The sequence below is a fragment of the Corynebacterium argentoratense genome (assembly GCF_021491455.1).
GTDB classification, from domain to species: domain Bacteria; phylum Actinomycetota; class Actinomycetes; order Mycobacteriales; family Mycobacteriaceae; genus Corynebacterium; species Corynebacterium argentoratense_A.
The window spans coordinates 57168-287853 of sequence record NZ_JAKETN010000004.1 but is presented as its reverse complement, the minus strand read 5'-3'; the positions used below and the strand labels follow the sequence as shown (position 1 = coordinate 287853).

The 230686-nt window shown below is 59.9% G+C and carries 210 protein-coding genes, 3 tRNA genes and 5 pseudogenes (1 of these 218 running past the window's edge); 136 read left to right on the top strand and 82 right to left on the bottom strand.

From position 1 onward, the window contains the following. Nucleotides 1–48 precede the first annotated feature (48 nt). Both nrdE and L1C91_RS07280 read left to right on the top strand, forming a co-directional pair. Nucleotides 49–2154 carry a class 1b ribonucleoside-diphosphate reductase subunit alpha gene (nrdE, locus tag L1C91_RS07285; protein ID WP_234858697.1) on the top strand — a complete coding sequence of 702 codons (2106 nt, stop codon included), beginning with the start codon at nucleotides 49–51 and terminating at the stop codon, nucleotides 2152–2154. Between the two features lie 281 nt (nucleotides 2155–2435). Continuing rightward, nucleotides 2436–3002 (top strand): gluconokinase, encoded by a 567-nt coding sequence (locus L1C91_RS07280; protein WP_328219653.1) that lies wholly within the window; start codon nucleotides 2436–2438, stop codon nucleotides 3000–3002. A gap of 74 nt (nucleotides 3003–3076) precedes the next feature. On the opposite strand, the gene L1C91_RS07275 is transcribed toward L1C91_RS07280, so the two are convergent. Continuing rightward, nucleotides 3077–3580, bottom strand: a complete 504-nt coding sequence (locus tag L1C91_RS07275) for a ferritin (protein ID WP_234858672.1) — start codon at nucleotides 3578–3580, stop codon at nucleotides 3077–3079. 205 nt (nucleotides 3581–3785) lie between these two features. On the opposite strand from L1C91_RS07275, the gene nrdF reads away from it, so the two are divergent. The 6 genes from nrdF to L1C91_RS07245 all read left to right on the top strand — a co-directional run bounded on the left by nrdF (nucleotide 3786) and on the right by L1C91_RS07245 (nucleotide 11094). Beyond that, nucleotides 3786–4778: a class 1b ribonucleoside-diphosphate reductase subunit beta gene (nrdF, locus tag L1C91_RS07270; protein ID WP_234858695.1), complete on the top strand. Its 993-nt coding sequence runs from the start codon at nucleotides 3786–3788 to the stop codon at nucleotides 4776–4778. A 407-nt stretch (nucleotides 4779–5185) separates the two neighbouring features. Further along, nucleotides 5186–6946 carry an aa3-type cytochrome oxidase subunit I gene (gene ctaD / locus L1C91_RS07265; protein WP_234858671.1) on the top strand — a complete coding sequence of 587 codons (1761 nt, stop codon included), beginning with the start codon at nucleotides 5186–5188 and terminating at the stop codon, nucleotides 6944–6946. A 151-nt stretch (nucleotides 6947–7097) separates the two neighbouring features. Beyond that, nucleotides 7098–8387, top strand: a complete 1290-nt coding sequence (serB, locus tag L1C91_RS07260; protein WP_234858670.1) for a phosphoserine phosphatase SerB — start codon at nucleotides 7098–7100, stop codon at nucleotides 8385–8387. A gap of 48 nt (nucleotides 8388–8435) precedes the next feature. Beyond that, nucleotides 8436–9461 carry a YciC family protein gene (locus tag L1C91_RS07255; protein ID WP_234858669.1) on the top strand — a complete coding sequence of 342 codons (1026 nt, stop codon included), beginning with the start codon at nucleotides 8436–8438 and terminating at the stop codon, nucleotides 9459–9461. A gap of 13 nt (nucleotides 9462–9474) precedes the next feature. After that, entirely contained in the window at nucleotides 9475–10272 is a 798-nt protein-coding gene (locus L1C91_RS07250; protein WP_234858668.1) for a YwiC-like family protein, read from the top strand. A 24-nt stretch (nucleotides 10273–10296) separates the two neighbouring features. Beyond that, the gene (locus L1C91_RS07245; protein ID WP_234858667.1) at nucleotides 10297–11094 is read left to right on the top strand and encodes a hypothetical protein; all 798 of its coding nucleotides are present in this window, start codon (nucleotides 10297–10299) and stop codon (nucleotides 11092–11094) included. Here L1C91_RS07245 and L1C91_RS07240 read toward each other — a convergent pair. Beyond that, nucleotides 11091–12380: a S8 family serine peptidase gene (locus tag L1C91_RS07240; RefSeq protein WP_234858666.1), complete on the bottom strand. Its 1290-nt coding sequence runs from the start codon at nucleotides 12378–12380 to the stop codon at nucleotides 11091–11093. The genes L1C91_RS07245 and L1C91_RS07240 overlap by 4 nt on opposite strands. After that, a complete protein-coding gene (gene eccD / locus L1C91_RS07235) occupies nucleotides 12380–13915 on the bottom strand; it encodes a type VII secretion integral membrane protein EccD (protein WP_234858665.1) in 1536 nt (511 codons plus the stop codon). Before eccD ends, L1C91_RS07240 begins: the two co-directional genes overlap by 1 nt. Before the next feature lie 407 nt (nucleotides 13916–14322). Here eccD and eccCa point away from each other — a divergent pair. The 12 genes and pseudogenes from eccCa to L1C91_RS07175 all read left to right on the top strand — a co-directional run bounded on the left by eccCa (nucleotide 14323) and on the right by L1C91_RS07175 (nucleotide 27928). Beyond that, nucleotides 14323–18011 (top strand): annotated as a pseudogene (gene eccCa, locus L1C91_RS09560) (type VII secretion protein EccCa). 2 nt (nucleotides 18012–18013) lie between these two features. Then, nucleotides 18014–19195: a type VII secretion-associated protein gene (locus L1C91_RS07225; RefSeq protein ID WP_234858664.1), complete on the top strand. Its 1182-nt coding sequence runs from the start codon at nucleotides 18014–18016 to the stop codon at nucleotides 19193–19195. 219 nt (nucleotides 19196–19414) lie between these two features. After that, nucleotides 19415–19732 carry a WXG100 family type VII secretion target gene (locus tag L1C91_RS07220; RefSeq protein WP_021012134.1) on the top strand — a complete coding sequence of 106 codons (318 nt, stop codon included), beginning with the start codon at nucleotides 19415–19417 and terminating at the stop codon, nucleotides 19730–19732. Between the two features lie 49 nt (nucleotides 19733–19781). Then, nucleotides 19782–20072 (top strand): WXG100 family type VII secretion target, encoded by a 291-nt coding sequence (locus L1C91_RS07215; protein ID WP_021012133.1) that lies wholly within the window; start codon nucleotides 19782–19784, stop codon nucleotides 20070–20072. Nucleotides 20073–20458: 386 nt separating this feature from the next. Further along, nucleotides 20459–20902: a 50S ribosomal protein L13 gene (gene rplM, locus L1C91_RS07210; protein ID WP_021012132.1), complete on the top strand. Its 444-nt coding sequence runs from the start codon at nucleotides 20459–20461 to the stop codon at nucleotides 20900–20902. Beyond that, a complete protein-coding gene (gene rpsI, locus L1C91_RS07205; RefSeq protein ID WP_021012131.1) occupies nucleotides 20899–21417 on the top strand; it encodes a 30S ribosomal protein S9 in 519 nt (172 codons plus the stop codon). The genes rplM and rpsI overlap by 4 nt, the downstream gene beginning before the upstream one ends. A gap of 165 nt (nucleotides 21418–21582) precedes the next feature. Further along, on the top strand, nucleotides 21583–22092 hold the full coding sequence (locus L1C91_RS07200; protein ID WP_234858663.1) for a hypothetical protein: 510 nt from the start codon (nucleotides 21583–21585) through the stop codon (nucleotides 22090–22092). A gap of 195 nt (nucleotides 22093–22287) precedes the next feature. Then, nucleotides 22288–24216, top strand: coding sequence for an acyltransferase family protein (locus tag L1C91_RS07195; RefSeq protein WP_234858662.1), 1929 nt, complete (start codon nucleotides 22288–22290; stop codon nucleotides 24214–24216). A gap of 69 nt (nucleotides 24217–24285) precedes the next feature. After that, the gene (glmM, locus tag L1C91_RS07190) at nucleotides 24286–25629 is read left to right on the top strand and encodes a phosphoglucosamine mutase (RefSeq protein WP_234858661.1); all 1344 of its coding nucleotides are present in this window, start codon (nucleotides 24286–24288) and stop codon (nucleotides 25627–25629) included. A 148-nt stretch (nucleotides 25630–25777) separates the two neighbouring features. Further along, nucleotides 25778–26089 carry a hypothetical protein gene (locus L1C91_RS07185; RefSeq protein WP_234858660.1) on the top strand — a complete coding sequence of 104 codons (312 nt, stop codon included), beginning with the start codon at nucleotides 25778–25780 and terminating at the stop codon, nucleotides 26087–26089. Next, complete coding sequence (locus L1C91_RS07180; protein ID WP_234858659.1) at nucleotides 26082–27644, top strand: hypothetical protein; 1563 nt, start codon at nucleotides 26082–26084, stop codon at nucleotides 27642–27644. Before L1C91_RS07185 ends, L1C91_RS07180 begins: the two co-directional genes overlap by 8 nt. Further along, nucleotides 27641–27928: a hypothetical protein gene (locus tag L1C91_RS07175; protein ID WP_234858658.1), complete on the top strand. Its 288-nt coding sequence runs from the start codon at nucleotides 27641–27643 to the stop codon at nucleotides 27926–27928. Before L1C91_RS07180 ends, L1C91_RS07175 begins: the two co-directional genes overlap by 4 nt. Before the next feature lie 5 nt (nucleotides 27929–27933). Here L1C91_RS07175 and L1C91_RS07170 read toward each other — a convergent pair whose 3' ends face one another. Further along, the gene (locus L1C91_RS07170) at nucleotides 27934–28758 is read right to left on the bottom strand and encodes a dienelactone hydrolase family protein (RefSeq protein WP_234858657.1); all 825 of its coding nucleotides are present in this window, start codon (nucleotides 28756–28758) and stop codon (nucleotides 27934–27936) included. Nucleotides 28759–28796: 38 nt separating this feature from the next. Between L1C91_RS07170 and glmS the strand changes: the two genes are divergently transcribed. From glmS to L1C91_RS07115, 12 genes and pseudogenes are all read left to right on the top strand, one after another. Continuing rightward, nucleotides 28797–30662, top strand: a complete 1866-nt coding sequence (gene glmS / locus L1C91_RS07165; protein ID WP_234858656.1) for a glutamine--fructose-6-phosphate transaminase (isomerizing) — start codon at nucleotides 28797–28799, stop codon at nucleotides 30660–30662. A 21-nt stretch (nucleotides 30663–30683) separates the two neighbouring features. Further along, a complete protein-coding gene (locus tag L1C91_RS07160; RefSeq protein ID WP_234858655.1) occupies nucleotides 30684–30965 on the top strand; it encodes a hypothetical protein in 282 nt (93 codons plus the stop codon). Between the two features lie 9 nt (nucleotides 30966–30974). Next, on the top strand, nucleotides 30975–32507 hold the full coding sequence (locus L1C91_RS07155) for an NAD(P)H-hydrate epimerase (RefSeq protein WP_234858654.1): 1533 nt from the start codon (nucleotides 30975–30977) through the stop codon (nucleotides 32505–32507). Nucleotides 32508–32518: 11 nt separating this feature from the next. Next, nucleotides 32519–33634 (top strand): annotated as a pseudogene (gene alr, locus L1C91_RS07150) (alanine racemase); the annotation flags it as partial. Nucleotides 33635–33664: 30 nt separating this feature from the next. After that, nucleotides 33665–34132, top strand: a complete 468-nt coding sequence (gene tsaE, locus L1C91_RS09470) for a tRNA (adenosine(37)-N6)-threonylcarbamoyltransferase complex ATPase subunit type 1 TsaE (RefSeq protein ID WP_328219665.1) — start codon at nucleotides 33665–33667, stop codon at nucleotides 34130–34132. A 10-nt stretch (nucleotides 34133–34142) separates the two neighbouring features. After that, entirely contained in the window at nucleotides 34143–34820 is a 678-nt protein-coding gene (gene tsaB / locus L1C91_RS07145; RefSeq protein ID WP_234858652.1) for a tRNA (adenosine(37)-N6)-threonylcarbamoyltransferase complex dimerization subunit type 1 TsaB, read from the top strand. A 2-nt stretch (nucleotides 34821–34822) separates the two neighbouring features. Next, nucleotides 34823–35320, top strand: a complete 498-nt coding sequence (gene rimI / locus L1C91_RS07140; protein ID WP_234858651.1) for a ribosomal protein S18-alanine N-acetyltransferase — start codon at nucleotides 34823–34825, stop codon at nucleotides 35318–35320. A gap of 137 nt (nucleotides 35321–35457) precedes the next feature. Continuing rightward, on the top strand, nucleotides 35458–36504 hold the full coding sequence (gene tsaD, locus L1C91_RS07135) for a tRNA (adenosine(37)-N6)-threonylcarbamoyltransferase complex transferase subunit TsaD (protein ID WP_234858694.1): 1047 nt from the start codon (nucleotides 35458–35460) through the stop codon (nucleotides 36502–36504). A gap of 148 nt (nucleotides 36505–36652) precedes the next feature. Further along, on the top strand, nucleotides 36653–36952 hold the full coding sequence (gene groES, locus L1C91_RS07130; RefSeq protein ID WP_046203784.1) for a co-chaperone GroES: 300 nt from the start codon (nucleotides 36653–36655) through the stop codon (nucleotides 36950–36952). 13 nt (nucleotides 36953–36965) lie between these two features. Continuing rightward, on the top strand, nucleotides 36966–38582 hold the full coding sequence (gene groL, locus L1C91_RS07125) for a chaperonin GroEL (protein WP_234858650.1): 1617 nt from the start codon (nucleotides 36966–36968) through the stop codon (nucleotides 38580–38582). 207 nt (nucleotides 38583–38789) lie between these two features. Then, a complete protein-coding gene (locus tag L1C91_RS07120; RefSeq protein ID WP_234858649.1) occupies nucleotides 38790–39362 on the top strand; it encodes a sigma-70 family RNA polymerase sigma factor in 573 nt (190 codons plus the stop codon). Next, nucleotides 39359–40213 (top strand): hypothetical protein, encoded by an 855-nt coding sequence (locus tag L1C91_RS07115; protein ID WP_234858648.1) that lies wholly within the window; start codon nucleotides 39359–39361, stop codon nucleotides 40211–40213. The genes L1C91_RS07120 and L1C91_RS07115 overlap by 4 nt, the downstream gene beginning before the upstream one ends. Nucleotides 40214–40486: 273 nt before the next feature. Here the strand turns inward: L1C91_RS07115 and L1C91_RS07110 are convergent. Then, a pseudogene (locus L1C91_RS07110) lies at nucleotides 40487–40831 on the bottom strand (DUF5319 family protein); the annotation flags it as partial. 82 nt (nucleotides 40832–40913) lie between these two features. Here L1C91_RS07110 and guaB point away from each other — a divergent pair. The 3 genes from guaB (at nucleotide 40914) to guaA (ending at nucleotide 45300) form a co-directional block, all read left to right on the top strand. Then, a complete protein-coding gene (gene guaB, locus L1C91_RS07105) occupies nucleotides 40914–42440 on the top strand; it encodes an IMP dehydrogenase (protein ID WP_234858647.1) in 1527 nt (508 codons plus the stop codon). A 47-nt stretch (nucleotides 42441–42487) separates the two neighbouring features. Next, entirely contained in the window at nucleotides 42488–43639 is a 1152-nt protein-coding gene (locus L1C91_RS07100; RefSeq protein ID WP_234858646.1) for a GuaB3 family IMP dehydrogenase-related protein, read from the top strand. An 83-nt stretch (nucleotides 43640–43722) separates the two neighbouring features. Beyond that, the gene (gene guaA, locus L1C91_RS07095; RefSeq protein WP_234858645.1) at nucleotides 43723–45300 is read left to right on the top strand and encodes a glutamine-hydrolyzing GMP synthase; all 1578 of its coding nucleotides are present in this window, start codon (nucleotides 43723–43725) and stop codon (nucleotides 45298–45300) included. Nucleotides 45301–45581: 281 nt separating this feature from the next. On the opposite strand, the gene L1C91_RS07090 is transcribed toward guaA, so the two are convergent. Continuing rightward, nucleotides 45582–47201 carry a PspC domain-containing protein gene (locus L1C91_RS07090; RefSeq protein ID WP_234858644.1) on the bottom strand — a complete coding sequence of 540 codons (1620 nt, stop codon included), beginning with the start codon at nucleotides 47199–47201 and terminating at the stop codon, nucleotides 45582–45584. Between the two features lie 85 nt (nucleotides 47202–47286). Here L1C91_RS07090 and L1C91_RS07085 point away from each other — a divergent pair, with 85 nt between their 5' ends. The 4 genes from L1C91_RS07085 to L1C91_RS07070 all read left to right on the top strand — a co-directional run bounded on the left by L1C91_RS07085 (nucleotide 47287) and on the right by L1C91_RS07070 (nucleotide 51411). After that, entirely contained in the window at nucleotides 47287–48423 is a 1137-nt protein-coding gene (locus L1C91_RS07085) for an ATP-binding protein (protein WP_234858643.1), read from the top strand. A gap of 5 nt (nucleotides 48424–48428) precedes the next feature. Next, the gene (locus tag L1C91_RS07080) at nucleotides 48429–49109 is read left to right on the top strand and encodes a response regulator (RefSeq protein WP_234858642.1); all 681 of its coding nucleotides are present in this window, start codon (nucleotides 48429–48431) and stop codon (nucleotides 49107–49109) included. Nucleotides 49110–49175: 66 nt separating this feature from the next. Next, nucleotides 49176–49934: a hypothetical protein gene (locus tag L1C91_RS07075; protein WP_234858641.1), complete on the top strand. Its 759-nt coding sequence runs from the start codon at nucleotides 49176–49178 to the stop codon at nucleotides 49932–49934. Next, entirely contained in the window at nucleotides 49906–51411 is a 1506-nt protein-coding gene (locus L1C91_RS07070; RefSeq protein WP_234858640.1) for a DNA polymerase Y family protein, read from the top strand. Before L1C91_RS07075 ends, L1C91_RS07070 begins: the two co-directional genes overlap by 29 nt. A 10-nt stretch (nucleotides 51412–51421) precedes the next feature. Here L1C91_RS07070 and L1C91_RS07065 read toward each other — a convergent pair whose 3' ends face one another. Beyond that, entirely contained in the window at nucleotides 51422–52030 is a 609-nt protein-coding gene (locus L1C91_RS07065; protein WP_052726940.1) for an AMIN-like domain-containing (lipo)protein, read from the bottom strand. Between the two features lie 136 nt (nucleotides 52031–52166). Between L1C91_RS07065 and L1C91_RS07060 the strand changes: the two genes are divergently transcribed. Beyond that, nucleotides 52167–53072 carry a sucrase ferredoxin gene (locus L1C91_RS07060; protein ID WP_046203792.1) on the top strand — a complete coding sequence of 302 codons (906 nt, stop codon included), beginning with the start codon at nucleotides 52167–52169 and terminating at the stop codon, nucleotides 53070–53072. On the opposite strand, the gene L1C91_RS07055 is transcribed toward L1C91_RS07060, so the two are convergent. The 4 genes from L1C91_RS07055 to L1C91_RS07040 are packed head-to-tail and all read right to left on the bottom strand — an operon-like array spanning nucleotide 53059 to nucleotide 56516. Further along, nucleotides 53059–53736, bottom strand: a complete 678-nt coding sequence (locus L1C91_RS07055) for a methionine ABC transporter permease (RefSeq protein WP_046203793.1) — start codon at nucleotides 53734–53736, stop codon at nucleotides 53059–53061. The two genes, L1C91_RS07060 and L1C91_RS07055, sit on opposite strands and share 14 nt — an antisense overlap. Further along, nucleotides 53733–54755 carry a methionine ABC transporter ATP-binding protein gene (locus L1C91_RS07050; RefSeq protein WP_046203794.1) on the bottom strand — a complete coding sequence of 341 codons (1023 nt, stop codon included), beginning with the start codon at nucleotides 54753–54755 and terminating at the stop codon, nucleotides 53733–53735. Before L1C91_RS07050 ends, L1C91_RS07055 begins: the two co-directional genes overlap by 4 nt. 23 nt (nucleotides 54756–54778) lie before the next feature. Further along, complete coding sequence (locus L1C91_RS07045) at nucleotides 54779–55645, bottom strand: MetQ/NlpA family ABC transporter substrate-binding protein (RefSeq protein ID WP_234858639.1); 867 nt, start codon at nucleotides 55643–55645, stop codon at nucleotides 54779–54781. A gap of 1 nt (nucleotide 55646) precedes the next feature. Then, nucleotides 55647–56516, bottom strand: coding sequence for a MetQ/NlpA family ABC transporter substrate-binding protein (locus L1C91_RS07040; RefSeq protein WP_234858638.1), 870 nt, complete (start codon nucleotides 56514–56516; stop codon nucleotides 55647–55649). 147 nt (nucleotides 56517–56663) lie between these two features. Between L1C91_RS07040 and L1C91_RS07035 the strand changes: the two genes are divergently transcribed. The 8 genes from L1C91_RS07035 to L1C91_RS07000 all read left to right on the top strand — a co-directional run bounded on the left by L1C91_RS07035 (nucleotide 56664) and on the right by L1C91_RS07000 (nucleotide 66285). Next, a complete protein-coding gene (locus L1C91_RS07035) occupies nucleotides 56664–59900 on the top strand; it encodes an error-prone DNA polymerase (protein ID WP_234858637.1) in 3237 nt (1078 codons plus the stop codon). Between the two features lie 21 nt (nucleotides 59901–59921). Continuing rightward, on the top strand, nucleotides 59922–60437 hold the full coding sequence (locus L1C91_RS07030) for a PH domain-containing protein (protein ID WP_234858636.1): 516 nt from the start codon (nucleotides 59922–59924) through the stop codon (nucleotides 60435–60437). After that, nucleotides 60437–61870 (top strand): PH domain-containing protein, encoded by a 1434-nt coding sequence (locus L1C91_RS07025; RefSeq protein WP_234858635.1) that lies wholly within the window; start codon nucleotides 60437–60439, stop codon nucleotides 61868–61870. Before L1C91_RS07030 ends, L1C91_RS07025 begins: the two co-directional genes overlap by 1 nt. A gap of 90 nt (nucleotides 61871–61960) precedes the next feature. After that, on the top strand, nucleotides 61961–63061 hold the full coding sequence (locus L1C91_RS07020) for a metal ABC transporter substrate-binding protein (protein ID WP_234858634.1): 1101 nt from the start codon (nucleotides 61961–61963) through the stop codon (nucleotides 63059–63061). A 62-nt stretch (nucleotides 63062–63123) separates the two neighbouring features. Further along, entirely contained in the window at nucleotides 63124–63873 is a 750-nt protein-coding gene (locus L1C91_RS07015) for a metal ABC transporter ATP-binding protein (RefSeq protein WP_234858633.1), read from the top strand. Nucleotide 63874: 1 nt separating this feature from the next. Continuing rightward, nucleotides 63875–64732 carry a metal ABC transporter permease gene (locus L1C91_RS07010; RefSeq protein WP_046203812.1) on the top strand — a complete coding sequence of 286 codons (858 nt, stop codon included), beginning with the start codon at nucleotides 63875–63877 and terminating at the stop codon, nucleotides 64730–64732. After that, nucleotides 64729–65571 carry a metal ABC transporter permease gene (locus L1C91_RS07005; protein ID WP_234858632.1) on the top strand — a complete coding sequence of 281 codons (843 nt, stop codon included), beginning with the start codon at nucleotides 64729–64731 and terminating at the stop codon, nucleotides 65569–65571. The genes L1C91_RS07010 and L1C91_RS07005 overlap by 4 nt, the downstream gene beginning before the upstream one ends. 6 nt (nucleotides 65572–65577) lie before the next feature. Beyond that, a complete protein-coding gene (locus L1C91_RS07000) occupies nucleotides 65578–66285 on the top strand; it encodes a metal-dependent transcriptional regulator (RefSeq protein ID WP_234858631.1) in 708 nt (235 codons plus the stop codon). Here L1C91_RS07000 and L1C91_RS06995 read toward each other — a convergent pair. Further along, the gene (locus L1C91_RS06995) at nucleotides 66236–66703 is read right to left on the bottom strand and encodes a tRNA (cytidine(34)-2'-O)-methyltransferase (RefSeq protein WP_234858630.1); all 468 of its coding nucleotides are present in this window, start codon (nucleotides 66701–66703) and stop codon (nucleotides 66236–66238) included. The two genes, L1C91_RS07000 and L1C91_RS06995, sit on opposite strands and share 50 nt — an antisense overlap. An 18-nt stretch (nucleotides 66704–66721) precedes the next feature. Here L1C91_RS06995 and L1C91_RS06990 point away from each other — a divergent pair, with 18 nt between their 5' ends. Both L1C91_RS06990 and L1C91_RS06985 read left to right on the top strand, forming a co-directional pair. Then, complete coding sequence (locus L1C91_RS06990) at nucleotides 66722–67576, top strand: bifunctional methylenetetrahydrofolate dehydrogenase/methenyltetrahydrofolate cyclohydrolase (RefSeq protein ID WP_234858629.1); 855 nt, start codon at nucleotides 66722–66724, stop codon at nucleotides 67574–67576. Nucleotides 67577–67606: 30 nt separating this feature from the next. Then, nucleotides 67607–67954, top strand: coding sequence for a DUF3017 domain-containing protein (locus L1C91_RS06985; RefSeq protein WP_234858628.1), 348 nt, complete (start codon nucleotides 67607–67609; stop codon nucleotides 67952–67954). A gap of 18 nt (nucleotides 67955–67972) precedes the next feature. On the opposite strand, the gene metX is transcribed toward L1C91_RS06985, so the two are convergent. Continuing rightward, nucleotides 67973–69031, bottom strand: a complete 1059-nt coding sequence (gene metX / locus L1C91_RS06980) for a homoserine O-acetyltransferase MetX (RefSeq protein WP_234858627.1) — start codon at nucleotides 69029–69031, stop codon at nucleotides 67973–67975. Between the two features lie 93 nt (nucleotides 69032–69124). After that, nucleotides 69125–69715, bottom strand: a complete 591-nt coding sequence (locus L1C91_RS06975) for a hypothetical protein (RefSeq protein WP_234858626.1) — start codon at nucleotides 69713–69715, stop codon at nucleotides 69125–69127. 161 nt (nucleotides 69716–69876) lie between these two features. Here L1C91_RS06975 and L1C91_RS06970 point away from each other — a divergent pair, with 161 nt between their 5' ends. From L1C91_RS06970 to L1C91_RS06940, 7 genes are all read left to right on the top strand, one after another. After that, nucleotides 69877–71814, top strand: coding sequence for an HtaA domain-containing protein (locus tag L1C91_RS06970; RefSeq protein WP_234858625.1), 1938 nt, complete (start codon nucleotides 69877–69879; stop codon nucleotides 71812–71814). A 20-nt stretch (nucleotides 71815–71834) separates the two neighbouring features. Beyond that, the gene (locus L1C91_RS06965) at nucleotides 71835–72926 is read left to right on the top strand and encodes a heme/hemin ABC transporter substrate-binding protein (protein WP_268836555.1); all 1092 of its coding nucleotides are present in this window, start codon (nucleotides 71835–71837) and stop codon (nucleotides 72924–72926) included. Next, entirely contained in the window at nucleotides 72923–73987 is a 1065-nt protein-coding gene (locus tag L1C91_RS06960; RefSeq protein WP_234858623.1) for a FecCD family ABC transporter permease, read from the top strand. The genes L1C91_RS06965 and L1C91_RS06960 overlap by 4 nt, the downstream gene beginning before the upstream one ends. A 1-nt stretch (nucleotide 73988) precedes the next feature. Next, on the top strand, nucleotides 73989–74831 hold the full coding sequence (locus L1C91_RS06955; RefSeq protein WP_234858622.1) for a heme ABC transporter ATP-binding protein: 843 nt from the start codon (nucleotides 73989–73991) through the stop codon (nucleotides 74829–74831). 10 nt (nucleotides 74832–74841) lie between these two features. Next, entirely contained in the window at nucleotides 74842–75684 is an 843-nt protein-coding gene (locus tag L1C91_RS06950) for an HtaA domain-containing protein (RefSeq protein WP_234858621.1), read from the top strand. Between the two features lie 223 nt (nucleotides 75685–75907). Then, nucleotides 75908–77236 (top strand): O-acetylhomoserine/O-acetylserine sulfhydrylase, encoded by a 1329-nt coding sequence (locus tag L1C91_RS06945; RefSeq protein WP_234858620.1) that lies wholly within the window; start codon nucleotides 75908–75910, stop codon nucleotides 77234–77236. A 399-nt stretch (nucleotides 77237–77635) separates the two neighbouring features. After that, nucleotides 77636–78454: an HtaA domain-containing protein gene (locus tag L1C91_RS06940; RefSeq protein WP_234858619.1), complete on the top strand. Its 819-nt coding sequence runs from the start codon at nucleotides 77636–77638 to the stop codon at nucleotides 78452–78454. 129 nt (nucleotides 78455–78583) lie between these two features. Here L1C91_RS06940 and L1C91_RS06935 read toward each other — a convergent pair whose 3' ends face one another. Next, on the bottom strand, nucleotides 78584–79375 hold the full coding sequence (locus L1C91_RS06935; protein ID WP_234858618.1) for a hypothetical protein: 792 nt from the start codon (nucleotides 79373–79375) through the stop codon (nucleotides 78584–78586). A gap of 170 nt (nucleotides 79376–79545) precedes the next feature. Here L1C91_RS06935 and L1C91_RS06930 point away from each other — a divergent pair, with 170 nt between their 5' ends. Beyond that, on the top strand, nucleotides 79546–80430 hold the full coding sequence (locus tag L1C91_RS06930; RefSeq protein ID WP_234858617.1) for an HtaA domain-containing protein: 885 nt from the start codon (nucleotides 79546–79548) through the stop codon (nucleotides 80428–80430). 109 nt (nucleotides 80431–80539) lie between these two features. On the opposite strand, the gene L1C91_RS06925 is transcribed toward L1C91_RS06930, so the two are convergent. Then, nucleotides 80540–82756, bottom strand: a complete 2217-nt coding sequence (locus L1C91_RS06925) for an NADP-dependent isocitrate dehydrogenase (RefSeq protein ID WP_234858616.1) — start codon at nucleotides 82754–82756, stop codon at nucleotides 80540–80542. A gap of 179 nt (nucleotides 82757–82935) precedes the next feature. On the opposite strand from L1C91_RS06925, the gene L1C91_RS06920 reads away from it, so the two are divergent. From L1C91_RS06920 to yhjD, 4 genes are all read left to right on the top strand, one after another. Beyond that, complete coding sequence (locus L1C91_RS06920; protein WP_234858615.1) at nucleotides 82936–84135, top strand: MFS transporter; 1200 nt, start codon at nucleotides 82936–82938, stop codon at nucleotides 84133–84135. A 113-nt stretch (nucleotides 84136–84248) separates the two neighbouring features. Then, the gene (locus L1C91_RS06915) at nucleotides 84249–85172 is read left to right on the top strand and encodes an exodeoxyribonuclease III (protein WP_234858693.1); all 924 of its coding nucleotides are present in this window, start codon (nucleotides 84249–84251) and stop codon (nucleotides 85170–85172) included. Between the two features lie 83 nt (nucleotides 85173–85255). Further along, nucleotides 85256–86290, top strand: a complete 1035-nt coding sequence (gene trpS / locus L1C91_RS06910; protein ID WP_234858614.1) for a tryptophan--tRNA ligase — start codon at nucleotides 85256–85258, stop codon at nucleotides 86288–86290. Between the two features lie 89 nt (nucleotides 86291–86379). Continuing rightward, entirely contained in the window at nucleotides 86380–87462 is a 1083-nt protein-coding gene (gene yhjD, locus L1C91_RS06905; protein WP_234858613.1) for an inner membrane protein YhjD, read from the top strand. A gap of 17 nt (nucleotides 87463–87479) precedes the next feature. Here yhjD and L1C91_RS06900 read toward each other — a convergent pair whose 3' ends face one another. Further along, a complete protein-coding gene (locus L1C91_RS06900; protein WP_234858612.1) occupies nucleotides 87480–88724 on the bottom strand; it encodes a D-alanyl-D-alanine carboxypeptidase family protein in 1245 nt (414 codons plus the stop codon). 38 nt (nucleotides 88725–88762) lie between these two features. On the opposite strand from L1C91_RS06900, the gene L1C91_RS06895 reads away from it, so the two are divergent. Next, complete coding sequence (locus tag L1C91_RS06895) at nucleotides 88763–89995, top strand: adenosine deaminase (RefSeq protein ID WP_234858611.1); 1233 nt, start codon at nucleotides 88763–88765, stop codon at nucleotides 89993–89995. 49 nt (nucleotides 89996–90044) lie between these two features. Here the strand turns inward: L1C91_RS06895 and L1C91_RS06890 are convergent, their stop codons facing one another. The 3 genes from L1C91_RS06890 to L1C91_RS06880 are packed head-to-tail and all read right to left on the bottom strand — an operon-like array spanning nucleotide 90045 to nucleotide 92558. Continuing rightward, nucleotides 90045–91274 (bottom strand): hypothetical protein, encoded by a 1230-nt coding sequence (locus L1C91_RS06890; protein WP_234858610.1) that lies wholly within the window; start codon nucleotides 91272–91274, stop codon nucleotides 90045–90047. 11 nt (nucleotides 91275–91285) lie between these two features. Further along, nucleotides 91286–92185: a C40 family peptidase gene (locus tag L1C91_RS06885; RefSeq protein WP_234858609.1), complete on the bottom strand. Its 900-nt coding sequence runs from the start codon at nucleotides 92183–92185 to the stop codon at nucleotides 91286–91288. A gap of 31 nt (nucleotides 92186–92216) precedes the next feature. Next, nucleotides 92217–92558 carry a hypothetical protein gene (locus L1C91_RS06880; protein WP_234858608.1) on the bottom strand — a complete coding sequence of 114 codons (342 nt, stop codon included), beginning with the start codon at nucleotides 92556–92558 and terminating at the stop codon, nucleotides 92217–92219. A 75-nt stretch (nucleotides 92559–92633) separates the two neighbouring features. Here L1C91_RS06880 and upp point away from each other — a divergent pair, with 75 nt between their 5' ends. Then, the gene (gene upp, locus L1C91_RS06875) at nucleotides 92634–93269 is read left to right on the top strand and encodes a uracil phosphoribosyltransferase (protein ID WP_234858607.1); all 636 of its coding nucleotides are present in this window, start codon (nucleotides 92634–92636) and stop codon (nucleotides 93267–93269) included. 8 nt (nucleotides 93270–93277) lie between these two features. Here the strand turns inward: upp and L1C91_RS06870 are convergent, their stop codons facing one another. Then, nucleotides 93278–94984 carry a phospho-sugar mutase gene (locus tag L1C91_RS06870; protein ID WP_234858606.1) on the bottom strand — a complete coding sequence of 569 codons (1707 nt, stop codon included), beginning with the start codon at nucleotides 94982–94984 and terminating at the stop codon, nucleotides 93278–93280. Beyond that, a complete protein-coding gene (locus tag L1C91_RS06865) occupies nucleotides 94981–95886 on the bottom strand; it encodes a purine-nucleoside phosphorylase (RefSeq protein WP_234858692.1) in 906 nt (301 codons plus the stop codon). The genes L1C91_RS06870 and L1C91_RS06865 overlap by 4 nt, the downstream gene beginning before the upstream one ends. A gap of 133 nt (nucleotides 95887–96019) precedes the next feature. Here L1C91_RS06865 and L1C91_RS06860 point away from each other — a divergent pair, with 133 nt between their 5' ends. From L1C91_RS06860 to L1C91_RS06845, 4 genes are all read left to right on the top strand, one after another. Then, complete coding sequence (locus tag L1C91_RS06860; RefSeq protein ID WP_234858605.1) at nucleotides 96020–97300, top strand: amidohydrolase; 1281 nt, start codon at nucleotides 96020–96022, stop codon at nucleotides 97298–97300. Nucleotides 97301–97377: 77 nt separating this feature from the next. Next, on the top strand, nucleotides 97378–98787 hold the full coding sequence (locus L1C91_RS06855; protein WP_046204591.1) for an NAD(P)H-quinone dehydrogenase: 1410 nt from the start codon (nucleotides 97378–97380) through the stop codon (nucleotides 98785–98787). A 289-nt stretch (nucleotides 98788–99076) separates the two neighbouring features. Continuing rightward, nucleotides 99077–102481 carry a pyruvate carboxylase gene (locus tag L1C91_RS06850; protein WP_234858604.1) on the top strand — a complete coding sequence of 1135 codons (3405 nt, stop codon included), beginning with the start codon at nucleotides 99077–99079 and terminating at the stop codon, nucleotides 102479–102481. A gap of 69 nt (nucleotides 102482–102550) precedes the next feature. After that, complete coding sequence (locus L1C91_RS06845) at nucleotides 102551–102985, top strand: hypothetical protein (protein WP_234858603.1); 435 nt, start codon at nucleotides 102551–102553, stop codon at nucleotides 102983–102985. 30 nt (nucleotides 102986–103015) lie between these two features. Here the strand turns inward: L1C91_RS06845 and L1C91_RS06840 are convergent, their stop codons facing one another. The 4 genes from L1C91_RS06840 to L1C91_RS06825 form a co-directional block, all read right to left on the bottom strand. Beyond that, entirely contained in the window at nucleotides 103016–103408 is a 393-nt protein-coding gene (locus L1C91_RS06840; RefSeq protein WP_234858602.1) for a hypothetical protein, read from the bottom strand. A gap of 39 nt (nucleotides 103409–103447) precedes the next feature. Next, nucleotides 103448–104128 (bottom strand): DUF1707 SHOCT-like domain-containing protein, encoded by a 681-nt coding sequence (locus L1C91_RS06835; RefSeq protein ID WP_234858601.1) that lies wholly within the window; start codon nucleotides 104126–104128, stop codon nucleotides 103448–103450. Between the two features lie 76 nt (nucleotides 104129–104204). Continuing rightward, complete coding sequence (locus tag L1C91_RS06830; protein ID WP_234858600.1) at nucleotides 104205–105986, bottom strand: acetyl/propionyl/methylcrotonyl-CoA carboxylase subunit alpha; 1782 nt, start codon at nucleotides 105984–105986, stop codon at nucleotides 104205–104207. Between the two features lie 235 nt (nucleotides 105987–106221). Then, nucleotides 106222–107112, bottom strand: a complete 891-nt coding sequence (locus L1C91_RS06825) for a sulfurtransferase (RefSeq protein ID WP_234858599.1) — start codon at nucleotides 107110–107112, stop codon at nucleotides 106222–106224. Between the two features lie 269 nt (nucleotides 107113–107381). On the opposite strand from L1C91_RS06825, the gene L1C91_RS06820 reads away from it, so the two are divergent. Beyond that, nucleotides 107382–108443, top strand: coding sequence for a Cj0069 family protein (locus tag L1C91_RS06820; RefSeq protein ID WP_234858598.1), 1062 nt, complete (start codon nucleotides 107382–107384; stop codon nucleotides 108441–108443). Nucleotides 108444–108560: 117 nt separating this feature from the next. Here the strand turns inward: L1C91_RS06820 and L1C91_RS09465 are convergent, their stop codons facing one another. The 9 genes and pseudogenes from L1C91_RS09465 to L1C91_RS06770 form a co-directional block, all read right to left on the bottom strand. Further along, nucleotides 108561–109151 (bottom strand): TIGR00366 family protein, encoded by a 591-nt coding sequence (locus L1C91_RS09465; protein WP_328219623.1) that lies wholly within the window; start codon nucleotides 109149–109151, stop codon nucleotides 108561–108563. Between the two features lie 20 nt (nucleotides 109152–109171). Next, entirely contained in the window at nucleotides 109172–109519 is a 348-nt protein-coding gene (locus tag L1C91_RS06805) for a CoA transferase subunit A (RefSeq protein WP_328219663.1), read from the bottom strand. 14 nt (nucleotides 109520–109533) lie between these two features. Next, complete coding sequence (locus tag L1C91_RS06800) at nucleotides 109534–110466, bottom strand: endonuclease/exonuclease/phosphatase family protein (protein WP_234858597.1); 933 nt, start codon at nucleotides 110464–110466, stop codon at nucleotides 109534–109536. 72 nt (nucleotides 110467–110538) lie between these two features. Next, nucleotides 110539–112209, bottom strand: coding sequence for an energy-dependent translational throttle protein EttA (gene ettA / locus L1C91_RS06795; RefSeq protein ID WP_234858596.1), 1671 nt, complete (start codon nucleotides 112207–112209; stop codon nucleotides 110539–110541). A gap of 306 nt (nucleotides 112210–112515) precedes the next feature. Further along, entirely contained in the window at nucleotides 112516–112947 is a 432-nt protein-coding gene (locus L1C91_RS06790; RefSeq protein ID WP_234858595.1) for a single-stranded DNA-binding protein, read from the bottom strand. 500 nt (nucleotides 112948–113447) lie between these two features. Beyond that, a pseudogene (locus L1C91_RS06785) lies at nucleotides 113448–113828 on the bottom strand (alcohol dehydrogenase catalytic domain-containing protein); the annotation flags it as partial. A gap of 328 nt (nucleotides 113829–114156) precedes the next feature. Further along, nucleotides 114157–114753, bottom strand: coding sequence for a cadmium resistance transporter (locus L1C91_RS06780; RefSeq protein ID WP_234858594.1), 597 nt, complete (start codon nucleotides 114751–114753; stop codon nucleotides 114157–114159). Next, a complete protein-coding gene (gene cmtR, locus L1C91_RS06775) occupies nucleotides 114754–115113 on the bottom strand; it encodes a Cd(II)/Pb(II)-sensing metalloregulatory transcriptional regulator CmtR (RefSeq protein WP_234858593.1) in 360 nt (119 codons plus the stop codon). Nucleotides 115114–115300: 187 nt separating this feature from the next. Next, nucleotides 115301–117298, bottom strand: a complete 1998-nt coding sequence (locus L1C91_RS06770; RefSeq protein ID WP_234858592.1) for a cytochrome c oxidase assembly protein — start codon at nucleotides 117296–117298, stop codon at nucleotides 115301–115303. Between the two features lie 77 nt (nucleotides 117299–117375). On the opposite strand from L1C91_RS06770, the gene L1C91_RS06765 reads away from it, so the two are divergent. Next, a tRNA-Arg gene (locus tag L1C91_RS06765) sits at nucleotides 117376–117449 on the top strand. Between the two features lie 5 nt (nucleotides 117450–117454). On the opposite strand, the gene L1C91_RS06760 is transcribed toward L1C91_RS06765, so the two are convergent. From L1C91_RS06760 to L1C91_RS06745, 4 genes are all read right to left on the bottom strand, one after another. After that, nucleotides 117455–118135, bottom strand: a complete 681-nt coding sequence (locus L1C91_RS06760; protein ID WP_234858591.1) for a hypothetical protein — start codon at nucleotides 118133–118135, stop codon at nucleotides 117455–117457. A 10-nt stretch (nucleotides 118136–118145) separates the two neighbouring features. Then, the gene (locus L1C91_RS06755; RefSeq protein ID WP_234858590.1) at nucleotides 118146–118637 is read right to left on the bottom strand and encodes an acyl-CoA thioesterase; all 492 of its coding nucleotides are present in this window, start codon (nucleotides 118635–118637) and stop codon (nucleotides 118146–118148) included. Between the two features lie 68 nt (nucleotides 118638–118705). Next, entirely contained in the window at nucleotides 118706–119113 is a 408-nt protein-coding gene (locus L1C91_RS06750; protein ID WP_234858589.1) for a globin, read from the bottom strand. A gap of 5 nt (nucleotides 119114–119118) precedes the next feature. Next, a complete protein-coding gene (locus L1C91_RS06745) occupies nucleotides 119119–119964 on the bottom strand; it encodes a mechanosensitive ion channel family protein (RefSeq protein ID WP_234858588.1) in 846 nt (281 codons plus the stop codon). Between the two features lie 110 nt (nucleotides 119965–120074). On the opposite strand from L1C91_RS06745, the gene L1C91_RS06740 reads away from it, so the two are divergent. Beyond that, the gene (locus L1C91_RS06740) at nucleotides 120075–121223 is read left to right on the top strand and encodes a cystathionine gamma-synthase (protein ID WP_234858587.1); all 1149 of its coding nucleotides are present in this window, start codon (nucleotides 120075–120077) and stop codon (nucleotides 121221–121223) included. Between the two features lie 34 nt (nucleotides 121224–121257). On the opposite strand, the gene L1C91_RS06735 is transcribed toward L1C91_RS06740, so the two are convergent. Beyond that, entirely contained in the window at nucleotides 121258–123066 is a 1809-nt protein-coding gene (locus tag L1C91_RS06735) for an FAD/NAD(P)-binding protein (RefSeq protein ID WP_234858586.1), read from the bottom strand. A gap of 148 nt (nucleotides 123067–123214) precedes the next feature. Between L1C91_RS06735 and L1C91_RS06730 the strand changes: the two genes are divergently transcribed. From L1C91_RS06730 to L1C91_RS06710, 5 genes are read left to right on the top strand one after another with little or no spacing between them, the layout of a single operon-like run. Further along, nucleotides 123215–124846 (top strand): TIGR04028 family ABC transporter substrate-binding protein, encoded by a 1632-nt coding sequence (locus L1C91_RS06730; protein WP_234858585.1) that lies wholly within the window; start codon nucleotides 123215–123217, stop codon nucleotides 124844–124846. Between the two features lie 8 nt (nucleotides 124847–124854). Beyond that, the gene (locus tag L1C91_RS06725) at nucleotides 124855–125784 is read left to right on the top strand and encodes an ABC transporter permease (protein WP_234858584.1); all 930 of its coding nucleotides are present in this window, start codon (nucleotides 124855–124857) and stop codon (nucleotides 125782–125784) included. Then, nucleotides 125781–126581 carry an ABC transporter permease gene (locus tag L1C91_RS06720; protein ID WP_234858583.1) on the top strand — a complete coding sequence of 267 codons (801 nt, stop codon included), beginning with the start codon at nucleotides 125781–125783 and terminating at the stop codon, nucleotides 126579–126581. The genes L1C91_RS06725 and L1C91_RS06720 overlap by 4 nt, the downstream gene beginning before the upstream one ends. Next, complete coding sequence (locus L1C91_RS06715) at nucleotides 126581–128173, top strand: dipeptide ABC transporter ATP-binding protein (RefSeq protein WP_234858582.1); 1593 nt, start codon at nucleotides 126581–126583, stop codon at nucleotides 128171–128173. The genes L1C91_RS06720 and L1C91_RS06715 overlap by 1 nt, the downstream gene beginning before the upstream one ends. 40 nt (nucleotides 128174–128213) lie before the next feature. After that, complete coding sequence (locus L1C91_RS06710) at nucleotides 128214–128882, top strand: SDR family oxidoreductase (RefSeq protein WP_234858581.1); 669 nt, start codon at nucleotides 128214–128216, stop codon at nucleotides 128880–128882. Here L1C91_RS06710 and pepN read toward each other — a convergent pair. Continuing rightward, entirely contained in the window at nucleotides 128879–131467 is a 2589-nt protein-coding gene (gene pepN, locus L1C91_RS06705; protein ID WP_234858580.1) for an aminopeptidase N, read from the bottom strand. The genes L1C91_RS06710 and pepN overlap by 4 nt on opposite strands. Nucleotides 131468–131477: 10 nt before the next feature. Then, nucleotides 131478–132173, bottom strand: a complete 696-nt coding sequence (locus tag L1C91_RS06700; protein ID WP_234858579.1) for an HNH endonuclease family protein — start codon at nucleotides 132171–132173, stop codon at nucleotides 131478–131480. Nucleotides 132174–132204: 31 nt separating this feature from the next. On the opposite strand from L1C91_RS06700, the gene L1C91_RS06695 reads away from it, so the two are divergent. Continuing rightward, nucleotides 132205–132669 carry a ribose-5-phosphate isomerase gene (locus L1C91_RS06695; protein WP_021012031.1) on the top strand — a complete coding sequence of 155 codons (465 nt, stop codon included), beginning with the start codon at nucleotides 132205–132207 and terminating at the stop codon, nucleotides 132667–132669. 98 nt (nucleotides 132670–132767) lie between these two features. On the opposite strand, the gene L1C91_RS06690 is transcribed toward L1C91_RS06695, so the two are convergent. Then, nucleotides 132768–132989 carry a hypothetical protein gene (locus L1C91_RS06690; protein WP_234858578.1) on the bottom strand — a complete coding sequence of 74 codons (222 nt, stop codon included), beginning with the start codon at nucleotides 132987–132989 and terminating at the stop codon, nucleotides 132768–132770. Nucleotides 132990–133129: 140 nt separating this feature from the next. Here L1C91_RS06690 and L1C91_RS06685 point away from each other — a divergent pair. The 6 genes from L1C91_RS06685 (at nucleotide 133130) to clpX (ending at nucleotide 137547) form a co-directional block, all read left to right on the top strand. Further along, a tRNA-Gly gene (locus tag L1C91_RS06685) sits at nucleotides 133130–133204 on the top strand. A gap of 158 nt (nucleotides 133205–133362) precedes the next feature. Continuing rightward, nucleotides 133363–133436, top strand: a tRNA-Pro gene (locus L1C91_RS06680). Nucleotides 133437–133512: 76 nt separating this feature from the next. Next, nucleotides 133513–134859, top strand: coding sequence for a trigger factor (tig, locus tag L1C91_RS06675; protein ID WP_234858577.1), 1347 nt, complete (start codon nucleotides 133513–133515; stop codon nucleotides 134857–134859). A gap of 138 nt (nucleotides 134860–134997) precedes the next feature. Then, nucleotides 134998–135558, top strand: coding sequence for an ATP-dependent Clp protease proteolytic subunit (locus L1C91_RS06670; protein WP_234858576.1), 561 nt, complete (start codon nucleotides 134998–135000; stop codon nucleotides 135556–135558). Between the two features lie 30 nt (nucleotides 135559–135588). Beyond that, on the top strand, nucleotides 135589–136218 hold the full coding sequence (locus tag L1C91_RS06665) for an ATP-dependent Clp protease proteolytic subunit (protein ID WP_234858575.1): 630 nt from the start codon (nucleotides 135589–135591) through the stop codon (nucleotides 136216–136218). Nucleotides 136219–136311: 93 nt separating this feature from the next. Beyond that, the gene (clpX, locus tag L1C91_RS06660; RefSeq protein WP_234858574.1) at nucleotides 136312–137547 is read left to right on the top strand and encodes an ATP-dependent Clp protease ATP-binding subunit ClpX; all 1236 of its coding nucleotides are present in this window, start codon (nucleotides 136312–136314) and stop codon (nucleotides 137545–137547) included. Here clpX and L1C91_RS06655 read toward each other — a convergent pair. Next, complete coding sequence (locus tag L1C91_RS06655) at nucleotides 137544–138302, bottom strand: TetR/AcrR family transcriptional regulator (protein WP_234858573.1); 759 nt, start codon at nucleotides 138300–138302, stop codon at nucleotides 137544–137546. The genes clpX and L1C91_RS06655 overlap by 4 nt on opposite strands. 140 nt (nucleotides 138303–138442) lie before the next feature. On the opposite strand from L1C91_RS06655, the gene L1C91_RS06650 reads away from it, so the two are divergent. After that, nucleotides 138443–139420 (top strand): malate dehydrogenase, encoded by a 978-nt coding sequence (locus tag L1C91_RS06650; protein ID WP_234858572.1) that lies wholly within the window; start codon nucleotides 138443–138445, stop codon nucleotides 139418–139420. Here the strand turns inward: L1C91_RS06650 and L1C91_RS06645 are convergent. Further along, complete coding sequence (locus L1C91_RS06645) at nucleotides 139413–139877, bottom strand: hypothetical protein (RefSeq protein ID WP_234858571.1); 465 nt, start codon at nucleotides 139875–139877, stop codon at nucleotides 139413–139415. The genes L1C91_RS06650 and L1C91_RS06645 overlap by 8 nt on opposite strands. Between L1C91_RS06645 and L1C91_RS06640 the strand changes: the two genes are divergently transcribed. From L1C91_RS06640 to ndk, 5 genes are read left to right on the top strand one after another with little or no spacing between them, the layout of a single operon-like run. Next, nucleotides 139857–140039, top strand: a complete 183-nt coding sequence (locus tag L1C91_RS06640; protein WP_234858570.1) for a hypothetical protein — start codon at nucleotides 139857–139859, stop codon at nucleotides 140037–140039. The two genes, L1C91_RS06645 and L1C91_RS06640, sit on opposite strands and share 21 nt — an antisense overlap. A gap of 15 nt (nucleotides 140040–140054) precedes the next feature. Further along, entirely contained in the window at nucleotides 140055–142670 is a 2616-nt protein-coding gene (locus tag L1C91_RS06635) for a valine--tRNA ligase (protein ID WP_234858569.1), read from the top strand. Next, complete coding sequence (folC, locus tag L1C91_RS06630; protein ID WP_419178719.1) at nucleotides 142671–144125, top strand: bifunctional tetrahydrofolate synthase/dihydrofolate synthase; 1455 nt, start codon at nucleotides 142671–142673, stop codon at nucleotides 144123–144125. Then, on the top strand, nucleotides 144122–144529 hold the full coding sequence (locus tag L1C91_RS06625) for a DUF4233 domain-containing protein (protein ID WP_041747096.1): 408 nt from the start codon (nucleotides 144122–144124) through the stop codon (nucleotides 144527–144529). The genes folC and L1C91_RS06625 overlap by 4 nt, the downstream gene beginning before the upstream one ends. An 18-nt stretch (nucleotides 144530–144547) precedes the next feature. After that, nucleotides 144548–144958, top strand: a complete 411-nt coding sequence (gene ndk / locus L1C91_RS06620) for a nucleoside-diphosphate kinase (RefSeq protein ID WP_021012019.1) — start codon at nucleotides 144548–144550, stop codon at nucleotides 144956–144958. Nucleotides 144959–144967: 9 nt separating this feature from the next. On the opposite strand, the gene L1C91_RS06615 is transcribed toward ndk, so the two are convergent. The 10 genes from L1C91_RS06615 to L1C91_RS06565 all read right to left on the bottom strand — a co-directional run bounded on the left by L1C91_RS06615 (nucleotide 144968) and on the right by L1C91_RS06565 (nucleotide 155052). Continuing rightward, on the bottom strand, nucleotides 144968–145792 hold the full coding sequence (locus L1C91_RS06615; protein ID WP_234858568.1) for an HNH endonuclease signature motif containing protein: 825 nt from the start codon (nucleotides 145790–145792) through the stop codon (nucleotides 144968–144970). Further along, complete coding sequence (locus L1C91_RS06610; RefSeq protein WP_234858567.1) at nucleotides 145786–147453, bottom strand: ABC transporter permease subunit; 1668 nt, start codon at nucleotides 147451–147453, stop codon at nucleotides 145786–145788. The genes L1C91_RS06615 and L1C91_RS06610 overlap by 7 nt, the downstream gene beginning before the upstream one ends. Further along, nucleotides 147453–148898 (bottom strand): ABC transporter substrate-binding protein, encoded by a 1446-nt coding sequence (locus L1C91_RS06605; RefSeq protein ID WP_268836550.1) that lies wholly within the window; start codon nucleotides 148896–148898, stop codon nucleotides 147453–147455. The genes L1C91_RS06610 and L1C91_RS06605 overlap by 1 nt, the downstream gene beginning before the upstream one ends. Before the next feature lie 11 nt (nucleotides 148899–148909). Beyond that, nucleotides 148910–150079 carry an MFS transporter gene (locus L1C91_RS06595; RefSeq protein ID WP_234858565.1) on the bottom strand — a complete coding sequence of 390 codons (1170 nt, stop codon included), beginning with the start codon at nucleotides 150077–150079 and terminating at the stop codon, nucleotides 148910–148912. Then, nucleotides 150079–150741 (bottom strand): ABC transporter ATP-binding protein, encoded by a 663-nt coding sequence (locus tag L1C91_RS06590; protein WP_234858564.1) that lies wholly within the window; start codon nucleotides 150739–150741, stop codon nucleotides 150079–150081. The genes L1C91_RS06595 and L1C91_RS06590 overlap by 1 nt, the downstream gene beginning before the upstream one ends. Further along, on the bottom strand, nucleotides 150738–151295 hold the full coding sequence (locus L1C91_RS06585; protein WP_278762896.1) for an ATP-binding cassette domain-containing protein: 558 nt from the start codon (nucleotides 151293–151295) through the stop codon (nucleotides 150738–150740). The genes L1C91_RS06590 and L1C91_RS06585 overlap by 4 nt, the downstream gene beginning before the upstream one ends. Nucleotides 151296–151298: 3 nt before the next feature. Beyond that, nucleotides 151299–152054 (bottom strand): iron ABC transporter ATP-binding protein, encoded by a 756-nt coding sequence (locus tag L1C91_RS06580; protein WP_234858563.1) that lies wholly within the window; start codon nucleotides 152052–152054, stop codon nucleotides 151299–151301. After that, complete coding sequence (locus tag L1C91_RS06575; RefSeq protein ID WP_234858562.1) at nucleotides 152051–153034, bottom strand: iron chelate uptake ABC transporter family permease subunit; 984 nt, start codon at nucleotides 153032–153034, stop codon at nucleotides 152051–152053. Before L1C91_RS06575 ends, L1C91_RS06580 begins: the two co-directional genes overlap by 4 nt. Beyond that, nucleotides 153027–153962, bottom strand: coding sequence for an ABC transporter permease (locus L1C91_RS06570; RefSeq protein ID WP_234653868.1), 936 nt, complete (start codon nucleotides 153960–153962; stop codon nucleotides 153027–153029). The genes L1C91_RS06575 and L1C91_RS06570 overlap by 8 nt, the downstream gene beginning before the upstream one ends. A 67-nt stretch (nucleotides 153963–154029) precedes the next feature. After that, the gene (locus tag L1C91_RS06565; protein WP_234858561.1) at nucleotides 154030–155052 is read right to left on the bottom strand and encodes a siderophore ABC transporter substrate-binding protein; all 1023 of its coding nucleotides are present in this window, start codon (nucleotides 155050–155052) and stop codon (nucleotides 154030–154032) included. A 158-nt stretch (nucleotides 155053–155210) separates the two neighbouring features. On the opposite strand from L1C91_RS06565, the gene L1C91_RS06560 reads away from it, so the two are divergent. Continuing rightward, on the top strand, nucleotides 155211–156383 hold the full coding sequence (locus tag L1C91_RS06560) for an MFS transporter (protein ID WP_234858560.1): 1173 nt from the start codon (nucleotides 155211–155213) through the stop codon (nucleotides 156381–156383). After that, entirely contained in the window at nucleotides 156376–157302 is a 927-nt protein-coding gene (locus L1C91_RS06555; RefSeq protein WP_234858559.1) for a 2-dehydropantoate 2-reductase, read from the top strand. Before L1C91_RS06560 ends, L1C91_RS06555 begins: the two co-directional genes overlap by 8 nt. On the opposite strand, the gene L1C91_RS06550 is transcribed toward L1C91_RS06555, so the two are convergent. Then, nucleotides 157266–157568 (bottom strand): hypothetical protein, encoded by a 303-nt coding sequence (locus tag L1C91_RS06550; RefSeq protein WP_234858558.1) that lies wholly within the window; start codon nucleotides 157566–157568, stop codon nucleotides 157266–157268. The two genes, L1C91_RS06555 and L1C91_RS06550, sit on opposite strands and share 37 nt — an antisense overlap. A gap of 58 nt (nucleotides 157569–157626) precedes the next feature. Between L1C91_RS06550 and L1C91_RS06545 the strand changes: the two genes are divergently transcribed. The 17 genes from L1C91_RS06545 (at nucleotide 157627) to holA (ending at nucleotide 173689) form a co-directional block, all read left to right on the top strand. Next, the gene (locus L1C91_RS06545) at nucleotides 157627–160845 is read left to right on the top strand and encodes a translation initiation factor IF-2 N-terminal domain-containing protein (protein ID WP_234858557.1); all 3219 of its coding nucleotides are present in this window, start codon (nucleotides 157627–157629) and stop codon (nucleotides 160843–160845) included. A gap of 161 nt (nucleotides 160846–161006) precedes the next feature. Continuing rightward, nucleotides 161007–161312, top strand: a complete 306-nt coding sequence (gene rplU / locus L1C91_RS06540) for a 50S ribosomal protein L21 (protein WP_021012009.1) — start codon at nucleotides 161007–161009, stop codon at nucleotides 161310–161312. A 40-nt stretch (nucleotides 161313–161352) separates the two neighbouring features. Next, complete coding sequence (gene rpmA / locus L1C91_RS06535) at nucleotides 161353–161613, top strand: 50S ribosomal protein L27 (protein WP_021012008.1); 261 nt, start codon at nucleotides 161353–161355, stop codon at nucleotides 161611–161613. Nucleotides 161614–161705: 92 nt separating this feature from the next. Then, the gene (locus L1C91_RS06530; protein ID WP_234858556.1) at nucleotides 161706–162071 is read left to right on the top strand and encodes a hypothetical protein; all 366 of its coding nucleotides are present in this window, start codon (nucleotides 161706–161708) and stop codon (nucleotides 162069–162071) included. A gap of 10 nt (nucleotides 162072–162081) precedes the next feature. Beyond that, a complete protein-coding gene (gene obgE, locus L1C91_RS06525) occupies nucleotides 162082–163593 on the top strand; it encodes a GTPase ObgE (RefSeq protein ID WP_234858555.1) in 1512 nt (503 codons plus the stop codon). Nucleotides 163594–163596: 3 nt separating this feature from the next. Next, entirely contained in the window at nucleotides 163597–164718 is a 1122-nt protein-coding gene (gene proB / locus L1C91_RS06520) for a glutamate 5-kinase (RefSeq protein ID WP_234858554.1), read from the top strand. Between the two features lie 23 nt (nucleotides 164719–164741). After that, nucleotides 164742–165998 (top strand): glutamate-5-semialdehyde dehydrogenase, encoded by a 1257-nt coding sequence (locus L1C91_RS06515; RefSeq protein WP_234858553.1) that lies wholly within the window; start codon nucleotides 164742–164744, stop codon nucleotides 165996–165998. A gap of 52 nt (nucleotides 165999–166050) precedes the next feature. Then, the gene (locus L1C91_RS06510) at nucleotides 166051–166602 is read left to right on the top strand and encodes a biotin transporter BioY (RefSeq protein WP_234858552.1); all 552 of its coding nucleotides are present in this window, start codon (nucleotides 166051–166053) and stop codon (nucleotides 166600–166602) included. Beyond that, a complete protein-coding gene (locus L1C91_RS06505) occupies nucleotides 166592–167293 on the top strand; it encodes an energy-coupling factor ABC transporter ATP-binding protein (RefSeq protein WP_419178718.1) in 702 nt (233 codons plus the stop codon). Before L1C91_RS06510 ends, L1C91_RS06505 begins: the two co-directional genes overlap by 11 nt. After that, nucleotides 167293–167928, top strand: coding sequence for an energy-coupling factor transporter transmembrane component T family protein (locus tag L1C91_RS06500; RefSeq protein WP_234858551.1), 636 nt, complete (start codon nucleotides 167293–167295; stop codon nucleotides 167926–167928). The genes L1C91_RS06505 and L1C91_RS06500 overlap by 1 nt, the downstream gene beginning before the upstream one ends. 15 nt (nucleotides 167929–167943) lie before the next feature. Then, entirely contained in the window at nucleotides 167944–168546 is a 603-nt protein-coding gene (gene nadD, locus L1C91_RS06495) for a nicotinate-nucleotide adenylyltransferase (protein ID WP_234858550.1), read from the top strand. Nucleotides 168547–168612: 66 nt separating this feature from the next. Beyond that, a complete protein-coding gene (gene rsfS, locus L1C91_RS06490) occupies nucleotides 168613–169080 on the top strand; it encodes a ribosome silencing factor (RefSeq protein WP_234858549.1) in 468 nt (155 codons plus the stop codon). Nucleotides 169081–169082: 2 nt separating this feature from the next. Continuing rightward, entirely contained in the window at nucleotides 169083–169760 is a 678-nt protein-coding gene (locus L1C91_RS06485; protein WP_234858548.1) for a histidine phosphatase family protein, read from the top strand. Further along, nucleotides 169760–170560 carry a DegV family protein gene (locus L1C91_RS06480; protein ID WP_234858547.1) on the top strand — a complete coding sequence of 267 codons (801 nt, stop codon included), beginning with the start codon at nucleotides 169760–169762 and terminating at the stop codon, nucleotides 170558–170560. Before L1C91_RS06485 ends, L1C91_RS06480 begins: the two co-directional genes overlap by 1 nt. A gap of 75 nt (nucleotides 170561–170635) precedes the next feature. Continuing rightward, the gene (locus L1C91_RS06475) at nucleotides 170636–171325 is read left to right on the top strand and encodes a ComEA family DNA-binding protein (RefSeq protein ID WP_234858546.1); all 690 of its coding nucleotides are present in this window, start codon (nucleotides 170636–170638) and stop codon (nucleotides 171323–171325) included. After that, entirely contained in the window at nucleotides 171322–172899 is a 1578-nt protein-coding gene (locus L1C91_RS09460) for a ComEC/Rec2 family competence protein (protein ID WP_234858545.1), read from the top strand. The genes L1C91_RS06475 and L1C91_RS09460 overlap by 4 nt, the downstream gene beginning before the upstream one ends. Continuing rightward, complete coding sequence (gene holA / locus L1C91_RS06465; RefSeq protein ID WP_234858688.1) at nucleotides 172790–173689, top strand: DNA polymerase III subunit delta; 900 nt, start codon at nucleotides 172790–172792, stop codon at nucleotides 173687–173689. The genes L1C91_RS09460 and holA overlap by 110 nt, the downstream gene beginning before the upstream one ends. A 164-nt stretch (nucleotides 173690–173853) precedes the next feature. Here the strand turns inward: holA and rpsT are convergent, their stop codons facing one another. After that, nucleotides 173854–174117, bottom strand: a complete 264-nt coding sequence (gene rpsT, locus L1C91_RS06460) for a 30S ribosomal protein S20 (protein WP_234858544.1) — start codon at nucleotides 174115–174117, stop codon at nucleotides 173854–173856. Nucleotides 174118–174268: 151 nt separating this feature from the next. Continuing rightward, nucleotides 174269–174847 carry a type II toxin-antitoxin system PemK/MazF family toxin gene (locus L1C91_RS06455; RefSeq protein ID WP_234858543.1) on the bottom strand — a complete coding sequence of 193 codons (579 nt, stop codon included), beginning with the start codon at nucleotides 174845–174847 and terminating at the stop codon, nucleotides 174269–174271. 75 nt (nucleotides 174848–174922) lie between these two features. Between L1C91_RS06455 and lepA the strand changes: the two genes are divergently transcribed. Continuing rightward, nucleotides 174923–176773, top strand: a complete 1851-nt coding sequence (lepA, locus tag L1C91_RS06450) for a translation elongation factor 4 (RefSeq protein WP_234858542.1) — start codon at nucleotides 174923–174925, stop codon at nucleotides 176771–176773. Between the two features lie 138 nt (nucleotides 176774–176911). Here lepA and L1C91_RS06445 read toward each other — a convergent pair whose 3' ends face one another. Then, nucleotides 176912–177475: a thiamine biosynthesis protein gene (locus tag L1C91_RS06445; RefSeq protein WP_234858541.1), complete on the bottom strand. Its 564-nt coding sequence runs from the start codon at nucleotides 177473–177475 to the stop codon at nucleotides 176912–176914. A 140-nt stretch (nucleotides 177476–177615) separates the two neighbouring features. Between L1C91_RS06445 and L1C91_RS06440 the strand changes: the two genes are divergently transcribed. Next, nucleotides 177616–177798, top strand: coding sequence for a hypothetical protein (locus L1C91_RS06440; protein WP_234858540.1), 183 nt, complete (start codon nucleotides 177616–177618; stop codon nucleotides 177796–177798). Between the two features lie 169 nt (nucleotides 177799–177967). Here the strand turns inward: L1C91_RS06440 and L1C91_RS06435 are convergent, their stop codons facing one another. Beyond that, a complete protein-coding gene (locus L1C91_RS06435) occupies nucleotides 177968–179500 on the bottom strand; it encodes an acyltransferase (RefSeq protein ID WP_234858539.1) in 1533 nt (510 codons plus the stop codon). Here L1C91_RS06435 and L1C91_RS06430 point away from each other — a divergent pair. Beyond that, nucleotides 179499–180767 carry an alpha/beta fold hydrolase gene (locus L1C91_RS06430; RefSeq protein WP_234858538.1) on the top strand — a complete coding sequence of 423 codons (1269 nt, stop codon included), beginning with the start codon at nucleotides 179499–179501 and terminating at the stop codon, nucleotides 180765–180767. The genes L1C91_RS06435 and L1C91_RS06430 overlap by 2 nt on opposite strands. Nucleotides 180768–181072: 305 nt before the next feature. Here the strand turns inward: L1C91_RS06430 and L1C91_RS06425 are convergent, their stop codons facing one another. The 5 genes from L1C91_RS06425 to L1C91_RS06405 form a co-directional block, all read right to left on the bottom strand. Beyond that, nucleotides 181073–182497, bottom strand: coding sequence for an ABC transporter ATP-binding protein (locus L1C91_RS06425; protein WP_234858537.1), 1425 nt, complete (start codon nucleotides 182495–182497; stop codon nucleotides 181073–181075). After that, nucleotides 182494–183312, bottom strand: coding sequence for an ABC transporter permease subunit (locus L1C91_RS06420; protein WP_234858536.1), 819 nt, complete (start codon nucleotides 183310–183312; stop codon nucleotides 182494–182496). The genes L1C91_RS06425 and L1C91_RS06420 overlap by 4 nt, the downstream gene beginning before the upstream one ends. After that, entirely contained in the window at nucleotides 183309–184280 is a 972-nt protein-coding gene (locus L1C91_RS06415) for an ABC transporter permease (RefSeq protein WP_234858535.1), read from the bottom strand. The genes L1C91_RS06420 and L1C91_RS06415 overlap by 4 nt, the downstream gene beginning before the upstream one ends. Before the next feature lie 25 nt (nucleotides 184281–184305). Next, nucleotides 184306–185835, bottom strand: coding sequence for an ABC transporter substrate-binding protein (locus L1C91_RS06410; RefSeq protein ID WP_234858534.1), 1530 nt, complete (start codon nucleotides 185833–185835; stop codon nucleotides 184306–184308). Nucleotides 185836–185906: 71 nt separating this feature from the next. Then, nucleotides 185907–186896: an NAD(P)/FAD-dependent oxidoreductase gene (locus L1C91_RS06405; protein WP_234858533.1), complete on the bottom strand. Its 990-nt coding sequence runs from the start codon at nucleotides 186894–186896 to the stop codon at nucleotides 185907–185909. 262 nt (nucleotides 186897–187158) lie between these two features. Between L1C91_RS06405 and L1C91_RS06400 the strand changes: the two genes are divergently transcribed. The 3 genes from L1C91_RS06400 to L1C91_RS06390 are packed head-to-tail and all read left to right on the top strand — an operon-like array spanning nucleotide 187159 to nucleotide 191386. Beyond that, nucleotides 187159–187785, top strand: a complete 627-nt coding sequence (locus L1C91_RS06400; RefSeq protein WP_234858532.1) for a phosphopantetheine-binding protein — start codon at nucleotides 187159–187161, stop codon at nucleotides 187783–187785. After that, nucleotides 187782–189626 (top strand): ABC transporter ATP-binding protein, encoded by a 1845-nt coding sequence (locus L1C91_RS06395; protein ID WP_234858531.1) that lies wholly within the window; start codon nucleotides 187782–187784, stop codon nucleotides 189624–189626. Before L1C91_RS06400 ends, L1C91_RS06395 begins: the two co-directional genes overlap by 4 nt. After that, complete coding sequence (locus tag L1C91_RS06390) at nucleotides 189623–191386, top strand: ABC transporter ATP-binding protein (protein WP_234858530.1); 1764 nt, start codon at nucleotides 189623–189625, stop codon at nucleotides 191384–191386. Before L1C91_RS06395 ends, L1C91_RS06390 begins: the two co-directional genes overlap by 4 nt. Nucleotides 191387–191792: 406 nt before the next feature. On the opposite strand, the gene L1C91_RS06385 is transcribed toward L1C91_RS06390, so the two are convergent. Further along, a complete protein-coding gene (locus L1C91_RS06385; protein ID WP_234858529.1) occupies nucleotides 191793–192422 on the bottom strand; it encodes a mycothiol-dependent nitroreductase Rv2466c family protein in 630 nt (209 codons plus the stop codon). A 298-nt stretch (nucleotides 192423–192720) separates the two neighbouring features. Here L1C91_RS06385 and L1C91_RS06380 point away from each other — a divergent pair, with 298 nt between their 5' ends. Together L1C91_RS06380 and L1C91_RS06375 are read left to right on the top strand one after the other, a co-directional pair. Beyond that, a complete protein-coding gene (locus L1C91_RS06380; RefSeq protein WP_234858528.1) occupies nucleotides 192721–192945 on the top strand; it encodes a hypothetical protein in 225 nt (74 codons plus the stop codon). 39 nt (nucleotides 192946–192984) lie between these two features. Beyond that, nucleotides 192985–193398, top strand: a complete 414-nt coding sequence (locus L1C91_RS06375) for a hypothetical protein (protein ID WP_234858527.1) — start codon at nucleotides 192985–192987, stop codon at nucleotides 193396–193398. An 83-nt stretch (nucleotides 193399–193481) separates the two neighbouring features. Here the strand turns inward: L1C91_RS06375 and L1C91_RS06370 are convergent, their stop codons facing one another. The 6 genes from L1C91_RS06370 to L1C91_RS06345 form a co-directional block, all read right to left on the bottom strand. Beyond that, a complete protein-coding gene (locus L1C91_RS06370) occupies nucleotides 193482–193646 on the bottom strand; it encodes a hypothetical protein (RefSeq protein ID WP_234858526.1) in 165 nt (54 codons plus the stop codon). A gap of 60 nt (nucleotides 193647–193706) precedes the next feature. Continuing rightward, on the bottom strand, nucleotides 193707–194093 hold the full coding sequence (gene rbsD / locus L1C91_RS06365; RefSeq protein ID WP_234858525.1) for a D-ribose pyranase: 387 nt from the start codon (nucleotides 194091–194093) through the stop codon (nucleotides 193707–193709). Next, a complete protein-coding gene (locus tag L1C91_RS06360; protein ID WP_234858523.1) occupies nucleotides 194087–195043 on the bottom strand; it encodes a ribokinase in 957 nt (318 codons plus the stop codon). The genes rbsD and L1C91_RS06360 overlap by 7 nt, the downstream gene beginning before the upstream one ends. Before the next feature lie 43 nt (nucleotides 195044–195086). Further along, on the bottom strand, nucleotides 195087–195815 hold the full coding sequence (locus tag L1C91_RS06355; protein WP_234858522.1) for a substrate-binding domain-containing protein: 729 nt from the start codon (nucleotides 195813–195815) through the stop codon (nucleotides 195087–195089). 120 nt (nucleotides 195816–195935) lie between these two features. Continuing rightward, on the bottom strand, nucleotides 195936–196265 hold the full coding sequence (locus tag L1C91_RS06350) for a hypothetical protein (RefSeq protein WP_234858698.1): 330 nt from the start codon (nucleotides 196263–196265) through the stop codon (nucleotides 195936–195938). Beyond that, the gene (locus L1C91_RS06345) at nucleotides 196256–197251 is read right to left on the bottom strand and encodes a hypothetical protein (RefSeq protein ID WP_234858521.1); all 996 of its coding nucleotides are present in this window, start codon (nucleotides 197249–197251) and stop codon (nucleotides 196256–196258) included. Before L1C91_RS06345 ends, L1C91_RS06350 begins: the two co-directional genes overlap by 10 nt. 132 nt (nucleotides 197252–197383) lie before the next feature. Here L1C91_RS06345 and uriT point away from each other — a divergent pair, with 132 nt between their 5' ends. Continuing rightward, on the top strand, nucleotides 197384–198760 hold the full coding sequence (gene uriT / locus L1C91_RS06340) for a uridine transporter UriT (protein ID WP_328219601.1): 1377 nt from the start codon (nucleotides 197384–197386) through the stop codon (nucleotides 198758–198760). A 36-nt stretch (nucleotides 198761–198796) separates the two neighbouring features. Then, entirely contained in the window at nucleotides 198797–199735 is a 939-nt protein-coding gene (gene uriH / locus L1C91_RS06335; RefSeq protein ID WP_234858520.1) for a uridine-preferring nucleoside hydrolase UriH, read from the top strand. 2 nt (nucleotides 199736–199737) lie between these two features. Here uriH and L1C91_RS06330 read toward each other — a convergent pair whose 3' ends face one another. Genes L1C91_RS06330 through L1C91_RS06310 form a run of 5 tightly spaced genes read right to left on the bottom strand, consistent with a single transcriptional unit; the run spans nucleotide 199738 to nucleotide 205499 of the window. Then, on the bottom strand, nucleotides 199738–200622 hold the full coding sequence (locus L1C91_RS06330; protein WP_234858519.1) for a hypothetical protein: 885 nt from the start codon (nucleotides 200620–200622) through the stop codon (nucleotides 199738–199740). Nucleotides 200623–200647: 25 nt separating this feature from the next. After that, nucleotides 200648–202231 carry a dipeptide ABC transporter ATP-binding protein gene (locus L1C91_RS06325; protein ID WP_234858518.1) on the bottom strand — a complete coding sequence of 528 codons (1584 nt, stop codon included), beginning with the start codon at nucleotides 202229–202231 and terminating at the stop codon, nucleotides 200648–200650. Next, nucleotides 202228–203037: an ABC transporter permease gene (locus L1C91_RS06320; protein WP_234858517.1), complete on the bottom strand. Its 810-nt coding sequence runs from the start codon at nucleotides 203035–203037 to the stop codon at nucleotides 202228–202230. The genes L1C91_RS06325 and L1C91_RS06320 overlap by 4 nt, the downstream gene beginning before the upstream one ends. Before the next feature lie 3 nt (nucleotides 203038–203040). Next, on the bottom strand, nucleotides 203041–203979 hold the full coding sequence (locus L1C91_RS06315) for an ABC transporter permease (protein ID WP_234858516.1): 939 nt from the start codon (nucleotides 203977–203979) through the stop codon (nucleotides 203041–203043). Further along, nucleotides 203979–205499 (bottom strand): ABC transporter substrate-binding protein, encoded by a 1521-nt coding sequence (locus L1C91_RS06310; RefSeq protein WP_419178717.1) that lies wholly within the window; start codon nucleotides 205497–205499, stop codon nucleotides 203979–203981. The genes L1C91_RS06315 and L1C91_RS06310 overlap by 1 nt, the downstream gene beginning before the upstream one ends. Before the next feature lie 21 nt (nucleotides 205500–205520). Here L1C91_RS06310 and L1C91_RS06305 point away from each other — a divergent pair, with 21 nt between their 5' ends. Continuing rightward, nucleotides 205521–205943, top strand: coding sequence for a hypothetical protein (locus L1C91_RS06305; protein WP_234858514.1), 423 nt, complete (start codon nucleotides 205521–205523; stop codon nucleotides 205941–205943). 15 nt (nucleotides 205944–205958) lie between these two features. On the opposite strand, the gene L1C91_RS06300 is transcribed toward L1C91_RS06305, so the two are convergent. Then, a complete protein-coding gene (locus tag L1C91_RS06300; RefSeq protein ID WP_234858513.1) occupies nucleotides 205959–207107 on the bottom strand; it encodes a MalY/PatB family protein in 1149 nt (382 codons plus the stop codon). A 22-nt stretch (nucleotides 207108–207129) separates the two neighbouring features. Between L1C91_RS06300 and L1C91_RS06295 the strand changes: the two genes are divergently transcribed. Then, nucleotides 207130–207678 carry a hypothetical protein gene (locus tag L1C91_RS06295; RefSeq protein ID WP_234858512.1) on the top strand — a complete coding sequence of 183 codons (549 nt, stop codon included), beginning with the start codon at nucleotides 207130–207132 and terminating at the stop codon, nucleotides 207676–207678. A 135-nt stretch (nucleotides 207679–207813) separates the two neighbouring features. Next, a complete protein-coding gene (locus L1C91_RS06290) occupies nucleotides 207814–209097 on the top strand; it encodes a hypothetical protein (protein ID WP_234858511.1) in 1284 nt (427 codons plus the stop codon). Here the strand turns inward: L1C91_RS06290 and crtI are convergent. After that, nucleotides 209094–211589 carry a phytoene desaturase family protein gene (gene crtI, locus L1C91_RS06285; RefSeq protein ID WP_234858510.1) on the bottom strand — a complete coding sequence of 832 codons (2496 nt, stop codon included), beginning with the start codon at nucleotides 211587–211589 and terminating at the stop codon, nucleotides 209094–209096. The genes L1C91_RS06290 and crtI overlap by 4 nt on opposite strands. 35 nt (nucleotides 211590–211624) lie before the next feature. Between crtI and idi the strand changes: the two genes are divergently transcribed. Then, on the top strand, nucleotides 211625–212200 hold the full coding sequence (idi, locus tag L1C91_RS06280) for an isopentenyl-diphosphate Delta-isomerase (protein ID WP_234858509.1): 576 nt from the start codon (nucleotides 211625–211627) through the stop codon (nucleotides 212198–212200). A gap of 1322 nt (nucleotides 212201–213522) precedes the next feature. Here the strand turns inward: idi and L1C91_RS06270 are convergent. Next, nucleotides 213523–214878: pseudogene (locus L1C91_RS06270) on the bottom strand (alpha-amylase family glycosyl hydrolase); the annotation flags it as partial. Further along, the gene (locus tag L1C91_RS06265; protein WP_234858508.1) at nucleotides 214875–215540 is read right to left on the bottom strand and encodes a carboxylesterase family protein; all 666 of its coding nucleotides are present in this window, start codon (nucleotides 215538–215540) and stop codon (nucleotides 214875–214877) included. The pseudogene L1C91_RS06270 and the gene L1C91_RS06265, both read right to left, overlap by 4 nt. 71 nt (nucleotides 215541–215611) lie before the next feature. Here L1C91_RS06265 and L1C91_RS06260 point away from each other — a divergent pair, with 71 nt between their 5' ends. Further along, a complete protein-coding gene (locus tag L1C91_RS06260; RefSeq protein WP_234858507.1) occupies nucleotides 215612–215896 on the top strand; it encodes a hypothetical protein in 285 nt (94 codons plus the stop codon). 18 nt (nucleotides 215897–215914) lie between these two features. On the opposite strand, the gene L1C91_RS06255 is transcribed toward L1C91_RS06260, so the two are convergent. Then, nucleotides 215915–217975, bottom strand: a complete 2061-nt coding sequence (locus tag L1C91_RS06255) for a 4-alpha-glucanotransferase (protein ID WP_234858506.1) — start codon at nucleotides 217973–217975, stop codon at nucleotides 215915–215917. Between the two features lie 129 nt (nucleotides 217976–218104). Between L1C91_RS06255 and L1C91_RS06250 the strand changes: the two genes are divergently transcribed. From L1C91_RS06250 to L1C91_RS06190, 13 genes are all read left to right on the top strand, one after another. Then, a complete protein-coding gene (locus L1C91_RS06250) occupies nucleotides 218105–219874 on the top strand; it encodes an AMP-dependent synthetase/ligase (RefSeq protein WP_268836566.1) in 1770 nt (589 codons plus the stop codon). Between the two features lie 81 nt (nucleotides 219875–219955). Continuing rightward, nucleotides 219956–220630, top strand: a complete 675-nt coding sequence (locus tag L1C91_RS06245) for a hypothetical protein (RefSeq protein WP_234858505.1) — start codon at nucleotides 219956–219958, stop codon at nucleotides 220628–220630. After that, on the top strand, nucleotides 220627–221748 hold the full coding sequence (gene hemW / locus L1C91_RS06240) for a radical SAM family heme chaperone HemW (RefSeq protein ID WP_234858504.1): 1122 nt from the start codon (nucleotides 220627–220629) through the stop codon (nucleotides 221746–221748). The genes L1C91_RS06245 and hemW overlap by 4 nt, the downstream gene beginning before the upstream one ends. After that, entirely contained in the window at nucleotides 221748–222752 is a 1005-nt protein-coding gene (hrcA, locus tag L1C91_RS06235) for a heat-inducible transcriptional repressor HrcA (RefSeq protein ID WP_234858503.1), read from the top strand. Before hemW ends, hrcA begins: the two co-directional genes overlap by 1 nt. A gap of 23 nt (nucleotides 222753–222775) precedes the next feature. Next, nucleotides 222776–223894, top strand: a complete 1119-nt coding sequence (gene dnaJ, locus L1C91_RS06230; RefSeq protein ID WP_234858685.1) for a molecular chaperone DnaJ — start codon at nucleotides 222776–222778, stop codon at nucleotides 223892–223894. Beyond that, on the top strand, nucleotides 223891–224601 hold the full coding sequence (locus L1C91_RS06225; protein ID WP_234858502.1) for a 16S rRNA (uracil(1498)-N(3))-methyltransferase: 711 nt from the start codon (nucleotides 223891–223893) through the stop codon (nucleotides 224599–224601). Before dnaJ ends, L1C91_RS06225 begins: the two co-directional genes overlap by 4 nt. Before the next feature lie 55 nt (nucleotides 224602–224656). Beyond that, nucleotides 224657–225643, top strand: coding sequence for a PhoH family protein (locus L1C91_RS06220; RefSeq protein WP_234858501.1), 987 nt, complete (start codon nucleotides 224657–224659; stop codon nucleotides 225641–225643). Then, nucleotides 225643–226227, top strand: a complete 585-nt coding sequence (gene ybeY, locus L1C91_RS06215) for an rRNA maturation RNase YbeY (protein ID WP_234858500.1) — start codon at nucleotides 225643–225645, stop codon at nucleotides 226225–226227. The genes L1C91_RS06220 and ybeY overlap by 1 nt, the downstream gene beginning before the upstream one ends. After that, entirely contained in the window at nucleotides 226224–227489 is a 1266-nt protein-coding gene (locus tag L1C91_RS06210) for a hemolysin family protein (protein WP_234858499.1), read from the top strand. The genes ybeY and L1C91_RS06210 overlap by 4 nt, the downstream gene beginning before the upstream one ends. Before the next feature lie 5 nt (nucleotides 227490–227494). Beyond that, complete coding sequence (gene era / locus L1C91_RS06205) at nucleotides 227495–228394, top strand: GTPase Era (RefSeq protein WP_021011942.1); 900 nt, start codon at nucleotides 227495–227497, stop codon at nucleotides 228392–228394. A gap of 18 nt (nucleotides 228395–228412) precedes the next feature. Beyond that, complete coding sequence (recO, locus tag L1C91_RS06200; RefSeq protein WP_234858498.1) at nucleotides 228413–229129, top strand: DNA repair protein RecO; 717 nt, start codon at nucleotides 228413–228415, stop codon at nucleotides 229127–229129. Between the two features lie 5 nt (nucleotides 229130–229134). Then, nucleotides 229135–229866, top strand: a complete 732-nt coding sequence (locus L1C91_RS06195; protein WP_234858497.1) for an isoprenyl transferase — start codon at nucleotides 229135–229137, stop codon at nucleotides 229864–229866. Continuing rightward, a protein-coding gene (locus L1C91_RS06190) for a VIT1/CCC1 transporter family protein (protein WP_234858496.1) crosses the window boundary here: on the top strand, nucleotides 229863–230686 show its 5' portion. Its footprint extends 229 nt past the window's final position; 824 of the gene's 1053 nt are visible here — the first part of the coding sequence; the start codon lies at nucleotides 229863–229865; its stop codon lies off the right edge, out of view. Before L1C91_RS06195 ends, L1C91_RS06190 begins: the two co-directional genes overlap by 4 nt.

Here is a 230686-nt window from a genome sequence, read left to right as displayed (position 1 = left end):
GACGCACACCTCGGTGCCAGCGTAACTGGAAACGCCGCCTCAGAGAGCATGGACTACCACGCACTCAACGCCCTGCTTAACCTGTACAACGAAGACGGCCTTATCCAATTCGACAAAGACCGGGAAGCGGCCAACCAGTTCTTCCTCCAACACGTCAACCAAAACACCGTGTTCTTCCACGACCTGGAAGAAAAATTCGACTACCTCGTCAACAACCACTACTACGAACAAGAAGTAGTCGACAAATACGACTTCGCCTTCATTAAAGCCCTCTTCAAGCGGGCCTACGCAGTCAAATTCCGCTTCCCAACCTTCCTCGGTGCCTACAAGTACTACACGTCCTACACGCTCCAGACCTTCGACGGCCGACGCTACCTCGAACGCTACGAAGACCGCGTCTGCATGGTGGCACTGACCCTCGCTGACGGTGACACAGCACTCGCTGAACACCTGGTTGACGAGATCATGGCCGGCCGCTTCCAGCCCGCCACCCCAACCTTCCTCAACTCCGGCAAAAAACAACGCGGCGAACCAGTTTCCTGCTTCCTGCTTCGCATCGAAGACAATATGGAGTCCATCGGGCGAGCCATCAACTCCGCACTCCAGCTGTCCAAGCGAGGCGGCGGCGTTGCCCTGCTGCTGAGCAACCTGCGTGAGTCAGGCGCGCCCATTAAGAAGATCGAAAACCAGTCCTCCGGTGTCATCCCCGTGATGAAGTTGCTGGAAGATTCCTTCTCCTACGCCAACCAGCTGGGTGCACGCCAAGGCGCCGGAGCGGTATACCTTCACGCCCATCACCCGGACATCATGAAGTTCCTGGACACCAAGCGCGAAAACGCGGACGAGAAAATCCGCATCAAGACGCTGTCGCTGGGCGTGGTCATCCCGGATATCACCTTCGAACTGGCCAAGCGCAACGACGACATGTACCTGTTCTCCCCCTACGACGTGGAACGGGTCTACGGCAAGCCCTTTGCTGACGTGCCGATTTCTGAACACTATGAAGAAATGGTCGAGGATCCCCGCATCCGTAAGTCGAAGATCAACGCACGACAGTTCTTCCAAACCCTCGCGGAGATCCAGTTCGAGTCTGGTTACCCCTACATCATGTTCGAAGACACGGTGAACAAGGCCAACCCCATCGCTGGCCGAATCACCCACTCGAACCTGTGCTCCGAAATTCTGCAAGTTTCTACCGCGTCCGAATTCAACCCGGACCTCAGCTACAGCCACATCGGCGAGGACATTTCTTGCAACCTTGGCTCGCTGAACATCGCTAAGGCGATGGATTCCCCGGATTTCTCCAAGACGATTGAAACCGCTATTCGTGGATTGACCGCCGTGTCCGAGCAGACCAGTATCGATTCCGTTCCCTCGATTAAAAAGGGCAACGATGCGGCGCACGCCATCGGACTCGGTCAGATGAACTTGCACGGCTTCTTCGGTCGTGAAGGCATCTTCTATGGCAGCGAGGAGGGGCTGGACTTCACCAACGCTTATTTCGCGGCCGTGATGTTTGAATGCATCAAGGCTTCCTGCCAGATCGCCAAGGAACGCGGCGTCCGCTTCGAAGGTTTTGAGGATTCTGCGTATGCGTCAGGTGAGTTCTTCGACGGCTTCGATCCGGAAGATTTCGCCCCGAAGACCGACAAGGTCAAGCAGCTGTTCGCTAATTCCAGTATTCACACGCCCAGTGCCGAGGAATGGGCTGCGCTGAAGCAGGACGTCGCGGAGCACGGCATGTTCAACCGAAACTTGCAGGCAGTTCCGCCAACAGGTTCGATTTCTTACATCAACAACTCCACGTCGTCGATTCACCCGATTGCGTCGCGGATTGAGATCCGTAAGGAAGGCAAGATCGGCCGCGTGTACTACCCGGCGCCGTACATGACCAACGACAACCTGGAGTACTACCAGGATGCGTACGAAATCGGGTTTGAAAAGATCATCGACACCTACGCTGTGGCGACGAAGTACGTGGATCAGGGGCTGTCGTTGACGTTGTTCTTCAAGGACACAGCCACTACCCGCGACATTAACCGCGCGCAGATTTACGCGTGGCGTAAGGGCATCAAGACGATTTACTACATTCGTTTGCGCCAGACAGCCCTTGAAGGAACCGAGGTTCAGGGCTGCGTGAGCTGCATGCTCTAGCCCGTGTGGGTCGGGGGATTGTGGTGAGTCCGAGGGCTTCTCGGACTTCGTGAAGCAGCTGTCGTGCGTGGGCGGCAGCTGCGTGAGGGTCTTGATCGCGTATTGACGTCGCGAGCGCCATGTGGGCGCGCATTGCTTCGGCTTTGGGGTGGGCGGGCTGTAGCCCGAGTTCGGTTCTGCCTTGGCTGTCGCAGTGTTTGCTGCTGGCGCTGCCCTGTAAAAGCCAGCGCGGTAGCCTTAGACGGCGCTTAGACGGCGAACATATTTTTTGGAGGCGTGACGTGGGCACACATATTGGATCGCACTCGGTGCAGCAGGAGCTGTTCCACATCGTCATCATGGGGGTTTCAGGCTGCGGAAAGACCACCGTGGCGGAGGCTCTCGCCGCCCGCATGGGTGTCGGTGTGGCGGATGCGGACAGCTTTCACCCTAAGTCCAATAAGGACAAGATGGCTGCGGGAATCGCCCTGAATGATCATGACCGCTTGCCGTGGTTGAAGCAGCTGCGGGATTGGATGGGGCGTGAAGACGTCGCGGGTAACCATTCTGTGATGAGCTGCTCGGCGTTGAAGCGTAGCTACCGTGATATTTTGCGCCAGGCCCCCGGAGACGTCGTACACATTCAGCTCGACGTTGACCGCGATACGACACTCGAGCGGATGACCAACCGTAAGGGACATTTCATGCCGCCTTCGTTGTTGGATTCCCAGCTGGAGACACTGGAACCCTTGGACGATGATGAGCTAGGTTTCATCGTCGACAACACCCGTCCCCTCGAGGAGGTCTTGGATGTGATTCAGGAAAAGCTGGAAGATATGGGTGCGTTGGCGACGATCTGGCTGAATTAGCAACCTCAAAATGAAAAACTCCCGGCCCGATCTGGTGTGATCGTGCCGGGAGTTTGCTTGAATGTTAGCGGTGATTAGTTGTCGTTGCCTTCGCGGGAACCGAGTTCTGCATCGATGCGCAGCAAACCGGAGCCGTCTTCGCCGATGAGGCGCAGGCGGTCAAGGATTTCCTTGACGGTGGACTCTTCTTCGATCTGCTCGGCGAGGAAGCCATCGAGCAGCGGGCGGGAGTCGAAGTCGCCTTCGTCTTGAGCGAGCTTTGCGAGGTCGCGGATCATGCCGGAGATCTTGACTTCGTGAGCCAGCGACGCTTCGAAAGCCTCGACAGCGTTGGTTACGGACAGCTCGGGGACGGAGATGCTGCCGATCTGGGGGACGACGTCGCGTGCCAGCATGTGGTCAGCGAACATCTGAGCGTGTCCGAGTTCTTCTTCGGCCTGGAGTGCCATCCAGTCGCGCATACCGACGAGTCCGAGATCATCGAGGATGAAGGACAGTTGGCGGTACACCATGGAGGCCTCGTATTCGGCTGTGACCTGGGTGTTCATCGCTTTTGCGAGAGTGTCATTGAGTTGCATGAGCACCAGTGTAGCGAGTGTTTGCACAGCTCGCATCCTAGAGTGTGCTGCCCTTATTGCCTTTATCCTTACCCAAAGAGTGCAGCTTAGGGGCGCATAAGCCCCCGGGGGAGCATTGAGTGCTATGGGCGGGTACTGTTGAAGGGACTAAAACCGTATCCCCTAGCACCCTGAGGAGCACGTGGTGGCGCCCAACCACACCCCTATTTCTCCGGCGCAGCATGAAGCGCACCCCGAAGATCGCAAGGCACCGATCCTTGCCATCAACTGGAACACGATTCCCGATGACAAAGACCTTGAGGTTTGGGATCGTTTGACCGGTAACTTCTGGCTACCGGAAAAAGTCCCGCTGTCTAACGATATTAAGAGCTGGAACACCCTCAATGAGCTTGAGCAGCAGATCACCATGCGTGTGTTCACCGGCCTGACCATGCTGGATACTATCCAGGGCACGGTCGGCGCTGTGTCTTTGTTGCCGGATGCAGTGACACCCCATGAGGAAGCGGTGCTGACGAACATTGCGTTCATGGAATCGGTCCACGCGAAAAGTTATTCCTCTATCTTTATGACCTTGGCATCAACCCCAGAAATCAATGATGCATTCCGTTGGTCGGAAGAAAATGAAAACCTCCAACGCAAGGGGCACATTATCCTCGACTACTACGAGGGTGATGATCCGCTGAAGCGCAAGGTGGCGTCGACTCTGCTGGAGTCCTTCCTGTTCTATTCGGGCTTTTATCTGCCGATGTATTGGTCTTCGCATGCAAAACTCACGAACACAGCCGATGTTATTCGCTTGATCATCCGTGACGAGGCCGTGCACGGCTACTACATCGGCTACAAGTATCAGCGTGGCCTTGAGAAGCTGAGCCAAGCGGAGCGGGATGAGCAGAAGGAATGGACTTTCGATCTGCTCTACGATCTCTACGAAAACGAAATCCAGTACACCGAGGATCTTTACGACGAGCTCGGCTGGACCGAGGACGTGAAGCGCTTCCTGCGCTACAACGCCAATAAGGCGCTTAATAATCTGGGCTATGAAGGACTGTTCCCCGCTGACGAGACGAAGGTATCGCCGGCCATCTTGTCGGCCCTATCGCCGAACGCGGATGAGAACCATGACTTCTTCTCTGGTTCGGGTTCGTCCTACGTGATCGGCAAAGCAGAGAACACTACTGACGACGACTGGGATTTCTAGGACGCTATTGGAGCGTTGTTTTCCTCAGCCCCGGGGCAATCCCCTGGGGCTCCATCTTTAGTATGACTTCCATAGGGTGGGTATTCGAGGTGGGGGAGAAGGGGCAATCCGCCAAAACGGGAGTGTTTTAGCTCACAATGTGGCACGTCTGGGGGCAGTTTTTGAAGATTGCCCGCTAGGGCTTGCGCTTGTTATTTTCCCGGTGGCCCTGTCGAAACAGGCGCCATACATGGGTAAACAACCCGAAAGAGGCGCCGCCTAGAAGGGGTGCTTGGGTCAAGCAACAATCGTCACAATAGCCACGCAGGCACCCCTAAGCTGCTGATTTTTTAAAAATCGGACTTAACGCAATGGGGGTCTACGGGTTATGATTTGTGCGTTGTTTCATGCGTAGTCAGGAGGAACCTATGACCGCTGTAGCGCCAAAGGGAGACCACGAGGTCTTCCCCGCTCGGCCTGCGCCAACAGGCAATACCCGTAAGGGTGGCTTTGCCTGGAAGATGCTAACCACCACCGACCACAAGACTCTGGGCATCATGTACATCATCATGTCCTTCATATTCTTCTTCCTCGGTGGTTTCATGGCTCTGCTTATTCGTGCAGAGCTGTACCACCCCGGCCTGCAGTTCTTGACGAACGAGCAGTTCAACCAGCTGTTCACCATGCACGGCACGGTGATGCTGCTTCTGTACGGCACCCCGGTTGTGTGGGGTTTCGCGAACTACATCATGCCGCTCCAGATTGGTGCGCCTGACGTAGCCTTCCCCCGTCTGAACGCCCTCGGCTTCTGGTTCACCATGATCGGTGGTGTCATGATGCTGTCTGGCTTCCTGACCCCCGGCGGTGCAGCTGACTTCGGTTGGACGATGTACTCCCCGCTGTCTGACGCCATCCACTCCCCGGGTGTCGGCTCCGACATGTGGATCCTCGGTGTTGGTGTCGGTGGTATCGGCACCATTGCCTCTGCGGTCAACATGATCACCACGATCCTGTGCCTCCGCGCACCCGGCATGACCATGTTCCGTCTGCCGATCTTCACCTGGAACATCCTCATCACCTCTCTGCTGGTGCTGATGATCTTCCCGATGCTGACCGCAGCCGCTCTGGGCATCCTCTACGACCGCAAGCTCGGCGGCCACATTTACGACCCGGCTAACGGTGGCTCCATCCTGTGGCAGCACCTGTTCTGGTTCTTCGGTCACCCCGAGGTGTACGTCTTGGCTCTGCCGTTCTTCGGCATCGTCTCCGAGATTTTCCCGGTGTTCTCCCGCAAGCCCATGTTCGGCTACGCCGGCCTGGTCTTCGCTACCTCTTCGATCGCTGCACTGTCAATGGCTGTGTGGGCACACCACATGTTCGTTACCGGCGCGATCCTCCTGCCCTTCTTCTCCTTCATGACCTTCCTGATCTCCGTTCCTACGGGCGTGAAGTTCTTCAACTGGGTGGGCACCATGTGGCGCGGCCACATCACCTGGGAAACTCCGATGATCTTCGCCTTCGGCTTCATCGTAACCTTCCTGTTCGGCGGTATGACCGGTATTATGCTGGCCTCCCCGCCGCTGGACTTCCACGTGTCTGACACCTACTTCGTGGTTGCTCACTTCCACTACACCCTCTTCGGCACCATCGTGTTCGCTTCCCTCGCAGGCGTATACTTCTGGTTCCCGAAGATGACCGGTCGCATGCTGGACGAGCGCCTCGGCAAGATTCACTTCTGGCTGATGTTCGTCGGCTTCCATGGGACCTTCCTGATCCAGCACTGGCTCGGTAACGAGGGCATGCCGCGTCGTTACGCCGACTACCTCGACAGCGACGGCTTCACCACCCTGAACCAGATCTCCACCGTGTTCTCCTTCGTGCTGGGTATCTCCTTCATTCCCTTCATCTGGAATGCATTCAAGTCTTGGCGTTACGGCGAGGTTGTCACCGTGGACGATCCGTGGGGCTACGGTAACTCCCTCGAGTGGGCAACCTCCTGCCCGCCTCCGCGCCACAACTTCACCTCGCTGCCGCGTATCCGCTCCGAGCGCCCTGCGTTTGAGCTGCACTACCCGCACATGGTCGAGCGCATGCGCGCTGAAGCCCACGTCGGTCACGCCACGAAGGAAGTACTCAAGCGTGACGCTGATGATATGAAACGCGAAGAAAAGGCCTTGAAGAACTCCTAGAGCCTTAGAGCTTTCCTTTCCTACGCATTAAAGCCGTGAGTCTCCCCCGCAAGGGTTGGGGGCTCACGGCTTTTCTATGTCTCGGTGGGGTTCAGGTGCGCAAGCCACACCCGGTTTAAGTGTTTGGCTAAGCAAGTGCAACAATAAGGACGTGAATTCATCGACTAGTCTTGCCAGCGACATCACCGTCAATCTCTCACCCGGTTTGGTTCCGGCCGTGGTTATCGTCTCGGGTGCGGACCGCCCCGGCGTCACAGGAGCGTTCTTCCGGGTGTTGGCTTCGCATCAAGTCCAGTTGTTGGATGTTGAGCAGTCGCAGTTTCGGGGGCGCCTCAACCTGGCGTCGTTGATTGGTGTCGATCCAGCTAGGGTTGAAACCCTCAAAGAGGGGCTTAGTGAAACCCTCCGTGGTTTTGGCCAATCGGTGAGCGTCGAGGTGCAGGAGACATTGCATTCCACCCGTCCGCTGTCGACACACGCGGTGGTCGTGCTGGGTGATCCGGTGACTGCCTCCCATGTGTCGCGCATCGGTCAGACGCTTGCGGATTACGGGGCGAACATCGATACGATCCGTGGTATTGCTGACTACCCGTTGACCGGTTTGGAACTGAGTGTCAGTGTCGCAGACCCCACGCCTGGTGGTGGTGTGGCCATGCGTAAGGCACTGGCGGAGTTGACTCGCCAGATTGGGGTGGACATTGCTATTGAGCGCGCTGGGTTGCAGCGTCGCTCGAAGCGTCTGATTTGCTTCGATTGCGACTCTACGCTGATTACTGGCGAGGTCATTGAGATGCTCGCTGCCCGCGCGGGTCGTGAGGCTGAGGTTGCGGAGGTGACCGCACGCGCGATGCGCGGTGAGTTGGACTTTGAGGAGTCTTTGCGCGAACGTGTTCAGGCTCTAGCTGGTTTGGATGCTTCCGTTATTGATGACGTCGCGGCGGAGATTGAATTGACGCCGGGTGCGCGCACCACGATCAGGACGTTGAAGCGGATGGGCTACAAGGCCGCCGTGGTCTCCGGCGGCTTCATCCAGGTACTTGAGGATCTTGCACAGGAGTTAGATCTTGATTACGTTCGGGCCAACACGCTCGAGATTGTTGACGGCAAGTTGACCGGTCGGGTTGTGGGCAAGGTTGTCGATCGTGCTGCGAAGGCTGAGTTCCTGTCTGAGTTCGCGGCTGATTCGGGTCTGAAGATGCATCAAACTGTCGCTGTCGGCGACGGCGCTAACGATATTGACATGTTGTCGGCGGCCGGCCTGGGCATCGCCTTTAACGCGAAGCCCGCGTTGCGTGAAGTTGCCGATGCGTCGGTCAATCACCCGTTCCTCGACGAGGTTCTTTACATTTTGGGTATTTCCCGTACGGAGATCGACAAGGAAGATCTGTCTGACGGTTCCTTCCGCAGGGTTCCGTTGACTACGTCCGAGACCAACACCTAAACTTCCATCAAAAGCTACCGCCCATAAACAAGTATTTAGGAGCACCTTATGACTAACCCTTTTGATCCCCAGAATGACCATCCAGGAGCAGGGGAGCAGCCTCAAAGCATGCCACCACAGGGGCAGCAGCCCCAACAGCCGCAGCAGCCCGCTCAGCCGGCTTACCCCCAGCAGCCCGCTCAGCCGGCTTACCCCCAGCAGCCTGCTCAGCCGGGCTATAACCAGCAGCCCGCTCAGCCGGCTTACCCCCAGCAGCCCAATCCTGGTGCGCAGCAGCCCAGCTTTGGTCAGCAGCCGAACTACGGCCAAGCGCCCCAGTTTGGTGCGCAGCAGCCCGGCTACGGCGCGCCGGCGGCCCGCACCTTCGGCACGTTCGACGCGATGGAATCCTTGAGCTTCGGTGCGCGCATGCTCGGTCGCGACGTCGTCCAGTGGCTCATTGCCGGTGCCATTCCCGCCGTCGTGATGATTGTTGCGTTTATCTTCGGGATGGTCGGCATCACCGCAATGAGCGACAGTGCAACTAGCGGTTATTCCGGTGGCTACTACACCTATGAAGAGCCCAGCGCCGCTGGCGACATTTTCGGCGGCGTCGGTCTCGGTGTATTCATGCTGGGTATGGTCGTGGCCAGCGCGTTGATGATCATCTACAGCTTGGGTGTTTACCGGGTCTCTGCCCTCGTCTTCAACGGACAGTCCTTCACCTGGAAGGATGTCTACAACCTCAAAGGCACCGGCAAACTCTTTGGCGTGATTTTCTTGACGGCACTAGCCGTCAACGTCGGTATGATGCTGTGCATCCTGCCGGGTATGGTTCTGGCCTTCCTATTGGTCTTCGCACCTGCTTTTGCGGTCCTCGAACCCGGCCGCAGCCTAGGAGATGCCTTCAGCCGTTCACTGACCCTGGCTAAAGAAAACGTTGGGCCCACGCTGATTCTCGTGCTGCTGTCGGCAGTCATCATGTGGATCGCAAGCATGATCATCATCGGCTCCGTGCTGTTGGCCCCGGTGTTCGCATTCGCCTACGGCCACGCCATTCGTCGCGCACAAAACATTCCGGTTCCGGCTGTTTAAAACGAGGTCCATTATGTCTACCGCCACCCGACCAGCTCGCCCACGCAAGCGTAAAAACACCGGGTGGGTTCCAGATCAGCATGGCGCATGGGCCATGGTTATCACCCCCTACGTGCTAGGTGTTGCCCTAGCCCACCCCGTGTGGGCGCACCTACCGTTGGGGGTTGCGTGGTTCAGCGGCTACTTCGCCTTTTTCGCCGCCGGCCTGTGGCTGAAAGCACCGCTGCGGCGTAGAGGCACCTACGTTCGGCCGTTGACTGTCTACGGTGCGGTTGCCGTTCTCGGATGCTTTGGTGTGCTCGCCATGACGCACAGTAGCGTCGCCCAGCTACTAGTTGCCGGAGTGTGCTTTGTCCCACTGGTAGCGGTGGCCGTGTACGAGGCCTACCGCAAGCGGCCTCGATCGGTACTTTCCGGCGTAGCTACCACGATTGCTTCAGCCGGGGTGTTGCCGGTGTGCTTGCTGGTCGCCGGTAAGCCAGTGCTGTGGGGGCCGACGATCATCCTCGGCCTGTATTTTTCTTCAACGATCTTCTACGTGAAGACGTTGATTCGGAACCGTGGACAGCGCCAGTGGTTGAACTATTCCATCGCGGTGCACCTTGGCTGCGCGATAATTGCGCTGGTGCTAACACTGGCAGGCGTCGTTCATTGGTCGGCCATCGTATTCTTCCTCGCTGCAACAGTGCGCGCGTGGTGGATGCCCGTGAGCGGTGAACAACGCCCCAAGCCGTGGAGCCCAAAACAGGTAGGTATCCAAGAGATCTTCTGGATCATTGCGGCATCAGCGGTGGCAGTGTTTTCCGCATAAAAACCAAAGTTTTAGACTAAAGCCATGAGTCGTGTCGACACACATAGTCCTCAGCGCAGGGTTCGGAAGACTCTGGACTCCATTAGAGTCGTGAAGTTTTCCCTCCGAGCAGCTCTGGTAAATGGAGTGCTGGCCTTCATCTACAGTTGGCCGCGGTGGGTTGCTTTCACCTTCGCGCATGGCCTGATCATGTCTACGGCTATTGTGTCCGCAGTGGTGCGCTTTGGTCGCTACTGCGAAGAAGACATTGACGGAAGTCTTAGCTGCTCCAACCTCGGATGGAATGGCTTTCTAGCAGTCATCGGCCTGTTGGGCATCGCAATGTACATCACCGTTGGCTGCGTCTGGGCCCAACGCAGAAGCAACGCCAAACCACGTTTAACGAGCACCGTTGCCTCAGCATGTATTTTGTCGATCCCTATGATGGCGGGCGTTGTGGCTTTGCTGCTGGGGCTCCAGTCCTACAACAGCTTCGGCCTGACCTCTGACAATCACCTTTTCCTGATCATCTGTGCAGTAGTGATGGGCAGCGTGGTGATCGTGACAGGACCAGTGTCTTTCGACCCTGCTGCCTATGCAGACGGCCACGGCATCGCGGTGGCATGGTCCATCTTTAAAACCAATGTGCTGCGAACACTCGTGCTCATCGTCGCAACCATGCTGTTCTTTGTCACAGCTGTGATCTGCAGCCACCACGAATATACGCTGCCGTTCATCCCGATGTTTGTCCTAGGCACACCCGTGGTGGCGTTGGTGTGGTTGGAATGTTTCTGGCAATCTGTCGCACGTATCGACCGGCTACCTGTACCGAAGCTTCGCTAGGTCTTCCCCACGGCGTCATTATCCTTGTGTAGTTTCCGCCGGGGGCTAGCAGTGGCCATCGCAAGGAGCGACACCCCAAGACATCCGCCAGCTATAAGTGCAGCCAGTGCCGTGCTGCCGGGGGATAATGCGGACTCCCAACTGCGCGGTCTGTGCGTGGTTGACAGTTCAATAGCCTGGGTGGTTTTTTCTTCTTCGGCGGTGCTGCTTAGTGGCGAGGTCACCGCATGCACGGGGGATATGTAGCCGGTTGCGGGATCGCTGTTGTGGAACAAATGCTGCCTGAACTCCTCTGTTGAAGCGTTCGGATGGCGCTGCTTGAGGGCCGCGACAATGCCGGTGATGATGGGCGCTGCGAAACTCGTTCCGATGATCGGCTTGGCTGACTCTCGGGGACCGGCGGGGGCAAATGCTTCGATGAAGCCCTCGCCTCGGGGGTCGAGCCCGTAGGGTACATGCCCCTGCGCGGCGATCAGCTGCTCTACGTTGTGCGGAGGCAGAGCGTACTGCGCCGGCAATCGTGGGCTGTCCAAAGCGCTGACGCTGATAACCCGTGGATCGGCCCCGGGAAAAATGGTGTCGCCGGGTTGGCAATTGGGGCTGTTGTTACCGGATGCCGCAACGACCACAACACCTTGGGCCTCTGCGCGATCGATGACTGTGGCTAGCTGCTGTCGGACTACCGCTGCTGTATGTTCGTCAGGCGCGCACGCGACCACCGAAAGGTTAATCACGTCAACTCCCATATCGAGGGCGATCGAGATGGCGTCGATCATTGTCGCGAGGTTGCCGCCGGGATCCTGATGTTGGTTGTTGGTGATGGCAGTGGTCTGCTTGATGCTGATGATCTCTACGTCAGGCGCGATGCTTGCGATCCTGCCTGCCACGATGGTGCCATGCCTGTCGCAATCATCGAATGGTCCGAGGGTGATGTCTGCCGCTGATTCGCCAAGACGCTCAGCAATGACGTCGCGTCCGTCCACGACGTTGAGCGCGGGGTGCTGGGCCACACCTGTGTCAATGACAGCCACGGTCACTCCGCGTCCGGTCGCAAAATCTTGGAGTGCGGCCAGCCATGGTTCTGGTACGGCATCCGGGGTGGGATCGAAGGGTATGACGTCTGGGCAGATTCGTTCAACTGCAGGGACATCGGGTGGGGCAGTGGTGCCGTCGTTTTCCTCAGGCTCTTCGGCGTGCGTGGGTGCGATGAGATACAACGGCCACAACGCGGCCATGACAAGGGCAGCCAGCGCGTGGTTGCGTCTTCTGCGAGTAGGCGCGGCCATCACATGCTCCTGAGCATCTCAAACACACCAGCTAGGTGAAGCGCTAGGGGAATGCAGGCGACGAGAGCGAGCGTTTCGAGCCGCTCCAACCAGGCGATGGTGGTTGGCGAGAGTCTGTCCAACACCCCGGCCCACCGGGTGTGCGTGAGCGCGCCGAAACACATGAGTATCGGTGGTACCCACGCCCAGAGATTTAGAGACTGGGGGCTGTGCGCTGCGACTAGCGCCGAAGCAACAATTGTGGACGTGGCCCAACACCACAGCAGCCACTGGGACAACCTATCGCTGTGCCGGACGCTGTGCAGCCCGATCGCTGCGCCGACACACACCACAAATGCCAGAGGGAAACCGCCAGCGGAATCCAACCCGATGCGGACACAGCCCCATATAGCCACCGCGCATACCCCTGCGATAGCTCCAGAATGGATAGCGGCAGCGCGTTCCGCGTGCTCGTCGGCGTCTGGCTGAATGTCCTCACAGTGGTCAATATCGGTACCGGGACCAGGCAAAGTGGGTAACTTTAGCCCAGCGAATCGGATGCTCACATGAGCAAGAATCACCAAAACCACCAAGCTCACAGCCACGCACACAGCAGCGACGGAAGTTACCGATGCGTGGGGAAGAAACCACGCCCAAGAAGACAACAGTCCCACGCTTGCGGCGCTTGAGGCAGCGGCTACCCACATGACGATGCGGCGCGCGATGGATCTTTCGGCCTGGCGTTGGTGATCAGAGACAAAGGGGCTAAGCCGAACGGTACTCAGCGCCGGTGGATGGGCCACCACCAGGATGGACGCCCCACACGTGGCGGCGCACGCAGCAATCACCGAATAACCCACGGTAGATTCGGGAGCTCTACACGGGCCCAACCCGCCAGCGCCGAAGCTACAGCTGGCCGCCTCAGAAAAAGTCGTATAACCCCCAACCATCACCCAAGCAGCAGCCGCGGCATAAGCCATCGTGGCTCCTGCCAACACCATCGCCGGGGCATAATGCTGCCGATCCTTCTGTGTTGCGCGAACAGACAACAACCACGTCACCAGAGCAAAGAGCAAGCAACCGCCTGCCAGCAACGCACTGGATGTGGAGGTGACCGCCACGTCTGAATCAGCCACCGCCGACGCCACCCGACGCGCCCCACCCGACAACAAAGCAGCCGCCGCCAGACACGCAGCCACCAGAGTCGGCACCCCCAACGGACTTGGGGCCGGAACCGACGCGACGTCAACAAGTGATTCGGCAGCATCCTTGAGTATCGTTCCCTGCGCGCCATTATGAGGCATCAGCACGATGCAGTCCCCAGAGACCAGTCCGAGCTCGCCCAAAGGCATGCCCGCATCCAACGGCTGCCCTAAGGGAGTGCGCGCCTGCCAACTGATGCTCAATTCCGGTGCCCCAACCGCGTCGATAATGTCGTCCAAAACTTCCGCGAGACAACTACGCGCCGGGACTTCAATAGCAACCTGAGGCAGGCGCGTGCGTTTGGATGCGTGCAGTAAGTCAATACGGACTGCAAGCTGGATCAACCCATGCATTACCCCGTGTGTTCCCCCCTCTGTTCCCCGTTCCGCCAGCGTTTGCGTTTCGGCGCTGGCGTGACCATCGGAGCTTGAGGTGGCCACGGCCGAATCCGGTGTCACGGATGAAGAGTGCATTAGAAAACCCCCACATGAATAAAAAAATTTTCCCCGAAAAGCTGCGCGAGTAGCGCACTGTCGCCTAGTATAGGCCGAAACTGCACACAATGGGGCAGCTTTTACACGGGGAAGAACAATTTTTTAGTGATAGTGGGGGGACAATGTCCATGTACGCGACGTCGATTTACACACCAGAAAGTCACGTTGTTTATCCGCTGAGCGAGGCACGCAAACAGCCCGCTCCACCTATGCCCGAAGGCAGCATCAGTGTTGACGCCGTGCCTGCCGCACCGCGCCAACAACCCATGCCGCTCATGCGCCTGGCGGTGCCGATAATCATGGTGGTAGCCATCGGTGCTGTCATCGGGCTGATGCTGATGTCGGGACAGGGTATCCACCCCATGATGATGATTTTTCCCCTCATGATGCTGGTGAGCATGGCGGCGATGTTCAGCCCACCAACCGGTGACGATGTCGATGACGTGCGCCGAGGCTACGTCCGCCACCTGCGCACGGTGCGCACCGTAGCCATCGACCACGGGCGAATCCAACGCGTCGCGCTCGCCCACAAGCACCCAGACCCGCAGGTCCTGTGGTCTATGGTCGGATCCCGCCGAATGTGGGAGGCAAACACCGCCGACGTCGACGATCTGGCGGTGCGTCTGGGGGTCGGCTCCGTAGCACTGTGCACCCCGCTTGATGTCGCCGAACCCACCTACAGTGAAGACGCCGACCCCGTGTGCGCCATCAGCCTGCGGCACGTGCAACGAAGCGTCGGGATTGTCGAAGACGCCCCCATCACCATGGAGTTTGCGCACTTCACCCGCGTGGGGGTTGGTGGGCCCCAAGCCGCGCAACACATCCGGGCCCTGATCAGTAGCCTCACGTTCTCCTACGGGCCCGAAATGCTTTCCGTCGAAGTAATCGGCGAAGGATTCGAATGGGTGAAGTGGCTGCCGCACACCGTTGGGCAGCCTGACCGGGGCGTCGCAGCAGTCAGGGTGTTGATTCTGAGTGAATTAGACGCAGGCATGATCAGCAGCGAAGAGATCGACGATCTCATCCACGATGGGGGACCACAACACCAGGGCTACAACATCGTCTTCGACGTAGTCACAGCACCTGATGCGCCCACCATCGGACGCATGCGCCAATCGGATATTTACTTCGATGTGCGCGACGGGGATATCCGTGTGCCATCGGCCAACGGAATGGACACCCTCTGCCGCGCAGATCTGTTGAGCGAACAATTAGCGACCGTCACCGCCCGGAAAATGTCCGGCTATCGACGCCCCGTAGAAATAACCGGAAAACGTTCCACGCGCCTTCTGCCACTGCTTGGATACGACAACCTCCACCAGTGGAGAACCACCATGTGGTCCACACGACGCCAAGGGCGCGACAGGCTACGGGTGCCCATCGGACTCGACCGCCAAGGACGACCCCTGGTGATCGACCTGAAAGAATCCGCGCAAGGGGGAGACGGCCCCCACGGCCTGCTCATTGGTGCAACCGGCTCAGGAAAATCCGAACTTCTACGCACCCTCGTCGTCGCCTTGGCAGCAACACACAGCCCAAGCGAACTGAACATGGTGCTCGTCGACTTCAAAGGCGGCGCGACCTTCCTTGGGCTCGAACAGCTACCGCACACCGCTGCAGTGATCACCAACCTGGCAGAAGAATCCATCCTGGTGGAACGCATGCACGTCGCCATCAGCGGTGAAATGAACCGCCGGCAAGAACAACTACGCAAAGCCGGAAACTTCGCCAACGTCGACGCTTACAACGAAGCAGCCCACCGAGCGGGCACCGAACCCATGCCAGCACTGTTCATCGTCATCGACGAATTCTCCGAACTGCTGGCACAGCACCCCGACTTCGCCGAACTCTTCGTCGCAGTCGGCCGCCTGGGGCGCTCGCTCCACATCCACCTCCTTCTCGCCAGCCAACGACTCGAAGAGGGAAAACTCCGAGGACTGGAATCGCACCTGTCCTACCGCATCGGACTCAAAACTTTCTCAAGCGCAGAATCTCGCCAAGTCCTCGGAGTAACCGATGCCTACACGCTGCCTTCACGCCCAGGCGCCGGATACCTCAAACGAGACGCCGAGGGTGTCCTAGGATTTCACACAAGCTACGTATCCGGCCCACTCGAAGCCAAAGAACTCGCACAACCAACCACCACACAAGCCCCAGGCCACAACGAAAACTCCGCAGTTCAACCATTCACCCTGCGCACCTTACAAGCACAAGCGCAGGGACAATCGGCAGACGCGGCGTCATCAACCAATGACAGCCAACACAACGCCCAGCCTGCCACCCGCACCACCCTGCTCGCAGCCATCGCCGAAGGCGCCCAACAACAAGCCGGACGCCGCGGACTGCGCGCCCACTGCATGTGGCTGCCCCCACTACCACCACGAATTTCCCTCGGGCAGCTCATCGGAAGCACACAACCCAACCACGGTGAACACGCTGGCACCGCCGAGGACGCCAACACCCTAGCCTGCACAATAGGCATCATCGACCGCCCCTACCACCAACTCCAAGACCCCTTCGTGCTGGACATGGGTAGCTCCGGAGGACACATGGCGCTCTGCGGAGGCCCACAATCCGGAAAACGACAGCCCTACGCACCCTCGTGCTATCCATCGCCGCAACACACAACACCTCCCACGTCCGCTTCTACATCATCGACTTCGGCGGCGGGCTCCACGACCTCAACAGCCTGCCCCACGTCGCAGGAATCGCAGGCAAAAAAGACAAACAACGCGTCGAAAGGATCATCGACGAAGTAACCGGACTGATCGACAACGCACAGACAAACACCAGCGACCCACACCACACCATCCTCATCATCGACGGATGGCACGTCCTCGGCCACGACCACGAACACCTACTCGACCGATGCGCCCGCATCGCCGCAGACGGCCCCAGCAACGGAATCCACCTAGTGATGAGCACCCAACGCTGGACAACCGTACGCCCCGTCATCCGTGACCTCATCCACCAGCGAATCGAACTCAAACTCGCCGAACCCATGGACTCGCTCATCGACAGGAAAGCACAAATGGCACTCGTGGGCGCGCCGGGCAGAGGGCTCACCCCAGCAGGCGAACACATGCTGATCGCACACACATCACCCCAAGACACCGCCCACGTATGCACCATGACCCAGGGCATGCCACCAGTACCAGCACTCAGAGTGCTACCGACACACCTACCGCTGCAACAAGTCCAAGCAGAACTCGACGCAATGACAGCCAGGGGACAGGGGGCCACACCACAAGACGGCACCCACTGGATCCCCCTAGGAATAGGCGGAAGCGACCTCGCGCCCGTCGGCTGGACACCACACACCAGCCCACACCTACTAGTCATCGGTGCACGTGGCTGCGGAAAATCCACAACCCTACGCACCATCATGCAAGGCATCAGCGCCATAGGCAGAGAACAAGCACGAATGATCGTCATCGACCACCGACGACGCCACCTCGGCATGCTTGAGCAAGACATGCTGGCGGCCTACTGCCCCGCGACGTCAACAAGCACAGAAGCGATAAAAAATCTCTGCGTCACGCTGAAAAGCCGACTGCCTGGGCCCGACATCAGCCCAGAACAACTACGCGAACGCAACTGGTGGAGCGGACCAGAACTATATCTCTGCATCGACGACGCAGACCTACTGGAAGAACAACTACTGCTGCCGCTCAAAGAATTCCTGCCCCTATCAGCAGATATCGGCCTTCACGTAGTGCTAGCGCGCAAAGCCGGAGGCTTCAACCGCAGCCTCTTCGGCCCACTTATGAGCGAACTCAAAGACCAAGTGCCGGACGTCATCGTGATGGACGCCGACCGCGAAGACGGACCAATCTTCGGGGTGAAAACCACCGCACAACAACCCGGCAGAGCCGTTCTGGTGACGCACGGCCACAACGCCGGAACCATCCACATCGCTCAACCCGACACCCCACACACCCAAACGGAACAATAATCATGAACACCCCACACACCGACAAAGCCACGCGCTGGACAGTCAACGTAACCCTCGGACAAGCCGCCACAGTGTTCAGCATCATCGACGACAACACCGGCCAACGACACGGGACAAAAACCTACCGCTTCGACCTACCCTACGAAGGACTCCAAGACGGCTGGGCAGTAGCCGGGATCATCCAACAAATCAGCGACCTGATCGGCGCCGCCGAACGCGACGCCGTCGACGCACAAGCCGCAAGCCCACAACACATCACCATCAACATCACCGAAGAACCCAGCCGCAGCGACTCCGATGCCAGCCAAGAAACCGAACAAACCTCAGCGGGAGTACAACACCTTATAACCGCGCTGCAACAAAAAGGCTACGACGTCGACGCGCAGAACCCCCAGGAACCCACAGAAGAGACCCCCAGTGCACCACAGCCGACGCACACCACGCAGGCAGAACAAACCCAGCCACAAGCCACACCGCAACGCTCGCACATAGAGCGACCCACGCGACGTCAGCACCCAAAGAAACACCGCATGCGCCCACAAGGCCGCGGGAAAACCCGCATCCAAACGACCACCATCGCGGCAGCCGCAACTCTAGTGCTCGCTCTGTCCGGGTTCTTCATCCTGACCTCCAACGGAAGCGGCCAAGAACACGAACAGTCGCACGCACAGCCCACCACCAGCCGCGCCGCAGCCCCGGCCCAGAGCACGCCAAGCACAACAACAATCACCCCAGGCCCCGCGACGTCATCAAGTCAAGCGCAACAGCCCGCCACCACCCGAGAACTGCACGGACTGAGCTTTCAAGCACCACATGGCTACGAGGCGCAAGAGCTACCCGACGGGCGCCTCCAACTATCAGGCCAACATCCAGAGCTGAGGATCTACTTGGCACGCGACGACCTTCACGGGACTGACGCCGACCTGATCTTGGAACAAATGAGGCAGGAAATCACCCAATCGCCGGGCACCGAACTCGCAACGGACAGCGCTTTCGGTGCTGAAGCAAGAGACACCGGACTGTTTTATACGGAAGACCCAGGTGACGGCAGCGCGACCTATTGGGCGGCATGGATTGAACAGGGGCAACTGATCAGCGTCGGATGTCACGCGCAGCATTCACTAGAGATCAGCCACCGGGCACTGTGCCGCGCAGTAGAGCACACCGTAAAACTCAGCGGCTAACAATGACTATGTAACTGGGATTGAAAAACTGCAGCTCAGATGGGGTTGCGAAAAAAATTTAAAAATTTTTAGGTTCTGGGGAACCTGCCTCAAAGACACTACGTCTAATACGTATGAAGGGAATTTAAGGGAAAAATTCTCTAACGGGGGGACAACCACCGTGAAGCACCCTTCTGAAAAGAGCAAGCATCGTTTAACAACGGAAGGTGGGACGACACAATGTCGACACTATTTAGGACTGAAGCTGATGTGATGGTCGCGACCGCTGGTCGAGTCGATGACGTCAACAACCAAGTGCAAGGCGAACTCGGCCGGCTGCGGGGAGTCGTCGACGGGGTCCGCTCCAGCTGGGAGGGTGCTGCACAAGTGTCCTTCGACAGCTTGATGCAGCGCTGGAACACCAGCGCACGCGACCTTCAAGACGCGCTAGCAAGCATTTCGGACAACATCCGGTCCAACGCGAAGCACTTCGAAAACGTGGAAGCCGACAACGCTGCGGCATTCAACCAGGTTGGCGGCCAGGGGCTGGCCCTCTAACAACTGCCAGATCCACAGTCCAGACAATCTCACGAGGAGACAACACACTATGAACAGTGCAATCAAGTACCAATTCGGTGCGATCGAAGCAGCCGCCGCAGACATCAATGCTTCCAGCGGACAGATCAATGCCATGCTGGATGACCTAAAAAGAGGTATCCAGCCGATGGTCGCCACCTGGGAAGGTGACTCTGCAACCGCCTACCAAGAAGCCCAGATGAAGTGGGATAAAGCAGCCGCAGAGCTCAACCAGATTCTTGCGACCATTGCTCAAGCAGTGCGCCAGGGTAACGACCACATGTCGGAAATGAACCGCGCAGCAGCTTCGAGCTGGATGTAACAAGCCTGCTGCGTTCGCCGTGAGCACGGTGTGCGCAGCACATTAAAAAATAGATCGATTGACCAATGTAGAGAAAGGAGGCTGCTTGGAACGACACTAGGAAAAACTATGAGGACACCCTCCCGGTTGCGCAGGTACTGTTGAACTAGACCGATCCCCCGGAAAAACAAACGCGCAGCCGGGAGGACGCATGTTCGGGGAACTTTAACATTTGTTTCGGACCTGCTTTTCCGTTATTATTCTTGAGTTCGAGTTTGGAAGCTTCCAGCAGTTGTCAAGTCCTGCTGAAAGCAGCAGGCTAGTGCGGGTCTCCACCGGCCGCCGTACCTAACGCCTTTCTGATCTTGTGTGGCTGGCAGTCCTAGACAGACTTATAAGGAGTCATTTTGTCTACTTTCCACCCTAAGAGCGGTGACATTACCCGTAAGTGGTACGTCATCGACGCCACTGACGTGGTTTTGGGTCGCCTGGCTTCCCAGGTTGCAGACCTGCTGCGCGGCAAGGGCAAGCCCTACTTCGCACCCAACGTTGATTGCGGTGACTACGTCATCATCGTCAACGCTGACAAGGTTCACATTTCCTCCAACAAGCGCGACCGTGAGTTCCGTTACCGCCACTCCGGTTACCCGGGTGGTCTGACGACCATGACCCTGGGTCGTTCCATGGAGCTGCACCCCGAGCGCGTCGTCTTCGAGGCTATCGAGGGCATGATGCCGCACAACAAGCTGACCCGCCAGTCCGTTAAGAAGCTGCGCGTGTTCGCTGGCGCTGAGCACCCCTACGCTGCTCAGAAGCCTGAAACCTACGAGATCAAGCAGGTGGCACAGTGACCGATCAGAACATCAACGACAACTTGGTAGCTGAAGCTGCTGCTGCAGCTAGCGAAGAGTTCACCAACACCATTGGTGATGCAGTTGCAGTCGAGGCTGAGGCTGAGGTTGCTGCTCCCGTTATCATGGATGGCCCCATCCAGACTGTTGGTCGCCGTAAGCGCGCCATCGTCCGTGTTCGCATGGTCGAGGGCAGCGGTAAGTTCGTCTGCAACGGTCGTAGCCTGGAAGAGTACTTCCCGAACAAGCTGCACCAGCAGCTGATCAAGGCTCCACTGGTCCTTCTGGACCGCGATGGCCAGTTCGACATCCACGCTAACCTCACCGGTGGTGGCGCTAGCGGTCAGGCAGGCGCTTTCCGTCTGGCAATCGCTCGTGCACTGAATCTCTACAACCCGGCTGAGCGTGCCGCCCTCAAGAAGGCCGGCTTCCTCACCCGTGACTCCCGTGCCGTGGAGCGTAAGAAGGCTGGTCTGCACAAGGCCCGTCGCGCACCGCAGTACTCCAAGCGTTAAGTCTTACTTTTACGCTGCTCGACACCGCGCCGTTCACTGCTCGTCAGTGGGGGCGCGGTGTTTGTGTTTTTCAGACGCTTACTCAAGCGCTTTTACCCCCGGGGTACCGGGTGGGGGTGAACAGGGGATCAACGGCTGTGGCGTCTGTGATTGGTGGGGTTGAAGTTGATCCGTCCTCTCGAGGATTCTCAGCAGAACTCCAAGCCGGAAACCAACCAGCAGGTCATTCCCTACAAGTTCGGTAAGGAAGGCGGCTACAGCTTCGAGGTAACCCCGAAGTCCGAAGGCGAGCTGAAGCTCAACCTCACCGGCGCAACCGCCGAGTTGCTTGCCGCACTCAAGGAAGGCGGCAGGGAAAAGCATAAGGTCACCGACATCAACTGCACCGCTGAAGGCACCCTGGCCACCGTCAAGGTTGAAAAGGGCGACGACGTCACCCCGCCTCCAGCTGATCCCCGTTCCAGCGACCTCGGCGACAACACCTTCGTGAAGGTTCTGCTCGGCATTGGTGGCGCTAGTGCAGTTCCCGGCGGACTGTTCGCTCTGCTGAACAACGCTGGCCTGCTGCCCCCTCAGCTCGCTAACCTGATCCCCGGCCTGAAAGCTCCGGCTCCCGCACCTGCACCGGCTGCAGCTCCTGCTGAAGAGCTCGGTAAGGGTCTGCCCAAGAACTAAGGCATACGCGGTCACGCATTAGTTCACTCATCGCCCGTTCTTTTGACGCGAGCACTCTCTTCTAAAAAGGGTGTGAGCGCTCAAAAGGGCAGACTTTTGCTCTTTTAAAAGGCGCGAAGCTTTTTCACATCGGTCGCTGATACACTCTCCCATCGGGAGCTAATAGCGCTGCCGGATAAAGGGAGAACAGCTAACGTGGGACAGAAAGCACAAGAACAGCAAGCAAAGCCTCGTATCGGATCGAGGATCCGCCGAGTCAGTGGTATCGACGGACTGCGTGGTGTTGCTGTTGCTGCTGTCGTCATTTATCACTTTTTCGGAGACGTCTTCCCCGGTGGGTACCTCGGTGTTGACGTATTCTTCGTGCTGTCTGGGTTTTTGATTACCTCTCTGCTCGTCCGGGAAAAGGTCGCTACCGGTACGGTATCCCTGAAGCAGTTCTGGATTCGTCGCGCTCGACGCATCTTGCCCGCCGCGCTCACCGTGCTTGCTATAGTCACAGTTCTTTCCGCGATGATTGGTGGAGACGCAGGCGTCGGACTTACAGCACAATTTCTTGGAACCCTGGTTTTTGCTAATAACTGGGTTCAGATAGCGGGCTCGCACAGTTACTTCGCAGACACCGGTGTGCAAGTTTTTGCTCACTATTGGTCTCTGGCGGTCGAGGAGCAGTTTTATTTGCTGTGGCCACCACTGTTCGCAGCTATCACGGGGGGCCTTGTTGGTGGGCGTGCCCTGCGCGGTGCAGCCCTACGCACCCGTTTGACTGCGGCTGCGGTCTTAGCGACGATCCTCGGGGCGGTGTCTTTCGCCCTGATGGTTGCCTTGTATAACCCTGAGGCAGACCCTACCCGCGTGTATTACGGAACCGATACGCATTCTTTCGGTTTGCTGGTGGGCGTAGTTCTGGCGATCATGATGACTTCCGACAGCGCAGATGCATCGGATTCCTGGCCTCAGCGGCGAAACCCCTTGCGTATTCCGCTGGTTGCTGCATCACTAGGTGTCCTTGCGGCAGCAGGCCTAGTGGCGCTGTTTTTCACACTGCCCGATACCAGCCCGGTGACATACAGGGGAGGGCTACTCGCGGGCTCGATTCTGACGGCGATCGTGCTGGCAAATGTTGTAATGGAAGCTGGCCCGGTCAGCTACCTCATGCGGGTGCGTCCCCTTCGGTGGTTGGGAGAGCGTAGTTTTTCGCTCTACCTATGGCATTGGCCGGTGATTGTGCTGCTGCGTGAGTTGTTGTTCGGTTATAGCTGGGGGCGTAACCCGTGGCTGCTGGGTGTGCTTGCGTTGGTGATTTCTGTGCCGTTGAGCCATTGGTCGTATGCCCGGGTGGAAACCCCCATTCGCCGTAAAGGCTACCGTGGCGCGATTCGTGGGTGGATCCGCGAGGCAGTGTCGCCGGGGCCCCAGTCGCGGCGTATCGCGGTGGGGTATGCGCTGGTCACTATTTTTGCCACGGGCTCGATTGCTGCGTTCGCTTTGTCCCCGAATCAGACGACCTTGGAGCGTGACCTGGCGGAGATCAGTGCAGGTAGCGGTAGTGACGCGCCAGAAAAGGCGCAGTCCGTTGAAGAGGTGAAAGAAGTTCGGGCGATGCCTACGGGGGATCAGATCACGGCCATCGGCGATTCGGTGATGCTCGCTAGTGCACCAGCGCTCGAGGAACGCTACCCTGGTATCTACATTGATGCGGAAGTTTCCCGCGCGATGTTGTCTATTGGTCCGACGATCGACCAGCTGGAGGCAACTGATTCGCTGGATCCGTTCGTGGTGTTGGGTTTTGGCACAAATTCCGCGATTGAGCCGGAAGTGATCGACGAAGTCATGGACAAGCTAGGTCCGGATCGCATCGTGGTGGTGACGTTGCCTTATGGTGATCGCTACTGGATTCCGATTTCTCAACAGACAATTATTGACGCCGCGGAACGTCACCCTAACCTGTATGTTGCGGATTGGTGTCACGCCGCCCAGTCGGATCCGTTGGCGTTGCGCCAGGACTTGATCCACCCGACTGAGGAGGGTGCGGTGTTGTACGTGGATGCGGTGACGGCAGCGTTTGAGCAGTGGACCTTGCAGGATGAGGACGCCAAGGTGATCCCCGAGGTGTGCTCTTAAATCCTTGGCGGCTGTCTGTGCGGCCTGTGAAGACCACTCGGTGGCCTTTTGGGGGCATACTTGGTGGCTATGAGTCGACTTTTTGGTACTGATGGTGTGCGAGGCCTCGCTAATAAGGCTTTGACTGCGGAGCTTGCGTTGAAGCTGGGTGCGGCTGCAGCTCACGTTTTGACCAGTGAGAATCGCACGTCTAAGCGTCGACCTGTTGCTATTGTTGGTCGCGATCCGCGTGTGTCGGGGGAGATGTTGGCGGCGGCGTTGTCTGCGGGCATGGCCAGTCGCGGCGTCGATGTGTTGCGTGTGGGTGTTTTGCCGACTCCTGCTGTTGCTTTCTTGACTGATGATTATGGTGCGGACATGGGTGTGATGATTTCCGCCTCGCATAACCCCATGCCCGACAATGGCATTAAGTTTTTCGCAGCCGGCGGCCACAAGCTGGCTGATGAGGTTGAAGACGAAATTGAGCGCGCGTTGCACTCCCTTCCGGAGACGGGCCCTACCGGCCATGGCATCGGTCGTGTCCTGGAGGAAGCCCATGATGCTCAGGAGCGATACTTGCAGCACCTGTCGGAGTCTATGCCGGCGAACTTGGAAGGCATCAAGGTAGTTGTTGACGCCGCGAATGGTGCGGCTTCAGATATCGCACCGTTGGCGTATGGTGCTGCGGGTGCTGAAGTTGTGGCAATTCACCACGAGCCTAATGCCTACAACATCAACGATCGTTGTGGTTCGACCTACATTGAAGAAACTCAGCGTGCAGTCGTTGAACATGGGGCTGATATTGGCTTGGCTCATGATGGTGACGCCGACCGTTGTCTTGCTGTGGACGCAGAAGGCAACGTTGTTGATGGGGACCAAATTATGGCGATTTTGGCGCTGGCGATGAAAGACAATGGCCAGCTGACCAAGAACACCCTCGTCGCCACGGTGATGAGCAACCTAGGCCTCAAGCTCGCCATGGACGAAGCCGGCATTACCTTGCGCACCACGGCTGTCGGTGACCGCTATGTGCTCGCTGACCTTACTGATGGGGGTTATTCTTTGGGCGGTGAGCAATCAGGCCACATTGTGCTGCCTGACCACAGCACCACCGGTGATGGTGTGCTGACCGGGCTTGCGTTGATGTCCAGGATGGCCGAAACGGGACTGAGCCTCAAGGCTCTCGCAGGAGCCATGACGGTGTTGCCGCAGGTGCTGATTAACGTACCTGTTTCGGACAAGTCGATCATCGCTGAACATGAACGCGTCGTTGCCGCAATCGCCGCGGCAGAAAGTGAACTCGGCACTTCTGGTCGAGTACTACTGCGCCCGTCTGGCACTGAGGAACTATTCCGAGTCATGGTGGAGGCGGCCGATGCAGAGACTGCCCGCAAAGTGGCTGGACGCCTCGCCGCGGTCGTGGCAGATGTCTAAAGTCACCTGGACGCCGCAACCCCCGCGACGTCATCAATAAAAAACTTTTTTAGACCCTCGTGGAACCCACGGGGGTTTTTCTACGTCCAAGTATGTGAGGGGAAAAATCCACCGGAAAATTTTAAGCACAACAACGCAAGGGGGACACATGCGTAACGACATGGACGTTGACATTGATGCCGCCATAGAACTGCTCAATGAGCTTGTGCGCGAAGCACACACCCAGCTCGGAGCACATAACGCGGAGATACCCTTTCTACCTGCGCAGGCTTTGGGAAGGGACTTTCGGGAGCACGCCATCGCACTGCACGGGATGATGATGCGCGTTCATCGCAACAACTATCGACAAATGCGATGGATGGCAGGGGTCAGTGAGAAAGGAATCTCGCTGGTCAAACAGTTGAAAGAACAGGATTTGTCAGCGCAGCGCTGGTTCGACACAGGGGGAAACGATGACTAGTTACCCAGCAGTACGTGATTACGCCGCGTCCGTCGACGCACTCCATGCGGGTTCCCGCGGACTGTACGGAGGGCCTGCCGTGGGTGCTGCGGAAATATCCGAACGTTTCGCGTCGACCGTAGGGCTGGACACAAACGCCTTGCGCGCAAGTGGGCGAAGCACCCGCGGCTCTGCGGACATGAGCACGACGAACTATCTGTGGCCGCTGCTTCGGCCGATCGTGCAGATTGCTGGGCGAGAACTCATCACGCAGGGCGTAGGCGGCATTGTTGGGATGGTGCTCAAAGGCCTCAGCGATGCGGATGAAGTTGAAAAAGACAGCAATGATGCAGGCAACACGATTGACGTAATTGAGGCGGATATGGATGCTCAGACGGCGTTCATCGCACGCCAACTTAAAAACCTGATCGATGGGGTGGTCGCTAAGCTGAGCGTGATTGACTCGGTTGAACATCCAGCAGTGTTTGCCCAAGTCGTTGAGATAGGTGCCGGGCTTATCGACCAAGCGGCCAGTATCCTTCTGGGTGCCGCCTCCGATCGCGATACTGCTCTGCACGAATTACTCGAAGCTCTCACTGCGAAAGTAGAAGCGATAGCCTCCTGCGAGCAGCGATGCCCGGCAGTCCTGGAGACAGAGGATCCGGCTGCGCAGGAGGTAACCACGCAGCCAGCAGGCGCATGCAACACACCCCAGCCAGTCGGAGGCGGCTCTGCCTCCGGTGGTGGGGGAGCCGGTGGCGGTGGTGGAGGAACCGGTGGTGGCTGGAGCGCCCCAGTTGGTGGGGCGCCTGTCGCTCCGGCGGCTGCAGGTGTACAGCAGGCTCCACCCGCTCAGCCAGTGGGACAGGCACCAATGGACGCTGCTCCATCCGGACAGTGCGCATGCGCTGACACCCAGCACAGCTCCACGTGCGCGTGCGGCGACACTGCTGAAGATCAGAGGAAGCAATCGGAGCGGACTGGCTTGCGCACACCCGTGCAGACTTCTGCTGCGCATTGCGACACCGATGACACATGCGGCCCCAAGCCCGGCACGCCCACTGTTGATGCGCATGACGAGGATCAAGACAGTGCTAGGGACACCGACGAGGGTGCAGATAACGGAGCCAATGATGGGCAGTCGGACGACTCTGGCGACGGTGACAACACCGGTGAGCAAGGAGGACTGCTTGCGCGGATCTTCGGGGTGGACTTCAACCTCGGCGACCTGTTGCACAAGGTGGTCGGCACCGGTGGAATTGGAATGCTTATTGCCGGAATCGGTCAGCTCGTGCAGTACGCAATTGCTCATGGGGGCGAGCTAGTGAGCCACATTCAACAGGGGATCGGACATGTGGTCAACCAGGTGAATCACACCCTTGGGGCATGGGGCATTGGCCCCCATGCGGCACCCCCGGCGGCGGCGCCTGAACCCGCTCAACCTGCAGTGGCACAGAATGTGACTGCTCAAGCCAGCCAAGAGCCTGTGTATGACTATCCCAAAGAAAAAACTGCAGCAACTCAAGCTGCACCAGCAGTGAAAGGTATCGTCCGGACAGGAGGACAGTGGACATGAACCCAGAATTTTCCCGCATTCTAGATTCCTACCGGCAGCAAGCCGAAGAACGCCTACGTCAATTTGATGCGGCTGTGGAAAAAGCAATTCAGCAGGCTAATGCTGTGGGTAAGAAAGCTGATACTGCACCTAGCGGATCAACTGCAGGTGCAATCAACCCCCTGAATGAGAACGAGTCCACCGAATCCGTGGACCACACGCCCCAAGTATCCGGTCTACGCCCACGCAAGCAACGACGCCCGGCGGTGGAACACAGCGGGGCGTCGTTGTACGGGCTGGGTTGAGTCTGCTAGATCAGGCTTGCATGTGAAGCAATCTCGGAGTGGGGGATGGTGTCGAAACCCTTCCCCTTTGCTTCGTTGTCTGAAAAACCGGCGTATTTCTTTTCCCCAGCGAGCTGGTGAAGTAAGAAACCGGTGATAAGCCCGCGTGCGATTTCACGGGGACCAGCCTTGGGTAAGCCCATCCCGATGGCCATGCTGAACATTGCGTTTTCTGCAAAGCCAATGGATGTGGCCTTTTTGATTTCACGGTAGACCACGGGGCCGCCGTAGTTGAGTGCGACCTTTGCCGGGTTCCCGGCCTCAAGCAGTTGGTTTTCGGCGGAGCCAATGATCAACCCGGGGATGTTAAGCAGACGGGCGATGTCCTCCGCCGGTGGGGTGGTTACAGACGGGTACGCAGCGACAACTGCCTTCAGTGCGGGACGATCCGAAGCTGCGAGGATGGCAGCGCCACCGCCCATGCCGTGGCCAACGACGCCCAGTTTGTTCGGCGAGACGGTTGTTTTACCGGTGCCGAGTTTGACACCCGCGAGGATCTGCAGGCAGGTTTCCAAGTCGGAGGCGAACCCTTGGGTGTCGGGGGCGATACCTTTTTCGGTATTGGGAGCGGCGACGACGATGCCCCAACTAGCTAGGTGGCGTAGCGTCGCGTGGTAGCGCGAAATATCAGTCATCCAGTCGTGCCCGAAGGCCACTGCGGCTCGCCCCGAACCGGATGCGGGGGCGTAGACCTTACCGGGAATACCCACATAGTTAAGGTCGCCGACGAGGACCCGTTCCGGTCCGCGTTTGGATAGATACGCTAGGTGCTTCTTCAAATTCTCAGCCACCCCCATAACAATAGTGGAATGCAGGTACTATAGGCGGCATGTGTGGAATTGTCGGATATGTAGGTCACCGTAGCGGTTTGAATGTTGCCCTGGAAGCACTCCGTCGAATGGAGTACCGAGGCTACGATTCCTCAGGCATTGCGGTGGCTGATGGTCACGGCGGGTTGGGTGTCGTCAAACGCGCCGGCAAGCTCGCCAACCTGGAAGATCTAATTGAGGAAGTCGGGGCTGACACCCTTCAAGGATCGACTGCTATCGGCCACACTCGTTGGGCCACTCACGGTCGCCCCACCGATGTCAACGCACACCCACATGTCAGCTTCGACAACAAAGCTGCGATCGTCCACAACGGCATCATTGAGAACTTTGCACCGTTGCGCGCTGAGCTTGAAGCCGCTGGTGTGGAGTTGAAATCCGACACGGACTCAGAGGTTGCTGCTCACTTGCTCGCCCGTGCGTACAACGAGGGCGACACTGCCGGCGATTTCGAGGCCAGTGCGCGCTTGGTGTTGAGCCGCCTGGAGGGTGCTTTCACTCTGCTGATGATGCACGCAGATCATCCAGGAAAGATCATCGCCGGTCGCCGCTCCACCCCACTGATCGTTGGCGTGGGTTCAAACGAGATGTTCTTGGGCTCGGACGTCGCTGCCTTCATCGAATACACGAAAGACGCCGTCGAGCTTAACCAAGACAATATGGTGATTATCACCGCTGATGGTTACGAAATTTTCAACTTTGATGGCACCCCTGCCCAAGGCAAGCCCTTCCGCATCGATTGGGATCTGGCCGCTGCAGAAAAGGGCGGTTACGACTCCTTCATGATGAAGGAAATTCATGAGCAACCCGCAGCTGTGCGTGACACATTGGCAGGTCACTTCCAAGACGGCCGCGTGGTGCTGGACGAGCAGAACCTGAGCGAGTCCGACATGAAAAACCTCGACAAGGTTTATGTTGTCGCCTGCGGCTCTGCGTACCACTCTGGTCTTCTCGCAAAATACGCTATTGAACACTGGGTGCGTATCCCGGTGGAAATCGAGGTGGCTAGCGAGTTCCGCTACCGCGATCCGATTTTGGATTCCCGCACCCTCGTTGTTGCTATTTCCCAATCAGGTGAAACTGCGGACACGCTGGAAGCCGTGCGCCACGCGAAAGCCCAGGGGGCGAAGGTTTTGGCAGTGTGCAACACCAACGGTGCACAAATTCCTCGCGAAGCCGACGCAGTGCTCTACACCCACGCGGGACCTGAAATTGGTGTGGCTTCCACTAAGGCTTTCTTGGCCCAGGTCGCAGCCAACTACATCATTGGCTTGGCTTTGGCACAGGCTCGAGGAACCAAGTACCCCGATGAGATCGCCCGGATTTGGTCCGACCTGGAGTCCATTCCCGCGCAGGTCGAACAGGTGCTGACTTGTGAGGAAGAAATCCTGAGGATTGGAAAGAACCTCGGAGCCATCTCGACCATGCTCTTCCTAGGCCGCGGAGTAGGTTTCCCGGTTGCCTTGGAAGGTGCGCTCAAGCTCAAGGAGCTCGCCTATATTCATGCGGAAGGTTTCCCCGCAGGTGAGCTTAAGCACGGTCCGATTGCATTGATTGAGGACGATTTGCCGGTGGTTGTGATTGTTCCTTCCCCCCGCGGCGTCAAGACCCTGCATTCCAAGATCGTGTCCAATATTCAGGAGATTCGCGCCCGCGGTGCAAAGACGATTGTTATCGCGGAAGAGGGTGACACTGCCGTTGAACCCTTCGCAAATTGGTTGGTGCGCTTGCCTAAATCCTCGACCATTATGCAGCCGTTGCTTGCCACAGTTCCCCTGCAGTTCCTTGCTGCGGAAATCGCCCGCCAGTGCGGCAACGAGGACATCGATAAGCCGCGCAACCTTGCGAAATCCGTCACCGTCGAATAGTTAGACAGCGTCGTTAGCACCATGAAGAATCGAGCAGCAGTAGCTGCGGTGATCATCAGTTCCCTTATTTCCTCAACGTTGGTGGGGCAAGCGTCGCCAGTAGCTCGTGCTGCAGGCCTGCATTACCCTAATCCACCGAAGCAGGAGGTCCCGAAAAAGCCTGCCCCCGATGCTGGTAGTTCCTCGGCGTGGTGGATTCCGCCAGTAGTGTTGTTGGCCCCACTTGTCGCTGTCTTCGGTTGGCTGCTTGACCATGCCGGTCATCCCGCAGGATTGATCGCCCCGTGGTCTCGTAGAGGCTAAGTGGTTGCGATGCCAGCACAGCATGCACGCGCCGGGATGACCTCTGGTGGTTGCGCCGAGACCACAACTGGGGGATTGTGCGGGACCCCGGTGTATACCCCGCAGCAGGTGCGTCGTGCTGAGCAGCCTTTGCTCGCGGCACAGGGTCTGGCCCTCATGCAGTCTGCCGCGTTTGCCGTGGCTGTCGAAGCCGCGGACATGCTGCGCTCCGGCAGTACCACGCTGGGGGTTTATGGGTCGAGGGTGCTGGTTTTGGTGGGGGCCGGGAATAACGGTGGTGACGCCCTGTTCGCGGCGGCAGAGTTGGCGCGTAGGGGTGCACAGGTGAGGGTTGTTGCTTCCTCGGATTCTGTGCACATTCAGGGGGCGGAGGTTGCGCGTCGGGCCGGTGTGCGGTGGCTTGATTCTCCGAGCGCCGTGGGCGCTTTTTGTCCTGATCTGATCATTGATGGTTTGTTGGGTATTGGTGCGGAGGGGCCGCTGCGTGGTTCTGTGCGTGAAGTGATTGATGACGTCGCGGGGTGTGCGGCGGCAGGTACACCGGTGTTGGCGGTTGATCTTCCTTCTGGTGCTGATCCCATGGGTGGGGCGGTGGATTCGGCGACGTTGGTGGCGCAGCGTACGGTGACTTTTGGTGGTGTGAAGCCGGTGCATGTGTTGCGACGGTCGGTGTGTGGCCGGGTTGTGTGCAGGGGTTTGGGTATTGATGAGCAGTTGCGCCGCGAGCTTCCATGGGGGCTTAGTGTGGATGGGGGTTGTTGGCCGGTTCCGGGGGAGGAGTCGAATAAGTACACCGGTGGTGTGGTGTCGGTGTATGCGGGTAGTTCTGCGTATCCGGGGGCTGCGGTGTTGGCGGTTGCGGGTGCGGTGAGGGCGACGTCGTCGATGGTTCGTTATGTGGGGCAGTGTGCTCAGCAGGTGTTGTCGGCGTTTCCGAGTGTTGTTGTTGGGGCGGGGCGTAGTGATTGTGTTGTTGTGGGGCCGGGGAATGCGACTGCTGTGGGGGATCTGCTCGACGTGCTGCAGCGCGATGTTTCGGTGGTGGTTGATGCTGATGCGTTGACGGCTATTGCTTCGGGAGGGCATCGGGTGCGTGAGGTTCTTCGCGAGCGTTATCGTGCCGGTTTGTTGACTGTGTTGACGCCGCATGATGGGGAGTTTGAACGCCTTATGGGTAGCTCGCCGTCCCATTATGCTTCGCGGGTGGATGCTGCGCGTTGCTTAGCCAAGGAACTTGGGGCGTGTGTGCTGCTCAAGGGTCATACCACGGTGGTGGTTAGCCCGGATGATAACCAGCCGGTGTTGATTGTTCCTTCGCGATCTTCGTGGGCGGCGACCCCGGGCTCGGGGGATGTGTTGTCGGGGGTGTTGGCTGCTGTGGTTGCTGCGCAGCCGCGCGTGGAGTCGGTGGCTGTGGCTGCCTATGCCCATGCGCTCGCGGCGGCATCATTTGATGCTCCATGTGATGCGCGCCAGTTAGCGGATGCGATTAGTCCGGCTGTTGCGGAGATTGTTGCGAGGTGGCGTCGTGGTGGGTCCTAGAATGGTTAGCTATGGATATGGCCTATACCGAGATCAATCTGGATGCTATTGCGTCTAACACCCGTGTGTTGTGTGATGCTGCGCGGGAGCGGGGGGCGCAGTTGATGGCTGTGGTCAAGGCCGATGGTTACAACCATGGGGCGGTGGATGTTGCTCGGGTGATGGTTGATAACGGGGCGGATCAGTTGGGGGTTGCCACGTTGGCGGAGGCGCATGCGCTGCGTGATGCGGGTATTGATGTGCCGGTGTTGTGTTGGATTTGGTCGCCGGAGCAGGATGTTGAGGCGGCGGTGAGTCGGGGGATTACCTTGGGTGTGCCGAGTGTGAGGCACGCACGCAGGGCGGTTGAGGCCGCCGATGTTGTGGGTGGGGAAGTGCTGGTGACGGTCAAGGTTGATACTGGTTTGAACCGTTCGGGTGTGGACGAAGCAGAGTGGGTGGAGTGTTTTGGGCTGTTGGCTGCTGCCCCACGCGTTCGTGTGACGGGTGTGTTTAGCCATTTCAGTTGTGCGGATGGGGGTGATGACGCCGCGGTGGCTGCGACGGATGCGCAGATTGCGGTGTTTGAGCGTGCTATTGGGTGCGCGCGGGAGTGTGGTTTGGAGGTGCCGGTGAATCATATTGCGAATTCTCCGGCGGTGTTGTCGCGCCCGGATGCGTATTTTGACATGGTTCGTCCGGGTCTGGCGTTGTATGGGATCGATCCTTTGGAACGGCCGACTGAATTGTCGGCGCGGTTGCGTCCGGCGATGTCGTGGGCGGGCAGGGTGACCGTTGTGAAGCCGATTGCTCGGGGTGAGGGCACGAGTTATGGGCTGACCTGGGTGGCGCCGGAGGATGGTTTTACCGCGGTGGTCCCTATTGGGTATGCGGATGGTTTGGTTCGTGCTGCTCAGGGTGCATTAGAGGTCACTATCGCGGGGCGTCGTTACCCGCAGGTGGGCCGGGTGTGTATGGATCAGATTGTGGTGTGGCTGGGCGATAATGCGCATGAGGTCGCGCCGGGTGATGAGGCTGTGGTGTTTGGCTCGGGGGATCGGGGCGAGATGACGGCTGATCAGTTGGCGCGGGGCGTCGGCACGATTGCTTACGAGGTTGTGTGTAGCCCGAAGGGGCGGACGGTTCGCCATGTGGTGCGTTCGCGTAGGTGCGAGTCGATGGCGGATACGCAAGCGTTGGGCCGTGAGATTGGTGCACAGCTGGTGGCGGGCGACGTCATTATTTTGGATGGTCCTTTGGGGGCGGGTAAGACGACGTTTACGCAGGGGTTGGCGCAGGGGTTGCAGGTGAAGGGGCGTGTGACGTCGCCGACGTTTGTGATTGCGCGGGAGCATCGTTCGTTGGTTGGTGGGCCGAGTTTGGTGCATGTGGATGCTTATCGTTTGTTTGGGGAGGACCCTGAGGGTCATTCGGATGCTGGTGCGGATCCGTGGGGTGCATTGGATGCGTTGGATTTGGATAGTGAGTTGGATGAGGCCGTGGTTGTTGCCGAGTGGGGTGGGGGTTTGGTGGAGGCTTTGTCGGATAGTTATGTGTTGGTGTCGTTTGATCGGGAGAGCGCGGTTGTGGTGGATCCGGAGTCGGAGGCTCGGTTGATTACGTGGCGGCGTGTGGGGCGGGGCTAGACTGCTAGGCGTGCTTTTAACTATTGATACGTCGACGCCGGTGTTAGTTGTGGGCCTTGTGCGCGCGAGCGATATGCCTGGGGGGCAGGGGCCGGTTGTTGAGGTGTTGGCGACTCGCGAGATTGAGGATTGCCGGCAGCATAATGAGTTGCTTGTGCCGACGGTGTTGGCTGTGGTGGCTGAGGCTGGTATTCAGCTTGATGACGTCGCGGGGGTTGTTGTGGGCTGTGGGCCTGGGCCGTTTACGGGGTTGCGCGTGGGGATGGCGTCTGCGATGGCGTTGGCGGATGCGTTGGGGGTGGAGTGTGTTGGTGTGCGGTCGTTGGATGCGATTGCGGTGGATGCGTTGCGGGTTGTGGGGGATGTGGTGGATGCGTGCAGTGTGCTTGTGGTGACGGATGCGCGGCGTCGTGAGGGGTATTGGGCGCGTTATGAGTGCGGTCCGGGTTTGCCGAGGTTGGTTGAGGGGCCGGAGGTTTCACCGCCTGCGGAGATTGTGGGGGACGTGGATGTGTTGTGTGTGCCCGATGATGCGTGGGAGCGCAAGGTTGGCGCGCGGGGTCGGGTGGTTGTTGGGTGCCCGTCGGCGTGGGCGTTGGCGAAGCTTGCTGTTGGTGGGGTGACGGTGGATGTTGTGCCTTTGTATTTGAGGCGCCCGGATGCGCAGGTTCCGAAGGCGATGCGTTAGTGATGGGCGCGGATCCGGTGTTGGCGCAGTTGGATGGTGGCGCGGTGTTGCGCGTGTTGACGGTGGGGGATGCTGCGCGTTGTGCGGAGTTGGAGCGGGTGTTGTTCGCGGGGGATGATCCGTGGTCTGAGCAGGCGTTTGTTTATGAGTGTGGGAATCCGTCGACGGTGTATGTGGGGGTGGAGGATGCCGATGGTCTGTTGGTGGGGTATGCGGGTGTGGCGCGTTTGGGTCCCGTGGATGATCCGGAGTTTGAGGTGCATACGATTGGGGTGGATCCTGGATGCCAGCGGCGTGGTTTTGGTCGCGCGATGATGGATTGTCTGGTGGGGGTGGCTGACCAGGCTGGGGGGCCGGTGTTTTTGGAGGTCCGTACGGATAATGGGTCTGCGATTGCGATGTATGAGTCTTATGGTTTTGAGCGTATGGGGGTGCGTCGGAATTATTACCAGCCTTCTGGGGCGGATGCGTACACTATGGTTCGTCCGGCGGCTGTGTGAGTGGCTGTTGTGATGTTGGGGCGTGTTTGTGCGCGTCGTCGTTTGTGATTGAGAGAGCCCGAGTTATGCCTGTTTCTTCTGTTGTATCTGCTGCCAAGTCTTCTGTGGGGGAGTCGTTGTTGCAGCCGGGTGGCTCGTTGGTGGTTCTTGGGGTGGAGAGTTCTTGTGATGAGACGGGTGTGGGCATTGTTCGGGTGACGGCTTCTGCGCAGGGTGAGGATCCGCAGGTAGAGATTTTGGCGGACGTGGTTGCTTCGTCGATGGAGCAGCATGCGCGTTTTGGCGGCGTGGTTCCGGAGATTGCCTCGCGGGCGCATTTGGAGTCGATTGTGCCGGTGATGCGTGAGGCGTTGCAGGTGGCGGGTATTGAGCGTCCGGATGTGGTTGCTGCGACGGTGGGGCCTGGGTTGTCTGGGGCCTTGTTGGTGGGGGCGAGTGCTGCGAAGGCGTATGCCGCAGGATGGGGTGTTCCTTTTTATGGTGTGAATCATTTGGGTGGGCATGTGGCTGTTGCTAATCTTGATGATGAGCCGTTGCCGCATTCGGTGGCGTTGTTGGTTTCTGGTGGGCATACGCAGTTGTTGGAGGTGACGGGGGTGGGCTTGCCGATGCGTGAGCTCGGTTCGACGCTTGATGACGCCGCGGGGGAGGCGTACGACAAGGTGGCACGTTTGCTGGGGCTGGGGTATCCGGGTGGTCCGGTGATTGATAAGCATGCGGCGCGTGGTGACCGTAAGGCTATTGATTTTCCGAGGGGTTTGTCGAAGAAGTCGGATCCGGCCTATGACTTTTCTTTTTCTGGTTTGAAGACGGCTGTTGCTCGTTATGTCGAGGCTGCGCAGCGTGAGGGGCGGGAGATCAATGTTGATGATGTGTGCGCGTCGTTCCAGGAGGCTGTGTGCGATGTGTTGACGAAGAAGGCTGTGCGGGCGTGCGTGGATACGGGGGCGAAGGTGTTGTTGTTGGGTGGGGGCGTGGCGGCGAATTCTCGTTTGCGCCAGTTGGCGGAGGATCGTTGTGGTTCGGCTGGTATTGAGTTGCGGGTGCCGAGGTTGAAGTTGTGCACGGATAATGGGGTGATGATCGCGGCGTTGGCGAGCCAGTTGATTTCAGCTGGGGTGCAGCCTAGTGATCTGAATGTCGGGGTGGATCCGTCGTTGGAGGTGGAGATCCCGAGCGTGTAGCGGGTGTGTGCTGGCTGTCTGGTGCTTGTGGTGTGTGAGCGTTGAAAGTTGGCACTCTCGTGGGTAGAGTGCCAATAGACCCAGTTGTTCACCCGCGACGACGGCTGTGGTTGATTTTCCAAGTCAACTTTCACACGGAGGAATACTCGTGGCAAACGTTAACATTAAGCCGCTCGAAGACAAGATCCTTGTCCAAATCAACGAAGCCGAGACCACCACTGCATCTGGTCTGGTTATCCCGGATTCCGCTAAGGAAAAGCCGCAGGAAGCTACCGTCATCGCTGTTGGTGCTGGCCGTTTTGACGAGTCCGGCAACCGCATCCCCGTCGACGTTAACGAGGGCGATGTTGTGATCTTCTCCAAGTACGGCGGCACCGAGATCAAGTACCAGGGCCAGGAGTACTTGATCCTCGCCCAGCGCGACATCCTCGCCGTTATCGAAAAGTAAGAAGGCCCCTTTTATGGCTAAGCTCATTGCTTTTGACCAGGAAGCTCGCAAGGGTATTCAGGCTGGCGTTGATACCTTGGCGGATGCCGTCAAAGTCACCTTGGGCCCCCGTGGCCGCAACGTCGTGTTGGATAAGGCCTACGGTGGCCCCACTGTCACTAACGATGGCGTGACGATCGCCCGCGACATTGATGTCGAGGATCCTTTCGAAAACCTCGGTGCTCAGTTGGTGAAGTCTGTGGCTGTCAAGACCAACGACATCGCTGGCGATGGCACCACCACTGCTACTTTGCTGGCACAGGCTTTGATTCACGAAGGTCTTCGGGTGGTCGCTGCGGGTGCCAACCCCATCGAGCTCAACCGGGGTATCGCTGCGGGTGCTGAAAAGACTGTCGAGTTGCTGTTGGCTCGCGCCACGGAGGTCTCCGATAAGCAGGAGATCGCCAACGTGGCTACGGTGTCTTCGCGTGACCCCGAGGTCGGCGAGCTGGTCGCAGCTGCGATGGACAAGGTGGGCAAGGACGGCGTTGTGACTGTGGAGGAATCCCAGTCCATCGACACCACCGCTGACATCACCGAGGGCGTGTCCTTCGACAAGGGCTTCTTGTCGCCGTATTTCATCACCGATGTGGACGCCCAGCAGGCTGTGCTGGATGACGCCTTGGTGCTGCTAGTGCGCAATAAGATCTCCTCCCTGCCGGACTTCCTTCCGGCGTTGGAGAAGATCGTGGAGTCCGGCAAGCAGGTGCTGATCATCGCCGAGGACATCGAGGGTGAACCCCTGCAGATGCTGGTGGTGAACTCCATCCGCAAGATCTTGAAGGTCGTTGCAGTGAAGTCCCCGTACTTCGGTGACCGCCGTAAGGCATTCATGGATGATCTCGCCGTGGTTACCGCCGCAACGGTGGTTGACCCGGAGGTCGGAGTTAACTTGAACGAGATCGGCATGGATGCCTTTGGTGCTGCTCGTCGCATCACCGTCACCAAGGATCGGACTGTGATTGTTGACGGCGCGGGAACTCACGAGGCCTTGGAGGCTCGCCGTAGCCAGATTCGCCGCGAGATCGACAACACTGACTCCACCTGGGATCGCGAAAAGGCGCAGGAGCGTTTGGCTAAGCTCTCCGGCGGTATTGCTGTGATCAAGGTGGGTGCCGCTACGGAGACTGAGGTTGGCGAGCGCAAGCTGCGCGTCGAGGATGCCATCAATGCGGCTAAGGCTGCCGCTGACGAAGGCATCATCGCTGGTGGCGGTTCTGTGTTGGTTCAGATCGCTGCCGAGCTGGATGAGTACGCAGAGCAGTTTGAGGGCGATGCTCAGATCGGTGTGAAGGCACTGGCCCGTGCATTGCGTAAGCCCGCCTACTGGATTGCTGCCAACGCTGGTTTGGACGGTTCCGTGGTCGTGTCGAAGATTGCTCAGCTGCCCAATGGTGAAGGCCTTAACGCTGCCACTTTGGAATACGGCAATCTGATCGAGCAGGGGATCATTGACCCTGTGAAGGTGACGCACTCCGCTGTCGTTAATGCCACCTCGGTTGCTCGCCTGGTGCTGACTACTGAGGCTTCGGTAGTCGAAAAGCCTGCGGAGGAAGCCCCCGCCGCAGAAGCTCATCATCACCACCACTAGGACGTTGTAGTCCGCTGCTGGAGGTTGTGCTCCATCAGCGGGCTGGTGTGTGAGAACAAGGGGTGTTGTCGTGCACGCTGCAGTGTCGACGGCATCCCTTTTTGCGTGCTCGGGGATGGCTGTGAGCAGCCAAGTGTATGTGCTTTACGGCTGATCGCGATAGTGTTAAAGGCCGATGGTTGATCATGATGTGTGAAGGAGTTAGCAGTGGCCGCTGCAGAAGCAGACCGCGAGCTTGATGCGCTAGTGCCTCAAGCTGCAGCTGGCGACCAAGCAGCGCTGGCTCGCATCATGGCTATTATTCAGCCTCCACTGCTGCGTTATACCCGCGCTAGGATCACCGGCGGCAGGCACCCCAATGCCGAAGACGTGACGCAGGAAATCTGCCTGGCCGTCGCGACGTCGATTCCCAATTATGTGGACCGGGGCCGTCCTTTTATGGCCTTTGTCTACGGTATTGCAGCGAACAAGGTTGCGGATGCGCACCGTTTTCTGGCCAGGGATGTTGCTAACCCGACCGAGGATGTTCCAGAAACCGAGCATGACTCTTTCACACCAGAGCAGTTTGCGCTGGTCAGCGAGGGTAGTAACAGAGTGCGCCTTCTTCTCGATTCATTAAATGACAAAGCGAGAGAAATCATCACCCTGCGTGTGTTTGTCGGTCTTAGTGCGGAAGAAACTGCAGAGATCGTCGGTAGCACACCTGGGGCGGTTCGCGTGGCGCAGCATCGTGCGTTGGCGTCTCTCCGTAAAGCACTTGAAGAGCAGGAGCTGCAATGAGTCGCGAGTTTGAGCCTACTGAAGCCGACCTTGCCGCTGCCGACGCATACCTTGATGCGCTCTCTCGTGGTATTGATCCCAGCGATGGAAGTGACGCACTTGCGGCTATGCTGCTAGACCTGCGTCAAGAAGTCCATGGTGATGTTGCATCTGCTCCTGTTGCAGCCGTTGCTCCCGATCACGCCAATGGGGGAGCGCAGGTTGTTGACTTGCGGTCCCGTCGCGCCCGCAGGGCGGCGCATAGCGTGGATGATTCACGACGCCGCGGTCGTCGCGTCGGCCCGTTTGTGAGCGGCCTCATGGGCGCTGCGGCCGCCACCCTACTAATCGCTGGTGGTGGGGCAGCCGTGTACAACTCTGAACCAGGCGACGCCCTATTTGGCATGAACCAGGCACTGTTTGGCGATCATGCTGCTGTGATCGAATTGGCCACCACCCTGGAAGAAGCCAACACCCGCAACGCTAACGGTGATGTTGCCGGCGCTTTGGAGCTGCTGGAGCAGGCTAAGGCCATGGCTGCGGATATCAACACCAAGAATGTTGAGCAAAAGAAGCCTGCAGAAGAGCCCCGTCCTCGAGCAACTGTCACCGAAAGGGTCACCACCACGGTCGCTCCGGAGCCAGTCCCGGCAGAGCCCAAGTCCAGCGAAGCACCGACACCCGCTCCGGCGTCAGCGGCACCGACTGTGACCGTCACGGTTGTTCCTGCTCCTGGAGATCCCGCCTTCCCCGTAGACGGTAACGGCATTGAGGTAGACGAGGGTGGCAGGCCCCTGCCGACCACCAGCGTCCCCGTTCCTTTGAACCCCGACGCTGAACCCGGCGTCATTGTGAACCCCAAAACCCCCTAGCGCGGCGCGCTATGCTCCGCGCTCTGGCTCCTCGCCGTCAGTGGGGTCATCAGATTCAGTGACTGGGCCGTCATCCACACCGGTTTCCAAAAACCAGTAGGAGTATTCCTCTGCTGACATGTTCTCGAACATTTCAGCTTCGGCCTCCTCTGGGGACGGGCCAATGTATTCGTCGGTTTCTTCGTCGTACAGTTCCTGATCGGTGAACAACATGTCCTTCACCGCTTTCAATGCTTCCATGTGCTGTTTGCGCTCAGCGGTTTCGGCACACGCTAACCAGCCGTGGCAGAAGTCCCAGGTCACATAGCGCATCGGGTCTGGATTGGGGGAAGGCTCGTGCACTGGCGCAAGCTCGCCTCCAAGGCTGGCAAGCATGTTGGTGCGCATGATTTCCCAATCGTAGTAATGCATTGCGTCACAGTCGGGGCACGTCATGCAAATACCCAGGTAGCCTTCGGGCTCCAAGTGGGCTTTGAACGTGCAGAGCAGATCGTAATCCTCCCGAACCTGCTGTTCTTCCTCAGGCGTCAACGGCAGCATCTCGGCTGCATCGTCTTCATCACTGATGAAGGACGCAGGGTCGTTTGGGTCCCCCTCGAACGGGTCTGGTGGCATCATGTGGTCGTCCGTCACAAGCACCAGATTAGAGCAACCCACACACTGGGGGTAAAAGGGGCTAATTGGGGTAGGGTAATGGTTTATGACGAGCACACGCGTACCTACAGGTGGGGATGACCCAAACAAGGTGGCCTTGGTTGGCCTGACATTCGATGATGTTCTTCTGATTCCGGACGAATCCAACATCATTCCATCCGAGGTAAACACCTCTAGTCAGCTCACACGCAATATTCGCCTGAATATTCCGCTGATTTCCGCTGCGATGGATACCGTTACCGAGGGGCGCATGGCTATCGCCATGGCTCGTCAGGGTGGTATGGGTGTGCTGCACCGTAACCTTTCCATCGAGGACCAGGCCGAACAGGTCGAGATGGTTAAGCGCTCCGAGTCCGGCATGGTGACTAACCCTGCGACCTGCACCCCCGATATGGCCATCGGCGAGGTCGACGCATTGTGTGCACGCTACCGTATCTCGGGCCTGCCGGTAGTTGATGCTGACGGAACCTTGCTGGGTATTTGCACCAACCGTGACATGCGCTTCGAACATGACTTTGATCGCCGCGTCTCGGAGGTCATGACCCCGATGCCACTGGTTGTGGCGCGCGAAGGTGTCTCCAAGCAGGAAGCACTGGAGCTGCTGAGCAAGAACAAGGTAGAAAAGCTCCCGATCGTTGACGCCGATAATAAGCTCGTTGGCCTGATTACGGTCAAAGACTTCGTCAAGACCGAGCAATACCCCCATGCGTCCAAGGACGCCTCAGGTCGTCTGCTGGTAGGCGCTGGCATCGGAACGGGTACTGACTCGTGGGAGCGCGCAGGTTCGCTCGTGGACGCTGGCGTAGACGTGCTCGTCGTCGACACAGCCCACGCGCACAACTTGGGCGTGCTGGAAATGGTGTCGAAGGTGAAGCGTGAATTCGGTGACCGGGTCGACGTCATTGGTGGCAACCTTGCGACCCGCGCTGCCGCGCAAGCGATGATTGACGCCGGCGCGGACGCCATCAAGGTTGGTATTGGTCCCGGTTCTATCTGCACGACCCGCGTTGTTGCGGGTGTGGGCGCACCCCAGATCACCGCGATCATGGAGGCATCGGTTCCTGCGCACAAGGCTGGCGTTCCGATCATCGCCGATGGTGGCATGCAATTCTCCGGTGACATCGCCAAGGCTTTGGCAGCCGGCGCATCCACAGTGATGTTGGGTTCGCTTCTCGCAGGTACCGCTGAGGCTCCCGGAGAGACCGTCGTGGTCAATGGCAAGCAATACAAGATGTACCGCGGCATGGGCTCCTTGGGAGCTATGCAGGGGCGCGGCTTGTCGGGCGAAAAGCGTTCCTTCTCCAAGGACCGCTACTTCCAGGCCGACGTCAAGAGCGAAGAAAAGCTTGTTCCTGAAGGCATCGAGGGGCGCGTGCCCTTCCGTGGCCCGCTGGATCAGATCACCCACCAGTTGGTCGGTGGCCTGCGAGCAGCCATGGGCTACACAGGTTCGGCTACCATTGAGGATCTTCACAACGCGAAGTTCGTCCAGATCACCGCTGCGGGCCTGCGTGAGTCCCACCCTCACGACATCCAAATGACCGTCGAGGCACCCAACTACTACCAGCGCTAGTGTGACCGAGCGCTGGAACTGTAACAAGAAAAGAAGACAACACCGCTATGCGTGATTACGTAGAAATTGGCATGGGCCGTGAGGCTCGTCGCTACTACAGCTTGAACGACATTGCCATCGTCCCCTCCCGCCGTACCCGCAGCTCCAAGGACGTGGACACCACCTGGCATATCGATGCCTACACATTCAACATTCCCTTTGTTTCTCACCCCACCGATGCGCTCGCAACGCCGGAGTTCGTCATTGAGATGGACCGCCAGGGTGGCCTCGGTGTTATTAACGCCGAAGGTCTCTGGGGTCGCCATGCTGATCTGGAGGGTGCCATCCAGCAGGTCGTTGAAGCAGCGCGTGATGAGTTCGACTGCATTAATGAAGGCAACACGCAAGGTATCGCAAAACTGCAGGAGCTCCACGCGGCACCCCTGGATACCGAATTGCTGAGCGAACGCATCGCCCAGGTTCGTGCCTCTGGGGCCACCGTGGCTGTGCGAGTATCGCCGCAAAATGCCCGAGAACTCGCGCCTGTCGTGATCAAGGCAGGTGCCGAACTACTGTTCATCCAAGGCACTATCATCTCCGCTGAACATGTGGAGGCAGGCGGGGAGCCCCTCAACCTCAAAGAGTTTGTGGGTTCCCTGGACGTGCCGGTGATTGCAGGTGGCGTCGGTGATTACACCACTGCACTGCACTTGATGCGCTCCGGTGTTGCGGGTGTCATCGTTGGTTCTGGCCAGTCAACGAACGACCTTGCCTTGGGTGTGAGCTCGTATATGGCAACCGCCATTGCTGACGTCGCAGCAGCTCGCCGTGACTACCTGGACGAAACCGAAGGCCGATATGTCCACGTCATCGCTGACGGGGAAGTGTACCGTTCCGGGCAGGCTGTGAAGGCTTTCGCTTGCGGAGCTGACGCAGTGATGCTGGGGATGCCGCTGTGCATCGCACAGGAAGCCCCCGCCCCCAACACCTACTGGCCTTCCGTCGCCGCGCACCCGCGTTTTCCTCGAGGTGCAGTTGACGAGGTCTTCTTCGAAAACTTCGCTGGCGGCCAGCCCACCCTTGAGACCGTGCTGCATGGTCCTTCGGCTTCGGCTGGCGGCGAACTCAACTTCGTAGGCGCGCTGCGCCGTACCCTCGCTAAGTGCGGGTACACCAACCTCAAGAGTTTCCAAAAGGTCGACCTTGCAGTAGAGCGCTAGGCGCAAACAAGCAGCGAGCACGAACACACAATCCGCAGGTATCACGTAGGTAGCCTAACCACGGGTGCGGTAGGGTAGTGGACGTGACTGATAATGCGACCGTAAACCACCGTCCAGTGCTGGTTGTCGACTTCGGAGCCCAGTACGCGCAACTCATCGCACGCCGCGTACGCGAGGCCAACATGTACTCCGAAGTCGTCCCGCACACCGCAACAGCCGAAGACATTCGCGCTAAAGATCCAGCAGCGTTGATTCTCTCAGGTGGACCCTCCTCTGTGTACGAAGACGGCGCACCCAAACTCGATCCCGAAATCCTTGAACTTGGTGTTCCCGTATTCGGCATCTGCTACGGCTTCCAAGCGATGACCCACGCCCTCGGCGGCGTTGTCGCCAACACCGGCATCCGCGAATACGGCCGCACAGACATGATGGTCGACGGCGGCATCCTCCACGAAGGCCTCGACACCACCCACAAAGTCTGGATGAGCCACGGCGACGCCGTCCACCAAGCCCCAGAAGGCTTTACCACAACCGCGCACTCCGAAGGCGCCCCCGTCGCAGCCTTCGAATGCAAAGAGCGCCGCATGGCAGGCGTGCAATACCACCCAGAAGTACTGCACTCCCCGCATGGCCAACAGGTTCTCGTGCGCTTCCTCACCGACATCGCCGGCCTGGAACAAAACTGGACCGCCGCCAACATCGCCGAAGAACTTATTGACGCCGTCCGTTCACAGGTAGGCGACACCGGCCGCGCCATCTGCGGACTCTCCGGCGGCGTCGACTCCGCCGTCGCAGCAGCCCTCGTACAACGAGCCATCGGAGACCGACTCACCTGCGTCTTCGTCGACCACGGACTCCTCCGTGCAGGCGAACGCGAACAAGTCGAAAACGACTTCGTCGCAGCAACCGGCGCAAAACTCGTCACCGTCGACGAACGCGCCAACTTCCTCAAGAAACTCGCCGGCGTCACCGAACCAGAAGCCAAACGCAAAGCCATCGGCGCAGAATTCATCCGCTCCTTCGAACGCGCAGTCGCCGGAGTCCTAGAAGACGCCCCCGAAGGCTCAACCGTCGACTACCTCGTCCAAGGCACCCTCTACCCAGACGTCGTCGAATCCGGCGGCGGCACCGGCACCGCCAACATTAAAAGCCACCACAACGTCGGCGGCCTTCCCGACGACGTCGAATTCGAACTCGTCGAACCCCTACGCCTACTCTTCAAAGACGAAGTCCGCGCAGTCGGCCGTGAACTAGGCCTCCCCGAAGAAATCGTCAACCGCCAACCCTTCCCCGGGCCCGGCCTCGGCATCCGCATCATCGGCGAAGTCACCGAAGAACGCCTCGAAACCCTCCGCGCCGCCGACCTCATCGCCCGCACCGAACTCACAAACGCAGGCCTCGACGACCAAATCTGGCAATGCCCCGTCGTACTCCTCGCAGACGTTCGCTCCGTCGGCGTCCAAGGCGACGGCCGCACCTACGGACACCCCATCGTCCTACGCCCCGTCTCCTCCGAAGACGCCATGACCGCCGACTGGACCCGCATCCCCTACGACGTCCTCGAAAAAATCTCCACCCGCATCACCAACGAAGTCCCCGACGTCAACCGCGTCGTACTCGACTGCACCTCCAAGCCTCCAGGAACCATCGAATGGGAGTAAACAAGTAGATTCTTGGTTGTTGTAGCGGCGGCGTGTTGTCGGTGTTCGACTACATTCGCCTAAGGGCTCATAATCGCTCACATCGACACCACGCCGCCGCTTAGATGAAGGTCAAGACTACTTGGGGTGGTAAGCGGAGAGAATCGTTCGTGTCAGAACCCTGACCCGCCGCTTCGATAAAGCTCAAGACTTACTTAGCCTCCCCGAGAAGAAGATAAGGTGCGCTGCGGATTTTTCCACAGCGCACCTTTTGCATCCCACCCGCTAAAAAGAGCTAACCGTTAGTTGTTAGCACTCGCAGGCTCGGGAGCAACCGTCTTGGTAACAGTCACAGTCGGGATAGGCGTTGCACTACCACCGGTAGCTGCATCTGCATCGTCAGAATCCATGATGGGGTTGCCTTCCTCATCGAACTCTCCGGTCTCTCCGGGCTGCAGCGGCGGGCCATCGATGCTGTTGTTGGTGTTCACTTCGCCAATACGTGCATGCAAGTCGATGGTCAAGCGCTCACCAGAAAGCATGTCATTCAAGTATCGATTGTCCTGGCAGAAGGTGGAACCCACTCTCACGGAGCATTCAACAGTCACAGGCACGTGGTGGGGCAGTATCACGGTAAACGATCCCACACCACCGTCGACCGTGATACGACGGGGTTCATCGAGAGGCTCCAGATCACTTAGGTCCAACACAGCTTCACCATTGCCCAAGTCGTAGTAGTCCGCTAAGGATTCAGTATCGGGAACATAGATCTCTTGGCTCTGGGCGACAATCGTGGTGTCGCGATCGATGGAACCAATACCAATCACCATGCCAGCGATACCAGTGAGCGTTGCCAGAACAAACGCCCCCAAAGCAGCCCATCCTCGCGCGTATGCCGCGAAAGTGAAGATCGCGAAGAACGCAACGATGGAGATCGCGAAGATCACAGCCGTAAACGTTTCAGCCGCACCCCCTCCGAGCAGCATCGTGGTAGCCAAGACAAGCAGCGCAATACCCACGCCAAAGACGAAGAAGAACCATCCGAGGACCCGCAAAAACACACTGGTTGGAGCGGTAGTATTCGTCTCTGTCACAGGCGCGGTGATGGGAGCGTAAGGCGTTGCGGTAGGCATGCTCTCTGTGCCAGGCAACCCTTCAGACATCTCGCCGTATGGCTCAGACGATGTGTCGGAGGTTTCTCCGGTGACGGGATCCAGCGCAGCACTGTCGAACTCTGGTGCGTCGCTTTGCTCCGGCATCTGTGCCTGCTGGTCCGGATCATTTAAGTTTGGGTCTTGAGGACCAGGGTCGTTCGAGGGAGGAGTGCTCATGAGGGGGCTCGTTTCGTAGCTAGGTTGATAAAAAGACTGTTCAGTCGCCGTTTGTGGTCCGTAAGCCTGCGGATTCGGGTTTGCCCGTGGCCCCGTAGTGGGAGGAAAACCTGCAGGGGGCTGGGGCTGCTTCATGTACAAAAGCCATGCGACCAGGGCCACTCCGACGAGGGCAACCATCGCACCGATGGAAAACAGTGGCATGTCCCCGGCGAAGAAGCGGAAGGGGAAGAACCCGAACAGTGCCGACAGTACGATCAAGACGATCGCAAGGTCGCGGTCACGCGAGACACGCGGGTCTTTGTTCCAGTTGATCAGTGCGCCGGCGGGGCTGACAGTCAGTCCCTCCCGCGGCATTAGCAACCAGCACAGGACGTACAGCCCTACGCCGATGCCCACCAGCGTGGTGAGTATGAAGATGATGCGGATAAGGATGGGGTCGATCTGGTAGCGGATGCCGATACCTTCACAGACACCGCCGACGACCTTCTTGTTGGCGCGGAAGGGGCGTGTAGACCACGCTGCGCTGAGGGAACTTTGTGCCGGCTCCTGCGGGGGAGGGGGCGGCAGTTGGGGGTTGTTGGTGTTCATGCTTTAAGTATCGGCGTGGGTTGAAAGGAAAACATCAGGGTTTTCCCCGATTTTTTAAAGATCAGGGTGTGGTTGGATTGTGAGCATGAGTTCTTATCCCGCGTTCGTGCGCAGCGCCGATGATCGGATTATTGGGGGCGTGGCAGCAGGCATCGCCGCCCAGTTTGGCGTTAATGTGTTTTTGATGCGCCTGTGCGTGGCGGTGATTTCTGGCGTGATGCCTCTGTTCGTGCTGCTGTATGCCGCTTTGTGGGTATTGCGTCCGGTGGGGAAGGTGCAGGGTGTGGGGTCGAAGGTTCCCCAGCCTGTGCAATTGTTGTTTGGCGTCGCTGTGTGGGCGGTGCTGTTGTTTGTGGTGTTTCCGAGTACGTATTTCGCGGTGTCGTTGTTGCCTTTGGGGGCTATTGCGGTGGGGGCTGTGTTGGTGTGGCGCGCGTGGGATAAGAATTTGGATGCTGCTGGGGGACTTCAGGAGCGCGGTTTTGTTGTGCCTGTGGGCGCTGGGATGGCGTTGGTGTTTGCAGGGTTGTTGTTGATTTTGGCGAATTGGGAGAACCGCGCGGCGTTTGTGGGCAGTATGGTTGCTGCTGCGTTGACGTTTGCTGGGATGGTGGCGTTGAGTTTGCCGTTGGGGGTGCGGTTGTGGCAGGAGCGTACGGCGCGTGCGGCGCAGGATGAGCGTGCTGCGATTGCTTCTCAGTTGCATGATTCTGTGCTGCAGACGTTGGCGCTGATTCAGAAGCGCAGTGATGACGCCGCGGAGGTTGCGCGTTTGGCGCGTGGGCAGGAGCGTCAGTTGCGTGCCTGGTTGTTTGATTCTCCGGTGGAGCAGGAGTCTGTGTTTTTGGCGATTGATCAGGCTGTGGCTGAGGTTGAGGATTTGTTTGGGGTGCGTATCGATACGGTGAAGGTGGGGGAGGATGTTGTGGCTGATGCTGCTGGTAGTGCTGCTGTGGGGGCTGCGCGTGAGGCGATGATGAATGCTGCGAAGCATTCGGATGCGGAGTCGATCAATGTGTTTGTGGAGCATCGGGGTTCGCGGTTGGAGATTTTTGTTCGAGATAGGGGGAAAGGTTTTGACGTCGCGTCGGTGGCGGCTGATCGTCATGGGGTTGCGGAGTCGATTGTGGGTCGGGTTGAGGGTGTTGGGGGTAAGGCGTTGGTGAAAAGTGGTGCGGGGTATGGAACTGAGGTTTCTTTGAGTGTTCCTGTTGTAGGGTGACAGTCATGGTTAAGGTCTTTTTGGTGGATGATCACCCGGTGTTCCGTTCTGGTTTGCGTGCGGAGTTGGGTGCTTTTGCTTCGCTGGAGATCGTGGGGGAGGCCGGTTGTGTTGGTGAGGCTGTCGAGGGGATTGTGCGTACTGCTCCGGATGTGGTGTTGCTGGATGTGCACATGCCTGATGGTGGTGGTGTGGGGGTTATTCGTGGTGTGCGGGCGTCGGGGACGGTGGAGCGTCCACAGTTTTTGGCGTTGAGTGTTTCGGATGCTGCTGAGGATGTTATTTCGGTGATTCGTGCGGGGGCTCGGGGGTATGTGACGAAGAGTGTTGGGGGTGCGGAGCTCGCGGAGGCTGTCGCTCGGGTGGATTTGGGAGATGCTGTGTTTTCTCCTCGTTTGGCTGGTTTTGTGTTGGACGCGTTTGCTCAGCCGGATCCGTCGGTGGACCAGTCTCGTGGGGGTGCTGAGGCGCTGAAGCCTGATGTGGATTTGGTGGACCAATTGACGCCTCGGGAGTTGGAGGTGTTGAGGCTTTTGGCCCGGGGGTATACGTATAAGGAGATTGCGTCGGATTTGTTCATTTCTGTGAAGACTGTGGAGACGCATGCGTCAAATATTTTGCGCAAGACTCAGCAGTCGAATCGTTATGCCTTGTCGCGGTGGGCGAGGGAGCGCGACCTCGATTAGAGGGAGGTTAAAAGTGTAGAACACTCAGGCGTTGCTATTCGCACACATGTGTGTCATGATGTGCTTATGGTTGGAACGAGTGTTCGGAACCTCCCCAAGGGGGAGGTTCACGCAGATAAGCAGGCTGTCATTAGCCAACTGCGTTCTCGTTTGCCCGGTGTTCCACAGTGGAGCGCCCCTGTCCCTGCAGTAACCACGCTGTGTGAGGGGGTGGAGTTGAAGCGCCGCAGCATGAACATTATTAATGATTGCCCAGCGCTTGTAGTGGAGCTTGCTACCCGAATAAGTGCTGGTGGTGGGTGGGTTGTCCTCATTGCTTGTCCGGATATTAACCTTGCGAACGTTGCGGAACATGGCCGATTGGATCGCATCGTGTGGATCCCCAACCCGGGGTCTATAACTACTGCAGTGCAGCTTTTTGTTGAATCTGCAGATCTTATTGTTTGTGGTGGCTTCGACGCTCACCCCGCCGCTATCCGCGCATTACGGTCGAAAATAAACTCTAAAGATTCTTCCGCAGCGGTGATGTTCATCGATTCGCACGTATCGCACACAGCGCACGGTATGCGCAAGGCATCTGCTTTTGGGACGGGCAGCATGGACCTGGAGATCGATGCCTACGTCCAACACCTGCACGGCCTCGGGCAGGGGATGGGGCGTATCCGTGGCGTTGATATTGCGATCAGCGCGCAGACACGCAGCGGCCACAAGCATCGCGGCGTCATTACAGTCGGTGAACAAGACAGGCGGGCCATCATTAATATGCACAGCGCTAGGCACACGCAGGAGGAAGATTATGCGTACGGCAGTGCTGTGGTTTCCTGACTGGCCGGTCGTGGCAGTTCGGCGTGCACACGGTGAAGCACACTCAACGCCCGTGATCATTGCCCAACAACATGCGGTTTATGCCTGCTGCGGGGCAGCACGAGCCCACGGCATACGCAGGGCAATGCGGCTACGCTACGCCAGGGCACTAGCACCCGAGGCATTAGTGTTCGACCGCGACGACGACCTGGCGGCGCGCATGTTCGAACCCATCGTGCAATCGCTATCCCACATCGCAGCCACATGCGAAGTGCTACGTCCCGGGCTACTGGCGCTCAACATGGATGCGGTGCAGCGCTACTACAAGCAACCCGAAGACACCCTAGCCCAAATGCTCATCGACGCCAGCGCATCCGCAGGGGTGGACTGCTTCATCGGTATCGCCGACACTATGCACACCGCACTCATCGCCGCACGCCGACAACATATCGTGCCGCCGGGCGGCTGCGCAGACTTCCTAGCGCAGCAACCAGTAGGGGTACTGCACGCCTGCTACGAGGAAGGCACCGAACTACCAGGACTGCTGATCGAGATGGGAATACGAACACTAGGGCAGTTCGTCGAACTTGGGCGCACAAGCATCGGCGACATTGCCTCGCGTTTCGGCGCGGCAGGCATAGAGGCCTACGAGATCGCAACAGCCAGAGCACAACGCGACGTCATCACCCAAGAAAAACAAGAGGAACTCGCGGTGTTCGTGGAACCAGAATTGCCAATTACTCGCGTAGACGAGGCCGCATTTATCGCCAGAACACTAGCCGCACAGTTACACGAGAAACTTGCAGCAGCCGGTGTGGTCTGCGACCGCGTAAAAATCCGCGCCTACAGCAACCACGACGACATGCACGAACGCGTCTGGCGCACCCGTGACGCACTGACAGAAGCCGCAACCGCGGAACGCGTCCGCTGGCAGCTCGCTGGATGGGTCAGCGGCCCCCTTCGCGGCATCGAACTCATCCCACTAAGCATGCACACCCCCAGCACACGAAGCGTGCTAGACGATGACGCCGCGGACGACAGCGCTGTCGCCAGGGCCATCGCAACCGCGCAAGCCCAATGGGGTGCCGAACAAGTGATGATTGCCCACGCCGCAGACGGACGTTGCCCCACGCAACGCGTCGAGTTCCTCCCCTACGGAGACCGACCACTAGAAGACGAATCCACGACCACTCCCTGGGTGGGAGCGATCCCCGGACCCCACCCTTCACGCATCTTAAGCAAACACGTGGATGTCGTCGATTCCACAGGACAAGCAGTCATCGTCAACGCTGAGGCCGAACTGAACAAACCAGTCGCCGCACTGATCGTAGAAGGTACGACGCACGCAGTCACCGCATGGGCGGGGCCCTGGGCAGAAGACACCGGATGGTGGACTGCTACGCCGACACGCAGAGCATTCCTACACGTCGCCACCAGCGAACAAGCATTGCTTCTAACCTGGTCAGACGGCCGGTGGATACTCAGCGGAGCCTACTAACCCCCAACCACTAGCCGCGGATGTCGACAACCACGCGGGTGGGATTGTCAAGAAGCTCAATGGAATGAGGGTGCTTGCCCTTCATACCAATGATGAACTGGCTATGCCCCTCAAAAGTGCCACCGTTAACAACCTGCTGAACCACAGGCCCATGGCCAGGAACCGGCGCCAACACAGGATCCTCAATACCCAACTCGAAAGGATAAGTAGTCCCATCGATATTGATATTGAGGAAGGTATCGCCCTCCACCTCAATCGGATGCCCACTAGCCTGCTGAGTCGGAGCATCAACATAATCAGCAAACCAGCCCGGAGTCCCCTGCCCCTGAAGCTCGAAAACCACACGATCGAAACCCTCGTGGGTGCCGGTGCGCATGGTGGTCACAACCAACTGGGCAGGGGCGCCAGCGGACTGAGTCTTCTTAGCTTCGTTCGCCTCACCCAAAGGCAACAAACCAGCCTGCGGAGATGACGCGGCGGTGCTGCTATCCAACGTCGTGGAGTCTGTCGTTGACGGTGCCTGGCCGCACGCCGACAAGCCCACGAACAAGCCTGCAACACACAGGCCAGAAAAGGCGCGTACTCGGCGCGTGCTGAATGCACTGGAGACATGAAACATACCCGGAAGCCTAACCGAGCAGCCGCCAGGGGAGGGAGCCCATAGGGCCATTCTGCACAGGTTGTAACGCGATTGTTAGACAATTGTGAAGTTTCGACCCAGCCAGCATCACCCCCAAGGCGCCTATAGTAAGAGCATGACTACATGCTCCACCAACGTCACAGAACCGCTAGCCGGAACCGCAAAAACCGGCACCCTCTACGTCGCCCTGGAGCACCTCCACGGGTGGGGACGCGACGTTAGCGATGGCGAAGCGTTCGGCCACGAACTCAACGAAAAAATCACCGCCCACCTAAGGGCCGCGCGAGCATCACTACAACTCATCCGCAAACCCGGACGCAGCGGCCAACACCGCAAACAACGCTGGCTCTACCTGTGCTACACCGGCGACGGACACACCGAACCATGGATGGAAAAAATGGCCGTCGACGGGCCCGAAGACCTCCTACGGCTCGACCTCAGCGGACCCGGACGAAACACCCACCTAGGTGCACAACCCACCGAAGACCCCATCGTCTTAGTCTGCACCCACGGCAAACGAGACAAATGCTGCGCCCTCAAAGGCCGCCCACTAGCCGCCGCCATGCAAACCTGCTTCTACGGCGACGACGTCTGGGAATCCTCCCACACCAAAGGCCACCGCTTCGCCCCCTCCATGATCCTGCTGCCCTGGGGATACTCCTTCGGCCGCCTAGCATCCGGCCCCGCAATCGAGATGCTCAAAACCTTCCACCAAGGCCAACTATTCCTCCCCGGCAACCGCGGCCGCGGATGCTTCGACGCCCCCGGCCAAGTCGCAGAACTAGTAGTAGCCAACGCCCTCATCGGCGAAGGCGAAACCGTCGCGCCGGGCAGCCTCATCGTCGAAGCAGCCGACAATGAGCATGAAAAAAGCGCCGGAGAAGCACTCCGGCGCGTCATCCACCCTGACGGCCGAACCTGGGATGTCTACCTGGAGCAACGCGACGTCAACAATGTCATCACGTCCTGCGGCGACGAACCCAAAAAGGGCCGAGCATGGGTAGCTGTTAGCGGCGCATAATCTTCTTGGACAACCAGTTGCCGAACAACTGAGCAACCTGCACGATCACGATAATCACAGCGGTCGCCACCCAGGTGACATTCCAGTCAAACGCTTGGTAACCGTAGGTGATGGCGAAGTTACCCAAACCGCCGCCGCCGACATAGCCGGCCATCGCCGACATATCGACAACCGCGATAAAGGCAAAGGTGTAGCCCAGCACCAGCGGGCCAAGGGCCTCGGGGATAATCACCGTGCGAATGATCTGCCACGGGCTTGCACCCATCGCACGAGCCGCCTCGATGACACCAGGATCAATACTGACCAGGTTTTGTTCCACGATGCGGGCGATACCGAACGATGCGGCCACAATCATCACGAACATGGCAGCGTTTGTACCGATGGTGGTGCCAACAACACCGCGGGTGACCGGGCCAAGAGCCGCCAACAAAATAATGAACGGGATTGGGCGAATAAGGTTCACCACCACGTTCAACAAGCTGTACAGGCCCTTGTTCGACAAGATTCCGCGCGAACGCGTGGTGTACAGCAGCACACCCAGTCCCAAACCAATGATGCCGGCAATAATCAGAGTGCTGACAACCATGTACAGGGTGTCAACGATAGCTTCTTCGAGTTTGGGAGTCAGACGATCCCAATTGGTTGCAACATAGGTGACGTTCATCGGATTTCCTCGCAGTCAGTGGTGGAGCGCAGACGGTCGTAGAACCCCTGCACAGCATCCTCATCGCCAGTCAGACGAACGGTCACTTTGCCGAAACTGTGGCGCTGCAGGGTAGTCACACCGCCATGGACGATGGAGATGCGGGCGCCGGCCTCTCGGGCAGCGGCAGCGGCAGCGAAGAATCCGGAATCCTCGGTGAGGTTAACGGTAAACAGTCGCCCCTCGCCGGCAAGCAGATCATCGGCCTCAACCATGTCTGGGGTGTTACGCAATGACGTCGCGACAAAGCGCTGCGCCACGTCCGTTTTCGGCGCGGAAAAGACGTCGTAGACCGAACCGAACTCCACCACGCGGCCATCCTCCATCACGGCGACTTTGTCGGCGATGGAACGCACCACATCCATTTCGTGAGTGATGACTACGATGGTGATGCCAAGCTCCTTGTTGACCTTTCGCAGAAGCTTGAGCACCTCCTGGGTGGTGTCAGGGTCGAGGGCGCTGGTGGCCTCGTCCGCCAACAGAAGCTGCGGATTTGTCGCTAGCGCTCGGGCAATGCCGACGCGCTGCTTCTGGCCACCCGACAGCTGCTCCGGGTAGTTGTTACCGCGATCGCTCAGACCAACGAACTCCAGGAGCTCATTGACCCGAGCCTGGCGTTCACGCTTCGGCATTCCGGCAAGCTGCAAGGGGTATTCAATGTTTCCCGCAGCTGTACGCGACGTCAGCAAATTAAATTGCTGGAAAATCATGCCGATGCCTCGTCGAACATCGCGCAGCTTCTTTTCCGGCATACCAACAATGTTGGTTTCGCCGACCAGAACCTGCCCACTGGTGGGGGTTTCAAGGCCGTTGATCATACGGACAAGGGTGGATTTGCCGGCGCCAGAGTAGCCGATAATGCCAATGACTTCGCCCGGCTCGACAGACAGGTTGATGTTGTCGAGCGCAGTGACGCTGCCGCCCTTGGTGTCAAAAACTTTGGTCAGGTCGCGAAATTCTACGCGCGTTCCTGTCGCCATGGTGGTCCAATCTAGCTGGGTTTTTAAGAAAGCTTCTTGAGGATTTCTATGAGCTCAGCCTTGGGGCGGTTGACTCGGATGGAGGTTCCGTTGGTGTCTTCAGCCTGAGCCTCAGCGACCTCGGGGGTGTGGTAGATCTCGATGAACTTCTGGATGGCCGGATCATCTTGGTTTTCTTCGCGGGTGGCGATGACGTTGATGTACGGATCCGAGGTTTCACCAGTGGGGTTATCCTTGTACGCTGCGCTCGCTGGGTCAATTCCGGCGCGGCCCAGGAAGTTGTTGTTGATGACAGCAGGCTTGCCCTCACCATATGCAACGGTGGTTTGCTCAGGGGCGATTGGATTGATCTTCACCTTTGACGCTGCTTCGTCAATATCAGAAGGGTTGGGGGTGATCAAGCCTTCTTCTTTGAGCTTTAGCAGACCAGCGGTGGCGAGAACGTTGATCGCACGAGCCTGGTTGGTCGGATCGGAGGGAATAGCGATGGTTTCGCCCTCGATGCCGTCGATGGAATCGTGGCCCTTCCAGAACACCGACAGGGGGACAATGTAGGTGGAGGCCACCGGCACGAGGTTATCGTTTTCGCCCTTGTTGTACTGGGCGAGGAACTTCAAATGCTGGAAGGCGTTGGCGTCGATGGTTCCCTCGGACAATGCCTTGTTGGGTGTGGAGTAGTCGCTGAAATCGACTACTTCAAGATCCAGGCCAGCGGCGTCTGCTTGCTGCTCGATAACTTCCCACGCCTTGGAGGACGCTTCAGTGGTGCCGACGCGCAGCTTCAGATCTTGGTCGTCATGGGAGCACGCAGCCAAGGTAGAAACGCTGATGGCTGCTGCTGCTACGAGGCCGGTGATGCGGCCAAAACGGCGGATAGTGGTGTTAGTCATGTTAGTTACGCTCGCTATTCTCGATGCGCTCGAGGATCTTCTTCAGGTCTTCCTTGGAACGCTTGACGGGGACGGAGGTGCCGCGGGAGTCCTCAGCCACAGCTTCGGTGACCTCGGGGCTCTGCCAGATTTCGACCAGCTTGGCGATGTTTTCGTTGTCCTGGTCCTCTTCGCGGGTGACGAAGGCGTTGATGTAGGGCTCGGCTTCTTCGGAGGAAGGATCATCCTGGAACACGGAGGACTTGGGGTCGATGCCCGCGCGGTCGAGGAAGGAGTTGTTGATGATGGCCGGGCGGCCTTCGCCGTAGGCGACCGGGGTCTGGGCGGCATCGACGGGGGTGACGGTGACCTTGGACTTGGCCGGGTCAATGTCGGAAGGGTTGGGGGTGACCAGGCCGTTTTCCTTCAGGGTGACAAGCCCTGCTTGGACCAGCACGTTGATTGCGCGGCCCTGGTTGGTCGCGTCAGAGGGGATAACGACCGACTGACCTTCGATGCCGTCGAGGGAGTCGTGATCCTTCCAGAACAGTGCGAGGGGGACGATCTCGGTCGAACCGACGGGAACCAGGGTGTCGTTTTCGCCTACGTTGTACTGGGCTAGGAATTTCAGGTGCTGGAAGAGGTTTACGTCGATGTTGCCTTCCGACAAAGCCTTGTTGGGTGTGGTGTAGTCGGAGAAGTCGACGACCTCAAGGTTGATGCCTTCATCTTTGGCCTTGCTTTCGAAGACTTCCCAAGCCTTCTTGGAACCATCGGTGGTGCCGATCTTAATGGTGTCGCCGTCGTTGGCATTTGAGCATGCTGCGAGGCTCAAAGACAGTGCGCCGGCGAGGGCTAGTGCACCGATGCGGCGGATGTTGTGGTGGGACATGGTGTCTCCTCAAATTTAATAGACAGAGCTTTCTAGTTTCGTCGGGTAGCTTAGCAGCAGATCGCAAAAGTGTACAGCTCGGTCTAAAAATTGTTTTAGATGTGCGAAAAAATTGCCCGACTGTTCTATTTTCGCTATTATGTTCGCATGTCTACGTTCGACCCGGGGTATGGTTGGAACGGCGCAGGTTTTCTGGGGCCGGCCGACTCTAAAGGTTCACCTTTGCCCTGGTCAAGCCTGTCTAGCCTGCTCGATTCTGGCACGGTAGGAACCTTGAAACCTGCCCGGAATGTGCTGTCTTTAAAGGAAAAGGGCGCAAGTAGGATCGCTGAAGAGTGCGAAGGTGGTATTGAACAGCATGGTACAGCTGCGCAATCGGCGGTACCCTTCGCGGAACTCCACGCCAGCAGTAACTACAGCTTTCTCATCGGGGCGAGCTCCCCGGCAGACATGGTCCGGGCTGCACAAGCGAGCAGCCTGAACGCACTCGCCCTATTAGAACGCGATGGGCTCTACAGCGCTGTGCAATGTGCAGAAGCCGCGGCGCAGACAAGCGTCGGCACCATCTTCGGCGCCGAACTCACCCTGAGCCCAAGTATCATCCTTCCCGTAGTGGTCACTGGGTCGGAAGGCTACAGGCGACTATCGCGGACAATTAGTGACGCCGCGTTGGCTGCAGGCTCCAAAGGACAACGCTGCTATCCGAGTGTTGAGGAGCTAGCGGATATCGCCCAAGGCCATTGGATTGTCCTGGTAGACGCCTCGCACGATGAGGAACTCATCACAAGGATTCTCGCTGCCTTCGGCCACGACAACGTGTTTGCAGAACTTCCGGCAACTGGGCAAGCCGATGATTACGATCACCACGTGCGCTTGCGTGCAACCGGGGCGCGATGCATCATCAGTACTCGCCCGCGGGCAGCAACCAAAGGGGACGCCCGGGTTGCAGCAGCAAAACAAGCACTCCACAATAAGCAACACTTGGGCGCTGCTCAAGGGCAGTTGCACCCTCTGGGTGCCACGTGGATCAAAAGCGGCGCATCCATCCTCCGACGGTACCCAGATTGTGCGGATGCAGTGGCCGCCACAATAGAAGTCGCGGAGCGCTGCACCTTCGAGCTAGACCTAGCCACCGCGCATCTACCCCCCTTTCCCGTGCCAGAAGGTACTACGGAAATCTCCTGGTTGCGCCAACTATGCGAAAAAGGGTGGAGACGCCGCTATGGTGGCGCGCCTGCGGACGTTGCGCGCGCAGCATGGCTGCAGGCAGTGCATGAACTCGACGTCATTGAACAATTGGGATTCCCGGGATACTTCCTTATCGTTCACGACCTCACCGAATTCGCCAGACGCAACACCATCTTGTGCCAAGGCAGGGGCAGCGCCGCCAATTCAGTCGTGTGCTTTTGCCTGGGCATCACCAACGTGGAACCCATCGCAAACAAGCTGCTGTTTGAGCGCTTCCTGTCCGCAGAGCGCGATGGCCCACCCGACATCGACATCGATTTCGAATCCGGCCGCCGCGAAGAAGTCATCCAATACGTCTACCAACGCTACGGTCGCAACAACGCAGCGCAGGTCGCCAACGTCATCACCTACCGCACCAAAGGAGCTATACGTGACGCCGCCCGCGCACTCGGCTACCCCCAAGGAGTATGCGATGCGTGGGCCTCAGGGCAGGCAGCAAGTCAGCCGCCCGAACGCGTGCTCGAACTCGCCCAACAGTTGAAGTCGAGCCCACGACACCTGGGCATTCACTCGGGCGGAATGGTGATCTGCGACCGCCCCATTGCAGAGATCGTTCCAGTGGAATGGGCGCGCAAGAAAGGGCGAAGCGTCATCCAATGGGACAAAGACGACTGCGCCGCAGCCGGCTTAGTGAAATTCGACCTCCTGGGCCTAGGGATGCTCGAAGCCCTGCATCACGCTATCGACCTAGTCCAAGAGCAACACAATAGGACGATCGAGCTGTGGCAGATCGACTGCCAAGACCCAAAGGTCTACGAAATGCTGTCACGGGCAGACGCAGTGGGCGTGTTCCAAGTGGAGTCCCGGGCGCAACTCAACACACTGCCACGGTTAAAGCCGCGCACTTTTTTCGATCTGGTGGTCGAGGTTGCCTTGATCCGCCCAGGTCCCATCCAAGGCGGCTCGGTGCACCCCTATATTCGTCGGCGCAATGGTTTGGAGCCAGTTACCTACGACCATCCGTGCCTGAAACCTGCTTTGGAAAAAACCCTCGGCGTGCCGCTGTTTCAGGAACAACTCATGCAGATAGCCAAAGACGCCGCGGGTTTTAGCGGGGCAGAGGCCGACAGTCTGCGCCGAGCAATGGGTTCGAAGCGTTCGCCCGAGCGCATGAACGCCCTCAAGCAGCGCTTTTTCGAAGGGCTGAAAACTGCCCAAGGCATCGAGGGCGCCACAGCTGAGGTTCTGTGGAACAAAATGGTGGCCTTCGCCTCCTATGGTTTCCCCGAGTCTCACTCGCAATCCTTCGCTTCATTGGTGTTTTATTCTGCCTGGTTCAAGCTGTATTACCCTGCGGAGTTTTGCGTGGCACTGTTGCGCGCCCAACCGATGGGTTTCTATTCGCCGCAGTCGCTCATTAGCGATGCCAGGCGTCACGGCGTCAAGGTTTTGCCCGTGTGCGTGCAGGCCTCTGCTGATCAGGCGCGGGTGGAAAATGGCGCTATCCGCCTAGGTTTGGGCAGTATCAAGGGGGTGGGTTCTCGGGCTGCGCAAAGGATTGAGGGCGCCGCACAGGACGGCCCTTTTAGCTCGATTGCTGACGTCGCGTCGCGCGCCGGGTTGAGCGTGGCGCAGGCGGAATCCTTGGCGCGGGCGGGGGCGTTTGCGTGCTTTGGTCTGACGCGGCGTCAGGCGTTGTGGGAGGCAGGGGTGGCTGCGACGCACAATCCGGGGATGCTTCCGGGGATCGACATTATTCATGCCCCTGCGTTGCCCGGGATGAGCGAGTTGGAGCTGCTCAGTGCAGATATTGCGAGCACCGGGGTGACACCAGACAAGCAGCCGATGGAGTTGTTGCGTGAGGCGTTGGACGCACGCGGCGTCATCAGTGCAGATAACTTGATGGCTGTGGAGGATGGCACGCGCACATGGGTTGCGGGGGTTGTTACCCACCGGCAGCGCCCTAGAACTGCTGGTGGTGTGACGTTTCTGGGCATGGAAGACGAGACAGGTTTGATCAACGTTGTTCTCAGTCCGGGTGTGTGGCGGCGCTATGCCCATGTGGCGGGCAGCGTGAAGACCTTGATGGTCCGGGGGATTGTGCGTAATGCCTCTGGTGCGGTCAGTATCGACGCTGATGCGTTGGCTCCTTTGCATGCAGAATCACTTAGTCGAGGTAGTCGAGATTTCCGTTGATGCTTATGTATAAAGGTCTGCATGGATAACAATGACGTCGCGGGACCTGCCGTCGCTTTCGACGCTATGGGTGCGGTGGGGCAGCAGTTGCGTCCGGTGTCGGATAGTTTGATTAAGGCGCGTCTTTTAGCGCGGATGCCTGTGTATGTGGTTGCGTTTGTTGCTGCGCTGGCTGCGGCGGTGCTGCATAGCCCGTGGTGGTGGATTGCGGCAGCTCTAGCTGGGGTGAATGCTGGGTGGCAGTTGTGGTTGATTCCGCATCAGGTGCGTTGCATTGGGTGGGCTGAGGGGGAGAACGATCTGTTTATTTCCCGCGGTAAGTTGTGGCATACGACAACCATCGTTCCTTATGGGCGGATTCAATATATTGATATTGATTCGGGCCCGATCGATTCGCGTTATGGTTTGGCCAACGTGAGTTTGAATACCGCCAGCACGAAGAGCATCACGAAAATTCCCGGTTTGCCTGCGCAGGAGGCGGAGGAGTTGCGGCGGCGTGTGTCGCAGAAGGCGAAGACACGAATGAGTGGTATGTGATGCGTAAGGTTGCGCGCGTTACCCCGTTGATTGAGGCGTGGCAGTTATTTGTTGCGCTGGCATTTTTTGCGATTACACAGGGGCGTCGTGGGATTGTTGACGCCGCGGTGGCTGTGCAGAGCAGTTCACTTGTGGGATCCCATCAGGTGGCAATGGCTGCGGTTGCTTTGGTGGCTGCGATTGTGGTTGCTTGTGTGGCGTGGCTGTTGTCGGACATTTGGTGGCGGGCACGTGGCTACAGTCTCGATGGGGAAGAGATTGTGTTGAAGTTTGGTGTGCTGTCGAAGGAACAACGGGTTGCTCGCTACGACAGGATCCAGGCGATCGATATTGTGGAACCGCTGCTTGCTAGGTTGTTCGGTCTGGCTGCGGTGCATGTGGAAACCGCGGGCGGGGAGGATACCCGGCTGGAGATTAAGTATTTGACTCGCGCGGATGCTGATGCGTTGAAGCGGGAGATTTTGGGTGTCACCGCAGACACACATATTGACGCTGCGACGGCCGCTGCCACCACCGATGTTGCGATTGACGCTTCCACTGCTGACTCTGCTCCCACTGCTGACGCTGCCGTGATTCCGATGAAGCGTTCGTTGATCGCTGCCGCCTGCACCCTGTCCACTGTGGTGGGCGCTGTGTGGCTGATCGTTTCCTTCGCGGTGGGGCAGTGGGTGTCAGCTTTTGCTGCGGTGTCGATGGTGGCGGGCGCTGGGTGGAAGATCGTCAATGGTTCATGGCTGTATCGCTATCGCGTGGCGCGGGTGGATGGGCGGCCTGCTTTAGCTGTTGAGTACGGTTTGAGTACCCGGACCAGCAAGAATGTGCGCCTGGACAAGATTCGTGGTGTGCAGATTACTCAGCCTGTGCTGTGGCGGCTGCTCGGCTGGTGGCGCGTGGAGGTTTCTGTCGCCGGCTACGGGGTGCTTGATGACGCCCCGGTGGTTCTGCCTGTTGGGCAGTGGGACGACGTGGTCGACGTCTTGGGTTTGGTGGCGCCCGGTGTGCGGGTGGAGCCGACGCCTCCGCCCCGCGTTGCTGATGAGGACTACTTAGGCTCTGGTGACGGTGGAGCTGAACAGGCAGGTGGCTTTATGCGCCGTGGCGCAGTGGGGGTCTATCAGTGCCCGCCGGTTGCGCGGAGATTCGGGCCGGTGCATGCGCGGGTTTCAAGGCTGGTTTTCGGTGGTGAGGATGCGGCATCTGTGCTGTATAAGGGCTGGTTGCGGCGCAAGATTAGCATTGTGAAGCCCGCCGATGTTCAAGAGGTGAGTGTGACGCGAGGGCCGGTGAGCCGGGTACTCGGGATCGGGACTGTCCGCTTCGATTTGGTGAAGGGGCCAACCTCCTTCGAGGTGGATGACCTGCTGTGGGAGGATGCCGTTGGTATTGCCACAGTGATGCGTGGGCGTTGCTTAGATCAGCTTGCCTCCCCCTAATTGGGTAAAAATTTAAACAAAATATTCAATGAGCTGAACTTTGCTCTAGGGTATGATGTGAACATCCGCTTAAAGGGAAGGTTAACAACCATGTCCATTCGATCCAGGCGTCTTAACGGACCTGCAGCTCGTGGCACTGCTCTTGCAGTAGCCGCACTGATCGGTGCAGGCAGCCTCGCAGCATGCAGCAGCGATGATGCTTCCTTCAGCAGCTCATCAGAAAAGGCTGGTACCGGCGAACTCAATGTCGTAGCTACCACAACCCAGATCTGCGACTACGTCAAGCAGATCGACGCACCCGACACAAATCTCACCTGCCTCCTTGCCCCCAACGCATCTGCGCACGAACATGAGATGACCAAGGAGCAGATGAAGGCACTGTCCGAGGCGGACTTGATGCTCGTCAACGGTGTCGACTTGGAGCACTTCCTCGACCAGGCCGTTGATTCCAGCGGTTTCAAGGGCACGATGGTTGTGACCACCGGTATCCTCAGCGCAACTGATCTTGATGGCAAGCCGGTCAGTGACGCAGACCTTCCCTACACCATCGACCGTGGCATCAAGAAGATCGACGTGCAGCCCTGGCCCTTCCCACCGGAGGAAGGCGAAACCCAGGCGGAGTTCGCGTACGACCCGCACGTGTGGACTTCCCCAGAAAACGCGAAGATTCAGGTCGAAAACATCGGCCATGCATTCGAGGAAGCCCGCCCCGACCAAGCAGATGTGTACAAGAAGCATGTGGGGGCCTACACCCACAAGCTTGATGAACTCAACACCTGGGTGAAGGAGCAGATCAACACGATCCCCGAACCCAACCGTGTGCTGTTCACCAGCCATGATGCTTTCGGTTACTTCTCTAAGACCTACGGCATTAAGTTCATCGGTGCAGCTCTGAGTGACTTCAACGAGCAGCAGGATGCGACCGCTGAGCACATCGCCGATGAAGCACAAAAGGTTAAGGACTCCGGTGCCGTTGCCTTGTTCGCGGAGAACTCCAACAACCCCAAGTCCATCGAAGCAATCGCCAAGGCTGCTGGCGTGAAGGCCGTCATCGGTGACGACGCCCTTTACGGCGACTCCCTCGGCCCGGCTGGTAGCGAAGGTGAAACCTACATTGGTTCCATCGTCCACAACGTCACGAACCTCGTGGATGCTTGGGGCGGACACGCAACCCCGCCGAACTTCAACTAAGACCCTCTTTATCTGGAACACAGGCTAGCCGCCGCCACATCCTGACACCATCGGGACACCTTATGAACACTCTAAAATTCCACTCCTCCAACCTCACATACCCAGGGGCGGGCTCGAACGTCGCGGTCACAGGACTCGACCTCGAGCTCGCCCCCGGGCGTGCACTGGCCCTCATTGGGCCCAACGGTTCAGGAAAAACCACCTTCCTCAAAGCCATCCTCGGACAGGTCCACGCCAGTGGGACCGCAGAAGTCCTTGGACGCGAACCCGGCAATGCGCCATCCGGCAGCATCGGCTACGTCCCACAACTGGCAGACCTCGACGCAACCTTCCCCGTCCGTGCACGCGACGTCGTCACCATGGGGCTCATCCACAAACACGGGCTCTTCGGCAGACTCAAGTCCGCCGATGCACAACGCGTCGACTCCGCACTGGCACAAGTAGACCTCCTCGACAAAGCACAACAACGATTCGGCACTATGTCCGGCGGGCAAAAACAACGCGTCCTCCTCGCGCGTGCCATCGCCGCACAACCCAAACTCATCCTGCTTGACGAACCCTTCAACGGACTCGACCAACCCAACCGCGACGCCCTGCTCAGCATCATCGAAGAAGTAAAAGCCGAAGGGGTATCCGTCGTCGTGTCCACCCACGATATTTCGCTAGCGGAAGCCGTTGCAGAACAACTCCTACTGCTCGCCGGCCGACAGGTGGCCTGCGGCAGCCTCAAAGAGGTCATGACAGATGCCAACATGGCCGCCGCATACGGAGGTCGGGCTCGCGAAGTGGCAACGGAGATCGCCTGTGCTTGACATGCTGCTGGAACCCATCACCGGCGCACCCTACCTCACGCGAGCATTCATAATGCTCATGGCGCTGGGAATCGTCTCGGGCCTCGTCGGAGTGATCGTGAACCTCCGCGCACTCGAATTTAACGCCGAAGCCTGCGTGCACTCCATCTTCCCCGGAGTAGTCGCCGGTGCACTCTTCGGCGGAATCGACGCGATCATCCCCTGGGCTGCAGCGGTGGGGGCTATCGTTGCCATCGTGTTGACAGCGGTTCACCGCAAACACCCCTCCGAAGCAGGCACCGCAGTCGTGCTCACAAGCTTCTTTTCCCTCGGCATCGTCCTGTCACTCAAAAAAGGCGAAATGTCCGGACAACTCGAAGCCCTGATGTTCGGCAGGCTCCTCGAAATCAGCGAACCGCGCCTCATACAATCCCTCATCGTCTGCGCCTTCGCCTACGCCGTGATCGCGCTGTCATGGAACAAACAAGTCTTCGTCGCTTTTGATCGCCAAGGCGCGAGTGCCTCAGGGATCAACGTCACCCTCATCGATCTACTACTCAACGGTGCGATCGCTGCAGTAGTTGTCGCAGCATCCACCGCAGTGGGCGTACTGCTCGTCATCGGATACCTTGTTATCCCCGGTGCGGCAGGCAGACTCGTAGCGGGCAGCATTAAAACCATGGCCACCATCGCCGTGCTCCTCGGAGCGATCGGCGGCTACATCGGCATGCTGGCCCTCGACATCCCCACAAGCCATTCCATATCCCCCCAAGCCTCCGTCGCGCTATCGGTCGTCGGGCTGTACTTCATCATGCTCGCAGTATCTAAAGCAGCACCCAGCGCATTCGCAAGCTCCGCTACGGAAGGAGCCCGCTCATGATACTCAATGTCCTAGCCCTCCCCATCGTCGAGGTCATTATCATCGGCGCACTCGCGGGACTAGTCGGGGTGTACGCGGTACTCAACAACAAGGTCTTCTTCACCGAATCCATCACCCACGGAACATTCCCTGGTGCCGTCATCGGCGTCGTCCTGGGCGCGCACTTTGGACTCGACCACGCAGGGCTGTCCCTCATGCTTTTCGCTGGCGCCACAGCAGCTTGCGTCCCCTTAAGTTGGCTGATGTTCGTGCTGGCTCGCAAATCAACCATGTCGCCACAGTCAGCGGCAGGTGTTGTTCTCACACTCGGTTTTGCGCTCGGATACTTCCTCAACAAATGGTTTGCGCCACTACCACTGAAAATCGAAGGCTTCCTCGCCGGCAGCGTTCTTAACATCCACCGAACTGATGTGCTCGCCGCAGCAATCGTCTTCGCAATATCACTCGCTATCACCGCCCGGTGGGGCAACACCCTCATCTTCTACGCCTTCGACCGCAGCGGATTCCAAGCACTCAACAGTAAACACACAAGCATTGCAGGACGCAGCATAGCGCCCACCGCGCTCGCCGAAATCGCAATGCTCACCATGATTACCTCGACCATCGTGGTGCTCATTCCCGCAGTCGGAACCATCCTTGCCATCGCTCTAGTGGCAGCACCAGCAGCGGGGCTTGCGCCGCGCATGAACAGCCCGCAAGCCTTAATGATCGCAGCGCCCATAGCCGGCGTCATCATTGGACTTGCAGGACTCGCAGTCGCGATCGTATTTAATCTTTCTGCAGGTGGAACCATCGCACTGGCCGCGGGTGCGTTCTACCTAGGGTGCCGACTACTATAAGCATCTATGCACATTCAGTCGTTGCCACAAAAAACCCAAGACTATCTCAAAGTAATTTGGGACATCTGTGAACGCACTGAAACCCCAGCATCCAACAGCGCAATCGCCGACGCACTAGGAGAAAAAAACTCCACGGTATCCGAGGCAATCAAACGCCTCAAAGCCCAAAAACTCGTCGAGCACAAGCCCTACCAAGGGGTCACCCTCACAGAAGAAGGCGCCAGCCTAGCCGTCGCAATGGTCCGCCGCCACCGGCTCATCGAAATGCTCCTATGCGACACACTTGGCTACACCTGGGACGAAGTACACGACGAGGCCGAAATCCTCGAGCACGCAGTCAGCGACAAATTCCTAGACCGCGTCGACACCCTACTGGGCCACCCACATCGCGACCCCCACGGTGACCCCATCCCCCGCGCCGACGGCACCATAGACACCGTTGGAATCCGCGACCTATCCAGCGTCAACATCGGCGAAAGCGCCACCGTCGAACGCATCCGCGACCGCGACCCGGAACTCCTGCGCTACCTCGCGCAACGAGGCATCCTACCAGGCGTAACCGTCAGTGTCGTCGACACCCCACATTCCTCGCTCAAAATGCTCAGAGTAGCAGGCGCCGATGAACCCGTGGCCCTCGCCGACAGTCAATCCTGCGCGATCGTCGTCAGCTCCCAGAAAAACCAAGCTGCCGCCACGCCTCGTACACAGCAATAGCCGCACAATTAGCCAAATTCAAACTCCGGCGCCCCTCCAACATCGGAATCTTCAACTGCTCCGTCACACGAGGATGCGCCAACGCCTGCTTAGACAAACCCGTGGGCTCCGTCCCAAACAACAACACGTCACCAGGGACAAACTCAATATCGGTATAACGCGTCGACGCATGCGCAGTAAAAGCAAACACGCGCGCACCCGGCAGCGCATCCAACGCGGCGTCAAGATCATCATGAACACGAACATCCGCCAAATCGTGATAATCCAAACCCGCCCGCTTGAGATTCTTATCCTCAAAGTTGAACCCCAACGGGCCAGCGAGATGCAACCGCGCCCCAGTACACGCACATAAACGAATCGCATTACCCGTATTCGGAGGGATGACAGGCTGATCAAAAATCACGTTGAGCACCTGCAACAGTCTAGACTAGGGTGCGTGACTGCAGTGAAGCTAGACGGAACCCTCTACCGCAACGAAATCTTTGAAGAGCTACAACGTGACGTAGCCACACTCAAAGAACACGGCATCGTGCCGGGCCTAGCCACCGTGCTTGTAGGCGACGACCCCGCGAGCCACGCCTACGTCAACATGAAGCACCGCGACTGCGAATCCATCGGAGTGCGATCCATTCGCAAAGACCTCCCCGCGGACGTCACCCAAGAGCAACTGCTCGCAGTAATCGACGAGCTCAACGCCGACCCGGAATGCACCGGCTACATCGTGCAGCTCCCCCTACCTAAGCACCTCGACGAAAATGCAGTCCTTGAGCACATCGATCCAGCCAAAGACGCCGACGGGCTGCACCCCGTCAACCTAGGGAAACTCGTACTGGGTGAGCCTGCTCCGCTACCGTGCACCCCCAACGGTGCCATCCACTTGCTTCGCCGTTTCGGCGTAGAGATCGCGGGCAAGGAAGTAGTCGTCATCGGACGCGGCGTCACCGTAGGTCGACCCATCGGGCTGATGCTCACCCGGCGCAGCGAAAACGCCACCGTCACCTTGTGCCACACCGGCACCGTCGACCTGGCAAAGCACACCCGCGAAGCAGACATCATCATCGCGGCCGCAGGTGTGCCGCACATGCTCACCGCCGACATGATCAAACCCGGTGCCGCCATTCTCGACGTCGGGGTGTCGCGCAAAGACGGCAAACTGTTGGGCGACGTCGCACCAGAGGTCTGGGACGCCGCAGGTTTCGTTTCCCCCAACCCCGGCGGCGTCGGGCCCCTCACGCGCGCCTTCTTGGTTCGTAACGTCGTCAAAAGTGCACTCAAAGCACTCGAATCCTAAACCAAACCGCTACGGCCACTACCCGCACACATGGCTCAACTCAGCGACAGGGACAGCACAGTTAACCTGGAGGACAATCCCCACGACCGTGCCTTGGCGCCGTCAACACTAACTCCTTTACAGCAGCGGCTGGCGGTCGTTCTCTTCGTGATCGGATTCGTGATCTCCGGTGTGTTTTCGCTGACGGAGCACTGGCGCCGAGCCACCTTCATGCTCGGACTATCCCTCGCGTGGCTAGCAGTCGTGCGCGCCCGCTGTGACTCGCGCATACTTGGGGTGCTGTCGGTGCGCAGTAGGAAATTTGATGTGCTGTTCTGCTCGGCGCTGGGCACCGTGATGATGTTCCTCGCAGCCTCAGTCGACGCACTAGGAAGCTAGGCGTTCACCAGGCTGCGGCTAGTCAAGGCTGCCGAGGAAACGCCGCACAATATTGTCCATCTGGCGGGTTTCGGTGAGGAACGCGTCGTGGCCGCAGGGGGAGGAAATCTTGGCCATCCCCAACAGGTTGCCTAGGTTGCGGGACAGGTGTTCCTGCTGGTGGTAGGGGTAGAGGATGTCGGTGTCGACCCCAACGATCATGGTGGGCACCGTGATGGAGGCTAGAGCCTTATTGAGGCCACCCCGGTCGCGGCCAATATTGTGGCGGTTGAGCGCGTCGGTGAGGATCACATAAGACCCAGGGTCGAAGCGCTCAACAAGCTTGTCTGCCTGGTAATCCAGGTAGCTATCCACCGCGAAGCGCTGATGCTGATCCCAAAATGGTCCCATAGGGTTTTCGCCTCGTTGCGCATCAGCACCGAAGCGCTCATCAATTTCCAACTCACCTCTGTAGGTCAGGTGTGCGAGCCTGCGTGCGGATGCCAGGCCTTGATCTGGGCGGACTCCGCTTTCGTAGTAGTCCCCGCCTTGCCAATGGGGATCGTTGACAATTGACATGATTTGGGTGCTCTGGATGCCGATCTGCCAGGCGCTAGCCCGAGCAGACACCGCGATGACCATGGCGGCTCCAACGCGATCGGGGTAGAGCGCTGCCCATTCAAGAGCTCGTGCACCACCCATGGAACCACCAATGACGCCGTGAAGGTGATCGATGCCGATTGCCTGCAAGGCTGCGGCCTCCGCACGAACCATGTCTCGAATGGACAGGGCAGGGAAGCGGCTACCCCACACACCCCCATCTGGGTGGGGTGAGCTAGGGCCTGTGGAGCCGCTGCAACCACCAAGAACGTTGGTGGAGATGATGCAGTACTGCTCGGGATCCAAGGCTTTGTTCGGGCCTAGAAGCTCGCACCACCAATCCGAGACGTTGCTATCTCCCGTGAGGGCATGCTCCACGAGTAGGTATTTTGCCCCCGGATGGGGGTCTCCCCACATCTGCCAAGCAATGGAGGCATCGCGGACGGTGGCACCCGCTTCGGTGGTGAAATCTCCAATGGATTGGATGTGTAGGGTCATGCACACAGCTTAAATGGACAGCTTGGTCTATTGCAAAGATTGCTAGGTGCGCAACAAAAAGGCGCATAATGCGCCCCTAAACGGTAGCTTTAACTATTTGCCTTCGCCCCACGCTTCGAAAACGGTGGTGTCCGCGACGTCATCAATAGTGCTTCTGCTGGCAGTGGCCCCGGCTGTAGCAGACAGAGTGGTCGGCGTGTGGGGCTCGGAGTATTCATCGAGGCCTTCATCGCCGGACGTAGTCGCCCACATGGGGGAGACGCCAGGCAGAATCAGGATGACCAAGAAAGCTAAAACGCCGCAAATAGCTGAGGAAATAGTGGAATAGTCCGCAGGAACGTACCACAGGCACGCGGCGCTAATCGCCATAACGGTCAGCCAACCCAAAGGCAGGATCCACTGAACTTTCAGATTGCGAGTGGCCGAATATTCAGCCCAATCCTCGCGGGGGAAGCGGGCCCGAGCCTCATTGCGGATACGGCGCAAGCCATTGGCTGACAAGCCGATAACCGCGAGGATCATCAACCCCGCGCCGATCAAGCAAATATATAGCTGACCTGCGGCGAAGCCATAGGTTGTGACTGCTGCTGCCATGGCCAAAGAAACAGCCTCGCCCCACCGTGCAGGGGGAAGGGTGGTGGGGTCAATGTCGGGGTACAGCCGGGTGAATTCTTCAGATCGCATGGTGGTAAGGCATCTTGTCGTCAAAGTGTCGCAGGTCTGGATCAAACTAACTGTGTAGCTGAGGAGAGTTATCTAGTTGCTATCGACTAGCTCACGGTGCTGTGTTAGGTTATTCTAAATCAGTCCTAATAGGAAAGCCTAAAGCAACACCCCCTATTCCCGTGCAGGAGCATGAATTGAACAAGCTGACCGCGCGTCGCCTGGGCGCCTTTATCGCATCCGCAGCATGCGTCGTTATGGTTCCGGTCGTCGGCACAGGAACTGCCCACGCCGCTGGATGCGGTGAATTCGACTGGGGCTTCCGCCAGAGCTTCCGAAACTACCTCCGCGGCCCCATCGCCAACGGCAAATGGGAACTCGACGGTGTCGGGTTCAAAGGCAGCGAAAAGGGCGCCGACGGCGCATTCGTTTTCGAGCCAAGCTCCATCGAAAAAGACAGCGCCACCTCCGGCACTATCAACCTCGGCGGCAGCGTCCACTTCCTCGGCCACAAGCACGGTGAGTGGCTGTTGGACATGGACATGACCGACTTCAAGATCAAGGTCGACGGCAACACCGCAAAGATCCAACTGGACTACAAGTCCTATACCTCTGACATGGACTTTTCGAACCTTGTCAAAGGCACCCCGATCAGCGGCGATGATGTCACCATCGCAAACATTGCTCTGAACAACACCCCCAACTTCGATGGGGAGATCGACCTTTCCGGCAACGTCACGCTGACTTCTGAAGGCAACGACCTCTTCCTCGGCCAGTACGGCTCCGGCGGACAGATGGACCCGGCTAGCGGAAAAGTCAACGCTAAGGGCCAGTGCACCGGCTCCAGCTCCGGGGGCGGCTCGGGATCCGGCTCCGGTGGTGGAAGCAACAACGATGCCAAAGAGATGAAGATCAACGACAACGACCACCCGTTGATCAAGAGCATCAAAGAGATGAACAACTCTATGGTTGCCACCAATCAGACCATGCTGACCGGCGGCGCTCTGATCGACAACTCCGAGAAGTTTGCTTCGAAGGCTTTCCCCAACAGCGGCGGCAATTCTAACGGTGGATCCGGTAACTCCAACGGCGGTAACAGCGGTGGAACAACCTCCGGTGCCTCCGGCGGTGGTGCATCAGGCGCATTAGGTAATGGTGCAAGTGGTGCCGCAACCGGCGGTGCTAGAGGTGCTGCTGGCAGCGCTTCAGGCGCAGCCGCAGGTGCTGCCAGCGTTGGGGGAGCGGCGGGTACATCGCGCTCCGCAGGCGCAGCTCAGGCCGGCCAAGCCGCAACCTGTGATGCCGAAGGCTCCAAGGGCGTTGAACAAGCCACTGCAGCGTGGGGCGTGAAAAAGTCCTTCCAAACCTACATTTCTGGCTCTATTGCTAAGGGCAAGTGGGACCTGGACGGCGTGGGCTTCGGCGACGGCGCCTTCCAATGGAGTGGTAGCCAAGGCGCAGTCGATACCGAGGCTAAGTCCGGTACCGTCTACTTCCCGGGATCCATCCACTTCACCGGTCACCACGGCATCCTTGACATGACTATCGCGAACCTTGAGGTTCAGTTTGAGGGCAACTCCGGCAGCCTGATCGCTGACGTTAACTCCAACGACATGGAGGGCAAAAACACCGATTACGGCCGCGTAACCCTAGCTAACCTGCAGTTTAGCAACCTGACCGTGGGCGACACTAGCGTCAGCGGCAGCACTAGTTCTGTGGCTTTGAGCGCAGCTGGTGCGTCAGCATTCGCAGACTTCTACGAACCCGGTATCGATCTTGACCCGTTGAGCTTTAACGCAACCCTCGGCGGTAGTGCAGACTGTGCTACCGGCCAAGGCGGTTCCGGTGCAGGCGGCGGCAGCGGCGCCAAGTCCGGTGCAGCAGCCTCCTCTGCTAAGAATGCCGCAGCCAAGATGGGTAAAGACGGCGCCTCCTCGAACGAAGGCAGCAGCGAGTTCAGCAACAACGGCGGTGGCAACTTCAAGATCAAGTCCACCTCTGAAGAAGGCAGCAACCAACCCCTGGGCTTCACCGAAACCCTCCTGCTGATGATCGCAGCCTTTGTTGTTGCGGGCGGTGCACTCGGATCCTTCGTGTTCCGTAACCCGGCTGGCCGCTAAAACCACGTTTCTACATAAGGATGACCCTCGTCGTGAAGAAAACTTTCCGAAGCACACTCGCAGCACTAGTGTGCGGAGCCGTAGCACTCGTCGGCTGCTCTACCAATTCGGTGAGCACCAACACCACTGATCAAGAGCTTCGTGAAAAGATTAGCAACTCGGGCGAGCTGCCAAACCCCCGTGACCTCGAAGGCGTCGACGAGGTCAAGGACTTCGGCGAGCCCGTCCCCGTAGCCGAAAACCCGAACCCCACCCTTCCGGTCGAGCTCACAGATGCTGACGGCTACGACGTGACGGTCACCGACATTTCCCGCATCCTGGCGCTGGATCTGTACGGCAGCTACACCAAAACCCTCATCGGTCTTGGCCTGGGTGACAACATCGTTGGCCGCACCGTTTCATCCACGGAAGAGTCCCTGAAGGACCGCCCGTTGGTGACCCAAGGCGGCCACAACCTCAACGTCGAAGCTGTGCTGAGCCTTGAGCCTTCCCTGGTGATCGTCGATCACTCTGTGGGACCCCGCGACGCAATCGATCAGATTCGTGATGCCGGCGTCACCGTGGTCGTGATGGAACCAGAACGCACCATCGACAGCGTCGGTCGTGACATCGAAAACGTCGCAGGCGTCGTTGGTGTGCCCGAGGTTGGCGAGAAGCTCGCCAAGCGTTCAATGGACGACATCGCCAAGGACCAAGAGGCTATCGCAGACCTCATCCCCAAAGAACCCATGCGCATGGCATTTTTGTACGCACGTGGCAACGGTGGCGTCTTCTTCATCCTTGGTGACGGCACCGGTGCGCAGGACCTAATTGAAGGCATTGGGGGTATTGACGTCGCGGCGGAAAATGGCCTCAAAGACGCAGCGCCCGCCAACGCGGAAGCACTCGCCAAAATCAACCCGGACATGTTCATCATGATGACCGACGGTTTGAAGTCCACTGGTGGTGTTGAAGGCTTGCTCCAACGCCCGGGCGTCTTGCAGACCACAGCAGGCCAGAAGCAGCGCATCGTGACCTTGCCCGACGGACAGTCCTTGGCATTCGGTCCGAACACTGGTGAGGTACTGCTGCGTACCGCATTGGCCGCATACAACCCTGACGCCATCAAGTGAGCGGCACGGCAGTAGCGGGCGCGCACAGTCACGCGCCCGATGTGTTTGCGCGGCGTGCGCGCAGGCGGGTTGTGTTGTTCATTGTGCTGGTAGCGCTACTTTTCGCTTCCGCCGTCGCATCCATCATGATGGGGCAGTATTCGCTACCGATGTCGCGTGTGCCCGAGGTGTTGTTCAATGGGCCCTCGGCTCAAGGTATTGACGCATCAGTGGTGTGGAATATCCGCTTGCCCCGCATCGTGCTTGGTTTGCTGGTGGGCGCTGCCCTTGGTGTCGCCGGTGCATTGATGCAGGCAGTCTTCGCGAACCCCTTGGCGGAGCCCTCCGTCATTGGTGTCAACAGTGGTGCCGGTGTGGGAGCCGCCATCGCCATCGTCTTCGAATGGAAGTTCCTTGGGGCATCGACTGTTGCTTTCGCGGCGTTTATCACCGCAGTGCTCACCACCGCAGTTGTATACCAGCTGGCTCGCTACCAGGGGCGGGTACATGTGGTGAACCTCATCCTCACCGGTATCGCCATCAACGCTGTCTGCGGCGCGGCCATTTCTTTCATGCTCTACCTGGCACCCACTACCAACCGTGAGCAAATCATCTTCTGGCAGATGGGTTCCCTCAACGGATCACAATGGAAGCATGTGTGGGTTGTCCTTCCTATCGTGGCTGCAGGTTTGTTGTTCTCTTTCACGCTCGGGAGCAAGCTCGATACCCTCGCGCTAGGTGACAAAGCGGCCCGCCATCTTGGCATTAATGTGCCGGCACTTCGCTTGGCTGCAATCGGTGCATCGACCCTTTTGACGGCGGGTGCGGTGGCTTACGCGGGACTCATCGGATTTGTCGGTTTGATCATTCCCCATCTTCTGCGTGGAATCACGGGCCCATCCAACAAGGTTCTCCTACCGGCTTGTGCTCTGGCAGGTGCCGCGCTTATCGGCATCGCCGACTTGGTAGCACGCACGATCATCCCCTTCGCAGATTTGCCCATCGGAATTTTCACTGCGCTGGTCGGTGGCCCGACGTTCTTCATCTTGCTACGACGCATGATGGTTAAGGGGACTCACTAACATGGCAACTCGCCTTAACACCGGTGTGCAGGCTCGTTCCGTGGGCGTATCCATCGGCGACAAAGAGCTTCTACGCGACGTCACGATGGAGGCAAAGCCCGGCACCGTCACTGGGCTCATCGGCCCCAACGGAGCCGGCAAATCCACGCTGCTTGCTGCACTTAGCGGCGACCTTTCCTACACGGGCGAGGTCGACTTGTGCGGACTATCGCCCGACAGTGCCACGGCCCTGGACATGGCCCAGGTTCGCTCCGTGATGCTGCAGGATGTCGGAGTGTCCTTCGCCTTCTTGGTTCGCGATGTGGTCAGCATGGGCCGTCGCCCCTGGTCCCGCACCGAATCGGCAGACAATGACGACGCGATTATTGACGCCGCGATGGCCGCCACCGAAGTTGGACACCTGGCGCACCGCGACGTCATGACCCTGTCTGGAGGTGAACGCGCACGCGTAGCCTTCGCGCGAGTCATCGCCCAGCAAACACCCGTCGTCATGCTGGACGAACCAACAGCCGCGTTGGACATTGGGCACCAAGAACAAGCAATGGGGCTGGTCCGGGCGATGGCTGCACGCGGGGCCGCAGTCATCGTGGTCCTACATGATCTTAACGCTGCGGCAACATACTGCGATCACATCGTGTGCCTTGCCGACGGCACCGTCGCAGCGTCCGGGACTGTGGAAGAGGTGTACACCTCCGAAACACTGAGCCGTGTGTACGGATGGGATATTGACGTCGTGCACCTGCCTGACGCTTGCCCCGCTGATCAACCAAGAATTCACGTAGCCCCACGTCGTGGGCAGATAGCCGCCGATGATTTCCACGGCATCGGCACACACACCTTCTAAGGAGACCACCATGAACCGTTTCACCCGCGCAGCTATCGCGCCCGTCGTCGTGGCCAGTGTGCTCGCCGGCTCAGTCGTAGCACCCCAGTCACAGGCAGCCGAAGATGCAGGCGCATGTAAAGGGCTGATTGCCGATGGCACCTTTGACTGGGCCATCAAAGAGTCCTTCCAGAACTACCTTGTGGGCAAGATCGCCAAAGGCAAGATGGAACTCGATGAGGGGGTGAAGCGCAGCGACAGCACCAAGGTGTTTACCTTCCCGGTTAACGCAGCGAAGTCCAAGCTGGAGGGCAAGAGCTCCGCCACTATCGCGCTCGATGGAAAAGTGCACTTCACTGGGCACGATCACGGCACCGGCCCGATGCTGGACATGACGCTGTACGACCTTAAGGTGGAGGTCATCGGCGATACCTTGACCCTGTACACGGACTACGACTCGCGGGCCTTTGTTAATACGTCCACAAAGGGGGATATGGTTCATGGCGATGACGAACCCATGGTTCGTGTCAAGCTTGATAAGGCCCCGGACTTCAGCAAATCTGGTGCGTTTTCGGCAACGGCTAAAAAAGTATTCCTGATGAAGACTGGCGTCGATGTGTGGGGTGGCTTCTATGACACAGAAACTGAGCTGGCTCCGCTGACAATCAACTTGACGACCGATGGCACATGTGACGGCGGCGGCCAGGGCGGTAACGGCTCCGGCAGCAGTGCCGGAAGCAGTGCTGATAGTGGTTCCTCCGCCGTCGAAAACCTGTGGGACAAAATGTTTGAAGTACTCGGTGTACTCGGCTTGTTTGCTGGTTTCTTCGGTGGGTTCTATGCCTTCGCTAAGACGCGTGGTTTCATTCGCTAAGGCGCCTAGCTGAAGCTCCGAATGTGGAGCTCCACCCCGAAAAGGGGTGAGCTACTAAACCGAGCTGTCTACTTAAAACCACAGTTGAATGCTGGGGTTTTTTTATTTTCACGGCGTACCTGTTTGTAAATAGACCGAGCGGTACGTTAGTGTTGGGGTCAACGCACGAGCGATACCTCTAGCCTCCGGTGGGCGGGGACGCTCCAACAATGAAAGGTAAAAAATGACTGACAACACTCACCGCAGCTATGACAATTCCGGTGCCGATTCTTGGGCCCTTGAAACCCGCTCTATCCACGCCGGCCAGCCGGTCGATAGCGACACAGGTTCGCGCAACCTCCCCATTTACCTCACCTCTTCCTTTTTGTTCAATAGCGCAGAACATGCGCGTCAGCGTTTCGCGCTGGAAGACTTGGGCCCGGTATACAGCCGCTTGACCAACCCCACCGTTGAAGCAGTCGAGCAGCGTATCGCGTCCCTCGAAGGTGGCGTACACGCTGTGCTGTTCGCTTCGGGGCAGGCTGCAGAAACTGCAGCGATCCTCAACGTAGCGCGCGCCGGCAGCCACATTGTTTCCTCCCCTCGCTTGTATGGCGGTACCGAGACTTTGTTCGCAGTTACCCTTGCGCGCTTGGGTATCGAAACCACCTTCGTTGACAACCCCGACGATCCTGAATCCTGGGCCGCAGCCGTTAAGCCAAACACCGTTGCCTTCTATGGTGAGACCTTCGCCAACCCTCAGGCTGATGTGCTTGACATCCCGGCTATCGCTGAGGTTGCACACGCCCGTCAGGTGCCGCTGATCGTTGACAACACCTTGGCAACTGCGGCACTCGTTCGTCCGCTCGAGCTCGGTGCAGACATTGTGGTCGCGTCGGTGACGAAGTTCTACACCGGTAACGGCTCCGGGCTGGGCGGCGTGCTCGTCGACGGTGGTTCCTTCGATTGGACAGTCGAACGTGACGGCCAGCCTGTCTTCCCGGATTTCGTCACCCCGGATCCCGCCTACCATGGTCTGAAGTATGCAGACCTCGGTCCTGCAGCTTTCGGATTGAAGGCTCGTGTTGGCCTGCTGCGTGACACGGGTGCGGCACCTTCCCCCTTCAATGCGTGGGTGACTGCCCAGGGTCTGGATACGTTGAGCCTGCGAGTCGAACGCCACAACGAAAACGCGTTGGCCGTCGCAAAGTTCCTGGACGCCCACCCCAAGGTGGAGCGGGTTAACTACGCTGGGCTTGAGAGCTCCCCGTGGTTTGAGGTCAAGGAGAAGCTTGGTCTGCGCTACACGGGATCCGTATTGTCCTTCGATATTAAGGGTGGCAAGGATGAAGCGTGGGCCTTCATCGATGCGTTGAAGCTGCACTCCAACTTGGCAAACGTTGGTGACGTACGCTCCCTGGTGGTTCACCCGGCAACCACGACGCACTCTCAGTCCGACGAGGAGTCCCTGCGGCGTGCTGGTATTAATCAGGCAACGGTACGTCTGTCGGTCGGTATTGAGCATATTGACGATATCATTGCTGACCTTTCCCAGGCATTCGACGCAGTCTAGGGGGCTAGGCTTGCGAGGTTCTCGTCCTCGTGCGATCGTGTCTGTGTGTTAAACGACCTTTATCCCTGGTGGGCTGTGTGCCTGCCAGGGATTTTTCCGTTTCTTCTGTTTCGGTGCGGAGTGAATGGTTCCCCAAGGGGAGTGTGACCTCCATCTGGCGGTTGATGCTGCTGTGTCTCGATATCGGCTTGTTTAAGTCAAGGATGGGCTACCCCAGGTGAGGGTAATTTATTGTTTTTTGGCAATATTCATTGCCTTGCTGTCCTGTGGTCTTTAAGATAAGCCTTGCTTGTTGCTCATGCGCGGCGATGGTGTCCCTCGGATGTAGGGGCGGATTATTCGCCCGTTGAGCAGCGAAAACGCACCCTTTTATCCCCACACTTTGAGGAGACCTAATAGATGGCTATCCGCACCCGCGCTGTAAGCGCCCTGGCCGTGTTTGCCCTGACCGTTCCCACCCTGGCAGCCGTTCCCGCTGCACACGCTGAAGAAGCACCCCAGGTTACCTGCAACAAGGTTGACAGTGGTTCAGTCGACTGGAGCTTGCGCGCAAGCTTCCTCAGCTACCTGAAGATGAAGAACTTCAAGGCTTCCTACTCCTTCAATGGCCAGGAAAACCCTGAGAAGCTCATCTGGGAAGTCAAAGACGCCCCCATTGAAGTCGACAGCGCCTCCAAGGCTGTCATCCCGCTAAAGGGAGAATTCAAGGGGCAGTCCCACCCCGCAGGTGATCAGTTCGTCCTCGATATGGCCCTCAGCGACGGCAAGCTCCACGTTGACGGTAACAAGGGCTTCCTGACCTTCGATGTGAAGTACCGTCCCCTCGAAGGCGAGATGGTGGGAGGTGCACCGGTCCAGCCTTTCAAGACCAAGGATGACCTGAAACTGGTTGAGTTTGACTTGAAGGAGGCAGCTAACTTCAAGGAAGGCGAGGTGGCTCTTCACGCGGACAAGACTGTGCTCACCGCTGCCGGTAACGAAGTGTTCGGTGGTAACTATGGCGCCGACAACAACACTTTTGCTCCCCTCGACGGAACTTTCACTGTTTCCAAGAGTGCCGACTGCAAGCCCCCGGCAGGCAACGACCCCGGTTCCTCCGCTGGCAACGGCGCGCTGATCGGCATCCTCGCAGTCCTCGGCGTCATCGGCGCAATCATCGCGGCCCTGATGAACTTCGCAGGCGGCGCAGGTTTCGCACTGCCCTTCCTGCCCCGCTAAGCACTAGCGACACAGTCTAGTTGGCGCGACATCCGCATAGCCCGACTAGTGTGCAGCGCCCGGACCACGGCAGTGGCCGGGCGCTTTTGCATGCATACTAAGTCGCCGCCTACCTAGCAAGAAGTGGGGCTATGCGCTGTGCCGGGAAGGCTTTCGGGAATTGGACACAGCACGGACAATCATCGCAATGATTCCCACCCCGATAAGCCCCGGAATGACAAACTTCAGTGCCGTAACAACGGGTGAAGGGGGATCCAGCTCCTTAGCGCACCGTTGCAAACCTTCAGCAATATCGTGTTCCAAGCTATTGAAATCCCCGGCACGGTCGTGGAATAGCTGGGCACGCAGCTTATCTAGCTCGGTGCCACTGGCTGCCTGACTATCCAGTGCCTTGGCGATATCTTCCGCCGGGTTATCTCCGATTCCAGCGGCCGCCGAAAGGGCCTCCTCGCGTGAGTAGCGCTGGGTCTTATCCGTGCCCCCACCCAACTGATCTGACAGGGGAGAGGAGTCGACGCCGGCATCCTCCGCGGTCACATCAATGAGCTGCCCAATACCCTCCTTAGCCCCCACAGCGTCCATGCGGCGTTGCAACTCGGCAAAGTCTTCGCCAGCAGGACCGTTCATGGTGAAGTTACGAATTGCCGTGCCCAAACCCGGGTCGGCCTCGTCTAACTGATCGAGCCTCTTTTGCTTCGCATCAGACTCAAGAGTCGACCAAAACTTCGTCAGCGGTGAAGACTGGTCGGATGCTTGCACCACGCATTGGCCTGCTTGGTGATCAGTGACCACCACGGCGTCATCACCCTCGGCGACAGCGATGCCGCTACCGGTCGCAAGAGTCACGCATAGCATGGCGCCGGAGAGCGAAGCCCAGGCAGTGCCCTTTAATACGGGAGCCGTGGTGGGGGACAAGCGCATGAATAAACCTCCGGTAGATGACAGCCTTAACTGCAGAGAATTCTACTCCGCAACAGTAGAGCCCCGCCTCTCGTTAGTGATGATCACAGTCGACTGTGCCACGCGACAATACAGATACAAACTCAATAACGTTAGCTGCATAGCATTCATAAGGTAGTAGTATCGCCAAAATGTATAAACACTCACTAGCGGTCCTCTGTGCCGCAACCGTAGCCCTGTCCGGTGTCGTCGCCCCGGCCGCGACCGCAGCAGAAGACAACGGCTGCAAGCCCGGCGTGATCTCCGGTGACTTCAAATGGGGCGTATCTAAGGAATTCACCGACTACCTCGGCAGTCCTCGCGCCCACGGCACCTGGTCCTTCACCAGCGGGGCAGGCCATGTCGCCGACAAGCCCAAGGGCGAGATGATGTGGGAGGTCAACCACAAAAAGGCCACTTTCGATGGGCGCGACGCAACCCTACCGATCCTGGGCAGCTACCACGCAGACGCGCACGACGGAGTGCTCAAGCTCGACTTGTCGAACCTTGAGCTCGAGACTGGCGGGGAGCTAGGAAAACTCCGCGGAGATCTGGTGTACAACAGCTTCGACCGTAACCAGGCTGGTGCCAAGCCCGTGGAGCATCGTCTCGACAATGTGGTGCTGGGTAAGGTTCGTCTTGATCAACCGATCCGCGTGACCGGCATTGGTCACAAAGTAGTAAAGGGCACAATTGAACTGTCGCCCGAGGCTCGTCCTGCTTTCGCTAACATCTACGATGCGCTGGACGGCTTCACCCTGAATTACAGCGAAGACCTCAAATGCCCGCCGGTTCCGACCCCTCCGGCACCCCCGGCTGATCCAGGCAAGCCTGGTGATCCGGGTGACACCACTCCGCCGCCCGCTGACCAGAACCCGGACAATGGTTCTTCTGGAAGCTCCGAAGGCTTGGGTATTTTTGGTGCTCTCGCCGGCCTGGGCATCATTGGTGCGATCATCGCCTTCTTCCTGAACAACCAGCACGGCGCTAACCCCATTCAGCAATTGCTGGCTGGCCTGCCTTTCGGCCGCCGTTAGCATCGACTCCCTCTGCAACTCCCAGTAGCGGTACAAGGGGAGTGCAAGACAAAGGAGCCTTCACCACCATCAATGGTGGTGAAGGCTCCTTTGTCTATTGGCCTAGTGACTACTTCTTGAGGCCGTCAACGATGGCGTTGAATTTCTCAGAGGGGCGCATAGCGGCGGTAGCCTTAGCGTCGCTCGGGTTGTAGTAACCATCCAGTTCGACTGCCTTGCCCTGAACCTCGAGGAGTTCAGCTGCAATTGCCTCAGCGTTATCGGACAGCTCCTTGGCAACGGGGGCGAAGATCTCAGCGAGCTCTGCGTCCTCGGTCTGCTTGGCCAGTTCATCTGCCCAGTAGGCGGTCAGATAGAAGTGGGAGCCGCGGTTGTCGATCTCGCCGACCTTGCGGGAGGGGGACTTACCGTCGTTGAGCAGGCGCTCGGTGGCCTTGTCCAGGGCGTCCGCAAGGACGGCTGCCTTGGCGTTGCCATCGGTGTTGGCGAAGTGGCGCAGGGACTCGCCCAGTGCCAAGAACTCACCCAGGGAGTCCCAGCGCAGGTGGTTTTCTTCCACCAGCTGCTGGACGTGCTTCGGTGCGGAGCCGCCGGCACCGGTCTCGAACAGGCCGCCCCCAGCCATCAACGGGACGACGGACAGCATCTTGGCGGAGGTGCCCAGCTCGAGGATCGGGAAGAGGTCAGTCAGGTAGTCACGCAGCACGTTACCGGTCACCGAGATGGTGTCCTCGCCCTTGCGGATGCGGTCGATGGAGAACTGGGTTGCCTCGACCGGGGACATGATGCGAATGTCAAGGCCCTCGGTGTCGTGCTCGCCCAGGTACTTCTCAACAAGGGTGATGAGGTTGCGGTCGTGTGCACGCTCGGGGTCGAGCCAGAACACGGCGGGCATGCCGGACAGGCGGGAGCGGGTGACGGCCAGCTTGACCCAGTCGCGGATGGGGGCATCCTTAGCCTGGCATGCACGCCAGATGTCGCCCTCGGAAACCTCGTGCTCCATGAGGGTTTCGCCTGCAGCGTTGCGGACAACGACCTTGCCATCGCCGGCGATCTTGAAAGTCTTGTCGTGAGAGCCGTACTCTTCTGCCTTCTGTGCCATCAAACCGACGTTGGGAACGGTGCCCATGGTGGCCGGGTCGAATGCGCCGTTGGCGCGGCAGTCCTCGATGACGGTCTGGTAGACGCCAGCGTAGGAGGAGTCGGGCAGCACAGCCAGGGTGTCCTGCTCCTCGCCTGCGGCATTCCACATGTGGCCAGAGGTGCGGATCATGGCCGGCATGGAAGCATCGACGATGACGTCAGAAGGCACATGCAGGTTGGTGATGCCCTTGTCGGAGTTAACCATTGCAACGGCGGGGCCTTCAGCAAGAGCCTTGTCGAACGCTGCCTTGATCTCTGCGCCGTTGTCCAGGTTATCCAGGCCTGCGTAAACGGCAGCCAAGCCGTTTTCGCCATTCAGGCCAGCAGCCAGGAGCTGCTCGCCGTACTGTGCGTAGACGTCAGCGAAGAACGCGCGAACGACATGGCCGAAGATGATCGGGTCGGAGACCTTCATCATGGTGGCCTTCAGGTGGGTGGAGAACAGCACGCCCTCTTCCTTAGCGCGCTTGACCTGGGCTGCGAGGAATTCGTCGAGTGCTGCGGCACGCATGACGGTGGCGTCAACAACTTCGCCCTCCAGGACCTTGAGGCCGGACTTCAGTGCGGTTTCGGTGCCATCAGCTGCAATGTGGACGATGCTGAGCTCGTCGGCTGCCGGCATGATGACGGACTGTTCATTGTGGCGGAAGTCGTTGTCGGACATGGTCGCCACATTGGTCTTGGAGTCCTTGGTCCAGGCACCCATGCGGTGGGGGTGTGCCTTGGCGAAGTTCTTCACGGCGATGGGGGCGCGGCGGTCGGAGTTTCCTTCGCGCAGAACCGGGTTAACAGCGGAGCCCTTGACGGAGTCGTAGCGGGCACGGATGTCCTTTTCCTCATCGGTGGAGGGGTTATCCGGGTAGTCGGGCAGTGCGAAGCCCTGTGCCTGCAGTTCCTTAACTGCGGCCTTCAGCTGCGGCACGGATGCAGAAATGTTGGGCAGCTTGATGATGTTTGCTTCGGGAGTTTTAGCCAGTTCACCCAGTTCAGCGAGGGCGTCTGCAACCTTCTGGTCTTCGCCCAGGTAGTCGGGGAATTGGGCGAGGATGCGGCCTGCGAGTGAAATATCGCGGGTTTCCACATCGATGCCTGCGGTGGAAGCGAAGGCCTCCACGACGGGCTTAAGTGAGTAGGTTGCGAGAAGCGGGGCTTCATCAGTGCGGGTGTAGATAATCTTAGCCAAGATAACTCCCAAAAAAAGTTGACAAAATATGTATGTTGAATGATACCTGGTGTGCTGTGGGCACGTGGCACCGCTACACCAAATGTGGTGGAGCGGGCCTATATATAAGGGTGTGAGGTTAATGACGTCGCGGGGGTTCCGGCGCGGAGGTAGCCCGGGTTGGCGTGTACGGTTGGCGTGTGAATACGCCAGCCCGACGCCCTGTACCTCTGCAAACTCAGCTTTCTGATGCCCGCCGCACGTGGGTGATGCTCGCTTTAGCTTTGGGTGGGTTTGCTATTGGTGTCACCGAGTTTGTGTCTATGGGCCTGCTGGGTCTGATCGCTGATGATTTTTCGATTACCGAAAATCAGGCCGGCCGTATTATTGCGGCTTACGCTTTGGGTGTAGTGGTTGGTGCACCTTTGATCGCAACGCTGACGGGTAAGCTGCCGCGGCGTCGTCTTCTCTTGTTGCTGACGGCTGGGTTGGTGATTGGCAACGGTTTGTCTGCGATTGCGACGACGTATCCAATGCTGATCGTTGCCCGTTTTATTGCAGGCGTTCCCCACGGGGCGTACTTTTCGGTAGCGGGGTTGTCGGCGGCATCGATGGCCGCTCAGGGGGCTCGTGGCCGCGCGATCGCCTTCCTCGGTTTCGGCTTCGCCTTCGCCACTGTGGGCGGTGTCCCAGCGGTCCAGGCGTTGGGGGCGCACTTCCATTGGAGTCTCGCCTACGCGATTGTGACGGTGCTGGCTGTTGCAACCTTGGTGAGCTTGTGGTTCCTCATGCCGCACATGACGCAGATGCCTTCGACGAATGCGCGCACCGAATTGTCGGCATTCACGCGTCCTCAAGTTCTGTTAACGCTGCTGACGGGTGCTGTTGGTTTCGGAGGCATGTTCGCCGTATATACGTATATTTCGTGGACGATGACGCAGCGCGCTGGTCTGAACATCGAATGGATGTGGGTCGTGCTGATGGCCTACGGCTTGGGTATGTTGGCCGGAAACTGGTTGGGGGGCCGTCTGTCCGACCGCAGCGTGGAGTTTACGGTGACGCTGGCGTTGTCTGCTATCGCGATCTGTCTAGTCGCTTTCTATTTCACCAGCGCGAACGCGATTGCTGGCACCATCAACTTTGGGCTTATCGGCATGTTTGGTTCGGTTCTTGTTCCCGCGCTCCAAGTGCGTTTGATGGATACCGCAGGCGAGGCGCAGACACTAGCTGCCGCGTTGAATCACTCTGCGCTGAACTTCGCTAACGCCGGTGGTGCAGCACTTGGCGGTGCTGTGATCGCCCACGGCTTTGGCTATTCCGCGCCTGCCCTAGCCGGTGCAGCACTGTCTGTTGTCGCTCTGGGGATTTTTATTCCAACGGCGAAAGCCGCAGCCAAGTAGGCACAGGCGACCAAACTGCTCTTTGGTAGGCGACCAAAACGCCCTTTCCTGGGCGACCAAACTGCCCTCGCTGGGGTCGTGCAGCGGTGCGGCTATGCTTGTGCCCCATGAGCATCACGATTTCAAGCGTCAACGTCAACGGCATTCGTGCGGCTGTGAAACAGCGCAGCGAGACAAACCTGGGTTTCCATGCGTGGTTGGAGTCTGCTGGCTCGGATGTTGTGCTGCTGCAGGAGGTTCGCGCCAACGAGAAGCAAACCCTGGAAGCCTTGGCCCCGGCGTTGGATAACGGCTGGCATTATGTGGGCGCGGAGGCTGCGGCGAAGGGCCGGGCGGGCGTTGGCATTTTGTCACGCTTTGAGCTTGATGACGTCGCGGTGGGCATTGAAGGATTTGAAGATTCCGGCCGCTACATCCAGGCGACGCTGCGCGGTGTTGAGCTTCGTGGCGAGCCTGTGACGGTTGCTTCTCTGTATTTGCCCAGCGGTAGTGCCGGGACAGAGAAACAGGATGAAAAGTACCGCTTTGTGGACGTATTTGAAGGTTTTCTTACCCAGGCCGCTCGAAGCCACACCAATATGGTGGTGGGCGGCGACTGGAATATTTGCCACCGCAGCCAGGATTTGAAAAACGACAAGACCAACCAGAAGAAGTCGGGCTTCATCGCATCCGAGCGAGCCTTCATGGATGCGGTGTTCGGGACCTTCCCCGACGAGGCCTCCCAGATTGATCCTGATAAGGCTGCTGAGTTCTTCGGTGCCGTTGACTACACCCCTGGCGAGGTGGCGCGTGCACGCATAGTCGCAACCGAACCCGTGTGGTTTGATGTGGCGCGGCGTCTTCAACCAGAAGATGCGCCCTACACATGGTGGACCTATCGGGGCCAAGCTTTCGACACAGACGCAGGGTGGCGCATCGACTACCAAGCGGCAACCGAAGCGATGCTCGGTCACGCCACCAAGGCGTGGGTGGATAAGGCTGCAGCCTACGACCTCCGCTGGTCCGACCACGCACCGCTCAACGTGACATACAGCTAGGGGTGCAGCAACAGGGCAGTCTGCAGGCCTGTGGAAGTAGGGCAATGCACACTGCCAGCAACCGGCCGAATAGACTGGCATGCATGTCGAGCGAAACCATTACGAAGCCGGAACGTAAACAACGCGTTGTCTCGGGCCTGCAGCCCACCAGCGACTCCTACCACCTCGGAAACTACCTGGGTGCCGTCCGGCAATTCATCGCACTGCAGGATGAATACGATGCGTTCTACTTCATCCCGGACCTGCACGCCATCACCGTCGACCAAGACCCCAAAGAACTGCGTCACCGCACTCTTGCTGGCGTCGCACAGCTTCTAGCCCTTGGTATCGACCCGGCCAAGTCCACACTGTTCGTCCAAAGCCACGTGCCCGAGCACGCGGAGCTTGGATGGGTCCTGACATGCATGACCGGTTTCGGCGAAGCGTCCCGCATGACCCAATTTAAGGACAAGTCCGCCAAGCGCGGAGCCGACCGCACCGGGGCAGGCCTGTTCGCCTACCCCATGCTGATGGCCGCAGACATCTTGCTGTACCGCCCCCAGCTTGTTCCCGTGGGTGAAGACCAGCGCCAACACATCGAGCTCACTCGCAACCTCGCGGAACGCTTCAACTCCCGCTACAAGAAAACCTTTGTTGTGCCCGAAGGGTTCATCCCCGAGGGTGCCGCGAAGATTTACGACCTGCAGGACCCGACATCGAAGATGAGCAAGTCGGGTTCCAACCCCAAGGGCATCATCAACCTCTTGGACGATCCCAAGGTCTCTGCAAAGCGGATCCGTTCCGCAGTGACCGACAACGACGGCGTCATCACCTATGACAAAGAAAACAAGCCCGGCGTGTCCAACCTGCTTGTCATCCAGTCTGCGTTGACGGGAACCCCCATCGACAAGCTCGTTGAACACTACGACGGCCAGGGCTACGGCGTGCTCAAGGTTGAGACTGCGGAGGCACTCGAAGCCTTCACCACACCGCTCAAAGCCCAGTTTGACGAGTACATGGCGGACACCGCAGAGCTGGAAAAGATCCTGGCTGACGGCGCAGAAAAAGCACGCAGCATCGCTTCTAAGACCCTTGCGGACGTCTACGAACGCGTTGGGTTCCTCATGCCTAAGCATTAACGACAAAGAAGTTGAGGCGAGTGCAGCACAAGTGCGGCTCTGCTTAAAGCCGCACAAAGACACCCCCGAGTAGAGCAAACATAAGGAACATGGCGGCTATTACCCGTACAGCATCAGAAAACACCGACGAATACGGCATCGAACGCGTCCGTAAAAACGAGCCAGGGTTCGTCGACAAGTTGCGTGACAAGTGGCCGTGGTTTGACCACATCATGGCCATGCAGGAGCGCTACGCAAACATGGGCGGCAACCAGTATTCCGCCGGCATTACGTACTTTTCGGTGCTGTCGATGTTCCCCATCCTCATGCTGGTGTTCGCCGCTGCCGGTTTCGCTTTGGCAGCGCGGCCTGAGACACTCAGCGACATTCAGATGCACATCACCGACTCCATCAGCGGTGATGTCGGAAGCCAGATTAACGAAATCATCGACACCGCCATTAAGCAGCGCAACGCAATCGCCGGCATCGGTGCCCTGACCGCGCTGTGGTCGGGTCTAAACTGGATGAACAACCTGCGCTACGGCGTATCGAAAATCTGGAAGCTCGACCCCAGCGACGGCAACTTTGTTGTGAAGAAGCTGTGGGACCTCATGGGTCTGATTGCTCTGCTGGTTGCGCTGATCATCGCGTTCGGTATCACCGCCGCAGGATCCTCCGGGTTGACCTCCATGCTGCTGGAATACCTTAAGTTGGATCACATCATCGGTATCGACGCCATCACCCGGGTTATCGCCATTACCGTCGGACTGATCGCCAACTACCTGGTGTTCTTCTGGCTAATCGTCTTCCTGCCCCGCGGCAAAGTTCCGGTGAAATCCGCAGCTAAAGCAGCGGTCATCGGTGCTATCGGCTTCGAGCTGATCAAACAGCTCGGTAGCGTGTTCTTCTCCAGCGCTGTGAAAAACCCAGCCGGTGCGACCTTCGGGCCGATCATCGGTGTCATGGTGTTGCTCTACCTGATCTGGCGCATCCTGTTGTACTCGAGCGCTTGGGCTGCCACCACCAAGGAATCCCTCGAATTGCTCGAATTGCCGGCACCTGAACCCGCAATCATCCGCGTGCGCGCAGAGGTCTCGCCCGCACCGAGCCCCAAGGTCGCCGGTTCACTGTTCGGCGCCGGTGCAGTTGCCGGTATCGCTGCGATCATCGCAGCACGCCTGGGCAGAAAATAACCCCCTAACGCCGGAGGCTAGCGCCGGCGCACAGCAAAGGCAACGCCGGCGACAACCAACACAGCCAGCGCGGTGAGGGACAGCGCTAGTGTTCCCGTCACAACACCAGAGCCCAAGCCAGTAGAAGGCGCATCAGCATCTTCGGTGGGGGAGGTAACCTCCCGCACCGAATCCTGCCCATCTGCTGGCTTTAATGCATTGCGCACGGAGCCAACCGGTTCGGAGCCTTCAGGCGTGGCATACGCGGCGTCAATAAGTGCTTCGGCCTGTTCCCAAGCGCGCCCCTTATCTACCGTGGTGTCGAGGACAATTGCGGCGATACGACGCCCATCGCGCTCCACCGCACCAGCAAAAGTATGCCGAGCATCATCGGTGTAGCCGGTTTTGCCAGCGAACCCGCCCTCGGTGTTGTACAGCAAGCCATTGTCGTTCCATAGCTCGTAGCCGGGCCTGTCGCCCCACCCCGGAAAATCCACATGGTCCGTGGCGAAAATCGGCAACAGAACCTTGTTGCTGAACACTTGCTGGTAGATCAAGGCAAGGTCATAGGCAGAGGTCTGCATGCCAGGGGCATCCAAGCCCGAATAGGTTGCGGCATAGGTGTCCTGGGTGCCCAAAGAACGAGCGCGCGCGTTGATTGCCTTCAACGTGTCAGCGTCGCCACCCAGCAGTTGGGCGAGGGCATGCGCGGCGTCATTACCCGAAGCCAGCAGCAGGCCATTGAGCAAATCCCGCACCGTGTAGGTGCCTTCGGGGTGAATGCCCACCGCGGAACCTTCTGCTTCTGCAGAATCCAAGCTGACCGGCGCAGGATCGTCTAGCTTGAGGCGCTCGGCAGCCTCCAGGGCCAATAAGCCCTTGATGACGCTCGCTGGACGGTAGCGACCGTGAGGATCCTTGGCGGCGAACACCTCGCCCGAGTCGAGGTCATAGACAATCCACGCGGAGGCCAAAATGTCCGGAACTACAAAGCCGTTTTCAGCAACGATGCCGCATTCGGCCATCTTCGGGCCACCGGCGGGCTTAGAGGGGGCCGGAGGGGGAGTCGGAGTGCTGGACCCCGGGGCCACGACCTCTGAGGTGTCTGCGGCTGCTTCCGGCCTCTCGCGGTGAGGACATCCGGAGGTATCCGGGGCAGTGGAGCGCGGCGCGGGTGTTGCAGCCGAAGCCGGCGGAGCAGGCGGAACAAGTCCGACAGCACCGGCGCTCAGCAGCGCCACCAAACCAACACGTGAGGCGCGCACGCCTAGCCAGTCAACCATGGGGGCAAGTCTAGCGAAACACGGTTAACCTAAAGAACATGACTACGAACCCTAGTGATGTAACCGACCCGAAGAATCTTTTCCGCGAGGACATCGCCCAACTGCCCAAGGTTGTGTTGCACGACCACCTCGACGGCGGACTGCGCCCGGCCACCATCATCGAGCTCGCCGAAGCCGCAGGCTATGGCAACCTGCCCACCACTGATCCGGAAGAACTAGAGCGTTGGTTCGTAGAGGCAGCCAATTCCGGTTCACTGCCGAAGTACCTAGAGACCTTCGACCACACGACCGCGGTGATGCAAACAGCAGAAGCAGTCACGCGCGTCACCGCCGAGGCAGTGGTGGACCTGGCTGCCGACAATGTTGTTTATGCAGAGCTGCGGTTCGCACCTGAACAGCACCAGAGCCAAGGCCTAAGCCTTCAAGACATTGTTGACGCCGCGGTGGCCGGATGTCAGCAAGGTGAGGCGCAGGCTGCACAGCAAGGCAAGCAAATCACCGCCCGGCTGATTTTGTGCGCGATGCGGCACACTGACCGCAGTGTCGAGATAGCCCAGTTGACCATCGACAACCACACACCGGATGGCTATGTTGCTGGGTTTGACATTGCCGGCCCGGAGGACGGGTTCCCGCCGTCGCGCCACCACGAAGCGTTTGACCTGCTGCGCCGCAACCATGTGCCGTTTACTATTCACGCGGGCGAGGCCGCTGGTTGCGACTCTTTGGAATCTGCAGTCTATGAGGGCGCGCAGCGGATCGGCCACGGGGCTAGGGTGTATGAGGATTTTTCTGCCGACCTGGATGGAATCCAAGCGGGTCGGTTGAGCAGCTACATTCGTGACCGTCGTACACCGCTCGAGCTGTGCCCAACTTCCAATGTCCACACCGGCGTTGTTGATGACCTGGCCGATCACCCCTTTGCTCTGCTGGATACCATGCATTTCGCGGTCACCGTCAACACCGACAACCGACTGGTCAGCGGAACCACCATGACGCAGGAGATGGCTGTGCTGGTGGAGCAGTTTAACTACGATCTGGACGGGCTGTTCAACGTCACCCAGAATGCGATCGAGCAGGCATTCATCCCCCAGGATCTGCGCGAAGAGATCCTCAATAATCAGATCATCCCGGGATTTGAGAAGGTCGCAGGCATCGAATCCGAGGAGCCAGAACCAGAGGCAACCCAGGGGCGACTGACTCAGGAGGAACTGGACGCCATTGATCCAGCACTGTTGGAAGAACTAGGCATCGACCCTAAAGACTTCCTCTAAAAACACGCAGGGCCCGGCTGGTGTAGCCGGGCCCAGTTGTTTGTGCAGATTAGAACTTAGAGAATCGAGCAACCAGCCCGTTTTCCAGCTGGCGCCAGCCTTCTACCTCTGCGGTGTACGGGGCAGAAGGCACGTAGCCGGAAGTGGAGCCCAGCATGTATGCCAGGTACTCCTGGGTCTGCGGGTTGGCGACAAGCACAGAGCTGACGGCGTCATCGCGTGCCCAGTCCGCGGCGTCAGCAATCAATTCGTAGGCACGGCCAAGCTGCTGGGTATCGACATTGTTGGGGCCATTGTTGATGTCTTCCGCCAGCCCGGTGAAGGTGTAGACGTTCAGCGGATCAACGATGACGTCGACCGTGCCGCCGTTGATCGCATCCATGACGTCCTGCCAGGTGCTGACGGCCGCGAGGTCATGCTCGCCATGTTCGGCCAACCATCGGGTCATCGCCTTGCGGTTGTTGAAGGTGTAGATCTGGCCGTAGTGACCAAGGAACACGGGGCGGCCACCGACATAGGTGCGCAGCGTGTAGAGGGTGCGGCCTTCGATGGCGATCTTGATGGGGTCGATACCGCTGGCGCCCCACACGGACGCATCATAGGGGTCGATGTCCGCGATGGCTTTTTCTTTTTCTTCTTTTTCGCGCTCGACCTGGGCGTCTGCTTCGGCGATGGCTTGTTCGGCCTCCTTGACCGCGGCGTCATCAATGAGGTCGTCGGGGCGGTAGACGTGCTCGTCGAGGCTGTCGATGATGCTGTCCCAGTTGGTGGCGACCACCCGTCCGACAGCAGACCATTCGGACAGGCCATTTTCGCCCGCGTAGTGGTCGGAACCACGCTGCACATTGGCGAGCACCGAGTGGGAAGAGAAGGTGGACTGGATGGGCAGCAAGCTCAGGACGCTGGCCAGTGATTGGGTGATGCGGAAGCAACGAGCCACACTCTTGACCGCATTGTGCGAGGGGCGGTTGGCGAGCATCTGGGGCACACCGATGAGGTCGTAGGTATCACCCTCTGTGGGGGTGACCCAGTTGGCGGGGCGTTGAGCAAAGTCGTTCCACGACGGGTGGGAATCTAGGTCGTGGGGCTGGCCGCTGCGGATGAACGCCAAAACCTCGGCAGGGGAGTTGAAGAAGTAGATGTGTTCCCCGTGGCCGAGGAATGCCTGCCATTCTTCGTTGTGCTGCCTGTAGGTGGGGGCCCAGAGGGTGAAGTAGTCGCCCTCGGTGAGGGAGATCTTTACCGGGAGGATGCCTTGGTTCGCCTGAGGTTTAGCCATAGGCGAACATTCTACCCTGTGGGGCGGAAGTACCCTTTGAAAGCCATACCCAGATTTGTGGTACGCAGTGGGGAGGTGCTCACTGGGTTGCCGGCTTCGATGATGGTGCCATTGCCGGCGTACATCGCGACGTGGCCGTCCCACACCAGCAGGTCGCCTTCGATCAACTCGTGGCTGCCCACGGGCCTTCCGATGTTTTGCTCCTGCGCTAGGCGTGGAAGTTCGACGCCCGCTTGGCGCCATGCCCATTGTGTGAGCCCTGAGCAGTCGAAGCCGACGCCGGGTGTGCTTCCACCCCACACATAGGGAACGCCAAGCTGGGAGCGTGCTGCCGCGACCGCGCGTGCGCCGGCATGCCCGTCAGAAGAATGTGCGATTGTGGATGACAGGGGTGCGCCGGGGGCGTCCGGCGCGGTGGCGGTGGGGTGTGTTGGCGGTGGTGCTGCTTGGCCGTCGGTTGCGGCGATGGCGTGCAGCCGTTGGGTCAATGGGGAAAGGTCGTCGCCTAGCTGTGTCAGGCGACCAATGGCGTAGGAGATCAGTTCTCCCGCACGGCTTTGGGCAGACAGCACAGCTGCGGCGGCGGCGCCCGGGACGGGATTGAGCATGCCGATGATGTCCTGTTGGGCGAGGGGCAGCAGGCGCTGTGCTTCGCCCACTATGTCCGCTTGGGCGGCCATGATCAGCGGTTGTGCTTGTGCGGCGATGTCGCTAATGGTTGCCGCATCCGCAGCTAGCTCGTGGTGGGCGCGCATGTACCGGGTGGCGTGCCCGCCTAATTGTTGGGCTAGGTGTTCGGCGGCACTTAAGTCCGGCAGGGTCGGTGGGGCTAGGACCACGTTGGCTGCGGGAAGGGCACGTTCGATTAGGTCTACAACGTCGAGGATGTCTGTCAGTGGGGCTGGTGTCATGGAAGTGTCGTCCTTATGGTGGTGGCGCTCCTTAGCTGTTGAGGAGGCGCTCGAGTGTTTCGGCGGTGGCCCGGTCGAGTTCGTCGATTGCGCGGATGGTGCGCCCGCTGAACTCTCCAAGGTGTTGCATGGTGTCAGTCAGTGCCCGCGCCCTGTTGGTTGTGTGTTCGATGGCGCTGCCCGCGGCGGTGAGGAATTCTGCGTAACTATCGAGCATCCCTTCGCTGATCGCTGTGCTCTCTGGGCCGTGCCCGGGCCGGAAGCTCTCTAGCCCTTTGAGCAGATCTGTTACCAAACTGAGCGATAGTCCAACATCGAGCTCGAGGCGTTGTCCGCCGGCTGGGTGCGAGGTGGGGTTATTGTGTGCGTCCATATGTTCTTAGACGTGTGCTGCGGGGTGGAGGTTCCACAGTCGGCGAGATTTTTGTCCGGGGTTATGATGGCCCTTATGGACATCACGGTTTGCGATCACCCCCTTGTTGCTTCTCGACTGACGCTGATGCGCGATGCACGCAGTGATAACGCCGCGTTTCGTGCCGCGTTGAAGGATTTGGGCGCGATGCTGATTTTTGAGGCGTCGCGTGACCTACCTGTTGAGGTTTTTGACGTCGCGACTCCCGTGGCGACTGCGAAGGGCGTGCGGTTGGAAAAGCCGCCGATTATTGTTCCGGTGATTCGCGCCGGGTTGGGGATGGTTGATCCTGCGTTGTCGATGATTCCCGATGCGCAGGTTGGCTTTATTGGTATTGCTCGGAATGAAAAGACTCACGAGCCGGTTCCGTATTTGGAGGCCCTGCCTGATGATTTGAAGGGTCAGCCGGTGTTTGTGGTGGATCCGATGTTGGCGACGGGTGGTTCGTTGCTGCATGCGATCCGTTTGTTGGTGGAGCGTGGTGCGACGGATATTACTGCCGTGTGCATGGTGTCTGCGCAGCCGGGTGTGGATGCGTTGGCGGAGTCGGGGTTGCCGGTGCGTTTGGTGACGGCGACGATTGATCCGGAGCTCAACGAGGACGCCTACATTGTTCCTGGTTTGGGTGATGCGGGGGATCGTTTGTATGGCCCCCGCAACATCGACCTGTAGGTGTGTCGTTAGCTGACGTGCTGCTGGACGAATTGTTCAGCTAGTTGCAGCAGTTGTTGTGCCTGCGCGCGGGTGTGCGCGTGGGTTTCGATGTAGAATTTTGCTTTGGGTTCGGTGCCGGATGCCCGCCCGATGATCCTGATGGCGGGGATAGCGCCTCTGTGCTGCGGGCCCTCGTCTGGGTGTGTGTCTGGGGGCGCGGCGGTGAGCGTGAGTCCTTGGTTTTCTGGCAGCGAGCCGACCACTAGGGCCATGCCTGCAAGGGTGTCGGGGCATGTGTTTTCTAATTGGGCGATGACGTCGCGGGGGTTGGGGGTGCGCACGGAAATCTGTCTTCCTTGGAAGTAACCATGCTGCTGGTAGAGGGCTTCGAGTTGTTCTTCCAGGGTTGAGCCTTGTGCTTTGAGCTCTGCTGCCCAGGAGCAGGCGACGAGTGCGGTGGCGATGCCGTCTTTGTCGGCGACCATCCAGGGGGCGGGGCAGGTGCCGATGGCTTCTTCGTATGCGAAGACGAGTTCTCCGGGTCGGCCGGTTGCCGCGCGGGTGAGGTGTTTGAATCCGGTGAGTGTTTCTTGGTAGTCCCAGCCGCGTTGCGTGGCGATGTTGCCAAGTAGTTGGGAGGATACGACGGTGGTGGCGACGACGGGGGCTGCTACTGTTCCGAATGCTTTGCGCGTGGTCGCCATGCGTGTGTCGACGATGCGGGTGGCTAGTAGTGGGCCGAGTTCGTCCCCGCGGAGCATGCGGAATCGGCTCCCAGAGCTTTGACCTACTGGGGCCTCGGTGCGGATGCCGATGGCGCAGCGGTCAGCGTCGGGGTCGAGTGCGACGAGGATGTCAGCGTCGACTTGTTGTCCAAGCTCGATGAGTTGGTCGGTGGCGCCGGGTTCTTCCGGGTTGGGGAAGTCCACCGTGGGGAAGGTGGGGTCGGGGTGGTGCTGGCTGGCCACCGACCAGGTCATGGCGAATCCGGCCCATTGGAGGGCTTGTTTGAGCGCTCGGCCGCCGACGCCGTGGAGCGCGGTGTAGGCGACTTTGAGGTCGGCGCGTTCGTTGTTGACGCGTAGTCGTTCGGTGGCGGCTGGTTCCACGAGGCTGACGACGACGTCGAGGTAGCGGCGTAGTTGATCGGGCGCGGGACGCACAGTGACGCGAGGGATGTTCGCGACGTCATCGAGGCTGATGCGCGCGATGTGTTTTTCGATTTCCCGGTCGTCGGGGGAGATCAGTTGGCTGCCGCCGTCTACGTAGACTTTGTATCCGTTGTCGGAGGCGGGGTTGTGGCTGGCGGTGATTTGCACGCCCGCGTCCAGCCCTCGGTATTTGACCAGCCAGGCAAGCACAGGGGTGGGGGTCGGGGTGGGTAACAAGGTGACTTCGAAACCCGCCCCGGCGAATACCTCTGCGGCGGTGACGGCGAAGGTGTGGGAGCCGTAGCGGGCGTCGAATCCGACGGCTACTTTAAGGGCACCGTCGTCGATGTTGCCGTGGATTTCGCCGAGCAGGGCCTCGGTGTCCGGGTCGGGGTGGTGCTGCTGGGCGCCGGATGCAGCCCTGGCTGCTGCACGTTCGGCAAGCCAACTTGCGACGCCCGCGGTAGTGCGGGTGACTTGGGTGACGTTCATTTCTTGTGCCCCGGGCCCAACGGGCGCGCGCAGGCCAGCGGTACCGAAACGCAGGCCCTCGGTCACTGGTTGTTGGTCGTTAATGTTCATAGTTCGTGCACCACCTGTGCCAGGAGACTGCCCATCATCTCGGCTGCCTGGGCGCCTGCCTCCAGGACTTCCTCGTGGTTGAGGGGCTGCCCGCTGATACCGGCAGCCAGGTTGGTCACCAGTGAGATGCCTAAGACTTCCATCCCGGCCTCGCGCGCAGCGATGGTTTCGTACACCGTGGACATGCCGACCAGGCCAGCGCCGAGGGTGCGCAGCATGGCGATCTCGGCGGGGGTTTCGTATTGGGGGCCGGGCATCATGGCGTAGACCGCCTCACGTAGCGCAGTGGTGCCGGTTGATGTTGTGGAGCCAGCACGCGACGCGACGTCATTGGCCAGGGCACGCAGGCGTGGGGAGTAGGCATCGGTTAGGTCGACGAAACGCGCGCCAACCAGCGGGGTTCGGGCGGTGAAGTTGATGTGGTCGCTGATCAACACGGGCTCGCCGACGCGCATCCCTTCTTCGAGGCCACCGGCGGCATTTGTCAACACCACTGTGCGCGCACCGCAGGCTGCCATCGTGCGGACCATGTGGGTGGTTCGCCACAGTTCGTTGTCCCGATAGCCCTCGTAGGCGTGGATTCTTCCCAAACACACAGCGACTATTTGCGGTGGTTGCGCATCTGCATCCCTCGCAACTGAATAGAGGCGCACCTGGCCGCCGTGGCCTTGAGCGGTCGGGGCGACACACCCGGGGATCTCCGCCATGGGGATGGTTGTGAGGTGCTCGGCGCCGTTGCGGGCGAAGGAATCTGCGGCGTCGCGCCAACCGGAGCCCAGGACGATCGCGGCGTCAACACCATTGATCGCATGGGTGGGGCACTGCGTGCGTGCAGTGTGCAGCAGGAATTCTGCGGCGGTGTTGGCGAGCTCGTAGGGGTTTGGGTCAACCTTGGCAACCATAGTGTTCATGATGGCACAATGTGGGCTGCGGTGGGCCCTCTTGTGTGGGCAGGTCGTCGATGGGGGTAAGTTGGTGCTTAATAGTGCGCTTTGGGCGCGCGATTGTCAGGGTTTGAAGCAGGAAGGGTGTTGGGTGTCAACGACAGCGGTGGATTCGACGCAGCACGTACCGGGTGGGCTGCTTGAGGCGGTGACCGCGTGGCTGGCAGAACACGAACGCGAGGTAACTGCGTGGCGCGAGCACCTGCATTCTTACCCCGAGACCTCCCATAATGAGGTCGAGACGACGGCGTTCATCGCCAAAGTGTTGCGCCATCATGGGTTGGAACCTGTGCTGTTTCCCGCCACCGGCCTGTATGTCGACATTGATGATCTTCATTCGGTTAATGACGCCGCGTCTGACGGCACTGAACACGATGACGCCGCGGGTTTGCCGAAACCAGGGGCCCTGCGGGTGGCTTTCCGTGCGGATATTGATGCGCTGCCAATTGCGGAGAACACGGGTTTGCCTTTCGCGTCGAAGAATCCTGGTGTGATGCATGCGTGTGGCCATGACGTGCACGCCGCGGTGTTGTTGGGTTTTGCGTGCGCTGTGGCTGATGCGGTGAAGCAAGGTGTTGCTTTGCCGCAGGGTATTCGATGCATTTTCCAGCCGGCCGAGGAGGTCATGGATGGAGGTGCTCCCTCGGTGATCAGCTGGGGTGCGTTGTCGGGTGTGTCGACAATTTTTGCCTTGCACGTGGAGCCCAAGTTGGCGGTGGGGCGTATCGGTATCCGCGAGGGTGCGATTACGTCGGCGGCGGACGTTATCAATATTGAGGTGGTGGGCCCCGGTGGGCATACGTCTCGTCCTCACCGCAGTGCGGACGTGGTGTACGCGCTGTCGAGGGTTGTGACCGAACTTCCGGCAGTGTTGTCGCGGCGGATCGACCCCCGCAGCGGCACTGTCATGGTGTTTGGCGCCATTCAGGCTGGTGCCGCAGCCAACGCAATCCCTAAGAGGGGAGTGGCGAAAGGGACCATCCGCACGGCCGATATTGCGGTGTGGAATATGGTGGAGCCGCTGCTACGTGAACTCATTGGCGATATTGTGCGACCGACAGGATGCGACGTCATTGTTAATTATCAAAGGGGCGTGCCCCCTGTGGTTAACGATGCGGTCGTGACAGTGGTATGCGCCGATGCCGTCCGCGCCATCGACCCAGAGGCCGTCGTGCAGGCCCCGCAGTCCAGCGGAGGCGAAGACTTCTCCTGGTACCTGCAGCACATCCCGGGTGCCATGGTCCGACTAGGCGCCTGGAATGGGCAGGGCAAGCGCTCCGATCTGCACCAAGAAGACATGATGGTCGACCCGCGAGCCGTTGGGATAGGTATTAAATTCTTCGCCAGCGTACTGGACCGTTTGTTCGGTTGAGCACGCCCTGATGTGCCCCGGCACTGCCTGAACACCTAGACTGCTAATAAATTATTGTTTTTTTCAGTGGAGGATTCTTGACTAGGCGAATTGTCATCATCGGCGGCGGACCTGCCGGCTACGAAGCAGCATTGGCTGGTGCGAAGTACGGGGCCGACATCACTTTGATCGAAGACCAGGGGCTCGGCGGCTCCGCAGTCTTGCACGATTGCGTGCCCTCAAAGTCCTTCATCGCCGCCACCGGTATCAAAACCGACCTGCGTCGAGCTGACGACATGGGCTTCGACAAGTCCTTGGCCGACAGCTTCCTGCACATCGACGCCGTCAACGCACGTGTGAAAGACCTGGCGCGCAGCCAGTCCCAGGACATTGGCCGCCAAATGGAACGCGCCGGGATTCGCGTGATCAACGGCCGTGGTCGTTTTGATGATTACAACCCGAAGCAAACCACCCACTACATTGCGGTGGACAAGATCGACGGTTCTTCAGAAATCATCGAGTGCGACCTGGTGCTGCTTGCCACGGGTGCATCGCCTCGTATCCTGCCGGGTGCGCAGCCGGACGGCGAGCGCATCTTGACCTGGCGTCAGGTTTACGACATTGATGAACTGCCCGAGCACCTGATTGTTGTGGGTTCCGGTGTGACCGGTGCAGAATTCGTCTCCGCTTTTGCTGAGCTGGGTGTGAAGGTCACGATGGTCGCCTCCCGCGACCGCATCCTGCCCCACGACGATGCTGATGCCGCAGACGTGTTGGAAACCGTGCTCGCAGAGCGCGGCGTCCAGCTGGAAAAGGATGCCCGCGTTGACACCGTGACCCGCACCGAGGACGGCGGAGTATGCGTGCGCACCGCTGACGGCCGCGAGATCTTCGGTTCCCACGCGCTGATGACTGTCGGTTCTGTGCCCAATACCGCCGGCCTTGGTTTGGAAACCATTGGTGTTGAGACCCAAAAGTCGGGGCACATCAAGGTCGACCGCGTGTCCCGGACGACGGTTCCCGGTATTTACGCTGCTGGTGACTGCACAGACTTGTTCCCCTTGGCTTCCGTCGCTGCTATGCAGGGCCGCATCGCCATGTACCACGCGTTGGGTGAAGGCGTGTCCCCGATCCGTTTGAAGACTGTTGCGACGGCTGTGTTTACTCGCCCTGAGATCGCAGCTGTGGGCGTGACCCATGCTCAGGTGGAATCGGGCGAGGTCAACGCACGCGTGATCGTTCTTCCCCTGACGACTAACGCTCGTGCCAAAATGCGCTCGCTGCGCCACGGTTTTGTGAAGCTGTTCTGCCGTAAGAACTCCGGTTTGGTTATTGGGGGTGTGGTTGTTGCTCCGACGGCGTCGGAGTTGATCCTTCCGATTGCGTTGGCCGTGGATAAGGGCCTGACGGTGTCAGATTTGGCTAGCACGTTTGCGGTGTACCCGACGTTGTCTGGTTCGATCACTGAGGCTGCTCGTCAGCTGGTCCAGCACGACGACCTCGGCTAGCCCGAGAAATTTCTGGGTGTCTTGAGAGGGCAATTTCTCAACCTTAAGGAGTTGGGAGATTGCCCTTTATGCTGTCTGCACCTGCTGCGGTTGAGTAGCACTTTTACGGCAGTTGTATCGGGTTTGCGCTGTGGTAGTCTACCCCTTGTTGTTACGTCCGTGACGGGCGCCATAGTTGGGGCGTTCTGAGTCCTGCACCAAAGGTTCCCGTCGCAACCCCCCAGGGCACCGACGAATAATCTCTGTCACGTTTACCCACCCTTCTTTTGAGGAAAGGTCCATCCCTCCAGTGAAAAAACAGCCCACGTCGTTTAAGAAAATCCTGGTCGCCAACCGTGGCGAGATCGCAGTGCGCGCATTCCGTGCTGCATACGAAATCGGTGCAGAAACCGTTGCAGTCTACCCGCGTGAAGACCGCAATTCTTTCCACCGCAGCCATGCATCCGAGGCCTACCGTATTGGTACCGAGGGCTCGCCGGTCAAGGCTTACCTGGATATTGATGAGATCCTGCGGGCAGCCAAGGAATCTCACGCGGACGCTGTCTACCCGGGTTATGGCTTCCTGTCGGAAAATGCTCAGCTTGCTCGCGAGTGCGCGGAAAATGGACTTGTTTTTATCGGCCCCACCCCGGAAGTACTCGATCTGACGGGTGATAAGTCTCGTGCTGTGACGGCTGCTCGCGAAGCTGGCCTGCCCACTCTGGACGAGTCCACCCCGAGCGACGATATTGATGTGTTGGTGGAGCAGGCTAAGGGCCAGCAGTACCCGCTGTTCGTTAAAGCTGTGGCCGGTGGTGGCGGCCGCGGTATGCGCTTTATCCCCAACGAAAAAGAACTTCGCCACTTGGCGGCGGAAGCTTCCCGCGAGGCCTTGTCGGCCTTTGGTGATGCGCGGGTCTACATCGAGCGAGCGGTGGTCAATCCACAGCACATCGAGGTTCAGATCCTGGGCGATGCGTCCGGCGACGTCATTCACCTTTTCGAGCGTGACTGCTCTGTGCAGCGTCGTCACCAGAAGGTTGTAGAGATTGCGCCTGCCCAGCACATCACCCAGGAGCAGCGCGAAAAGATTTGTGCCGATGCGGTGAAGTTCTGCAAGCACATCGGTTACATCGGTGCCGGCACCGTGGAGTTCTTGGTCGATGAGCAAGGCAACCACGTCTTCATCGAGATGAACCCCCGCATCCAGGTCGAGCACACCGTCACCGAGGAAGTCACTCAGGTGGACTTGGTGAAGGCCCAGATGCAGATCGCCGCAGGTGCCACATTGAAGGAACTGGGGCTCACACAGGATGCTGTCCAGTTGCACGGTGCTGCCTTGCAGTGCCGCATCACCACCGAAGATCCGTCGAACGGGTTCCGCCCGGACACTGGCACAATTACTTCGTACCGATCCCCGGGTGGTGCGGGTGTGCGCCTTGACGGAGCGATCCAGTTGGGCGGCGAAATCACCGCTCACTTTGATTCGATGCTGGTGAAGATGACCTGCCGCGGTTCGGATTTTGCCACCGCTGTTGCCCGTGCTCAGCGTGCATTGGCGGAGTTCCATGTTTCCGGCGTGGCAACCAACATTGGCTTCCTCCGCGCCTTGCTGCGCGAGCCTGATTTCACTGAAAAGCGCGTTGCGACGAGCTTTATCGCCGAGCACCCCTGGTTGTTGTCCGCGCCGCCCGCTGATGACGAGCCTGGCCGTATCCTCGACTACCTCGCTGACGTGACGGTCAACCGCCCGCATGGTCAGCCGCCGGCGTCAATCACCCCTGCAGATAAGTTGCCGAAGCTGCCGCACAGCCCACGGCCTCGTGGATCGCGTGATCTTCTCCGCGACGTCGGGCCTGTGGAGTTCGCTAAGCAGCTGCGCGCCCAGGATCGTTTGGCCGTCACCGACACGACGTTCCGTGATGCGCACCAGTCCTTGCTCGCCACCCGTGTGCGTTCCAGCGCCCTGGTGGATGCTGCCCGCTACGTGTCCTATTTGACGCCTGAGTTGTTGTCGGTGGAAGCGTGGGGTGGTGCGACCTATGACGTCGCGTTGCGCTTCCTGCACGAAGATCCCTGGGCACGCCTGGATGAACTGCGCGAGGCTATGCCCAACGTCAACATCCAGATGCTGCTGCGCGGACGCAATGCGGTGGGCTACACCCCGTACCCGGACCACGTGTGCAACAAGTTCGTGGATGAGGCGGCGCATTCCGGTGTCGACATTTTCCGCATTTTTGACGCCTTGAATGATGTCTCGCAGATGCGTCCCGCGATCGAGGCTGTTCTGTCCACCGACACCTGTGTAGCAGAGGTGGCGATGGCTTACTCCGGTAACCTCGCCGACCCAAATGAGAAGCTCTACACGCTGGACTACTACCTCAAGCTCGCAGAGCAGATCGTGGAGTCCGGCGCGCACATCCTGGCGATTAAAGACATGGCCGGCCTTATGCGCCCGGCTGCCGCAACCAAGCTTGTGACAGCGTTGCGACGCGAGTTTGATCTGCCCGTTCACGTGCACACTCACGACACCGCTGGTGGCCAGTTGGCTACCTACCTGGCGGCAGCAAATGCTGGTGCCGATGCGGTCGACGGTGCTTCCGCACCTTTGTCAGGTACGACGTCGCAACCGTCACTGTCGGCGATTGTCGCAGCGTTTGCAGACACCTACCGCGACACCGGTTTGAGCCTAAAGAACGTCTCCGACATGGAGCCTTACTGGGAGGCTGTGCGCACGATGTACGCACCCTTCGAGTCCGGCACCCCGGGGCCGACCGGTCGCGTGTACCGCCACGAGATCCCTGGCGGGCAGTTGTCCAACCTGCGTGCCCAAGCAGTTGCGCTGGGTCTTGCCGACCGCTTTGAGCTGATCGAAGACAACTATGCTGCGGTCAACGAGATGCTGGGTCGCCCCACCAAGGTGACCCCCTCGTCCAAGGTCGTTGGTGATCTGGCGCTTCACCTGGTGGGTGCCAACGTGGATCCCGCAGACTTTGTTGCCGATCCCCACAAGTACGACATCCCGGATTCCGTGATCGCATTCTTGCGTGGCGAGCTGGGCACCCCTCCCGGCGGTTGGCCCGAGCCTTTGCGCAGCCGCATTCTCGAAGGCCGCGCGGAAACCTCCGCAGCGCTGATGGATGTGCCGGAAGAGGAAGCGGACAACCTCGAGTCGAAGGATCAAGCAACCCGTCGTGCGGCACTGGACCGTTTGATGTTCGCTAAGCCCGCCGCCGAGTTCGTCGAGCACCGCCGTCGCTTCGGAAACACCTCCATTTTGGAAGATCGTGAGTTCTTCTACGGTTTGGTCGAGGGTGAAGAAACCGTCATCGACCTGGGTGATTCCGTCCAGCTGGTCGTCCGCCTCGACGCAATTTCTGAGCCTGATGACAAGGGCATGCGCACGGTCGTGTTCAACGTTAACGGCCAGATCCGCCCGTTGCGTGTGCGTGACCACTCCGTCGAATCCACCACGCAGGCCGCTGAAAAGGCCGACCCGTCCAAGGCTGGAGACGTGGCTGCGCCGTTCGCTGGTGTCGTGACAGTCACCGCCGTTGAGGGCGACGAGGTCAAGGCTGGCGACCCGGTGGCAATCATCGAGGCTATGAAGATGGAAGCAACCATCACCGCGCCGACTGGTGGCACGATCAGCCGCGTGGTGCTTTCCCAGGCTGCGAAGGTCGAAGGCGGGGATCTGCTACTCGTTATCGAGTAAAATTGCCCCACGTTTGGTTACAACGCAGCGTCCACACCTGAACAGGCAGTAGACCTCCTGCCTGAGGTAGTGGACGGCAAGCAGGTTAACCGGACGAAATCGCGGGCGTACAAGATCGCTGTGATGTCCGGGGTGACCGACATTCACTACGGCATTTTGGGTATGCCCCGCAAGGCTTTAGCGCACGGTTTGTTCTGGACTGTCGCACCGGTGGTCTCCATCTTTGTGTTTGTGTTCGCCGGAATGCTGGATAACCCCCATGGGTGGCTGATGTGGTTGATCGTGTTGTGGCCACTAGCCGACTGGTTGTTGGAGGTTTTTCTAATGGCCAGAATCCCCGAGAACCATCCCTGGTTCGGCGGAGCCACCCCAGAAGGCTATTTCCCGATCGACTGGTGGAAAACCAATTGGCAGTGGTGGCAGCCGGAGATGTTCAGCAGAAAGCTCGATCCCGATACCCGCAAGCGCGCTGTCGAAGCGCTGAAAAATACCGACCCCGTGTAGATACCAGATCGGTGCCAGCTCGTCGAATTTCTAGGCCGGCTGTAGGCCTAGAAAGCCTTCCGCCCAGCGTCTAATAGTCCCCATAATTTCTGACGCCGCGTCGCCCACCGTCTTCGGCGCCAAGACCGGGTCGTTGGGCAACACCCGGGAGGGATCACCGCACGGGGTGACAGATACCATGCAGGTTTTTTCCTCCCAGTTAGGTACCAGGCGAGCCAAGGCGAGCATCTCCACGCTGGTCTGCTCGCACACCGCCCACGTCAACGCTGATTCCTGTGCCCACTGTTGCCGTGCGCGCGCAACATAGTCCACCGCGGCGTCATCATCCATGATTAGTGACAGTGCTGGGCGATCATCAATGCGATTGTCATCGTGGAGAGGGCGGGCATAAAAACGGCCGCCGTTGATCTCGATGGGGTCCATAGGACACCAGTGTAGTCAGCGCTGTGGGCAGGGGAGTGGCTAGCCGAAGAACTTGCGGGTGGTGTCGTTGGCCTTATCCGCGAAACGTTTGGTTGCTTCCGAAGCGATGCGTGCGGACTCTTCAAAATTGCCCATGATCTCCGCGCGACGCTGTGCGGACTCGATGGCCAATTGTTGGCGCATCTGTTGGGTCTGCATAGCAGCAATCTGTTTCTGGCGCCGCAATTCTTGTTTCTGCAACTGCTTTTTTGTCGGCGCAAACCAGCTCTTGGGGCCGATCTTCATCCCGTAGATCAAGATGGCTAGCACGGGGATGATCAGCATCAGAGCTTCGACGTCTGCTAGGCCAGCGGCGGCCGTAACAACGATCGCCGTGATAGCCATAAACCCGTCGCGAATATGGCGACCTTCCCGGGGGGACTCGATCGCGTCCGGGACTGGATAGGACATGCCTTGAGTCCACAGCTGGGGTGCTGGGGATGCGTCGTAGGGCACTGGGAGGCCTGGTGTGTAGACGTTGCCAGGGGAGCCCTCGAAGGCAGTGGCGGGCACGTCGGTGAATAGAGCGTTGAGTTCGTTGCGTGTCACTGCAGCAGCGACGCGGCGAGAGCGTTCATCGAACTCGGAGAGGGTGATGTAGCCGCGGCTTGCAAGCGTGGACAAAGAATCCAGGGCTGCTGTCCGATCTGCGTCGCCCACGCGAAAATCACCGTTGTTCATACCAAACGAGTGTAACGCAAAAAGCGCCTGCATGCGGGCCGATTTGGCCGAGCACACAGGCGCTGAGCGCGTGAAGCTACTTGATTTCCATCAGGACAGCACCCTTGGTGACGCCCTCACCCGCAGCAGCGGACAGGCCGGTGACAACACCAGACTTGTGAGCCTTGACTGGGTTTTCCATCTTCATAGCCTCGAGGACCACGACGGTGTCACCCTCGTTGACCTCTTGGCCTTCTTCGACGTTGACCTTGATGACAGTGCCCTGCATGGGGGCTGCCACAGCGTCACCAGAGACGGCCTTCTTGCCGCCGCCAGCGCGACGCTTCTTGGCCTTCTTCTTAGCGCCACTAGCGCCGCCACCAGCCAGGGCAAGATCACCGGGAAGAGCGATTTCGACGCGACGGCCGTCGATCTCAACGACAACCTTCTGCTTCGGGGTTGCCTCTTCCTCTTCCTCAACGTCAGCAGGATCGACGTAAGCGGGGATCGGGTTGTCCCACTCTTCTTCAATCCACTTGGTGTAGACGTCGAACTTCTCGCCGTCACCAACGAAGGCGGGGTTTTCCACGATGTGAGCGTGGAAAGGAAGAACGGTGGGCATGCCCTCGATAACGTACTCGCTCAGCGCACGACGTGCACGCTGCAGCGCCTCTTCACGGGTCTCACCGAAGACGATCAGCTTGGCGAGCATAGAGTCGAACTGGCCGCCAATGACAGAACCTTCGACGATGCCGGAATCCATACGGACACCGGGGCCTGCGGGTTCAATGTACTTGGTGATCTTGCCGGGAGCAGGCATGAAGTTAGAGCCAGCATCCTCGCCGTTGATACGGAACTCGAACGCGTGACCACGAGGGGTCGGATCTTCCTTGATGTGGAGCTCGCGGCCTTCAGCGATACGGAACTGCTCGCGAACCAGGTCGAGGCCAGTGGTGACCTCGGTGACGGGGTGTTCCACCTGCAGACGGGTGTTGACCTCAAGGAAGGAGATCAGGCCGTCGGAACCAACCAGGTACTCAACGGTGCCCGCACCGTAGTAGCCGGCTTCCTTACAGATAGCCTTAGCGGACTCGTGCAGACGGGTTCGCTGCTCATCCGTCAGGAAGGGAGCCGGAGCCTCCTCAACAAGCTTCTGGAAACGACGCTGCAGGGAGCAGTCACGAGTACCAGCAACCACAACGTTGCCGTGCATGTCAGCAACAACCTGGCACTCGACGTGGCGAGCCTTGTCCAAGTAGCGCTCGACGAAGCACTCTCCGCGACCGAAGGCTGCAACAGCCTCGCGGGTAGCGGACTCGTAGAGGTCCTCGACCTCATCCATCTCGTACGCGACCTTCATACCGCGGCCACCGCCACCAAACGCAGCCTTAATAGCGATCGGCAGGCCGTGCTCCTCAGCGAATGCACGAACCTCAGCGGCATCCTTCACGGGCTCCTTGGAACCCGGAGCCATCGGAGCGTTAGCACGCATAGCAATGTGGCGGGCAGTGACCTTGTCACCCAAGTCGCGGATGGACTGCGGGGAGGGACCGATCCAGATCAGACCAGCGTCGATCACGGCCTGAGCAAAGTCGCCATTTTCGGACAGGAAGCCGTAGCCGGGGTGAATAGCGTCAGCGCCGGACTTCTTCGCGGCGTCAAGAATCTTGTCGAAGACAAGGTAGGATTCGGCAGAATTCTGGCCGCCGAGGGCGAACGCCTCATCCGCCATGGAGACGAAAGGTGCCTCGGCATCGGGCTCTGCGTACACGGCGACACTGGCGATACCAGCGTCACGGGCTGCGCGGATCACGCGGATGGCGATCTCACCGCGGTTGGCCACAAGGACCTTAGTAATTTTCTTGGTCTCGACAGACACTAAACGCCTCCTGGATGAATGCACTAACACTGTTATGTGCTGCCGCACACACGTTAATCGTTTGGGCAGCGAACACCACTATTGTTACACATCACACGCCCGAGTGAGGGGCCGATGCCAAGGAAAATGTGGCAATGGGGGTAAACGAAGGGGTGTCCTGAGCGCTAAAAAGCCCCTACCCTGCACAGTTGAACTGCGTTCAGGAGTAGGGGATGGGGTGAACAAACACCACCTTTTAGGCCGTGGGCTCCCCAGGCTGCTCGCCCTGAACAATCGGCATACGCACCATGTTGCCCCACTCGACCCACGAACCGTCGTAGTTACGAACGTTGTTAAAACCAAGCAGGTAGGTCAACACAAACCAGGAATGCGCCGAGCGGTCACCAATGCGGCAATACACCACGGTCGGGTCATTCGGATCGAAATCCTTATAAATCTCATCCAGCTCCGCGCGGCTACGGAAACGGCTGTTCGGGTACACCGACAGATTCCACGGAACATTCACAGCAGTCGGCACGTGGCCCGGACGCTGCACGCCCTCCTGCGGGTAACCCTCCATATTGCGGAGCTCACCGGTGTATTCCTCATGTGAACGCGTATCAATGATCGGCCCCTTACCGATGTGGTCCAGCACGCCATCGACAAACACACGGATAGTCTTATCGTCACGCGTCGGAACAGGATAATCACTACGGGGGAACTCTGGAACCTCATAGGAAGTATCGCGCTCCTCCGCCATCCAAGCGTCACGCCCGCCATTGAGCAAACGAACATCCTTATGCCCAAACAATTCGAGCACCCACATGGTAAAAGCCGCCCACCAGTTGGACTTATCCCCATAGACAACAATCGTGTCATCCGGATGAATGCCCTTCGAGCGCATCAATTCTGCGAAGGCCTCACCGTCGATGTAGTCACGCACCGCGACGTCATTAAGATCCTTCAACCAATCGATACGCACAGCCCCCGCAATATGGCCGATGTCGTACAACAACGAATCCTCATCGGACTCCACCACACGCAACCCCGGCGTACCCAAGCGGGCGCTCAGCCACGAAGCCGACACCAATTTCTCCGGGTGGGCATATTCAGAAAAACACGGATGAGGATCAAAGGGGGCAGGCATGAGAAAACGACCTTTCAACTAACGCGGGGGCAATCAACAACGGGCACCAAAAACCCTATTATCGCCCTAGCTTAGCGCAGAGTCAGGCTCACCGCGCGCCCCAGTTGTGTCCTTGCGCACCAAAGGGGGTTTCTGGCGTGCAATACCACTGCCGAGGGAATAGCTTTAGAAGTAGGTACAAGGCCACAACGTTCCGTGCCCGACCAAGGCACAGCACGCAGCAAGCCGCGCGCCTGAACATACATCGAGCAATAACCAAGGAGAACCACGTGCACAAAGCTATCGTCGTATTTGAAGTCGAAGGCGGCAACGACAAGCAGTTCAACGGCCACCGCAAAGACACCCTCCCCATCGTCGACGCCATCAAGGCTCAGGGATGGAACGCAGAGGTCGTCTACTACCGCCCCGAATGGGCCGAGCAACTTTTCGAATACGTCTCCAACAACTTCGACGCCTACATCTCGCGCGTCAACCCGGGCAACATCCCCGGCGGCGAAAAGGGCTACTTCGACCTTCTGACCCGCCTGTCCAAGGACGCCGGCCTGGTAGGCATGTCCACTCCCGAAGAGATGATGGCTTACGGCGCGAAGGACGCACTGGTCAAGCTGGCCGACACCGATCTGGTGCCCAGCGACACCTACGCCTACTACGACGTCGAGTCCTTCCATAAGACCTTCCCCTCCTCCCTGTCCTACGGCGAGCGCGTCCTCAAGCAGAACCGTGGCTCCACCGGCTCCGGCATCTGGCGCGTCCAGCTCGAGGACAAGGAACTAGCAGCCAAGGTTGAACCCGGCACCGAGCTGCCCCTGGACACCAAGCTGCGCTGCACCGAAGCCGTCGACAACCACACCGAAATCCGCGAACTCGGCGAGTTCATGGACTTCTGCGACCAGTACATCGTTGGCGACAACGGCATGCTCGTCGACATGCGCTTCATGCCCCGCATCGTTGAGGGGGAAATCCGCATCCTCCTCGTCGGCCCCCACCCCGTCTTCGTGGTTCACAAGAAGCCCGCTGCGGGCGGCGACAACTTCTCCGCAACCCTGTTCTCCGGCGCTACCTACACCTACGACAAGCCTTCCGATTGGCAGGAACTCGTCGACATGTTCGCCGAAGCACGACCCGTTATCGCCGAGAAGCTCGGTGGCGACAACATCCCGCTGATCTGGACCGCTGACTTCATGCTCGATGACGCTAAGGACGGTGGTGACACCTACGTACTCGGCGAGATCAACTGCTCCTGCGTTGGCTTCACTTCTGAGCTCGACATGGGCATCCAGGAAATGGTTGCTGAAGAAGCAATCAAGCGCGTCGAAGCAAAGCACGCTTAAGCTGCCGACATAGTTTCTGCGATCAATAGCGCTTAAAAAGACTGTGCGCCTGACGATTTCCGTCAGGCGCACAGTCTTTTTTCAGTACATTATGCCTCGTGGTCTAGGTGGTGATAGCTAAGCGCGGATGAGGAAATACGCGCACGAAAGCACAAAGATGGAAATCCCCGCAGGCAACGTGTAACCAATGACCTCACTGAACTTCAGTCGGTAATTCGCCAGGTAGGGCAAGCAGAAGAAGGGGATAATCAGGTTCGTCACGCCGTCGCCCATCTGGTAGACCTGCAGCACGAGGCCCAAATCCGAACCCAGATCCAAGGTCGTGGGAACCACATACGGTGCCTCGATCACAAACTTGGAGCCCCCCGACGGCACCGCGATGTTCAGCAGGCCGGAATATGCGAAGACTTTCATCGGCCACGTTGACGCGGTTGAAAGCGAGGAGAAGAAATGGGTAATCACCATGCCCAAGCCGGTTCCGCCGATCAACCCAAAAATTCCGGCATTGATTAAGTCGGCATCTTCTTCCCCGGGGAGGGGATACGGGCCAAGGCCGAGGATGCCATTTTCACTGTGCAGCGTAACGTGCACACCTTCGGGCAGGTTGCTGGCGATCAGCGTTGGAACGCCTATGCCTAAGTTGACGTAGTCACCGTCTTTTAATTCTGCGGCAGCAATGGCCGCCATTTCATCACGAGTCCAAGCCATGACGATACCTACCTTTGCTTCTATCGATTGACGACTTTTTCGATCACATTCGGAGTATGCGCAGCCATGACGTAATCCACGAACACCCCAGGAGTGTGGACGTCGTCCGGCAGAAGTTCCCCGAGACCCACGAGGTTTTCGGCTTCTGCAAAAGTCGTCCGGGCACACATCGCTGCCACCGGGTTGAAGTTCCTTGCGGCCAACCTAAAGCGCAGGTTGCCCGAGGTGTCCGCCGTATGAGCGTGAACGAGCCCGATGTCGACGGTGATGGCTCGTTCTTGCAGGTAGGTGTTGCCGTCGAAAACCGCAGTGGGTTTGCCTTCTGCGATCGATGTGCCAACTCCAGTCTTTGTGTAAAACGCTGGAATCCCGGCATCACGTTTTAGATCGGTGTTGTATCCAGCTCGACCAGAATTCCGGAATGATCAGAGATCGCAGACGGGGAATCATCAGCAAACACCACCTCATGACTTCGCGGAGAAACCCCAGCCGAGGTGAACACATAATCAATCCGCAAAGCCTTCGTGTTATTCGACCAACCATGGATCCTCTTGTGCACCGTCGCCTCCCCCGACACAGAATCGGCAGCCAAGAAACTATCCGACCAACACCCATCGGCCATCACCAGCGAGTAGCCCTGACCAGCAACATCAGCGGCATTGTTAAAGTCGCCGGCGATAACCACCGGCAGCCCTGACTCTTCACGCAACCGTGCACACGCGGCAGATACCTGCCGCCACTCATGCGGGAACAACAAACCATCACTACCCTCCGGCAACACCCCAATCGGGAACCCCTGATCTTCGTCAGGATGAGCCGCCGGATCGGCCCACCAGGAAAAGTGGCTACTGACCACCCACACAGGCTCACCACCATCCAGCCGCACAGCAATAGAAGCCCGCCGGCGAACATTGTCATAGTCATCCACAAACAAAGGACAATGATCGATGCGACGGACCTCAGCTATCGGCGCCCTCGACACAATCGCAATGCCCTCATCAAAACAATCAAAGCCCAAGTGGGCGCTATCCCACGTCCAATAAAAACCCTCCCCGCCATAGTGCGCCAAAGCCCCCACCAGGATCCGCGCATAGTTATCTACCCGCACAGGGTGCTGCGGATCCCCGACGAATAACCCGCCACCCGCAACCCCCGCGACGTCATCAACGATCGGGGACTCAATGAACTGGTTGACTTCCTGTAAACACACAACATCAACATCGCGCTGAACAATCTCCCGCGCCAGAGCATAAATTTTGGGGATCTGCGCAACCTCGAGCCAGGCGTGAACATTGAGCGTCAGCAGCTTTATCATGGCTCCATCATAAAAAACGACGTGCCACACTCCCATCTGAAGGAGCATGGCACGTCGCCGCGCTAGAAAAACTTAGCGAGTGAGCTTGCGGTGCGTCACACGCGAGGGGCGTGCAGCCTCAGCGCCCAAGCGCTCGACCTTGTTCTTTTCGTATTCTTCGAAGTTACCCTCGAACCAGAACCACTGGCCTTCCTCCACATTGCCCTCCCACGCAAGGATGTGGGTACAGGTGCGGTCCAAGAACCAACGGTCGTGGGAAATAACCACGGCACAGCCCGGGAACTGCTGCAGAGCATTTTCCAGGGAAGACAGGGTTTCGACGTCCAAGTCGTTAGTCGGCTCGTCCAGCAGGATCAGGTTGCCGCCCTGCTTGAGAGTCAGCGCGAGGTTCAGACGGTTGCGCTCACCACCAGACAGAACCTTCGAAGGCTTTTGCTGATCCGGACCCTTGAAACCGAACGCGGACAAGTACGCGCGCGAAGGCATTTCGTTCTGACCAACGTGGATGTAATCAAGGCCGTCAGAGACAACCTCCCACACAGTCTTTTCCGGGTCGATGTTCTCACGGCCCTGGTCGACATAGCTCAACTGGACAGTCTGGCCGACCTTCACGTCGCCGCCATCCGGCTGCTCCAAACCAACGATGGTCTTAAACAGCGTCGACTTACCAACACCGTTGGGACCGATCACACCGACAATGCCGTTACGAGGCAAGGTGAAAGACAGGTCCTTGATCAGCACACGGCCGTCGAAGCCCTTGTCCAGGTTAGAAACCTCCACAACCTGGTTGCCCAAGCGAGGCGGCGTAGGGATCTGGATCTCTTCGAAGTCAAGCTTCTTGTACTTCTCAGCCTCCGCAACCATCTCGTCGTAACGAGCCAGACGGGCCTTGTTCTTGGCCTGGCGAGCCTTCGCACCAGAGCGAACCCAGGCGAGCTCTTCCTTCAGGCGCTTTTGCAGCTTCTGGTCCTTCTTGCCTGCAACCTCGAGGCGCTCAGCCTTCTTCTCCAAGTAGGTGGAGTAGTTGCCCTCGTAGGGGTAGAGCTTTCCGCGGTCGACCTCACAGATCCACTGGGCGACGTGGTCCAGGAAGTAACGGTCGTGGGTAACAGCCAAAACAGCACCGGGGTACTTAGCAAGGTGCTGTTCCAACCAGAGCACACTCTCCGCATCCAGGTGGTTAGTGGGCTCGTCAAGCAGCAAAAGATCCGGCTCGCTCAGCAGCAACTTCGCCAACGCGACGCGGCGGCGCTCACCACCAGACAAGTGGGTGACAGGCTCATCACCAGGCGGGCAGCGCAGAGCATCAAGAGCCTGCTCGATCTTGGAATCGATCTCCCACGCATCAGCATGGTCGAGCTCCTCCTGCAACTTGCCCATTTCTTCCATGAGCTCGTCGGTGTAATTGGTGGCCATCTCCTCAGCGATAGCCTCAAAACGCTGCTTCTTTTCGAAGATTTCCCCCAAACCTTCTTCAACGTTTTCGCGGACGGTCTTTTCCTCGTTAAGCGGCGGCTCCTGCAGCAGGATGCCGACCGTTGCACCGGGCTCCAGGTATGCCTCGCCATTGGACGGCTGATCAATACCAGCCATGATCTTCAAGATAGAGGACTTACCGGCGCCGTTCGGGCCGACGACACCGATCTTGGCACCCGGGTAAAACGCCATGGTGACGTTGTCCAGAATGACCTTCTCGCCGTGCGCCTTGCGCACGTTTTTCATTGTGTAAATAAATTCGCCCATTAAGTGGCCTTCCTTGAGCCTAGAAAAACGGAAGTTCTGTCAGCACAAAGGGTACCACCCGGCCATCTTGTTCAATGGCGGCCTGTGGAACCGGCCCCTCAACCCAATGGAAACGCGCCGGGCGACCCCTAAACATCGCATCCACCACATCCGAACGAGGATCGAGATGCGGAATGTAGAGCTCGCCGACAGCAACCTCAGGACAGCGAAGCAGACAGTCGTTGCGGCTAGAGCAGCAGCAATCAGGCTAGTTTTTCGTACGCAGGGAAGTGAAGCGGGTCATCATCCGACCGGAACCCTGTCACCTCAGGCACGGGGATCCGCCATGGCATGGGCGTCGGGCTCGTTGGGGGCTGGTGAGCGGCTGAGCTGCTGGGCTTGTGTGTCTGCTTCGGTGTCACGAACATTCCTCAGATCGTGCCCGACCGTCATCGCCTTGCACACCACCTTGACGGCCTTGTGTTTGTCCTTGGTTTCGTAGGTTTCGGTGATGATCTGCCCGACAACAATCGCTCGGTCTTTTTGCTTCAGGTTGGCGTGGACACGGGTTGCAAGGTCGCCCCAGCATTCAACTGTCACCCAGCATTCGTTCACTGTTTCCCATTCCCCTGAATGGTTTTGGCGCCGGTTGCTGGCGCAGAAGCGGAAGGTCGTTAGTTTGGTTTTATTCTGTCCGAGTTCTTTGTATTCGGGTTGGGTGCCGACGATACCTACCAGGACGGAAGAATGAAGAGTCATTGGATAATCTCCTACAGCTAGTGAAGTTTCATGATGGTGTGCGGGATGTGCTCAACCATTGGCTTCACAGTGCCCTCGTCCGCATAGCTGGCGCAGCCGCCAGGTCACTCGCCCTGTGGATAACCTTGCCCGCGGCACCCCCGTTTTATCCACAGACTTACGTGGCGGCAATGAGAAACGCGACGTCATTACCATTAGTGAAATGGGGTGATGACGCCGCGTCGGTTGCTGTCGGCACGCGCATGCATTGTGCCCGGCCGGGGGTGGTGGCTAGAGCTGGCGGAAGGTGTCTTTTCCGGCGCTCATGTCGCCCAGGCCATTGGCGCGGATAACCGTGAGCCAGAGATGCCGCCGCAGCGTGATCGTGTGACCATGGCGCGTCGCGTGCGCGGTTACGTGATGTCGAACAACCGCTCGTCTGGGGCGTCCGCCTTTAGCGGTGCTACAGACGGCGTGAACGCCCGTGAGCGCAAAGCGCGAGCCACGATGGGACGTAAGGGCGAGCCGTAAAGCCGCGAGTAACCGAGGAACTGCGCGCCGGTGCCGTATTCGCGGACCTGGGTGGTTTCACACTGCGACTGCAGGCCCTGGCGACACATGAAGCAATGCTCGCAGGAAACGTTGAAGGGGATGACCACCCGATCCCCCGGCTTGATGTGGGTGACGGCTGAGCCGACCCCCTCGACGATGCCCATGGGCCCATGGTCGATGATGTCGCCCTCGCCCATGAACGGAGCCAGCACCCCATAGAGGTGCAGGTCAGATCCGCAGATGGCGGTCGAGGTGACCCGGATGACCGCATCGGTGGGTTCCTGGATCTGTGGGTCCCGGACCTCCTCCACGCTCACCGTATTTGACGCCTGCCAGGTCAATGCTTTCATGTGTCCTCCTCGCAAGGGCGGCCGCCTCAGCTGAAACGGCGCCACTATTTGGTTGGTTGAGGCCGACTGTACTGAAAACACGGTGGGCGGGTTGCCCACGTCGCGGCCGGGGTCTCACATCCCGACGGGGCCCTAGGGAGTGTTTTCTACATGGCCGTGGCCTGAGCCTTACCTCCCCGCGTCCAACGCACCGCGGGCGAGCATACGCATAGGCGTACATGTACGCACAGGTCTCTCCCAGGTTTTGATCACGCCCCGCTTTAAGCGGGGCTTATGCCGCATATCGTCTCCATCATCCAGTCCAAAGGAGGCACGGGGGATGAGCATATTAAAGGCCGAAGGCGCCGCCGCTGACGAGGATGAAGATACCCAGGCCAATCAAAACGACCGGGAACAGCACATGCTCCCAGCGTTCGAGAACCTCCGCGATCGGTGGACGGGTGGCCACGAACTTGGCCAACAGGACCAGGCCCGCCACCAGGATCAGAAAGACGACGCAGTAGATGATAACGGTAGCGGTACCCACGTTGAGAAAAACCGGGACATAGACGCCGATATTGTCACCACCGTTGGCAAAGGTCACCCCGGCGATGATCAAGGCGCTTACGTTCTTTCCGCTGACTTTCGCGTCATCGTCGTCGTCATCGTCTCCCTGCCAGGCTTGCCAGGCCGCCCACAGCCCCAGGGCCAGGGGGATCAGCCCGAAGTAGGGGATCGCCTCGGTGGGCAGGAAGGCATCCGCCCCTAGGGTGACCAGGATCGTGGCTGCGAGGATGCCCGCGAAACCAAGGTACTGCCCGGCCAGGATCCGAAGTGTGGTCCCTGCTTGGCCGGCTCCACGGGCGAAGAACAGCGAGAGCACGATGATGTCGTCGATATTGGTGGCGATAAACAGACCAACCGCCCCCAGGAGATCAGTTACCACTTACCTGTTCCTCTCTCCGGTGGCGCACCCGGACACGTCACATGCCGAGTCAATACATGGGGCATTCTCGTCGGCAGCCAGAGTGGTATCCAGCAGTGAGTTCAGCGCCTGGACAAGATGGGCGTCGACGATCTCGTAGCGGGTCTTCCGCCCCTGCGGTTCGGCGACCACAATTCCGCAGTCCCGTAGGCAAGTGAGGTGGTTCGACACATTTGACCGCGTCAGTTCCAGCTCCCGGGCGAGAGCGGCCGGGTAGGCCGGGCCGCCCAGCAGGGTCAGGAGAATACGGGATCGGGTGGGATCGGCCATCGCCCGACCCAATCGGTTCATCACGTCCAAGCGCGAAGAAATAGTCAGCATGCACTGAACTATACAGCTGTTGCTGAACTGTTGCCACGAGGGGCGAACGTCGGCCCCAAGGTGTTGTGGATCTCCGAGGGGCGCGCTGCGCGCGACGAGACGTCATTACCTTAGTGAAATGGGGTGAATGACGCCGCGTCGGTTGCTGTCGGCACGACAACGCATTGGTCCCGGCCGGGGGTGGTGCCTAGAGCTGGCGAAAGGTGTCTTTACCGGCGCTCATGTCGGCCAGCATTTGGTTGTAGGCTTCGAGGTCTTCGTCGCCAGTGTCATCGGCGTGCTTGTCGTAGGCCTTTTGTTGGCGGCGATCGTCGCGGTAGAACTCGCGCAGCAACACGGCATACACGATGACGAGGGGGAATTGGCCGGAGGCCCAGGCGATACCGCCGCCGGCGTTCTGGTCCCGTAGCAGGTCGGGTGACCATGGCAGCCCAAGGATCGAGTAAAAGTCCAGGCCGAGTATGAGCTGCATCTGCATCAGGGCGACACCGAAGAACATGTGGAAGGGCAGCGAGCCGCTGAGCCACACGATGCGCCCCATGGGGCCTCCGCGGCCGGGCAGCGGGTCGATGCCGATGAGCTCCCAGAAGTAGATCGTTCCGGATAGAAGGAACAATACGTTCATGCCCAGGTGGCCGGCGTGCTCAGAGATGGCGGTGGTGTACAGCGGCTCTAGGTACAGCCCGTAGAAGAACACCAAAAATTGGATGGTGTTGACCCAGGGGATGGTGAACACGCGGATGAGCGGATTGTCGATCAGCGCTTCGACCCACTGGTGTGGTTCGCCGGTATCTATACTGCGCAGCGCGAGGGTGAGTGGGCCGCCAAGCACCCAGAACACCGGCACGCCCATGGATAGGATCATGTGCCCAACCATGTGCATTGAGAACAATGCGGGCATGTACATTCCGATACCGGAGCACATGGTGACCAGTAGCATCAGGCAGCCGCCCATGAACCACACCGTGCGTGACAGTGGCCAGGATTCGCCCCGTCGTTTAAGGATGATGACGCCGCGTAGGTACAGGGCTGCGAGGACGATCGCGAGGGTGCCGAAGACGATGTCGAAGCGCCACATGGTGAACACGTTGCTTAACGTTGGTGCAACGAAGAGTTTGTAGCCTAGTTCGACGTCCATGGTGTTGATGTCGGCACTGCGGGGTGGGGGCGGGGGAGTGCGGCCGAGGGAGACTGCGATGCCGGCGATGGCTGCCATGATGGCGACCTCGACGATGGCTACGCGGCGGAAAAGTTGTGGCTGTGTGTCTAGCTTGGGAATGGTGATTTTCCGGTGGTAGAAACCGAAGAGTGCCAGGATGATGACACCAACGAACTTGGCGGTGATCAGCAGGCCGTAGCCGGTGGTGAGCCAGTCAGACAAATGGATGCGGATAGCGGCATTAATTAGGCCGGAGGCGGCCATAGCGAGCGCGGAGACCAAGGCCAGGGCGCTGTAGCGGCGCACGGCGGTGGCCATGTCGGGGCCTTTGCGCATGCCGTGGGCGATCAACGCCATGAGCCCACCGACCCACAAAGCCATGAAGAATAGGTGCCACAGGTAGGAGTTGGTGCCATAGTCGTGGTCGCCACCTGTTGCAGAGTGTCCCTCCAATCCCAGGGGAACCAGCATGCCCAGCGCACTTAAAACGAGTAGCGGTTGGGAGCCCCAACGCCGTGCCAGTAGACCACCGATGCCTGTTAGTACTGCGATAATTGCAACCCACAGCCATGCCAGGGAGGTCGATACCTGGTTCAACGCAACCGACCAGTTCGCTGGTTGGAGCGCCTGCGACAGTGGCTCACCGGAGACATCTGACAGGTACATCGGTACTAATAGCAGAGCGATCAGCGAGGTGCATAGCGCAGCAATACCGCCGGTTCGTGAGGCCAAGGCCCCGTCAACCCTCAAGGGTGCGTGGACGATGCCAGCGCCTTCCGAGGGGGTGGGGGAGGTGAGGAATGCCGCAAAGTAGAAGCTGCCGACGGACAGACACATCAGTATCAATGCCCCGGAGCGGAAGAAAGGCAGGCCGGCGGTGGTGAGGGGGCCGGGGTCGGGAATCCCGAGCGCTTCGAGGGATTCCGCCAGGAAACCCCAGGATATGGTGGCTCCGACGATTCCCGCGACTAGGAAGAACAGGAGGTACAGCGGCCAGGTTGGCTTCACTGTGGTGCTTCGACTCATAGCTAACACAGTAGCGGGGTTGTGGGTTGGGGTCCGAGCTGCGGTGCGCTAATCTTTTAAAGGTTGTTGATCAACAGGCCCCCTTAGCTCAGCGGATTAGAGCATCCGGCTTCTACCCGGCAGGTCGCAGGTTCGAATCCTGCAGGGGGCGCTTTTTTATAGCACCAGTAGGTGTCCGCCTCGGTTGTAGTAGACGCTGGCGAACACAGTATCCAGCCGCACCCATCGGCCACGCGCGGATACTCGAACCACCGGGGGGAAATGCTTGGAGCTTTCGGTCCCGGCTGTCTTGGGCAGAAGCCCGAAAGCATCCAGGGTAAGGACCATGCGGTTGGCGACTATGGCTTGGGTGCCGGTGGCGTCATTGTTGACAGTGATGACGTCTTGGTTGAGCAGCGACGTGGGCATTTTGTCACTGGTGGTTTGCTGCTTGTTGTCACGGCTCAGTCGCAGGAAGGTGTCGACTGGGAGGTCTTCCACCAGGGTGAAACCCTCCTGTGGGGGCAAAGGCCCGGTCCAAGCCGCAGGGCAGGTGACAGCGGTGAACACTCCGTGCTCGTCAGGGTGTTGGGTTGCTGCTTGCGCCCGGATGACAGCGTCTTCGCAGTCCATAGTGGCGGCGAATCTGCGAGAGACGAGTGTGTCGAGTTTGGTGCTGGCAAACACCTCAACGGTGTTTTCGTTATGACGCCGCAAACGCAGCGCGCCGGCAAAATCGTGCGCGTAGGCGCGGGTAGCTAGTGCGCGCAAGCCCGAATCGTCTGGGCGTGCGTAGGTGATTGTGACGTGAGTTGGTTGTGTCGACGCGGCGTCATGCGTGTCCGAAGGGGGATGCATGGGTACGAGGCTAGTCGTCGGCTGAGGTTTCGGCGGAGTCGTCTGCAGACGTTGCTTCGTTGACTACCGCGCTATCAGCAACCTGGGTGAGCACACCAAGCTCATGTTTGGTGATGGCCCGCGGGCTAGAGGTTGCGAGGTCGACGGCGATCTGGACGCAGTCCACTGTGCAGCACACGGTGCCGTTGCGGTCCTTGATTTTTTGGTGGGTGGTGAAGCTGGTTGTGCCGATCTGCACCACGGTGGTGTCGATTTCTACGGCCGTGGTGTCGGGGAGGATTGGCCGGAAGTAGTCGACTTCGGTGCGGCGCACGAACACCGCGGGGATCGGCAGGCCACGCGCGGCGAATTCGTCCTGCGCGAAAACCGTGCGGGCTTCCTGCGCTACCTCGATGTAGGACACGTTGTTGAGGTGGTTAAAGCGGTCGAAGTCAGACCAACGCACGGGGATGCGGGTGGTGTGTACTTGTACGCCGTTGGTGGTGTTGTCCTCAGTAGACACGTGTGTGAGTCCTTCCCTGCACCTCAAGGTCTGAGGTGAGTGTCAAGCATCGGTTGTTGCCGACGATACTACTGGTTTTGTGACGGGGAGGGTAGGTCCATGCGGTTGATCAGCATGTTGGCGACCTTGACCATGTGTTCCCACATGGCGGCGCGGTGGGTGTCATCAAGCTGCTCAGCGGGGATGGTGTCCATTGCTTCGTGCATCATGTCCAGCCACCGGTCGCGTTCTGCCTCGCCGATGGAGAACGGGTGGTGGCGCATGCGCAGGCGTGGGTGGCCGCGGTGCTCGCTGAAGGTTTGCGGCCCGCCCCAGTACTGTGCGAGGAACCAGCGCAGTCGATCTTCGGCGCCTTCCCAATCGTCGTGGGGATACATGGGGCCGATGAGGTCATCTTCCTTCACCCGCTTGTAGAATTCGTGCACTACCTGAGTGAATGTGTCTTCTCCGCCGACGGCCTCATAGAAAGTGGTCATGGTGTTTAATCTACCCCAGTGATGCCGATGCCATGGGGATAGGGGGTTTTGAGTTCTGCGGCTTCAAGCGCGGGCATGATGGCACCCATGAGTCCTCGTTGGACCTCCCATTGCGCGCCGGGATTGGTGGTGGCTTTGACACGGATGGTGAGGTGGTCGGTGGAGACGGCGGAGACGCCGTCGAGGGTGGGGGAGCCGATGATCTTGTCCTTGAGTTGGTCGCCTGCTGCTGCGGTGGCGGCGTCCAGGATGGTTTGGGACGCGGCGGAAATGTCGGTCGACAGACTCAGGGGGATTTCGACCCGGGCGATGGCGTATTCGCGGCTGAAGTTGCCGACGCGGGTAATTTCGCCGTTGCGGACGAACCAGAGGGTTCCGTCGGAGTCGCGGATTGTGGTGGTGCGCAGCGAGACGTGCTCGACGGTGCCGGAGGCGTCGCCGACGTCGATCCAGTCGCCGACACCATATTGGTCTTCGACGAGCATGAACATGCCGGTCAGGAAGTCTTTGACCAGTGATTGGGCGCCGAAGCCGAGAGCGACACCGGCGACGCCTGCAGAGGCTATGAGGGGGCGGACGTCGATGCCGATGGTTCCGAGGACCGCCAGGATGGCCCATGCCCATACGACGATGGAGACGGCGGATTTGCCAACGCTGGCGAGTGTTTTGAGGCGGGCGTCGCGGCGGGTTTCGGTGGGGTTCTTCTTAATCGCCCGGTTGGTTGCGCGTCCGATGAGCCTCCGCACGATGGTGGAGACGACGATGGCGATGACTATGGTCAGGACGATTTGGGGTAAGTGTTCGACGGTGTGGTCGATCAGGCTGTTGTGGATGATGTCGTGCACAGTCATAGTGTGGGATTGTACGTCGGTGGGCCTGGGGGCACGCACAACGCTATTGGTCATACGGGTCAGTATGTAAATGTTAGACAGCTTGGTCTAGGTTTGTTAGTGTTGTCGCCATGGGATTCAATACAGACGCCATCCACGCCGGCTATCACCCGGACTCCACATTCGGAGCTATTAACCCCCCGATCTACGCTTCGACGACCTTCGCCCAAAACGGGCTTAATGAACTGCGCGGCGGTTTTGAATACACCCGCTGCGGTAACCCCACCATCCGCGTCCTAGAAGACACGGTCGCAGCACTGGAATCCGCTGCGCACTGTCGCGCATTTTCCTCCGGCATGGCCGCAACGGATTGCTTCTTCCGCTCGGTGTTAACCTCAGGATCTCACCTGGTGATGGGCAACGACGTCTACGGCGGCACCTTCCGCCTCATCGATTCGGTCTACCAGCAGTGGGGCGTGAGCTACACCGTCGTCGACACCAGCGATACCCACGCCGTCGCCGAGGCCATCCAGGACAACACCGCACTCGTCTGGTTAGAAACCCCCACCAATCCTTTGCTGGGAATTAGTGACGTCGCGGGGATCGCTGAACACACGCAGGCCCGCGGCGTCATGTTGGGTGTGGACAATACCTTTGCAAGCCCCTACCTGCAGAAACCGCTGGAATTGGGTGCGGACGTTGTGCTGCATTCCACCACCAAGTACCTGGGTGGGCACTCGGATGTTGTCGGTGGTGTGGTGGCCACCAATAATCCCGAAATCGATGAACAGTTGCTGTTCTACCAGGGTGGGGTGGGGCCGATCCCGTCAGTGTTCGACTGTTACCTAACGATCCGCGGCATCAAGACCTTGGGTGTGCGCATGGAGCGCCACTGCGATAATGCCGAGGCTATCGCCCACCAGCTCGAGCAATCCCCGCTGGTCAAACAGGTGCTTTACCCCGGGCTCGACAGCCACCCGGGCCACGAGGTTGCCGCACGCCAGATGCGACGCTTCGGAGGGATGATCTCTGTGCGTTTCCATTCCGAAGAAGCCGCCCGCGCCTTCTGCTTGGGCACCCGCACCATTTGTTTGGCGGAGTCCTTAGGCGGGGTGGAGTCCTTGGTGGAGCACCCCGCGTCGATGACTCACCAGTCCGCCAACGGCAGCCAACTGGAGGTCCCGCGCGACCTGGTCCGCATTTCTATTGGTATTGAGGATATTGAGGATTTGCGTGATGACGTCGTGGGGGCTCTGGAGCAGGTCGCGGCAGTGCCCTAGCTGACGGGCCCGTGGCGCCGGGGTGGTGGGGGGGTTAGAGTACTCCGGCGACGCTTAGGGCGCTGCGTGCGGCCGCGTCTGTTTCCCGCAGCATCGTGGGGTCGGTGCCGGGCATGGGGGAAATGGTGGTGTCGGCGTACTGCCCGTGGGTGGGGATGCCGATCAGGTGCACTCGTGGATCGCCGGCGAGCAGGCGCGTGCGGGGATCCACATTGGGGGAGGCAGTGCTGACGCCGTCGTAGGCAAAAGGTTGCAGCCTGCCGTCGGCGCGCAAACCGGCGATCAGGGGGTCGGCGCTGCGGTGAATATTGGGCGAGGGTAGGAATGCATCCAGCACCACGTCGGCTTGTTCAATCGCGGCAGCAATATCCTGGGGGAGTACGAAGCTGACCACGCCCGCCTCTGCGAGGGCGAGCAATTCCCGTGTGCGGAACGCCGGTGGTCCAGAGCCCACCATCTGGCCAAAGCCCATGAGGGTGGCGAACTCCCCACGCCTCGATTCAAGCGTGTAGCGGCCTTGTTCGCCGAAAACTGCTGCTGGTTTGCGGCAGGCGCTGATGGTCCACAGCGCAGTCTTGCGGGCGCTCATGGTTCCTCGGGCGGCGTCCAGTGCGTCGGCGGCAAGCCGTTCGAGCATGAAAGCCTGCAGCTGTTCAGTGTCACCGTCGAACTGTGCCAGCGGATCGATTTCCGCCAGGTGATTCCACTGCTCAGCAGGATCGACCGTCACCCCATCCAACGCCCACGGCAGCACCTTAGTATCCGGCGTGCTTGCATCCGTAACGCCTGCGATGCTGCGAACCCCCGCGGCGTCAATACGCGCGATGATTTGTTCAACCGGGAGGGCCAGCGCGCCGGGAGTGATCTTTTCGAGCGCCCGGTAGTAGGCCTCGTAGGCGTCTTTGATGATGGCGGGAAACAGGGTGGTGGAAAAATCGACGCGTTCGGCATCGGTGTTGTCAGCGATTGCGGCTTTCATGCGCCGCAACGGGACTTGTGGCGGCAGGGCCTCGTATTCGGATTTCGGCAGGAAGGGATACCCGCGCCGCGAGGTGACACGGATGTGTGGTTCTTTGCCGCTGGGGATGTATCGGCCGTGGTCGAAGCGGCCGCCTCGGCCTTGGGTGAGCAGCGTGACTGCGTCGAAAAAGCCCATGCCGAGTCCGCGGATCAGCAGGTTGTCACCGGGGTTGATCGCGTCGAGGTCTTGATCGATGGGGTTGCCAGGGCCGATCCAACGCCGGGCGCCTGCGGGGGCCTGGTGAGTGTTGGGGATCCATCCGGGTGCGTAGACGGTGGTGTCGGCGCTAATTGTGCTGCCATCGTCAAGGGTGATGACGTCGCGTGTGTCGCCGTCGGCGGTGATGGATGTGGCGCGCGCGTGGTGTTCGGTGATGGTGACGCCGTCGGGCAGGGGAATGTGCTGGTACACCCAGCGGATGTAGGCACCGTAGAGTGCGCGGGAGGGGTGGGATTCGGGCCTTGTGCGGGAGAGTTCTTCGTGGAGGTGTGGTGGGATTTCGGCCTGGTAGAGGCCTGTGCGTACGCCGACGATCCATTGATACATGGTGGGGCCGGGGCGGACGGGGCCGTCGATGGTGGCGCCGGGTTCGGTGTAGAGGGTGACGGCGTCGGCCAGGGTGTTCATGCAGACCAGTGGTGTTTGGTCGGTGCGCCAGATTTCGCCTGCGCCGATTTCCCATGGGTCGATGAGGTGGATGTGGATGGGGGAGTGCGTTGGGTCGTAGCTGGCGATGATGCGTTCAAGTGTGCTGACGCCGCGTGGGCCCATGCCGATGATCGCGATTGCAGGCGTGTGGGCATGGGGTTGAGTCTGTGCCACGGGGTTCCTTCCATGTGCGGGTGCATCGGTGATCCGCATCAACCATACACCGGACAGCCCTGTCTAGACAATATAGACGGAATGGTCTATATTTTTGGAAAGCCGGCACAGACCGACCAACAAACACCAACGAAACGAAAGACACCCCATGTCCCACACCACCCATCGGAAACACCGCTTGACAAGGACACTTACCGCCGTAGCCTTAGCCACCAGCCTCGTATCCTGCGCACACGCCGACGGACGAGAAAACGGCACCGTCACCTACCTAGAACAAGCATTCTTCACCAACCTCTACCCACCCACCGCCGGCTACTACCCCAACGGCGGAGTGGTCAACAACATCACCGACCGCCTGCTCTACCAAGACCCAGACACCCTCGAACTATCCCCCTGGATCGCCGAAGAACTACCAGAAGTCAACGCCGACCGCACCCAATACACCTTCCGCATCCGACGCGGCGTCACCTATTCCGACGGCACCCCACTGGACGCAGACAACGTCAAACGCAACTTCGACCTCTTTGGCCTCGGCGACAAAAACCGCACCCTCACCGTCTCCGAACAAATCAACAACTACGACCACGCAGAAGTCCTCGACCCCTACACCGTGCGTTTTTACTTCCATGCACCCAGCCCAGGGTTTGCCCAAGCAACCTCCACCATGAACTCCGGGCTGCTAGCCAACGCCACCCTCGACGGCACCGCCGACACATTCGCCCCAGGGCACGCCACAGAAGTCATCGGCTCCGGCCCCTTCGTCATCACCCACGAAAACCTCGGCCAAGAACTCACCCTCACCCGCCGCGAAGACTACAACTGGGCGCCAAAAGTCAGCGAACACCAAGGCCCCGCCAACGTTGACGCCGTGACCATCACTCTCGCGGGCGAAGACGCCGTCCGCGAAGGCGCATTAGTATCCGGTCAAGCAGATATCGCCCGCACCATCGCAGCACCCAGCGAAAAACACCTGAAAGCCGCCAAAGTAGACATCGTCGCCCACGGCACCAACGGCGTCAACAACAGCCTCAACCTGCGCCCCCGAACCCCCATCCTCCACGACGACACCGTGCGCGAAGCATTAAGCCTCGCCGTCGACCGGCAAGAAATCAACACCACCCTCTACTCCGACAGCTACCCCATCGCCACCGGAGTACTCGCCCACACCGCCGCCGGATACATCGACCAAAGCGACAAACTACGCTACGCCCCCGACCGCGCCCGCGAACTACTCGACAACGCCGGCTGGATCCCAGGCCCCGACGGCATCCGAGTCAAAGACGGCCAACGGCTGAGCTTTACAACCAACCACGCCAACGTCCAACCCCGCAGCAAAGAACTCATCGAAAAAATACAAGAACAATTCCGCCGTATCGGCGCCGACCTACAGCTCTACCCTGGAGACGAAGCCGCACAAAACGCCGCAGTCAAAGACCCCACCCTCATCCAAATCCACCACACCATGGTCGGACGCGCCGACTACGACGTCATCAAAAGCCAATACTTCTCCACCAACCGCAACAGCCTCCGCAACTTCGATCCGGAAGACGGCAGCCTCGGCGACCCCGACCTAGAGCAACTACTCCAACAAGTCGCAAGTTCCCCCAACGAACAACAACGCGCCGAAGCAAGCGCCCAAGCCCAACGCCTACTAATCGACAAGCACTACACCATTCCCCTGTTCGAAGAACCCCAAGTCTTCGGCGTCGCCCCCGGAATCAGCGGATTCCACACCGAAGCAGTAGGCCGCCCCACCTTCTACGACCTCACCATCGACTAGGCACCACCATGACACAACGCATCCTCACACGGCTAGCCCACACCATCGGCGTGCTGCTGGCAGCCTTCACCCTAGCCTTCGTCCTACTATCCGCACTCCCCGGCGACGCTGTAGAAAACCGCTACGCCAACCCAGAACTAGGCCTCAGCCCCGAACAAATCCAAGAAATCCGCGACAGCCTCGGCGCCGACCGGCCACTAATCATCCAATACCTCCTCAGCCTCAAAGGCTTCATCACCGGGGACTTCGGCGTCTCCGTCAACTCCGGAACCCCCGTGCGCGAAATGCTCGCCGCAGCACTACCCGGAACCTTAACCCTCGCGGCGTCAGCATTCATCCTCGCGCTCATCTTCGCCTTCGCAATCTCCAGCGCCGCCGTACTATCCACCCGCTTCGGCAAGAAAATACGGGCACTGCCACCACTGATGGCCTCACTACCAACATTCCTGGTGGGCATCGTGCTCATCCAATTTGTCTCCTTCCGCCTGGGACTCGTGCCCATCATCGGCGCAAGCGAAAGCCAAAAACTCATTCTGCCGGCCGTCACCCTGGCCATCCCCATCGCCGCCCCCATCGCACAAGTGCTGCTGCGCAGCCTCGATGACGTCGCGAAACAACCCTTCGTCGACGTCGTGCGTGCCCGCGGAGCCAGCACCTGGCGACTCTTCGCACACAACATCCTGCCCGGCGCGATCCTGCCGGCACTGACTGTCGCCGGATTGGCTTTCGGCGAGCTCGTCGGTGGGGCAGTGGTCACCGAAGCCGTGTTCGGTCGGGCAGGGGTGGGAAACATGACTGTTGACGCCGTGTCGAACCGCGACACCCCTGTGCTGCTGGCGATCGTCGTGCTGGCGGCAACCATCTACGTCCTCATTAACGCTGCGGTCGATGCGCTGCAGCCGATCGTTGATCCTCGACTGCGGAAGGTCGCGAAATGAATCGTTTCAAACATCTCACCCCCGCGGTTATCGCGGCGTATGTTGTTGTCATTGTTGTGCTGGCGTGGGCGCTAGCCCCCGGTGTATTCACGCATTTTTCGCCCACCCAGGGGCATGCGGAAGCGCTGCTGCCGCCCTCCCGCGAGCATATCTTTGGTACTGACGCCATTGGGCGTGACCTTTTCACCCGCGTGGTTTATGGCACCCGGCACTCCCTCGCAGGTGCACTGATCGCGGTCGCGGTGGGTCTGACAGTGGGCACCTTGATCGGCCTGATCGCCGGAACCCAAGGCGGCGTCATCGATACCTTACTGATGCGTGGAGTCGACGTGTTGCTCGCCATCCCCGCACTGTTGCTGTCGCTGTCGGTGATCATCGTGTTGAGCTTCGGCACTATCAATTCCGCCATCGCCGTCGGTGTTACCAGCATCGCGTTTTTCTCCCGCCTGGTGCGCACAGAAGTCCAACGCGTCGCCCGCACCGACTACGTGGAGGCCGCCTATGGCAGTGGCGCTTCCAAGCTGGCGGTCCTGGCCCGCCATATTCTGCCGAACTCGCTGACCCCCGTGCTGGCCATGGCGGCGCTGCAGTTCGGCAACGCCATCCTGCAGATCAGTGTGCTCGGCTTCCTCGGCTACGGCACACCCCCGCCCACTCCAGAATGGGGCCTGCTTATCGCAGATTCCCGCAACTACATAGCAACATCATGGTGGCTCACCATCTTGCCCGGCGCAGTGATTGTCGCCGTGGTGTTGTCCGCAAACCAACTGTCTTCCGCCTACCGAAAGGCCGTGTAATGTCGCGCACCCCACTGCTTGACGTTCGTGATCTGTCCGTGGCCTACAACGGTCGCGCAGCTACCCACGACGTGTCCTTTTCCGTCCTCCCGGGCCAAGTCACCGCCATCGTTGGCGAATCCGGTTCAGGTAAAACCACCAGCGCGCACGCCGTACTCGGCCTGCTGCCGGACAATGCTGAGGTTATCGGCGGGGCAGTGCTGTTCCGTGGCGAACAAGGGCCCTCGCTGGAGCTCACACGGCTCGACGACACCCAATGGCGGAGCATCCGCGGCCGCCACATCGGCCTGATTCCCCAAGACCCCAACAACTCCCTCAACCCGGTCAAAACCATCGGCCAATCCATTTCCGAAGTGCTGGAAATACACACCGATCTTGACGCCGTGGGGCGCAAGGCGCGCATCATCGACCTGCTCGAACAGGTTGGAATCGACGACCCCACCCGGCGCGCACGGCAATACCCACACGAACTATCCGGCGGGATGAAGCAACGCGTGCTGATCGCCGCCGCTATCGCCGTGGAACCCGAACTGATCATCGCCGACGAACCCACCAGTGCGCTGGATGTCACCGTCCAGAAGAAGGTCCTTGACCTGCTCGATAAACTGCGACGGGAACGCAACATCGCCATGGTGATCATCACCCACGACCTAGCAGTCGCAGGCGACCGTGCCGATCAACTGGTTGTGATGAACCAGGGCAAAGTGGTCGAACACGGTGTCGCCGCCAGTATCCTGCAGGACCCCCAAGACCCCTACACCCGTACCCTACTCAGCGACGCGCCGGCACTGAGCGCACCCGGGACAGTAAGGCCCGCGGCGTCAACACCCGAACCCTTGCTGCGAGTAGAAGGTTTAGTCCAAAAATTCGGGGACTTCACCGCCGTCGACAACGTCAGCTTCACCGTCGCCCGCGGCACCACACACGCCCTCGTTGGCGAATCAGGCTCGGGTAAAACCACCACCGGACGCGCCATCGCCCAACTGAGCACCCCAACCAGCGGAAGCATCAGCATCAACGGCAAGAAACTTGACGGCCTCGACCCCACAGTTGTGCAGCTGGTGTACCAAAACCCCCTCGGCTCCCTCAACCCCCGCCGCACCGTTGGACAATCAGTCGCCGAACCGCTGCACAACCTAAGCGGCCTCAGCAAGGGCGCCATCGAGGAAAAAACCGCCGAATTTTTCAACCTCGTTTCACTCGACCCGGCCCTCATGAAACGCCGCCCACGCGAACTATCCGGTGGCCAACGCCAACGCGTCGCCATCGCACGCGCACTCATTGTGGAACCGGAACTCGTCGTGCTAGATGAGGCCGTCAGCGCACTCGACGTCACCGTCCAAGCGCAAATCCTCCGCCTGCTGGACCGGCTACAACAAGAACTCGGGGTTACCTACATCTTCATCAGCCACGACCTCGCCGTCGTGCAACAAATTTCCGACACCGTCTCCGTCATGCAACACGGCAAACAAGTAGACTACGGCCCCACCCACCAGGTCTACGACAACCCCACCAGCCCCTTCACCCGCGCCCTGCTCGACGCCATTCCCGGCACCAACTACCGCAGCGGCGCACTCAACATCGGACTGTGACCACTATGCTGGCGGGCGACACAACGTTAGGAGACACCACATGAGCACCACAGCTATCGTCACCGGGGCGACCGGAGGCATGGGCACCCACATCGTCGCAGCCCTCAGCGAAGTCTACGACTGCGTCCTAGCCATCGGCCGCAACCAGGACACTCTCACCCAGCTAGAAGGCACCTTTTCCAACGTCACAGGGGTGCGCCTGGATCTCGACGAACCTGACATTGACTACCTCAAAGTCCTAGCCGTTGAACGCGTCGACTGCCTCGTCCACGCCGCAGCCATAGCGCCCAAAGGCTCGCTGGAGGGAAGCGAAGAACAACAGTGGCGCGAGGCCCTCCAACTCAACGTCATCGCCCCCGCCCAGCTCACCCGTGCGCTGCTTCCCGGACTGCGCGCCGCCGGCGGCACCGTCGTATTCATCAGCTCCGGTGCCGGCGACCACGGGCACGCCAACATGACGCTCTACTGCGCCACCAAACACGCCCTCAACGGACTCGCAGACGCACTACGCCTTGAAGAACCCGACATCCGCGTATCCACCGTCGCCCCCGGCCCCACAGACACCCCCATGCTGCAGGGACTACGCGGAAATTATGACGCCGCGACCGTCATCGCCCCAGAAGAAGTTGCGGCAGCAGTGCGGGCGGTCGTCATCGCAGGCCCCAGCACGCAGCTGACCCGGGTTAACGTCCGCCCGCGACGCCCCTAGCCGGCGTCAACCGCGCGGTTGCGCAAGGCACGACGAACATTGTCCTGGCCCTCGCTCAACACGCGCTTGAAACCATCGCTGTGGTCGCCCGCCAGAACACCGTCGGCCAACGCGATGGCTTCTTCGCTGATATCCCAACCGGGGTAGATCTCCTCCAAGGTGCGCAGCGCAACCTCCGAGGTGAACTCCTTCCAGATCCCCGGGGCAGCCTCGAAGAACTGGGCGGTCAACGGCATGAGGTTGGAGGCAGAACCAGCCCACGTCAGGCCCTGGCCCTTGTGGCGCAACTCCAGATTCGACATCTGGGAACCACGCTGAACAATCGCATCAAACATGGCCTGCTTGTTCTCGGCGGTGTTCACAGCAGCCTCAGCCACCCACGCCCAGTTGCGGCCGGACGCACTCGTATCCTTGGCCCGAAGATCCGCAATAGCAGCCGAAGGATCACTCACATCACCGCGGGCAATCAACGCCACCAACGCACGCCACTGCAAATCAAAGTCGATCTCCAGACCGTCCAACGTGGATTCCCCACGCACAATCTGCTGCATAAGCTCCGCGGCGTCATCACCCATAACCTGCGCAGATAACGACTGCACGAACGCCAACTGCTGATCAGAACCCGGGGCGGCAGCACGAGCCGCCTCAAGCAGGGCATCGCTGAGCAACGCGCGCCCAGTCGACTCGGCCCACTGCGGATCCGCAAAACTATTCAGAGCACGCGAAGCCTGGCCAAGCAGAGCCTCCAACACGAAGATCTCAGACTCGGTGCGGGCGCCCTCGGCAACCAAACGCACAAAATCACGCGCACGCATCTGGCCAGAACGCGTCATCTGCCAGCACGATGACCAGCACAAAGCGCGCGCCATCGGATCTGCAATGTTGGCAATATTATCCAGGACAAATTCCAAGGAATGGTCGTCGAGCTCCATCAACGCATAGGTGAGGTCATCGTCGTTAACCAGAACCAAGTCCGCCGCTGGGAACTCCACCAGCTCCGGCACCGCAGTGCGTGCACCCTCGATGTCGAGTTCCACACGCTTGGTGCGCTTGACCTGGCCATCAACCAAGGAATACAAGCCGACCGCAATGCGGTGCGTACGAAGCTCACCCGCACCCGGCTGCGCACCCGTCTGCTCAACCGCAAAGTCCGTGTACACACCGTTTTGAATCGTGAACGTCGGGCGCAAAGTGTTGATACCGGTGGTCGTCAGCCACTGCTGAGCCCACCCCGACAAATCCCGACCCGAGGCCTGGGCTAGTGCACCCAATAGGTCCTCAAAGGTGGCATTCGCAAACGCATGGTTGGCGAAGTGGCTGCGCACGCCTGCGAAGAAAGAGTCGCGCCCAACATAGGCCTGGAGCTGCTTAAATACTGAAGCGCCCTTCGCGTAGGTAATACCGTCGAAGTTCTGCTCCACCGTTTCGATGTCCTTAGCCGAAGCTACAATCGGGTGGGTAGAAGGCAGCTGATCTTGAGCGTAAGCCCATGACTTTTCCACGTTCGCGAACGTCACCCACGCGGTGTCGAACTCCGTGGCCTCCGCCTGGCTCATCGCGGCCGACCAGGTGGCGAAAGACTCGTTGAGCCACAAATCACCCCACCACTGCATAGTGACAAGGTCGCCGAACCACATGTGTGCCAACTCGTGCAGGATGGTGTCGCAGCGGCGCTCGTACATGCGGCGCGTCACCTTGGAGGTGAAGACGTACTCGTCGCGGAAGGTCACGCAGCCAGCGTTTTCCATCGCACCCATGTTGTATTCGGGGCAGAACACCTGGTCGTACTTGACGAAGGGGTACGCCATGCCGAAGTGCTCGTGGTAGTAGTCGAAGCCCTGCTTGGTTTCGCGGAAAATCTGCTCGGCGTCAAGGGCGTAGGCTAAGGACTTGCGGCAGTAGATACTGAAAGGCACCGTCAGCTCGGTTGGCTGATCAGATGGGGTTTCGGGGTGGTGGGTCAGGTGGCCGCTCCAGGAATCGCGGACCTCGTGGTAGGGGCCGATGCAGAAGGCCACTAGGTAGGTCGACAGTAGGTAGTTGACCTCGCCGCGGTGGATGTTGGTGGTGGTGTCTTCCACCATGGCGGGGTTGGACACAACCTTCCAGCCCGCCGGGGTGGTAACGGTCATTGTGTAGGTGGCTTTGATGTCCGGCTGGTCGAAGCAGGCGAATACGCGCTTGGCGTCGGCGGTTTCGAACTGGGTGTACAGGTAGGTTTCTTGGTCTGCGGGGTCGGTGAAGCGGTGCAGGCCTTGGCCGGTGCGGGAGTATTCGCAGTCGGCGACAACCCGCAGGGTGTGCTCGCCGGCGGTGAGGCTCAAAGCGATGCCATGCTCCGGCGTGTAGGCGGCGGGGGCGTCATCGATGGGGGTGCCATCCAGGATGACTTCGCGGACGCTAGCCGCACGTAGATCGAGGAAGGTCTCGCCTTGGCCGCTGGTGAAGCGGATGTCGGTGGTGGAGGCGAATGTGGGCTGCTCAGTGGGGGCACTGGTGACATCCAGGGTGATGTCGTAGTGGCAGTTGCTGATTAGCTCTGCGCGCTGTTGTGCTTCTATTTGAGTGAGGTTGATTGAAGACATGAGCTACAGCCTAGCCGCAGTGCGTGTCGATGGCGTGGGAGAGTGCATCGTGCTCGGCTTGGGTGACCCACAGCCCATAGGTTCGTTTGATGTTGATTTGGGCGTGGGCGAAGTCGCAGATGAATGCTTCGTTGGGTGGCAGCCATTGGGTGGCGTCGGCTGCGGATTTGGAGATGTTGGTGGGGCCGTCGACCGCCAGCAGGTTGCGGGGGTCGTTGGCGAAGTTGCGGCGGGTTTGGTCGTCCCATTGTTGGGCGCCGGTGGTCCACGCGTTGGCGAGTGCGACGATGTGGTCGATTTGTATCATCGGCGAGGTATCTTGGCCGCGTTGGAAGGCGATGGTCGCGCCTGTGTAGGGGTCGTCGAGTGTGCCGGATAGTGCGACACAGTCGTGGGTGTTTGGTTTAACAATGACGTCGCGGAGGTCGCGTCGCAGGATATCGTTGCGGGTGTCGCAGCCGTTGTGCCCGAATTCGACGGTGACGTCGTCACTCCAGCGTTGGCCGAAAGCATCGCGGCGGTAGGGTGCTGTGTGATCAGCCGGTTGGATGGGTAGCCCTTCGAGCGCGCTAAGTCCGGGGGAGGGGACAGTGCTTGCAGTGACCGTGATTGTTGACGTCGCGGGGGTACCCGTCGGCGTTGAGGTACAGGCGCTGAGCAGCGCTAACAAGCAGGTGGCGGTTGTGGCGTGGCGGTTGAAACCCATGGGGACATGCTAACGCTGTTACTTTGGTGGCATGCGTATTTACCTTGGAGCGGACCACGCTGGGTTCGAGACGAAAAATGTTATTGCCCGCCACCTGGAGGCCAAGGGCCACGAGGTTATCGACTGTGGGGCGCACGAATACGACGCCCTGGATGACTACCCTGCCTTTTGTATCGATGCTGCTCAGCGGGTAGTTGCCGACCCGGGTTCTTTGGGTATCGTCTTGGGTGGCTCCGGTAACGGCGAGCAGATCGCAGCGAACAAGGTCAAGGGTGCGCGTTGTGCGCTGGCGTGGTCGACTGAGACCGCAAAGCTTGCGCGTGAACACAACAATGCACAGCTCATCGGCATCGGTGGTCGCATGCATTCCGAGGAAGAAGCGCTTGCGATCGTGGATGCTTTCATCGAGCAGCCGTGGAGTGAAGAGGAGCGCCACCAGCGCCGCATTGATATTTTGTCGGAGTACGAGCGCACCGGGGTTGCTCCCGAAAAGTAAGGCTAAAAAGCGTTGGCGCACACCGGTGATGGTGTGCGCCAACGCTTTTTCTCTGCCGTGGCAGGGGTCAAAGGGACTGTTGAACGTTCGGGGTGGTTTTAGGCTTCGGACTCTACAGACGCTTGGCGGCTGTTAATCCACTCGTTTACTTCTGCGGAGTCCCAGAGGGTTAATCCGTTGAACTTGCAAGCGGGCTTGGGGGCACGTCCACGGCCCGCGTAGCTGGTGAAAGTACCTCGTGCAGTGCCGGATTTCTTGGCGCATACGGTGGCAGTCCAAAGCTCGCGACCTGACTTCGCGTCAATAATCATTGGTTCCATACCTTTACGGTACAGCAAAAATCGTTAAGTATCAGGTTTGTTACCGGATGGTTATCTTTCGTTTGCTGATTGTCTGCGCCTTGTGTTAATCTTTGGCGGCTGACACAGGCGGCCTTCGGGCAAGCCTGATCGTCGCTGATGGGAACGTCGTATAGTGGCTAATACCTCAGCCTTCCAAGCTGAAGACGCGGGTTCGATTCCCGTCGTTCCCTCCAAAAATTCTCTAAGCGCGGCATCGTTAAAAACGGTGCCGCGCTTTTTGTTGTGTCTCAACATTCAGCCTTTCTGACCTGTGTTTTTTTGACGGTGTGGGCCTTAAAGGGACCCCGTTGTGCGCGGAGTGTTTGAGTGCCGCTACACTATTGGAACACCCCGGGATATGGCGCAGTTTGGTAGCGCACCTGCTTTGGGAGCAGGGGGTCGCAGGTTCAAATCCTGTTATCCCGACTAGATGGGTTCTGGCGTCAGCGCCAGGCCCGTTGCTTTGTCCCCGCAATCTAGATACACCCCAGGAGAGTGACTCGTGAAGAGTTCTGTCGAGAAGCTGAGCGATACGCGCGTCAAAGTCAGCGTCGAAATTCCGATTGACGAATTGAAGCCGGAAATCGACCAGGCCTACGCCGCGCTTGCCCAGCAGGTGCAGATCCCTGGCTTCCGCAGGGGCAAAGCTCCCCGTCAGCTGATCGAGGCCCGTTTCGGTCGCGGCGCCGTCATGGAGCAGGTCGTCAACGACACCCTCAGCAACCGCTACGGCCAGCTGCTCGACGAGCACGAGCTCAAGGTTGTTTCCCAGCCGGAAATCGACCTCACCAAGGTTGACCCGAACAGCGGTGTTGACTTCAACTTCGAAGTTGACGTTCGCCCCGAGTTCGAGGTTCCTTCCTTCGATGACGTCGCGGTTGAGGTTCCCGCACTCGAGGTTTCCGATGAAGACGTCGAAGAGGCACTGAACTCCCTGCGCCAGCGCTTCGGCTCCCTCAAGGAAGTTGAGCGCGCCGCAGCCAAGGACGACTTCGTTGTCATGGACCTGGCAGCCACCGTCGATGGCGAACCCCTCGAGGAGGCCAGCGCTGAGGGCATGTCCCACCAGGTCGGCCAGGACGAGCTTATCGAAGGCCTGGACGAGGCCGTGGTCGGCCTGTCTGCTGGCGAGTCCGCAACCTTCACCACCACCGTCCCCGGCGGCGAGCACGAAGGTAAAGAAGCTGAAGTGACCGTCACCGTCACCACCGTTAAGGAGCGCGAGCTCCCCGAGGCCGACGACGAGTTCGCACAGACCGCTTCCGAGTTCGACACCATCGAAGAGCTCCGCAACGATCTCCGCGACAACGTTGCAGAGCAGAAGAAGAGCGAGCAGGCTGTCGCCATCCGCGACGCCGTCCTCGACGATGTTCTCGGTAAGACCGAGTTCCCGCTGCCCGAGACTATGGTTGACGAGCAGGTCCAGGCCCAGGTTCAACAGCTGCTGGCCCAGGTTGGCGGCAACGAAGAGCTGCTCAACACCCTCCTCGAGGCCCAGGGGACTTCCCGCGAGAAGTTTGAGGCCGATGCACGCGAATCCGCTGAGAAGGCCGTCCGCACCCAGCTCTTCCTCGACTCCCTGTCCGAGATCGAGAAGCCCGAGGTCAGCCAGCAGGATCTCTCCGATCACCTGATGTTCACTGCCCAGACCTACGGCATGGACCCCAACCAGCTCGCAGCCCAGCTGCAGCAGTCCGGTCAGATCGCCAACCTCTTCGCAGAGGTTCGCCGCGGCAAGGCCCTCGCAGCTGCAATCTGCAAGGTTGCCGTCACCGACTCCAAGGGCGAGAAGGTCGACCCCGCCGAGTACTTCGGTGAGGACACCGCAGAAGAAGAATCTGCAGAATAATACAGCTTTTTAAGAGGCCCGGCACCCCCGTCACACTGGTGGGAGCTGGGCCTCTACGCTGTGAGCGAACTTTTCACCTTTTCCCCTAGCTCCCGGGTAGTGTGGGCTGCGTATAAAACGACGAAAGGTCTTAAATCAATGTCTGATGGCATGAACCTCAGCGACTCTGTCTACCAGCGTCTGCTGAAAGAACGCATTATCTTCCTCGGTACCGACGTTAACGACGAGATCGCCAACAAACTGTGCGCTCAGATCCTGCTGCTCAGTGCTGAAGATCCCACGCGCGACATCAGCCTGTACATCAACAGCCCCGGAGGCTCCGTCACCGCAGGCATGGCGATTTACGACACCATGGTGTACTCGCCCTGCGATATCGCAACCTATGGCATGGGCTTGGCAGCCTCCATGGGCCAGTTCCTGCTGACCGCTGGCACCAAGGGCAAGCGCTACGCACTGCCGCACGCCCGTATCATGATGCACCAGCCCTCCGCAGGTGTCGGCGGCACCGCCGCAGACATCGCCATCCAGGCCGAGCAGTTCGCCCACACCAAGCGCGAAATGGCGGAACTTATCGCCCAGCACACGGGCCAGTCCGTCGAGCAGATCACCAAAGACTCCGACCGTGACCGCTGGTTTACTGCAGAGCAAGCCAAAGAATACGGCTTCGTCGACCACGTGATCACCCACGCCAAGAAGTAGCCTGCCGGCCTGAAATAAGGAAGTTAAGACATGAACACACCCAAGGTGCCCGAGGCGCGCTACATCCTCCCGTCCTTCGTGGAGCACTCCGCCTACGGCGCGAAAGAATCCAACCCCTACAACAAGCTGTTTGAAGAGCGCATCATCTTCCTGGGCACCCAGGTAGACGACGCCTCCGCCAACGACATCATGGCGCAGCTTCTGGTGCTGGAAGGTCAGGATCCTGACCGCGACATCACCATGTACATCAATAGCCCCGGTGGTTCCTTTACCTCCCTGATGGCTATCTACGACACCATGCAGTATGTTCGTTGTGACGTCCAGACCGTTTGCCTCGGGCAGGCTGCCTCCGCCGCAGCCGTCATCCTCGCGGCAGGCACCCCCGGTAAGCGCGCCGCCCTGCCCAACGCTCGCGTGCTCATCCACCAGCCCGCCACCGGTGGTGTCCAGGGCCAGGTGTCCGACCTGGAGATCCAGGCCGCTGAGATCGAGCGCATGCGTACCCTGATGGATGAAACGCTGGCCCGCCACACCGGGCGCACCGCCGAACAGGTCCGCAAAGATACTGACCGCGACAAGATCCTCACCGCAGCCGAAGCCGTCGAGTACGGCATCATCGACCAGGTCTTCGACTACCGCAAGCTTAGCGCCAACGCTTAAAATCTCACACAACATGGAGGGCGCGGCCATCGCCGCGCCCTCCATGTTGTGCATTAGAGTGAACACGAACAAACCCACGTCGAGAAAGAACTCATGGCACGCATTCAAGAATCCTCGGACCTGCTCAAGTGCTCATTCTGTGGCAAGAGTCAAAAGCAGGTGAAAAAGCTCATCGCCGGCGGTGGTGTTTACATCTGCGACGAATGCATCGCACTATGCAATGAGATCATCGAAGAGGAACTCGCAGCCTCCGAACAGACCACAGACGCTGGCCCCAAGCTGCCCCGACCGAAACAAATCACCGAGTTCCTCGACGGATACGTCATTGGTCAAGACGACGCCAAACGAACCCTCGCCGTGGCGGTGTACAACCACTACAAGCGCGTTCTACGCGAGCGGAAAAACGATGACGTCGAGATTGCCAAATCTAACATTTTGATGCTCGGCCCCACAGGCTCCGGGAAAACCTACCTCGCGCAAACCCTGGCTCGACTGCTGGACGTGCCTTTCGCGATTGCTGACGCCACGTCGCTCACCGAAGCAGGATACGTTGGCGAAGACGTCGAAAACATCCTTCTTCGCCTCCTGCAGGCTGCCGACTTTGACGTCGAGCGGGCACAACGCGGCATCATTTATATCGATGAGGTCGACAAGATCGCCCGCAAATCCGAAAACCCCTCGATTACCCGCGACGTCTCTGGCGAAGGCGTGCAGCAAGCTCTGCTGAAAATTCTCGAAGGCACCGTCGCATCGGTTCCTCCGCAGGGTGGCCGCAAGCACCCCAACCAAGAGTTCATCAACCTCGACACCTCCAACATCTTGTTTATTGTTGCGGGCGCCTTCGCAGGCCTGGAAAAAGTCGTCGAACAGCGCCGGGGCAAGAAGTCCCTGGGGTTCGGTAATGAAATTTCCACCAAGGCCACCAACGATGACCTCTACAGCGAAGTCCAACCTGAGGACCTCGTGAAGTTCGGCCTCATCCCGGAATTCATTGGCCGCCTTCCCATCGTCGCAACCGTCACCCAACTCGACGTCGATAGTTTGATCAAGGTTCTTACCGAGCCCAAGAACTCCCTCGTGCGCCAATACACCCGACTGTTCGAGATGGATGATGTGGAGCTCATCTTCGAAGACGACGCACTAGTGGCCATCGCTGAAAAAGCCCTCGAACGCAATACCGGCGCGCGAGGACTTCGGGCGATCATGGAGGAAATTTTGCTGCCCCTGATGTACGACATTCCCGACCGGGAAGACCTCACCAAGGTCCGCATCACTGCCGCAGCAGTCCGCGGCGAATCCGAACCGGAATTCGAGCAGACAGCCGCCTAGGATTCGTCGTAGATGCTGGAATCCCGATCCGCGTGGTTTTCCTGCACCAGGTAGCTCATTGCCCCATGCGGCTGCATGTTGGACGTGAGGAAGCTTAGAACAGCGTCCACAACCAGCCGCTTCATCCCCGCGGTGTTGTCCTCGGAGCGCAAATCCGTGGCGTACAGGTTCGCGAACGTCGCCGGGTTAGTGACCCTAAACATCGACATCGACGAGATGATCGCGTACACATCCAGAGCCGAGACACCTGGGCGGAACGCCCCAGAATCCTGGCCAAGCATCAGGATCTTGTCGAGCTGCAGCAGGATCGACGACTGGTCAGCAAGGGGAGTGGCATTTTTCATATTTGCGTGACCGAAGAGGTTTTCCAATACCACCATGCGCACAGCCATCGGGTGGGAGGCCATCTGGTCAACGATCGCTTCAACAACCTTCACGACAGCATCCACGGGTACCGTGCTGTCCAACTCCATGGCTTGCGGAAGAGGACGGAGCAGTTTGATTGCCAACTGCAATGCGCGGACGTAAAGGCCCTGTTTATCGCCGAAATAGTAGTGGATCATCCGCTTCGAAATGGCGGATTCTTGTGCGATGGTATCCAGGCGAGTTTCGTCGTAACCATAGCGCGCGAAGTGCTCTAGGGCGACCGCGGTGGCGATGTCTTCAGACTGGTTGTTGTTCGGGGCGAAATCCAGGTCGTCGGTCACTCGAGCGAATCCTTCCACGGTCGTCAAACGGGCAATGCTTGTAACCATGTTGCCTGAAAAAACCGCGCAAGTGTAGCCCGCCTGACGCAAATGGGGGTGAAGGTCAAAACCGTCCGCACAGCCGACCCACGGCGCAACGGCTAGCATTGCGGATGAAAGACTTTAATGTTCTACGCGAAAGGGTCTCAATGACTTCCCCCAAGAAGGTTGCCGTCACCGGCGCAGCCGGCCAAATTGCCTACTCCCTGCTGTGGCGCATCGCCAACGGCGACGTCTACGGTAAGGACACCCCGGTTGAGCTCAACCTCCTGGAGATCACCCCAGCACTAGGCGCCACCGAAGGCGTGGCAATGGAGCTACTGGACTCCGCATTCCCACTGGTGTCCAAGATCACCATCACCGACAAGGCGGAGGAAGCCTTCGACGGCGCATCCGCAGCTTTCCTCGTCGGCGCCAAGCCTCGTGGAGCTGGCGAAGAACGCTCCGCTCTCCTGGCTGCCAACGGTAAGATCTTTGGCCCCCAGGGTAAGGCCCTCAACGACCACGCTGCAGACGACGTTCGCGTGCTGGTTGTGGGCAACCCGGCCAACACCAACGCCCTGATTACCCGCGCACACGCCCAGGACATTCCCGCAGAGCGATTCACCGCGATGATGCGCCTTGACCACAACCGCTCCATCTCCCAACTGGGCACCAAGCTCGGCAAGTCCTCCGCTGACTTCCGCAACATGGTCGTCTGGGGCAACCACTCCGCCACCCAGTTCCCGGACATCTCCTACGCCACCATCGGTGGCCAGAATGTCTCCGACCTGGTGGACCAGCAGTGGTACCTGGAGGAATTCGTTCCTCGCGTCGCAAAGCGTGGCGCGGAGATCATCGAGGTTCGCGGCAAGTCTTCCGCAGCATCGGCTGCTTCCTCCGCCATCGACCACATGCGCGACTGGGTTCAGGGCAGCGAGAACTGGTGCTCCGCAGCGGTTGTGTCTGATGGTTCCTACGGCGTGCCTGAAGGCCTCGTCTTCGGCTTCCCGACCGTTTCCCGCAACGGCAAGTGGGAAATCGTCCAGGGCCTCGAGCTGACCGACTTCCAGCGTGAGCGCATCGCCGCTAACGTCGCAGAACTCGAGTCCGAGCGCGACGCTGTCAAGGCCGCAGGCCTCATTTAATTACGCGCCCTATGGCCCCGGCTGTGTCCAACAGCAGCCGGGCCAGGGCCCTGTGCCTACCGGGGGGAATTGTTTCCGCGTCGCCGGGGATCGTCAGGCTATACCGGTGCGTCGAGCTCGTAATGGGGCACGATAGCCCGGCAATGTGGGGGACAAAAATCTCGTGGCCGCACCAGCCATGCGCATCCAGTTCATCGAGCATCCGCCACAACCTACTGCGCGCTTGAGTGACATTCCAGGTCGCCGGCAGATTATCGCAGATGTAGTTGATCTCCGCTTCCCTGCGCGAGCGTCCGAAACCCGCCAGTAACGCCATCCCGGCGTAGGAATTGGCCAGCCGTTTGTATTCGCCGACACACTCGTCATCGCCGCAAACCAAGACCTCATGGTCCCACCCCACCACAACCACCAACGCGTCGAAGTCACCCGCGACGTCATGAAGAAATACGAACAACACCTGCGCACCCAAGCTGACGGCAGCGCCTGGGTTAGCGGCTGCGGCGCCTGGTACATCGACAAACGCACCAACACCCTCACCGCGCTATGGCCCGGATACGCCTACGAGTTCCGCGCAGAAATAGCCGACATCGACCAGGCAGATTTCCACACAGACCGCTAGCACTATGATGGTCGTATGAATTTGCCGAAGTCGTGGGAACCAGCCGCCGTTGAATCCGAACTCTACGAACACTGGGTAGACAAGGGCTACTTCACAGCAGACCCGACGTCTAAGAAACCGGCGTTTTCCATCGTCCTGCCGCCACCCAACGTCACCGGCCAACTGCACATGGGGCACGCGCTCGACCACACCCTCATGGACGCAATCGCACGCCGCAAACGCATGCAAGGCTTCGAAGTGCTCTGGCTGCCGGGCATGGACCACGCTGGCATCGCCACCCAAACCAAGGTGGAAGCCCAGCTCAAAGAAACCGAAGGCAAAGACCGCTTCGACTACGAGCGCGAAGAATTCGTCGAAAAAGTCTGGGAATGGAAACGCGAATACGGCGGCAAGATCGGCCGACAAATGCGCGCCATCGGTGACTCCGTCGACTGGTCCCGCGAACGCTTCACCATGGACGAAGGGCTATCTCGCGCCGTCCAAACCATCTTCAAAAACCTCTACGACCAGGGGATGATCTACCGCGCCAACCGCCTGGTCAACTGGTCGCCCGTCCTGGAAACCGCAGTGTCGGACATTGAGGTCGTCTACAAAGACGTCGAAGGCGAACTAGTCTCCATCCGCTACGGCTCCCTCGACGACAACGAACCACATGTCATCGTCGCAACCACGCGTGTGGAAACAATGCTTGGTGACGTCGCGGTGGCTGTTCACCCCGATGACGAACGCTACGCAGATCTGGTCGGCACCACCCTCGATCACCCGTTCCTGCCCGAACGCAAGATGATCGTTGTCGCTGATGACTACGTCGACCCCGAGTTTGGCACCGGCGCCGTGAAGATCACCCCCGCGCACGACCCCAACGACTACGCCCTCGGTGTGCGCCACAACCTCGACATGCCCACCGTCATGGACTCCAAGGGCCGCATTAGTGGCACCGGCACCCAGTTCGACGGCATGGACCGCTTCGAAGCGCGCGTGAAGATCCGCGAAGCACTCGCCGAACAGGGGCGTGTCGTCGCCGAAAAGCGACCCTACGTGCACTCCGTGGGCCACTCCGAGCGCTCCGGGGAACCCATCGAACCACGCCTATCCCTGCAGTGGTTCGTCAAGGTCGAACAGCTAGCGAAAATGGCCGGTGACGCTATCCGCGAAGGCGACACCACCATCCACCCGAAGAGCGCCGAACCCCGCTACTTCGAATGGGTCGATGACATGCACGACTGGTGCATCTCCCGCCAACTGTGGTGGGGCCACCGCATCCCCATCTTCTACGGCCCCGACGGCGACATTGTCTGCGTCGGACCCGACGAACAAGCCCCCGAAGGCTACGAACAAGACCCGGACGTCCTCGACACCTGGTTCAGCTCTGCACTGTGGCCATTTTCCACCATGGGCTGGCCCGACAGCACCCCAGAACTGGACAAGTTCTACCCGACCTCCGTGCTGGTCACCGCCTACGACATTCTGTTCTTCTGGGTTGCCCGCATGATGATGTTCGGCACCTTCGCAGCCACCCTGCCCGACAACAAGCTCGGCAGCAACGTGCCCTTCACCGACCTCTACCTCCACGGCCTGGTTCGCGACGAGCACGGTCGCAAGATGAGCAAGTCCCTCGGCAACGGCATCGACCCCATGGACTGGGTTCGCGACTATGGTGCAGACGCCCTGCGCTTCACCCTTGCCCGCGGCGCAAACCCCGGCGTTGACCTACCCGTTGGTGAAGACTCCGCACAATCGTCCAGAAACTTCGCCACCAAACTGTTCAACGCCACCAAATTTGCGCTCATGAACGGCGCACGCGTCGACGCACTGCCCCCGCGCGAAGAACTCACCGACGCCGACCGCTGGATCCTCGACCGCTTGGAAGAAGTCCGCGGCCAAGTCGATACCTACCTCGACAACTACCAATTCGCCAAGGCCAACGAAGCCCTCTACCAGTTCACCTGGGGCGAACTGTGCGACTGGTACCTCGAGATCGCAAAGTCCCAGCGCGGCGAACACACAAAGATTGTCCTGGGCCGCAGCCTCGACGTTGTCCTCCGCCTGCTGCACCCCGTCATGCCTTTCGTCACCGAAGTGCTCTGGAAGGAACTGGCCGGCGGCGACACCCTCTGCACAGCCGCATGGCCCACCGCCGAAGACACCAACGGCGGTGCCGCAATCGATGACGTCGCCCGTCGACGCATCGCAGACCAAGAAAAACTCATCACCGAAATTCGCCGCTTCCGCTCCGACCAAGGTGTCAAACCCTCCCAAAAAGTTCCCGCACGCATCGACTTTGCTGCAGTCGACCTCAGCGAACAAGAAGACGCCGTGCGCAGCCTAGCGCGAGTCGACGCACCCGCAGAAACCTTCGCGGCGTCAGCAAGCATCGAAGTACGCCTGAGCCAAGGCACCGTCGTCGTCGAACTGGACACCTCCGGCGCCGTCGACAAAGACGCCGAACGCAAACGCCTCGAAAAAGACCTCGCGGCGGCACAGAAAGAACTCGACACCACCGCCAAGAAGCTCGCCAACGAAGCCTTCCTGGCGAAGGCACCCGAAGCCGTCGTTCAGAAAATCCGCAACCGCCAACAGGTCGCTCAAGAAGAATGCGCACGCATTACCGCGCGACTGGAGGAACTCTAAGTGGACCCCGAGCTACGCGATGGCGGACTGAGCCTCAACCTCGAAGGGCCAGTAGAACAGCCCGCACCGCTAGACATCACCCCCGCGGATCTCGCGGCCCTCGCCGAGGTCGAAGCTGAGCTAGACACCCGCTGGCCGGAAACCAAGATCGACCCGACCCTGGACCGCATGGAACTGCTCATGGACCTCCTGGGCAACCCGGAGCGATCCTTCCCCGCGATCCACGTGGCCGGCACCAACGGCAAAACCTCCACCGTGCGGATGATCGAATCCCTCATGCGGGCATTCTCCCGCCGCACCGGCCGCACCACCAGCCCCCACCTGCAGCTGGCAACCGAACGGATCGCGATTGACGGCCGGCCCATCCACCCCCGTGACTACGTGCGGATCTGGCGCGAAATCCAACCCTATGTAGAGATGGTGGATGCGCGCAGCGATGTGCCCATGAGCAAATTCGAAGTGCTCACCGCCATGGCCTACGCCGCGTTCGCTGACGCACCCGTCGATGTTGCGGTGGTCGAGGTTGGCATGGGTGGGCGTTGGGATGCCACCAACGTGATCAACTCCGACGTGGCGGTGGTGATGCCCGTTGGGTTGGACCACACCGACTATTTGGGCGACACCATTGAGCAGATCGCGGGGGAGAAAGCTGGCATTATCAAATCCCGTTGGGACAGCGACGACCTACTCACCCCACCGGATAATGTTGCGATTGTTGCGGAGCAAACCCCCGAAGCACTGCGCGTGATCTTGGAACGTGCCGTCAGTGTTGACGCCGCGGTGGCCCGCTACGGGCAGGAATTCGGCGTAGTCGCCTCCGGGGTTGCTGTTGGGGGACAACAAGTTACTCTTCGGGGTCTCGCCGGTGAATACACCGACATTTTCCTGCCCTTGTCTGGCGAACACCAGGCAGCGAACGCCGCGTGTGCGTTGGCTGCGGTGGAGGCCTTCTTCGGTGCAGGGGCGGGGCGCCCGCTGGATGTTGAGCTAGTGCGCCAAGGTTTCGCCCAGGTGCAGTCACCTGGCCGACTCGAGCGCGTCCGTTCCGCACCCACCGTCTTTATTGACGCAACCCACAACCCCCATGGTGCGAAGGCCCTCGCCAAAGCCATCGGCAGGGACTTTTCCTTCCGCCGCCTTATCGGCGTGGTCGGTGTGCTCGGCGACAAAGACGCCCGTGGCATCCTCACAGCTCTCGAGCCAGTCTTCGACGAGGTCATCTGCACCCAAACCCACTCACCTCGAGCACTAGAAGCAGAAGCTTTAGCCGAATACGCGGTAGAAATCTTCGGTGACGAACGCGTCCATGTTGCCGACGCACTACCCAACGCAATCGCCTTGGCAGTCGACCTAGCCGAAGAAGGCGAACAGGTCTCCGGATCCGGAGTGATCATCACCGGGTCTGTCGTGACCGCAGGCGAAGCCCGCACCCTGTTTGGAAAGGAACCCGCATGAGCGTAGGACCCCTAGGCCCCGGACACGCCCCAGCCAAAGATCCCATGAAAGGCCTGCGCGGCGTCATGGCTGGAACACTCGTCATGGAATCCATCTCCATGCTGCTCGTTTTGACCGTCATCGCCAAGGTCGACGGCGGAGCCCACTGGACCACCTTCAACTGGGTGTTCGTCACCGCAGTAGGCGTTGCCATGTTCCTCTGGGCCTTCATGCAGAAACGCCCCGGCGCGTTGAGCATCAACCTTATGCTCAATGTCATCGCCGTCGGCGGAGGATTGTTCGTTCACTACTCAATGGTGATCATGGCGCTCATTTTCATCGCCGTGTGGATGTACATCCTGGTGCTGCGCAAGAACCTTCTGGAACGGATGAAACGCGGCCTGCTCACAACCCAACACACCTAAGACTGTAGGATTGTGGGCATGACTGAACGTACTCTGATTCTGATCAAGCCCGATGGTGTTGCACGTGGACTGGTGGGGGAGATCATCGCCCGCATCGAACGCAAAGGCCTGAAGCTCACCGCAATGGACCTGCGCGTCGCTGACGAAGCAACCGCAAAGGCTCACTACGCAGAGCACGAAGACAAGCCCTTCTTCGGCGAGCTCGTTGACTTCATCACCTCCGCTCCGCTGGTTGCAGGCGTCGTTGAAGGCCCTCGCGCCATCGAGGCATGGCGTCAGCTCGCTGGCGGCACCGATCCGGTCGCCAAGGCCACACCTGGCACCATCCGTGGCGACTTCGCCCTCGAGGTTGCTGAAAACGTCGTCCACGGCTCCGATTCCCCGGAGTCCGCAGAGCGCGAGATCGGCATCTGGTTCCCCAACCTGTAGGAAGGGGCTTTACTCGCGCCGTGCGGCCGGGTGATTGTTTGGCTGGGGTTGTCCTCGGGACACCCACACTTTATTGGGGGCACGCGCAACGTTATTGTTGTGCGTGACGCGCGCATGGTGGGTGGGGCACAACAACGCTAGATTGTCTAGGTTGGTGTCCCCACCATGCTCCCACCGGATGATGTGGTGGGCTTGGCACTGATGGGCGGGGACATGACAACCGGGGTACATGCACACGGGGTGTTCTAACCACAGGGCCATGCGCTGGAATGCGCTGGCGAGTCGTTTGGTGCGACCCAAAGCCAGCACTTCGAACGTGACGGGGTGGTGGATCGCCAGGAAAGCATGCTCTGGGTCGATCAGCTCCATTACTTCTTTAGCCGTGAGCGTTATGCCTGTGTTTGTGGGGTAGCGGCGCTGCGCATCCGGTATGCACAACTGCTCGGAAGTAACCGAGACAACGAGAGACGCGGAGGCCTGCCCACCGCTAGCGCTGCCACAAACATGTGCGAGTGCATCAGCGAGGCGTTGGGCGTGCGTCCGGTGGTCGTCTTTGCCAGTCGGCGCAGTGTGGTTGTTGAGCGTGGTCGTGACGATCGCCGCTTGATGCGCAGGCAGGTAGCCGCTCAGCCGGACACCACCTTGATGGTCCTGGGCACTGAAACGCAGAGCACGTTTGTGGTGGTTGGGTTTTGTGCCGACCTGTGAGTTGATGGCGTTGAGCCTTACTTCGAGCGGGCGGCTAAGGCTGGCGGCCAGCGTTATGTGGAGTGCGGTTTGGTACGTGATGATCGTGGTGCCGGCGGGTTTGGCAGCTCGTTTTCTTCCTAGCATTTGAGGCGGGTGTCGGTGGCCAGTGCCGCCGCCACCCCCAACAAAATCAGCAGCAGGGTGGGGGCTGCCATCATCCACGGTGCCCTCTCCGCATAGCGGATCGACTCCGACAACACCACGCCCCACTCGGGGGAATCATGGGGCGCACTCAAGCCCAAAAAGCCGAGGCCGGCGAGAGCAAGCGCATTGTGTGCGATCCTGCTGGTCGCATGACGCGCCACCGCAGGCACCACAGTGGGCAGTAGGTGTACGCGAACGAGGCGGCCCAGTCCCGCCCCGCTCAAAGCTGCCCACTGGTAGTACCCGGTGTTGCGTGCTTCGGCCGCCACAGATGCTGCATGTGCGGCAAGGGGGATCCATCCGACTAGTACGACGGCGCCGGCTGCGGTCCACAAGGAACCTCCGAATACGCCAGCCAACACCAGCCCAATGAGCACGGCAGGTAGGGCGTTGAGGGTGTCGCCGACCTGTGCCGCCCATCTGCCGGTCAGACCAAGCACGAGGCCGACGATGGCGCACACGAAGGTCACTGCTGTGGCTGTGCCGATGGTGTAGATCGCCCCGTGTGCCAGGCGGGCTAGTAGGTCGCGGCCTAGTTGGTCGGTGCCGAGCCAGTGGGCTGCGCTGGGCGCGAGTAGGCGGTCGGTGGGCGCAATGTGCACTTCGGTGCGTAGGCCTGCGAGCAGTAACACTAGCGGCGTCATTGTGAGGATAAAAGGTACGAGACCTTTGGGTTTGTCGTGTCCTAGGCTGCTGCCGAAGCCTGCGCCGCGCAGTGGGCGAAGGATCACGTAGCGCAGCAGTGCAGCAACCGCTCCGGAGGCAATGCCGATACCTACTGCGGTGAGTACCACGACCTGAAGCACGGGTAGGTCTTGGTCGACGGCGGCGCCCAGTGCTGTGCGGCCGAATCCGGGGATGTTGAAGATTGATTCGACGAACACTGTCGATGCGATGGTGCCGGCGAAAAAGAGGACGATCAGCGGCGCCAGGGTGCCTAGGGCGCGGGTGGCGAGTGCGGTGGTGATGTGACGCGGCGTCACACCGTTGATGCGCCAGGAACGCACCCATTCTTCTTGCCCGATGTTGTCGATGGTGATCAGCAGGACGCGCCCCAGCAGGCCAGCAGACGGCAGCGCTAGGGCGAGGATCGGTAGCCAGGACACGCCGCTCACAGGGGCGATGCGTAGGCGGAGGGCGAAGGTCACCAGCAGCACCACTGCCAGCACAAATTCGGGGATGGAGCCCAGCACCGCCATGGCTGTGATGTCGGATGCGCGCGAAGGGCGCCCAGTTGTGACGCTGCGGATCCGTGGCCAAGCAAGGGCGAACGCCAATGCGGTAGCCAATATTGTTGATGACGCCGCGAGGGTTACGGATGTGCCTAGACCCGACCATGCAACGGATGTGGCACTGCGAGTGGGGTTGATCCAGGAGGTGCCGAAGTTGCCGCTCAGTGTTGCGCTGATCGACTGCCAGGGGGTGGTCGGCAGGTCGAGGGTGGTGCGTAGGTTGTCGAGGACGTCCGGGTCGGGGGCGCGTTCGGCTTCGCGTGCGCGGAACACCGCCATGGCGGGGTCGCGGTCGGCGATCCACGGCAGTAGTGCTGTGATGATACTTGTGATCAGCAGCAGTACCGCCGCGGTGAGGGCCTTCTTCATTAGCGGTGGGTGTCGACGGTGATCAGGCGGCGTTCGAAGGGATCTTTGCTGAGGTCGTTGACGTGATTAACAGCGTTGATGGAGTATTCGTGTGCCAGGGGGATGACGGCGTTGGCTGCGACGATGTCTGCACCGATGCGTGCGGCTTCTTCGAAGCGTTGCTCGACGTCGGAGATGGAGCTTGCTTTGTCGATGGCTGCGTCGATGGTTGCGTCGCAGAAGCGGGAGAGGTTGTAGGAGCCGTCGCAGCTGTAGTCGGAGGCGAGGAAGCTGACGGGGTCTGCGGCGCCGAGTTGGTAGTTGCGGGAGCCGATGACGGCGTCGAATTCTCCGTCGAGGAGGGCTTTTTCGAGGGAGTTGTAGTCGGTGACGGTGATGTCGACGTTGAAGCCTGCGGCGCGGAGTTGTTCTGCAATGACGGATGCTACTTCGCCGAGTTCGGGGCGTTCGGTCCAGGTGGCGAGGCGGATGGTGGTGCCGTTGGGGTCGGCGGCGTCGGTGGTGGTGTTGGCGGATTTAACTGCCCAGTTGGCTTCGGTGGAGAAGATGGAGCCGTTGGCTTTGCCTGCGTGGTTTTCGTAGATGGTGGTGACGATGTCGTTGGGGTTGACGGCTTTGGCTGCGGCTGCGCGGAGTTTGGGGTCGGTGAAGGGGCCGCGTGCGCTGTTGAGGTGTAGGTAGACGCCGCGAGGAAGGGGAGTTGATTGCAGTTCGGCGTCGCCGAGGGAGGACAGTTGGGCGATGGGGACGGCTTGTGCCATTGCTACTTCGCCGGCGCGGATGGCGTTGGTGCGGGCGGGACCGTCGGGGATGAAGTCGACGGTGAGGGTGTCGAGTTTGGGGGTGCCGTCCCAGTATTTTTCGTTTTTGTGGGTGGTGGCTTCGGTGGTGGTGACGCTGTCGAGGACGTAGGGGCCGGTGGCGGTGCCGACGATGGTGGGATTGGCGGGGTCTTTGTAGGCGGCTTGGGCGAGGATGATGGTGCCGGAGTCAGCGAAGCGTTGCGGCAGGATGGGGTCGGGTTTTTCGCTGGTTACTTTGACGGTGTGTTCGTCGACGGCTTCGAAGCTGAGGGGGGTTTTGCCGAGGCCTTTGGGTCGTGACGCCGCGTCCCATGCGGCTTGTAGGGAGCGGACGACGGCTTCAGCGTTGACGGGGGTGCCGTCGTGGAAGGTGGCGTCGTCGCGGAGGGTGAATACCACGGTGGAGTCGTCGGGGCGGGTGAAGGATTGCGCGAGCCAGGGTTGTGCGACGCCGTTGTCGTCGAGGCCGACGAGGGTTTCGCCGACGCCGATGCGGGTGGTCATGAGTGCATCGTCGGAGAAGGGGGAGAGGGACGCGACGGGTTCGAAGGGGAGGGCGATGGCGAGGGTGTTGTTGTCGGTAGGGGTGCTGGTGCAGGCGGTGAGGAGGAGCGCGAGTGCTGCGAGGGCACGTTTGGTCATTGTTGTTCCTTCTATGGTTGGTTGTTTGCAGTGATTTTAGCTAAGGCGATGGCGGAGCACCCTAATGTGGCGGCGAGGAATAACCACGGCAAGTAGGCCGCGGGGTAGTCCAGGAGGTATCCGACGACGGCGGATCCGATGAGTACTGCGCCGCCGCCGAAGGAGTTGAGGAACCCGTAGTAGGCGCCGAGTTGTTGTTCGCCGGCGAGTTTTCCGACGATGTCTCGGGCGAGGGGGATAGCGAGCATTTGTCCGGTGTGTAGGAGGGTAAGCATGGTGAGCGCGGGGAGGTATGACCCCGTGTGCCAGGCGGCGAGGGTGGCGAATCCGAGTGCTTGTAGGGCGAATCCTGTGGTGATGGCGGTGCGGTGCCCGAGGCGTCTGCCGAGTCGTGCGATGGGTATTTGGAGGGCGAGGACCAGGATGCTGGAGTAGACGAACATCCACCCGAGGGCGTCTGCGCTGCCGGTGGCTCGGCGGAGTTCGGCGGGTAGGGCGAGGTATTGCTGGTTGTAGGCGACGAGCCCTGTTGAGTAGGCGAGGGCGAACCAGAGGAATGTGCGATTGCGTAAGACGGTGCCGAATCCGAGGGTTTGTTGTCGCTGCGTGCGTACCGGGGGGATGACGAGGAGGTGAGAGAAGAAGAGGAAGGCGAAGATTCCGGCTGCTATGAAGCAGGCGATGTTGAATCCTTGGTTGATGACTACGGCGCCGAGGAGGGGGCCGGTGAGTGCGCCGATTTTGGAGAAGAAAGCGTCGAGGGCGAAAAGTTCGGAGCGGGTCATGCCGCCGTGTTCTTCGATGCAGCGGCCGATTTCGGCGAAGGCTGCTTCGGCCGCGGGGGAAAACAGTGCGGCGGCGAAGCCGATGAGCACCACGGAGAGGGTGAGCATCTCAATGTTGTGGGATAGGCCGGCTGCGATGAATCCGATGACGCGGATGGCTATGCCGGTGAGTAGGACGGGCTTGACACCGAAGCGGTCGGTGAGGCCTCCGCCGATGAAGAACAGTCCTTGTTGGCTGAAGGCGCGCAGGCCGAGGACGATACCGACGATGGCTCCGGTGGCGGCCAGGGACTCGGTCATGTAGTTCGCGAGGAAGGGCACGACGAGGTAGAAGCCGACGTTGAACAGCATTTGTGTGACGAGCAGCAGTTGGGTGGCTGCGGGCAGGCTGCGCATCAGGGGAATTCTCCGAGCGTGCGGGCTGCGTGGATGAGTTCGGCGGCCGCGGCGTCATCAGTTAAGGGACCGGTTGATTGTTGGGCGATGTGTCCTTGGTCCATGACGATCCAGCGGTTGCAGAGCGTGTTGATGGCGGACAGGTCGTGGGTGACTAGCACGAGGGTGGTGTTGGTAAAGGTGTCGAGGGCGAGGTGTTTGGTGTGGGCGTCGAGGGCGCTGAGGGCTTCGTCGGCGTAGATGATGTCTGGGTCGGTGATGAGGGTGCGGGCGATGGCGACGCGTTGGCGTTGGCCGCCGGATAGTTCGCGGGGGCTGCGGTCGGCGAGGGCTGGGTCGAGGTCGAGGGTGCGCAGGAGGTTGTCGACGGATGGCGGTTCGATGCGGTTGATGCGGGCGGGTTCGATGATGACGTCGCGGACGCTCAGGTGGGGGTTGAGGCTGGCGTCGATGTCTTGGGGGATGTAGCTGAATCTGCCGCGGGTGCGTACGGTGCCGGTGGTGGGGGTGAGGGCGCCCATCATGAGCCGCATGAGGGTGGTTTTGCCGGAGCCGGAGGGGCCGATGATGCCGAGGCGGTCGCCGGGATGGATGTTGAGGGTGGCGTCGTGGATGATGTTGCGGTAGCTGACGCAGTTGAGCTGTACGAGTGGATTGTTCATGGGAGTTGGAGGTGTGTGTCGCATAGCGCGTTGGCGGCGCCCTGGTGGTGGGTGAGGAACAGTAGGGTTTTGTCGATGTTGCGCAGGCAGTTGATGATGTCGACGATGGCGATGGGGTCGAGGGCGGAGGTGATTTCATCGGCGATGAGGATGTCGGGGTTGGTGGCGAGGGCGAAGGCGATGGCTGCGCGTTGGCGTTGTCCGCCGGAGAGTTCGAGGGGGTAGCGGTGCCAGAGTGTGGGGTCGAGGCCTACGTCGCCGAGGGTGTGTGGGTCGCCGATGAGTGCGATTTGTTTGTCGACGCGCATGAGTGGGTTGAGTGCCCCGAACGCGTCTTGGGAGACGAATCCGACTCGCCCGTCGACGTGTATGCGTGTGGCTTCGACGCGGGCGGTGTCGGGGAGGAAGCCTCCGATGAGGGCTGCAAGGGTGGATTTTCCGGATCCGGACGGCCCCATGACGGCGACGCGTTGCCCGCGCGCGATGCTCAGGTGTTGGACGGTGAGCACGCGCTGGGCGCCGTAGCTGACCGCGACGTCATCGAGGACGATCATGGGTTAAAAATAGCTGGCGAGTAGTCGGCCGCTGTGATCAAACACCGAAACGGGGGTGTGGAATACGTGGCTGAGGGTTTCATCATTCATGACGTCGCGGGGTGTGCCGAAGACGGTGACCTGGCCGTTATTCATGGCGCAGATGTGGTCGGCGTAGGCGGCGGCGAAGTTGATGTCGTGGAGGACGACGACGACGGTGCGGCCTAGTTCGTCGCAGGCTCGACGCAGCTGTTTCATCATTTGTACTGAGTGCTGCATGTCGAGGTTGTTGAGGGGTTCGTCGAGTAGGACGTAGTCGGTGTCTTGGGCCAGCACCATGGCGACGTAGGCGCGTTGGCGTTGGCCGCCGGAGAGTTCGTCGAGGTAGCGGTCTTGCAGGTCGATGAGGTTGAGGAATTCGAGTGCTTGGTCGATGTGTGTGATGTCTTCGGGGCGTAGGCGGCCTTTGGAGTAGGGGTAGCGGCCGAAGCCGACGAGTTGGCGGACGGTGAGGCGGGTGACGAAGTGGTTTTCTTGCCGCAGGATGGAGACGACTTTGGCGAGTTCGTTTGTGGGGGTTGTTGCGACGTCGTGGCCGCCGATGGTGATGGTGCCGGAGTCTGGTTGCATGAGGCGGCCCATCATGGTGAGCATGGTGGATTTTCCGGCGCCGTTGGGGCCGACGAGGGCGGTGATGCCTCCGGCGGGGATGTTGATGTTGAGGGGGCCGATGGTGGTGTCGGAGGAGTATTTTTTGGTGACGTCTTTCAGGGTGATCACAGGCGTCCCTTTCGCATGATGAAGAACAGGAATGTGGTGCCGCCTACCAGTTCGATGATGATGGTGACAGCACCTTCGGCGTAGAAGATGTTGCGCATGATGAAGTATGAGCCGACGAGTACGACATAGCCTACGAGGGTGGCCATGGGGAGTTGGAATTTGTGGTCGTAGGTGTCGCACAGTTGGTAGGTGAGTGTGGCGATGAGGAACCCGAGGAAGGTCATGGGGCCTACGAGTGAGGTTGTCATGGCCATGAGCAGTGAGACTGTGAATAGGGTGATGATGGTGTCGCGTCGGTGGTTGATGCCGAGGTTTGTGGCGGTGTCTCGGCCGAGGGCGAGGACGTTGAGTCTGCGGCTGCGGGATTGGAGGAATAGTGCGGCGGCGATGGTGATGGGGATGACGTAGGGCAGGTTGTCGGTGTGGGCGTTGGAGACGTTGCCGAAGAGTTTGGCGGTGAGGATGTCGAATTCGCCGGGGGTCAGTAGGCGTTGCATGAAGGATGCGAGGGACCGTAGGCCTCCGCCGAGGATGATGCCTATGAGCAGCATGACGTGTAGGTTGCCGAGTTTTCCGCTGAGTAGCCACACGTAGAGTAGGCCGGAGAAGACCATCATGAGGGCGACTTGGGCGGCGAAGGCGCTGGGCCCTTCCATGAGGCTGAGGCCGGCGTACCCGAGGAAGAACACGGCGGCGGTGTTTACGGCGACGTAGAGGGCTTCGAAGCCCATGATTGAGGGGGTGATGATGCGGTTGCTGGTGACTGTTTGGAAGGTGACGGTGGCGTAGGCCTGGCAGATGGCGACAAGGGCCATGACGATGATGGAGTTGGCGCGCATGGTGGCGATGCGCCAGTAGCCGGTGGAGCCGAAGGGCAGGGGGTTGTTCCAGCTTAAGAGCCCGAAGGTGAGTAGGATGGCCGCGATGATGAGGACGGTGAGTGTTGCCCAGTAGCGGGTGTGGGAAAGGTGCTTAGACACGGCGGCGCCCCCTGAGGATCAGGATGATGAACACTGCGGCGCCGAGGACACCGAGGATGAGGGAGACGGGGACTTCGAAGGGGGCAATGATGGTGCGGGAGATGAGGTCGCAGATGACTAGTACCCAGATGCCGAGGAGGAACACCCAGGGGAGGTTGCTGCGGAGGTTGTCGCCACGGAATTGGCTGACAATGTTGGGCACGATCAGTCCAAGGAAGGGCAGTGCGCCGATGACGACGGTGTTGACGCCGGTGACGATGCTGATCATGGCGACGCCGATGAGGATGACCCTGTTGTAGTTGACGCCAACGTTGGTGCAGACGTCTTCTCCGAGGCCCGCGACGGTGAAGCGGTCGGCGATGAAGAAGACGGCGATGGACATGGCGGCGACGATCCACAGGAGTTCGTAGGAGCCGCGGACGACGGAGGTGAAGTTACCGGCGAACCAGATGCCCAGGCTTTGCAGCAGGTTGGTTTTGAGTGCAAGGAAGGTAGATAGTGCGCTGACGACTGCTCCGAGCATGGTGCCGATGATGGGCACGATGAGGCTGGAGCGCAGTGTGACGCGCCGCAGGAAGAGGAAGAACACCATGGTACCTAGGAAGGAGGCGATGATGGCGCCGATCATGCGTTCTGTGAGGCTGGGGTCTGGGAGGAGGATCCACACCAGAAGAAGCCCTAGGCCTGCCCATTCGGTGGTGCCTGTGGTGGAGGGTTCAACGAATTTGTTTTGGGTGAGTAGTTGCATTACCAGTCCGCTCATCGACATGGATGCTCCGGCGAGCACCAGAGCGATGGTGCGGGGGATGCGGGTGATTGCGAACATGCGCCATCCGTCGTCTGCCCCGGTGATGTCGTATACACCGATGAATAGGGAAGCGACGATGAGGGCGATGGTGAACAGGCCAGCTGCGACGAGTCTGAGCATGTGGAGCTTTCTAGTCAAAAAACCCAGCACAGGGTGTGTGCTGGATTTTTGGTTGGAGGGTTAGCTTTTACTTTTTAGCAGCCTTCTCCATGGCTTCGGCGAGCTGGTTGAGCGCGTCGGTGTAAGACTGGATGTCTTCGGTCTGGTAGAAGTCACCGGGCAGGATGTAGATGTTGCCGTTCTTGACAGCGGGTACGTCCTTCAGTGCTTCGGAGTTTGCGATGATGTCCGCGGCGGGGGTGAAGTCCGGTTCGTTGGACTTGAAGGAGGCGTCGCGGTCGAGGACGATGATCCAGTCGGGGTTGGACTGTGCGATGGCTTCGACGGAGATGTCGTCACCGGTGTGCTCCTTGGAAGCGTTTTCGATTTCCAGGGCGGGGGTGAGGCCGACCATGTCGAAGATCGGGCCGACGGAGCGGCCGACGTGCGGTGCGGCGTAGTTGATGTCGCCACCGGTGGTCAGCAGGCCCATGACCTTTTCGTCTTTGTTGTAGGCCTTTTGTGCGCGCTCGATGGCCTTGTTGAAGTTTTCGATCAGCTTGTCGGCGTCTTTTTGCTTGTTCAGAGCTTCGCCGAGCATCTTGGTCTGGTCGCGCAGCTTGTCTGCCAGCGGGGCGTCTTCGCCGCCGAAGCCGGTGCGGATGTCGGTGTTGACGACTGCTGCGTCGGGGACGAGCTGCTTAATTTCATCGAGGCGCTTGCCGTAGCGGTTGCCGGTGAGCACCAAGTCAGGGTCGGCGGAGACGAAGACTTCCATGTTCGGCTCTTTGTGGCTGCCGATGTCGGTGATGGAGGGGTCGGTCTTGTAGGGGCTGGTGGGGGCCATGATGGCCTGCGGTGCCGCTACGAGTTTGACGCCCCAGTCGTTGATGGTGCGGAAGATGGTGTTGTCGGTGGCGACGATGCGCTGCGGGTCGTCGGGTACGGCGACGGTGTTGCCGTCGGCGTCGACGATGTCGTGGGTGCCGTTTGCTTCGGCGGTGGTGGTCTTGGACTCGCTAGAGTCGGCAGATTCGTTTGCGGTGCTGCAACCGGTCAGTGCGAGTGCTGCGGCCAGCGGCAGTGCTGCGAGGCGAATGAGCTTGCTCAAGTGAACTCCTTGTGTAGGAAACGTTGGTTCTTAAGAGGCTAGCGGCATCTAATATTGAGTGCAATAAGCACTACAACTTTAGTGTGAATAGAGGTGGCTATGCTTGTTTGCTGCAGCTAGTGCTGCCTTGTTCCGGGCGCCCCCGGTATGGTTGCACTATGTCTCGCACTGCTCACCCGATGATCTGGCTTCCTGTTGCGCTCGGCATGTTTGCTGTTGCGTGGGGAGGCAACACCTTTACGCCGCTTCTAGTGTTCTATCGCCAGCGCGGCGATTTTAGTGCGTTGTTTGTTGACTCTATGTTGGCGATGTATGCCTTGGGGGTTGTGGTGGCGTTGCTGCTTAGTGGGCCTTTGTCGGATAGGTATGGGCGCAAACCGGTGATGTTGCCAGCGCCGGTTGTGGCTATTGTGGCGTCGGTGTTGATTGCCCTGGGGGAGCATGTGGAGTTGTTGATGGCGGGGGGTCGTTTTTTGGCGGGTGCTGCGGTGGGGATGGTGATGACTGCTGGGGGTAGTTGGTTGAAGGAGTTGTCGTCGGGTGCTTCGGGGGCGAAGCGGGCGGCGATGTCGTTGACTGCGGGTTTTGCTTTGGGGGCTCTAGTTTCGGGTGTGCTGGCGCAGTGGGCGCCTTGGCCGGGGCAGTTGGCGTATGGAATCCATCTGGCGTTGACGGTGGCATTGTTGCCGTTGTTGTCGGTGGTTCCGGAAACAAGGCAGAGTGCCCATTTGCGTGTGAAGGGTTCGTGGTGGGCTGATTGTTCGGTGCCTTCGGCGCGTTTGCCTCGGTTTATGTTTGTGGTGGTGCCGGCTGCTCCGTGGGTGTTTGGTTCGGGCTTTACGGGTAATGCGATTGTGCCGACGTTGATGCAGGATAGGGTGTCGGTGCCTATTGCTTTTAATGCGTTTGCGTGTTTGGTGACGCTGGGGGTGGGTTTTGTGGTGCAGCAGTTTGGTCCGCGTATTTGTGCTGGTGGGGGTATTCGGGGCACCTTGATTGCGTTGGGGTTGGCGTGTGTGGGGATGGTGCTTGCTGCGTGGACTGCGGCGGAGCGGAGTTTGCCCCTGGCGATTGTGACGTGTGCTGTGGTTGGGGCTTGTTATGGGTTGGGGATGTTTAATGGACTTAATCAGGTTCAGCAGATGGCCCCGCCGAATGATTTGGCTGGTTTGACGGGTATTTTCTATTGCTTCACCTATGTGGGGATGGTGTTTCCTGCGTTGTTGACGCGTTTGGGTGGGGTGCTTAGTTATCCGCAGATGCTTGGCTTTGGTGCTTGTGTGGCCGTGGTCACCGCCGTGTTTGTTTCGGTAGTGTCGAGGCATGACTGATCTTCACGTATGCATTGTTGGCGCCGGGGCGGTCGGAGTGAGTTTTGCTGCTCCTTTGGTTCGGGCGGGGGGTCGGGTGACGTTTGTTGCTCGGGGTGAAACTTTGGAGCATCTTCGTTCTGGCCAGGCGGAGTTTGTTGATGCCCGTTCTGGGCAGGCTGAGTCTTTGTGTTTTTCCGCGGATGCGGGCCCTCTTGAGCAGGTGTTGGCTGCCCGGCCGGATGTGGTGTTGATTGCGACGAAGGCCTTTTCTTTTGAGGGGGAGTTTGATGGCTTTGGCCGGGATGTTCCTATTGTCGTGACTCATAACAGTGTGGAGTCGGCGATTCGGGCGGCTGAGGTAGTGGGGGAGCAGGTTGTCATTCCGGGTGTGGTGCGGGGGTTCATGCACCATGAGGGTCCTGCTACTGCGCGGTTGTTGCCTGGACCGTGGGGGTTGAATGTGGGCAGTTTTGCCCCTGGCCAACCGGTGCCGGAGGCTGTGGGGCGGATGATTGGCCTGCTGGCTTCCCAGGGTGTTGATGCGGCTGTGCTGGATAACATTTGGGTGGATGTGTGGGAGAAGGCCATGTTTGTGGCGACGTTTGGCGCGTTGGGGGCGTTGGCGGATAAACCGCTGGGCTATGCGTTGAGCGAGTTGCGGGGTGATTTGCAGGAGATGATGGAGGAAACCGCGCGGGTTGGGCGCGAGTGTGGTGTTCCGTTGAGCGATGACGTCGTGGTGCGCACGATGGCGTTTGCGGACCGGATGGACGCGGCGTCAACAAGCAGTATGCAACGCGATATTGCTGCAGGTCGGCGGAATGAGCTCGATGTGCAGTTGGGGTCGATTGTGCGGATGGGTAGAGATCGTGGTGTGCATGCGCCGGTGTGTGGGGTGGTTTACGACGTGCTTAAGGCGCGCAGTGCTGCGATGTGATCGGCGTAGGCTGTGCGGCCTTCGTTGGTGAAGCCGACCTCGTTGGCGCCGGGGTAGGCCCGTGCGCCGTGGAGGGTGGCGCAGATGGTGAGTCCGGCGAGGGCAGCGATGGTTGCGGCGGCCCAGGTGGGGGTGGTGAGGGTTTGTCCGCGTTGTTCGGCTGCTGTCGCTAGATCAAGCGCGTTGTTTTCCGGTCTGGGAAGTAAAGGTGTGAGGAGTCCCTCACCCCACCAGTGACAGGGTGTGACACAATGGCGGTAGACCAATCCCCGCGAGGCAGCTCAAGCGCCCGGGGAATTAAAAATAAAAAGGAGAACCCTCACAGTGGCTTCAACTAATCCCGCAAGCACAGCGGCAGCATCATACGACCGCAGCTCAATCGGGGAGAAAACCCGCGTGCACCAACTAGCCAAACAGCTGGGTGTGCAGTCCAAAGAACTCATTAGCGTCCTCGACGGCATCGGGCTGGTGAAGGTCGCACAATCTAGCCTGAGCCGCGAAGAGGTGGAAAAAACCCTCGACGCGCTCGCGCCCAAGAAGAAGGCCCGCAAAACCACCAAAAAGGCGGCTGGAACTAAGCAGAAGGCAACCAAAAAGACCACCAAGAAAGCTGCTAAGAAGGCTCCCAAGGCTGCAGCGGCTGAGGTGGTCGAGGACAGTGAACCCGAGAAGGAACCGAAGAAGACCGCACGCCGTGCAACCCGACGCCGCCGCGCGACCACCCAGGTAGATGCCGAGGCACTCGCCAGCTCTGTAGAAGACCCCGCTGAGGCCAAGCTGGTCAAGCGCGTTGCGAAGAACGTGGAAAACGAAATCCACCAAATTGAACAGAAAGTGGAACGCGACCTAGGTGAACGCATCACTGACAAGGCCGACGAAGATGCTGAGGGCAAAGTCTGGGAGGAAAAAGACGGACTACTGCACGAGGTTGTTCCGGAAGTCACCCCGGCACCGCAGTCAGAACTGCCGGCAGTCGCCCCCATCTTCATGCCGCCGGAACCCCTGCACTCCGACGACGATGACCTAGAAATCCATACCCTCCACGCAGACAAGGACACGAAGGACACAGAGGAACAGTCCGACGGTGAGCGCCCACGCCGCCGCGGCAAGCGTGGGGCAGGTCGCGGACGCGGCGTCAACACTAAAGATGCGCCGGAAGAAGTAACCGACGAACCCACCGCAATCAAGGGTTCCACCAGGTTGGAGGCCCAGCGCCGCCGCCGCAGCGAAATGCGCGAAGAAGGCCGCAAGAAGCGCCACATCGTGTCCGAGGCGGAATTCCTCGCGCGCCGCGAATCCGTCAAGCGCACCATGCTCGTGCGTGAAAAGCAGCGCGAAGACCACGCAGGCCTGGTCACCCAGGTGGGTGTGCTTGAAGACGGGTTGTTGGTCGAGCACTTCGTCACCAGTGAAACCCAAACCTCGATGGTGGGCAATGTCTACCTGGGGCGCGTGCAAAATGTGCTGCCCAGCATGGAAGCTGCCTTCATTGACATCGGCAAGGGCCGCAACGGTGTGCTGTATGCCGGTGAGGTTGACTGGCGTAACGCGGGTCTCGGTGGGCGTTCCCGCAAGATCGAGCAGGCATTGAAACCCGGCGACCCAGTGCTCGTGCAGGTCGCTAAAGACCCCATTGGCCACAAGGGTGCGCGTCTGACCACCCAGATTTCCTTGGCGGGACGTTTTCTTGTGTACGTGCCCGGCGGCCACAGCGCGGGAATTTCCCGCAAACTGCCCGAAAATGAGCGCAAGCGCCTCAAGCAGATTCTTCATGACGTCGTGCCGAAGTCCGGTGGGGCGATCATCCGCACGGCCGCAGAAGGTGTCCACGAAAAGGCCATTGAAGCGGACGTCAACCGCCTGCACTCCCTGTGGGAGCAGATCCAGGCGTCGGTGGCGGAAGCGAAGAAGTCCAAGTCTAAAGACCCCGTCACCTTGTACGAAGAGCCCGACCTGCTGGTCAAGGTTGTGCGCGACCTTTTCAACGAGGACTTCGACGAGCTCGTTGTACAGGGCAAGCGCTCCTGGAGCGTCGTGCGTTCCTACGTGTCCGCCGTAGCGCCCGAACTGATGGATCGAGTCCACCGTTTCGAGGATCGTGATGGTGATGACGACGATGTGTTCAAGGCCTACCGTGTGGAAGAACAGCTGCACAAGGCGCTGTCGGAAAAGGTCTGGTTGCCCTCCGGCGGAACCTTGATCATTGAACGCACAGAGGCGATGACGGTGATCGACGTCAACACCGGAAAGTTCACCGGATCCGGCGGCAATCTTGAGGAAACAGTCACCAAGAACAACCTCGAGGCTGCGGAAGAGATCGTCCGCCAGATGCGTCTGCGTGACCTCGGCGGCATGATCGTCATCGACTTCATCGACATGGTGCTGCCGCAAAACCAAGACCTGGTTCTGCGCAGGTTGAAAGAAGCCCTGGGGCGCGACCGCACCCGCCACCAGGTGTCCGAGGTGACCTCGCTGGGCCTCGTGCAGGTCACCCGCAAGCGCTTGGGTACCGGCCTGTTGGAGACCTTCGCAACCAAGTGTGAAGCGTGCGATGGACGCGGCGTCATTATCCATGATGATCCTGTTGATGAGTCCAGCGATGCGCCGCCGGCACAGGCCCCGAAGCGCCGCCGGCCGATCCGCGAGGAGATGCCCAAGAAGGACGACAAGTCGGCCAAGGCAGCTAAAACCGAGGACACTCAGCAGGAGGATAAGCTTGAAAAGTCTGAGGATAAGCGCCGTAAGTCTGGCCGCCGCAGGGTAAGCATCGAAGAGCTCGTTGATGCAGTTGTAGTCGTCAGCGACGACACTTCCGACGCTGAAACTTCTGACGACGCTGACAGTGCCGGCAAGCGTGGCAATGCTGCAGAAGAGAAGAAAGACAAACGTCCCGCTCGCAAGAACAGCCGCCGGCGCGCAGGTCGCAAGGAAGAACACATCGACTCAGCTGAGCCGAGCATCAGCAGCATTGTGTCGGCTGCGCTGGATGTGGCTGATGCGGAGGATCCCGATGAGCCCAGTGGTGCGCAATACCGCCCGGCTGAGACCTTCGAGGAAGCCACCGAGCAGTTTGAAAAGTCCCCCCGCAGGCGCCGCAAGACCCGCGGGAACTCCCGCTCTGATCACGCACCCAAGCGCGAGGATTTCGAAGCCAAGCCGGACAAAGTCGAGCAGGCAGCAGAACCCAAGCGCACGGAGGAAGAGTCTAAGCCTAGTGACTCCCAGCGTCGTCGGGCTCGCCGCGCCAAGAAGGTGTCTTTGAACAAGCGTGAGGATGCCCCCAAGGCTGGGGACAAGGCGACCAAGCCGGAGGCAAAGAAGCCTGCGGAGAAGGAAGAGCCCCGCCGTGGTCGTGACCGCCGCCGCGTGGTGAAGAAGATCTCCAGCGCTAAGCAATCGGATGGTGACAACGCGAGGAAGAAGGGGTCGGCAGCTGCGAAGTCTGAGCCCGTCGCGCCGAAGATTGTTGCTAAGAAAGCTGAGCGCCCGAGCCCCTCAGGGCGTCGCCGTCGCCGCGTTGTTGTCAAGCGGAGCGAAGACTAGGGTGCGGGTGATGGGCTCAGTTTGTGTTTGGGGCCCATCACCGGGTAGTCTTTGACAGTCGCTGTTTAGAGCACGTGTGTGCTCCGAACAGGTTTACAAATTTTTGAAGTCCATTCAGGCGCTAGCCTGAGCCGAGTTAATAGATAAGGGGTAGCCCTCCTATGTACGCGATCGTCAAGACCGGCGGCAAGCAGTACAAGGTTGCCGAAGGTGACCTCGTCAAGGTCGAGAAGATCGAGGGTGAGCCGGGTTCGTCCGTGGCTCTCACCCCGGTTCTGCTCGTCGATGGCGCTAATGTAACTTCTGCAGCTGACGCCCTCGCCAAGGTAAACGTCACTGCTGAGATCGTCGAGCACGCTAAGGGCCCGAAGATCAAGATCCTGAAGTACAAGAACAAGACCGGTTACAAGAAGCGTCAGGGCCACCGCCAGCCGGTGACCGTGCTGAAGGTTACCGGAATCAAGTAAGCCGGCAGGCTTTGATTTTCTCTTAAGGAGGGAAAACACAATGGCACACAAGAAGGGTGCATCTAGCTCCAACAACGGTCGCGACTCAGAGGCAAAGCGCCTAGGCGTCAAGCGATTCGGTGGCCAGCAGGTCAAGGCCGGCGAAATCCTGGTTCGCCAGCGTGGTACCTCTTTCCACCCCGGTGAGAACGTCGGTCGCGGTGGCGACGACACTCTCTTCGCTCTTGCAGAGGGTGCAGTGAAGTTCTCCATCAAGCGCAACCGTCGCGTCGTGAACATCGTTCCGACCGAAGCTGCCTAAAGCAAGCTTTCATAAAACCGCTGGTTTCCCTAAGGGGGCCGGCGGTTTTTTGGTATGGTGGCTGGCGCTTACACATCCCTAGGAGATCAGCTATGCAGACCAAAGGCTGCACCTTCGATAAAGCCGCGGCAGTCCTTATAGTTGCGCTGTTAGCTTTTATCACTTTGCGTAAGACTGGCGGCATCCAGCCCCGGGCATTCGCTGTCACCCTCGGGGTTGTCGAGGTGCTTTCCGTGGCCGCCTATTGGTTGTTCTACCTCTACCTAGCCGAGCGCCTGTCAAAGAAAACCGGCACCATGCTGTGCATCGGGTGGGCTATCGTCCCGCTTGTGTTGTTCTTCTGCTCCTACGCGTTGGGCCTTGCCCCCTCTACTCCGGCGGTATTGTCTGCTGCTGGGATGGTGTGGATCGCGTGTGCTTTGAGCTACACTCAAGTGCTTAAACTTTCTAGATCTTAAAAGGAAACACATGAACCGCTTCGTCGACCGCGTCGTGCTCCACCTGATCGCCGGTGACGGCGGCAACGGTTGTGCCTCCATCCACCGCGAAAAATTCAAGCCCCTCGGCGGGCCCGACGGTGGTAACGGAGGCCATGGTGGCGACATCATACTGGAGGTAAGCCCGCAGGTGCACACCCTGCTGGACTTCCACTTCCGCCCCCACATTAAAGCCCAGCGCGGTGCCAATGGTGCCGGCGACCACCGCAACGGTGCCCGCGGTGAAGACCTCGTGATGAAGGTCCCTGCCGGCACTGTTGTGCTGGACGAAAAGGGTAACGTCATGGCCGACCTCACCGACAATGGCATGCGCTATGTGGCGGCAGCCGGTGGCCATGGTGGGTTAGGTAACGCGGCACTGGCATCTCGGGCGCGTAAAGCACCTGGGTTCGCGCTCAAAGGTGAGCCGGGGGAGCAACACGACGTCATTTTGGAACTCAAATCCATGGCGGACGTAGGGCTAGTGGGTTTCCCCTCGGCGGGTAAATCCTCCCTAGTGTCGGTGTTGTCTGCGGCTAAGCCGAAGATCGGCGACTACCCCTTTACGACGCTGCAGCCCAACCTTGGCGTGGTCAATGTCGCACACGACACCTTCACCATCGCTGATGTTCCCGGATTGATCCCCGGCGCATCCGAGGGCAAGGGGTTGGGTTTGGACTTTCTGCGTCACATTGAGCGCACTGCGGTGCTTGCGCACGTTGTTGACGCCGCGACGCTGGAACCCGGGCGCGATCCTGCCAGCGACATCGAGGCCCTGGAGGCTGAGCTGGCCGCCTACGAGTCCGCTCTCGACGGCGACACCGGCCTAGGTGACCTGAAGGACCGCCCGCGCATCATCATCCTCAACAAGGCTGATGTGCCCGAGGCCCGCGAGCTCGCAGAGTTCGTTGAAGAGGATCTGAAGGAAAAATTCGGCTGGCCGATCTTCATCATCTCCACTGTGGCGCATCAAGGGCTGGAGCCGTTGAAGTACAAGCTGATGGAAATGGTGCAGGCCCACCGTGCCGAGCAGCAGCGTCTGAACAAGGACAAGGTGAAGGTCAAGACCATCATCCGCCCCAAGGCCGTGGACGGTAAGCGCGACTTTGTGGTCGAGGCAGACCCCGAAGTTGAGGACGGCTTTATCATCCGTGGCGAAAAGCCGGAGCGTTGGATCCGCCAGACCGACTTTGAAAACGACGAGGCCATCGGCTTCCTCGGTGATCGCCTGGCGAAGCTCGGCGTGGAGGAAGCGTTGTTCAAGGCGGGCGCTGTCGAGGGCTGCACCGTCACGATCGGCGAGATTAGCTTCGAGTGGGAGCCGATGACTGCCGCGGGCGTGGACACCACCATGACGGGCCGCGGTACCGACGTGCGCCTGGAAAAGACCGGTCGTGTGTCTGCGGCGGAACGTAAGCGCGCATCCCAGGTCCGCCGTGGCCTGATCGACGAGTTTGATTTTGGTGACGGCCAGGTGGCTGATCGCGAGCGGTGGCAGGGCTAAACAGTGGACGCAACAGTGGATATTCGTTCGCAGATCGCGGGCGCTAAGAAGATTGTTGTCAAGATTGGCTCTTCCTCGCTGACCGGCGATGACCTGCGGGTGCACGCCGACCGCATCGATGCGTTCGTCGATGCTTTGCAGGCTCGGATGGAGCGCGGCAGCGATGTGTACGTGGTGTCTTCCGGTGCGGTGGCTGCCGGTATGCCAGCGCTGGGATTGATCCATCGCCCAAAGGATCTTGCCACGAAGCAGGCGGCGGCCAGCGTCGGCCAGGTTGCGTTGGCGCACGAGTGGGGGCGCAGTTTTGCCCGCTACGATCGCGTGGTGGGGCAGGTGCTGCTCACCGCGAGCGATGCCGGTATCCGCAGCAGGGCGCGCAACACCCAGCGCACTATTGACCGTTTGCGCCAGATGCATTGCGTGCCGATCATTAACGAAAATGACACGGTGGCCACCACGGAGCTGAACTTTGGCGACAACGACCGTTTGGCGGCGATTGTGGCGCACCTGGTGGGGGCGGATGCGTTGGTGCTGTTGTCCGACGTGGATGGCCTGTATGACCGTAACCCTGCCGACCCGCAGGCGCGTTTCATCTCTGAGGTGCGTGGGGCCGGTGATCTTGATGACGTCGTCGCGGGTGACGGTGGCCGCGTGGGTACCGGCGGGATGGGGTCGAAGGTGTCGGCGGCGCGTTTGGCCTCCCGCAGTGGGGTGCCGGTGTTGTTGGCTAGCGCATCCGATATTGCGACGGCGTTGGGCGATGCTTCCTGTGGCACTGTTTTCCACCCTGGTGAGGGCCGCTTGTCTGCCTGGAAGTTTTGGGCGTTGTATGCGGCGGACGTGTCCGGCACCTTGCGTATCGATGAGGGCGCGATGCGTGCGGTGACTAGCGGCGGCACCAGTTTGTTGGCGGTGGGCGTGACGGAGATCAGCGGCGAGTTCCATTCGGGTGACATCGTGGAAATCCACGGCCCGAAGGGTGAGGTCATCGGCCGCGGCGAGGTCGCCTACGATAGCCGCACCTTGGTGGGCATGTTGGGTAAGCAGACCGCCGAGTTGCCAGAGGGCATGCACAGGCCTGTGGTGCACGCGGATTATCTGTCGAATTTCGTCACCCGCGCCTAGCTTCCGGGCTATGCTGGGTGACTATGTCCAGCATCACTGAAGCAGTCCATTCAACCCTTGTCTCTGCACGCGCGGCTTCCCGTGAGCTTGCCGTGGTTTCTACGGCGGTGAAAAATGCGGTGCTGGAGCGCGCCGCGGCGTCATTAATTGATGACGCCGAGGGGATTCTGGCCGCAAATGATCGCGACGTTGCCGCAGCTCAAGCGGCAGATATGGACGATTCTTTGCTGGATCGTTTGCGTCTGGACCGCGAGCGTTTGGAAGGTATTGCTGGTGGTTTGCGCCAGTTGGTTGCGGCGCCGGATCCGGTGGGGGAGGTCCTTGGTGGCCGGACGTTGCCTAATGGTTTGCGCTTGCAGAAAGTCCGCGTCCCTCTGGGTGTGATGGGGATGATTTACGAGGCGCGGCCGAACGTGACGGTGGATGCGTTTGGTTTGGCGTTGAAGTCGGGCAATGCGGCGGTGTTGCGGGGGTCGCGTAGTGCGGAGCAGTCCAACCGGGCTTTGGTGGCGTTGTTGCAGGATGCGGCTGCGGCGGAGGGGTTGCCGCGTGAGTGCGTGCAGTTGTTGCCTGTGGATTACGAGTCGATTGATGCCCTGTTGGCGGCGCGTGGCTTGGTGGATGTTGTGATTCCGCGCGGTGGGGCGGGGTTGATTGAGCGGGTGGTGACTACCTCGACGGTGCCGGTGATCGAGACCGGCACGGGTAATTGCCATGTGTTTGTTGATCGTGACGCGGATGTGGATATGGCGATCAAGGTGTTGCTCAATGGCAAGACGCGGCGTGTGTCGGTGTGTAATGCGACGGAGACTGTGCTTGTTGACGCCGCGTTGCCTGCGGTCGCGCAGCAGCGCATTGTTGATGCGTTGGAGTCTGCGGGTGTGCGTGTGCACGCGGAGCAGCTGGAGGGCTTGAGTTTTGTAGATCGGGTGGAGCCGACGATACAGGATTGGCAGGAGGAGTATCTGTCGATGGATATTGCTTTGGCCAGGGTTGATGGTGTGGATGCTGCGGTGGATCACATTGCGCGTTTTTCCTCCGGTCATACGGATGCGATTGTGACGGATTCGGTGTCCACGGCTGATTATTTTGTTGCCCGGGTGGATTCTGCGGTGGTTAACGTTAATGCGTCGACTGCGTTTAGTGATGGTGAGCAGTTTGGTATGGGCGCGGAGATTGGTATTTCGACGCAGAAGTTGCATGCGCGTGGGCCGATGGGTTTGCCGGAGTTGACGGCGATGAAGTGGATTGTGCGTGGGGATGGCCATACTCGCCCTTAAATCCGCACCCCCAAGGTGTAGGTAATTTTACATTTCATGTAAGAATAGGTGCATGTCTTCTACTCAACTTCGCACGATTGCGTCTGTCGCGGTGTTCGCAGCCCTGATTATTGCCTCGGGCATGGTGTCGATTCCTTCCCCTGTGGCTGGTGTGCCGATCGTGTTGCAGAATGCGTTTTGTGTTTTGGCTGGTCTGGTGTTGGGCCCTAAGCGCGGCACGTTCGCTGTGGCGGTGTTCTTGCTGCTTGGTGTGATTGGTTTGCCGGTTCTGCCTGGTGGCCGCACGGTGTTGGCGGCGATGGCTGGCCCGACGGCGGGTTATCTGGTGGGGTATCTTTTCTCTGCTCCTATTGCTGGCTGGATTTCGCAAGGTTCGCTGAAGCGCCCCACGGGTGCGATGACCGTTGGTTTCGCCGCAGCTGCTGTGGTGGCGTTGTTGTCGCAGTACGTGTTTGGTGTGCCTGGTTTGATGATCCGTTCCGGCTTGGATTTGCAGGCTGCGGTGAGCGCCCAGGTTGCCTTCCTTCCGGGTTTGGTTATTAAGGCGATCGCTATCACTGTGATTTCGGTGGCGGTTGTGCGCGCGTTGCCCGATGTGCGCTAGTAGTACCCCGGAGGTTGTTTTTTCTGCGGTGGGGTTTCAGCCCGACCGCAGCGATCGGATGATTCTTTCTGGTGTTGACGTCGCGTTGGCTCAGCGCCGCGTGGCGATCATCGGGCCGAATGGGGGCGGGAAGTCGACGTTTGTGCGGATGATTAACGGCCTGCTGGAGCCTACGTGTGGCACTGTTCAGGTGGATGGTTTGGACCCGGTGAAGCAGGGCAAGCAGGTTCGGCGCCGCGTGGGTTTTGTTTTTGCGGATGCTGATAATCAGATCATCATGCCGACGGTGCGTGAGGACGTGGAGTTCAGTTTGCGTCGCGACGTCAAAAATAAGGGGGAGCGTCGGCGGGCGGCGGAGGCTGTGTTGGATCGTTTTGGTTTGGGCGAGTTGGCTGAGCGTTCGCCGCATGTGTTGTCGGGTGGGCAGAAGCAGTTGTTGGCGTTGGCGTCGGTGTGCGTGATGCAGCCGCAGTTGATCATCGCTGACGAGCCCACAACGTTGTTGGATTTGCGTAACCGGATGATGCTGCGTGAGGTGTTCGCTGGCATTGAGCAGTCGATGTTTGTGGTGACGCATGATCTGGATTTTGTGTCCGATTTTGATCGGGCGTTGTGTATTGACCAGGGCAGTATTGTGGCTGATGGTGAGCCCCGCGACGTCATTGATTTTTATACGCGCCGGGTGGTGTGATGGCGTCTGTGCGTAATGTGCTGGTGACCAATGCGATGTTGGGCACCTATATCGATGGCGATACGGTGCTGCATCGGATGCGCCCGGGGGTGAAGATGCTGGCGTTGGTGGCGTTCATTGTGGTGGTGAGCGTTGTGGTGACTGATCCGTGGGTGGCGGCTGCTACGACTGTGGTGGCGTTGCTGGGTTATGCGGTGTCGCGTATTCCTGTGCGGGTTGCGTGGGCGCAGGTGTTGCCGCCGCTGCCGGTGTTGCTGGTGCTGAGTGCGGCGACGTGTTGGATGAATGGTGTGTCACGCGGCGTCACTATTTTCTTTAGCGTGTATGCGTCGATTGTTGCGGCGACGCTGTTTACGTTGACCACTCGGGTGAGTGCCATGTTGGATGCGTTGGAGCGCGGGCTTGGTCCTTTGGGGCGGGTGGGGGTGCCGGTGCAGGCGGTGACGTTGACGTTGATGTTGACGATCCGGTTGATTCCGGTGCAGTTGCAGGCGGTAGCGCAGGCTATTGACGCCGCGAGGGCCAGGGGTTCACGCATGTCGCTGGTGAGCGTGGGGGTGCCGGTGATTATTCGTAGTGTGCGGCGGGCGCAGACGTTGGGTGATGCCTTGATCGCGCGCGGGGCGGGCGACTAGCGCTAGAGTTGGTGCATGGCAGACGTGCGACGCATCGGCATCATGGGTGGCACTTTTGATCCCATTCACAATGGTCACTTGGTGGCGGGGTCGGAAGTGGCGGATTTGTTCGATCTTGATCGTGTGATTTTTGTGCCGACGGGTCAGCCGTGGCAGAAGTCCGACAGGGTGGTCAGTTCTGCGGAGGACCGCTACCTGATGACGATTGTGGCGACCGCACCCAATCCGCGGTTTCGGGTGTCGCGGGTGGACATTGACCGCGGTAGGCCGACGTACACGGTGGATACGTTGCGCGATATTAAGGCCCAGTTTCCGGATGCGCAGTTGTATTTTATTACTGGGGCGGATGCGTTGGCGCAGATCATGACGTGGCGGGATTGGGAGTCCATGTTTGATTTGGCCGAGTTTGTGGGGGTGACTCGCCCGGGTTACAAGCTGGAGGAGAGTTTCTTGCCGCCGGAGGCGCAGGAGCGCGTCCATTTGGTGGAGGTGCCTGCCTTGGCGATTAGTTCCACTGATTGCCGACGCCGCGCTGCGTCCGGTCGGCCGGTGTGGTACCTGGTGCCGGATGGTGTTGTGCAATATATTGCAAAGTCTCATCTGTACGAGCGCTCTTAACCTGATGCTGCGTGTTTTTCTGGGGGAGATTGGTGTGGCTGTTGTGCACGTGAGACACTAGAGGGCATGAGCGCGCATGAGGAGTCCATTGAATTAGCGACGATCGCAGCACACGCGGCAGCTGAGAAGCTGGCGGAGGAAATTGCTGTGATTGATGTGTCCGAGCAGTTGGTGATTACCGATTGTTTCGTGATTGTGTCTGCACCGACGGAACGCCAGGTGGGCGCGATTGTTGACGAGGTTGAGGACAAGTTGCGCGAGGCAGGCGTGAAGCCGATCCGCCGCGAGGGTGTGCGCGAGGGCCGCTGGGCTCTGCTGGATTATGGCGAGATTGTTGTGCACATTATGCGCGACGAAGAGCGTGACTTCTATGGCTTGGATCGTCTGTGGCGGGACTGCCCCTACCTGCAGATTGAGGGCATTGATATGCCGGAGCGTCCGGCGGCGTGGGCGGATGAGGTCAACGTGCGCGAAGTGTCTTCGATTGATGAGATCCCCTTGGCGGAAAACGAGCCTGATCGGGACGAGCTGTAGCCATGTCCCGCAAGCTTTTTCTGCTTCGTCACGGGCAGACTGAATACAACGCCACTGGCCGTATGCAGGGCCAGTTGGATACGGAACTGTCGGCGGTTGGCCGCAAGCAGGCGGATATTGCGGCGCAGTATTTGTCGCGCCAGCATATTGGCCGGATTATTAGTTCTGATTTGTCGCGTGCGAAGACGACTGCCCAGGCGGTTGCCTCCAAATTGGATGTGCCGGTGGAGGTAGACAAGCGTTTGCGGGAAACTAATTTGGGCCAGTGGCAGGGTAAGTCCCATGCCGAGGTTGATGGGGCGTTGCCGGGGGCGCGTGCACAGTGGCGTCATGATGCGACGTGGGCACCGCCGGGTGGGGAGACCCGCTTGGAGGTTGCGGAGCGTGCTCGTGCGGTGGTTGATGAGATGATGGCTTCGTGGGAGCAGTGGGATGATGACCACGCGTTGCTTCTGGTGGCCCATGGCGGCACTATTGGTGCGTTGACCAGCGCATTGTTGGATGTTCCGGTGAGTCACTACCCGATGTTTAGCGGGTTGAAGAACACCTGTTGGGCGGAGTTGACGGCCCGGCCGAAGTTCGAGGCCTCGCGCGCGGCTGAGGGCGTGGGGGAGTTTTCGAGCCCGGGGTCTGCCCAGTGGTATTTGGATGGGTGGAATATCGGCCAGGTGATGCGCTAGTGCCGGTTCGGATTGTTACCGACTCGTCCAGTTGTTTGCCCAAGGACACTGCTGAGGAGCTCGGCATTAAAGTGCTGGACCTGCATGTGATGCCTCCTGAGGACGGCAGCGACGAGGTACACACCGCGGGGCTGACTGCGTTGGAGTTGGTTGCGGCTTATGCCCGCCAGTTGGAGCGCGGCGGCGATAAAGGCGTTGTTGCTTTGCATTTGTCTAAGGATTTGTCGTCTACGTACGCGTCGGCGGAGTCTGCTGCCGCTGTGTTTGATGACGTCGCGGAGCCCGTGCGGGTTGTCGAGACCTCCACGATCGGCATGTGTGTGGGTGCTGCGGCGATGGCCGCGGCGACTGTTGCCGGCCAGGGCGGCAGTGTGGATGAGTGCGTGGAGGCGGCTTCATCGACGTTGGAGCGCTCGGAGATGTTCTTGTACGTCGACAAGGTGGAGGGGTTGCGTAAGTCGGGGCGGTTGTCGACGACGGATGCGTTGGTGTCGGCGGCGTTGGCGACTCGGCCGATCATGCAGATCAAGGGGGGTCGTATTGAGTTGGCGGCGAAAACCCGCACGCAGACTAAGGCGTTTGCGAAGCTTATTGAGTTGATTGTTACCCGGGCTAATTCGCGTCCGGTGTTTATTGCTTTGCAGGAGCACCAGGCCCCGGAGGCTGCTGCTCGGTTGAGCGAGGCTATGGAGTCTGTGCTGCCGGAGGACTCGACGTTTATGACGGTGCCTATGAGTGAGGTGTTGGCGGTGCACGCTGGGCCGGGCTCGATTGCGGTGTCGGCGGTGTTTAGCGAATAGGGGGGTTATCCACAGGCGCGTCGGTTTTCACAGGCATGCCGTGGGGGTGTGGGGCGCGGGCCTAGGGTGGGCGCCATGTTAGACAGAATTAGGCCCTATGTGCAGCCCACGGGGGAAGAAGACCTGTTGTTTTTGCAGCGGCCCATGCGGCGGCGCCTGCGGGTGGGGTGGCGTGCGGCGGTTGGTGCTGCGCTGTTGCTGCTTGTGCTGGTGGGATGGACGTGGTGGAGGGTGCACGCGTGGGGTGAGCCGGTGGAGGCTGGCAGTACAGAGGCGGTGGCATTCGTCGAAGGCAGCGGTGGTGGCGCGGAGGTTAGTCAGGTGCCGGGCGGCGAGCTGGTGGTCAGCGTTGCCGGGGCGGTGGCGCACCCCGGGGTGATCCGGGTGCCCGCTGGATCGAGGGTGGCCGATGTGGTGGAACAGGCGGGCCTGTTGCCGGAGGCTGACGCCGTGGGGCTGAACCTTGCGCGCAAGGTTGCGGATGAGGAACACATCATCGTGCCTACTGCGGGTGGGCAGGGTGCTGCCGACGGGCAGATGGGCAGTACGAGTGTGGGCGGGGCAGTGGTGGATTCCAGAATTAGCATCAATTCAGCCAGCGTCGAGGAGCTCACTGGCCTGCCGGGGGTGGGGGCTAAGACGGCGGAGGCAATCGTGTCGCACCGCAGCGAGCACGGTAGTTTCAGCAGCCTTGAGGCGCTGATGGATGTCAAGGGCATTGGGCCTAGTAAGTTCGAGGCGTTGAAAGACAGCATCCGGTTGTGACGCGTTATGCGGTGGCCGGTGGGGACTTTTATCAGCCACTGGAGCCCACCCGGGCGGTCGAAGAGCACCGACTGTTGTGGCCGGCGGTTGCAGCGTGGGCGAGCGCTGGTGCGGTGATCTGGCTTTACGGCGGCGGCCCCGGGGGTTGTGCGGGGTTGGTGGCCATGCTTGGGGTGCTGGCGCTGTGGTGGGCCTATGGTGCGGGCCAGGCGGGCTTGAGTGCTGCTGTGGGTTCTGCCGCTGGGGCGGTCGCGTGGCTGCGCTGCCGGCAGATGTCCAACCACCCTCTGTCGGCGGAGCTTGGTAGAAGGATCGATGTGGTGGGTCGCGTCGAAGGCTCGCCGCGGATACTCGAGCATTCCATGATGCTCCACTTGGGGATTGATGGTGTCCCCGGGACCGTGCCCTGTTTCGCGCCGGGCTTGAGCCTTGATGAGGTGCACCGTGGGGACCTGGTGGTTGCCCATGCGGTGTCTGCGCCGAGCACGCGGCCGGGGCTGGTTAATGTCACTTGCAGGCTCAGCGAGGTGCAGGTGGCGCAGGCCAGCGACCCATGGGCGTGGATCCGCACGCGGCTGGCTCAGGCAGCTGGGCACGTGCTGTCGAGAGAGCATGCAGGTTTGTTCGGCGGCATGGCCATTGGGGATACCAGTGGGCAGAGCGCTCAGCAGCGGCAGATGTTCATCGACACTGGCTTGTCTCATCTGTCGGCGGTCAGTGGGGCGAACGTAGCGATTGTGTTGGGCACGGTGGTGGCGCTGCTTGCTACCCAGGCGCCGAAGGTGCGGGCGGTCGCGGCGGCGATCAGCCTTGCGGTGTTTATCGCGGTGGTCGGCACCGAGGCCTCTGTTATTCGTGCGGGCATCGTCGGCAGCGTCGCGGTGGTCACCATGGTCTCTGACCGTCGCACCCAACCCGCGCACACGTTGTTTCTGGCGGTGATCGCGATGATACTGTTCGACCCCGGCATGGCACTGAATTACGGCTTTGCACTCTCGGTGGTTGCAACCGGCGGAATCATCTTGCTCACCCCTGTGCTGTTGCGCAGCATCTTCCGCATCCTCCCGCGCATACCGATGCCCTGGGCTCAACTGTTGGCAGTCACCCTTGCCGCCGACCTATCCACCATGCCGATCATCGCTATAATGGCCGACCGGACTTCGCTGGTGTCGATGATCGCCAACTTGCTTGCTGCGCCAGCCGTGCCACCAGTGACCATTCTGGGCTTGATCGCGACCTTGGCTGCCTGTGTGAACACCACCGCGGCGTCATTAATTATTGAGCTCACCCAGCCTTTCCTGTGGTGGATCAACACCCTGGCCACGCACCTCGGCAACCAACCGTGGGCAACCACCCACATTCCCACCCAGTGGCTGGGACTGGGGCTCGCCTGGATGCTCTACGCGCTGCTGTGGCACGATAGGAGCCGTGAGCGTACATCTGATTCTGGGCGACGAACCCTACCTGGCCGAACGAGCACGCGCGGGCATCATCACCCAGGTCAGACAACAACTACCACCCGGCACCGACCTGCCCATCACCCTGCTGCGCGCAGGCGAAGTGACCTTGAGTGAGATGTATGAGCTGCTCAGCCCATCACTGTTTGCCGAAGACAGGGTAGTGATCTTCACCGACGCTGACGCCGCGGGCAAAGAACCCGCCCAAGTGCTGCTGGATGCTGCGAAAAACCCGCCCGAGGGCATCACCCTGATCATCCAACACAGCGGCGGCGGACGGACCAAAAACATGGTGACCCCGCTGTCGAAGCTGGCGGATGTGGTGCGCGTGGATAAGGTGAAACCCAGTGAACGCTTCGCCTGGCTCAACCAGGAATTCCGCAACCACGGAGTCAAGGTCACCCCGGATGTCGTCAACGCGGTGCTTGAGGGCGTGGGCAGTGACCTACGCGAGCTGGCGAGTGCCGCAGCCCAGTTGGTTGCCGACACCGGTGGGGACGTCACCGTCGATAAAGTGCGCCAGTTCTATCGCGGTGTGGCGGAGGTGTCCGGCTTCGACATCGCTGACCTTGCTTGCGCGGGGAACACGGCACGGGCTGTGGCTTCTACGCGCCGGGCATTGCAGTTGGGGCTGTCGCCGGTGCTGTTGACCAGTGCGTTGGCGACGAAGGTGGGGCAGATCGCCCGCATGTATTCCACCGCCAGGCCGGATGCGCGGGAGTTGAAGATGCAGCCCTGGCTGATGGATAAGACCCATAAGGTTGCCCGGCGGTGGAATGGGGATTCTGTGAGTCGCGCGGTGATTGTGATCGCTGAGCTTGAGGCTGCCGTGAAGGGCCAGGGTGGGGACCCGAATTATGTGCTGGAGCATGCTGTGCGTGAGATCAGCGAGCTCGCCAGGCGTTAAAACAGGGGCAGGGTGCCAAAATCTGTGCATTTGCCCCCTCCCCGTTTCCATTTTCCCAGTTCGGCTAACGCCAAGCGCGCCAAATGCGCAAGTTTTGGCACGCGGTGGGGCAAAAGAAAAGAGCCGCCCCACGAAAAGTGGAGCGGCTCTACAAATGGCTTGGTTTAGCCAATCTTGTTCACGGCCTTTGCCAGGCGGGACTTCTTGTTAGCTGCGTTGTTGCGGTGCAGAACACCCTTGGACACCGCCTTGTCCAACTTGCGGGAAACGAAGCGGAGCTGCTCGGTTGCGGCAGCCTTGTCGCCGGCCTCTACCAGAGCGCGGAGCTTGCGGGTAGCGGTGTGCAGCTCGGAGCGAACTGCCTTGTTGCGCATGCGTGCCTTTTCGTTGGTCTTGATGCGCTTCATCTGAGACTTGATGTTTGCCATGGCAAATACCTCTTGATCTTTCTAAAGATTAAAAATGTCAGTGGTGCCGATTGTACGACCTGCCCAAGGTCCTGCAGGTTAGACCGACAACAGCGGTCAACCTTATCACTGCGGCTGTGTGGAAGTCGAATCGTCGGGAGCAAAGCTGGCGTCAGTGCCAGCCGTATTCGTTGCGTAGGCGGTTGGCGATGCGGTCGAAGCGGCGGCGGGGGATAATCGCGCCTTGGCGTTTGGTCCACAATTCGGGCACGGAAACGACGCTGTCTAGGCGCACCCAACAGCGTCGGCCGCCGCGGTCCCAGGCTCCGGCGCCGATGTCGAGCCAGTTGTCTTCGTCGGCGTGGGCGTCGTTGGAGGAAATCATGAGGCCGAGCAGTTGCTCACGGCTGCGGCCGATTACAACGAGGGCGCGTTCGTAGGGTTTTTTCGTGCGTTTGTCCATCATGTTCGCCCAGACGATTTCGCCGGGGTCGGCGCGGCCATCCATGTCGGGGGCGTAGTAGATACTGCGCTTCAGTTGGGCGGTGGAGTGGCGCATGATGTTGACGGGGCGGGTGCAGTCGGCGGCAGCGTCGGCGGTGGTGCGTTGTTTGCGCATGGTGCAGTGACCGTCGGCGACGTCGATACCTAGTTGGCTTCCGATGCGGCGGAGGCCTTCGTCGAGGTCGTCGCCTGTGATCCCTTGGATTCGACCGGTGATACGCCCGAGGAGCCGGTTGAGCGCGTTCATGTGTTCAGGATAGCGGATGTTTCGGGTAGGGTTTGTTCTCAGTTTGAATTACCTTGTTGGAAGGATGAGTGGGCGATGGTTGCCAATTTCGCGGAAGAGACGTTTACAGATCCGACGCAGATTCGGAACTTCTGCATCATTGCGCACATTGACCACGGTAAGTCCACGTTGGCGGACCGTATTTTGGGTTTGACTGGTGTGGTTGAGGCGCGTGATATGCGTGACCAGTATCTGGACAATATGGACATTGAGCGCGAGCGTGGCATTACGATTAAGGCGCAGAATGTTCGTTTGCCGTGGGTGCCCCGTAGTGGCAAGCATGCGGGTGAGCAGATTGTGATGCATTTGATTGATACGCCTGGTCACGTGGACTTTACTTATGAGGTGTCGCGTGCGTTGGAGGCGTGTGAGGGCGCGATTTTGCTTGTTGACGCCGCGCAGGGCATTGAGGCACAGACGCTGGCGAATCTGTATTTGGCGATGGAGAATGATCTGGAGATCATTCCGGTGCTTAATAAGATTGATTTGCCTGCGGCTGATCCGGATAAGTATGCAGAAGAGATCGCCCACATTATTGGTTGCGAGCCGGAAGAGGTTCTGCGTGTTTCGGGCAAGACGGGCGAGGGTGTGCCGGAGCTGTTGGATCGGGTGTGCGAGCTTGTTCCGCCGCCGACTAGCGAGTTCGGCGATGACGCTCCGGCACGCGCGATGATTTTCGATTCTGTCTACGACACTTATCGCGGCGTCGTGACGTATATCCGTATGGTTGATGGCCGCTTGGAGCCGCGTCAGAAGATCAAGATGATGTCCACGGGTGCGACGCACGAGTTGTTGGAGATCGGCATTGTGTCTCCGACGCCGAAGAAGTGCAAGGGCTTAGGCCCGGGCGAGGTCGGCTACTTGATTACTGGTGTGAAGGATGTGCGCCAGTCGAAGGTGGGCGATACGGTTACGTGGGCGTCGAAGGGGGCGGAGTTGCCGCTGAAGGGCTATGAGGAGCCGAAGCCGATGGTGTATTCGGGACTGTTCCCGATTTCCCAGGCTGATTATCCGGATTTGCGCGATGCGTTGGAGAAGCTTCAGCTTAATGACGCCGCGTTGACGTTTGAGCCGGAGACTTCCGTGGCGTTGGGCTTCGGTTTCCGCTGTGGTTTCTTGGGCCTGTTGCACATGGAGATCACGCGTGATCGTTTGCAGCGTGAGTTTGATTTGGATTTGATTTCGACTGCGCCGAGTGTGTCTTACCGCGTGGTGGCTGAGGATGGCTCTGAGTTGATGGTGCATAATCCGAGTGACTGGCCGGCGGGTAAGTTGCGTGAGGTGTGGGAGCCGATCGTGAAGACCACGATTATTGTGCCGGCGGAGTTTGTGGGCACGACTATGGAGTTGTGCCAGTCGAAGCGCGGCGTGATGGGCGGCATGGATTACCTGTCGGAGGATCGTGTGGAGTTGCGTTACACGATGCCTTTGGGCGAGATCATTTTTGACTTCTTCGATATGTTGAAGTCCCGCACTCGTGGTTATGCGTCGCTGAACTATGAGGAGGCCGGCGAGCAGCAGGCTGATCTGGTGAAGGTGGACATCCTGTTGCAGGGTGATGCGGTGGATGCGTTTTCTGCGATCGTGCACCGTGATAATGCCCAGTGGTATGGCAACAAGATGACTGTGAAGTTGAAGGAGCTGATTCCTCGCCAGCAGTTTGAGGTGCCGGTGCAGGCGGCGATCGGTTCGAAGATTATTGCGCGTGAAAACATCCGTGCGCTGCGTAAAGACGTGTTGGCCAAGTGTTATGGCGGTGACGTGTCGCGTAAGCGCAAGCTGCTGGAGAAGCAGAAGGAAGGCAAGAAGCGCATGAAGTCCATCGGTTCGGTGTCGGTGCCGCAGGAGGCGTTTGTTGCGGCCTTGTCGACGGACGAAGGCAAATAGGTTTGCATTAGTTGCCGGGCCACCCTTTATGTTACGGTGGCGCGGGGTTTAGGGGGGCTCCATGTTGTAGCAGCAGGAGCCCCCTCTTCTATGCGATTAGAGCCTTAGGAAGGGGGCTAGCGGGGGCTAGTATGGGCTCTATTTGGCGAAGGTGACGGGTAGGTCGACGACGTCGACGAAGCCTTCGGAGTGGTCGCCGAAGATTTTCAGCACGCAGTCTTGTTCGAGGCAGTTGATGTCGGTGCCAGTGGGGGTGGCGACGATGGTGGTGGTTGCGGTGCCGTCTTCGTTGATGGGTGCGGTGCCGCCGTCGGTTTTAATCCAGGCTTGTGCGGTGGCGTCACCTTGGCCGCCGCTGCAGATCGGCACGGGGTTGCCGGGGACTTTCACGGGGGAGCAGATGGCTGCGTAGTAGCCGCGTGCGGGGTCGAGGCCGGATAGTTTGATGGTGATGTCGTCGCCTGCTTTGAGGTCTTCGGTGGGGTTGGCGTCGACGGTTACTTTGGATTCGCCGGGTTTGGGGGATGCTGCGGCGGTTGATTTGGGTGCGGGGGTGGTGTTGGTGATTTTGGTTTCCTGCACGCTGGGCTCTTCTTGGGTGGGGCTGCATGCTGCGAGGGCGGAGACCGCGGCAACGCCGGCGAGTGCGGTGATGGCTGCTCGGCGGATGCTGTGGTGTGCTTGGGCGTGTTGGATATTCAAAGGAAACCTCACAAAAGATGACAGGGTGGATACTCAAGCAATAGAGTACGCGGGCGAGTGTTTGACTGCACCTTGAATGTGTTGAACCTTATTGTGTAGTCCGCCGTAGTGGCGCTCGTGAAAAGAAGGACATTGTTGACGTGGATGATTCCATGAGCAGCCCGGCCCCGCAGGCGTCTACGGGTAGTAAGCATCGGCGCGCGGCGAAGGGCTCCAAGGAGGGTTCTAAGGGCGGCGGTTTTATGGGTAAGTTTTTGCCGCTGTTTTTGATTTTCTGTGGTTTGGCTTTGGTTGCTCGCCGCCGCAAGGGTGACGAGGCTTAAACTTTCCTTATCCCTTTAGAGGAGTTGGGCGGGTTCGTGGAATTCCACGGACCCGCTTTTTTGCTTTCTGCGAAGGGGGCGTGCACATTTTTCGGCAGCGAGCACCGTTTGCAAATCGCGACCTGCGGAAATGTAAACTTGGCGGGCTCCCTGCCGAAAAAGTGCACACCTAATCCTGCGGCGCGAGTGGCGGGAGGTCTGTGCGGCTGCCACGGGAGCACGCTAGGTGGACCAGCCATTCCAGGGGGCCGCGGCGGAAGAAGAACATCCAGCCGCTGGCAAAGAGGATAAGCAGTGCGCTTTGCGGCGCGAACCCTAGTAGTTCGCGGGGGTCCCAACCCCGCTGTTCTGCCGCCCCGTCAGCACCATCAACGCCATCAGCGCCTCCCGAACTACCGCCCTCACCGTCGGCTGAAGGCTCGTAGTAGTCCTCGCCGTAGGGCTGTGGGGTGTCGGGGTCGGCGGGGTGTGCGGTGGTGCTGCTGAAGGCCTCGTCTTTGAATGGGGCTAGGTGGGCTTCGTTCCAGATCTCTTCGGCTTCGCTCCAGGTGGTGGTGTTGGCGATGCGGTCGCGCCAGGGTTGCCAATCGCCGAGGTAGTAGCTGGAGATGTCGAAGTTGGGGTCGGCGAGGTCTTGGGGTTCGATTCCTAGTTCGGCTGCGATGCCCATGGCGCCGGCTTCTTCGATGCCGTAGATGGGTCCCATGTCGTTGGGGTAGTAGGTGTCGTAGCCGAATTGTGAGTGGTGCATGTCGATGTAGCCGAGGGCGGGTGCGATTGCTCCGGTGAGGCTTACGTGGATGGTGTAGGTGGTTAGTGCCATCATACCGAGGGCTCGTAGTGGGTAGGTGAGTATGCTGGCCCAGCGCAGGCGGCAGATGAGCACGCAGAGGAGTATGAGGGCGGCGGAGGCGCTGCCGGTGGCGATGATATCTCCAATGCCGCCTTTGTGCGCCCAGGTGGTTAGGTATGCGCCGTCGAGGGCGAAGTAGCTGGGCTGTTCCCAGCCGAGGCTGGCGGCGGTGCGTACCCAGTCGTAGTGTTGCTGGATGCGTATCCAGCCGGCGAGTGCAGCGATGATGATTGTTGACGCCGCGACGGTTGCGGTTGTGCGTAGTCGTGCGGTGGTGATGGTGCGGTAGGTGAGTATGCCGATGAGGCTGTAGGTGAGCCAGGCGCCGATGGGGTATTGGCCGCCGATGCTGATGAAGGGGGCGATGAATAGGGCGAGGGCTGTTGTGGCGGCTACCCAGCGGGTGCGTAGGCGGGTGATGGGGGCCAGGAGGGCAAGGTTGGTGGCGATTGCCATGAGTACGACGGCTATCTGGTGCTGGACGTTGTCGAGTGCGATGCCGATGCCGAAGATGATGGCGGCGCGTATGAGTACGCTGTGGCGTGCACGGGACAGTGTGGTGCCGCCGTGTTCGTTGCCGTGGGCGAGCATGAGGGATAGGGAGATGCCGCTGAGGACGGCGAACAGTGTGCTGGGGTAGCCGGTGGTGAGGAATTTCAGGGGGTCGATGGTGCTGTAGTAGAGGATGTGGGCGAACATCATGCCGAGGATGGCTAGTGCTCGGGCGAGGTCTAGGCCGGTGATGCGTCCTGGGCGTTGGGCCCGTGGGGCTCGGTGTGCGTCGGTGTGCTCGGGGACTGTCGTGGTGGCCATGGTGTCTCCTGGTGTGGGTGGGTAGTATTGTTGCATGAACTCTACTGTGTCTATCCGTCGTTTTGGCCATACTGTTATCAATCACATGGTGGAGGTTCCGTGGGATCATTTCGCTTCCGGTGAGCAGCAGGTGCTCAGTGTGTTCGCGCGTGAGATTGTGGCGGATGGTAATGAGGACGCCCCGTGTGTGTTGTTTTTGCAGGGTGGCCCGGGTTTCCCAGCGCCACGGCCGGTGGGGGCGAGCGGCTGGGTGGGGGAGTTGTTGAAGCATTACCGTGTGGTGTTGTTGGATCAGCGCGGTACGGGGCGTTCTAATGCGCAATTATTGGATGCGCAGCATTTGAAGTTGTTGCGGGCGGATCAGATTGTGGAGGATGCGGAGGCCGTGCGCCGGGCGCTGGGGGTGGATCAGTGGGCATTGTTTGGCCAGAGTTTCGGTGGTTTTTGCATTAACACCTATGCTTCTCGCCATCCGGAGAGCATTTTGCATGCGATGCTCACCGGCGGTCTGCCGGATATCTCTGCGGGTGTGGACGAGGTCTATAAGCGCACGTTTGCCCAGGTTGCGGCGCGCAGCGAGCAGTTCTATGCCCAGTTCCCCTTTGCGGAGGCCGCCATCCGCGAGGTGTGCCACCATCTGGATAATGCTGAGGAGTTGTTGCCGACGGGTGAGCGTTTGTCTTCGCGTCGTTTCCGGACGATTGGCATTGCGTTGGGCCGCGGCACGGGTTTCGATACGTTGGGTTATTTGTTGGAGGACCCGTTTGTTGTGGTTGGGGGCGAGAAGCGTTTGCGCCAGGATTTTTTGGTGGAGGTGGGCGCCCGGGTGAGTTTTGCGGGGCATCCGTTGTATGCGTTGGTGCATGAGGCGATTTATGGCGGCACGGTGCCGGGTGCGACTGCGTGGTCGGCGCATCGGGTGCGCGAGCAGGTGGAGGGTTTCGAGGAGCAGGCCGACCCCCGCACGGCGGGCAAATTCTACTTGACGGGTGAGCATATTTTCCCGTGGCAGTTTGATGAGGACCCGGCTTTGCGCGAGCATAAGCAGGCTGCGGAGGAGCTAGCTGCGTTTGATCAGTGGACTTCGCTTTATGACGCCGCGACGCTGAAGGATCGCGCCCCGGTGGCGGCTGCTGCGGTGTATCTGGATGATATTTTTGTGCCTTATTCTTTGTCGATGGCGACGGCTGATCAGTGGCGGGATCTGCGCCCGTGGGTGACTAATCAGTTCCAGCATGATGGCATTGGTCAGGATGGTGCGGGCATTGTGGGCCGCTTGCGGGAGATGATCCTGGAGCGCTAGGCCGCCAGAAGTTCGGGTACCCCTGGAGCTCTCGCTGTTTAACCACCCATGGCTTTGCGCTGGCACAATGTTGTGCATGTCGAAGCGGTCAAGTCCTTTTGAGTGGTGTATCCGCCAGCGGTTGACTCAGCGATGAACTGACCGCTGACGGAACAGGATCCACAACCACTTTCTGCTCATCTACCTTCACTGTCCTTTCGTGCCGCCCAGCCTACCTGCTCGTGGGGTCGAGGGCGGCGGCCGTAGGCGTCGACAATCGTACATACAAGCCAAGGAGCTTAAGAAAGGTGGTAGGCGGGCGCACGCTACAAGCAAACAACGCGGTCGCAGGCCGCCAGCACTGCCGGATCGTGGCTGACGATGATGGTTGCGCGCGCGGACTTGCCTGCTCGAATCGCGTTGATCACGCGCTGGGCGTTCGCGCCGTCGAGGGCGGAGGTGGGCTCGTCGGCAAGCAAGAGCATCGGCTGCGACAGCAAGGCCCGAGCTACGCTGACACGCTGGCGTTGCCCGCCGGAGAGCTCGTCGGGGCGGGTCCGTTTGCTGTGGTGCAGGCGGCCGCGCGTATGCGGGGAGCGGAGGAAATCCGGCAGATCCAGCAGGTCGAGGACCTCGGCGATGGCCGAATCGTCGGCGTGGCGGCCCGCGGCGCGTCGCAGGATGGTCGCAACCGGCACGGCTGGGTTGAGGGAAAGCTCCGATTCCTGAGGGATCCAGCCCACGCTGCTGCGGTGCGGACCATCAATTCTTCCGCGCACCGGAGCGTGCAGGCCCGCGATGGCGCGCAACAGGGTTGTCTTTCCGCGGCCCGACGGTCCCGAGATCCCCACGATCGCACCGCGGTCGACGCTGAGGTCGAACCCGGTGAGAACATCGTGCGCACCGTGGGACAGCGTTAGGCCATCGATGCGCAGGATCGTGTCGGCCTCGTGGGAGCGTTGAGCGGGTCTAGCAGGGGCGTCTTGGGCGCCCGCTGGTTCGCCCGCTGGCGTCGAGGCGGCTTTGTCCGTCGCTGTGGGGAGCACAGAGGGGGTGTCCCCGACGCTGAGCACGCGGTCGGCTAGCTCCGCGGCAACACTCGGGTCGTGGGTGATGACCACGCACGTCGCTCCCGATCGATCTCGCGCGACCTTCAGGCTGTCGAGCATGAGCCGTGCTGTTGCACGGTCGACGCCGGCGGTAGGCTCGTCGATAAGCAACAGCTTCGGGTGTCCAGCGATGCCGGCGGCGATGCCCAGTCGGCGCCGCTGCCCGCCGGAGAGCTGGCGTGGGGTGCGCTCTAGGATGTCCTCGATGCCGCCGAGCCCGAAGTCGTCGAGGAGGTTAAGGATCACTTCGTCCGAGATCCGCCCGGCAATCCGCCCGGCCTTGGCGCGCTGGCGGATGATCCGGCGCACGCTCCAGCGCGGTGGCAAGGCCGCGCCCGGATCCTGATCCACGAAGGCGCATGCGCGCCGGAAGGCCCGCAGCCCCTGGCCGCGCAGCAACAAGGGGTGCTGTCCTGCGACGGAAACGCTGCCGCCGGTGACGCGCAGCCCCGTGCCGACCTCGCCGATGAGCGCCTTGACCAGAGTGGTCTTGCCCGCGCCGGACGCACCGGTCACAGCAATCGACTCACCTTCCGCCACTTGCAGGTTGATGTCGGACACAACCGCGTACCCTGCCTGGTCTGGCCCCGCGACCGTGCTGATGCTTAGCCGATCGACATCAATGTGCACGCCAGCGGTCATCGCTTGCCTCCCATGCGTAGTTCCAACAACAGGGCGGGGCACGCCGTTAGTACGATGATCGCCAGCGTCGGGCTCACCACGGCCCACGGATTAAGGTCAACTCCGCCCAACTCGGCACCGACCATCGCCGCCCACGTCGAGTCTGCTCCGCTGCTGGTTCCGGTGAGGAAACTCGCGGTCGCGATGAGGAAGACTACTGCCACGAAGCGGATGCTGAAGTCGGCGATGAGCGATCGGCGCACGGCGGGAAAAATGTCCCAGACGGCGATTGTTCGCCAGCTGGCTCCCGTGACGCGTGCATACTCCACGTATCCCGAACCCAGCGCTTGGGTCACGGTGGGGTAGAAGTAGCGGATCGACATCGGCACCGACAGCGCAAAGGCCGCTACCGCCGCCGCGACGTAGCCTTCGGGGACGGCCGTGACCGTGGCCAAGATGATGAGAATCGGGGGCACCACTAAAATTGTGTCGCCGATGAAGCGGATGATCGCATAAGCACGACGGGAAGTGGCAGACCACACGGCCAGCAACACGCCCACGGTGCTTGCAGCCGCGGCGACGAGAGCGGGCGGCACGACCAATGCGGCGTTGCCGACTAGCATGCGCGCCGCAACATCGCGCCCCAAGTGATCGGTGCCCAAGAGATGTGCCCTTGACGGAGGGTCGAAGGACCGAGACATCGGCGCGGTGGGATCCGGCAACCCCAACGCCGCGCTGAGGGCCGGGCCGGCAAGTGCTGCGAGGATAACCGCCGTCCACAGGGCGAACGCGGCGACCGTCAGTACCGCAGAAACGCTGCGGTGTTGGAGAATCATCGGTGCCTCCCAATGACATCGGCGAGGGCGAAGGACGCGACGGTTACTGCGGCGAAGACGGTGGTGAGGGTCGCCACCGCGACGGTCTCGCGGAAAACAACGAAGTGGGTGACCGTGGTGCCAATGCCGGGGTAGCCCACTACGTTTTCCACCACCACGGTGCCCGCCACTACGTAGGGGATGGTCGCCGCGCTGGCCTGCGCGATCTGCCCGAAGGCAGCCGGTAGGGTGTGCAGCCTCAAGACCGACAGCGGGTGCATGCCTGATAGGTGAGCGGCGCGCACGTGCGGCAACGCCTGCGCATCGACAACCGCAGCGCGCACCAATCGTTGTAACCACGCCCCGCCAACCAGCGCGATGGCCAGGGAGGGGATGATGAGTGCACCCGGGTTGTCGGCCGGGGTGCCGCCCGGCGGTACCAGGGACACTGCGGGCGCAAGCTTGAGTGCGCCCGCAAGGACAGCCAGCAACAATGCGGTGACGGCAAAATCCGGGGTGGCAAGAGTCGACTGAGCGCCAAGGCAGGTGAGCCTGTCGCGCCAGCTCGAGGGCACAAGCCCAGCAAACACACCCGTTCCCACACCGATCGCAAGCAGCAGCGGAAGCGCGATCGCAATCAGGTATGCCGAATTTCGGGCGGCAAAAGCAGAGGCCTCCCAGACCGATCGTTGCGAAGCAAAAAGCGTGCCGCCATCGCCGAAAAAGAAGAGACCAGAAAACCACTCCCACAGCCGAACCGACAGAGGGCGGTCAAGGCCCAGGTCCGCGCGGATGGCGTCGATGCGGGCCTGATCGGAGGTGCGAGCAATCACCGTCGCCGCGTCCCCGGGGAGCAGGTCCATCACGATGAAGCTACCCACCGCCGCGCACAACAGCACTGCCGCCCATCGAGCAGTTCGCTTCACGACGCGTACCGCGACTGGAGTCGTGGAATCCGTTGAAGTCGACCACACTTTGGCGATGTTCATCCTCGTGGACCTGCTCCTTTTGCACTTAGTTCTTCGCAGCTGGCAGCGTGGTGACAACCGGAACCGACTGGGAGACCGGCAAGTCGGGCACCCCTGCGGCGCGGCCATGGATTTCGTTGGCGTAGGCCCACAGCAACTCGCCACCATCTTCCTGCATAGTGCGGGCGAGCTCTGCAAGCTGCTTGGCGCGCGCGTCGGCGTCGGTCTCCGCCTGCAGCTTCTCTAGGCGCTTGTCCCAGTCTCCCTCGGTACCGAACCCGGAGAGGTTGAACATCGCCTTCGAGCCGGTCATGAACGGCAGCGCGGACAAAAGCGAGCGGTTGACGATGTAGGAGGCGAAGAAAGGCAGCTTCTTCAATGCTTCCATGTCGGAGTAGTAGGTTGTTGGGTCGCGCTTTTCCACCTCGACCTCAACTCCCAAGTCCTTGAGCTGGTGCGCGAGCACATCCGCGCCGTCGTTCATTCCCGGGGTGAAGTCGGCGGTGACCAGGGTCAGCTTCTTTACCCCCTTGTCCTCGAAGATCTTGCGGGCGGCATCCTTGTCCATCTTCGGCTCGGAAAGCTCGGATGGATAATCGGCAAACCCCAGACCCGGTACGTCGGTACCCGGGGTGCCGGTGCCGTCAAGTGCAGCGTCAACGAGCGCGGAACGGTCCAGCGCCATCTTCATGGCGCGGCGCACCTCAACATCATTGAAGGGCGCAACCTTGGTGTTGAGGATAAACAGCAGGCCCTTGGAATCGACGGCGCCCGGACTCCACACCTCCGCTGAGTGCAGGCTGCGCTGGGCGGTAGCCGGAAGATCCATGGCCAGGTCAACGGCGCCGGATTCAACAGCGCGCAGTCGTGCCTGGGCGTCTGCGATGACCTGAATCTCCAGCGACTTAGAAACGCGCATGTCGGTGGGGTAGTGCTCGTTGGCGGTGAGCTTCCACCCCTGGCCGGAGTCCCCGGAGTCGATGACATACGGGCCGGAGCCAATGCCGTTGGCAGGGTCGCCGCCCTTGTAAACCAGGCTGTTGAGCGCGAGGACGGAGTCGACAAAATCTGCGCGGGGTCGGGAAAGCACAATGTCCACCGTGGTGTCGTTGACAGCCTTGGACGCAGCGACGTCGACGTCTGCGTAGGACATCCCGTGCATGGGGTTTCCCGCGATGTACTTCACGGAGGCGAGCACATCGTTCGCGGTCACCGGCGTGCCGTCGGAGAAGGTGGCACCCTCGCGGAGCGTGATGGTCCATACAGATGCATCGTCGTTGGGCTTGGCGCTGCTGGCGAGCTGCAAGGAGGGCTTGGCGGAACCTGCGATGACGAGGGATTCGTAGACCGCGTACAGGGCTGCCCACGTCGCGGTAGACATCGCCTCGGAAATGTTGAGGTTCTCGCCCGGGCTGCCGATGGCTGCGATGCGCAGCGTGTCCAGCGCCTTACCGCTTGCCTTGCTTTCCGACGCTCCCTCCGAATCAGAGGAAGAGGAGCAGGCCGAGATGATTGGGGAGGCAGCCGCGACGGTGGTGGCAGCGGCGATGAACTTGAGGAAGTCTCTACGGTGCATGAATAGTCCTTCTTGTGTTTTCGATTGTTCGATTGGTGGAAATTATTAGCTTGTCGGGCGTTGTCGGCCCATCAGCTCTCATCTGACGGTGCAATCTGCGGGGGATCTGTCATTCCCAGAGATTCCATGAACAAGTCTTGATCGACCCACACCGCCGTGCGTTGGCCTTCAGCCACGGCTTGGCTCACGAAAGTCATCGGTTCTTGTTCCTCTGGCGAAACAGCAACGTCACCGGCTGCAAACACGAGGTGGCATGAGGTTCTGCCATGGTCGTCCGTCATGATGCAGGCCCCGCGAGTGTTCAGGTCAAGGGACTCGATCAACTCTTTCGCCGCGGATTCTGTCGGAGGTGTGGCAAAGGCCAACTCACAGCGAAGTGTCGTTTCATCCTTTGTTATTACCGAAACCTCGCCAAGCGAGCCGGTGACTGTTTTCGCCTCGCCGTCAACCACATCGATGCTGGAGGTGGCGAGTAGCTTGGCGAAATCCCCGGTGATATCACTTTCAGGTGCGAGAAGCCTGACTGAGGAAGAAAACCGATTCTTCAGGTACAGCGCCTGGAAGATGGCCTTCGCTATGGGCACACCGGGGATGGCTAGGACCAGGATGTCCTTTCCCGAGGCCTCGAAACCATGGCAGTACGGGCAGTGAAATGCATAGCGCCCAAACGCTTCTGCTAGTCCGTCCACCTGCTCGCAGACATCGCGCTGTCCGGTGGCGATAATGAGGCGGCGGGCTACGATGGTGTGCCCAGCAGCAGTGTGAATGGTTACGTGCTCCCGCTGATCGTGGCAGGCAACCTCTGCTGTTTTGGCCGTGTCCAGCGCATAATCCACGTAGGGGAGATCCTTGAGTGACTCCAAGGTGCGCGAGCGGAGGAGGGTGGGGGCAGTTCCTTCCTGTCCTAAGAGCATGTGGGCAGCATCCGAAGCTGCATTGCGATATGCGCTGGAATCGAGCACCAAGACCTTGCGTCGTTGTCGCCCCAACACCAAAGCGGCCTCTAGCCCAGCTGGGCCAGCACCAATGACAACTACTTCGTAGTTTCCCCTGGGTAACATTAATACTCTTTCATTTATTAGTGACAATGCTCATTCTTTTGCAGCAGTGTTAATGGATTCTTGGGGTTTGCGGTGGCGCACCTGAAGAGCTTCAGTCACGTTGGCGAAGGTGTCATATCAACGACGTATCTTCTGGCAGTTGCGGTCAATGGGCAATTCTCGAGGTTTGAAAACATAACTTGAATGCGCTTATCCTCTACTAATTATGGTCACGGATAGAAGCAATTGTCAATTGCGAAATTATGCAAGTACCGAAGAAATATTGGGCATTGTCACGCAGTACATCGATGTCACGGATGATAGCCAAGTACTGACGCATCACGGTCTTGACTCCATCACCGCGGTTCGTCTTCAAACAGCTATCGCAGCAGCACTCGGTGTTCGCTTGCCCCTCGTGGATTTCTTGGGGGAAGCAACCGTCCAGAGTCTCGCAGATAGCCTAAATGCATCGGAGATCCCTGTTGCTCCGGAGCCGGCCCGGCCGGAAGAATCCGACATTTCGGTGCCTGAAGAGGTTCTGAGTGGGCCATTGACTCCAACCCAGGCGATGTATTGGGTAGGCCGACAAAGCGACTACCCGCTCGGCGTATTCACTCGGCATCTCGCCGGCTTGGCCCGCCTAACGGCACAGCCATTGGCCAACGTGCCAACGCTCCTAGCCGTGGCTGGCCAGCGAAGTCCCGCCAACTCGGGAGTTGGAATGGGCGTCGACGATGCGGTTGATGATGAGTTTTTGGGATGGGGATCGAATTTGCCCGAGGAGACGACGGTGGTAGTGGTGCCAGGATACCACTACACGGTGTTGTCGGAGCCGGGCTTGAGCGGAATTTCGGAGAGATTAGTGGAAATGCTCGACACCATTGAATCCACGATGGGGGACAGGAAATGACAAAACAAGAGTCGAATCAGGCACAGAGCAGGCCTGACTATGCTTCTGCTCCCCGCTTGTTGTGGGCGCACCTCAACGGGCGCGGCCCATTGCTCGCACTGGCGATTGGCTGCGGCATCGTGGCTGGAATCGCGGAAGTGACACCCGCATGGGCGATGTGGAAAGCCGTGACTTCTATAGCTGAGAGCGCGCGTACGTCGGGCGAGCGGGCTGCGCGGACCGTGTTGCTGATGGCGCTGGTTTGCCTTGCGGCGGTGGTCGTCAAATCGACCTTCTTCGCCGTCTCCACTGGTCTGGCGCACCTTGTCGCCTTCGACGTTATTGCCGAGATTCGTCTGCGCTTGGGAAGGACCTGGAATGCGATGAGCGTGGGGTCCGTGGCGCGGATCCACTCCGCGCGAGCGAAGACGGTGGCGCTCGATCACTGCGAGAAGCTAGAGCTGTTCATCGCCCACGCTGTGCCCGAGGCTGCCGCGGCGCTCACTGTGTGGTTGAGCGTCACCGTCTGGCTGTTCATTGTGGACTGGCGCCTGGCAACCGCGACGATCGTGCTGGTCCCCATCGCCTTTGCCACGATTGTTCACGCCATGCGGTCCAACGGGCATCGAATGGGGCAGTGGGTTGCGGCCAAAGACGACATGGGCGCGGCCATCCTCGATTTCCTCACGGCGATGCCGGTCATTCGGGTGTTCAACCGCACCGGTCAGGAGCATCAACGCACCAGCGACGCCGTTCGTCGGAACGCAGAGCTCCAATCCTCGTGGGGGCGGGCCTTCGTTGCGTGGGGCGCACCCTTTTCCACTCTGGTGGCCAGCGCGATTGCGATCATTGCCCCGGTGGCGACGTGGCTTCTGGCTATTGATGCCGTCGACGTGCCCACCGTCTTACTCTTCCTGATCCTGGGACCGACCTACCCCGTGCCCCTAGTGACGATGTTCTACCGGCTCGTGGCGCTGCCGTTGCTTTCTAACGGCGCTGTGGAAATCGAGCGACAGCTGTCGGCTATTCCTGGCACCGGGTTGGCCCGGGACAGGGGTTCGAGCGGCGCTTACCGGGGGGCGGCAGCTTTAGAGGCGTCGGCAAGCGAAGTGCGAATCGAGCACGTGAGCTTTTCCTATGGGCCTGGAAACCTCGCGCTTGACGACGTCTCCTTCACCGCTGAAGCAGGAAAAGTGACCGCGCTGGTGGGGCCGAGCGGCGCCGGAAAATCGACCGTCGGCGAGCTCATTGCCGGTTTCTATACCCCAGATACGGGTCGAGTTAGCATCGGCGGCGTTGACATCTCGAAGCTGAGCGACGCGGAACTCTACGGGCAGGTCGCGGCCGTATTCCAGAAGCCACACCTCATGGCAGGGACCATCCGAGAAAACGTCGCACTTGCTCGGCCCGATGCGTCGGACGAGGAGCTGCGCGAAGCCCTGCGCGCCGCAGCAGCTGACGCCTTCGTCGACGAATTACCCGAGGGAGTGGACACTGTTCTCGGCGAAGGCGGATCGGGTCTATCCGGCGGACAGCGACAGCGACTGGCGATCGCACGCGCCTTCGTCGCGGACCGACCGATCCTAATCCTCGACGAGGCCACTGCGGCAACGGATCCAGAAAACGAGGAACTCATCCAGCAGGGGTTGGCTCGCCTGACCCAAGGCAGGACAGTCATCGTCATCGCGCATCGGCTGGGAACAATCCGGCACGCTGACTGCATCAATGTGATGGAAGCAGGCAGGGTCGTCGAGTGCGGAACGCATGAGGAACTCCTGGCGCTCAATGGGTACTACTGGCGCCTGTGGAATGGCACCGCCGCAGCAGAAAGCAACGAAACAGTGGAGGACGAAACGCGATGAAGCAACTAGTGACGATGTTCCGCCTGCTTGGCACCGCCCGCCGAGCCGTCCTAGGCGGAGTACTCATGCGCCTCGTGCAGTCGCTCGCCCTTGGCATTGCATTTGGCTCCGCAATGCGGCTGGTTGCCCGCATCATTAACGGCGAACAGGTTGATCACGACACCGCGCTGCGTACCGCCCTTGCTTGCGCCGCGTCACTGCTTATCCAGCTGGCTGCAGGATGGGCCGCGGCACGACTGTCGTGGCTGGCTTCGTACCGAGCCGTGGCGAACATGCGCCTGGCACTTTTACAGCACCTCCGGGTGATCCCCGTCAATGCGCTCGGGCGACGCTCGCGCGGGGACATCGCGGCTCTTCTCAGCACGGATCTGCAGCTCATCGAGGACTTCCTCGCGGAGGGAATGCCCCGACTCGGCCAGGCCTTGGGAATTCCACTGCTGGTGATCGTCGCGGTGGGCTTTAATGATCTCACTCTGGCGGGTGCGTTGGCACTGCCAATCCTCGCGATGGTGCCGGTGATGTCGTGGTCGAGTAAGAAGTTGGCTGCGCTGGCGGACCGGCGGCAAGCAGCGCAAGCAGGTGCCTCGGCACGCATGATTGACCTCGTGACCGCGATGCCTGCGCTGCGGGTCTATTCAACCCGCGAGCGCACCGAAAAGTGGTACAACCAGGCCGTGGAGGAGTTCCGCGCCATCTCGGTGGAGATGGTCCACCGGCTCATCGTTCCTTCGAGCCTGGCCGGCCTCATCCTTATGCTCGGCATTCCTCTCGTTGCCGCCACCGGCGGTTGGTCGGTATCCGAGTCGGCCGCCTCCGCGGCCTTGGTCGGAGTGGTCCTAGTCATCGTATTGAGCGTCTATCAGCCGGTGCAGGGGCTACTGTCGACGAACGAATCGTGGCAGATGGCGCAGGCGGCGCTGCGAAGAGTGCAGGACATCTCCGACATCCCCGCACTGCCGGAGCCGGAGAACCCGGTGCAGCCCCCGAGGCAGTTCGACGTTGAGCTGAGCAATGTCAACTACGTTTATCCCTCGCAGGCGCAAGCTTCCGGCAAAGCACGCGGGACTGAGGCGCTGAGCGGGGTGAGCCTGCACGCCCGCGCCGGGGAGATGACTGCGATCGTCGGGCCGTCGGGCTCCGGCAAGTCCACGGTGCTGAGCTTGATTTCTCGCTTTGATGACCCAACCTCCGGCAGCATCCGGATCGGCGGCGTCAACCTGAAAGACATCGCCGCCGGCGACCGCAGCGATTTGGTGACCGTTGTGTTCCAGGACGTCCATCTCTTCCCCGGCACCATCGCGGACAATATCGCCGCCGCTCGCCCCGGTGCCAGCCGTGGCGACATCGAGCGCGCCGCTCGCATCGCCTGCGCCGACGAATTCATCGCCGTGCTTCCCGACGGCTACGATACGGTCCTCGGCGAAGACGGAGCCGGACTGTCGGGCGGGCAACGGCAGCGGTTGTCCATCGCACGAGCAGCGTTGAAGGACGCACCCATCGTGCTCCTCGACGAGGCGACGTCGGCTCTAGACCCCGTCAACGAAGCTGCCGTGCACCGCGGTATTCAATCCCTATGCCAGGGCCGGACGACGATCGTTGTCGCGCACAAGCTAGCGACCATCCAGGCCGCCGACCGCATCGTGGTGCTTGACGCGGGGCGGATCGCCGAGACCGGCACGCACAGGGAACTGCTCGACCGCGGGGGCGTGTATGCCCGCCTGTGGAAGACCACGGCTGAGCTGGAGGAATGGGCACTGTAAAGGGATGATGGGGTGGCCTAGCTGCACCGCGGGGGATCGGGTTATGGAGCGGAACTCCCACACCGGCCGCCCACGGTGCTAAGGGCGGGCTGCGTTTGAGCGGGTCAAGTGTCAAATGTGGGGCACAGCTCGGAAGTCCCCTCGTTGATTTCATGGTGGGCGGTACAAACGTTTGCGTGGCGGGGACAGTTGTCGTTATCCTCAACATGCCCATTAGATGGCATACATTTCCATTAGTGGCTCTTGTTGGTAGTGCGAAGGGAGCGCTGAGTAGATGCCCAAGCGGAAGTACGGCATGATACTGGTCTCCTTGAGCGTCGCCCTCGTCCTAGCGATGCTCGCTGGCACCAGCCTCGGCGCGCTGGGCTTCCAACCTGGGCTGGTGCTGCAGGCTCTATCGGCACCGTCAGACCCAGCGAATGCTCTCGTCCCGGCCGCGCTTCAACTCAAAGAAATGCGGATACGTACCCAAAGCCACCGCAGCATCAAACAACTCACCCGCCTGCTCACCGCGCGGAATACGCGTTAACACCGGACCAAAGAACGCGCGATCTCCAAGCTCAATCACAGGCGTACCAACATCATTGCCCACACGCTCCATCGCCCGAGCTTGGAACTCCCGCAACTGACCATCAACCTCATCAGTATCCGCGACGTCAGCAAACGACGCAGGCAACCCCACCTGCTCCAACGCCTGCGCAATAACCCCGTTATACGCGCCGAAACCCTGCTTGCCGCCCTGGCCACCGTTATGAATCAACGTGCCCATCGCCGTATACAACTCGTCAACCTTCTCCGGCCGCTCCAACGCCACCTTCGCGAACACACGCGCCGGGCCCCAGTTAGCCTGCATCTTCGCCTTATAATCCTCCGGCAACTCCTCGCGACCCTCATTAAGAACCGCAAGACTCATCGGAGCGAAAGTCACCGCGACGTCACGAACCTTCTCCACCTCCTTAATCCAACGGGAAGTCACCCAACAAAACGGGCAAGATACATCAAAATACAACGTCACAGGGGTAGGGGAAGTACTCATCACAAGGCTCCTTCTAGACGAAAAATCGATACCTAGCTTTCACACACACCAACGCAGCCAGCAGCGCGAGTATTCCTAGGTATGTACCCTCGAAACATGAACCCATCGGCCAATACACCCCCAGCAGACACAGCGCGATTACAGTGCTAAGCCCAACCGCACCGCCTGGGTCGCGGCATGGTGGTTCATCGACTTCGCGATCACAGCAACCGCCGTCGCCACCGGACAACTTTCCGGACTGTCGCTGAACTACCTCTACCTAGTCATCGGCATATTTCTCCTGGGCCTGCAGACAGACGTGGTACTCCAACTTCCCGAACACGCCACACCGCGCGCCAAATACGGTAGCTCTGCGATGTACCTCGCGATGTCAGCGGTGATGTGCCTAGCAATGCTCGAGCCTGGAAGGTTTGTGTCCATCATCCGCTTCATCGCCGGCCTTGCCGTGCTCATCCTGGCAATACGCTATGTGAAGGATCTCACCGACCAACGCCTCGACAAGACCGGCGGGGAAAGCGCGTAAGGCGGCTGGGTTGTCCGCCCGGAAGGTAACCTAGAAACCATGAGTGACACCCCCAGCCACCACAAGCGCCGCGCCGCCACCGACCACACCTCCACCAACTACCGCATCGCCTGGGCAGGCGCCTGGTGGGCCGTCTTGCTCGCCGTCATCGTCGTCTCATTTACCACCGGCAGCTTCGCGGATAGTCGCAGCAATTACCTGCACCTCGGGGTGTCCCTGATGGTCTATGTCATTCAAACCCTGGCGGTGTTCGGCCCGCGCGCGAAGAGCCCCGCCGCAAAGCTCTATCAGGACAATGTCCTCTACTACGCCCTAGGCCTGATGTTCGCACTGGCTATGCTGCCGCAGACCGGCCTAGTCGCAACAATCCGCTTGGTGTTCTCCCTGGTGGTGCTGGTTGTGGCCGTGCGCTATTTCCGCGCAGCCCGCAGGCTTCGCGCCGAGCAGCGCTAGCCACACACACAGAAACTGGCGGCCCCTTATGAAACGCGGGCCGCCAGCGATTTAGCCGCCTACTTACGGTTTTGATTAACCCGTCAACCAGCACACTGGGTGTCGAGCACGAGGTTTGTGAAGCCCTCGCGATCCTCCGACTGTGATTCACGAGCCAGCTTCAGCAGGCGACTGTCGGTGCTGAAGTAGTAGGAAACCGACGACAGAATGAAGAAAATTACGGCGATACCAACGATATTCCAGATCATGGTGCACGTTTTCGCCCGGCAGCACCCGGCCGTACCGACTGGCGCCAGGTAGCGAGGAATCTAGAAGGGCACGCCGCAGCGGACGACCACATTCGAATACGGAACCACAGAACCGGTGCGTACCACGAACTTCGCGTCCGCAACCAGCCGCTTGAGCTCCTCATGGCTGACAACCTCTTGCTGCGCATCTGGCACATCGAGGGCAAGTTCCTCACCAAACGCGGCGGGGGCTTCCTTCGCCACCACCACAGACTCCGCCACAACATGCGGCAACAGGCGGCCGGCAACGTCGAAGAATTCGGGGTAGCCGAACTCCAGGCTCACGTCCACCACCGGCACATGCTCCGGGATGGGCAGGCCACAATCCGCGATCACAAACGAATCAGTGTGCCCAAGCTCGGCGGCACACGCCAGCAGATCACGGTTGATTAAACCTTGCTTTAACACGGCAGTTCAGCCTCCTTATCTGGGTAAGAGACCTGCGCACCAGGATGCTGCACCGAGAAAGCCGCCACCCGGACCGCATGCTCCGCCGCAGCCACCAGATCACACTGATCCGGGTGCGCTGCCATATGCGCTACGAAAGCACCAGCGAAGCAATCACCCGCGCCCGTTGTATCTACAGCCGCGACCTTGGGGCTCGCAACAGCAACAGGCTCAGGGGAATCCACAGACGCAACCAATGCACCGCGCGCGCCGAGAGTCATCACGACCGACGCGAAACCAGCCTCAAGCAGGGCAGCCACGCGTGCAGCATCGCCCTCCGGCACCGGCAGACCAAGCTGCTCAAGCACCAAACCGCCCTCATGCTCATTGACCATCAACGGATCCGCAGCCAACAAGGCCTCACGATCCACCTCAATCACCGGAGCAAGATTAACCACCACACGCCGGCCCGCCGCCACAGCCATGTCTACAGCCTGGGCAAAACCAGAAGCCGGAACCTCGCCCTGCAACAGTAGCATCGCGGCGTCATCAATCACGGAACCATTGTCGGAGACAAACGCGGCGTCCACCTGCTCGTTCGCTCCCGGGATCACCACAATCGAGTTCTCCCCGTCATCCGACACCTGGATAGCAGCAAAACCAGTATTCGTGTCCAACTCGCGAGTGGCGGCCAAATCGACGCCGCTGGAACGCAAAAACTCCAGCGCGACATCGGCGTATGCGTCGCAACCATAGGCGCCAACAAACGCCACCCGCGCGCCCTGCAACGCCGCAGCAACAGCCTGATTCGCGCCCTTACCGCCAGCCGTGTGCGTCAACGAAGAACCCAACAGGGTCTCCCCGGGCTTCGGGTGGCGGGGCACACGCACAACCTGATCGGCGTTGATCGAACCAACCACCACAACATCAACAGACGGGGCAGCGGTCTTTGGCGAAACAGAACTAGACATACTTAGACACTCTCATACAGGTCAAACAAACAGTGAACGAGCTTTACTTGAAGTCGGCGACATTGTCCTTGGTCACGGTCACAACCTCGACCGGAACCGCGGCCTCAACGGACTCGCCCGTAGCCAGCTTTGCGGCCTGCTCAACGGCCTTCGCGCCCAGCTCACCGGGCTGCTGAGCAATGGTGGCCACCAAGCGGCCGGACTCCACAGCCTTCAAACCATCAGCGGTGCCGTCGAAACCAACAACCATGACGTCGCTACCGGCGCGCGCACCAAGAGCCTCCAGCGCACCCAATGCCATCTCGTCATTCTCAGCGAAGATAGCTTTTACGTTCGGGTGCGCCTGCAGCAGGTTGGTTGCCACATTCAGACCCTGAGTGCGGTCGAAACCAGCTGTCTGCTGTGCCACGACCTTGATGTTCGGGTAAGCGGCGATCCCCTCAGCGAAACCTTGACCTCGGTCACGGGAAGCAGAAGAACCGGTGATGCCCTGCAGCACCAGAACCTCGCCTTCCTCGCCGATAGCCTTCGCCAGAGCATCAGCGGCCTGCTTGCCGCCAGCAACGTTATCGGAGGCGACGAAGGACGCGACGTCACCGCCATTAGCGGAACGATCCACCGCAACCACCGGGATGTCAGCGGAGTTTAGTGCCTTGACGGCGGGAACAACAGCATCGGAGTCGGTCGGGTTGACGATGACTACCTGCGCGCCAGAAGTCTGGGCGTTGTTCAGCTGGTTGATTTGGGTGGCAATCTCCACCAGTCGCGTCACTACAGTCGCTACATGGCGCTGCAGCTCAAAGCCCGGATGGAAGGTTTAGACACCCCCGTCTACGGGGCAAACCCAGTGGCTCGGGAGCAGCTGGGGGTTGTAGGGCAACCCGGATGGTTGTTAGAAAGTAAACTCCGACAGGCGGCGGCTGATCTGCACACAGTAGGTGGCCGCCACCAAACCCACCAACGCCGGAATAAACCAGCCATGGGAGCCCACCACACCCAACACAACGGCAAGCGCGGTCACCACAACCCACCCGTATGCCACACCTCGCCAGCGCCTGGCACGGGCAGCGTATTCCACAGGGTTAGCAACACAGGTGATGACGCCGCCGTGGCCCGCGTCTACCTCCACCCACGTTCTGGAGTGCAGGTGGAACACCTGTACGCATCGGATCAGAAGTAGCAGGCACACCAAGCCGCTGGCGCCAAGCAACGCTAGTTCCATTGTTCCTCCCCAAAATCTGCATCCTGATCAGTGAAAACACTGTCGTGTGGGTGCTCTGCTGTGTGGTCGATTGGGTGGGGGAGCTCATCGGGAACGACGGGACGGAACAACAGTTCCGCAGCACACGCCTGCGTGATGGAGCCCGCCACCAAAGCGATCCCCGCAAGACCCATGCCGTGCGAATACAACGAGGATTCGCCCGAGCCCAGTGCGTGCATGCCCATCATGGCGGTGCCGGCGCACGCCTCGACGAAGCTCGCCGCCATCGCCCAGCGCCACCGGTTCAAATTGGCCAACGCCGAGGGCCACATCAGGTGCGGCTCGAAGCCCTCCGGAAGGGTGCTCACCCGCGGGCGCTCCAAGAACTCTTCTTCAAAGAACAGTCCAGCTGGTTCAGAAGCACCCAGTTGCCCAGCAGCCTGCGGGGCAACCACAGCGTCCGCCGTGGCTGTCGTGGGCACGGGGTCGATCCTATCGATGGTGTCGACAGTAGTAGGGGTGGGCGCAGCATCTTCTTCGTCGCTGTGGCGGAACATGGCACTCAGCGCGGATTCTTCCTCCGCTTTAGTTTCCGTTGCGACCGCAGCGGCGTAAGCACTCACCCCGTGCACGCGGGCAAACTGCGCGGTGGGGGTCTCTTCCGATCGGGGCTCAGGTTGTGAGGGTGCCTCATCTGTAGCCCGGCGCCGGGGAGTGCGGCCTTCGCGTGCCAACAACTCCGCCACGCTAATACTCTTGTTGCCCTCCGGATCAGCGTGGATCCGAGGCGCGCGGCGGGGGAGGATCTGCTCCGGCTTCTCCCGCACAGGTTGCTCAGCGGGGGCAGGCCAGGCTTGCTGTGGCTCAGCTGCTGGCGCTGACTGTGCCGGAGCCGACTGTGCCGGAGCCGACTGCTGGGGGAAAGAACCGGTCGTCAGGCGCGTCTGCCCCTCAAAGGTGACAACAACATCAACGTTGTCAGGCAGATCGCGGGGCTGAACATTCACGCAGACATTCTTACCCGCAGCTGAGTAAAAAAACCGGTTGCCCCGCCGCATGTTTCACACCCCGTGTTCAACCCACCGCAGTGAACGTTGCCTCACAGGATCGGCAACGCGGCGTCATGGATAATAGTCCGCATGACTACACCGACCACCAGAGTTCCCAACTCCCAGGCAGTACCCCTACTGCTTGCGCTCTTGGCTGCAGTGTTCGCATTCCAACTCAACGCATCCATGCTGTCGCCAGCACTGGCAACCATGAGCCGCGAACTCGACGCCACCGACGCGCAAATCGGTCTGACACAAACCGCCTTCTTCACCGCAGCCGCACTCTTTTCTCTCTTCCTCCCACGCTGGGGCGACCTGATCGGCCGCCGCAAAGTGTTGCTGAGCATGCTGCTGGCCACCGCCATCGGCTGCGTCGTCAGCGCACTAGCCCCCGGGGTGGGCACCCTGTTTGTTGGCCGCGTGATCCAAGGCGTTGCCGGCCCCACCGTCCCCATGTGCCTGATCATGCTGCGCGCACACGTGCCCAACGACAAGCAATACGCACTGCTCATGGCAATCCTCACCTCCGTCAACGGTGGTATCGCCGGTGTGGACGCGCTAGCCGGCGGTTGGCTAGCCCAGCACTATGGCTTCCGAAGCATCTTCTGGGTGATGGCTTTGATCTGCGCCGTCGCCGTCATCGCCGTGTTCCTGCGCACCGGGGAAACCAAGGCGGCCGTCACCCAACCCATGGACTGGGTTGGTGTCGCACCGCTCGTGATCGCCTTGGGTTCGGTACTGATCGCCTTCAATGAGGCCGGCAAACTCGCCGATGCCCGCTGGTGGCTGGTGGCGGTGCTCATCGTCGTCGGCATCATTGGTTTCGTCGCATTCTGGAACGTCGAAAAGCGCAGCCCGCACCCGCTGGTGACCACCGAGTACATGCTTCAGCGCCGCACCTGGGCCCTGCTGTCGACCACCCTGTTGACCATGACCGGCGTGTTCGCCGTGATGAACGGCCTGGTGCCCAACATTGCCCAAGCCGAAGGCATCAACGTCGACGTCGTCTCCTGGTGGACACTGACCCCCTACGCCCTCGCCGGCCTAGCCATGGGGCCTATCACCGGCAAGCTCTCCGCCAAGCTGGGCTACAAGCTCGTCCTGCAAATCGGTCTGATCGGCACCGTCGCTGGCCTGGCAGTATTGTGGCTGCTCAGTGACGGAATCAGCCGCACAGCATTGCTTCTACTGTCGCTGTTTATCGGCATCACCTATGCGGGCATGTCCAACATCATGCTCAACGGCCTGGGCATCGTGCTATCGCCCGCGGACAACCAGGGCTACCTGCCGGGCATGAACGCCGGCGCCTTCAACCTGGGCGCGGGCTTGAGCTTCGCGATCCTGTTCGCCGTGTCCACCGCGGCAAGCCCCAGCGCGGGTATCTTTGCGGGTGCCGTCATTTTGTTGCTCGCGGCCGCAACCTCCACGCTGATCCCCGCGCCCGCACGCACCGAAGACAGCAACTAACACCACTGTTGAACGCTAGGAAAGAGGCCAAAACCCATGCGTGACATCATCCTCGACTGCGACCCCGGACACGACGACGCCGTCGCCATCATCCTCGCCGGCGGCAACTCCGCCATCAACCTGCTGGGTGTCACCACTGTCGGCGGCAACCAGACCCTGCCGAAGGTCACCCGAAACGCACTCGCAACCTTGCGGGTCGCCAGGCTTGATGACGTCGCGGTCTACCCCGGCTGCGATCGCCCCCTGGTCCGCAGCGTGGAGGTCGCCGAAGACATTCACGGCGACAGCGGCCTCGACGGAGTGGAGCTGCCCGAACCCACTCACGGCCCGGAAGACACCCATGCGGTGGACTTCATCATCGACACCGTCATGAATAGCGAACCCGGCACCATCACGCTCGTGCCCACTGGTCCGCTGACCAACATTGCGATGGCCGCCCGCAAAGAACCCCGCATTGTTGAGCGCGTTCGCGAAGTCGTGCTTATGGGCGGCGGCTACCACGAAGGCAACTGGTCAGCCGTGGCGGAGTTCAACATCAAGGTCGACCCAGAGGCCGCACACATTGTGTTCAACGAGCCCTGGCCGGTGACCATGGTGGGCCTCGACCTCACCCACCAAGCACTATGCACCCCCGAGGTGGAAGAAAAAATCAAGGCCCTGGGCACAGAGGCCAGCGAATTTGTCGTCGGCCTCATGGGCTTTTTCCGCAAGGCCTACCAAGCAAACCAAGACTTCGTCGACCCGCCGGTGCACGACCCCTGCACCATTGCCTACCTGATTGACCCGAGCGTCGTCAGCACCCGAAAAGTCCCCGTCGACGTGGAGCTCAGCGGGGCGCTCACCACCGGCATGACGGTGGCTGACTTCCGTGGGCCCGCCCCCGAAGACTGCCACACACAGGTGGCAGTCAAGCTCGATCACGGCCGCTTCTGGGAACTCGTCACCGAAGCGATCGCTGCGATCGAAACACGCTAGCGCTAGCCGTTTTGCTCAGAGCTTAAGAGTATCTCCGCAGGGGTGATCAGCGCCGAGCCGGGCTTATCAACGTGGGTGACATAGGCGCGCTCCGTGCTGCCCTGAATGATGTAGTCACCCACCCGGTAGCGACCACCGTTTTTACCCTCCACGCGCGGCAATTGGCCCAAGGCGTTGGAAGAATTGACCCGCGCTGTGGGCTCGCCATCGCCGAAGGTCACCAGTAGGTCATTACCGGTGCCGTCAGGGGCAGCGTGCTCCACATATTGCGTCCAGTGGCCGCCGCTGCACAGCAGATTGCCTTCCGGGGTTTGGGTGAACACCAGGTGCTCGGCAATGCCCATGCCGAAGGCAAGGTCTACAGCGTCGACGACCTCCGGCTCGATGAAGATCTGTGGCTTGTCGCCAGTCCAATCCAGTGCAGCACCCGTATCCGAGGTGCAGCGAGCACTGTTATCGACGACTTCGCACAGGAAGTCCGCCACCCGGAACTGATCTCCATTGCTCAGCGTGCCCCTGGACGGCTGCCCTCCGCCGATCTCGTGTGTGATCGTCAACTGCGCGTAGTACGGGTCTGTCTCGGGGCGGATGATCACACCGACATAGTTGTCACCCCGAGTGTCAGCGCACGATCCGTCCTGGCTATCAACCCTGCACTGGATGCCGTTGGGAAGATCGAATATAGCGGTGCCATAGGTGGAGGAGTCACCAAACTCCGATTCGACATCGACTAGTTTGGACTCGTCCAACACCACCGGCTTGATGCCACTGCCACCAGTCTGGTCCTCATCGCCCTTCTTAGAAATTTCCAGGCCAGTGCCGCAGGCAGACAGCACACCCACCATCGATACGCCCGCCACAGCAGTGACCCACCAACGCGCGACCATACGATCAACTCCTAGTAACAGATTTTTAGACTTCGGTGATGCGTGGGATAGCGTCCAACAATCGCTGGGTGTACGGAGAATCAGGGTTGTGCAGCACTCGGCTTACCGGGCCTTGCTCCACAATCGAGCCCTCATCCAACACGATGACATCCTGGCACAATTCGCGCACCACGCCTAGGTCGTGGCTCACAAACACCATCGACAGGCCATAATCGATGCACAAATCCGTCAGCAAGTTCATCACCTGCGCACGCACGGACACATCCAGGGCACTGACGGGCTCGTCCGCCAACAAAATATCCGGGCGCACACTCAACGCGCGAGCAATAGAAATGCGCTGGCGCTGTCCGCCCGAAAACTCGTGCGGATAACGGCTGGCCAAGGCCGGATCAATACCGACCTCTTCCAACACCTCAGACACACGTGCCGGGTCTTTAATACCCTGGGCGCGCAGTGGCTCGGCAACAGCATCGCCAATGGTCATGCGCGGATCCAAAGAATCAAAAGGATCCTGGAACACAGCCTGCACCGTGCCCTTGGCAGTCACAGAACCCGCAGTGGGTTCGCTCAACCCCGCCAACAGCTTCAGCAAGGTGGTCTTGCCCGAACCGGAACCACCCACAACACCCAAGCGCTGATGGCGGTAAAGGTTCAAGTCCATCGGATGTAACGCCGTGTACTGCTTCGAGCGGCCGAACAACGCGCGACCGTAGGTCTTTGAAATGCGATCCGCACGCAACACGACGTCATCATCCGTGCGCGACACCTCCCGCCACTGCGGTCGAGCCTGGGCCACCCCAGGCGCATAGCCCGCCAACTGAGACGAGGCCACCGTATACAAATGACCATCAGCATCCCGGGCGGACAAATCAGACGCCGCGAGCAACCCCTTGGTGTAGTCGTGCTGGGGATCGCGCAACACCTGATCAACAGGACCGGTTTCCACCAAAACACCGCCTTTCAGCACCGCGACGTTATCACAGGTCTGGGCGGCCAAACCAAGGTCGTGGGTGATGAACAACAGAGCAGTGCCGCGCTCGGCAACCAAAGCAGAAATTAACTCGACGATGTCTTTTTGCACCGTCACATCCAACGCAGTGGTCGGTTCGTCACAGATCAACACATCCGGATCATTAGCCAACGCCATAGCGATCAACACACGCTGGCGCTGACCACCCGACAACTGGTGGGGATAACGCCCCAACAGCTCCTCGGCCAGGCCAACCTCGGCGGCCATCTGCTTCAAGCGATTCTTGGTGGGGCTACCACCATGCAGAGAAATGACCTCCGCCAGCTGCTTATTCACCCGCATCAACGGATTCAAGGCCGTCATGGGTTCCTGGAACACCATCGAAATACGCTTGCCGCGCAGAGCACACAGCCGCTCTTCGTCCATACCGAGCAGCTGCTGGCCCTCGAAATCGATGCTGCCAGACGCACGCAGGTTTTCGGGAAGCAACCCCATGATCGATAGGGCAGTGATGGATTTACCGGAACCGGACTCGCCAATCAGCCCCAGGCGTTGGCCACCACTAATAGTTAACTCGAGCTGCTCCAACAAAGGCTCGCTGGCCGCAATGGTGAGTGAATCAATCGCTAGCGTGCTCATGCTCGCTCCTTGGTTTTCGGGTCGAAGTAGTCGCGCAGACCATCACCCAGCAGGTTGAAACCCAACACGGTGATGGCAATAGCTAGACCTGGCCACAAAGCCAACTCTGGTGCGGAGGACAAGGACGCCTGCGCGCTGTGCAGCATCCGCCCCCAACTGGGATCCGGCGGGGGAGTACCCAAACCGAGGAAGCTCAACGCGGCTTCCGCCAAAATCGCCAGGGCGAAAGACACAGAGCACTGCACAATGAGCATGCCGGAGATATTCGGCAACACGTGCTTGAAAGCGATAGCCGGGCCGGAAACTTTGCTGAGTTTCGCCGCAAGGATGTAGTCGCGGCTGAGCACCTGCAAGGTGCCGGCGCGAGCCACCCGGGCGAAACCAGGGATAGTAGCAATACCGATCGCGACCATCGCAGACGCCGTCGACGCCCCGAACATCGCGCCGGTGACAATAGCCATCAGCAGAGCGGGAAACGCCAGCAACAGGTCCGAACCGCGCATAATGACCTGCTCCAACCAGCCCCCGCGAACAGCGGCCAGCACACCTAAGGGAGTACCCAAGGTGGCTCCAATACCCACCGAAATCAAGCCGACATACAGGGTGATGCGCGAGCCCACCATCAGCGCAGACAACACATCGCGACCATAACGATCCGTGCCCAGCAGATGCTTAAGCGACGGGCCCTGGAGGCGGTCCGCTGCAATCGCATGAATGGGGTCGTAGGGCGTCCACACAAAGCTCAGCAACGCGGTGATAAAAACAATGCCCACGATCGTGGTGCCAATTTTCAACGTGCGGTTCATGGCTTAGCTCCTGATCCGTGGGTCGAGAACAACATAGAGAAGATCGACGACCAAGTTAACGATGATGGTGAAAGCAACCAGCAGCATCACGATTGTCTGGACAGTTAGGAGGTCGCGGGTAGTCACCGCATCAAGCAACATCGTGCCGATGCCGGGCAAAACGAATACCTTTTCAATCACCACGGCACCCACGACGACGGTCGCAAGCTGCAGGCCGGTGACGGTGACAACCGGCAGGGCAGCGTTGCGCAGACCGTGGCGGCGCAGAGCCTGCTTAGTAGTCAGGCCCTTGGCCCGGGCAGTGCGGATGAAGTCCTCACTCAAAATATTGAGCACGGCGCTGCGCACGTAGCGGGTCATAATCGCCGACTGTACGGCAGCCAACGCCAGCACCGGCAAAATCAGACGAGACAGAAAGCCGGTGACGCTCACATCCGGCGGCACCCACCCGTTAGCAGGCACCCACCCAAGCTTGACCGCGAACACAGTCACCAGGACAATACCGGCCAAGAAGCTGGGAATAGCGATGCCTACCTGGCTGGTGGCCGTGATCGCAATACCATCAGCGTGGCGGTGGCGACGCGCAGCCCACGACCCCATCGGGATGGCGATAGCCAGCGACACAATAATCGCGCACACCACCAAAATCAGCGACACCTGCAGGCGGTCAAGAACAAGTTCGGAAATATCCTTACCGCTGGTCATTGATAGCCCAAAGTCGCCCGTCAACAGGCCTTTAACCCACTGGCCGTACTGGGTGAGCAGCGACTGGTCAATACCCAAAGCCGCACGCTTTTCTGCCACGAGCTCGGGTGTGGCCGTCACCCCCAGGGCGATTTCTGCCGGGTCTCCCGGCGCCACACGCAGCAGAGCAAACACCGCGACACTGGCAACCCACAGGGTCAACACGTAGCGGACAATAATTCCAACAACCCTATTCATTACTGCTTGCCCCCTTCCCGGCTAATCGGCGCCAAAGGAAGCGCCTGGGTCACACTGTTGACGGGCACGCCGGAAATAGCGGGATCAGAGACAACAATGTTCGGCAAATTGAACAGTGTGTCCGCCGCGGCGTCATCAAGAATTGTTTGGATCGCTTTGCGCATCGTGGCGTCCTGTTGATCCTTCGGCCCCGTGTCCGCCTCGCTGAGCAACTGCTGGATTTCATCACTGCCAAAACCGATGTAGTAGTCGGGGTTGCCGAACATGTTGGGAATATCCCGGGCCTCGACGTGGCTGATGATGGACATGTCAAAATCGTGGCCCTTGTAGACCTTCGCCAACCACACCGCCGGGAATTCCGTGGATTCGATCTTCACATCGAAGCCGACGTCCCGCAGCTGGCTCACAACCATTTCTGACGCCGCCTGCGCGTACGGCAGGGAGGGAACGGAAATGGTTACAGGGATGGGGCCGTCGACATCGGCCAATAGCTCCCGAGCCTTGTCGGGATCATAGGGGTACTGGTCGGACACGAAATACCACGGGTCGGCGGGGGACGCAGGAACGCCACCGGTGTCGGTGCCGTAACCATCCCAGGCAGTATTGATGACGTCCTGGCGGTTGATCGCATACATCACCGCCTTGCGCACATTGGGGTTATCGAAGGGTGCGCGGCGGGGGTTCATTGACAGCACGACCTCGCCGTTGGTGGTGCCGACCTCTACGCTGTACTCGCCGCGAGCGTTGATTGTCTCCAACAATTCCGGCGACTGCATGGAGTAGACCACGTCGACGTCGCCGGACTGCAACGCGTTAGTAGCGGCGACGGCGTCACCAAAGTAGCGCAGGGCAGCGCGATTGTTTTTCGGGGCCTCGCCCCAATAATCCTCGCGGGCGACGAACTCCAAAGACTGGCCCACATTCCACTTGTCGAGAACATAGGGGCCGGTGCCGATGGGGTTTTCGGCAAGATTATCAACACCATCGGGGCTGAACATGGCGCCAACAAAGGTGCCCATGTTCCACAGCCAGTTGTTGGAGCGCTGCTTGAGTGCGACATCCAGGGTGTAGTCGTCAACCACTGTTACCGACTCAACCGGATCCATTTGTGCTTTGAGGCCATTAGTCCAGGCATCGGATTGCACGCGCTCGATGGAAAACTTCGCGGCCTGGGCGTTAAACGGCGAGCCGTTGGAAAAAGCGACACCCTTGCGCAGGTTGAAGCGGTAGTTTTTACCGTCCTCGCTGACCGTCCAATCGGTTGCGAGAAGGGGTTCGATCTCGCCCTGTTGGTTGATGCGCACGAGGCCTTCGTAAATGTTGGCCATCATTGCCTGCGGGATGGCGGCGCCAGAGGTGGTGGTGAAATCCAGTGAAGCGGGAGCCGCAGCTAGCGCTACAACTACTCCCCCCGAATGGGAGCCAGAGGCCGTGTGGATAGCGGTGTGTCCTGCTGAACAGGAACTTAAGACCCCCGCCAAGCACAGCATGACCGCCGCAACTTTTTTGATGCGATTCATGAACATAGACACTAACCCAAGGTGTTCGACGTCACCCTATCCATCCCCTATGGTGGGGGTACGAAGATCTACATCGGACCCGGACACTATCCCGACGTCGCCCGCGCACTGCAGGAAGAAGGCGCAACCATTGTCGACACCATCGAGCAGGCGGAGGGCTTCGTATTCACACAAACCCCGGGTGGGAGCTTCCTCGAGCTACACGATGGCATCACCTGGGTGCAGTTTCCCAACGCTGGAATCAACGCCTATTTTGACGAAGGCATCATCACGCCCGAATCCACACGCCGCTGGTCGATGAGCAACGTCATCATCACCCCACACACCGCCAACACCATGAACTCCATGGACCGGCTGCTGGCACCCGTGGTCGCCGCCAACTACCGAGCGTTGGTCGCCGGCGAGACCATGCCCACCGAGGTTGATCCCTCCAAGGGCTACTAAGAGCCCACCGGGAAACTACTGGGGCAGGGCGGCCGCGATACGGTCAATGGCCTCCGCGAGGTTGTCGCGGCTGCACGCAAAGTTCAGGCGTGCATGGTGGTCGCCCAGGTCCTGGTCCTCGGGGGAAAACGCCGCGCCCTCGTTCAACGCCACCTTGGCATGCTCCAACAGGTACTCCGCAGGCCTATTAGTGACCTTCGCGATAGAGGTGCCGCTGAAGTCCAACCACATCAGATAGGTCGCATCACACGCCCCTGCAATACGGATGCCGGGGATGCGCGCCGGGAGTTCCTCCCGCAACCAATTGACCGTCTCCCACAGGTAGGCGGCTTGGTCTTGAATAAACGACTGGCAGGCGCTGTAGCAGGCAATAGCTGCTTCTTGGCCCAAGATCGACACGCCGCCGCGCGTCACGCTGGGCAGGGCGTCCCACGACGCGACGTCATCGTCATTGGAGAAAACAATCTGCGCGCACTTCAACCCCGCCACATTCCACGCCTTGGAACCAGCGGTGATGGTGATGCACACGTCCGGGGCGAACGCGGCCGCAACATGGTGGCGACACTCCGGGTTGAGCACCAGCGGGGCGTGGATTTCATCAACAATGACGCGGGCCTCGTAGTCGCGCGCTAAGTCACAGATCTGCTGCAAGGTCTCCGGCCCGAACACCAGACCCAAGGGATTATAGGGGTTGACCAGGATGATGGAGCCCGCGCCGGCCTTGAGCGCTGCCTCCGTTTCGCGTAGATCACCGGTGAGGTCCTCCACCGGAACGTGCACAATATCGCGGCCGGTCACGCCCGGGATCTGGAAGAACGGCATGTAGCTGGGCACCGGGACGATGACTGCGGAATCCTCGCGCGTCAGGTGGCTGATGGACAGGCAGACACCCCGGACGACGTCAGGAACCGTGCGGACCCACTCGGGGTTGGGCCGCCACCCGTAACTCTGCGCATAAAACTCCGACAGGGCCTGCCCCAGGCGCTCATCGGGGTAGGCGTAGCCGAACATTTCCCGCTCCACAGCATCGGCGATTGCCTGCTTGACCTCCGGGCACGTCGAGAAGTCGGATTCGGCAACGAACATGGGCAGGACGTCGGGTGAATACGCCCGCCATTTCTCGGTTCCGCGGGCTGCAAGTTCGGTGTGCGTGGGGAAAGTCATGCACTTACCTTAAACTGAAAGGGTGCTCAACCGTAAGCTTTCAAAAGTTGTCGTCGTGATTAGCGGGACCATCGCCGCGACGTGCCTAGTCGCCTGTGGTGATGATTCGCAAGATACCTCGGACACCCTGGTGGTTACCGCTCAGCCGACCAACCCGGATAACCCCGACCCCGCGCCGTTTGTGGCGCAGCAGGTTGAGCCGATTGTCGCGCCGACCCTCTACGAGCCCATTCACGACCCCGGTCTGAACGTGGATTGGACCCTCCGCGGGGTGAGTGCCGCCCCGATCGGGGGCATTGTGGTGCACGTGGATGTCAAGAACCTTAACGAAAGCGCCCTGCCGACTGACGTGGTCAAGGCGACGCTCAAGACCACCGGCTACAACGGCCAGTCGACCAACATTGAGCCGTTGGGGGAGGGCCAGTCTGGTGTTCAGTCCGGTTTGGATCTGCCCTTGGGTAGTGGTGCGACGACCAACTTGGACTTCGCTTTTAACACCACGGTCGGCAATGTTAATGCCGCTGAGCTGCAGGTGGGCAACGTTATTTTCAAGGGTTCGCTGAACATCTAGCCCGCTGGTGCCATGGGTGGGCATCAGGGGTAATGACGCCGCGTTGTGTGAATCACGTCACGCGATGGAACCGTGGGTGGGTGCGCAGCGTCTAACACTGTCGTAAGGGGACACACGACAAGAAAGGGGGACCCCTTGGATATCCATCTAGACCTGCGAAGCATCGACAGCGTCATCACCACCATCACCCAGGCCTACCGCACACCCACACCGCCACCCGGACTGAACTCCTATACAGGCCTCAGCGGTTTAAGCGACCTCGCGCAGCTACACAGCGCAGCGCTCACCAGCGCACACGGGGCACAGGAACAACTAGGAGAACGCGTCACCTGGCTAGCCCAGGCACTCGGCGCATCCATTGAGGCGCTCAGCGGACAAAACCTCCTCAACGCTCACGGTTTGGACCTAGACTCCTTACCTGGCCCCAACCAATCGGTCGTCTTCCCACCCAAACCCGCCATCCACCCAGCACACACCGCCTTCCACACACCCACCTGCAGCGGTGGTGGCGGCACAATCGCTGGGATCCGCATCCTCATCGCGACCAGCAGACGCGAACTAGCGCAGCAGGCCAGTGAACACTGGACACGCACCCAACAGCAATGCGCAGAAGCCGCAAGCCAACTGGACAAAGCAGCCCAGGAACTGGCGGGCAGCAACCACGGCGACGTCATCACTCAAGCATGCGAATCACTAGCGGAAACCATTCAGATTGCGCAGCACCTATCCGATAATGCCGGAGCGATGAGTGCGTGGAGCCGCAAGCTCAACGACGCACTCGATGAGGCCGACGCGGTGCTGTCTGGATACGAAGAGGACATTGCGAAAATCGCAGCGCAGGAAGGTACCGGCGGCGACAACGCGGCTGCTGCAGCGGCCGCCGCACAAGCTGCCGAAAACGAAGCCGTGGATAAGTTCTACACCGTTGATCTGCCGGCCATCCTCGCCGACGTCACCCCACCCAAGGGCGACATGCTGGGGGTTATCGACGGGCTCGGCCAAGCTCGGAGCGGCGCTAACAACCTCGAGCTGTACTCACTCGGCGGAATCGGCGGGCTGCACAGCCACGCCGCCGCAACACACGCCGCCGCCGCACCCACCCCAGAACACCTGCGAGTGCAGGCCGCGAGCACCCCGACCCCGCCATCGGGACTTTCCGGGGCGGGGCGAACCATGGCGATGAGCGCCGCAGGATTGATCGCCGGAGGAGTCGGTTCAGTACGCGGCGGTGCGACTAGCCGTAGCAGAACCACCGCCAACCCCACGGTGCTCGAACAACTGCGGGCCACCGGAACAATCAGCACACCCCACAACCCGCAGAACACCGCCAATGCTTCCAAGGCGGCCTCCGCGGCGGCCGCACCACTTGTGGCGGGCATCAGCGGGGTGCGTGGGGTAGCGCAGCGCAAAAGGGACTAGTCCAGGCACTCCAGGAGGTTTTCCGCGCTAATCAGACACATCGGCAGGCCAACACCGGGGGTCGTGGTTGCCCCGGCATATAACAGTCCGGATACGTCCGGATCCTGCTGCGTGCCGCGCAAAAACGCCGACTGGCCCAGGGTGTGGGCATAGCCCAAAGCATTGCCCTTGTATGCGTTGAAACGCGAGGCAAAATCCTTCGGCCCCATAGCGTGGCGAACAATCACACGGTCGGCCAAGTCGGGCACGCCCGCGCGCTGGCCGATCGCCCCGATCGCCTTGTCGACCAGGGCCTCGGCAGCCTGCCGGGCCAGCACGGCGTCATCACCCAACAAGCCCTCATCGGCACGGGTGGGGATCAAAATAAACAAGTTCTCGCAGCCCTCAGGCGCCACGGAAGGATCAGTCTCGGAAGGCTTACACACGTAGATCGACTGCGACACACCCGGCTGCGCGGTGGCACCCCCCTTGGGGAAGATCGCCTCGAAATCGCGCTGCCACTCGCGCTCCAGGAACAACTGGTGGTGGCTTAACTCCGGAAGCACGCCGCGCACACCAACAAAGCCCAACACCACGCCGATACCAGGATCGACCTGCTTTTCCTTCCTGCCCAGCATGCCGGCCAGGTGGTTGACATCAGCAGCGCCAACAACAACATCCGCATCCACCCGCTCAGGCTCACCGCCTGGGTTGGCAGCTGCCAGCCGGACGCCACGGGTACGCCCATCAACCACCTCGATGCCCTGAACCGCACGGCCGGTGACAATCTTCGCGCCCTGCGCCCTCGCCACGCCAGCCACCGCATCAATAATTTTGCTGAAACCACCCATGGGGTAGCGCACGCCCTCAACCAGGTCGGTGTGGCTGAGCAAGTGATACATCGCGGGAGTGCGGGTGGGCTCGCAGGACAAAAACACCGCCGGGTATTCCAGAATGTGGCGCAGACGAATATCAGAAAAATCGCGCCCCACCCACGTGCTCAAAGGAGTACTGAGCAGCTTGGCCAACAGCACCGCATGGGCCATGGTCGCCTTGTTAACGAAGTCCGAAAAAGAACTAAAGGTGGTGTATAAAAAGCGGTCGATCGCGAAATGATAGGTCTGCGTCGCAACCTTTAAATACTCGCGGATTTTTTCTCCCGCGCCGGACTCAATGGATTCAAAAAGCTCCGCAACCTGCTCGACACCACTGTGGACATCCACGGGCTCGAAACCAGAAGAAAACACCCGGTACGCGGGGGAGAGCTGGCGCAAATCCAACAGCTCCTGCGCGGAGGTGCCGAACTGCTCGAAAAAGTGGTCAAAAGCCTCGGGCATCAAGTACCAACTGGGGCCGGTGTCCCACGTAAAACCCTGATCTTCAAGCAGGCCGGCGCGGCCACCGATGGTGTCATTTTTCTCGTACACAGTCGTCTCGAACCCCTCGCGCGCCAAAAAGGCCGCGCTGGCAAGACCCGCGATACCCCCGCCGATGACCACAGCTTTCTGTGCTGGCTGCGCGCTATCCGCAGCTGGATCCCCCGCGACGTCATCCTTCCACCCCGCAGCTGACTCCGCAGCCGACTCCGCATCGTTAGCGGGGTTGCGCTTGAAGGCTGTGGTGGCAACCGCCTGCGCTACCAGGCGGGCCTTCAGCGCATCCGGCACCCGCACCCGCTCGGTCTCTACATCGGCGGTAGCTAGACGCTGGTTGAGCTCATTAAACAGCAGCAGGGCAGCGGTGACCGCCGCACGCGGCGCAGTCGGGAGCAAGGCGACAGTCCCCCGGGCAACGTCCAAATCGTGGGCGATATCGGCGATGATCTCATCGCGAATTGCATCCGTCATCCCGCCTTCAGACTGGGCAAAATACACCCGCCCCAAAATGTTGCGATCATGCGCGTAATCCCTCAAAAAATTCACCTTTTGAAAAGCAGCGCCCAACGCCCTGGCACCCCGCTGAGCCTGGGCATAATGGGCCGGACGCAGCGGATTGTCACTTAGGAAAATATCCAGGCACATCAAACCGATGACCTCGGCAGAGCCATAAATATAAGAACGCAGTTGCTCCGGGGAATACACGTGCAGCCGCCGATCACTCGTGGCCGTATCACCGGAAGCCTTATCTCCCCCGGGAGTGTCAATATCCGCGCGCATCGAATGGAAGAACGCCTCGATATGATCGCGTTTAATCCCCGCGCGGCGGGCGGTCATCGCGAACGCCTGCACCGCAGGGTTGGTGGAAAAACCAGAGTCAATCGCGCGGTAGATTTCTGCCTCAAACCCATCCAACTCGGCGTGGATAGTCGCAGCATCTAACCCAGCGGCTGCAGCCGTGCCATCCACAATCTCATCGGCAATGCGCACCACCGCATACAGGTTGGCGATATCCGAACGCATCCGCCGCGGCAACAAACGGGAAGCCAGCGAAAAACTCGTCGAATAAGCGCCAATCACCTTGCTGGCGGCACCCGCAGACATCGAGTAGTAGTCCTTCAGTGGAAAAGCACACATGCAAGACATTGTCGCATCTTCGGTAGGCTGTGCCCATGGCCGAACTCGTAGTGCTGCTGGATTCCGACAACAATCCCATCGGGCATGCAGACAAACAGCACGTCCACACCACGGACACCCAGCTGCACCTAGCGTTTTCTTGCTACCTCTACAACGACAAAGGTGAGCTACTTATCACCCGCCGCGCGCTGGAGAAGAAAACCTGGCCCGGCGTGTGGACCAACTCTTTCTGCGGCCATCCCGCCCCCGGTGAAAGTTTTGACGCCGCGATCGCTCGCCGCGCGCAGGTCGAGCTGGGCACCAAGGTAGCCGACGTCATCACCATTTTGCCGAGTTTTTCCTACCGCGCCGTCGACGCCAGTGGGATTGTCGAATACGAATTCTGCCCCGTGCATGCCGCACGCATCGATGGCTCCCTCGAGCCCAACCCGGCGGAGGTCATGGACTATGCGTGGGTCGACCCGGCAGCACTGGCGCAAAGTGCCCGCAGCATGCCCCAGCTGCTGAGCCCCTGGATGGTGGAGCAAATCGAGCAGATCACCCAGCAGCTACCCCAGGATCACTCGGGCGTGGCGATCCCCAGCGCCGTCAGAGCCCTGGCCGGAATGTAGCGAAAATCCGGGCGGTAGTGCAGCTCATAGTCGTACTCATAGAGCGCCTTGTCCAACAGATAAGCCTGCAACAGTGCCTCATCGACCGTGCCGCCTGCCTGCCGGTAACCATCCAGCAGCGCCTGAGTAGCCTGCTCGACAACACCGGCGCCGGCACTGGCACCGGCGTTGGCTGGAGTGCTGTCACTGGCTGCGTTTTCGCGTGCGCGCACCTGGGTGGCGTAGTCGAAGGAACGAATCATCCCGGCGAGGTCCTTCATCGGGGAATGCTCCGCAGCACGCTCCGCCGGGGTGGCGGCGGGCTCACCCTCGAAATCAATGAGCACCCAGCGGGAAGAATCCCACAGCACCTGACCCAAATGGAGATCACCATGCACATGCTGCACCGGCACCTGATCAGACCCGACTCCAGCGTTGGAAAGAACCTCAATCAACCCTGAGCTCAGCGCATCACCCAAGCCCGCCTGCGTGCCAGTGCGAATCATCCGCTCGCGAAGACTATCGAGCAGATTCTCGCGCCGCTGCACGTGGCCTTCATCCAACGCGGCATGAACGCGCGCGATTGCCGCCCCAAGCCCCGCGACGTCAACACCCTCGCCGCTATCATCGCCGACCAGTCCACGCTCTAGGGCTAACTCCCAGCCATCACGAGCGCCATCAACCAACGGGACCACGGTGGCCACACAAACACCCTCATCATGCGCCACCACGTGCGCCGCATGCGGGCAATCAGCCAACGCATCCGCCACCAGGACCTCCGGATTGACCCCCTCAGACAAGCGGCGCTGGAACTTCACTACCCACGAGCCCACAACAAAAGACGTATTGGACTGCTCGCCGCCCACGCGCTGCGCCTGCACATCACCGACCAACGTGTGCCCGCGCTCAGCCAACAAAGCACGCACATAGCCGACAACATCCACATCAACCCCAGTCCCCGCGGCGTCATCACCTTCGGCAGCATACTGCGCCAACAGATCCCGACCGGTGGCATCAACCAACGTGCGGTACAGCGCGCCCCCAGACTCAACCGTCAACCACACCCCACCGAACTGCCACGGCTCCGCGCGAACAATCCGCACCTCGGAAGAATCCGCACTACCGCCATAGAAACGCTGGCCCACCAGATGAGGCATCACGCGATCCACCAACGGCACCCACGCGTAGCCATAAGCAGGCAGACACACCTCAATGCCGGAAACCGTCAGCGATTGCGGCTCAGCCGTGACATTAAACGCGCACAACACCCCTGCGCGCTCGAACGCAAAGACCTTAGTGGAAGCAACAATACGCCAATCATCAGAGGCATCAAAAACCGCCTTACGCTGCGCAATCAACCGCCTGTGGGCATGCAACAGCGAGGCAGGATCCGCCAACGCCGCCTGCACATTCGGCACCGTCGACATCACCGGGGGATAAGACGACTGGGGCGAAAAACCCGCATTGGTCGACCCGTCCCACTGCATCGGCGTGCGCACCCCATCGCGATCGACCAACCAAATGTCGTCGGCCATCCCAATTTCGTCCCCGTAATACAAAAACGGCGCGCCGGGCATGGACAACAACATCGCCACCGCGCATTCCACGGCCTCCGCAGAACCCAGCAGCGGCAGCAGACGCCGGCGGATCCCCACATTCGCCCGCATGCGCGGCTCCGGGGCGTAGCGGGCGTAGAGGTCCGCACGCTCGACATCATCAACCATCTCCAGGGTGAGTTCGTCGTGGTTGCGCAGGAAGGTACCCCACACCGCACCCGCTGGCAGCTGTGGCGTGTCCGCCAGAATCCGGTCGATCGACGAGGCCTCACCGCGCGCGAAGGAAAGAAAAATCCTAGGCATCAGCGGGAAATGGAAACACATGTGGCATTCCGGTGCCTCTTCGGAACCGAAATAATCAACGACGTCGCGGGGCCACTGGTTTGCTTCAGCAATCAGCACGCAGCCGGGAAATTCCTCATCGACCATGGCGCGCACGCGTGCCAAATAGGCGTGCGTTTCGGGAAGGTTTTCACCATTAGTGCCGTGGCGTTCGTAGAGGTAGGGGACAGCATCTAGCCGGAAACCATCAAGCCCCTTGCTCAGCCAAAAGCGCAACACATCCAGCATGTCTTCTTGCACTGCAGGATTGTCGTAATTCAAGTCCGGTTGGTGGGAGAAAAAGCGGTGCCAATAAAAGCGGCCCACGCTGGGTTCGAAGGTCCAGTTGGAGGTCTCGGTGTCTTCAAAAATCACCCGGGCATCGGCGTATTCCTCGCCGGTCGTGGACCACACGTAGCGCGGGGTGAAGTCTGCACCATCCAAGGTTCCCGCGTCGATCGCACGAAAGGCCTCCAGCTCTTCACGCCACCATTGGTGGGCGATACTGGTGTGGTTCAGCGGCAAATCCGCAATCACCCGCATGCCGCGGGCGTGGGCGGCGTCAAGCAGATGCGACAGCTGCTCGACGGAACCGAAATCCGGGTGAGTCGAGAAGAAATCCGCGACGTCATAACCCCCATCGTCCAAAGGGGAGGCGAAAAATGGGGGCAGCCACAAACAATCAACACCCAACCACTGCAGATAATCAAGGCGGGATTCCAAACCCTCGAAATCCCCTACGCCGTCGCCGTTGGAATCCTGGAAGGTGCGCACAAGCACCTCATAAAACACTGCGTTTTCACACCAGTTTGAAGCGCTCATAGCCCACCGATCATCGTCGACACCATCTGTTCATCATGGAGCCCAGGGCCGAAAGGCACCCGGTACAGCAGGCGATAGGCCCGCCGCGCGCGTTCCAAACGTCCGGGATGCTCGCGTTGCACCCAGGCTATACGCTCCGGCAGGACGGGGCCGATGAAACCACGCAGCAGCCACTTGCGTTTATCCAAGGTCGCTCGAGGAAAGCGGGGATCGCGCAGATCGACTCGGCGAAAAGCACCCCGGTAGTGGTCCCGGCGGCACAACCATAACGCGACTGCAGCATCCACCCCGCTAGCCACCAGGGTTACCTGGGTGGGGTCGCCCCCGAAACGCTCAATGTTTTTCTGCACCCACTCCAAAGCCAACACGCAATCGTCGACGCCGCGGAAACGGTGCGGCTCGTCAGTGTGAAAGCGCAAGAAACCTTCGAAACCACCCCGATAATGCACCCGCACCAGCAGATCCTCATCCGAAGGTGCGGCTGGACTGTGGCCGACGACGACGCGCACCGGGGCATCCGCGCCCGGGCGAAGGCGGGGGCCGACGATGCTTAACGTTTGGCTGCCAGCCGCAGCCGGGGAAGTGTTGTTGCTGTCATCTGCCGCAACAGCAATGCCGAAAGGCTCCGCGATGCTATAGACCTGATCGTGAATGTGCTGCACGTCTAGCCAGTCTAGTGATGCGGGGGAACGACGCGGGGAGAATTGAGGCGGCTGGCGCTACTGTTGAATGCATGAGCGCCATCGACGGTTTCGGACAATTCCTGACCACAGCCCCCCTGTGGTTGCAGGTTCCCCTGGTGTTCATCGGTGTTATCGCTGTGTGTGCCCCACTGGCCTACGCGATGGTGTGGGGCGTCGATAACCTCAACGCCAAGCTGCGAGTGTTAAGGTTGGAGCCTATGTCGCAGCCAACACAACCCAACAAGCCGAAGAAGCCTTTGGGCACTTCGCGCGTCAAGCAGGTGCTGATCCTGCTGATCATTATCGTGATCGTCGCCTGGCTTCTCGGCATGTAACAAGTAGGGCGTGGACAACTAGCCGTTGGGGCGCCTGCCAGCTTCCGCAATAATGCTAAACCAGGGGTGGCGCGTGAGCTCTTCGAGAAGCACCACTGCACCGGTTTCATCCCGCAAAGGCTGGCACCAGTTGGGGTACAGGTCTTTGGTGGTGCCCGGCTGGTTTTGGGCCTGCACATCGCCGACCATGTCCACCAAAGACGTACACGTCAATGCCGATGGGGTAGAGGCCACATAGCGGTGCAAGCCGGCCACGAGTTCTAGAGTGTCGCCGCGTTGGCCACGCTTGTCGCTTTCTAGAGGCGGGCAGAAACCATACTCCGCAACCTGCGAGAGCACCCGGTTTTGCCACGCGACGTCCTCCGCTTCCTCGACCTCGAGGGGGCGTTCAAACAGGCCGAGCTCGTCGCGCAGGCGGATGTGAGTGCCGGCTAGGAAACCAGCCGTCGGGGGAAGATCATGCGTGGTCACAGAAGACAGTGCCAAGGGGCGGTAATGGCCCGCATGCTTGGGCTGGTCGCCCTCGGACTCGAACCACAAAATTGAGGTTCCCATGACGCCGCGTTCGGCCAAAGCATCCTGAACCCACGGCTCAAAGGTGCCAAGGTCTTCGCCAATGACGACCGCGCCCGCACGCTCTGCCTCCAGGGCCAAGATACCCACGAGGGCTTCGTGGTCGTAGTAGACATAGGTGCCCGTGGTCGCCGGCTGCATCCGGGGGATCCACCACAGGCGGAACAAGCCCAGCACGTGGTCAACGCGAATACCGCCGGCATGCTTGAGGACCGTGCGCAGCATGTCGCGCCACGGCCGGTAGCCGGCCTCGGCCAAAGCTACCGGGTGCCACGGGGGCTGCGACCAATCCTGGCCCAGCTGGTTGTACCCATCCGGTGGGGCACCAACAGAGGCCTCGGACGCCAAAACAGCCGAGAGGTTGTGGGCATCGGAACCTCCAGGGTGTACGCCCACAGCAAGATCAGCCATGATGCCGATCCGCATTCCCGCATCCTTGGCGGCGGCCTGTGCTGCAGCCAATTGCTCATCGCACAGGAACTGCAGCCACATATAAAACATGGGATCCACGCCAGTGGTGGCAGCACACCAGTGGGCAAAGAGCTCCAGGCCTTCGCCCTCATGCGCCACAAACGCATCAAAAGCAGCTTCGCGCTCTGGCAGGCGAACCTCAAACATCTTCATCAAGGCATCGAGCTTGGCCTCGTAAATTCGGTTGCGGTCAATCAACCCACCGCTGGAACTTAAGGCCTTCAGCTGGGCAAACACCTCGTGCTGCGCATCGGTAAAAGTGACGTGGTTGTATTCGGGGACATCCTCAATACGCAGATACAGCGGATTGACGAAACGCCTGGTGGTCGGCAAATAAGGGGAGTCTTCCACCTGCGGGGCGGGCTCGGCTGCGTGCAAAGGATTGATCAGCAGAAAATCAGCGCCGACTTCGCGTGCCACAATGTCTGCCAAAGTGGCGACGTCATGAAAATCGCCCATGCCCCAACTATCAGAAGAACGCACCGAATACACCTGCGCCATCACACCCGAGGCAGGCTGGGCGACAAAAGCATCCGCAGTCGACAAGCGACGCGGCGTCACAATCAAATCAACAACTTCCTCCGAACCCGTCGAGCGCGCGTGCAAACGGTGCCACCCCAAAGGCAGGTCCTCTGGCAGACCAAACGTGGCCTCCCCCCGCCAAATCCCTCCGACCTCGCGGGGAGGATTGAAATTATCCACCTGAAAAGCCTCGCGACGGCTGCCATCCTCGCAGGTAATCCACACCTCGACGGGTGCGCCATCATCAACATGAACATCCACCCGGGGCTGGTCACCCTGCTTAGTCACCACGCAGGGCGGCAACAGCCGCGACCACCGCGCATCCTCGCGGCGTCGATAGGCCCCTTGAATAGCCTCTTCAGTGTGCTCGGCTAGATCAACCCCCAGCGCATGCAGCGTCTTGAGCAGCGTATCCGTAGAAACCTGGACGTGTTCGCCGGTATAGGAATAGAACTGCGTAGCAATCCCATAAGAATCGGCCAAACCACGCAACTGCTCATCAAAAGTGCTCACACCTCAACATCTTAGTCAGGCCAAGCAGGTAGCCTAGACGTGAACAAAAACGAGGAGATATTTGTGGACACCGAATACAGCACGCCAGCCGAATACACCATTGGACGCAAAGAAACCTGCCTGACCGCCATGCTCGCCATGGCGCACGCCCGCCCCTACGGCGTGATGTTCACCCGCCCGAAAAGCTTTGAATGGGTCAATGTCACAGCCAGGGAATTCGCAGACGAAGTATTCGAAGTAGCCAAAGGCCTCATCGCCAACGGCGTGCAAAAAGGCGACCGCGTCGCCCTGCTCAGCGAAACCCGCTACGAATGGTCCCTCCTCGACTACGCCATCTGGGCAGCCGGAGCTGTAAGCGTGCCGATTTACGGCAGCTCCTCTGTGTCACAGGTGCGCTGGATTATTGAAGACTCCGGTGCGGTCTTCGCCATCACCGAAACCCCCGACCACACGGACCTGATGAAGCACTTGGAGCTCGACTCCGAAGGCAACCCCGCCCTTAAAGGTTCCACCTCGCAGCTGCGCCGCATCCTGGAGATCAACAGCTCGGCCATTACCACCCTCAAATTTGAGGGACGCGGCATCAGCGACGAAGAAGTTCAGGCCCGCATCGATGCCACCACCTCGGAGGACCTCGCATCGCTGGTGTACACCTCTGGCACGACCGGCCGCCCCAAAGGCTGCAAACTTACCCACCACAACTGGCTTGCTGAAGTGCGCGCGCTGCTGACCCACCCCATTGGTGCGATCGCCATCCCCGGCACCCGCGTGCTGACCTTCCTGCCCTTGGCGCACGTACTTGCCCGCGCCGTGTCCCTAGCAGTCGCCATCGGTGGCGCCACCCAATCCCACTGGTCCGACACCTCCTCACTATCCGTGGAATTCCAGCGTGCACGGCCCAACCTCATCCTCGGCGTGCCTCGAGTATTCGAAAAAGTCCATGCCGGTGCGATGGCCAATGCCAAGGAAAAAGGCCCCGTCCAAGCCACCATGTTCGCCAAGGCAGAACAAGTCGCCCGCGATTACTCCCGCGCATTGGATACCGAAGAGGGGCCCAGCCGTTCGCTGAAACTCAAGCACGCGACCTTCGACAAGCTGATCTACTCCAAGATCCGCGCCGCCATGGGATCGTCGGTGAAATACTGCATCTCCGGTGGCTCGGCGATGAACCCCGAGCTGCTGCACTTCTTCCGGGGACTGGGCGTGACCATCTATGAGGGCTACGGACTGACCGAAACCGCAGCCGCAGCCGCAGTGAACTTCGGCGACACCAACATCATTGGCACCGTCGGCCGCCCCGTGGGTGGCATGTCCGTGAAGATCAACGACGAGGGCGAAATCCTCCTCAAGGGCGAAAGTCTTTTTGCCGGATATTGGAATAATGACGAGGCCACCGAAGAGTCCATGGAGGACGGCTGGTTCAACACCGGCGACCTCGGCGAAGTGCTCGACAGTGGGCACATCGCGATCACCGGTCGTAAGAAGGACCTCATCGTCACCGCCGGCGGCAAGAATGTCTCGCCCGGCCCGCTGGAGGACCGCCTGCGCAGCCACCCGCTGATCTCCCAGGCGCTTGTGGTCGGCGACGGTAAGCCCTTCGTCGGCGTGCTGGTCTCGCTCGATGAAGAAGCCTTCAACCGGTGGAAGCTCGACCACAACATTCCAGCATCCAAGACGGTGTCCGACCTAGCAGTAGACCCCATGCTGCGCGCCGAAATCCAAGACGCCATCAACGAAACTAATTCGCTGGTCAGCCACGCGGAAGCCATCAAGAAGTTCTACATCCTCGACCGTGACTTGAGCGAAGAGGAAAACGAACTGACACCCACGATGAAGATCAAGCGAAACGTCGTCGTGCGACGCTTCGCGGAAGAAATCGACTTCCTCTACAAGCGCTAGCGGCGAGGCACCACAACTCGCGGCCCGTCGCCGTCTAGAGTTGTGCTCCGATCAAGTTAACTCGTGTGAAAAGGAGCAGCCGTGCACCGTGCAGACGCTCAGCTGCGCCACCGTGAACTCACCCAAGAGGTCTACAACATCGGCGATGAGGTAGCCGCCTACATCGAAAACCTCGCCGAAGCGGTGGCCGACTGGGATGTTCACCTCGTCCGCGACTGCCTCATCGAATTCGATGAAATCATCACCGATGCCCGCAACGATTCTCGCGTCGTATCCGCCGAACTCTACGGCGTGCGCCAGGCACTATCCTCTGGTATCCGCGGAGGCACCGTCGGTGCCAGCAGGGAACGCCGCGAACCGACAGTGCAACGCCCCAACCCCTTGGGTGCCGACACCCTGTGCGAATGGTTCCCGCTCGACGGCCCGGTAGGGGTGGAGCAGCATTTCACCGCGCTGGACGCCCGCACCCGCGCCGTCGTCAAACATTGTGAACGCGTCGTCGAATGGGTCCTCGACCAAACAGTCGTCGCCGCCGCAGACCTAAGCGCAATCAGCCTGCCCATGCTCTACGGCCGCACCAAAGCCCTGGTGGAAGATTGCGCGCACGCGTGGATCGATTGCGTCGCTTTGCTCGACCCCTCCTACGCCCAAGCGATGCGGGGATCCAACCCGCCCACCTTCTTGGGCGAACGCGCGCGTATTGACGCCGTCGTCGCCCGCGTCCAGCGAGCCCTCCAGCAGGCGGGTGGGGCGTGACCTTTGGGGTCTACGTGCACGTGCCGTTTTGCTCCTCCCGCTGCGGCTACTGCGATTTCAACACCTACACCCCCAGTGAGCTCGGGGGATCCAGCCCCGACAGCTATCTTGATGCGCTGGAAAAAGAACTCGACGCCGCAGCGCAGACCTATCCGTTAGGGCCCGCAGACACCGTATTTATCGGCGGCGGAACACCTTCGCTGATCGGTGCGGCAGGTCTTGAGCGTGTTCTTCGGGCAGTGCGCAACAGTTTCGGTGTTGCCCCGCACGCGGAAATCACCACTGAAGCCAACCCAGAGTCCACCTCGCAGGAATTCTTCGACCACATCCGGGCTGCCGGCTACAACCGAGTCTCCCTCGGCATGCAATCAGCCAGCACCACTGTGCTGCGCATCCTTGAACGACGCCACACACCGGGGCGCGCGCTCCAAGCCATTGCGGAAGCACACGCCGCAGGCTTCGAGCACCTCAACCTCGACGTCATCTACGGCACTCCCGGCGAAAGCGATGACGACCTTCGCGCCACACTCGACGCAGTTCTCGATGCCCCCGTCGACCACGTCAGTGCCTACTCGCTCATCGTCGAAGATGGCACCGCCATGGCCCGCAAAGTACGCAAAGGGATCATCCCCCCACCGGACGAAGATACCTACGCCGACCGCTACGCCATGATCGACCAAGAGCTGTCCGCAGCCGGCTTCGATTGGTACGAAGTGTCCAACTGGGCCAAACCCGGCGGCCAATGCCTGCATAACCTGGGCTACTGGCGCGACCACGACTACTACGGGGCAGGCCCCGGCGCACACTCGCACATCGGAAACATCCGCTTCTACAACGTCAAACACCCCGCCACCTACGCCGCACAAGCAACCCAACCGCAAGCCGGCAGCGAAGAACTGACACCACACGACCGCCACACAGAAGCCCTCATGCTCGGGCTACGCCTGCGCGAAGGCATCTGCGAGGACATCATTGGCGCCGGCGCACGCGACGTCATCAATGATTACATCAACCGTGGACTCCTCGCACGCACACACGGTAGGCTGCACGTCACAGACGCAGGGAGGCTCCTTGCAGACGGAATCATCGCCGACATTCTCGTAGCGGAAGGACAATGATGAGCAAAGCCGCACAACAACGCCGCGCAGCAGTCCTCCGGGCCATCGTCGCCGACTACATCGCCTCCCACGAACCCGTCGGCTCCAAAACACTACTCGAACGCCACCAACTGGGTGTATCCAGCGCCACCATCCGCAACGACATGGCCGCGCTGGAAAAAGAAGGCTACATCGTCAGCCAACACGCAAGCTCCGGCCGCATCCCAACAGACAAGGCCTATCGACTGTTCGTCGACACCCTCGACGAAATTAAACCCCTGTCCGTTGCTGAACGCCGCGCGATCTCCAGTTTTGTCGAAGGGGGAGTGGACCTCGAAGACGTCCTGCGTCGATCCGTGCAGCTGCTGAGCCAACTGACGCGTCAAGCAGCTGTCGTGCAAATTCCCACCCTCAACGTTTCCCGCGTGCGACACTGCGAAGTCGTTGAACTCACCCCCTACCGCCTGCTACTCGTGCTGATCACCGACACAGGGCGCGTGGAGCAACGCAACGTCGAAATAGCTAACCCGTGCAGCCCGGACACCGTCAGCCGCCTGCGGGAACTATTCAACCGCGCGCTCGCCGGCAAAACACTGTCCGACGCCAGCGTATCCATCGCAGAGCTTGCCGAAGAAGTCCCCAGTGACATCCGCGACGTCGTCATCCGATGCACCACCGTGTTGATCGAAACACTCGTCGAAGCACCCAGCGACAAACTCATCCTCGCCGGAGCCTCACACCTGACCCGCGGAGAATTCCCCGAAGGGCTGCCGCCAGTTCTCGAAGCACTCGAGGAACAAGTCGTCGTGCTCAGACTGCTGGCCGAAGCGCAAGAACTCGGCCACGTGCGCGTACACATCGGCGACGAACTGCACGGCGCATCAATCGTAGCCACCGGCTATGGACCAGATACCCCATTCGGTAGCATGGGCGTGGTTGGCCCCACATACATGGACTACTCGGGAACAATTTCTAAGGTTTCGGCCGTTGCACAGTACGTGAGCCGTGTCCTGGGCGGCAACTAACAGAAAGGACCGTGAAAAACACCGTGGCACGAGATTACTACGGGATCCTCGGCGTGGAGCGCGATGCGAGCGACTCCGAGATCAAAAAGGCCTACCGTAAACTGGCCCGCAAATACCACCCCGATGTCAACGACACCGAGGAAGCCGCCGAGAAATTCCGCGAGATTTCCCTCGCGCAAGAAGTACTCAGTGACCCCAACAAACGCCGCATCGTCGACGCTGGTGGCGACCCCATGGAACAAGCCCAAGGCGGCGGTGGGAACGCAGGCTACGGCGGATTCGGCGACATTTTCGACGCATTCTTCGGCGGCGCACAAGGCCGCGGCCCCCGCCCACGCACCGAACCCGGCAACGACGCACTACTGCGCACCACCATCACACTGGCCGAGGCCTACTTGGGTGCCAAAAAAGACATCACGGTCGACACCGCTGTGTTGTGCAGCGCCTGCGAAGGCACCGGCAGCGCCACCAAATCCAAGCCGGTCACCTGCTCCAGCTGTGGTGGTGCGGGCGAAATCCAGCAGGTGCAGCGTAGTTTCCTCGGCAACGTCATGACCTCACGCCCATGCCCCACCTGCCAGGGCTACGGCGACGTCATCAAAGATCCTTGCAACAACTGCCACGGAGACGGACGCAGCCTGAGCCGCCGCGACCTGGTGGTCAATATTCCCCCAGGAATCCGCGACGGGATGCGCATCCGCATGGCAGGCCAAGGCGAGGTTGGCCACGGCGGCGGCCCGGCAGGCGACCTCTATGTCGAGGTGCACACTGAACCCCACCCGATATACACCCGAGACGGCGACAACCTACACGTCAGCGCGACCGTTCCTATGGTTGACGCCGCGTTGGGCACCACGCTCACACTAGACAGCCTGGTGGGCGAGCCCATCACCGTCACCATCGACCACGGCACCCAGCCCGGTACCGCACTGCGCGAGGCTGGAAAAGGCATGCCGCGACTGCGCTCCGAAGAATTCGGCGATCTGCTCATCCACGTCGATGTCACCGTCCCCACTGACCTGGATAACACCAGCCGTTCGCTGCTCGAGCAGCTGCGGGAACACAGAGGGGAAAACACGGCAGTCAACCGAGAAAACGGCCGCCTGTTTGACCGATTGCGAAACAAGTTCCGGCGCTCATGACGCTTCCCGTTTTCTATTCCTCAACGCTCGACGGGCTGCGCGGCGCCGAAGCACACCACGTGCAAGTCAAGCGCATCACCGTCGGCGAGAACATCGTGCTGGTTGACGGCCGAGGTCGCAGCGCCACCTGCACGATCACGGCAGTGTCTAAGGACGCCGTGGAGGTCGACGTTGAACGCATCGAAACGGTGGATCGCGCCCAACACATCACCGTTGTCCAAGCGTTGCCGAAATCCGAACGCAGCGAACTGACCGTCGACCTACTGACCCAAGCAGGCGCCGACACCATCATCCCTTGGCAAGCCAGCCGCAGTATCGCGAAATGGGCGGGTAAAGAAGCCAAAGCGCACGCGAAATGGGAAAAGACCGTCACCGCAGCAGCCAAGCAATGCCGGCGTGCCTGGTGGCCAGAAGTCGAACAGCTGCATCGCACCCGCGACGTCATCACCCTGATCGAACATCACATTGAACAGGGCAAAGGCCCCGTGCTTGTATTGCACGAAACCGCCGATGAACCCCTGCGCAGTATGGATCTACGCGGCGACATCATGCTGATCGTCGGCCCAGAAGGCGGTATATCCCCCGAAGAGTATGAGGCCTTCACCCGCGCGGGCGGCCGGGCTGCAAAACTCGGCCCCGAAATTTTGAGGACCGCTACAGCAGGCTTCGCCGCGCTCGCCGGAATCGGTGCGCTCACCCGCTGGTAAAGCCCACCGGCGAGACCAACGCACGCACCCCACCTTGCTACACTGATTGGCTACTATGATCACCCAAGAGTTCGAGCTCGACGCATCCCACGCACAAACAGTGCTCGGCACCAACGATGCCAACCTCAAAGCGATGGAAAAATACCTCGACTGCGACATTTTTGTGCGCGGAACCAAGGTCACCATCAACGGCGAAGACCACAACGTCGCACAGGCCGTGAGGGTCTTAAGGGACCTCGAATCCATGGCACGCCGTGGCTACGTGCTGAGCCCCGACTCCGTCAAACACACCACCCGGGCGGTGCACAGCGTCCGACAGATCGTCGCCGATGACATCATCGCCCGCCGCGGCAAAGTAGTGCGCCCCAAAACCGCAGGCCAGAAAGCCTACGTGGAAGCCATCGATGAGAACACCATCGTCTTCGGCATAGGCCCCGCAGGTTCCGGCAAAACCTATCTGGCTATGGCCAAGGCTGTGCAGGCGCTGAACAATAAGGAAGTCAGCCGCATCATCTTGACCCGCCCGGCGGTCGAAGCAGGGGAGAAGCTGGGATTCCTCCCCGGCACGCTCAATGAGAAGATCGACCCCTACCTGCGCCCCCTGCACGATGCGCTGCGTGACATGGTGGAGGCGGAATCCATCCCGAAAATGATGGAATCCGGGATCGTGGAAGTCGCCCCGTTGGCCTACATGCGCGGACGCACCCTCAACGACGCCTTCGTCATTTTGGACGAGGCCCAAAACACCACCCCGGCGCAGATGAAGATGTTTCTGACCCGCCTGGGGTTCGGCTCCAAAATGGTCGTCACCGGTGATATCAGCCAGGTCGATCTGCCCGGCGGGCAGCATAGCGGCCTGAAGGTGGTGCGCCACATCCTCAAGGGAATCGACGGCGTGCACTTCAGCGAACTCGGCAGCGAAGACGTCGTGCGCCACCAACTGGTCGGGCGCATCGTCGACGCCTATGATAATTACGACAATAAAAGCCCCCGCGAGAATGGAGCGGGGCAGGCCGTCGACACAGGGACACAGGGACAGTAATGCACATCGAGGTTTTTAACGAAGACCCCACCCATGGCGCCCAAGATGCTGTAGAGACCGTAGATGCTGCGGACGGTCCGGTGGATGGCGTTAACGAGGAAGCGCTGATCGATGTGGCGTCCTTCGCTTTGTCACGCATGGACGTGCATTCTGAAGCCGAGCTTAACATCTACATCGTCGACGAAGACGCCATCGCTGACCTGCACGTCCAGTGGCTCGATCTGGAAGGGCCTACCGACGTGATGAGCTTCCCAATGGACGAGCTCACACCCGGTGGGCGGCCGGACGCGAACGAACCCGGTCCCGCTATGCTGGGCGACATCGTGTTGTGCCCCAGCTTCGCGGCGAAGCAAGCAAAGAAGGCGGGGCATAGCCTAGCCCACGAGCTAGCCCTACTGACCGTTCACGGCTGCCTGCACCTGCTGGGCTACGACCACATTGAACCCAGCGAAGAGCAGCATATGTTCGCTTTGCAAAATGAGCTGCTGCGCTTGTGGTACGACGACTGTCAGCAGCGTGGGGTGAGCTACCAGCCCAAGCCCAACACTCCCGAAGCGTTTCCCACGGCGGCTGACCGTACATGATCGAATTGCTGGTAGTCGCCCTAGCGGCACTGCTGTCCGCTGTTCTGGGCACAGTCGAGTCTGCGGTCACGGCACTATCCCGCGCCCGCGTCGAAGAACTGGTTAAGGAAGAACGCCAGGGTGCTGCGGCACTGCTGAAAGTCCTAAACCGCCGCAGCGACAACATCAACCTGTTGATTTTGTTGCGCACTCTTTTGGACACCACTGCCGCTGTAGTCGGTGGGGTGCTCGCCTTGGAACTCATTGGCAACCGTGGTTGGGCCATCGCCGCCGCCGTCGCGGTAGTCGCCACCATCACCTACGTGATCGCCGGTGTGTTTTCCCGCACCATCGGCCGCCGCAACCCCTACACGGTGTCCATCCAAGCAGCGCTAGTGTTGTCTGCCTTGGCTTTCGTGCTGGGCCCGATCACAAAAATCCTCGTGTGGATCGGCGGCAAGCTCGCCCCGGGCCCCGGTTTTGAGGATGGGCCTTTCGCCACGGAAGTGGAACTTCGCGAAATGGTGGATCTCGCTCAAGACAGTGGCGTGGTGGAAAGCGAAGAACGCCAGATGATCCAAAACGTCTTCGATCTGGCCGACACCACCGCCCGCAGCGTCATGGTGCCGCGCCCGGAGATGATCTGGATTGAAGACAATAAGACAGCCGGCCAAGCCACCGCTTTGTGCGTGCGCAGCGGGCATTCTCGTATCCCCGTGGTGGGCGAAACAGTCGATGACATCCAGGGCATCGTTTATCTGAAGGACTTGGTGCAGCAGACCTACCACGCCACAGATGGCGGGCACAGTGTGAAGGTTAAAGACATCATGCGCCCGGCAACCTTTGTACCGGATTCCAAGCCGCTGGATGATCTGCTCCATGACATGCAGCTGCACCGCAACCACATTGCCATCCTGATCGACGAATATGGTGGCGTCGCCGGACTGATCTCTATCGAAGACATCTTGGAAGAAATCGTCGGCGATATTGCCGATGAGTATGACGTCGCGGAGCAGGCGACCACAGAGGAACTAGGCGATGGACGCTACCGTGTCGTCGCACGCCTGAGCCTCGATGACGTGGCCGAATTGTTGGACATTGAGTTTCCCGAGGACACCCTCGATCAGGTCGACACCATTGGTGGTTTGCTTGCCTACGAACTTGGGCGCGTGCCGCTTCCCGGTGCAACGGTGGAGAGCAATGGGCTGAAACTGACCAGTGAGGGCATCCGGGATCGCCGCGGCCGCTTGCGAACGACTGCTGTTGTCATTGAGGTACCCTGAAACACATGACTGACGTTTTTCGCTCCGGCTTCGTAAGCTTCGTGGGCCGACCCAACACCGGCAAATCCACACTGACGAATGCCCTCGTTGGCGAAAAAATCGCTATTACAGCGAACCAGCCAGAGACCACGCGTCGCCCGATCCGCGGGATCGTCCACCGCGAGGACGCCCAGATCATCATCGTCGACACCCCCGGCCTGCACAAGCCCCGCACTCTGCTGGGCGAGCGCCTCAACGACATTGTGAAAGACACCTACACCGATGTTGACGTCATCGGCTTGTGCATCCCCGCAGACGAAAAAATCGGCCCCGGCGACCGCTGGATCCTCGACGCAGTCAAGAAGGCAACGCCGAAAACACCCATCGTCGGAATCGTCACCAAGACGGACAAAGCTAGCCGCGACCAGATCGCTGAACAGCTCGTCGCCGTCTACGACATGATCGGTGGGTCAGACGTCGTGCCCGTGAGCGCCACAGCAGGCGAGCAAACAGACACCCTCCTCGACGTCATCACCACGTATCTTCCCGAAGGGCCAAAGTTCTACCCGGAAGATCACACCACTGACGAAGATCGCGACACCCGCATCTCCGAGCTCATTCGCGAAGCAGCCCTATCCGGTCTACGCGATGAGCTACCGCACTCCGTGGCTGTCGAAATTGATGAGATCATCCCCGACGATAACAACCCCGACAAGCTCAACATTCACGCGATCATGTACCTTGAGCGCCCCGGGCAGAAAACCATCATCGCCGGACGTGACGGGCGCCGACTGTCCCGCATCGTGCACACTGCGCGCAAAGAGATCATTGAACTGCTCGGCTGCAATGTCTATCTCGACCTGCGCATCAAGATCCTGAAAAACTGGCAGTCCGACCCCAAAGCCCTGGGCCGCCTAGGTTTTTAGAAGCCACCGGGGCACACCGTGCGTAGTTTCAGAGACCAAGCGCTCGTCACCCGCACCTACGACTTTGGCGAAGCCGACCGCATCGTCACCCTACTGACCCGCAACCACGGGGTTGTGCGCGCCGTAGCCAAAGGCATTCGCCGAACCAACAGTCGCTTCGGTGCGCGCGTTCAGCAGTTCAACCTGATCGATGTCAACCTGTACCCAGGGCGCAACCTCGCCACCCTCACCCAGGCCGACACCATCAGCCACTATGGCAAACTGATCGACGACTACGACCACTACACTGCTGGCGCCATCATCCTAGAGGCCGCGCAAAGGCTCACCCTGCACACCCCACCGGGCGACCCCTACACTTTTGACCAGGCCACCCGTGCACTCGAGCGTATCCCTGTGCACCCGACCATCGCCATCGACGCGTTCATCCTCACCACCATGCGGCACAACGGATGGGAACCCACCCTCTACAACTGCGCAAGCTGCGAAAAACCGGGGCCACACCACCACTTCCATCCAGCGTCGGGTGGTGCCGTGTGCGAAGACTGCCGCCCGCCCGCAGCAACCCCGGCGCCGGGCGAAAGCCTCCGCATCCTCTGGTGGATCCTCGCAGGCCACACCGAACTTGCAGCCGCAGCCAACTCGGTGGACATCCACACCGCACACAACCTGACTCTCGACTACTTCCACTGGCATACCGAGCAACGTTTGCGCAGCCTACGCACTGTGGAACAATAGACAGCGTGAACCACCCAGCGCAGCAACTCGACCCCCAATTCCTGCCGCAGCACATCGCCCTTGTCATGGACGGCAATGGCCGATGGGCACAACAACGCGGCATGAAACGCACCGAAGGACACAAACGCGGCGAGCAAGTCCTCGACACCATGGTCGACACCTGCCTAGAGCTGGGCATACCCTACCTATCGGCGTACGCATTCTCTACCGAAAACTGGCGGCGCAGCCCCGAGGAAGTCCGCTTCCTGATGAACTTCAACCGCCATGTGCTGCGCACCCGACGCGACAGCCTGAACGAACGCGGCGTCAAAATTAAATGGGTGGGGCGACGCCCCCGCCTGTGGCGCAGCGTCATTAAAGAACTCCAGGAAGCGGAAGAATTAACAAAAAACAACACTCGCATGACGCTTGCGATGTGCATCAACTACGGTGGCCGCGCCGAAATTGTTGACGCCGCGCGTGCCTTCGCCGAAGACGTAGCTAACGGCACCGTCAAGCCCCACCAGCTCACCGAAAATAGCTTGCGTGGCTATCTCAATGACCCTGACATGCCCGATGTTGACTTATTCTTGCGCCCCAGCGGCGAGCAGCGCACCAGTAATTTCCTGCTGTGGCAATCGGCGTATGCCGAGATGGTCTTCCAGGACAAGCTCTTTCCCGACTACACACCCGAAGACCTCTACGACGCGATTTATGAATATGCCCAACGCGACCGGCGGTTCGGTGGCACCAAATGACGCCCGATAAAAAACAAATCCGCCGCTGGCAAAAATACTTGGCCAACGAGCGCGCGGAGGCAGCTGTTTACCGCGAGCTTGCGCGCACCGCTGATGGGGAAGAACGCGATATCTTGCTCAAGCTGGCGGAAGCCGAGGACCGCCACGAGCAATACTGGCGCAACAAACTTGGCAATGACCTCGGCATGCCGCGCAGGCCATCCATGGGTACGCGCACCATGGCGTTTCTGGCACGACGCTTCGGCAGTGTCTTCACCCTGGCGCTGATGCAATCGGCGGAAAGCCGCACGCCTTATTCCAACGACGCCGACGCTACCGAACAGATGACGGCCGACGAGCGCATCCACGCAGAAGTCGTTCGCGGGCTTGCCCAACGCGGCCGCCAACAGCTGTCCGGTGGATTCCGTGCGGCCGTCTTTGGCGCCAACGACGGGCTCGTATCCAACCTCGCATTGGTGTTGGGTGTTTTCGCCAGCGGCGCAAGCAACCACACGATCCTTTTGACGGGCTTGTCTGGCTTGCTTGCGGGGGCTTTGTCCATGGCCGCGGGCGAATATATTTCTGTGGCCTCTCAACGGGAGCTGCTTGAGGCCAGCACACCGCACCCCAAGACCAACACGCTGTTGCCGCAGTTGGACGTCAACGCCAATGAGCTTGCGCTGGTCTACCGGGCGCGCGGGATGGATGCCGCAACCGCTGATCATAAGGCCCAACAGACGCTTCGTAGCATCCGCGATAATCAACCAGTGGACGCCCTGGATAGCGATAGCAACCCCGATGCTGCTGGAAGCCCTACCCAGGCTGCCTTGTCGTCATTCAT

Bases quoted from the DNA above. Each gene is read 5' to 3' on its own strand.
- L1C91_RS07255 (WP_234858669.1), top strand. From the start codon at position 8,436: ATGACTAACCCTTTTGATCCCCAGAATGACCATCCAGGAGCAGGGGAG.
- L1C91_RS06890 (WP_234858610.1), bottom strand. From the start codon at position 91,274: ATGGCTAAACCTCAGGCGAACCAAGGCATCCTCCCGGTAAAGATCTCC.
- L1C91_RS07275 (WP_234858672.1), bottom strand. From the start codon at position 3,580: ATGCAACTCAATGACACTCTCGCAAAAGCGATGAACACCCAGGTCACA.
- L1C91_RS06485 (WP_234858548.1), top strand. From the start codon at position 169,083: ATGTCCCGCAAGCTTTTTCTGCTTCGTCACGGGCAGACTGAATACAAC.
- L1C91_RS06325 (WP_234858518.1), bottom strand. From the start codon at position 202,231: ATGAGCACGCTAGCGATTGATTCACTCACCATTGCGGCCAGCGAGCCT.
- nrdE (WP_234858697.1), top strand. From the start codon at position 49: ATGGACTACCACGCACTCAACGCCCTGCTTAACCTGTACAACGAAGAC.
- ybeY (WP_234858500.1), top strand. From the start codon at position 225,643: ATGCACATCGAGGTTTTTAACGAAGACCCCACCCATGGCGCCCAAGAT.
- hrcA (WP_234858503.1), top strand. From the start codon at position 221,748: ATGAGCAAAGCCGCACAACAACGCCGCGCAGCAGTCCTCCGGGCCATC.
- L1C91_RS06840 (WP_234858602.1), bottom strand. From the start codon at position 103,408: ATGGACCCCATCGAGATCAACGGCGGCCGTTTTTATGCCCGCCCTCTC.
- L1C91_RS07220 (WP_021012134.1), top strand. From the start codon at position 19,415: ATGTCGACACTATTTAGGACTGAAGCTGATGTGATGGTCGCGACCGCT.
- L1C91_RS06425 (WP_234858537.1), bottom strand. From the start codon at position 182,497: ATGACCGCTGGCGTGCACATTGATGTCGATCGGCTAAGCATCAGCACG.
- upp (WP_234858607.1), top strand. From the start codon at position 92,634: ATGGACATCACGGTTTGCGATCACCCCCTTGTTGCTTCTCGACTGACG.
- rpsT (WP_234858544.1), bottom strand. From the start codon at position 174,117: ATGGCAAACATCAAGTCTCAGATGAAGCGCATCAAGACCAACGAAAAG.
- tsaE (WP_328219665.1), top strand. From the start codon at position 33,665: ATGGCGGATACGCAAGCGTTGGGCCGTGAGATTGGTGCACAGCTGGTG.
- L1C91_RS06750 (WP_234858589.1), bottom strand. From the start codon at position 119,113: ATGACCACTTTCTATGAGGCCGTCGGCGGAGAAGACACATTCACTCAG.
- L1C91_RS06530 (WP_234858556.1), top strand. From the start codon at position 161,706: ATGCAGACCAAAGGCTGCACCTTCGATAAAGCCGCGGCAGTCCTTATA.
- ctaD (WP_234858671.1), top strand. From the start codon at position 5,186: ATGACCGCTGTAGCGCCAAAGGGAGACCACGAGGTCTTCCCCGCTCGG.
- L1C91_RS07155 (WP_234858654.1), top strand. From the start codon at position 30,975: ATGCCAGCACAGCATGCACGCGCCGGGATGACCTCTGGTGGTTGCGCC.
- L1C91_RS09465 (WP_328219623.1), bottom strand. From the start codon at position 109,151: ATGGCTTGGACTCGTGATGAAATGGCGGCCATTGCTGCCGCAGAATTA.
- L1C91_RS06610 (WP_234858567.1), bottom strand. From the start codon at position 147,453: ATGAAGAAGGCCCTCACCGCGGCGGTACTGCTGCTGATCACAAGTATC.
- L1C91_RS07045 (WP_234858639.1), bottom strand. From the start codon at position 55,645: ATGACTAACACCACTATCCGCCGTTTTGGCCGCATCACCGGCCTCGTA.
- trpS (WP_234858614.1), top strand. From the start codon at position 85,256: ATGTCGAGCGAAACCATTACGAAGCCGGAACGTAAACAACGCGTTGTC.
- L1C91_RS06975 (WP_234858626.1), bottom strand. From the start codon at position 69,715: ATGCGATCTGAAGAATTCACCCGGCTGTACCCCGACATTGACCCCACC.
- L1C91_RS07060 (WP_046203792.1), top strand. From the start codon at position 52,167: ATGACTACATGCTCCACCAACGTCACAGAACCGCTAGCCGGAACCGCA.
- groL (WP_234858650.1), top strand. From the start codon at position 36,966: ATGGCTAAGCTCATTGCTTTTGACCAGGAAGCTCGCAAGGGTATTCAG.
- L1C91_RS06740 (WP_234858587.1), top strand. From the start codon at position 120,075: ATGGGATTCAATACAGACGCCATCCACGCCGGCTATCACCCGGACTCC.
- L1C91_RS06655 (WP_234858573.1), bottom strand. From the start codon at position 138,302: ATGGTTACAAGCATTGCCCGTTTGACGACCGTGGAAGGATTCGCTCGA.
- L1C91_RS06395 (WP_234858531.1), top strand. From the start codon at position 187,782: ATGACAAAACAAGAGTCGAATCAGGCACAGAGCAGGCCTGACTATGCT.
- idi (WP_234858509.1), top strand. From the start codon at position 211,625: ATGGCCGAACTCGTAGTGCTGCTGGATTCCGACAACAATCCCATCGGG.
- L1C91_RS06730 (WP_234858585.1), top strand. From the start codon at position 123,215: ATGTCCCACACCACCCATCGGAAACACCGCTTGACAAGGACACTTACC.
- L1C91_RS06900 (WP_234858612.1), bottom strand. From the start codon at position 88,724: ATGGTTGACTGGCTAGGCGTGCGCGCCTCACGTGTTGGTTTGGTGGCG.
- L1C91_RS06260 (WP_234858507.1), top strand. From the start codon at position 215,612: ATGAGCGCCATCGACGGTTTCGGACAATTCCTGACCACAGCCCCCCTG.
- L1C91_RS06715 (WP_234858582.1), top strand. From the start codon at position 126,581: ATGTCGCGCACCCCACTGCTTGACGTTCGTGATCTGTCCGTGGCCTAC.
- L1C91_RS06940 (WP_234858619.1), top strand. From the start codon at position 77,636: ATGGCTATCCGCACCCGCGCTGTAAGCGCCCTGGCCGTGTTTGCCCTG.
- L1C91_RS06665 (WP_234858575.1), top strand. From the start codon at position 135,589: ATGAACACACCCAAGGTGCCCGAGGCGCGCTACATCCTCCCGTCCTTC.
- L1C91_RS06250 (WP_268836566.1), top strand. From the start codon at position 218,105: ATGCTCGCCATGGCGCACGCCCGCCCCTACGGCGTGATGTTCACCCGC.
- rplU (WP_021012009.1), top strand. From the start codon at position 161,007: ATGTACGCGATCGTCAAGACCGGCGGCAAGCAGTACAAGGTTGCCGAA.
- L1C91_RS07030 (WP_234858636.1), top strand. From the start codon at position 59,922: ATGGATAACAATGACGTCGCGGGACCTGCCGTCGCTTTCGACGCTATG.
- rpmA (WP_021012008.1), top strand. From the start codon at position 161,353: ATGGCACACAAGAAGGGTGCATCTAGCTCCAACAACGGTCGCGACTCA.
- L1C91_RS07025 (WP_234858635.1), top strand. From the start codon at position 60,437: ATGCGTAAGGTTGCGCGCGTTACCCCGTTGATTGAGGCGTGGCAGTTA.
- L1C91_RS06360 (WP_234858523.1), bottom strand. From the start codon at position 195,043: ATGTCTAGTTCTGTTTCGCCAAAGACCGCTGCCCCGTCTGTTGATGTT.
- L1C91_RS06770 (WP_234858592.1), bottom strand. From the start codon at position 117,298: ATGAGTCGAAGCACCACAGTGAAGCCAACCTGGCCGCTGTACCTCCTG.
- L1C91_RS06560 (WP_234858560.1), top strand. From the start codon at position 155,211: ATGTCTCGCACTGCTCACCCGATGATCTGGCTTCCTGTTGCGCTCGGC.
- L1C91_RS06605 (WP_268836550.1), bottom strand. From the start codon at position 148,898: ATGACCAAACGTGCCCTCGCAGCACTCGCGCTCCTCCTCACCGCCTGC.
- L1C91_RS06415 (WP_234858535.1), bottom strand. From the start codon at position 184,280: ATGAACATCGCCAAAGTGTGGTCGACTTCAACGGATTCCACGACTCCA.
- nadD (WP_234858550.1), top strand. From the start codon at position 167,944: ATGGCAGACGTGCGACGCATCGGCATCATGGGTGGCACTTTTGATCCC.
- L1C91_RS06555 (WP_234858559.1), top strand. From the start codon at position 156,376: ATGACTGATCTTCACGTATGCATTGTTGGCGCCGGGGCGGTCGGAGTG.
- L1C91_RS06955 (WP_234858622.1), top strand. From the start codon at position 73,989: ATGGCAACTCGCCTTAACACCGGTGTGCAGGCTCGTTCCGTGGGCGTA.
- L1C91_RS06640 (WP_234858570.1), top strand. From the start codon at position 139,857: ATGAAGAAATACGAACAACACCTGCGCACCCAAGCTGACGGCAGCGCC.
- L1C91_RS06930 (WP_234858617.1), top strand. From the start codon at position 79,546: ATGTATAAACACTCACTAGCGGTCCTCTGTGCCGCAACCGTAGCCCTG.
- ndk (WP_021012019.1), top strand. From the start codon at position 144,548: ATGACTGAACGTACTCTGATTCTGATCAAGCCCGATGGTGTTGCACGT.
- L1C91_RS06880 (WP_234858608.1), bottom strand. From the start codon at position 92,558: ATGGACGCACACAATAACCCCACCTCGCACCCAGCCGGCGGACAACGC.
- uriH (WP_234858520.1), top strand. From the start codon at position 198,797: ATGCGTGACATCATCCTCGACTGCGACCCCGGACACGACGACGCCGTC.
- L1C91_RS06515 (WP_234858553.1), top strand. From the start codon at position 164,742: ATGTCCAGCATCACTGAAGCAGTCCATTCAACCCTTGTCTCTGCACGC.
- L1C91_RS06435 (WP_234858539.1), bottom strand. From the start codon at position 179,500: ATGCAACAATACTACCCACCCACACCAGGAGACACCATGGCCACCACG.
- pepN (WP_234858580.1), bottom strand. From the start codon at position 131,467: ATGTCTTCAATCAACCTCACTCAAATAGAAGCACAACAGCGCGCAGAG.
- L1C91_RS06790 (WP_234858595.1), bottom strand. From the start codon at position 112,947: ATGACTCTTCATTCTTCCGTCCTGGTAGGTATCGTCGGCACCCAACCC.
- L1C91_RS06935 (WP_234858618.1), bottom strand. From the start codon at position 79,375: ATGCGCTTGTCCCCCACCACGGCTCCCGTATTAAAGGGCACTGCCTGG.
- glmM (WP_234858661.1), top strand. From the start codon at position 24,286: ATGAGTCGACTTTTTGGTACTGATGGTGTGCGAGGCCTCGCTAATAAG.
- glmS (WP_234858656.1), top strand. From the start codon at position 28,797: ATGTGTGGAATTGTCGGATATGTAGGTCACCGTAGCGGTTTGAATGTT.
- eccD (WP_234858665.1), bottom strand. From the start codon at position 13,915: ATGCATGGGTTGATCCAGCTTGCAGTCCGTATTGACTTACTGCACGCA.
- L1C91_RS06725 (WP_234858584.1), top strand. From the start codon at position 124,855: ATGACACAACGCATCCTCACACGGCTAGCCCACACCATCGGCGTGCTG.
- metX (WP_234858627.1), bottom strand. From the start codon at position 69,031: ATGACCCTACACATCCAATCCATTGGAGATTTCACCACCGAAGCGGGT.
- rimI (WP_234858651.1), top strand. From the start codon at position 34,823: ATGGGCGCGGATCCGGTGTTGGCGCAGTTGGATGGTGGCGCGGTGTTG.
- L1C91_RS06635 (WP_234858569.1), top strand. From the start codon at position 140,055: ATGAATTTGCCGAAGTCGTGGGAACCAGCCGCCGTTGAATCCGAACTC.
- L1C91_RS07035 (WP_234858637.1), top strand. From the start codon at position 56,664: ATGTCTACGTTCGACCCGGGGTATGGTTGGAACGGCGCAGGTTTTCTG.
- L1C91_RS07085 (WP_234858643.1), top strand. From the start codon at position 47,287: ATGAGTTCTTATCCCGCGTTCGTGCGCAGCGCCGATGATCGGATTATT.
- L1C91_RS06315 (WP_234858516.1), bottom strand. From the start codon at position 203,979: ATGAATAGGGTTGTTGGAATTATTGTCCGCTACGTGTTGACCCTGTGG.
- L1C91_RS06410 (WP_234858534.1), bottom strand. From the start codon at position 185,835: ATGCACCGTAGAGACTTCCTCAAGTTCATCGCCGCTGCCACCACCGTC.
- uriT (WP_328219601.1), top strand. From the start codon at position 197,384: ATGACTACACCGACCACCAGAGTTCCCAACTCCCAGGCAGTACCCCTA.
- L1C91_RS07015 (WP_234858633.1), top strand. From the start codon at position 63,124: ATGAACACTCTAAAATTCCACTCCTCCAACCTCACATACCCAGGGGCG.
- L1C91_RS07240 (WP_234858666.1), bottom strand. From the start codon at position 12,380: ATGGCCGCGCCTACTCGCAGAAGACGCAACCACGCGCTGGCTGCCCTT.
- L1C91_RS06695 (WP_021012031.1), top strand. From the start codon at position 132,205: ATGCGTATTTACCTTGGAGCGGACCACGCTGGGTTCGAGACGAAAAAT.
- L1C91_RS07215 (WP_021012133.1), top strand. From the start codon at position 19,782: ATGAACAGTGCAATCAAGTACCAATTCGGTGCGATCGAAGCAGCCGCC.
- L1C91_RS06945 (WP_234858620.1), top strand. From the start codon at position 75,908: ATGACTGACAACACTCACCGCAGCTATGACAATTCCGGTGCCGATTCT.
- L1C91_RS07065 (WP_052726940.1), bottom strand. From the start codon at position 52,030: ATGTTTCATGTCTCCAGTGCATTCAGCACGCGCCGAGTACGCGCCTTT.
- L1C91_RS07180 (WP_234858659.1), top strand. From the start codon at position 26,082: ATGACTAGTTACCCAGCAGTACGTGATTACGCCGCGTCCGTCGACGCA.
- L1C91_RS06870 (WP_234858606.1), bottom strand. From the start codon at position 94,984: ATGAACATTAACGACCAACAACCAGTGACCGAGGGCCTGCGTTTCGGT.
- L1C91_RS06895 (WP_234858611.1), top strand. From the start codon at position 88,763: ATGACTACGAACCCTAGTGATGTAACCGACCCGAAGAATCTTTTCCGC.
- L1C91_RS07005 (WP_234858632.1), top strand. From the start codon at position 64,729: ATGATACTCAATGTCCTAGCCCTCCCCATCGTCGAGGTCATTATCATC.
- L1C91_RS06745 (WP_234858588.1), bottom strand. From the start codon at position 119,964: ATGACTGTGCACGACATCATCCACAACAGCCTGATCGACCACACCGTC.
- ettA (WP_234858596.1), bottom strand. From the start codon at position 112,209: ATGGGCGAATTTATTTACACAATGAAAAACGTGCGCAAGGCGCACGGC.
- L1C91_RS07245 (WP_234858667.1), top strand. From the start codon at position 10,297: ATGAGTCGTGTCGACACACATAGTCCTCAGCGCAGGGTTCGGAAGACT.
- L1C91_RS07055 (WP_046203793.1), bottom strand. From the start codon at position 53,736: ATGAACGTCACCTATGTTGCAACCAATTGGGATCGTCTGACTCCCAAA.
- L1C91_RS06865 (WP_234858692.1), bottom strand. From the start codon at position 95,886: ATGGTTGCCAAGGTTGACCCAAACCCCTACGAGCTCGCCAACACCGCC.
- L1C91_RS06210 (WP_234858499.1), top strand. From the start codon at position 226,224: ATGATCGAATTGCTGGTAGTCGCCCTAGCGGCACTGCTGTCCGCTGTT.
- L1C91_RS06760 (WP_234858591.1), bottom strand. From the start codon at position 118,135: ATGCATCCCCCTTCGGACACGCATGACGCCGCGTCGACACAACCAACT.
- L1C91_RS06690 (WP_234858578.1), bottom strand. From the start codon at position 132,989: ATGGAACCAATGATTATTGACGCGAAGTCAGGTCGCGAGCTTTGGACT.
- L1C91_RS06950 (WP_234858621.1), top strand. From the start codon at position 74,842: ATGAACCGTTTCACCCGCGCAGCTATCGCGCCCGTCGTCGTGGCCAGT.
- L1C91_RS06985 (WP_234858628.1), top strand. From the start codon at position 67,607: ATGGCTCAACTCAGCGACAGGGACAGCACAGTTAACCTGGAGGACAAT.
- L1C91_RS06615 (WP_234858568.1), bottom strand. From the start codon at position 145,792: ATGCTAGGAAGAAAACGAGCTGCCAAACCCGCCGGCACCACGATCATC.
- L1C91_RS06510 (WP_234858552.1), top strand. From the start codon at position 166,051: ATGTCTTCTACTCAACTTCGCACGATTGCGTCTGTCGCGGTGTTCGCA.
- L1C91_RS07160 (WP_234858655.1), top strand. From the start codon at position 30,684: ATGAAGAATCGAGCAGCAGTAGCTGCGGTGATCATCAGTTCCCTTATT.
- L1C91_RS06430 (WP_234858538.1), top strand. From the start codon at position 179,499: ATGAACTCTACTGTGTCTATCCGTCGTTTTGGCCATACTGTTATCAAT.
- L1C91_RS07040 (WP_234858638.1), bottom strand. From the start codon at position 56,516: ATGTCCCACCACAACATCCGCCGCATCGGTGCACTAGCCCTCGCCGGC.
- L1C91_RS06885 (WP_234858609.1), bottom strand. From the start codon at position 92,185: ATGACACCAGCCCCACTGACAGACATCCTCGACGTTGTAGACCTAATC.
- L1C91_RS06475 (WP_234858546.1), top strand. From the start codon at position 170,636: ATGTTAGACAGAATTAGGCCCTATGTGCAGCCCACGGGGGAAGAAGAC.
- L1C91_RS06625 (WP_041747096.1), top strand. From the start codon at position 144,122: ATGAGCGTAGGACCCCTAGGCCCCGGACACGCCCCAGCCAAAGATCCC.
- obgE (WP_234858555.1), top strand. From the start codon at position 162,082: ATGAACCGCTTCGTCGACCGCGTCGTGCTCCACCTGATCGCCGGTGAC.
- L1C91_RS06670 (WP_234858576.1), top strand. From the start codon at position 134,998: ATGTCTGATGGCATGAACCTCAGCGACTCTGTCTACCAGCGTCTGCTG.
- clpX (WP_234858574.1), top strand. From the start codon at position 136,312: ATGGCACGCATTCAAGAATCCTCGGACCTGCTCAAGTGCTCATTCTGT.
- guaB (WP_234858647.1), top strand. From the start codon at position 40,914: ATGACGAGCACACGCGTACCTACAGGTGGGGATGACCCAAACAAGGTG.
- yhjD (WP_234858613.1), top strand. From the start codon at position 86,380: ATGGCGGCTATTACCCGTACAGCATCAGAAAACACCGACGAATACGGC.
- L1C91_RS07070 (WP_234858640.1), top strand. From the start codon at position 49,906: ATGCGTACGGCAGTGCTGTGGTTTCCTGACTGGCCGGTCGTGGCAGTT.
- L1C91_RS07175 (WP_234858658.1), top strand. From the start codon at position 27,641: ATGAACCCAGAATTTTCCCGCATTCTAGATTCCTACCGGCAGCAAGCC.
- L1C91_RS06420 (WP_234858536.1), bottom strand. From the start codon at position 183,312: ATGATTCTCCAACACCGCAGCGTTTCTGCGGTACTGACGGTCGCCGCG.
- L1C91_RS07250 (WP_234858668.1), top strand. From the start codon at position 9,475: ATGTCTACCGCCACCCGACCAGCTCGCCCACGCAAGCGTAAAAACACC.
- L1C91_RS06800 (WP_234858597.1), bottom strand. From the start codon at position 110,466: ATGATAAAGCTGCTGACGCTCAATGTTCACGCCTGGCTCGAGGTTGCG.
- rsfS (WP_234858549.1), top strand. From the start codon at position 168,613: ATGAGCGCGCATGAGGAGTCCATTGAATTAGCGACGATCGCAGCACAC.
- L1C91_RS07050 (WP_046203794.1), bottom strand. From the start codon at position 54,755: ATGGCGACAGGAACGCGCGTAGAATTTCGCGACCTGACCAAAGTTTTT.
- L1C91_RS06320 (WP_234858517.1), bottom strand. From the start codon at position 203,037: ATGAACCGCACGTTGAAAATTGGCACCACGATCGTGGGCATTGTTTTT.
- L1C91_RS06220 (WP_234858501.1), top strand. From the start codon at position 224,657: ATGATCACCCAAGAGTTCGAGCTCGACGCATCCCACGCACAAACAGTG.
- L1C91_RS06590 (WP_234858564.1), bottom strand. From the start codon at position 150,741: ATGAACAATCCACTCGTACAGCTCAACTGCGTCAGCTACCGCAACATC.
- L1C91_RS06570 (WP_234653868.1), bottom strand. From the start codon at position 153,962: ATGCTCAGACTCGTCGCAGCTGGCCTGTTCACCATCGCCCTCATCGTC.
- L1C91_RS06390 (WP_234858530.1), top strand. From the start codon at position 189,623: ATGAAGCAACTAGTGACGATGTTCCGCCTGCTTGGCACCGCCCGCCGA.
- L1C91_RS06505 (WP_419178718.1), top strand. From the start codon at position 166,592: ATGTGCGCTAGTAGTACCCCGGAGGTTGTTTTTTCTGCGGTGGGGTTT.
- L1C91_RS06700 (WP_234858579.1), bottom strand. From the start codon at position 132,173: ATGGGTTTCAACCGCCACGCCACAACCGCCACCTGCTTGTTAGCGCTG.
- era (WP_021011942.1), top strand. From the start codon at position 227,495: ATGACTGACGTTTTTCGCTCCGGCTTCGTAAGCTTCGTGGGCCGACCC.
- L1C91_RS06385 (WP_234858529.1), bottom strand. From the start codon at position 192,422: ATGAGTACTTCCCCTACCCCTGTGACGTTGTATTTTGATGTATCTTGC.
- L1C91_RS06650 (WP_234858572.1), top strand. From the start codon at position 138,443: ATGACTTCCCCCAAGAAGGTTGCCGTCACCGGCGCAGCCGGCCAAATT.
- L1C91_RS06370 (WP_234858526.1), bottom strand. From the start codon at position 193,646: ATGATCTGGAATATCGTTGGTATCGCCGTAATTTTCTTCATTCTGTCG.
- L1C91_RS07100 (WP_234858646.1), top strand. From the start codon at position 42,488: ATGCGTGATTACGTAGAAATTGGCATGGGCCGTGAGGCTCGTCGCTAC.
- L1C91_RS06405 (WP_234858533.1), bottom strand. From the start codon at position 186,896: ATGTTACCCAGGGGAAACTACGAAGTAGTTGTCATTGGTGCTGGCCCA.
- L1C91_RS06300 (WP_234858513.1), bottom strand. From the start codon at position 207,107: ATGACTTTCCCCACGCACACCGAACTTGCAGCCCGCGGAACCGAGAAA.
- L1C91_RS07075 (WP_234858641.1), top strand. From the start codon at position 49,176: ATGGTTGGAACGAGTGTTCGGAACCTCCCCAAGGGGGAGGTTCACGCA.
- L1C91_RS06710 (WP_234858581.1), top strand. From the start codon at position 128,214: ATGAGCACCACAGCTATCGTCACCGGGGCGACCGGAGGCATGGGCACC.
- L1C91_RS07080 (WP_234858642.1), top strand. From the start codon at position 48,429: ATGGTTAAGGTCTTTTTGGTGGATGATCACCCGGTGTTCCGTTCTGGT.
- L1C91_RS06330 (WP_234858519.1), bottom strand. From the start codon at position 200,622: ATGGTCGCGCGTTGGTGGGTCACTGCTGTGGCGGGCGTATCGATGGTG.
- L1C91_RS06500 (WP_234858551.1), top strand. From the start codon at position 167,293: ATGGCGTCTGTGCGTAATGTGCTGGTGACCAATGCGATGTTGGGCACC.
- L1C91_RS06310 (WP_419178717.1), bottom strand. From the start codon at position 205,499: ATGAATCGCATCAAAAAAGTTGCGGCGGTCATGCTGTGCTTGGCGGGG.
- L1C91_RS07185 (WP_234858660.1), top strand. From the start codon at position 25,778: ATGCGTAACGACATGGACGTTGACATTGATGCCGCCATAGAACTGCTC.
- crtI (WP_234858510.1), bottom strand. From the start codon at position 211,589: ATGTGTGCTTTTCCACTGAAGGACTACTACTCGATGTCTGCGGGTGCC.
- L1C91_RS07090 (WP_234858644.1), bottom strand. From the start codon at position 47,201: ATGAACACCAACAACCCCCAACTGCCGCCCCCTCCCCCGCAGGAGCCG.
- L1C91_RS06965 (WP_268836555.1), top strand. From the start codon at position 71,835: ATGACCCTCGTCGTGAAGAAAACTTTCCGAAGCACACTCGCAGCACTA.
- L1C91_RS06835 (WP_234858601.1), bottom strand. From the start codon at position 104,128: ATGAACAACGGTGATTTTCGCGTGGGCGACGCAGATCGGACAGCAGCC.
- cmtR (WP_234858593.1), bottom strand. From the start codon at position 115,113: ATGCTGACTATTTCTTCGCGCTTGGACGTGATGAACCGATTGGGTCGG.
- L1C91_RS07115 (WP_234858648.1), top strand. From the start codon at position 39,359: ATGAGTCGCGAGTTTGAGCCTACTGAAGCCGACCTTGCCGCTGCCGAC.
- L1C91_RS07225 (WP_234858664.1), top strand. From the start codon at position 18,014: ATGAACACCCCACACACCGACAAAGCCACGCGCTGGACAGTCAACGTA.
- L1C91_RS07000 (WP_234858631.1), top strand. From the start codon at position 65,578: ATGCACATTCAGTCGTTGCCACAAAAAACCCAAGACTATCTCAAAGTA.
- L1C91_RS06825 (WP_234858599.1), bottom strand. From the start codon at position 107,112: ATGCCTGCCCCCTTTGATCCTCATCCGTGTTTTTCTGAATATGCCCAC.
- L1C91_RS06225 (WP_234858502.1), top strand. From the start codon at position 223,891: ATGACGCTTCCCGTTTTCTATTCCTCAACGCTCGACGGGCTGCGCGGC.
- L1C91_RS07010 (WP_046203812.1), top strand. From the start codon at position 63,875: ATGCTGCTGGAACCCATCACCGGCGCACCCTACCTCACGCGAGCATTC.
- L1C91_RS06350 (WP_234858698.1), bottom strand. From the start codon at position 196,265: ATGGAACTAGCGTTGCTTGGCGCCAGCGGCTTGGTGTGCCTGCTACTT.
- L1C91_RS06585 (WP_278762896.1), bottom strand. From the start codon at position 151,295: ATGATCGTCCTCGATGACGTCGCGGTCAGCTACGGCGCCCAGCGCGTG.
- L1C91_RS06375 (WP_234858527.1), top strand. From the start codon at position 192,985: ATGAGTGACACCCCCAGCCACCACAAGCGCCGCGCCGCCACCGACCAC.
- L1C91_RS06595 (WP_234858565.1), bottom strand. From the start codon at position 150,079: ATGCGCAGCCTGCCCGCAGCCACCCAACTGCTGCTCGTCACACAAATG.
- L1C91_RS07020 (WP_234858634.1), top strand. From the start codon at position 61,961: ATGTCCATTCGATCCAGGCGTCTTAACGGACCTGCAGCTCGTGGCACT.
- lepA (WP_234858542.1), top strand. From the start codon at position 174,923: ATGGTTGCCAATTTCGCGGAAGAGACGTTTACAGATCCGACGCAGATT.
- L1C91_RS06455 (WP_234858543.1), bottom strand. From the start codon at position 174,847: ATGAACGCGCTCAACCGGCTCCTCGGGCGTATCACCGGTCGAATCCAA.
- L1C91_RS06720 (WP_234858583.1), top strand. From the start codon at position 125,781: ATGAATCGTTTCAAACATCTCACCCCCGCGGTTATCGCGGCGTATGTT.